This window comes from Bacillus sp. 007/AIA-02/001, from assembly GCF_004634455.1.
In the GTDB taxonomy this organism is placed as follows: domain Bacteria; phylum Bacillota; class Bacilli; order Bacillales; family Bacillaceae_G; genus Bacillus_A; species Bacillus_A cereus.
Genome location: NZ_SEIY01000004.1, coordinates 57,672 through 288,357, shown reverse-complemented (window position 1 = coordinate 288,357; position 230,686 = coordinate 57,672). Strand labels below are relative to the sequence as shown.

Sequence of the window (230,686 nt, the reverse complement as noted above, 5' to 3'; positions counted from 1 at the left end):
GAAGCTGAACCGATGATCATCGGGCGTAATTTTCATGTGAAGGTAAACGCGAATATCGGAAACTCAGCTGTATCTTCTTCGATTGCAGAAGAAGTAGAGAAGATGACATGGGCAACGCGCTGGGGTGCGGATACGATTATGGATTTATCTACAGGTAAAAATATTCATACGACGCGTGAGTGGATTATTCGTAACGCGCCTGTACCAGTTGGAACTGTACCGATCTATCAAGCGCTGGAAAAAGTAAACGGAATTGCAGAAGATTTAACGTGGGAAGTATATCGTGATACGTTAATTGAGCAGGCGGAGCAAGGCGTTGATTACTTTACGATTCACGCTGGTGTATTGCTTCGTTATATTCCAATCACGGCAAAGCGTACGACAGGTATCGTTTCGCGCGGTGGTTCGATTATGGCGCAGTGGTGTTTATTCCATCATAAAGAAAACTTCCTATATACTCACTTTGAAGAGATTTGTGAAATTATGAAGCAGTACGATGTTTCGTTCTCTCTTGGAGATGGATTACGTCCAGGGTCTATTGCAGATGCAAATGACGAAGCACAGTTTTCTGAGCTTGAAACACTTGGTGAATTAACAAAAATTGCTTGGAAACATGATGTGCAAGTTATGATTGAAGGACCTGGACACGTACCGATGCACTTAATTAAAGAGAATATGGAGAAAGAGCTTGATATTTGTCAGGGCGCGCCGTTTTACACACTTGGGCCACTAACGACAGATATTGCACCAGGTTATGACCATATTACATCTGCAATTGGAGCTGCGATGATTGGCTGGTTTGGAACAGCGATGCTTTGTTATGTAACGCCGAAAGAACATTTAGGTTTGCCAAACAAAGATGATGTACGCACGGGTGTTATTACGTACAAAATTGCAGCGCATGCGGCTGATCTTGCGAAAGGACATAAAACGGCTCATCAGCGTGATGATGCACTTTCAAAAGCACGCTTCGAATTCCGTTGGCGCGATCAATTTAATTTATCTTTAGATCCTGAACGTGCGATGGAATATCATGATGAAACGTTGCCTGCAGAAGGGGCAAAGACAGCTCACTTCTGTTCAATGTGTGGACCGAAGTTTTGTAGTATGAGAATTTCACATGATATTCGTGAATATGCAAAAGAAAATGATTTAGAAACGACAGAAGCAATTGAAAAAGGAATGAAAGAGAAAGCAGAAGAATTTAAAGAAGCTGGTAGTCATTTATATCAATAACATGTTACACCTCTTTACTTGATTGATCACACTGTAGTACCTAACTTTATTATAGAAGAAGCCCCATTTGCTAAGACGGTAGCAAATGGGGCTTCTGTTGTTTATAAGGCGAAGAAGAGATGTACCCAGTAGAATAAGAGGAATAGTGTGACGACTGTTGTGAGCGGGATAACGATAAGGGATACACTTAAATAGTCTTTCCATTTTACTTTAATTTTGTTTTGTTTCAGAATATACATCCAAATGAGTGAAGCTAGCGTACCAATTGGTAGTAATAGTGAACCGATGTCACTACCAATGATGTTTGCAAGATAGATAGTTTTTAATGTGACTGGATCTAGTCCCATTTCTGTTAATGTGATTGTACCAATCATAAGGGCAGGATGGTTATTGAAGACGTTAGAGAGGATGGATACAAGTCCGCCCATTGCAAAGCTAGCATAGAGTAGATGCTGATTCACAACTGGCTCGAGCCATTGTACAAGTGCAGCTGTTAATCCTGCGTTGTGTAGTCCGTAAATAATGACGTACATAGAGAAGGCGAAAATTAAAATGTGCCACGGTGTCTTTTTCAAAATGTCGACAGGATTTGTTCGTAAGTAGTACCATCTCCAAATGAGCAGAACGAGTGAACCAAGTACCGCAACGATTTCAATTGGGATGGATAAGAAGGATGCAACGAATAGAAGACAGCGCATAAGGAAGACGAAACCTAATACTTTTAACATGAATCTTGTCCGTTTTTGTTTCGTATCAACAGAATTATTTCCTTTTAATGGATGGAAGTTTTTCGTGAAGAAAATTTCTTCAATATCATATGAAGAAACAGGTAATTTTTTCGGAAGTTTTTTCTTCAAAACTGTATACATGAGCCATGACATAAATAATAAGCCTAATGTTGCAGGTACAAACATCATAGCAGTATGCATATAAAGAGTCATATGGACGATGTTTAATGCAATTAAATTTACGATATTACTTACACCAATTGGTGCACTAGATGCCGTAGCGATTAAAGCACCACTTAATAAATAAGGAATTTGTTGATGTGGTTTTAATTGAAGGTTTTTTAGAAGAAGAATTAAAATGGGAGTTGTAATTAAAATACTACCGTCGTTATTAAATAAAAGAGTCATAAGAAAACATAATAATTGAATATACCAGTATAGACGGCGTCCAGAACCTTTCGCTAGATTTGCCAGTTTCGCTGCGGACCAATGGAAGAAGCCGAAGCTTTCTAATATAACTGCCATAACAATAGTTGCTAATATTGTTATGGAAGCACCGCCAATTTTACTTATAATATCCATGATGTCTGGTTTTGATACAAGTCCAGTAATTATGATGATACCAGCTCCGATTGCTGCTGGCCATGCCTCATTTAAGCCGCGAGGTCGCCAAAAGATAACGATCATCGTTAAGAAAAATACAATAATAGTAATCCATATTTCAATGCTCATATTTTGCCTACCTTTCTATTTTCCCTTGAACAGATGTAGCTTGTCTCAAGTTTATATTGGTAGTATATTCAGCAAAAAATAAGAAGAACTAGACGTATAACGAGATGAACCGAATATGTGTTTTTCATGCTAAAGGACAAGTGTCACGAATAGTGAAATAACTATTATGAGAGGAGTCTATAAATTATTGGGCAGTAAGATAGTAAATGAAATTTATATGGGCGATTATTGAGATATATTGGCGCAAGTTAAAATATATCAGCGATTATTGAGATATATCGGCGCAAGTTAAAATATATCAGCGATTATTGAAATATATCGGCGCAACTCAAAATATATCAGCGATTTTTAAAATATATCGACTTATCGACAAAACACGACAAAAGGAGTCTATCCCAAAATGCCTTTTGGAACAGACTCCAATGCTATATTATTTTTCCTTCAAAAAAGTACGATCCTTCAAGAATAAGTTCCAGAAGAAAATAAATCCTGGTAATAAAATTGCAATCCCAATTGCGTATAGAATGAGCAGTGCATAGAACGTTTCTTTCGTTGTAAAGCTTGTAAATACAGTTACGTCAGGATAAATAATATACGGTAAATGCGCGACCCCGTAAGCATAGCTTGCAAATGCATATTGAGCGACGACAGCTAAAACGGCAATGCGAGGGTATCCTAGTGTATTGTACTTTTTGTTTGTCCACCAAAGGGACGAGTATCCGATAACGAATAAAACAATAGAAACTGTAAACCACGGGAATTGCTTTATTAATCCTTGCATAACCCAATGTGTTTCTGGATCCATTACAACGAGGGCAATAATTGCCGTAACGAGCGTTGCAGGACCAAGGATGATAGCATTTCTTCTATAAATTCTATACGTATCTTCTGAACTTTGTTCTCTCGAAAAATCAGCAAGAAAGAGAGAGGAGAGAAATAGTTCAGAAGTTAGTCCGAAGAGCATATAACAGTAGATAACTGGGCTAGAAAGAAGTTTTCCATATAGGAGTACTTCCTTTCCTTCAGACATTGTAATATAGGCTCCCTCTGTAACGGGTAAAACGGTAATTAATAGTGCTGGAATTAATAGACCAGTAATACCTGAAATAACCCGAAGAAGGTATTGGTATTTTGGCAAGGAGTAAGCAAATACCATAAATGTACTACGTACTGCAATGAGCACTAAAATTAACATAACTGGTACGAACATTACTGTCGCAAGAGTAAAGGCCGCTTTCGGAAAGAAGCCGAGAAATGCGACAACGACGAAAACGAGAAACGTATTTGTTACTTCCCAAGTTGGTGATAAGTACCGATTCGCAAGTTTAGCAGCGAGCGTCGGATGTTTTGCGTATACCATGCCCCAAAAACCAGCGCCAAAATCAATGGACCCTAGTATACTGTATACGAAAATAAGGGCCCATAAGATGATGATTGCAATACTTTCCTCATACATGAGAATCGCCTCCTTGGTGTTGTAAATCATTCTTTAATGGATGTCTTCTAAAGAATGTCCGTAGAACAATGACTGTTAAAATAGCGAGTCCAATATACAAAATGATGAACAAAACAAATAAAGGACCGACGAAATCAGCGCGTGTAGATGCATCGACGGTACGTTGCATACCATAAATTGTCCATGGTTGACGACCGCTACAACTGAAAATCCATCCGAATTCAATACCGAGCATCATAATTGGTCCGCATGCGGCAGCCCCCCAAAGTAGCCACTTCGGTAGTTCTGTTCCCTTTTTTCGGTACACGAAATACCAATATAAGAGTGCAATTGTTGCAACAGCAAAGGTAAACGCAGCAGTTCCTACCATTAAGTTGAATAGTGTATGTGTATAAAATGGTGGCCATGTTTCTTGTGGGAATTCGTTTAGTCCTTTTACGACAGTGCTAGGGTCTAGTCCCACTAATAAGCTAAGCATGTTTGGAATTTCAAGTGCATAGTTTAGTTCAAGTGTATTAGGATCCACAACTCCGCCAATGGATAGCGGTGCGTGTGATGTCGTTTCAAATAAAGCTTCAGCAGATGCAAGTTTTTCAGGTGAGTGTTTATGTAAGGCAATCGCTGATTCATGTCCTGAAAGCCACATCGTAGCGCCTGTAATAAATGTAACGACAAGCCCTAATAGCAGCCCTTTTTTATGATAAGCAATTTCACGTGTACTTAAATTTTTCTTCAATAATTTAAATCCAGCAATAGAAGCAATGACAGCCGCACCGGTTGCATAAGCCGTAATAACGACATGAAATGCACTTGTGCCAAAACTTGGATTAAAGAAAGCTTTCCACGGATCAACGTTAAAAACAGATCCATCTGGATTCATTGAAAAGCCTGCTGGTGTATTCATCCATGTATTTGCTGATGTAATAAGCACGGCGGATGCCGTGGCACCAAGCATGACGAAAAATAGCGAGATTAATCTCATAAATGGAGGAAGTTTATCAGCTGCATATACGTAAATCGACATGAATAAAGCCTCCAAAAAGAAGGCGAAAATCTCAATTTGGAAGGGAACAGAAATAACTTGCCCAACAATTTTGGCGAAACCAGGCCAAAGAAGTGAGATTTGCACACCAACAATTGTTCCAGTTGGAATTGCTACACCGAGAAGAATAGCAAACGCCTTTGTCCATCTTTTCGCCATAATGGCATAGTCGGAGTCTTTCTTCCAGTGATAGAGTATTTCGCTTATAAAAATCATCAATGAAAGTCCGACGCCAAGTGTTGCAAAAATAATGTGGAATGCTAATGAAGAACCAAAAAATGCTCTTGCTAATGTTACCGTATCCATATGTAAACTCCTCTTCTTTTTGCCATTATTTTCTGATTGAATTGGAAGATTTATTCAAAAAAACTACCAAAAATATATATGTATTTAAAAAGTGAATATGATAATATAATGTTGTAATATTTTGAATAGAAAGAAATAAATAGTTTCTCATGTTTTGTTTGTTTTTTTTACAGGAATCTTTTATAATCTTTTATGCGAACATAAGTTCTATTTTTAGAAAAGAAGAAGTTTATGTGAAATGGAGAGGGTGTTTTATGTATCCTGAAGTCATTAAAAAGATGGCATTTTCAAAAGAGCATAGAGATTTATTATTGAAGCTATATAATAAAGAGATTACACGTCGTGAATATGATCGGCTTGTACAATCGCTATATAAACCTTCTAAAGAGGTTTACGAGGGATAGAAATGGGGGAGACAATCTAGTGGATTGTCTTTTTTAAATTTATGTATGTTCTGATAAAATTAAGGTTAGCCTTACTAGGGAGGTGAAAAGATTGCGGAAACGTTTATATATAGGGATTGGAGTTATCTTCTTAATCGCTTTAGGTGGAATTGTATTTTGGTCAGCTTTACAAGGAAACCGTACAGAAAATTTTATTTTAAGACATATGGTGAATGACAATGGAACTCTTGCCACGTATCGTTTAGTAGATACTAAGGCAGGTACGGGTGAAGCCAAGGGACGTGAAGCTTTATCAGAATCAGCGGGATTATGGTTACAATATACACTTGATAAAGATGATCAGGCGTTATTTGATGAGCAAGTAAAGGTTATTCAAGATAATTTCGTATATAAGAATCATATCGTTTTATGGAAACTCTCTGAAAAGGGAGAGAGGCAGTCAGCTACAAATGCACTTATAGATGATCTTCGTATTATAGAACAATTATATCGTGCTTATGAAATGTATAAGGAAGAGCGTTATAAAAACCTTGCCGATCAATTAAGTGATGCTGTACTTCGTTATAATAAAAAAGATAATTATTATGTTGATTATTATGATGCAGATGCAGGGAAACAAAATAATTTTGTAACAACATCATACATAAATCCACGTGCATTCTCCTATATGAAGAAGTACGACAAAGTTTCTGCTCAGCAATATCAGGAAGTCGTTCAATTTTTAGCGGACTATCCAAGGCATGGCTGGGCATTCCCGAAAGAGTATAAAGAAGATGGTACATTTACGTACGATAAAGAAGTGAATCTTATTGACCAATCATACGTTGCATATCATCGAAGTTTAGGTGGTCTTTCATCAACTGCTTATTTGGAATTTATAAAGAAGAAATTCCAGGAGGATGGAAAGCTATACGGTCGTTACAATTTAGAAACGGGAAAACAAACTGTGAATTATGAATCGCCAGCCGCATACGGATTAACGATTTTGTACGTACTACAAACAGGTGATAAAAAGTTTGCGAAAGAATTGTATGATCATATGGCCACATTCCGAAATGATAACGTATTTAGTAGATATTATGGTGGATATGTAACAGGTGAAAATAATAATACGCATATTTTTGATAATGTACTACCACTTTTAGCTGAAATGGAATTAAAAAAGAGTGAACAATAAAAGTTGCCACCATATGAGGGTGGCAACTTTTATTTGTTGATATAATTTTACGTCCTAATGTTGGAGAAGTAATCAATCACGAATTCACGGAATTGCTGAGCTGTTTTTGATAAGTAGCGTTTTTTTGACCAACTTAATCCGATGGTTCGCTGACAATTGGGTTCAATAATACGCAACTTGCTTGATGCTAAAGTAGAGTTTTTTAATAAAGTTAAACTTGGAACAAAAGCGATGCCGAGACCTTGCTTAATGAGGTCGCTAATCACGGTCGGTTCATCTACTTCAAAAGCAATATGCGGAGTGAAACCAGCTTCTTTGCAAAATTCATCCGTTAAGTGTCGAAATCCATAGCCAGTGTTCATACTAATAAACGGTTCGTTTTTTACTTCATGCAGGTGGATATTTTTTCGGCCTGATAAACGATGGCCTGAAGGGACGACTAAGAAAATTTCTTCTGTAATAAGTGGTTCCCAAACAATCTCCTCACCTTCAATTGGCACAGAGGAGATACAAAAGTCAATTTCTATATTATCTAGTTGTCGTTTCATAGAAGGAGTGGATGCAAGAAATTGTTGGAATCGAACGTTAGGATGTTCTAGTAAAAAAGAGCCAAGTAGTTCTGGTAATATTCTTGGAATAGAAACGGCCAGTGTAATAGAGCTTTGTTGTAATTCGGCTAAATCTTTAATTTCTCGTTGCCCTTCACTTAATTCATGAAAAATACGTTCTACTCGTTTTAAAAATACTTTTCCGAAAGAATTTAAAGTAATCTGTCGGCCTTGGCGATCAAATAAAGGGACTCCTAAATCCTTTTCGAGTCTAGCAATTGTTTTGCTGAGTGAAGGTTGCGCGATATGCAATTCTTCAGCTGCCTTTGTCATGTGTTCTAGTCGTGCAACTGTCTGAAAGTATTTTAACTGGAGCAGTTCCATTTCGAGTCTCCTTTCTATAGACCAAAAGGAATGAATTAATAATTAAAGATGTATTATACAGTATGTAAAGTGACGTGTATAGTAAATCTGTTAAACCATTCGAAGGGTGTTAAATTAGAAGAGGAGTATGTTTCATGAAGGGAATTAAACTTATATTTAAAGATTGGAAAGCGATGTGGCACCATAAACATGGACGTATCGCTTTAATTTTTTTATTAATCGTTCCGTTAATTTATTCAGGATTCTTTTTAGCTGGATATTGGGATCCGTACGGAAAATTAGATAAATTACCTGTTGCGGTTGTGAATTTAGATAAGGGTGCTGCGATGGATGAAAAAACAATTCATGCAGGAGACGATTTTGTTAAAAATTTAAAAGAGAATAAGGAATTGGCTTTTCATTTCGTATCAGAAAAAAGTGCGGATGAAGGGTTAAAAGAAGATAAATATTATATGGTTGTTACGATTCCGGAAGATTTCTCTAAAAAGGTAAGTACACTTATGGATGAGAAACCAGAGCCAGCAAAGTTGCAGTACAAAGTAAATCCAGGTAAAAACTTTGTAGCGGCTCAAATTGGAACGACAGCTGTTGAAAATATGAAAACAAAAATCTCAAACAGTATTACGAAATCATATACAGAAGGTGTTTTTTCAAAGTTTCAAGATTTGGCACAAGGGTTGAGTGATGCAAGTAATGGTGCTGAGAAGTTACATGAAGGAACGACCGATGCAAAAAATGGAGCGAATCAGCTTGCGAATGGTATTGATCGTTTAAGTGACGGGACATCGAAATTGAAAGAAGGAAGTGACAAGCTTGCGTCTAGCCAATCTGCCTTAACGGGGGGAGCAAATGAGCTGAGTCAAGGAGCGACATCACTTCATAGTGGTATGGAGTTATTAGCACAAGGTGAAAAAACGTTACAATCAGGAGTTAGTGAATTAAGTGCTGGTACAAATGAATGGGTGAGCGGAAGTGAGAAGCTTGCTGAAGGGCAAGTAAAAGCGGATGGGGCGGCTAATAGTGTGAAACAACAATTAGAAGAGTACGTGAAAAATCATCCAGAAGTGCAGCAAGATCCCGCTTTTCAAAAAATTGTTGCTACGTCTAATGGACTAGCTAAAGCAACAAGTACTTTAAATAATAGCCAACAACAATTGACACAAGGTGCGAAGAAGCTAACTGATGGTCAACATAAGATTGAAGAAGGCATGAATACATTCGGATTTAAGTTAAATGAAGCTACTGCTGGAACGAAAAAGATAGCAGATGGTGCATCGAATTTGGCTGATGGATTTATGAAGTGGGGAAATGGATTTACATCCCTGCAAGAAGGTGTAAATCAGCTTGCGAGTGGTGGAACGGAACTGAATAACGGTGCTAGTAAATTAACAAATGGACTTGTTAAACTTGATGATGGTGCGAAAGAACTTTCTACGAAATTAGGAGAGGGCGCAGAGAAGATAGCGGATGTTCGTAATGATGATGCACGCAATACGATGTTCTCAGAGCCAGTTCAGTTAGTGAAGTCAACAGTTTCTGACGTTCCTAACTACGGTTCAGGCATTGCACCATATTTCTTATCACTTGCATTTTATGTTGGCGGAATTATGGCATCGAATATTTTACCTCTTGGCCGCAGACAAAACATGAAGGTAAGCGGAACGGTACATTTTATTAATAAACTAGGATTGGTATATTTAATTGGACTTATTCAAGCTCTACTCGTAGATGTAGTTGTGCTAGGTGTTATGAAATTAGAAGTCGCAAGTGTGCCACTCTTTGTTTTATCAAGTATTGTTATTTCCTTTACGTTTATGACATTTATTCTTATGCTAGTAACAGTATTTGGTCTTGTTGGAAAGTTCTTAGCGGTAACGCTTCTTGTCCTGCAATTAGCGACGAGCGGAGGTACTTTCCCAGGAGAATTAAACATAGCTGTTCTTAGCAAAATTGGACAGTTTCTCCCAATGTCTCATTCTCTTAGAGGATTACAAGATGTTATTTCTTTAGGAGATTGGTCGCAATTACAAATGCAAATTTTAATATTGTTATGTTATCTCGTTGTTGCCGGTGGAATTGCTTGGGTCACGAGCCATATACAGCATAGAGAAACGAATGCAGAACAAGTTTCTTAAAATGAAATAAGCTATCCGATTTTTTCGGATAGCTTATTTTTTATTTGCGTTCCATTACTGCAAAGTAATTATTTTCATTATCAGCAAAGTTGAATGCTCTACCAGTAGGTAAATCTACAACCTGTCCAACTGTGACATTTTTCTCAGAAAGATCTTTATATAGACGGTCTAAGTCATTTGAGAAGAACATAAGTGAAGGCGTATTTAGGTTTAGTTCAGGTTGCATCTTCGCGATTAACGCTTTATCGTGAAGGACGATGCTTGTTCCTGCTTCTTTCGCCGGTGCAATTTCAATCCAGCGGAATCCGTTTCCGTTATTTTCTTCCGCAATGATTTGGAACCCTACTTTTTCTGTCCAAAATTGTACTGTTTCGTCTTGGTTATTTACATATAGCATAATTTGTCCAACTTGATTAATCATAGGTGTCTCTCGCTTTCTTTTTATATGCGTATTATTATATCAAATATATGGCTTGAATAGTTTTTTATGATTTTTTCGTAATACAACCTTCGTCCATTTCATCTTTGTTGTAGGAGAAGGCCCTGTAATCCAAGTATGAAATGGTATTGTGCTACAAATGACCATTGTTGAAATAGAGATAATGGCCGTTAACACAAATAGTAATAGGCTATATAATATAGTATTTTCTTGCAGTGTGAATAAGGAAAGAAGTTTTGTGCATAGTTGCAAGAAGAATAAATGAGCTAAATAAGCACCATACGTGTAATTACCAATGAAACGTAACGTTTTATATAAGAAACCACGACGCTGTACTATCATAATAGATAACACATACAGTATGATAATTTCGCATACGATATATAAAAACATAGATGGTTTTAAATAGGTAGAAACAGTTAAATGAATAGAGTTTGCTCCGTAAAAACTAAACAACTCATAATTGATGAATAAAAATAAGATGAAAAATAATATTGTTATAAGCGGGATATGTTTCATGACGAATAGACGCCAAGTTTTTAGTGCTACAGCGGCAATGCCGCCCATAACGAAATAGAATGAGTAGAATAGAAATGATCGATCTGTATAATGTAAAATTGTTGAACTTGTTAATTTTTCTCCATTAAAAATATAGTGAGAAGAGAACCACATTAATAGAAAATATAGGCAAGCGAAAAAGGTCATATATTTATATATGTCTTTTTTATTTTCTGTTCGTTTTTGAAACCAATAAAAAAGTGTGCATAGTAAAGGGAACAATAAGTGAATTTGGAACATCATAATAACGTACCAAAGATGGGGAGCGGCTGTTCCGAGTAATAAACTTTTTATTCCACTTTGTAACGTAATAAGATCATTTGTTGTTAATAAGTAAAGAATAGACCAAAAGAAATAAGGAATGAGTAAGTGTATCGCTTTTTCGGAAATATATTCTTTATATACTAATTGCTTTGTATAGTGACGAATTAAGTGAAATCCAACGATAAATATGAATGCTGGTGCTGAGAATTTTGCAAGATTAAATAGCATGCCCATAATGAGGGATTGCTCAAGTAAGACATTTCCTTGATTCATTGTATATAATAAAGAACTTTGCAAAACGACAGCGAGAAATGCAATGCTTTGCAAAACTTTAAATTCTGGTGCGCTTTGAGTCATTAGATCCATCTCCTTTTCCATACATGATTATAGTACGGAGAATGGATAAGAGGTGTGGAATATTTGTGAAGGTTTTAACAAATTTGTGGCGGAATGGATTAACAACAAAGAAAGAGGATGCTCAAAACGAGCATCCTCTTTCTATTTATTAAGCAAATTTGTTTTTAATCCAGTTCTTACCTTCTACAAGGCGAGCTGTCATTACGGCACAAGCGTTATCTGCTGTTACGTTTAACATCGTTGCAGGAGGATCAATGATTGTACTGATTGCTGCGATAATTGGCAATGCTTCTGGCGGGAAGCCATATAAAGAAACGATTAACATTTCACCAATCATACCGCCGCCTGGAATAGCGCCCATTACTGTCCCTACTAATAGAGAAACAACAAGTGCGATTGCTAATGTTTTCGGTCCTTCGAATTCCATGTTGAAAATACCGAATAAGAAAGCAATTTTTAATACGCCGCCTAAAACAGAGCCATCTTTATGAAGAGTAGAACCAAGAAGGACAACTGTTTCACGAACGTCTGAAGAAATACCCATTTTCTTTGTTGCTTCTAAGTTTGCTGGAATACTTGCGGCACTACTACAAGTTGCAAGTGATGTAACTGTAGGAGAGACCATGTTCTTCCAAAATACTTGTACACCTTGTTTGCGACCTGCAAGGTATGCATAGAATGTGAAGAATACAAAGAAATAAATGAGAGAAGCAGGATAGTATACCATTGCTGCTCGGAAGTAAGTTCCAAGAAGTTGTGGTCCGAATTCGCCAACTAATGCTGCGAAGTAAGCAGCAAGTCCGATTGGAGCGTAGTACATAATGAAAGATACAACCTTCATTGAAATCTCTGCACCAGCTTGTAGGAATGTAGCAAATGGCTTTCCTTTTTCGCCAACTGCTGAAGTTGCAATCCCCATTAAGATAGAGAAGAAAATAAGAGCTAACATATTTTCACGAGATAGTAACTTCGAGAAGTCAGATACTGTTAAAATACCGACGATTTGATCTGCAACACTAACAGCTTTGCCGGCTTTGTCAGGTTGTGTTAGTTCTAGTACAACACCTTGTGCTGGCGGGAATACTTTCACGACAATAATCATAAAAATAGCAGCTAAAATACTTGTAAATAAGAAAGTCCCAGCCATACTAGACATAATTTTACCGAAACGTTTTAATCCATCCATATTAGCAATAGACGATGCGATGCTAAAGAACACTAGAGGTACAACAATCGTAAACATTAAGTTTAAGAAAATGTCACCAAGCGGCTTTAAAGCAACTGCATCGGCACCCATGAAATAACCAATGAAACCACCAATTAGGATAGAAGATAATAAAATAAGTGGAAAGCGATATGCCTTCATAAATATATCCTCCTATCAATTAAAAAAATCATACTGAATCATTATAGCGAGTTAGGGGCCCCTTTACTAGGAGAATACGGATAAATGGAATAGCGTGAAAATCAAGAAATTTTTGTTTTTAAGCTCGGCATACAGCAGGAAATCTAGACATATATATTTGTAACCTAGTGGTGGCAAGGAGTGCACCATAACTTAGGTAGAGAAAAAGGGGGAGGGAAGCGGGATGAATATTTTACTTTGCTGTGCAGCGGGAATGTCTTCCAGTTTGATTGTTACAAAGATGGAGAAAGCAGCAGAGGCAAGAGGGATAGAAGTAACAATCTGGGCAGTATCAGGTTCTGAAGTGAATAGTCATATTGATAAAGCTGATGTCCTTTTACTTGGACCGCAAGTACGTTATTTATTACCGAAAATGAAAGAACTATGTAAGGATAAAGGGATACCTGTTGATGTCATTCAATCTGTTCATTACGGACTTTGTAATGGAGAAGCTATCTTGCAAGCAGCTTTGTTAATGAAACCATGAGGAGAGTGGGATAGATGATACGGTTTTTAGAGAAGTATGTGATGCCGGTAGCAGGGAAGGTTGCAGAGCAGAGGCATTTACAAGCAATTCGAGATGGAATTATTTTAACGATGCCTTTCTTAATTATTGGATCGTTTTTCCTCATTATTAGTGCACTGCCGATACCGGGATATAACGATTTTATGGCAGGTTTGTTTGGGGAGAATTGGCAGCGAGCTTTAGGGTATCCAGTTAGTGCAACTTTTAATATAATGGCTTTAATAGCTGTTTTTGGAATCGCTTACAGACTTGGAGAGTATTATAAAGTAGATGCTTTAGCATCCGGGGCATTGTCGCTTGTGACGTTTTTACTTGCGACTCCATTTCAAGTTGCATATATTATACCAAGTACAAAAGAAAGTGTACTTGTAGAAGGCGCTATCCCAGCTGCATTAATGGGAAGCCAAGGGTTATTTGTAGCAATGATTATTGCACTTATATCTACTGAACTTTATCGGTTTATTGTACAAAAAAAGATAATTATAAAGATGCCAGAGACAGTTCCACCAGCTGTCACGCGTTCATTTGCAGCACTTGTTCCAGGATTTATTGTTGTCACAGTTATTTGGATTTTGCGCTTAATTATAGAAAATACTTCTTTTGGCAGTATCCATAATATTGTAGGACAAATTTTACAGGAACCGCTTAGTGTACTTGGTGCTAGTCTTTGGGGCGCAATCATAGCAGTTATTCTCGTTCATGTTCTTTGGTCTTGTGGAATTCATGGTGCTACTATTGTTGGTGGTGTAATGAGCCCCGTTTGGTTGTCGTTAATGGATCAAAACCGAGTTGCTTTTCAAGCTGGGCAAGATGTACCAAATACGATTACGGCACAGTTTTTTGATTTATGGATTTATATGGGCGGTTCTGGTGCAACGCTTGCTCTAGTTGTCGGAATGTTACTATTTGCACGAAGTCAACAATTAAAAAGTTTAGGGAGATTGTCAATTGCACCTGGTATATTTAATATTAATGAGATGGTAACTTTTGGTATGCCGATTGTGATGAACCCACTTTTACTAATTCCATTTATATTAGTTCCAGTCGTCCTAACGATTGTTTCTTACTTTGCAATGGAATGGGGATGGGTCGCACGTCCGAGTGGGGCCGCTGTACCTTGGACGACACCTATTCTTTTTAGTGGATATTTAGGATCGGGCGGGAAAATTTCAGGTGTTATTTTGCAACTTGTTAACTTTGCGCTAGCATTCTTCATTTATTTACCGTTCTTAAAAATATGGGATAAACAAAAACTGGCAGAAGAAAAGGGGGAGTAAAGAACTAAAATGGATACGATAGAGACGAAAGCTTTTCATTTAATCTTGCATGGGGGAAACGCGAGAAGTTGTTCAATGGAAGCAATTGATTGTGCGAAGCGTGGGGAGTTTACAGAGGCTGAAGCTAAATTACAAGAAGCACTAGATGAATTAAAAGAGGCGCACCGTGTACAAACGGAGCTTATCCAGAAAGAAGCTGGTGGTGAAAAGACCGAAGTTACTCTTTTAATGGTACACGCGCAAGACCATTTAATGAATGCAATTACGGTGAAAGAATTAGCGAGTGAGTTTGTAGAGTTATATAGGAAGATGTCGGTGGATGAATGAACCTTGCTTATGCAAGGTTTTTTTATTTCACTAAATAGTGGGTTAAAATAATGAATTATTTTTCATTGAAAAAGTTTTTTTAGTGTTTTTTCATATTAAACACAACTAGACGACTAAACACTAATCTATTTTTATACAGTTATGTGTTAAAAGCGTGTTGTTTTATAACACACTGTGTGTTTTTTGGACGACACACTAATTGAAAGCGTTAACACACAAAGAAAATGCTCGAAAAAGCACTGATTTTAGTGGTTTTAAAAAGTTGGCACGCTAATTGCATTAATAAATAGCGTAAAGAAAAATAAATAAACATAAATTTTTTATACTACACAAGGGGGATTTTCAAATGAATATTTTATTATGTTGTTCAGCAGGGATGTCTACAAGTTTACTAGTTACAAAAATGGAAGCGGCTGCAAAAGCTCGCGGTCTAGAAGGAAAGATTTGGGCTGTATCTGGGGATGCAGTAAAAAACAATATCGACCAAGCAGATGTGTTATTACTAGGACCACAGGTTCGTTACATGCTCTCTTCAATGAAAACGCTTGCTGACGAGAAAAATGTTGGAATCGACGTTATCAATCCAATGCACTACGGCATGATGAATGGAGAAGCAGTTTTAGATCACGCATTAACACTTAAAAAATAATTAGGGGGGAAGCGAAATGCAAAAGTTTATTGCATTTATGGAGAAATATATTGTTCCTGTCGCTGGTAAAATCGGATCGCAACGTCACTTAGCTGCGATCCGTGACGGATTTATTGCAGTTATGCCACTTATTTTAGTTGGTGCACTGGCATCACTAATTAATGGTTTTCCATCTGAAGTTTTCCAAGATTTCATGAAAGGTTTGTTTGGTGAAACGTGGAAACAAGTCGGCGGCGGAATGTGGACTGGTTCTTTCGCGATTCTAGCACTAATCATAGCATTTACAACAAGTTATAACTTAGCAAAATCTTACGGCGTTGATGGTTTGTCAGCAGGTATTATTTCATTTGGTGCGTTAATTATTCTTACACCAACAACACCGAAAGAAGGCGGATTGAACTTAGCTTGGACAGGTGCACAAGGGTTATTCGTAGCAATTATTGTGGCACTCCTTGTTACTGAAGTATTCCGTTTCTTTGTACAAAGAAACATTACTTTTAAAATGCCTGATGGAGTACCACCAGCAGTTTTAAGATCTTTCGCAGCTATAGTTCCAGCATTTGTTATCTTAACAGTAGTTGCAGGTATTCAATTAGCAGTGAAATTATCTGGTACAAGTGTTCATGAATTTATTTTTAATACGATTCAATCACCACTGCAAAGTTTAGCAGGGACATTACCAAGTGCAATTATCATTGTAATCCTTGTTCATCTTCTTTGGTTCTTCGGTTTACATGGGCCAAATATCGTTGGTGGTATTATTGAGCCATTATACTTACCGGCATTAGAGAAAAATATGAATTTATTTAAAGGTGGTACATCTGCATTTGATGTTCCAAATATTATTACAAAACCATTCTTTGATACTTTCGTATACCTTGGTGGTTCTGGTGCGACATTAGCATTCTTAGTAGTGGTATTACTCGTAGCAAAAAGTGCACAATTACGTGGTGTATCTCGCTTATCAATTGGACCTGGTGCATTTAACATTAACGAACCAGTAATATTTGGTACACCAATTATTTTAAATCCAATTTTATTCTTACCTTTTATCCTAACACCAATTGTATTAGTAATTACTTCTTATACAGCTATATCTATGGGGTGGGTACCAAAAACAGTTGTGATGATTCCATGGGCAACACCACCAATTATTAGTGGTTATCTTGTAACAGGTGGACATATTTCTGGTGCAATTCTACAGTTATTCAACTTTGTAATTGCAATGGTAATTTATTATCCATTCGTTGTGTTATGTGACCGTTCAGTTGTTCGTACTGAAAAAGCAGCAGCACAAGGAAATAATAACTCTGTACCTATGTAACATAGTAATTGTTCTCACAGATAACACTATCTGTGAGAACAATCACCTTTATATCATGTTCAAAAAGATGAAATCCATCTACAAGAACACCAAACTATCATTCATAAAATAATAATGTAATAGAAATGTTCAAACTGAAGGGGTATGTAAATCGGTTGAACCATAATAGAGAGGGCGGTAATTATGATGACTACAGCAGAACAAATTCCATTCCAATTGATTTTAAATAGTGGTAACGCACGAAGCTTTGCGATGGAGGCACTTCAATTTGCCAAACAGGGGAAAATGGTAGAAGCAGATGAAGCGATGGTAAAGGCAAAAGAAGCGATTAATGAAGCGCATCATTTCCAAACAGAGCTCATACAATCAGAAGCAAGAGGAGAAAAAACAGAGGTTAGTGTTCTTTTAATTCACGCACAAGATCATTTAATGAATGCGATTACAGTGAAAGAATTAGCAGCAGAGTTTATCGATCTTTATAAAAAGCTTGAAGCGAAAGGGGAATAAAGCATGACTGGAATTAAAATTGCTACAATCGGCGGTGGATCTAGTTATACACCAGAGTTAATTGAAGGATTTATTAAGCGTTATGATGAGCTTCCTGTTCGTGAAATTTGGTTAGTAGATATTGAGGCAGGAAAAGAAAAGTTAGAAATCGTTGGTAACTTAGCAAAACGTATGGTGAAAAAATCAGGTTTACCAATCGAGGTACATTTAACACTTGATCGCCGTGAGGCATTAAAAGATGCTGACTTCGTAACAACACAACTTCGCGTTGGTTTATTAGAAGCACGTGCAAAAGATGAAGCAATCCCGTTAAAATATGATGTAATCGGTCAGGAAACAAATGGTCCTGGTGGTCTATTCAAAGCGTTGAGAACGATTCCTGTTATTTTAGATATTTGTAAAGATATGGAGGAGCTCTGTCCGAATGCATGGTTAATTAACTTTGCAAATCCAGCTGGTATGGTAACAGAGGCTGTCCTTCGTTATACAAATATTCAAAGAGTAGTTGGTCTATGTAACGTTCCAATCGGAATCCGCATGGGTCTTGCAAGATTACTTGAAGTAGATGCAAGTCGTGTCCACGTTGATTTCGCAGGTTTAAATCATATGGTATACGGACTAGATGTATACTTAGATGGCGTAAGTGTAATGGATCGTGTGTTAGAGCTTGTGACAGATCCAGAAAAGCAAATTACGATGGAAAATATCGCAGCGCTTAACTGGGAACCAGACTTTATTCGCGGCCTTCGTGCAATTCCATGTCCATACCATCGTTACTACTACAAAACACGTGAAATGTTAGAAGAAGAGAAAGAGGCTTCTGTTGAAAAAGGTACACGTGCAGAAGTAGTAAAACAATTAGAAAATGATTTATTTGAGTTATATAAAGACCCGAACTTAGATATTAAACCACCACAATTAGAAAAACGTGGCGGAGCTTATTATAGTGATGCAGCATGTAGCTTAATTACGTCTATTTACAATAATAAAGGTGATATCCAGCCTGTTAATACACGAAACAACGGAACAATTGCAAGCTTACCACATGATTCAGCTGTTGAAGTGAACTGTATTATTACGAAAGAAGGCCCAAAACCAATTGCAGTTGGAGATCTTCCAGTACCAGTTCGCGGTTTAGTACAACAAATTAAATCATTCGAGCGCACAACAATTGAAGCTGCTGTTACAGGGGATTATCATAAGGCGCTGCTTGCTATGACAATCAATCCACTTGTACCATCAGATAAAGTTGCAAAACAAATTTTAGATGAAATGTTGGAAGCACATAAAGAGTATCTTCCACAGTTCTTTAAAAAGGTAGAGAAGTAAAAGCGGCGCTATTTAGCCCGCTTTTTTTATTCTATTAGGAGGTATTATGATGATTAAGTTAATTGTAAATGCAGATGATTTCGGTCTTACAGAAGGTACAAATTACGGCATTATTGATGGGCATATAAATGGACTTGTAAATTCAACGACGATGATGATGAATATGCCAGGAACAGAGCATGCGGTACGCTTAGCGAAAGAGTATAACCTACTCGGAGTAGGCGTACATCTCGTATTAACAGCAGGGGAACCACTTCTTGGAAACGTACCATCACTTGTAGGTAGCGACGGATTGTTTCATAAACAAAGTGTTGTAAGGGAAGGGAATATAAATCCAGAAGAAGTTGAGAGAGAGTGGACTGCTCAAATTGAGAAATTCCTATCTTACGGATTAACACCAACTCATTTAGATAGTCATCATCATGTACACGGATTACCGATCTTACACGATGTTCTTGAGAGATTAGCAGCTAAATATAATGTTCCAATTCGTCGTTGTGGGGAAGATAGAGCGGTGCATCCATTTTCTGATGTATTTTACAGTGACTTTTATGCGGATGGTGTGACGGAAGATTACTTTGTGAAGTTAAAAGAAAAAGTACAAGGTGAACAAACGGTAGAAATTATGGTTCATCCAGCTTATATTGATCCAGAGCTTGTGAAGCGTTCTTCTTACGTAATGGATCGTGTGAAGGAATTGCGTATTTTAACAGAGAGTGAGTTGCCTGAAGGGATAGAACTTGTGAAGTTTTAATAGAAAAACGACGGCTACATCATGCCGTCGTTTTTTATTTACAAAATGGATAGAATATATCCGCCAAAAGCTCCAAGTATAACGATAACCCAAGGCGGTGCTTTCCAAAAAGCTAGTAAGCAAAAAAGAAGCGAAGCGAAAACGAAATCTGAAGCATTTATAATTGTACTCGTCCAAATGGGATCGTAAAAAGCGGCAATTAAAATACCAACAACTGCGGCGTTAACACCAAGTAGTGCGCCTTGTATGAATGATATTTTTCTCACATTGTTCCAAAATGGTAAAACACCAATAACGAGTAAGAAAGCAGGGAGGAAAATCGCAATTGTTGCGATTATTGCCCCAAGCGTCCCGTTTAACACTGCTCCTATATAAGAGGCGAATGTAAATAGTGGTCCTGGTACTGCTTGTGTTAATCCGTATCCAGCTAGGAACTGTTCTTTCGTCATCATTCCGTTTTGTACGAACTCACCTTCAAGAAGGGGCAGCACGACGTGTCCTCCTCCAAATACAAGTGCGCCAGAGCGATAGAAACTGTCAAATAAAGCGATGTAATAAGAGAACGGTCTTAATATTGGTAGCAGTAGTAATAGTCCAAAGAATAAGACGAGGCAAGAAACTGCTATCTTTTTTGAAATAGGTACTCTTATATTTTGAGATTGGCTAATTGGTTGGTTGCGATATAAAAACCAACCGATAAAGCCACATATTATAATAAGGATGACTTGTGTCCAACTACTTGGCCATAATAAGGCGATTGCGGCAGTTACAATCGCAATCGTTGCACGATTTCGATCTGGAGTTAACTTTCGCGCCATTCCCCATATGGCATGAGCGACAATAGCGACTGCTACAAGTTTTAGTCCATGAATCCAGCCAGCACTTCCAAGATCGAACTGATTAAGGAATGAGGCGAAGAAAACCAAAACAAGCACAGACGGTAAAGTGAATCCAATCCATGAAATAATAGCTCCTAATAGACCGCCCCGTAATAATCCAACCCCCATACCGACTTGACTGCTGGCAGGACCGGGAAGGAATTGACATAGTGCTACTAAATCTCCATAGCTTCGTTCATCCATCCATTTTCTTTTTTGCACGTATTCTTGGTGGAAATAGCCGAGATGAGCGACAGGACCGCCGAATGAAGTAAGTCCTAATTTAAATGAGACGAGAAAAATCTCTAATAATGTATGAAAAGTGTATTTGTTAGTTTTCAATGGAACCTCCTATAATGTTTTTCTATGTGCATTATACAAGAGACTTTCAATCTACAGGAACAATCACAATGTAAAGATTTTGTGAATCTTTTCTTTGTAATTAAAATTGAAAAAGTCATAAATGATTATGTTTAAACCATAAAGTAGTAGAAGTAGTGCTGGGAAATTTATATAAGGAGAATGCCTTATGACAACACATTTCTTTGCCAGGTTAACAGGTAAGAGGGAAGTGCCTCCTGTAAATACAGAAGCTTTTGGGGTAGCAGAGTTTATTTTTAGTGATGATTTAACGAAATTGCATTACAGAGTAATACTAAAAAATATAGAAAAGGTTACATCGTGTCAAATTCATTTAGGGAAGTCTACTCAAATTGGTCCTGTTGTTTTATATTTGTATGGTCCACTGGAGCAAGGGATTAGCTTGAACGAGGGAAGTATTACTGGTGTAGTGAATGTAGAGGATTTTGAGGGACCTTTACAAGGGAAATCATTCGTACATTTACTTCAAGAAATTATTCAAGCAAATGTATATGTTAATGTCCATACGAAATCACAAAAAAGAGGAGAAATAAGAGGGCGAGTTAGAAAAGTAAAGAAATAGAGGCAAAGGCTGTCCATATGTTGGAACAGCCTTTTCTCATTATATAAGGTGCTAGTTTTAGCAATTATTGTCGGTAAATCGATATATTTTGAAAATCGCTGATATAATCTGAGTTGCGCCGATATATTTCAATAATCGCTGATATAACTCACGTTACGGTCGATATTTTTAAAAACGGCCTCGATTAATTTTTCACAGGCTGATTTTTAATAAAGAAGTCCATAACATAAAATACTTCGTCATCAGGTATTTGTATTTCAAATGTATTTTCAATTGGTTGCAACGCTTTTTTTACTTTCATATACATCCAGTACTCATCTTGTCTTCTTTTCTCTTTATCAGGGTGAGGAAGAAGGCTTTCTCCTTTTTGAAGACGGTCAACCATACAGCTCATATGCAGAATAACACCCATTAAGCTATCAGGAGTTAGCTGTAAGGAAATTAATTCCTGAATTGTATTTAATGCGTAACGAATTGTTTTGATAAGTAATGCTCCATCGTTACGCTGCATTTGTTGTTCAAGAATATCCGCCATTTTTGCATATGTTTCTTCATACGTAATTAATTCTTGAATTGGCTGAATCGCTGTGTAGTTTACGATGTCTTGGAAATGATATGTTAAGCATGGTACTTGCACATCGAAATTCGTGACGATACAAATGATGTTACGCTCTTTTTTTATGTTCTCAATCATTTTCGTTAAATCTTTTTCATGGACGATACTAATCGGAATAATTTCAATTAAGTCTTTATCAAATCGTAAATAGTTCTCTAACATTTTTTGAATAGCTAAAGCACTTCCTTCACCAGTTAAGCAAGCTGTTAAAATAACAGATTTCATTGGAGAGAGAGGTTTTTTCTTTTCTTCTTGTACGTTTAAGTAAAATGGTGTTAAATTTTTTACTGTTTCATACAGCGCATCTAATGAATAACCGAGCTGAGCTTTTCGAGCTGCTTCTAGTGCGTGTGGTGTGCTCGTCATCGAGAGAACACGTACAGGGATTTTGAACTCCGTTTCTAATATGTCACCGATATAAGCAAGTGACCCCATATCGACAAGTAAGAGAAGCCCATTTACATTTTGTAGTGTTTTCATATACACTTTCACACGTTCCAAGAAATCTTTCGGTGATTCGTGTAACGGCATATCAATACCGGTTACTTCCTCAATGCCGAGAAGTTCGTTTGCGACGTTTGCCATTTCAGTTGCGATGCCATTACCGTGTGCTAATATTAATACTTTTACTTCTGTTTGTGAGGCAGGAATTGGATCAACAACGAAGAACATTGTTAAAAAGCCAGCTTCATCAATAGGCATTGTTATTTGTAATTCTTCCTCCAGTAGTTGAATGCATTGCATAGCTACGGAAAAAGCTTCTTTATATTTCGTACGAATTTGATTTAATTGTGGGTGATGTATTTGTTTTCCGCTTTGTAAACGTTGTAGAGTTGTCTGTACATGTAAACTTAAAGCGAGAAATACTTTTTCATCAAATGTCTTAGATAAATGCTTTTCAGCAAGTTCCGCTATTTTTTCACATACGGAAACGATATTACGATCCACAATTTTAAAAACATTTTCATGGCTTGTTTTTTTTGATATTTGGTTAAAATATTGTACGAAAAAGCTTTGAACATCATTTTCTATTAGTAATTCTAATTCTTCCTCTTCAATACCACGTGCTTGAAGTTCTTCGTATTTATAATCAATATAATCGTAAATAGAAGAGCGTTTTTCATCTTCTGTTTTATGATTACTCCAACCTTCCTCACCTGTAAATACAAATGTTTCATTTGGTATTTGGTATAAGTGACGGCTCTTCCTTTCAATGAACAATCCTTCTTTCATATACCAAGGTAAATCTGTACTTGAAACATAGACAGAATCACGTTTCTTTGTGACCAAATCAGAATAGGCTTTCGCACAGGCAATTTGAACATCTGTTTTTAATTGACCAATGTTATTGGGACAATTGTAAAAGACGAAAGCACGCATTGCATTTGGGCTAACGTGAATGTCTTTTCGCAGACGAATTGCTTCATTTGTGAAAAATAGCTGTAGTAAAGCAAAGCGCTCTTTATGTGTACGCTCACGAAGTGGTGGCAGCGTAACAGTCATTGGTATACGTCTTGTAAATGTTTTTAATAAAAATGAATTTGGTTCTTCTGTTGTTGCAGTAATGATTAATACTTGTGCTTTACGTTCGTTCTCTGTTTCTCCAAGGCGGCGGTATACTCCGCGGTCAATAAAGGTGAAAAGCATTTCTTGTCCCTCTGGAGGCAGGCGATGTACTTCATCTAAGAAAAGAATTCCTTCATGTGCTTTTTCAATTAACCCTTTTTGATCACTTGCTCCTGTATAAGCTCCTTTTTTAATCCCAAATAATTGCCCGAGTAGTAACTGTGGATTATTTGCATAATCAGCACAGTTAAATACGATAAATGGTGCATCTTTTGGAAGCTGTTCAACTTCAATTGCATATTCGTGCATTAAAGAAGCAAACATAGACTTTCCGACCCCTGTTTCTCCCAGTAGTAAAGTATGCATACCGTTTGGAGGATAGAGAATAGAAGCTTTCGCTTTTTCAATTGCAATTTTAAGGCTCGTATTTTCAATTGCAAATGTATCTAATGAAGTTATGTCTTTTGAATGCGTTTCCAACGAAGTGTTCGTTTCTATGTAAAAACGAACAGGTCGCGTATTTGTTTTTAATAAACGTTTATCTTTTACAAGTTTGTTTAAATCGCTACTTACATTGGCGCGATCTAGTTGCAGAAATGTAGCGAGTTCTGATGCGGTTACACCTTCTGTATAATTGCCTTTTTGTATTGCGTTAAAAATGAGATCTATTCGTTTCATTTCTATTCACCTCGAAACTTCATCACTATTTAAAATTTTACACAAAAATGGGAAGGGTGGGAAGAGAAAAATAAAACAGCTTTAGCACATAGGCACTAAAGCTGTTACAATCTTGTGTCTTTCCAAAAATTCACCTTGAGATGAGAAGAAGGATTATAGGGAAGAAGTTTGTATCCTTGTGACTGTAAATAATCAATTACTTTTGGCAGTATTTGTACGGTTACACTCGAATCATGCATTAAAATGACTTCGACTTGTTCATCACTTTGGTTACGTACTCTTTCGAGTATGGCAGAAGGATTGTCATAGCTTTTCCAGTCGTATGTATCGATCGTCCAATCCCACATTTTATACTGGGCCGATACAAGTGCGTCACGGTAATTCTTTTTTAAGTAAGGCATACTACCATATGGAACGCGAACGAGATGTGTATTTAATTTCGTAACTTGCTGGACAATGCTTTGTGTTTGCTCCATTTCTGCAATTAAAGTGGAAGGGTCACCAGTGTAAAGGCGTTTTACATCATGTGACATGCTGTGGAGCCCGATATAATGTCCTTCTTTAATTAATCGTTGCATCGTTTTTGTGTAATGTGGCACTTTTCCGCCAATAACAAAGAAAGTTGCTTTTCCGTTCTTTTCTTTTAAGATGTTTAAAATTTGTGTAGTATATTTGTTTGGCCCGTCATCAAATGTTAAGTACGCAATTTTTTGTGTAGGAGAAGTTGTTTCAGTATTTGGATGATATTCAGCAGGAATAACAGTTGTTGCTTCAGTATTAGATGATACGTACATAGTAATCGTTAAAAATAAAATAATACATTGAAATACTCGCTTGATCATAACATTCACCCTCAGTTTGACAATCAAGATGTAAAAAAGAAAACTTGATACTTTTCTTATTATGTATATCTTTCTCCAATAGAGGAACTCTCAAACAATCTATATTTTGGAAATATAAAATGAGAATAAAAAATAGCATCCTCTTATAAGAAAGAGGATGCTATTTGAATATTTCATAATTGAAAAGGCTATACTACAATTAGTCTTCGCGTTTTTTCACTTTTTTATAAAAGGAAATGATTGGTTTGTAGCGTTCATGTACAAGCCCGATTATTTCAGCGATGATTTCTGTGAAGAAAATCAAAGCGAAAAGAAGAATAATGGATAACCATAACGTTGCACTAGTGAAAATAATGGCATTTACACTAAAGAAAATACCGAATGCGTATATAATTAGTACCGTTTTGCGATGAGAGAATCCCATTGCAAGTAAGCGGTGATGTAAATGCGATTTATCTGGTGCTGAAATAGGTTTTTTATTTACGATACGACGGATGATTGCAAATATCGTATCAAATATAGGTACACCTAAAATGATAATTGGAACGATAAAACTGAATAACGTTACACTTTTGTATAATCCAAGTAACGATATAACAGAAATACAGTATCCTAAAAATAGTGCTCCTGTATCTCCCATGAAAATTTTTGCTGGATGGAAGTTGTAGAATAAAAATCCAATTGTACTTGCTAATATAATTAATGCAAGTGGCAAGATAATAGCTGTTCCAGTACCCCATGGGCTAGTGAAGGCCATATATGCTAGCGTTGCAAGTACGATAGATGAAATCCCAGCAGATAATCCATCTAAGCCGTCAATTAAGTTGATTGCATTCGTAATACCTACAAGCCAAAATACTGTAATTGGATAAGCAAGCCATCCAAGTTCAGTATCCCCAAGGAATGGGATATATAATACTTGCACTAATAATCCACTTTTTACAATCATAATGGCAACTAACAGTTGTCCACCGAATTTTACTCTCGCAGATAACTCGTACATATCATCTAAAATTCCGATGATTACAATGATAATCGCACCTAGCGTTATCGATAACATTCTTTGTTCATATAAGCCGCCGACAACAAATCCTACAGCTACACCAATAAATATTGCCAACCCGCCAAGACGTGGCATAATCTTTTGGTGCACTTTACGTGCGTTTGGCTTATCTGTCGCTCCTATTTTAAAAGCTAATTTAATAACTAAAGGAGTAACGACGAGTACAGTGATGAAAGATGCCAAAATGGCATAAATCACTTGTGAGTCCATTAATACCCCACCCTTTATAGTCTAACGTAATTTTTTTTTGAAAATATATTTATCTGAAAATTATGATGTTTATTTACAGGCTCATAACATATGGTATCACAAAAAGATTAGAATTCAATCTTTTTTTCTTTTTACGGTTAATGGAAGCGGATAGAATATATGACAATTGTATATAGAATGTTGAATCATATAAGAAGGTTAATCGTACTGGGCTTTGGAATGTAACATTTCCTCTTTTTCTTCAATAGTGAATACTTTTATTTCAGTATTATAAGTGTTGCACGTAGAAATGAGTAAGTTTCGTGTTAAAATGTGGGAATTTATCACGCGTGACCTGGCAGCCTGATTCTCACTGATTAAGTTTTACTTTATAGTGCATTTAATTTTACAAAAACTTTAAAAAAAGTAAGGGAAGTAATTCATATAATGAAGAAGGAAAAGGGTTTTCTCATTTTTAATATGAGAGGGGGAAGCGCAGGGAGAGTTCTATATTTCATATCTTTTCTATTGTAAATTCCTGTGCGAAAAGGAAATGAAAATTACGATAGTAGGTACTGGATATGTTGGATTGATTACAGGAGTAGGATTGGCAAAATTAGGGCATTCAGTTACATGTTTTGATATAGATGATGAAAAAATTGAACGGATAAAACAAGGGGATTTACCTATTTATGAGGCCAGATTACATGAATTAATAAATTATGCATATGAGAATAATGCTTTAACTTTTACATCAAATAAAGAAGAGGCATTTGATGATGTAGAGTTTATATTTATTGCAGTTGGAACACCACCGTTATTAGATGGGACGGCAGATTTAACGTATATTCAGAGTGCTTGTGACGATATTGGATTATATGCGACGAACGATATTATTGTTGTTACGAAAAGTACAGTTCCAGTAGGCACAAATGATGTAATGAAGGGATGGATTGAGGAGAAGTTAAAAGGGAGGCATACAGTACATATCGTATCGAATCCAGAGTTTTTGCGTGAGGGTTCAGGTATTTATGATTTCTTTCATGGAGATCGTATTGTAATTGGAGCGGATAGTAAGGAAGTAGCAAGAAGAGTAGAGAGTTTGTATAGTCAATTATGCTTAGAAACGTATGTTACAGATATTAAAAGTGCGGAGATGATTAAATACGCGTCGAACGCCTTTTTAGCTACAAAGATTAGTTTCATTAATGAAATTTCAAATATATGTGAGAAGGTAGGCGCGAATGTATTGGATGTTGCCAAAGGGATGGGAATGGATAAGAGAATCGGTGCATCTTTTTTAAATGCGGGCATTGGCTACGGAGGGTCGTGTTTTCCGAAAGATACGAAAGCACTGGTACAAATTGCGGGAAATGTTGCTCATGATTTTCGTTTGTTAAAAGCAGTTATTGAAGTAAATAATAAGCAACAGCTGCTATTGATTGAAAAAGCGAAAAAAGTTATGAACATGAATAAAAAGCGGATTGCAGTTCTTGGCGCATCCTTTAAACCGAATACGGATGATATTAGAGAGGCATCATCTCTTATTATAATAGAAGCATTAATTAATATAGGTGCAGATATTGTTCTTTATGACCCAAAAGCAATTCAATATGTAAAGAATATATTTGGAGATGCTATACAATATAGTAGATGTATAGATGAATCGATTAGAGATGCGAGTGCGGTTTTTATCGTAACAGAATGGGGAGATATTCAAACTTATCCGTTAGAAAAGTACGTACAACTTATGAGGGAGCCTATTTTATTTGATGGGAGAAATTGTTATACTGATGAAGATGTTAAGAAACAAAAGATAGATTATTACTCGGTGGGAAGAAAAAGTATTTGTAATAGAAAAGTTTCTGTTATGCGTTAAAAAGGGATGTACTCATGCATATTTTTATATGTCATAATAGAAGCTGTAATTAGTGAAAGAAAAGAGGCAATCACATGACTGAACGTTTAAAAGTAATGACAATTTTCGGGACACGTCCAGAAGCAATTAAAATGGCACCTCTTGTATTAGAGTTGCAAAAACACCCAGAAAAAATTGAATCGATTGTGACTGTAACAGCACAACATCGCCAAATGTTAGATCAAGTATTAAGTATCTTTGGAATTACGCCAGATTTCGATTTAAATATTATGAAAGACCGCCAAACTTTAATTGATGTTACAACGCGTGGTTTAGAAGGTTTGGATAAAGTAATGAAAGAAGCGAAGCCGGATATTGTACTTGTACATGGTGATACAACAACAACATTTATTGCAAGTTTAGCTGCTTTTTATAATCAAATTCCAGTAGGTCATGTTGAGGCGGGCCTTCGTACGTGGGATAAGTATTCTCCATACCCAGAAGAGATGAATCGTCAATTAACAGGTGTAATGGCGGATCTTCATTTCTCACCGACAGCAAAATCAGCAACGAACTTACAGAAGGAAAATAAAGATGAGTCACGTATTTTCATCACAGGAAATACAGCGATTGACGCGCTACAAACGACTGTAAAAGAAACATATAGTCATCCTGTACTAGAGAAACTTGGAAATGATCGTCTTGTACTTATGACAGCTCACCGCCGTGAAAACTTAGGTGAACCGATGCGTAATATGTTCCGTGCAATTAAGCGTCTTGTTGACAAACATGAAGATGTACAAGTTGTGTACCCTGTTCATATGAACCCTGTTGTTCGTGAAATAGCAAATGAAATTTTAGGTGAACATAACCGTATTCATTTAATTGAGCCGCTAGATGTAATTGATTTCCACAATGTTGCAGCTCGTTCATACTTAATGTTAACGGATTCTGGTGGTGTACAAGAAGAAGCTCCATCACTTGGTGTACCAGTTCTTGTTCTTCGTGATACAACAGAGCGCCCTGAAGGTATTGAAGCAGGTACGCTGAAATTAGCAGGAACAGACGAAGAGACAATCTTTGGTCTTGCTGATGAGCTGTTATCAGATAAAGAAGCTCATGATAAGATGGCGAAAGCATCTAACCCTTACGGTGATGGTCGTGCATCAGAGCGTATTGTAGAAGCAATTTTACAGCACTTTAATAAGTAAATAAAAAAGGCCCAATCGCATAGATTGGGCCTTTTTGTTACGGCTGATTGCGCATAATCCACTCTGCATGAGCATTTGTAGAAGGTGGCGGATCAGTTGGTGTTTTATTTTGGTTTGTTGCTTTTTTTGTTTGTTCGTTAGAATTAGAATTTGAATCAGGACTTGAGTTGTTTTTTGTAGTGGGTTTTTTTGCTTTTTCTCCTAATTCTTTTTCAATTTCGTTACGCACCGTTTCTACACTGATTGGATCTGGAAGGAAGTAATAAATACCGCCTATCTTTTTGTCTTCGCCTTCAAGCTTTAACGTTTGCATTGTAGAAGGATCAAATCCAGAAAGTTTATTGTAAAGAGCAAGTCCGTCTGAAATAGGAATGTCGGTTTTTATATATTTTCCAACGACAGCTGTTAAATCTTTAATTTTAAATACAGTAGAGGTGGAGTTTAGCTTTTGGGCAACAGCGGCCAGTAATTGTCTTTGTCTAGCAGCTCGACCATAATCGCCATTTGGATCTTGCTTTCGCATACGGACATAAGCAAGTGCTTCTTCACCGTTTAAGTTTTGCTGTCCTTGCTTAAACTGAATTTTTTTGTAGTAATCCACGTCAGAGCGCTCCCAGAAATCGAAGGGTACGTCAACGGTAACACCGCCAACAGCATCAACGATACCTTTAAAGCCTTGGAAATCAATTTTAATATAATGGTCTACAGGAACTTTTAGAAAACCTTCTACAGTTTTGATTGCCATTTCCTCTCCACCGTAAGCATGGGCGGCATTAATTTTGTCTTCTTTTCCCTTTCCGACAATCGGAACGCGGCTATCACGAGGAATGCTCATAAGCGAAATCTTTTTAGTTTTCGGATTGACTGTTGCAAACATTAATGAGTCTGTACGACCATTTTGACCATCTGTCGCATAATCTTCTATACCCATAATGAGAATTGTAAAAGGTTCCTTTGTAATTTCTACATCTTCGTTTCTTAAATCCGATTTTTCACGAGTAAAACCACTATACATCCCCATAAGAGAAGAGTAAGAATTTAACACATAAACTCCTATGCTGCCAAATAAAAATGCGAAAATAAGGAAGAAGAAAAGTTTCCTTCTTCGCTTCTTTTTTATTCTGCTATTTTGGAGATGATAATAACGTTCTTCCATATATAATCTCCTTAGTTCGTTAGTTCATTTGTAGGGAAGTAATTCACTACATTAATCTTTGAAGGTGATAAATGGGTTATTCTTAGATAACATCTTGTTCTAAGTACAACATATCTCCTTCTGTAATTGTACATTTCCCGTTTGTTAATTCAATCATCCAATCTGTAAATGCTTGTTTGCCGTCTTCTTCTACATACGTATCAAATGTGACATTTTCTAGATAATGAATATCTTTAATGACATATTTTGAATTGCGTAATTCATTTTCCACTTTGCCAAGTAATGTGTAATCAATCTCGGTTTGCATCACACGCATTAGTTTTCGCTGAACAACACCGACATGATTAATGCCTTCGCTTGTACACTTTCCATATGCACGAATTAATCCACCTGCGCCAAGTTTAATGCCACCAAAATAGCGTGTTACGACGACGACGGTATCTTTTAGTCCGCGTTTTTTTAGTACCTCTAACATTGGTACGCCAGCTGTACCGCTAGGCTCACCGTCATCATTTGCCTTTTGAATATGATCTTGTTCGCCAATTAAATAAGCGGAACAATTATGTGTTGCATTCCAATGTTGTTTTTTTATTTTTTGTATAAATTCTTGAGCCTCTTCCTCAGTTGTTGCTCGGCTAATATAACAAATAAATCTTGATTTTTGAATGACGATTTCGTGTTCGCCGTAGTCTTTGATTGTAAAATATTGTAATAGCACTTGTGTACGCCCCTATCTATCAAAATGACTAGTACTTTCCATTTTAAAAGCGAGCCTTTTTATATTCAAACATTTTTTCTAAATATGCTGAAGTTTTTGGTGAGTATTTAATCTTTTTGTTGTAATTTGTCGAGATGGTAGGTATAATTTCAACCGGCATTTTCATGTATGGATGCACCATTTGTAGTTTTCGTGTAAAATTAGGAAATAAAACTTTTTATAAGGCAGGTACGAAAATGAAAATAGCTATTGTTACTGATAGTACGGCATATATACCGAAGCAAATTCGTGATGAACTCAATATATATATGATTCCATTAAACGTTGTGTTTGGAACAGAATCTTATCAAGAAGAAGCTGAAATTTCAGCAGATGATTTTTATGTGAAAGTACGTGAACAAGAGGAACTTCCAAAAACTTCTCAACCAGCAATCGGAAAGTTTGTTGAGCTATATGAAGAACTAGCTAAAGATTATGATGCAGTTATTAGTATTCACCTATCAAGTGGAATTAGTGGTACATATCAAACATCAACAACAGCTGGACAGATGGTAGAAGGTATTGATGTATACACGTATGACTCTGAAATTAGTTGTGAAGTACAAGGATTTTATGTGCGTGAAGGTGCAAAGTTAGCAAGTGAAGGAAAGAACCCAAAAGAAATTATCGCTCGTTTTGATGAAATGAAGAAAACGATGGACGCCTATTTTGTAGTTGATGATTTACATCATTTACAACGTGGTGGTCGATTAAATAGCGCGCAAGCTTTCATCGGCAGTCTGTTACAAGTGAAGCCAGTTTTATATTTTAGAGATAAAATCATTATTCCGTTTGAAAAGATTCGTACACGTAAAAAAGCATTAAAACGTATCATTGAAATTTTTGATGAGCAAGCAAGTAAAGGTGTACCTATGGAAGCAGTTATCATTCATGCGCAACGTGAAGAGGAAGCGCATGAATGGAAGAAAGAATTAGAAGCAAAATATCCTCACGTCACAATTCGTACAGGTTATTTTGGAGCTGTAATTGGTACGCACTTAGGTGAAGGTGCATTAGGTCTTGGATGGTATACGAAGTAATAAAGATATAAAAAGCTCTCTTTTTAAGAGGGTTTTTTTACGGGTATGTTACGTTTAGTTGACAAGTTAATATTTGGAAATGGTAAAATGTACGTAAAATAAAATAATGAGGAAAGTTTTATAACTTACTTTTTACAAGAAACTATATTATAATGGAAGAGAGGTGAAACATATGGAGCATAATTCTTGTTTATGTCCAAAGTTTGAGTCAGCTTTTACTCTGCTTAGTAAGAAGTGGACTGGCTTAATTATTAAATCTTTGCTTGAAGAGTCGAAACGTTTTAGAGAAATCGCAGATATTATCCCAAATATGAGCGATCGTATGTTGTCAGAGCGTTTGAAGGAATTGGAAAGCGAGGGCATTGTAGTTCGTAATGTCTATCCAGAAGTACCAGTTCGAATCGAGTATGGCTTAACTGACAAGGGAAAAGCGTTAGAAAGTGTTATGGATGAGGTCCAAAATTGGGCTGAGAAATGGATGAAGTAGCATTTCATCTGTATTCGTATATTTAATAAAACGTAAGGAATTCCTTACGTTTTTTCTTTGTTTATAGAAGTGAGAAAAGTATATAAATTTCTACACATACATACAAAAATATACGCATTTTGCGCTAGAGCTACATATAATATTACATTTGTTTTACAAAAACGTAACATTAGCAAAAAAAATCCCGAATTATGGTATAAATTTTATAGGTTATATACGGAAAAAGAAAAAAGAAAGCGGTGTAAAAAATAAAATGAAAAAGCTAAAAATGGCATCTTGTGCATTAGTTGCAGGATTAATGTTTTCTGGGCTAACACCAAATGTATTTGCAGAAGATAAAATTTCTGACGTGAAATCACAAATTAACACACAAAATGACACTTTACATAAACAACAACAAGAACGTGATGAATTACAAAAGCAAATGAATGACTTAAACAAAACAATTCAAGGTTTAGATAAATCTGTTCAAGAGAATGCTGCAAAGCTTGATGAAACAATGAAAAAAGTTGCTGATACTGAGCAATTAATTGAAAAGAAAAATAAAGATATTGCAGAATTACAAACAAAGATTGCAAAACGTGAAGAGCTATTAAGAAAGCGTTTAGTTGCACTTCAAGAACAACCAAATACGAACGTTGTAACAGAAGTTCTTGTAAACTCTAAAAACGTTGCAGATTTAGTTGATCGTTTAACTTCTGTTTCTAAAATTCTTGAGTCTGATGAAGATATCATGAAAACACAACAAGAAGATCAAGCTAGTGTGAAAAAAGATGTTGCAACGGTAAAAGAGAAACAAAAAGAATTAAAAGAAGCACAAGCTCAAATTGAAACTGCTAAGAAAGAACTTGACGCTGAAAAAGAGAAAAAAGCAACAGCGGTAAACGATTTAAGCGGTAAAATGGATACAGTTGTAACTTCAATGACAAGTACGGAAGGTCAATTGAAAGAGCTTGAGAAACAAGCGTTACAATTACAACGCATTGCAGAAGAAGAAGCACAAGCAAAAGCTGCACAAGAAGCTGCTGCTCAAAAACAAGCAGAGCAAGCTGCTAAAGCTGCGCAAGCTCAACCAGCACAAGCACCTGCAGAGCAAGCTGCACCAGCAAACAATGGTGGACAAGCTCAAAAAGAAGAACCTAAAAAAGAGGAACCAAAAAAAGAAGAGCCTAAGAAAGAAGCACCTAAACAAGAAGAGAAAAAGCCAGCTCCAACACCAGATTCAAATCCGACTCCGGGCGTAATTGGTAAGGCAAAGCAATACTTAGGTATGCCATATGTTTGGGGAAGTGCATCTCCATCAAACGGTGGTTTTGATTGTAGTGGATTCATTTCTTACATCTTTGGTGTAGGTCGTCAAGACGTTAATGGTTACTGGAATTCTGTTTCAAAAGTAAGTAGCCCACAACCAGGAGATTTAGTATTCTTCCAAGGTACTTATAAAGCAGGTCCATCTCACATCGGTATTTACGTTGGTAATGGCCAAATGATTCATGCTAGTGATAAAGGAATTGCGTACGGTGATATTAACAGTTCGTATAACCAAAAACATTTCTTAGGATACGGTCGATTCTAGGATTTATAAAAGAATAAAAAACGTGTATAAAGTCGATAGCTTACTATTTTATAAGTAGGTTATCGGCTTTTTTGAGTTTTTACGAGATGATGAGAAAGGTTTATAGTAGTGCTGGAGGTGATTGTTGATGCTAGCGGGGAAACAGTTGCTATTAGAAGAACTTTCTTCAGATTTACAGAGGGAATTAAACGATTTGAAAAAGAGGGGAGAGATCGTATGTGTACAAGGTGTAAAAAAGAAGAATTCTAAATATATGTGCCAACGCTGCGGAAATGTAGATCGGCGGCTATTTGCGTCGTTTTTATGTAAAAGGTGCAGTAAAGTGTGCGCATATTGCCGGAAGTGTATAACGATGGGGAGGGTAAGTGAATGTGCTGTACTTGTTCGCGGGATTGCTGAAAGAAAGAGAGAAAAGAATTTAAACTTGTTACAGTGGAACGGTACGTTGTCTACTGGCCAGAATTTGGCGGCGCAAGGAGTTATAGAGGCTATTAGGCAAAAAGAATCATTTTTTATTTGGGCTGTATGCGGGGCTGGGAAAACAGAGATGTTGTTTTACGGAATTAACGAAGCACTTCAAAAAGGAGAAAGAGTTTGTATCGCAACGCCGAGAACGGATGTTGTTCTGGAATTAGCACCGAGATTGCAAGAAGTATTTCCATATATAAAGGTAGCGGCTTTATATGGAGAGAGTGTGGATAAAGAAAAAGATGCAGTACTAGTCGTTGCGACTACGCATCAATTATTACGTTATTATAGGGCGTTTCATGTCATGGTTGTAGATGAGATAGATGCGTTTCCATATTGTGCAGATCAAATGTTACAGTACGCGGTAAAACAAGCGATGAAAGAAAAAGCGGCGCGTATTTATTTAACTGCGACTCCAGATGAAACGTGGAAGCGAAAACTTAAACAAGGTAAACAAAAAGGTGTTATTGTTTCTGGACGATATCATCGTCATCCTTTGCCAGTTCCTTTATTTTGTTGGTGCGGGAATTGGAAAAAAAACCTCATTCATAAAAGAATTCCTCGAGTTTTACTACAGTGGTTACAAACATACTTAAATAAAAAATTCCCTATTTTTTTATTCGTCCCCCATGTGCGATATATAGAAGAAATAAGCTTGTTGTTAAAACCATTAAACAATCGAATTGAAGGTGTACATGCAGAAGATCCAGGGAGAAAAGAAAAAGTAGCGGCTTTCAGAAAGGGAGAAATCCCATTATTAGTTACAACGACAATTTTAGAGCGAGGCGTAACGGTGAAAAATTTGCAAGTTGCAGTTTTAGGGGCGGAAGAAGAAATATTTTCAGAAAGTGCGCTCGTACAAATTGCGGGCCGAGCAGGGCGGAGCTTTGAAGCACCGTATGGAGAGGTCATTTATTTTCACTATGGCAAGACAGAGGCGATGGTGCGCGCGAAAAAACATATTCAAGGTATGAATAAAAATGCGAAAGAACAAGGATTGATCGATTAATGCATTGTTTACTTTGTGATGAGTGTTTTGTAGAAAAGATTAGTTGGTACACTTTTTTTGTAAAGTGTCATAGAAAATATATATGTGATAGATGTGAGCAGAAACTTTCCTATATTATAGGAGAAATTTGCATGGAATGCGGGCGACCTTTAGAATTTGTTCCTGCCTCATTTCAAGAAGACGGTATTTGTATAGATTGTATAAGGTGGACGAAAGAGGAGAAGTATCGTTCTTTTAAAAACCGTTCGTTATATATGTATGATGATGAGATGAAAGAAATAGTAGCACAGTTTAAGTTTCGGGGGGATGCGGAGTTAGTGCACATTTTTTATCGTCCTTTTCGAAGTTTATTTCAAAAGTATTTTGCCAATGTTTCAACCGTTATCGCTGTTCCGCTTAGTAAGGAAAGGGAAATTGAACGTGGTTTTAATCAAGCTGAGTTATTAGCAACTTGTTTGCCTGTCAAAATTTCTTATCCATCATTAAGAAGAAGGGAAACAGAAAAGCAAAGTAAGAAGACACGTAAAGAAAGGGTGTCAGGAAGCAATCCTTTTTATTTTCAGGGAGAAGAGATGTTTTCTGAGCAACATATTTTACTCGTTGATGACGTGTATACGACAGGGATTACAGTTAGGCAAATCGGAAGTTTGTTATATGAAAGAGGGGCAAGAGAAGTATCTAGTTTGACACTTTGTAGAAGTTAATATGGCAGTGTCGAAAGGGATAATAAAAAGGCGATAAGTCTTCTTTGACTTCATATGTTGTCATTCGTTATAGTCAAAATATGGGGCGAATGCCCTGATTTTTAGAGTGAAGGGAATGGAATGAACATGCAAGGAAGAGTGAAATGGTTCAATGCAGAAAAGGGATTTGGGTTTATTGAGCGTGAAGATGGTGACGATGTATTTGTCCATTTTTCTGCTATTCAACAAGATGGATATAAGTCATTAGAAGAAGGGCAACAAGTAGAGTTTGACATTGTAGATGGAGCACGTGGACCACAAGCAGCTAATGTTGTGAAACTGTAGGGTATATTGTTTTTGGAAGAGAAAGCTGCGTTTGTGGCAACGTTATATATATGTAGTAGAACCTCTTGTTTTTCGCAAGGGGTTTTTGTTATAGGGTAAGTTGTCAAAAAGTTGTTTCTTTTCTGTAACGAATTGTCCACAGAAACATTCGTTATTCACGATGTTAATAGGATAAAATAAAGATAGAAACGATGCATCTTTTCATTTCAACAAAAAACGATAAAAAAATTGCAATTCCACTAATTTTTTTAAAAAAGTTAGAAGGAGTTTTTAAGCCAATGTCGAAATTATAATACATAGGCTTGAAAGGAGGAATTCATCTATGAAATTCAACATTCGTGGTGAAAATATTGAAGTAACTCCAGCATTAAAGGAATATGTAGAGAAAAAACTAAGTAAGTTAGAGCGTTATTTTGATACATTCCCAGAGATTAAAGTTAATTTAAAAGTATACTCTGACAAGCAACGTGTCGAGGTAACAATACCATTTACTGATTTATTACTTCGTGCAGAAGAAACTAATAGCGATATGTACGCTGCTATCGATTTAGTAGTTGATAAAATTGAGCGACAAATTCGTAAACATAAAACAAAAGTAAATCGTAAGTTACGTGAGAAAGGTTCTATGAAAACGAACTTTATCCTTCCAGAAGCAGTAGCTGTTTTGGATGAGGTAGAAGAAGATGAATTAGAACTTGTACGTACAAAACGATTCGATTTAAAACCGATGGACGTTGAAGAGGCAATCCTACAAATGGATATGCTAGGACATAATTTCTTCGTCTTCACAAATGCTGATACAAACGAAACTAATGTTGTATATGGCCGTAAAGATGGGAAATACGGTTTAATCGAAACTAAATAATAATTCGAAAGCGCAGCCGAAATGGCTGCGCTTTTTTTGTATTTTTCGCAGCAAGGTTAAAAAAGTTTTATAAGTAGCCGATTTCATTAAGAAGTGATTTTTAGGCGGTATTTCCTCAAAACAGCAGGAGAAAATTCGAAACTTAGAGAGGTGAGTTACTCTTTATTATTTGGAACAGGCATAGGAATGTAGCTACCTTTACAAGTAATTCTTTGCTAGGGATATAGTATTGTTTTTAAAAATTTAACGAAATGTTCGCAAGTGTAAAAGTAATATTAAATATTCTGAAATCCATTGAAGGTGTGTTGAGGTGTTGTTACCATAATATTGTATTATATTGATTTTGTTCCTTCAGTCGAAAAATACAATCAATATAATGCTACAAATTATCGGAGGTGCTTTTAGTGGGCATTAAGAAAAAAAGTCGTTTTATGTTTGGATCTGTTTTATCGTTAGGTATTTTAGCTAGTACTTTCGCTTTAACCGAACCGGCTAAGGCTAGTACAAGGGATGACCATGTGAATTTTACCTTTAGACTTTGGAGTCCATATGATTATACTAATGCACGTCCTAAAGAGACGCCTACCTCTATGTATATGCGTGTGAAGAGCAGTGAGAAGGGCGGAGGTTCTTTCAATGTTTGGACAGAAGCAGATAAAAATAAAAATGCAGAAGATAGAAAATGGGTAAATGTTTCAGGTAAGCATGAAGGAACAGTGATACCAGGTAGAACATATCTTTTTCAAAATTATGCATATGAAAACCATGGGAAAAATGTGCCTGTGAGATTTGGTGGTTATTCTAGAGAAAATAATGCTTATCCTACTGCTTGGAGTCCTGATAGTGTAAGACCTAGTGGACCTTACATTGAATATTGATTTAGAAATTATAAATTGAAATTATTTATTTTATAGTGCTAGAAAAAGTGGTATAGTTTCAAATCCGGATTATACGACTTTTCCTGCTATTTCATTTTTAAAATAGGAGGAGCTGTAATGAGGTTTATTTCAAAATATATTTTAGTTTGTTTTTTTATATTGAGTATTAGTTTCTTAGTTTCTTGTCAAAAGAAAGTAGATGAACCTATTGTACATATTGAAGATACTTTAACGGAAAAAGATAATTTGAAAAGTATTGAATTAAAAGGGATTAACAAAAATACTATTTTTGAACAAGTGTTTTTGGAAAGTGAAAATGGTGATGATTTCTTTCAAGGACAAATAGAAAAAAATGATAGTTTAATAGAGGATAAGCTTTCAAATAAAAAATTGAAATTAGGAGTTATACCAGAAAATTATTATGTTTTTTTGACGGGTGTTACGAATAAGAAAAAACCAACGTATCTCTTGGGACGGATTGAACAAACTGATGGAGAAGTAATTCAGTGGAAACAAGAAGTTAAGAGTGTAAAAAGAAAAGGCGCAAATGATGTTTATCAGTATGAAGTTGAGTTTCCTAAATTTGAAGGAGAGAGAGCAAATGTTTCTTTTCGTTACATTTGGTTAAATAAAGAAAAGAAATGTTATGGTGTTGCGGATCAATTGTTCATATTAAAAAAGATTTAAATTTAATGGTTTATGGAGGAGCTATAGATGAGTTACTTTTTAGGAAGGATTTTAAAAGGTAGGATGTTTTGGTTGTCTTTATTTATTATGTTAGTAATTGTTATTGCTCAATATATTGCTATGTTTGTGACAACTAAAGGATTTAACGATGCTGGGATTATAAAGGTATCCCCATATTTATCTAATATTTTATATTTTAATAGATTATCGTTTTATAGTGAGTTTTATTTACTTATATTTCCTATGCTTTCCGCAATGGCTGTAGCAGGGATTTATAGAATTGATAAAAATTATGGATTTATTTATCCTGTTATTTCTAAGATGGGAACATGTTATTATTTTAAGCTGCTTTATTTTATTAATTTTATTGTATCTTTTTTTATTATAAGTGTCCCTTTACTATTTAATTTTTATTTATATGTGATGACTTATCCAACAGTTGCTCCGCATCCAATATTAAATTATATGGCTTCTACTGTTTCGCCAACAGCTCAATTTCATATAGTTTATTATAAGTACCCTACTTTATATTTTCTAATGTATCTATTTTTAAATGGTTTATACGGTGCGGTTTTTTCGAGTTTAGCTTTATCAGTTTCGTTTTTTATAAAACGAGTTTATTTTATTTATTTAGTTCCATTTATTTTACATATTTTTTGGCTTGGTATTGGAAAAGGGATTCTCAATCCTAAAGATTATTTAATTAAAGATTTTGGCTTTTTTGAATTACAAATTTTTCTTAGTGTACTGTTATGTATTTGCTTTTGTTCTGTAGTTCTTTATTTACGGGGGAGTAGGAAGCATGTTCTTTTATAATGTTATGAAAGAAACTATAAGGATGAAATATGTTTGGTTAAGTATTCTTTTTGTACTTAATGTTAGTATCATTGGTTGCTTGTTCAATTATTTTGAACCCGGAATTGTAAAAGAGAAAATGAACGAATTGGAAGCTTTGTATAAGGTTATGTCGTTGTATAATTTGTCCACTATATTTATTCCTTTAACAATTGTTTTTTCTGTATATTCTATGTCGAACTTTTTTAGTATTTATGTTGTTTACAGAGTGAATAATGCATTGAAATTAGTTTCTATATATTATTTAAAATTATTCGTTTTTGTTTACTTTTTTGCTGGGAGTATGATTTTACAGTTGTTTTTGATGTCAACTATGATGGCTGTAACTAGTGTTGATGTAAATTATCCATTATTATTTTGCATTCAATTATTTGCGAGTGTTTTTATATGTATGATAAGTGCTTTATTGCAATTATTTTTACCTAGTTTACTTGTAATAATATGTATGATTACTGCTGTTTTATTAGATAGATTTATATTACATGGATTTTTATTTACAAATGCTTTTTATATAAATGTCTTTGAAGATGCTACTGGTTTATTTATACGCTTATTTGGCTGTTTTTTTATCTTTTTTATAAGTGTATGGATTTTATCTAAAAAAAGTTATATTTCTATGAATGATGAGACAGAGGTGGTCTAGTTTACATTATGATCTTATATTATTTGTTAAAAAGAGATTTATATGTAAGGTTTCGAGATTCCATCAAGATAATGGTTTTTTTATTCTTAATTTACGCTATTATTGCAATTGCCTTTTTATACAATCAGCCTCTTAGTAATGGTAAAGAATCTGTATTAGTAGATGTTACCTTTTATCGATTTTTTCATGGAGTAGATTTTGTGGATTTATCTTATTTTTATAAGGAGGGGCGATTTTCTATCCCTTTTTATTGGATATTCTTTCAAATCACTCCTTTGTTGCTTGTAGGGAATTTTGCTTTTTCAGATATTCAACAGAATGGTGTTTATTTATTTCCTCGTGTTAAGAAGAAGCATTTTCTGTGGTTAACGAAAATATTATCTTTGTTTTTTTATATAATTATTATTTGGATTGGTATGTATTTTATTTGGTTTAGCGCTTACTATTTGCTTTCTTTAGGCGAGTATAATTTTTTAAATTTATATAGTCAATTTCCTTATAAGATATTAGGTACTATGCTAATTCAAATAATTATAAGCTTTTTATTAGCTTTGATTTTTGAGTTTTTAACTTTTTATATACCGATAACTATTGTTTTTGTACTAATGTTGTTGTACCTATTTTTGTCTATTTTCTTTCATAGTATTTATTTTTTAGGCTCTTTTGTTATGCCAAATCGTTGGTATTTTGTTGATCACAGTTCAATTCAATTGACTTTAGGTAATAATCAATCTATTCAATATAATGATTTACTTTTAATAGGAGTAGTAATTGTTGTTGTAATGATTTTATTAGGTAGTTTTTGTTTTAAAAAACTAGATGTGATAGGTGAATAATTTATGGACAATTATATTAAATGTGAATGTATGACGAAAAGATTAAAAGGAAATATTGTGTTAGATAATATTAGTTTGTCAGTAAAAAAAGGCGAATTTTTAGTTTTGAAGGGGCATAATGGCTCTGGTAAAACGATGATTTTACGCGCTATATCAGGGTTAATGCGCTTGAATTCTGGAGTTGTTTATATAGATAATGAAATAATTGGAAAACAAAAGCAATTTCCTGATTCTATGGGAATATTGATTGAATATCCAAGTTTTATTCCAGGGTATACTGGTTTTCAGAATTTGAAATTTTTATCATCGATTAACAATAAAATCTCCGATGAGGAGATTTATAATATTATTCAAAGGGTTGGACTTGATAAAACAGATAAGAGAAAGTATAAAAGATACTCTTTAGGTATGAAACAACGTTTAGGGATAGCGCAAGCTTTAATGGAACAACCAAAATTACTGTTATTAGACGAGCCAACTAATGCTTTAGATAGTGATGGGATAAAAGGTGTTTTAGATATTTTGAAAGTAGAAAAAGCCAAGGGAACGACTATTGTTGTAGCCAGTCATGATGTGCATGTTCTAGATAATGAAATGGTAGATCGTATTGTACATGTTAATAATGGAAAGTTGGTAGATTAAGAGTGACGAGAAAACATATCTTAATAAGTATTGGATTGTGTCTGTTGCTATGTATATTTGCTAGTTTATTAAGATTTAAAACATTAAATCTTAATAATGAATCTTATAAAGTGGTAAAAGATGAGTTTTTATCTAATAGAACTTTTGAAGATGGGCAAGGAGTTACGTTTCATGCACTCAATCCTCTTGATCCTACAAAAGTTTATGATCCCTATGAAGACCGTGAAGTAGTGACGTATGTTTTACCTTTAGATATTACAAATACAACAAATCGAGATATTAACTTGCTTAGTAATAAGTCTATTTCCGATACAATGTTTTATTCTAAAATAGGTGAGTTTTATAATTTAATCCCTTATTCAATGGAATTACCTAAAAAATATCAGTTTGATCCTGTAATACCTGCTGGTAAAACAGTACGAGGGTATATAGGGGCAAATTATTTTATAGGAGATGACCCTTATAAAAATTATAAAAACTTTTCAAATGAATCAACTAAAGTGAAATTCATTTCTTGTATAAAGGATAAGAAAGGGAAATATCATGAATTAGAAATACCGATAAATTAATAAAATTTATGATTGATACAGCTATATTTTAATGGTGTTTGTAGATCTTGCAACATAACAATATCTTTTAAAGTCGGAGTTTTTTTGTAGGTGTAAGTATCTATGGATGCTGCACCTGCAAAGTTTCCGGCTTTTTGTAATTGTCGATTTAGATTTTATTAAGGAATTTCTGGTAGTCATATTCTTTAAAAGGAAACTTGAAAGAATATGACTTAGATTTAATACGAAATTTGTAACGTGAAATTGAAATAGCGAGACAGAGAAAAGGAACGTAACAAATGAAATAAAAACTTTTTTTGAATATAAGGCCCGACATCTTGCCGATTGTTGTCATAGTTATAAGACAAGTGTTACAATTATCATTAGGTATATACATTTTAGTTTTTTTAATTAGGAGAAAAATTGGCATAACATACATTTGATTTTTATAACGACTGATTGTAATAGAGAAAAAGAAAAACAATCGGAAGTTTTATTTTAATAAAAAGAGGAGCGTATTTCCTATGATCGGTATTTTAAAAAAGGTGTTTGATGTAAATCAACGCCAAATTAAACGTATGCAAAAGACAGTTGAGCAAATTGATGCATTAGAGTCATCTATTAAGCCACTAACTGATGAACAATTAAAAGGAAAGACGCTTGAATTTAAAGAACGTCTAACAAAAGGTGAAACAGTAGATGATCTACTACCTGAAGCTTTCGCGGTTGTTCGCGAAGCGGCAACTCGTGTTCTTGGAATGCGTCCATATGGCGTACAGTTAATGGGTGGTATTGCCTTACATGAAGGGAATATTTCTGAGATGAAAACGGGTGAAGGTAAAACGTTAACATCTACATTACCTGTATATTTAAATGCTTTAACAGGAAAAGGTGTTCATGTTGTTACAGTCAATGAATATTTAGCACAACGTGATGCGAGCGAAATGGGACAACTTCATGAGTTCCTTGGCTTAACGGTAGGAATTAACTTAAATAGTATGTCACGCGAAGAGAAACAAGAGGCTTATGCTGCTGATATTACGTATAGCACAAATAATGAGCTTGGATTCGATTACTTACGTGATAACATGGTTTTATATAAAGAGCAGTGCGTTCAACGTCCACTTCACTTTGCTATTATCGATGAAGTCGATTCTATTTTAGTCGATGAAGCACGTACGCCGCTTATTATTTCAGGACAAGCTCAAAAATCAACAGAGCTATACATGTTTGCAAATGCATTTGTTCGTACGTTAGAAAATGAAAAAGATTATTCATTTGATGTGAAAACGAAAAATGTAATGCTAACAGAAGATGGTATTACGAAAGCGGAGAAAGCTTTCCATATTGAAAACTTATTCGATTTAAAACATGTAGCACTTCTTCACCATATTAATCAGGGACTTCGTGCACACGTTGTTATGCACCGTGATACAGATTATGTTGTACAAGAAGGCGAAATCGTAATTGTAGACCAATTCACTGGTCGTCTTATGAAAGGTCGTCGTTATAGCGAAGGATTACACCAAGCGATTGAAGCAAAAGAAGGTGTAGAAATTCAAAATGAAAGCATGACGCTTGCAACAATTACATTCCAGAACTACTTCCGTATGTATGAAAAATTATCTGGTATGACTGGTACAGCGAAAACAGAGGAAGAGGAATTCCGTAACATTTACAATATGAACGTTATTGTAATTCCGACAAACAAACCGATTATTCGTGATGATCGTGCCGATTTAATCTTTAAATCAATGGAAGGTAAGTTCAATGCTGTTGTTGAGGATATTGTAAATCGTCATAAACAAGGGCAACCTGTTCTTGTAGGTACAGTTGCAATTGAAACTTCAGAGCTTATTTCAAAAATGTTAACGCGTAAAGGTGTACGTCATAACATCTTAAATGCGAAAAACCATGCTCGTGAAGCAGATATCATTGCAGAGGCTGGTATGAAAGGTGCTGTAACAATCGCGACGAACATGGCAGGTCGTGGTACAGATATTAAGCTTGGGGACGATGTGAAAAACGTTGGTTTAGCAGTTATCGGTACAGAGCGTCACGAAAGTCGTCGTATTGATAATCAGTTACGTGGTCGTGCTGGTCGTCAAGGGGACCCTGGTGTTACGCAGTTCTACTTATCGATGGAAGATGAATTAATGCGCCGATTTGGTTCAGATAATATGAAAGCAATGATGGACCGCCTTGGTATGGATGATTCTCAGCCGATTGAAAGTAAAATGGTTTCTCGTGCGGTAGAATCTGCACAAAAACGTGTTGAAGGAAATAACTATGATGCACGTAAGCAGTTACTGCAATATGATGATGTACTTCGTCAACAACGTGAAGTTATTTACAAACAGCGTCAAGAGGTAATGGAGTCTGACAACTTACGCGGCATTATTGAAGGTATGATGAAATCTACAGTAGAACGTGCTGTTGCCCTTCATACGCAAGAGGAAATTGAAGAAGATTGGAACATTAAAGGTCTTGTTGACTACTTAAATACAAACCTTCTTCAAGACGGAGATGTAAAAGAAGAAGAATTACGTCGCCTTGCTCCTGAGGAAATGAGCGAACCGATTATCGCGAAATTAATAGAGCGATACAATGAAAAAGAAAAGCTTATGCCAGAAGAGCAAATGCGTGAGTTTGAGAAGGTTGTTGTATTCCGCGTTGTAGATACGAAATGGACAGAGCATATTGATGCAATGGATCACCTTCGTGAAGGTATTCATTTACGTGCTTACGGTCAAATCGATCCACTTCGTGAGTACCAAATGGAAGGGTTCGCGATGTTCGAGTCAATGGTTGCTTCTATTGAAGAGGAAATTTCTCGTTACATTATGAAAGCTGAAATTGAACAAAACTTAGAACGTCAAGAAGTTGTTCAAGGTGAAGCTGTTCATCCTTCTAGCGATGGCGAAGAAGCAAAGAAAAAGCCAGTTGTAAAAGGTGACCAAGTGGGCCGCAACGATTTATGTAAATGTGGTAGCGGTAAAAAATATAAAAACTGCTGTGGTATCGTTCAGTAATATAGGACGGTAGCTTTGGCTGTTTTGCAAACTTTTATATCAAAAATGTATAATTAAGAAGGATTAAACTCTCTCCGTAATAAGTGGAGAGAGTTTCCCTTGTTTTCATACGAAAGTAACAGCAATTACATAGAGGTGAAGGAAATGGAATTAGTAGAAATTAGACAGGAATTAGAGAAAATGGCTAAGCGATTAGCGGCTTTTAGGGGGTCTCTTTGACCTCCCTACTAAGGAGAAACAAATTGCAGAATTAGAAGAAAAAATGATGGGCGCAGGATTTTGGGATGACCAACAAGGCGCACAAGCTGTAATTAATGAAGCGAATGCGTTAAAAGATATGGTTGGAAAGTTCCGTCAGTTAGATGAGACGTTTGAAAATTTAGAAATCACGCATGAGCTTTTAAAAGAAGAGTATGATGAAGATTTACATGAGGAATTAGAATCAGAAGTAAAAGGCTTAATTCAAGAAATGAATGAGTATGAGCTTCAGTTACTATTAAGTGATCCTTATGATAAAAATAATGCGATTTTAGAATTACATCCAGGTGCAGGTGGAACTGAGTCACAAGACTGGGGTTCTATGTTATTACGTATGTACACACGCTGGGCTGAAAAACGCGGATTCAAAGTAGAAACGGTTGATTATTTACCAGGTGATGAAGCTGGTATTAAGAGTGTAACTTTATTAATTAAAGGTCATAACGCTTACGGTTACTTAAAAGCAGAGAAAGGTGTACATCGTCTTGTACGTATTTCACCATTCGATTCTTCAGGGCGCCGTCATACATCGTTCGTATCTTGTGAAGTTGTACCAGAGTTCAATGATGAAGTTGAAATCGAAGTACGTACAGAAGACTTAAAAATTGATACGTACCGAGCAAGTGGAGCTGGTGGGCAGCACGTAAATACGACAGATTCAGCAGTTCGTATTACACATACACCGACAAATACGGTTGTAACATGTCAGTCGGAGCGTTCTCAAATTAAAAACCGTGAGCATGCGATGAAAATGTTAAAAGCGAAATTATATCAAAAGAAACTAGAAGAGCAACAAGCAGAATTAGATGAAATTCGCGGAGAGCAAAAAGAAATCGGATGGGGTAGCCAAATCCGTTCTTACGTATTCCACCCGTATTCTCTTGTAAAAGACCATCGTACAAATACGGAGGTTGGTAACGTACAAGCTGTTATGGATGGAGAGATTGATCCATTTATTGATGCTTACTTACGTTCTCGTATCTAATAAGCGAAAAAAAGCCAACGAAATTGTTGGCGCATGCTGAGGACAATAGAGGATATAAAGAATTTGATTCTATTTTTATAGATGAAGTAAAGAGGAAGAGAAGTTGGAAACGACAACTTCTCTTTTTGATGGGATTATATGTAGATTACAATGCTGTATATTGTTTTGTAAAAAGTAGAGAATAGTAAAATAGAGCGGTAATAGGGTAAAGATTTATATAGAACTTTTCTAATTTTCCTTTTAAAAAGGATACTTTATAGAAGTTTTTTAAGTTGTTCACAGAATTGAAACAACTTATGAAAGCTTTATTTTATCAAGGTTCTCACTGTATTTTAGAGGAATATGAAATACACCTTAGTTTTTCTATATAAAGATAATGCTTATAATGAAAATGAGTGTGTTAGGAATAAAAAGAATATCAACAATGGGGAGCGATAGAAGTGAAAAAGAAATTGTTGGCTATTGCGCTAGGGACATCGGTTGTTTTTGCTTTAGGAGCATGCGGAAATAAAGAAGAGAGTAAGTCTTCGAAACAGTCTGCAAGCACAGACAGCGCAGAACAAATTTTCCAAAGAAGTTGTGCGGGATGTCACGCAACAGATTTATCAGGGGCAACTGGACCTGATTTAAGAAAAGTAGGCGGTAAGTACGACGCTGCAGATATCGAAGAGATTATTAAAAAAGGCCGTGGTTCAATGTCACCAGGACTTATTCAAGGTGAAGAGGCGAAAAAAGTATCTGAATGGTTAGCTGAACATAAATAAAAAGGTGAAATGGGCGAGTTGATAATATAGTCAGCTCGTTTTCCTTTTTTCTGGTATGTAACATAACTGTAACAAAAATGTATCCAAATTGGAAACCGTTTGATGTTACAATGGGGTTTGTAGAATTTTGCTGAAATATATTACATAGAGTGGTATTGCTTATGAGAAAGCATAAGTAAACTACCTTCAACAAGGATGACTAAATGAAAATGAAGGATGTCTTTTATTTTCAGATGTACAGAAAAGTATTTCGAAAAAAATCATTAAGTATTGGGTGATAAATAATGATAAAAATGACGAATGTTTATAAGGAGTACCCGAATGGTATGAAAGCCATTGCTGGTCTTACAGTTAACATTAAACAAGGTGAATTCGTATACGTAGTTGGACCGAGTGGAGCCGGGAAATCTACATTTATTAAAATGATGTATCGTGAAGAGAAACCATCTACAGGATCTATTAATGTAAATGGACTTACTATCGAAACATTGGCAGAAAGAGACGTTCCGTATTTTCGTCGTCAATTAGGCGTAATTTTCCAAGATTTTAAATTGCTACCTAAATTAACGGTATATGAGAATGTTTCGTTTGCTTTAGAAGTAATTGAAGAAGAACCGGATGCAATTCGTGAGCGTGTAACAGAAGTGCTAGGTCTTGTAGGCCTTGAAGATCGTGCAGACGCACTTCCAAGTGAGCTTTCAGGTGGGGAGCAACAACGTGTGGCTATTGCAAGAGCAATTGTAAATAGACCAAAGGTTGTAATTGCCGATGAGCCAACAGGTAACTTAGATATTGAAACAGCTCTTGATATTATGAATATTTTTACTCGCATTAATGAGCGCGGCACAACAATCGTTATGGCGACGCATAATGCAGATATCGTAAATACAATCCGTCATCGTGTAATCGCGATTGAAGGCGGAAAAATTGTTCGAGATGAGATTGAGGGAGGATACGGATATGAAGGCTAAGACCCTTAGTCGACATTTGCGAGAAGGTGTAAAGAATCTATCACGTAACGGATGGATGACATTTGCTTCTGTTAGTGCAGTAACAGTTACATTATTACTTGTAGGTGTCTTTTTAACAGCGATTATGAATATGAACCATTTTGCGACGAAAGTAGAGCAAGATGTAGAGATTCGTGTACACATTGATCCAGCTGCAAAAGAAGCGGATCAAAAGAAATTAGAAGAAGATATGAGTAAGATTGCAAAAGTAGATTCTATTAAATATTCTTCTAAAGAAGAAGAGTTAAAACGTTTAATTAAAAGCTTAGGTGATAGTGGAAAAACGTTTGAGTTATTTGAACAAGATAACCCACTTAAAAACGTATTCGTTGTAAAAGCAAAAGAACCAACCGATACAGCGACAATCGCGAAGAAGGTTGAAAAAATGCAGTTTGTTAGTAATGTTCAGTACGGAAAAGGACAAGTTGAACGATTATTTGATACTGTAAAAACTGGTCGTAACATTGGGATTGCGTTAATTGCTGGTCTTTTATTCACAGCGATGTTCTTAATCTCTAATACAATTAAAATTACAATTTATGCTCGTAGTACAGAAATTGAAATTATGAAACTTGTTGGTGCAACAAACTGGTTTATTCGTTGGCCATTCTTGCTAGAGGGATTATTCTTAGGAGTATTAGGATCAATTATTCCAATTGGCCTAATTCTAATTACGTATAATTCGTTGCAAGGTGTGTTTAATGAAAAACTTGGCGGAACAATTTTCGAGCTTCTACCATACAGTCCGTTCGTATTCCAATTAGCTGGTTTACTAGTGTTAATCGGTGCTTTAATCGGTATGTGGGGAAGTGTAATGTCAATTCGTCGCTTCTTAAAAGTATAAAAAGTTGCAAACATAATTCGTACAAGCTTATCATATAGTAGAAATAGGTAAAGGCATCACACACTGTGTGATGCCTTTTGCTACACCACCTGTGTGTTTTGGAAAGGGGAATTCCGCATTGAAACGTAGAGTTGCAATTATTGGAATGGTTGTTGCATTTTTAATTGGTGCTGGCGGAATGTTTGCAGGCATGTCTGTATTTGGGGTTAACCCATCAGAAGTAACGCAAACAATTTCGAGTGGGAATGCTAGCACTGCGCAAGGGAATTTGGCAAAAATTAATGAGGCGTATGCACTAATTGATTCACGTTATGTGGAAGACGTGAAAGATGAAAAGTTAGTTGAAGGTGCAATACAAGGTATGTTGTCTACGCTGAAGGACCCTTATTCCACGTATATGGATAAAGAAACAGCCAAACAGTTTAGTGAATCGCTTGATCCCGAATTAGAGGGGATTGGGGCTGAGGTGAACAAGACGGACGGTAAGCTTATTATCGTATCGCCAATTAAAGGTTCACCAGCAGAAAAGATAGGAATTAAACCGAATGACCAAATTTTATCTGTAGATGGAAACAGTGTGAAAGACTTATCACGTGAAGAAGCAGTATTAAAAATTCGTGGTAAAAAGGGAACGACTGTCGCAATTGAAATTAAACGTGCGGGAGTAACTGATCCGATCGTATTTAAAATTAAGCGTGAAAAGATTCCAATCTTTACAGTATTTAGTTCTGTGAAGCAAGAGAGTGGAAAAGATATCGGTTATATGCAAATCACTTCTTTTGCTGAAAATACAGCGAAAGAATTTAAGGATCAGTTAAAAGAGTTAGAGAAGAAAAATATAAAAGGCTTAGTTATTGACGTACGTGGTAATCCTGGTGGCTATTTAAATAGTGTAGAAGATATACTAGGGGAAATTATGACGAATAAAAAGCCGATGCTACAAGTAGAGCAGCGAAATGGTGAGAAGAAGAAATTCTCTACGGAACTGAAAGAGAGAAAACCATATCCAATTTCAGTATTAATTGATAATGGAAGTGCTTCTGCTTCAGAGATTTTAGCGGGTGCGCTAAAAGAAGGAGAAGGATACGATTTAATTGGTGAAAAGACATTTGGTAAAGGTACTGTCCAGCAAGCTGTTCCATTTAAAGACGGCAGCAACATTAAATTAACGATGTTTAAATGGTTAACACCGGATGGGAACTGGATTCATAAAAAAGGAATCGCGCCAACAGTAGAAGTGAAGCAACCAAATTATTATCATGCGACACCAATTCAAATTGAAAAAACACTTTCATACAATTCAAATGATGTACAAGTAAAACATGCTCAAGAAATGCTTAAGAGCTTAGGGTATGTACCAGGTCGTGAAGATGGATACTTTAGTAAAGAGACAGAATCGGCTCTGAAAGCATTCCAAAATGCAAATGAGATGGAAGCGACAGGACAGCTTGATAAAAAGACAGCTGAAGCGATTCAAACTAAAATTATCGAAAAAATTCGTTCTGGAGAAAATGATCTACAATTACAGTCAGCATTAAAATTAATGGCAAAATAAGAAGAAATACAGGCAGTTTGCTGCCTGTATTTTTTTGTGTTAAACAAACGTTTGTTTAGTTATGATAATATAAAAAGAAAGAATGATATAAATGGTGGTGAATGAGTTCATGGAGGCGTGGATTTTTGAAATAATGCGGGCAGTTGGACGTTTTTTCTTACACCCTGCTGTCTATATATTTGTAATAAGTAGTATCTTCGTTGGATACTTACGTATGTTAAGAGAACGAAAAGATTTTTCTTTTAAAGTTTATGATATTTGGTTTGAACTGCGAACCTCTCTATTTGCAGGGATTGGATACGGATTAGTAGTATCTATTGTTATGATTGGGCTTGGACTTGTTGTTTCTAAAGCAAGCTTATGGGCCATTTTAATTTGGACGTTACTATTTGGATTAACGGCTATGTATCGATATTTATCGGCAGCTTATACATTTAGCATTGCGATTGTATGTGTTCTATTATCTTCTAAGCTACCAGTTTCCTTTTTACAGCTTCGAGAAGGTGAAGAGAGTACCATTGTATCCCTTGTTATTTTACTAGGCGTTATGCTTATTGTAGAAGGCTTATTGATTTCTAAAAACGCAGTAGGATATTCGACGCCGAGGATTAGGAAGGGGAAGCGTGGATTAAAGATTGGTTTACACGAATCAAAGCGTTTATGGATCGTTCCTATTTTTATTCTTGTACCGGGTGATGCGGTAACTCAGTTTATTTCATGGTGGCCTGTCGTTTCAATAGGGTCAAATACATATTCTCTATTCCTCGTTCCATTTTTAATTGGATTTATGAGAAAGATTAAAAGTTATGAGCCGACGGAAGCTTTATTATTTACAGGAAGACGTGTTTATGGATTAGCAGGACTTGTGCTCGTTTTAGGAATCGCAAGTTATTGGTGGCACGTACTTGCAATTATCGCGATGGGAGTCGCAATGCTTGGGCGTTTCACAATCTCGATGCAAGAGAAAATTGCCGATGAAACAAGACCAGCATATTTTGCTGCACGCAATGATGGGCTCGTTGTACTAGATACAATTCCAAATACAATTGGAGCAGAGCTAAAGTTACTGCCTGGAGAAATTATTACGAAAGTAAATGGAGTTATTCCAAAAAGCGCTGAGGAATTTTATGATGCGCTTCAAACGAAGACGACCGGAGCATTTTGTAAATTAGAAGTATTAGATACAAATGGTGAGCTTCGTCTTGCACAAACTGCATTATATGCTGGTGGGCATCACGAATTAGGTATTGTATTCGTTGAGCAGGAGCACGAGTGGGATTCGGAAGCGATGTAATAGGAGGAAAGGTATCACCTTGTGGTGGTACCTTTTTTGTTTTTGGGGGAGGGGGGAGTAGTTAGTAAATGAAATTTATATCGGCGATTATCCGAATATATCAGCGCAACTTGAAATATATCGGCGATTTTGCAAATATATCAGCGCAACTCGAAATATATCGGCGATTATTCGAATATATCGACTTTCCAGCAAAAAACGACAACTATTGCAAAGCTTATTTTCAGTTTCATAGACGGATAACTTGAATAATTATTTGATAATGGTTATCATTTAGGGAGTCTTTTTAATTTTGGAAAATGGAGGTAAGATATGCTGCGTAAATTTTTCTCGTACTATAAACCGTATAAAGGTTTATTTATACTCGACTTTTCTTGTGCGGTTGTCGCAGGATTATTAGAACTCGGCTTCCCGCTTATCGTAAATCAATTTATTGATAAGTTATTGCCAGGGCAAAACTGGACGCTTATTTTATGGGCTTGTTTCGGTTTACTCGCAGTTTATATGTTAAATGCAGGCTTACAATATGTCGTTACATATTGGGGACATATGCTTGGTGTTAACATTGAAACAGATATGAGGCAGAAATTATTTGATCATATTCAAAAGCTATCATTCAGATTTTTTGATAATAATAAAACTGGTCATTTAATTTCACGCCTTACAAACGATTTAATGGAAATTGGGGAAATTGCTCACCATGGACCAGAAGATCTATTTATCGCCGTAATGACTTTAGTTGGGGCATTCTCATTTATGATGATGATCAACTGGAAGTTAGCGTTATTAACGTTCTTCGTCATTCCATTCCTATTATGGTTAGCACTTTACTTTAATAAAAAAATGACAGGTACATTTAGACGTTTATTCTCAGACGTTGCTGATTTTAATGCATGCATTGAGAACAATGTTGGGGGAATTCGTGTTGTACAAGCATTCGGAAATGAAAAGTTTGAGAAAGAGCAATTTGCTGTCAACAACGCTCGTTTCCGTACAACGAAATTAATGGCGTATAAAATTATGGCGTTAAATTCATCGATTAGTTATATGCTCATGCGGCTCGTAACGCTCTTCGTCTTAATATGCGGTACATGGTTTGTTCTGCAAGGAGAATTAACGTACGGTGGATTTATCGGATTCGTTCTATTAACGAATATTTTCTTCCGCCCAATTGAAAAAATTAACGCGGTAATCGAAAGCTATCCGAAGGGAATCGCCGGTTTTAAAAGATATGTAGAGCTTCTTGAAACAGAGCCTGACATTGTAGACTCTAAAGATGCAATGGAAGTTAAACATGTACATGGTGATATTCAATATAACAACATTACGTTCGGATATGAAAATAAAGAACCAATTTTAAATGACATTAGTTTGAAAATACATGCAGGTGAAACGGTTGCGTTCGTTGGACCATCAGGAGCTGGGAAAACGACGTTATGTAGCCTATTACCACGTTTTTATGAGCAATCATCTGGATCAATTCAAATTGATGGGATTGATACGAAAGATATGACATTATCTTCACTTCGTAAGCAAATTGGAATTGTGCAGCAAGACGTGTTCTTATTTTCAGGAACAATTCGTGAAAATATCGCTTACGGAAATTTAAAGGCATCAGAGCCTGAAATTTGGCAGGCAGTAAAATGTGCGCAGTTAGAAGATTTAATTTACTCACAGCCGGGAGGTTTAGATACTGTTATCGGTGAGCGCGGCGTGAAACTTTCAGGTGGACAAAAGCAGCGTCTAGCTATTGCTCGTATGTTCTTGAAAAACCCGCCAATTTTAATATTGGATGAAGCAACTTCTGCACTAGATACAGAGACAGAACTTGCGATTCAAAAATCGCTTGCTGAATTAGCTGTCGGTCGCACAACGCTAGTTATCGCTCACAGACTTGCAACGATTAAAAATGCAGATCGCATCGTCGTTGTAAATAAAGATGGCATTGCAGAACAAGGTTCACATAATGAATTAATTGAGCAAGGCGGAGGATACAGTAGGTTATACGAAGCTCAGTTTAGTTCGTAAATATAATTTGTACAGAATTAGTGCACCATAAGTAGGTAAAAATCTCATATGGGAGGCTATAAAGTATGATTGTAACAACAACGTCTACAATTCAAGGAAAAGAAATTATTGAGTATATCGATATCGTCAATGGAGAAGCGATTATGGGTGCGAATATCGTTCGTGACCTTTTCGCTTCTGTTCGTGACGTTGTCGGTGGTCGTGCTGGCGCTTATGAAAGTAAATTAAAAGAAGCACGCGACATCGCAATGGAAGAGATGAAAACTTTCGCAAGACAAAAAAATGCAAATGCAATTGTTGGTATCGACGTGGATTACGAAGTAGTTCGCGAAGGTATGTTAATGGTTGCGGTGAGCGGGACTGCTGTCCGCATATAAAGTAAAAAGCCGTGCTGATGCACGGCTTTTTACTTTGTATGTCGAAGTTTCAATATTTCTTGGGAAATGTGGAAGGCCCCGTCGATATATAGGGAAGACATTAGAGCGCTTCTTTACATTTTTGAATTTGAGTTAATAATTTTGCGTATTCTTGTTCGAGAGATGTGATGTCATCGTGATGATTTGGAATGGAAATCCGGCCGATGTCTTCTGTTAATTTTGTTTGTAATCGTAACAATTCTTGCTCAGTAACGTTTACAGAAGCTCCGGTGGTTCTTTTTGTGTATTGCTCGTAATTACCGTGGAAGATTCTTGGTTCACTCTCATCTACTTGTAGAATATGGTCTGCAACAGAGCGAATAAAGGCACGGTCATGGCTAATGAAAAGTATTGTGCCAGGATATTCTTGTAACATGGTTTCTAATTCTTCTTGCGTTGCTAAGTCTAAATAGTTTGTCGGTTCATCTAGCAGAAGCATATTATAGTTTCCTAAAAATACTTTTGCGAGTGCAACCTTCATTCGTTCACCCCCGCTTAGAACGTGCACAGGTTTATGAACATCCTCACGGCGGAATAGAAGTCGTGCAAGTATTGTGCGAACGAATGCTTCTGTATAGTTTGTTTCTTCTAGAACATTTTCTAAAATGGTTTTATCTGTTTTTAAAATAGATAATGTTTGTTCGAAGTATCCAATTTTACAACTTTTCGATAGCTGCATGCCACGCTCGTTTGTGAGAAGCATGTTGAACAAAGTGGTTTTGCCGCTTCCATTTGCCCCTAAAACGGCAAGCTTTGCACCAGGGGCAATAGTTCCATTCATATTTTTAAATAGTGTGCGGTCGCCTATTTTCTTTGTTGCTTTATTGAATTGTACTGCCACCTTACTATGAATGGGAGTATGGTATTGCACGTCAAATTGAGCTTGAGAAAGATCCTTTGGCTTTTCCTTCTTTTCTAGTTTTTCGAGACGTGTCTCTAATGCCTTCGCTGCTTTGCTAACCTGTTCTTGGCCATGAGCCCCACTTAACCTATAAAGTCTAGATTCAGATGAACTGAACCGCGTTGGGATTTTTGTCATGTTAGAAGCACGTTGCTTTCTTTGTAGAATGGACTGTTCTAAACGATTTTTTTCTTGTACATATTGCTCATATTCTGCTTGTTTTTGTATTCGTTCACGTTCTTTTTGTTTTCGATAGTTTGAATAATTCCCTTTGTACTCTTGAATAGTACCGTCTTCAATTTCAATAATTTTGGTACATATATTATCTAGAAATTCACGATCATGCGATATTAAAACAAGTGCTCCTTTATAAGATGAAAGTGCCTTTTCTAATTGCTCTGTACCGACCATATCTAAGTGGCTTGTTGGTTCATCAGCGAATAAAATGCCTGCATTTTGTTCGAGAGCATGGGCGATCTTTAGCCGCATTCGTTCACCGCCGCTCATTGCGTCGGTAACGTTTGAAATACTCCATTTTCCTTTTGCAAGAGAAGAAGCAGTTTCCGGTAGTTCTTTGCTAAGCTGAGGAATGATGCTGATAGAACTATGATGAGTTACTATGCCTCTGTCAGCTTCTATTTCTTTACTTAATATTTGTAATAACGTAGATTTACCAGCTCCGTTGACTCCGACAATTCCTATGCGATCCTGTGCTTGAATTTCCAGTGATGGTAATGTAAATAGTGTGCGATCACCAAAGCTCTTTTCAATATTACTTGCGAATAAAATAGTCATAAAAAAACCTCCCTAGTTTCACTAGAGAGGATAAACGTCGCCCTTGTATGTAAAAAATCGTACATAAATAAACGATTTTTTACATGATCGTTTCGAAAGAAAGTATCGACAAATGGACAGACTAATCCCCTGCTAGTTTTCATCATTTTTGTTCACTATTTGTGATGGATGAAATAAATAAGAGAATTAGAACTTCATTGGTCAAAGTACCTTCCTTTCATAATATTACTTTTATTGTATGCGCATACAAAAGGGTTTGTCAAACTTATTTCTGTTCGCTATTTTTGAATGTATCATTATACAATTGTGCTTTTGCCAGCGCCTCAGCATCGTTTTTAATTTCATCCAGTCCATTCGCATTCCCAATAACATAACCTTCAAATGAAGAGCCAACAAAATCAAAGATATATTGGAATTGAGTAATAAGCGGTAATGCTTTTACCTTTGGGTTGTCCCCGCCAACGATGACAACATACATTTTTTTGCCTTTCATTTTTTCTTTGAAATGAAGGGATGTATCGCGCAAGCTTTGTGACCAGCGATCAACAAAATTTTTCATATGTCCACTCATTCCGTACCAATATAATGGTGTAGCAAAGATAATCGTGTCGTGTTCTAGCATGCGTTTCGTTAACTGCTCATAGTCATCATTTACGGATTGGAATCCTTCTGCATCATGACGTTGGTCTGTAATAGGATAGACGGTATGATCACGCAAATAAATTTGTTCTGTTTCAATGTCCTCTATCATCATATGTGTTAAAGCTTCTGTATTTCCGTTTTGTCTTGAACTGCCATGTATAACAAACATGTAATCATCCCTTTTCTTTTGCATGTTTTAGGAGTGAAACGTGTTTTTGCAAATTCGTTTGGATGTTGGAAAGCAATGAGATTTGCTTTGTTACTTCATTGAGTTTATCTTCGTAAAGCGTAAGGATACTGCTGCACGGATTGTCGTACAGGTGCGGTTCAATTTCAAGGCAGCGCAGCATCCTTGCCGTCTCTTCTAAATTTAAGCCAATTTGTAAGTACATTTGAATAAGCTCCACTTTTTCGATGGCACTTTCATCAAAATCACGGTAACCATTTGCGAGGCGTTTCGAAGGGAGTAACCCCTTTTCTTCATAATGTCTTAGAGATCTTTCGCTAATGCCAGTTTCTTTTGATAACTCTCCAATTCGCAATGTGTTTCACTCCTTTTACATGTATTGTAAACCTTCACACTAATGTGAAGGTCAATGCTGTTTTTTCGCAAAGGAATCTACATGATTTAAAAACACTTGAATAGCTTTAGACGGAATAAAATATTTGCCGCGCACGATGGAGAATGGACGGATGAGTTGTTCATTTGGAACTTCGACGTGGAATAGTTCTTTTGCTAGTAGCTCTTTCCGTACAGTCCAATCAGAAAGGATAGCGATGCCAAGCCCGGCACTAACAGCTTCCTTTACGCTTTGGATACTACTGAATGTAAAGAATCGTTTCATTTTTAAATGGTGTTGATGAATAAAGCGGTCACTATAAGCGCGTGTACCAGAACCACTTTCTCTTAATACCCATACTTGATCTTGGAGTGTACTTTCATTTATTTCATTTGTGCGGAGTAATGGATGATTTGGCGGGACGACGAGCTTCATTTCATCTTGCATAAATGTTTCAACATCTACGTCGGCGTATACGACTTGTCCTTCCACTAGGCCGATATCAATTTGATTAGAGCGAAGGCTTTGCAAAACGTCTTCTGTATTTGAGATGAAAGTATGAACTTCGACGTGTGGATTTTCATTCGCATAGTTAGCCAGTATTTTTGGAAGTAAGTATTCGCCAATTGTAAAACTAGCACCAATGCGCAGTGTTCCTGTTACAACGTTATGTAGTTCATTAATTTCTTGTTTAGCATCTTCGTAAAGAGAGAGCATTTGCTTTGCATGTATATATAATATGTTTCCAGCTTCAGTAACTTGGACGTGCTTCGGGGAGCGTTGAATAAGTGTAGTGCCAAATTCGTTTTCTAAGTTGCGTATATGCATACTTACTCCAGGCTGTGAAAGGTTTAATAATTCTGCTGCACGGGAGAAGTGTTTCTGTTCAACGACAGTAACAAAAATTTTTAAAATGTCTACGTTCATATAATGGGCTCCTTTCTTTTTCTATTATCTTATCATAAGTATTTCTAATGATAGAGATTTGGTATTGGTATTAAACTTATTATAGAAACTCTCTTATAATGTAAGTAGAAAGAACATGCATGTTCCAATACGATTATTGGAGTGGTTCAAAATGGAACAAACACTTGTTATACAAAAGAAGAAGCGTTTTGGATTTTCGCAAGGAATTGGGATTACATTATTAATCGCAATTGCCGCGAAATATTTAGCAGAGCTTCCATTTTTAAATATTATGGGACAATTAGTAATTGCTATTCTAATTGGGATGGTTTGGCGTGCGGCAATTGGAGTCCCTCAAGATGCGATTGCAGGGACGAACTTTGCGAGTAAGAAGTTGCTGCGCTTTGGAATCATCTTACTTGGAATGCGATTAAATCTTGTTGATATTGCGAAGGCAGGGCCGAAAGTATTGGTCATCGCAGCGGTTGTTATTACATTTACGATTTTCGTTGTATATGGACTAACGAAAGTATTTAAGGTAGAAAAGAAACTTGGGATTTTAACAGCATGTGGTACAGCAATTTGCGGGGCGGCAGCGGTCGTGGCAATTGCGCCGCAAGTGAAAGCAAAAGATGATGAAACGGCAGTTGGGGCTGCAATTATTGCTATTTTAGGTACGATATTTACGCTTATTTATACGTTATTATATCCAGTGCTTGGCCTATCTCCATATGGTTACGGTGTATTCTCAGGGGCCACGCTGCATGAAATTGCTCATGTTATCGCAGCCGCGGCGCCAGGAGGAAGTACGGCTATAGACATCGCAGTTATCGTGAAGCTAACGCGCGTTGCAATGCTCGTACCAGTAGCAATTTTAATTGGATTATGGTTTGGAAAGAGTGAAGGAAGCAAGGAAAAAAGATCGTGGCGCGACCTTCCAATTCCATGGTTCATTTTCGGATTTTTAGCGATGAGTGCCGTGCATTCGCTCGGGATTATTCCAGAAGTTGTTGCGGGATACATTGTTGTCATTGCTTATATGCTAATCGCAATGGCGATGGCAGGACTTGGTTTAAATGTAGAGTTTAAAACGTTCCGTAAGTTAGGAAGCAAAGCGTTCGTGGCGGGGCTGATTGGCTCGGTTTGCTTATCGGTTCTTGGATACGTTCTTGTATATGCGCTAGGATTTATGTAGTAGAGGAGAAAGCTGTTCCCGAAGGTATTTGGGGACAGCTTTTTCTTATGATTATAGTAGCGCTACGGATGTCGATATATTTGAAAAATCGCCGATATAAATGGAGTTGCGCTGATATATTTGGGAAATCGCCGATATAATTTAAGTTGCGCTGATATAAATTGAATTACTCTTGTACTTTATTAGAGTAGGTGTTCAGTGAAACGTTTTTCTAAAATTTGTAAAGATATCTTTACTTATAACTGGAAAATATTTATAATTTAAGTAAAGATATCTTTACTTTTGAAGGTGGAGCCTATGGGTGTGAAAAATAAAATAAAAGAGTTAAGAAAGCAAAATCATATAACGCAAGTTGAAATGGCAAAGGCGATGCAAGTGACGCGGCAGACGATAGTGGCGATTGAAAACCATCATTACAATCCGAGTCTAGAGTTATCTTTAAAAATCGCCAAGTATTTTGGAGTGAAGGTGGAGGAAATCTTTACGCTGGAGTAAGGGGAGAGAAAATGAACGATAAGTTTGAGAGATTTCAATTAGAGTAAACGTTTAAATATATAAGGATTGGTTTTGATTTATTAATTAGTATCGCATCAACGAGCGTGTTAGCAACAAGGAATAATAGATAGAAAAAGGGGAACTGGGATGGGATTACCGGTGTTATGTGTCGCTACAGCTATATTTTCGCTTCTTTGGGGAATGCAAAACTTTTCTCGTAATCCAGTGCCGAGCATTTGTATTATGATTGGTACTGTAGGTTTATCGTATTATTTATTATTATTAGCCCATTATCATAAAACGGCAACGAGTGTTGTTGTTGGAGCACTTATTTTATTTTGTGGGCGCGCCATACAAAAGGGGTTATTTCCATAAAAGCTGTTTATACACTTTGTATAAACAGCTTTTTGTATTTTTTTTACAAAACGCTTGAAAGTTACGTAACGTCATCTTTTATAATGAGAGGGAAGAGGTGATGGTAGTGATTTCAATACAAGAATTGACGAAAGAAACAGGGGTTACAGTACGTACACTACGTTATTATGATCAAATAGATTTATTAAAGCCGAGCGGAAAAACAGAGGGTGGACATCGGTTATATAGTGAAAATGACGTTATTCGTTTGCAACAAATTTTATTTTTGAAAGAAATGGGATTTTCATTAAAAGAAGCTGCGAATATGTTAGTAAAAGGTGAGCTGGATTTAAAAAATTCGCTTGAAAAACAACTTCGGTTTGTACAGGAAGAACAAAAGAAATTTAATCGAATGGAGCGTGTTTTACAAGCAGTTGTTTATTCGGTAGATGTAGAGGGAGAACTTGATTGGAAAGTTATGTTTGAACTTATTCAGCTTTCAAAACAGTCTCCTCGTATACGTGAAATATTTCAAAATGAAGTATTTTCAAAGGAAGAACAAAAATTGCTTCAGAATTTGCCAAATATGAGTGAGGAAGATCCGAATGTTTTAGAATGGGTAGATTTATTAAAGCAATTACGTACTTTTATGAAAGACGGTAAAGAAGTCGCAAGTGATGAAGTACAAGAGGCAACGAAGAAATTAATGCAGAAATGTTTAGAAATGGCTAATGGTGACGAAGCGTTTTTAGATAAGTTATGGGAAGTTAGAAAATCGAAGGAAGATTCACAGAAAATGAGCATGTATCCAATTGAAGAAGAACTTTTAGCATATATGGATGAGGCTTTTCGTATTTATGATGAAAGGGAGAAGGATAAATGAGTATACTCGCAGAATATCGTTGGTATTTTTTAATTGGGGCAGAAATTGTATTTTGGTTATCAGCTATCGGTTTCTTTTTACTTCGCTACGGATTCCGTTTGAAAAGAGCGAGTTTTATTATGGGGATTGTACTCCTCGTAAATGAAGTATTTATTTTAACTTTAGGGGTAGTGGACTATTATCAAACAGGAAAGTTCTCTAACTTTCAGATTATTACTGTAATCATTTTATTATATGCAGTTTTCTACGGGAAAAAGGATTTAAAGAAGCTTGATATATTTGTACAAAAATCAGTTGCGAAATGGCGTAATGAACCGGCGCCTATTATTGAAGAACAGGTAGAATTAACAGGTATGGCCTATGCAAAGCAGGAAATAAAAAATTGGGTATTACATCTTGTTTTATTCGTTGGTGTGCACATATTCTTTTTCTTCGCGTATGGATTTATTCCATTTGAACAATGGGGTAATTGGTTAGAATCGGGAATCGTTTTAAATAAAGCTGCAAGTCGCGTGAGTCAAGTGTGGGCGATTATATTTTTAGTTGATACAGCGATTTCATTTTCATATGTGATTTTTCCGAAGAAGGAGAAAGGAAAAGAATAGCTACTTTCATAATTGAAAGTAGCTTTTCTGGTATACAAATAATTTTTATAGGAGAGGATGACAATAGGAAAAAGAACCAGTTTTATAAGTCTATTTCTCTTTAGTTTAGTAGCATGTTCACCATCTAGCACTACAATTGATAAGAAGAATGATGTCATTGTAAAGGGAGCAGGAATTCTCAATCTAGATAAATTTGAAAAGTTCGTTTTGAATGTCGAGCAAAGGGAAGTTGATAAAATAAGAATTGTACAGTATACCCTTGAAGGGGACCCGATTTTTCAAACGTTAGAGTATAGTGGGAACGATATATTTTATGTGTCAGATAATAGAAAAGACAAATTTGCTGGGAAGGATAAAGGGTTACATAAAGATAGTTGTAAAGGTATTGTTAAAGAGCAGCGCGAATCAGAAAGTACTTATCGGTTAATAGATTGTATGAATGAAGCTGGGCGCAATGGATATGACTTAGTATATGTACCTAAAAAATAGAATTAGTAGAGGAAGGAAGTATTTACTCCTTCCTTTTTCTATGTGTATATTGTCGAAAACTTTACCGAATATCTGTTCGTTTTTTTAGGTTTTTTATAGGTATTCGTGGTAAAATAATAATACAGATTTTTATGAGGAGGTCGGATTTTCTTGGAACGTCAATTTGAAATTGTCTCAGCGTATTCCCCGCAAGGTGATCAGCCGGTAGCTATAGAGAAGCTTGTAGAGGGAATTAATAGTGGAAAGAAAAAGCAAGTGTTGCTTGGAGCGACAGGAACGGGTAAGACATTTACGATTTCAAATGTCATTAAAGAAGTGCAAAAGCCAACACTTGTTATGGCTCATAATAAAACGTTAGCAGGGCAGTTGTATAGTGAGTTGAAAGACTTTTTCCCGAATAATGCAGTTGAATATTTTGTTAGTTACTACGATTATTATCAGCCAGAAGCGTATGTGCCGCAAACAGATACGTTTATTGAAAAAGATGCGCAGATTAATGATGAAATTGATAAATTGCGTCACTCGGCAACGTCTGCATTATTTGAACGGGACGATGTAATTATCGTTGCGAGTGTTTCGTGTATATATGGCTTAGGTTCTCCAGAAGAATACCGCGAGCTAGTTGTTTCGCTTCGAGTTGGTATGGAAAAAGACCGCAATCAATTGCTTCGTGAACTTGTTGATGTACAGTATGGACGTAATGATATTGATTTCAAGCGTGGTACATTCCGTGTACGCGGAGATGTAGTTGAAATCTTCCCGGCATCACTTGATGAGCATTGTATTCGAATTGAATTTTTCGGTGATGAAATCGATCGTATTCGTGAAGTAAATGCGTTAACAGGTGAAGTATTAGCAGAACGTGATCATGTAGCAATCTTCCCAGCATCTCACTTCGTTACACGTGAAGAGAAAATGAAGGTCGCTATTGAAAATATCGAAAAAGAATTAGAAGAGCGTTTAAAGGAGTTAAATGATAACGGTAAGTTGTTAGAAGCGCAGCGTATAGAGCAACGTACACGTTATGATTTAGAAATGATGCGCGAGATGGGCTTTTGTTCAGGTATTGAAAACTACTCCCGTCATTTAACACTTCGTCCAGCGGGGGCAACGCCGTATACGTTATTAGACTATTTCCCGAAAGATTTCTTAATCGTTATGGATGAGTCGCACGTATCAGTACCGCAAGTAAGAGCGATGTATAACGGTGACCAAGCACGTAAACAAGTGCTTGTGGATCATGGATTCCGTCTGCCATCGGCTTTAGATAATAGGCCGCTTACGTTTGATGAGTTTGAAGAGAAAACGAATCAAGTTATTTATGTTTCGGCAACGCCAGGACCGTACGAGTTAGAGCAGTCACCAGAAGTAATAGAACAAATTATTCGTCCAACAGGACTTTTAGATCCGCCAATTGATATACGACCAATTGAAGGGCAAATTGACGATTTATTAGGAGAGATTCAAGATCGCATTGCAAAAAATGAACGTGTATTAATTACGACTTTAACGAAGAAAATGTCAGAGGATTTAACGGATTACTTAAAAGATGTAGGAATTAAAGTTAACTATCTTCACTCTGAAATTAAAACGTTAGAACGTATTGAAATTATCCGTGATCTTCGCCTCGGTAAATTTGATGTACTTGTCGGCATTAACTTATTGCGAGAAGGATTAGATATTCCGGAAGTATCACTTGTCGCTATTTTAGATGCTGATAAGGAAGGATTTTTGCGTTCAGAACGTTCATTAATTCAAACAATTGGTCGTGCCGCGCGTAATGAAAACGGCCGCGTTATTATGTATGCAGATCGTATAACGAAATCTATGGGGATTGCGATTGAAGAAACGAAGCGTCGTCGTAGTATACAAGAAGCTTACAATGAAGAGCATGGTATTACACCGAAAACGATTCAAAAAGGCGTTCGTGATGTTATCCGTGCAACGACAGCTGCTGAAGAGACAGAAACATACGAAGCAACTCCTTCTAAGAAAATGACGAAAAAAGAGCGCGAAAAGACAATTGCGAAGATGGAAGCAGAGATGAAAGAAGCAGCAAAAGCGTTAGACTTCGAGCGTGCAGCTGAACTAAGAGATTTACTATTAGAATTAAAAGCGGAAGGGTGAAAAAAGTGAGTAAGAGCAAGGATTTTATCGTTGTAAAAGGTGCTAGAGCACATAACTTAAAAAATATTGATGTAACCATTCCGAGAAATCAGCTTGTCGTTGTAACGGGATTGTCTGGTTCGGGGAAATCATCATTAGCATTTGATACGATTTATGCAGAAGGGCAGCGCAGATACGTAGAATCATTATCTGCGTATGCGCGCCAGTTTTTAGGACAAATGGATAAGCCGGATGTGGACACGATTGAAGGATTGTCACCAGCGATTTCAATCGATCAAAAAACGACGAGTCGTAATCCACGTTCAACTGTCGGAACGGTAACGGAGATTTATGATTATTTACGTTTATTATTTGCGCGAATTGGTACGCCAATTTGTCCAAATCATGGGATTGAAATTACATCACAAACAGTAGAGCAGATGGTAGACCGTGTTCTTGAATATCCTGAACGTACGAAATTACAAGTGTTAGCTCCTATCGTGTCTGGGCGTAAAGGTGCACATGTGAAAGTACTTGAAGATATTAAGAAGGAAGGATATGTTCGTGTACGTGTTGATGGTGAAATGCTTGATGTATCTGAGGATATTACGTTAGATAAAAATAAGAAGCATTCCATTGAAGTTGTAATTGACCGTATTGTTGTAAAAGAAGGAATCGCAAGCCGTCTTGCTGATTCACTTGAAAGTGCATTAAAGCTTGGCGGAGGCCGAGTGTTAATTGATGTAATGGGAGAAGAGGAACTTCTATTTAGTGAACATCATGCTTGTCCGCATTGTGGTTTTTCAATCGGAGAATTAGAGCCGCGTATGTTCTCATTCAACAGTCCGTTCGGAGCATGTCCTTCTTGTGATGGACTTGGTTCAAAGCTAGAGGTAGATTTAGAGCTTGTTATCCCGAACTGGGATTTATCATTAAATGAACATGCAATTGCACCTTGGGAACCGACAAGTTCACAATATTACCCGCAACTTTTACAATCTGTATGTAATCACTACGGCGTTGATATGGATGTGCCTGTGAAAAATATACCGAAAGATTTATTTGATAAAGTGTTGTACGGAAGCGGGGAAGAGAAGGTTTATTTCCGCTATGTAAATGAATTTGGTCAAGTAAAGGAAAATGAGATTTTATTTGAAGGTGTTATTCCAAACATTGAACGTCGTTATCGTGAAACGAGCTCCGATTACATTCGTGAGCAAATGGAAAAGTATATGGCAGAACAAGCTTGTCCGAAGTGTAAAGGTGGACGCTTAAAGCCTGAGAGTTTAGCTGTTTTCGTTGGCGGAAAAACGATTGCTGACGTAACGAAGTATTCAGTTCAAGAAGTACAAGAATTCTTCTCGAATGTAGAGCTAACGGAGAAGCAACAAAAAATAGCTCATTTAATTTTAAGAGAAATTCAGGAGCGCGTTGGGTTCTTAGTGAACGTTGGTTTAGATTATTTAACGTTAAGTCGTGCCGCAGGAACTTTATCAGGTGGTGAGGCGCAGCGTATTCGTTTAGCGACGCAAATTGGTTCTCGTCTAACTGGCGTACTTTATATTCTTGATGAACCTTCAATTGGTTTACACCAGCGTGATAACGATCGTCTTATTCGTACATTGCAAGAAATGCGCGATTTAGGTAATACGTTAATTGTTGTTGAACATGATGAAGATACGATGATGGCTGCTGACTATTTACTTGATATAGGGCCTGGTGCAGGTATTCACGGTGGACAGGTCGTTTCAGCAGGGACGCCGGCTGAAGTGATGCAAGATGATAATTCATTAACAGGGAAGTATTTAAGCGGTAAAGAGTTTATTCCAGTTCCACTTGAAAGACGTAAAGGTGATGGACGTAAAGTAGAGATTGTCGGCGCAAAAGAGAATAACTTAAAGAATGCGAAAATGTCATTCCCACTCGGTACGTTTGTAGCGGTAACAGGGGTATCTGGTTCTGGTAAAAGTACGATGATTAATGAAGTACTATATAAATCGCTAGCTCAAAAGTTATATAAAGCGAAAGCGAAGCCAGGTACTCATAAAGAGATTAAAGGTCTTGAACATTTAGATAAGGTAATTGATATTGATCAATCACCAATCGGTCGTACACCACGTTCTAATCCAGCGACGTATACAGGTGTATTCGATGATATTCGTGATGTGTTTGCACAAACGAATGAAGCGAAAGTGCGCGGATATCAAAAAGGACGTTTCAGCTTTAATGTAAAAGGTGGACGTTGTGAAGCGTGCCGTGGTGATGGAATTATTAAAATCGAAATGCACTTCTTACCAGACGTATACGTTCCGTGTGAAGTTTGTCATGGTAAACGTTACAACCGTGAAACGTTAGAAGTGAAATATAAAGATAAGAATATTTCTGAAGTGTTAGGGATGACAATTGAAGATGGAGTAGAGTTCTTTGCTAATATCCCAAAAATTAAGCGTAAACTTCAAACGCTTGTAGACGTTGGGCTTGGTTATATGAAATTAGGTCAACCAGCAACAACATTATCTGGTGGGGAAGCACAGCGTGTGAAATTAGCTTCTGAATTACACCGTCGCTCTACAGGACGTACGTTATACATTTTAGATGAACCAACGACTGGTTTGCATGCGCATGATATTGCACGTCTTCTAGAAGTGTTGCAACGTCTTGTTGAGAGCGGTGAGACGGTACTTGTAATTGAACATAATTTAGATGTGATAAAAACAGCTGATTATATAGTTGACCTTGGACCAGAGGGTGGAGATAAAGGTGGACAAATCGTTGCTTCCGGAACGCCAGAGCAAGTAGTGAAAGAAGAGCGCTCGTACACAGGTAAATATTTAAAAGAGATTTTAAATCGTGATAAAGCAAGAATGAAAGAGAAAATAAAAGAAGTAGAATTATCGCAATAAGTTTATTGATGAAAACCGGGTGGAAATGACGCTCGGTTTTTATTGTATAGGGGGAGAAGATGAAGTTTTTAGAGGTGTTAAGGAAGAAAAATATGAAAGTAAGAGAGTTTCAAAGTTGGGGTGTATATTTTCGAAAGCGCTGGGAGGATCACTTTGCAAATCATTTAAGTGATGAAGAAAAAGAAGACATTTTTCTTTATGGAGATAAGTATGAATGTGGGTATCTTTGGCACATATTTAGTTATGAGAAAAAGAAGTGTTTAGAGGGTAAAGAAGCAAAGAACGCGTTTCATAATGAAGTGAAAAAGGATTGCTACATTTTCTACCAACACTGTGATGAGGTACTGTTAATAAAGGATGCGAGTTTGTTACATATGGATGATATATTGTGTGAGAGGGACGATATGTATAAGGGTGATATCTATATTGTAGATAAGGAGTTCACTTGGACTTTTGTAAAAACTCATGAACATAGATGGTGCGGCCCTTATTTTACTAAGAAATGTTAGTAGGTATACAAGCATGAAAGATAGAATAAGTTGATATAAGTGTTCGTATCATACTTGCGTTTATTATCTATTAGCGTATGATGAAATATATATGTTTAAAAGGATGTGTGACGAAATGAGATGGATTGTATCACTTCTTGTAAATAGCGTTGTGTTAATCGCTGTATCGGGACTTTTAAAAGGGATTGCACCAGATGCATTTTACGTAGCAAATATACAAACTGCAATTATTGCGAGTATTATATTGGCGGTTTTAAATGTGTTCGTAAAGCCGTTTTTAATTTTAATTACGCTACCAATTACTGTTGTAACTTTCGGCTTCTTCTTAATTGTTATTAATGCGATTACGTTAAAAATAGCAGATTCATTATTAGGAGATGCTTTTAATATATCAGGATTTGGTGTAGCGATTGTTGCGGCAATTTGTATTTCAATTTTTAATATGATAATTGAAAAGGCAATTGTTGAGCCTCTATATGAAAAAAAGAGAAAGTGACAAAAAGAAAAACATTTCATTATTCGTATGAAATGTTTTTTTCTATTTATTAGAAACCGTATTTCTTGTTTTCAGAAAAAAATGGTACAATATCCGATAGAATGGAATTTTACATCAAACGAGACTGAACCCGCAGCGGAGTGGAGGTTTATACATATGCCGAAAGTAAGGACAAAAGATTTAATTGAACAATTTCAATTGGAGTTAATCAGTGGTGAAGAAGGTATTCATCGTCCAATTGATACAAGTGATTTATCACGACCTGGAATTGAAATGGCAGGATTTTTTACATACTATCCAGCAGATCGTGTGCAGCTTCTTGGTAAAACGGAGCTTACTTTCTTTGACACGTTAACGTCAGAGCAAAAACAAGAGAGAATGAAAGCGCTTTGTACTGAGGAGACGCCATGTATTATTGTAACTCGTAATCAAGATGTACCAGATGAGTTATTACAAGCATCACGTGAATCAGGTATGCCTTTATTACGTTCTTCTCAAACGACAACGAGATTATCAAGTCGTTTAACAAACTATTTAGAAGGTAAGTTAGCACCAACAACAGCTGTTCATGGTGTGTTAGTAGATATTTACGGCGTTGGTGTTTTAATTACAGGTCAAAGTGGTGTTGGTAAAAGTGAGACAGCTCTTGAGCTTGTAAAGCGTGGTCACCGTCTTGTTGCGGATGATAGTGTAGAAATTCGTCAAGAAGATGAAGATATGTTAGTCGGAAGTTCACCAGATTTAATCGAGCATTTATTAGAAATTCGTGGTCTAGGTATTATTAACGTTATGACGTTATTCGGTGCAGGGGCAGTACGAAATTATAAGCGTATTACACTTGTTATTAATCTTGAAATTTGGGATCAAAAGAAAAATTACGATCGCTTAGGTCTTGATGAAGAGAAGATGAAAATTATTGATACAGAGCTTACGAAGATTACACTTCCAGTTCGTCCTGGTCGAAACTTGGCTGTTATTATTGAAGTAGCAGCGATGAACTTCCGTTTAAAACGTATGGGAGTCAATGCAGCACAGCAGTTCTCTGAACGATTAATGAGTGCAATTGAGTTAGGAAATCAGGAGTAAACTTTGGAGAGGGAGGTCATATACATATGCTGTTAGCTTCTGTACCACAGCTTGACCGTGTAGCTATCCAACTTGGGCCGTTTCCTGTGTATTGGTACGGGATTATTATCGGTACAGGTGTGCTATTAGGTCTTTGGCTGGCAACTCGCGAGGGAGAAAGGCTAGGTATTCCAAAAGATACATTTGTTGACCTTGTATTAATTGCAGTACCGATCGCTATTCTTTTTGCGAGAATGTACTATGTTATTTTTGAATGGGAATATTACGCACAAAATCCGAGTCAAATTATTAATATTCGTCAAGGCGGTTTGGCGATTCATGGTGGTTTAATCGGAGCTGTTATTACCGGAATTCTTTTTGCGAAGCGACGCGGGGTTTCCTTCTGGAAGTTGGCTGATATTGCTGCACCAAGTATTTTACTAGGACAAGCAATTGGCCGATGGGGAAACTTTATGAACCAAGAGGCGCATGGTGATGAAGTAACGAGACAGTTTTTAGAAGGTCTTCATTTACCGGATTTCATTATTAATCAAATGTATATTGAGGGTGTGTACTATCATCCGACGTTTTTATATGAATCATTATGGAATTTTGCAGGCGTAATTTTACTACTTGCATTAAGAAAAGTGAATTTACGTCGCGGGGAGTTATTCTTCACATATTTAATTTGGTATTCAGTAGGACGCTTCTTCGTAGAAGGCTTACGTACAGATAGTTTAATGCTAGGACCACTTCGTATTGCACAAGTAATGTCAATTGGACTTGTTGTTATTTCTATTATTTTCATTATTGTGAGACGAAAAATGGGGCAAGCTGATAAAAGATATTTAGAAAATTAGAGACAAGTAGCATCTTATTATAAGATGCTGCTTCTTTCATATTCAGGAAGGCGAAAGGACTAAGGCGATGAGAATAAATACCGTGTTATTTGATTTAGATGGAACTTTAATTAATACAAATGAACTTATTATTTCTTCGTTTTTACATACTTTAAATACATATTATCCAAATCAATATAAGCGTGAAGATGTGTTGCCATTTATCGGTCCATCTTTGCATGATACTTTCAGCAAGATTGATGAAAGTAAGGTTGAAGAGATGATTACTAGCTATCGGAAATTTAACCATGATCATCATGATGAATTAGTAGAAGAATATGAAACTGTATATGAAACAGTTCGAGAGTTGAAGAAGCAAGGTTATAAAGTTGGTATTGTTACAACGAAAGCGAGACAAACCGTTGAGATGGGATTACAGTTGTCAAAGCTTGATGAATTTTTTGATGTTGTCGTGACAATTGATGATGTAGAGCATGTGAAACCACATCCGGAGCCACTTCAAAAAGCGCTTGAATTATTAGATGCAAAACCAGAAGAGGCATTGATGGTTGGGGATAATCATCATGATATTGTCGGTGGTCAAAATGCGGGGACGAAAACAGCTGCGGTTTCATGGACGTTGAAAGGTAGAGCGTATTTAGAGGCTTACAAGCCGGACTTTATGCTAGATAAAATGAGTGATTTGCTACCGATTTTGTCTAACATGAACCGTTCATAAAGGTCCAAGTAAGTTAGTAGAGGAGCGAGCTAAGTGCGACGGACAACGCGCTATCCTGTTTCAGGAGAAAATTCGTTATGGAATGTGTATAAAACAGTGTCTTTTTGGAAGGTAATGAAAAACTTTATTATTATCCAAATTGCGCGTTACACGCCATTTTTATCCGTAAAAAATTGGTTGTACCGCACTTTTTTACGGATGAAAGTAGGAAAGAAAACATCATTTGCGCTTATGGTAATGCCGGATATTATGTTCCCAGAAAAGATAACTGTGGGAGAGAATTCGATTATTGGCTATAACACAACGCTTTTAGCACATGAATATTTAATTCGTGAATATCGACTTGGCGAAATCGTCATTGGAAATGAAGTAATGATTGGAGCGAATGTAACAATATTACCAGGTGTGAACATTGGAGACGGTGCGACTGTCTCAGCTGGCACACTTGTTCATAGAGATGTACCGAGCGGTGCTTTCGTAGGTGGAAATCCAATGCGTATTATTTATACGAAAGAGCAAATGACCGCAAGAGAAGGTTCATGGTGAAAATGTAACATTTCTCCTCTTTTTTTATGAATAAAAAGGAAATAATTGAGTATAATATACTGTTTTGTTTTTTACGGAATCGTTTATACTTATAGATAGAAGAATGTGTGAACGAAGAAAACAAAAAACTGGAGGATATATGGGGAAAAATCAAAGGATATATAAGGAGAACGGACAAGTTATCTCTTTTAATCAATTAGCGGACTTCTTTTATAAAAAAGGGATGAGAGCTTACAAAGGACAAAAATTGCAAGATGCAATTAAATATTTTCGAAGAGCGGCACAAAGTGAGAAGGAGCCGTTTATTTTATGTCAATTAGCATCAGTATTATCTGAGGCTGGTGAATATCAAGAATCGAATCAAATCTTCTTAAAGTTAGTTAGATCTAATCCAGAACTTGAACAGTGCTATTATTTTATTGCAAATAATTATGCATATATGGGGTTATTTCAACAGGCGAAGAAATATGCAGATCGTTATTTAGAAGTTGCAAAAGAGAAGGAATTCGTAGAAGATACATTAGAACTTCTTGAGATTATGGAAGAAGAAGCAATGGGTGCGGAAGAGATTGAAGATGAAGATGATTTAATTGTTATGCAGGAAGAAGCGAATCGCTATATTCGTAATGGACAATTGGAAGAAGCAATTGCTACATTAGAAATTGTTACGAAAGATTATCCGGAATTTTGGTCAGGTCATAATAATTTAGCCATTGCACATTTTCAATCTGGTAATGTAGACAAAGCACTGAAGTTAACAGAAATGATTTTAGAGAAAAACCCTGGTAATATACATGCGCTTTGTAATACGCTTATTTTTCTATATTCAATTGGAGAGCATAAACAAGTAGAGGCATTAGCGGGACAGCTAGTTTCGGTATATCCGATTTCATTTGAACATCGTTTGAAACTGGGAACTACACTCGCAACAATTGGTTATTTCGAGCATGCATATAAGTGGTTCAAACTATTAAAGCGTCAAGGATATGAGGGAGACGTTAGTTTTTATTATTGGTTTGCATATTCTGCGTATATGGTGAAAGACCAGCAACTAGCTGAAAAAATGTGGCAATATGTCGTGGAATTACATCCTGATAAAAAGGGAAAAGAACCGTGGAATGCGCTGAATTTAGCAGATGAAGGGCAAAATGTGTTATTTGAAGAATTACGAAAATCATTTCAGCAAAGTGCGACGCTAGAAGAACAAATGCTAGCTTTATATTTAATGAATGAATTGTCAACGCCGGAGAAGGTTGGATTCTTCTTTGATATAACGCAAGCGAAGAACGGTGTTCCCATCGTATCGCAACTTGCAAAGTACTTCTTTTTACTTAATAGTCATAAGAGTATTCCAGCTGATTTACAGCAATTTGAGCAGTGCGCGAGAATTGCGGATGCATTATACAATTATACGAAAAAAGATGATGAATTAATTGAAGAGTGTTTACACTTTTGGTTTTGTACGTTCATACGTTTATATACATCTGGAGACATATTTACAAATGTGTACGGCTGGTCAGCTGCGATTGAATACATTGTACGCGGCGAACAAGGAAATAAAATGACACAGTCGGAGCTTGGAGATGTATATAATGTATCTGTAGCGACTGTCCGAAAGTATGTGCAAGCTGTTAAGCGTACGCACACATAAGATAAGCAAATCATTGGGAAAAAAATGATGCTAACAGTATAATGAGGGTAACTTAATTGTGTAGGAATGGATAGGAGTGAATAGTGTGTCAGAAGAAAAAATTTATGATGTCGTTATTATTGGTGCAGGACCAGCTGGTATGACAGCTGCAGTATATACATCTCGTGCAAATTTAAGCACATTAATGCTTGAGCGTGGTATTCCAGGTGGCCAAATGGCAAACACGGAAGATGTAGAAAACTACCCAGGTTATGAGTCTATTTTAGGACCAGATTTATCAAATAAAATGTTTGAGCATGCGAAGAAATTTGGTGCTGAATATGCATACGGTGATGTGAAAGAAGTCATCGATGGTAAAGAATACAAAACAATTATTGCTGGTAAAAAAGAATATAAAGCACGTGCAATTATCGTTGCAAGCGGTGCAGAGTATAAAAAAATTGGTGTACCGGGTGAAACAGAACTTGGCGGCCGCGGTGTATCATATTGTGCAGTATGTGACGGAGCATTCTTTAAAGGAAAAGAGCTTATCGTAATTGGTGGCGGAGATTCTGCTGTTGAAGAGGGTGTGTTCTTAACACGCTTCGCATCAAAAGTAACGATCGTTCACCGTCGTGACACGCTTCGTGCACAGAAAATTTTACAAGACCGTGCTTTCCAAAACGAAAAAGTAGATTTCATTTGGAATCACACTATAAAAGAAATCAACGAAGCAAGTGGTAAAGTAGGAAGTGTAACACTTGTGGACGTAAATAGTGGAGAAGAGAAAGAAGTCAAAACTGACGGCGTATTCGTATACATCGGTATGTTACCTTTATCAAAACCATTTGTTGAACTAGGTATTACAAATGAAAATGGTTACCTTGAAACGAACGAGCGTATGGAAACGAAAATCCCTGGTATTTTCGCAGCTGGTGATGTTCGTGAAAAAATGCTTCGTCAAATTGTAACTGCAACAGGTGACGGTAGTATTGCAGCGCAAAGTGCACAACATTACGTAGAAGAATTATTAGAGGAATTAAAAACTGTATCAGAAAAATAAGGGATAATATACCTTTTGAGAAGAAAGCTACCGACAGGAGCTTTCTTCTTTTTTTGTGTGAAAATGTCAAAGTTTTGTCAAAAAATATAAGGATTATAAGCTTTCTTATTGATATACTGGACTTTACGGAAAAAATCACTATAAGAAATGAGGAATTTATTCAGTATGGAATGGCGTAATATATATCGTGGATTTTGTATGGGCGTTAGTGATTTAATTCCTGGTGTGAGCGGCGGTACAATCGCTGTTGTGTTAGGGATTTATGAACAATTGCTTGCGGCAATTAGTGGATTCTTTAGTCGTGAATGGAAAAAACATTTAGGATTTTTAATTCCCCTTGCAGCTGGTGTGGCAGCGGCATTTTTAACGTTAAGTCACGTTATTAAATATTTACTTGCAAATCATTATGAACCGACTCAATTTTTCTTCCTCGGTTTAATTATTAGTATATTACCGATGTTAATGAGGGAAGCTGATGCAAAGTCGTCGTTTAACGGTAAGCACATCGTTTTATTAATAGTTGCAGCAATTCTTGTTGCGATTACAGCTTTCTTTAAACCAGATAAGGCAGCAGATCCAATTACGACTTTAACAATTTTAAATGCAATTGGTTTATTTTTCGCAGGATGGATGGCTAGTATGGCAATGCTGCTTCCTGGGATTAGTGGATCGTTTATTTTATTAATTATTGGTGTGTATCCAACAGCAATTAACGCTTTAACTACACTTAACTTACCTTTAATCGTGGTTATCGGTGCTGGTGTTATGGTTGGATTTGTTGTAAGTAGTAAAGGCATTAGTTTTTTATTAGAACGTTATAAAAGTATGACATTTGCGGCAATTATTGGACTTGTAATCGGTTCGATTGTAATTGTATTCCCTGGGATTCCGACTGGTGGATTTTCAATTATAAGTTCAATCATTACCTTTATTTTAGGATTTGCGATTGTTACTTATTTCGGTAAGAAATAAGTACTTTAATCCCCTTGGCGATAAAAAGCGTTAAGGGGATTTTTCATGCTATTCATTAAAAGTCTAAGCATTTACATTGCTTGTTATAGAAAGCTTTTTTAAAATTGCTGAGTAGCATATGCTTAGCGAAAGAGGACTGGCTCCTTCGTTGTAGCAAACTGTTTTTGATAGTATAATGAAAGAAGTATGCAGTGAGGAATTTTACTGCAAGTAGCTGAGGTGAAGAAACATGCAAAGAGTGACAAACTGTGTGTTAATTAGAGATAATGAAGTACTCTTACTCCAAAAACCTCGCCGGAATTGGTGGGTTGCACCAGGCGGGAAAATGGAGCGTGGTGAGACTGTAAGAGATTCCGTTGTTCGCGAATATCGCGAAGAAACAGGTATTTATTTGAAAAACCCAGCGTTAAAGGGGGTCTTCACCTTTGTCATCCAAGAAGGTGATAAAGTTGTTTCTGAATGGATGATGTTCTCCTTTTTAGCGACAGATTTTGCAGGAGAAAACAAACTAGAGAGCGAAGAAGGCATCATTGGTTGGCATACATTTGATAAAATTGATGATTTAGCAATGGCGCCAGGAGATTATCACATTATTGATTATTTAATTAAAGGAAATGGCATAATCTACGGTACATTTGTATATACCCCAGATTTTGAGTTGCTTTCATATCGATTAGATCCGAGTTAAACCGTCAAGGAGAGGATACGATGACAGAGAATAATGATATAAAAATGGTAATTATTACAGGGATGTCTGGAGCTGGAAAAACAGTAGCTTTACAAAGTTTTGAAGATTTAGGATATTTTTGTGTAGATAATTTACCACCGATGTTATTGCCAAAGTTTATTGAGCTTATGGCGGATTCAAAAGGGAAAATGAATAAAGTGGCACTTGGTATTGATTTACGTGGCCGCGAGTTTTTCGAACATTTATGGGGAGCACTTGATGATTTATCAGAACGTACATGGATTATTCCTCATATTTTATTTTTAGATGCGAAAGATAGTACGCTTGTAACTCGTTATAAAGAAACGAGACGTTCGCATCCACTTGCACCAACTGGTTTGCCGTTAAAGGGAATCGAAGCAGAGCGCAATTTATTAACAGATATGAAAGCACGAGCGAATATTGTGCTTGATACATCGGATTTAAAACCGAAAGAATTACGTGAAAAAATTGTTCACTTGTTCTCAACAGAAACTGAGCAAGCATTTCGTGTAAATGTTATGTCATTTGGATTTAAGTACGGTATTCCAATTGATGCAGATTTAGTATTTGATGTTCGTTTTTTACCAAATCCATATTACATTCCACACATGAAGCCATTAACAGGACTAGATGAAGAAGTTTCTTCGTATGTACTGAAATTTAATGAGACACATAAGTTTTTAGAGAAGTTGACGGATCTGATTACTTTCATGCTGCCTCATTATAAAAGAGAAGGCAAAAGTCAACTTGTAATTGCAATTGGATGTACAGGTGGACAGCATCGTTCTGTTACGCTTACAGAATACCTTGGGAAACATTTGAAACCAGAGTATAGTGTTCATGTATCTCATCGTGATGTGGAGAAGAGAAAGGGCCATTAAGGGATGAAAAAAGAGAGAAAACCTAAAATTGTCATCATGGGAGGCGGAACTGGACTCTCAGTTTTATTAAGAGGATTAAAGCAATATCCTGTTGATATTACAGCAGTTGTTACAATCGCTGATGATGGTGGCAGTTCGGGTCGATTACGTGATGAGCTAGAAATTCCACCTCCAGGTGACATCCGTAACGTACTTGTTGCGTTATCGGATGTAGAGCCACTGGTGGAAGCTTTATTTCAGCACCGTTTCACAACAGGAGACGGACTGAAAGGTCATGCGTTAGGAAATCTATTATTGGCAGGTATGACCTCGATTACAGGAGACTTTTTCCATGCAATTACAGAAACAAGTAAAGTATTAAATGTCAGAGGACGTGTATTACCAGCAGCGAATCAAAGTGCGGTACTTCATGCGGAACTTGAAGATGGGGAAATTGTAACAGGTGAATCAAAGATTCCTTATTACGGAAAGAAGATTAATCGTGTCTTTTTAACTCCAGAAGATGTAGAGCCATTGCATGAAACGTTGGCTGAGATTAAACGAGCTGATTTACTTGTTTTCGGTCCTGGCAGTTTGTATACGAGTATATTGCCCAATTTAGTTGTTAACAAAATTGGAGACGCTGTTCTTGCTGCAAAGGCGAAGAAGGTATATGTATGTAACGTTATGACACAAGCGGGTGAAACGATGGGATATACTGCTTTTGATCATGTGCAGGCGTTACACGATCATTTAGGGCAACCATTTATCAATACTGCAATTGTAAATAACCGTGAGATTCCTTGTGAATTACGTAAGTTATATGATGAAGAAATGTCTACACCAGTTGTAGTGGATGAAGAACGTTTTGTTGAAAATAATATTGATGTTATTCAAGAGGGATTAGCGAAGTATGATGATCATGTTGTAAGGCATGATACGTTAAAGTTAGCTTCCATTTTATATTCATTGTTATAAATATGCGTTGCCTCGTTTGAGGTAGCGCTCCTCATTCATATAGGACAAGAATTTTGTTCCATAATAATCGTATAAGGAGGTGTTGACTGTGTCATTTGCATCAGAAACAAAGAAAGAGTTGACGAATCTTGAGATGAAGGAATGCTGTGAGAAAGCAGAATTATCAGCGTTACTTCGAATGAACGGGTCGCTTTCTTTTTCAAACCGTCGTCTATCTATCGATATTCAAACGGAAAATGCGGCAATTGCAAGAAGGATTTATACGCTTTTGAAAAAAGGATATGACGTGACGGTAGAATTGCTTGTTCGTAAAAAAATGCGCTTGAAGAAAAATAATGTATATATTGTGCGGCTTGTTGAGAAGTCTCGTGAAATATTAGCTGATCTTCATATCGTTCGAGATGACTTTTCATTTATTCGAAATATATCACAAGAATTGATTGAGAAGAAGTGTTGTAAACGATCGTACTTACGCGGCGCATTTTTAGCAGGTGGTTCAGTAAATAACCCAGAAACATCATCTTATCATTTAGAGATCTTTTCGTTATATAAGGAACATAATGATGCTATATGTGAACTGATGAACGGATTTGATTTAAATAGTAAGACGTTGGAAAGAAGAAAAGGGTACATTACGTATTTGAAAGAAGCAGAAAAAATTACAGAGTTTTTAAATATTATAGGTGCTCATAATGCACTTTTAAGATTTGAAGATATTCGAATCGTACGTGATATGCGTAATTCTGTAAATCGTTTAGTGAACTGCGAAACAGCTAATTTAAATAAAACAATTGGTGCAGCACTAAGGCAGATTGAAAATATTCGTTACATTGATGAGACAGTTGGTCTTGATATATTGCCGGATAAACTACAAGAGATTGCACAATTACGAAGAGATTATCAAGATGTAACATTGAAAGAGTTAGGTGAGATGGTATCCGGGGGGAAGATTAGTAAGTCGGGTATTAATCATCGTTTGCGTAAAATCGATGAAATTGCAGAGAAATTACGCGCGGGGGAAACGGTAGCAAAAAAATAAGAGGTTAAAGGGGAAATGGAGCTGTGGTTCAAAAACGAGTTCAGGTTTCATTAAAAAACGGTTTACAAGCACGTCCGGCTGCGTTGTTTGTACAAGAGGCAAATCGCTTTCATGCAGATATCTTCATCGAGAAAGATGGAAAGACAGTAAATGCAAAGAGCATAATGGGGATTATGAGCTTAGCAATTGGAACTGGAAGCATGATAACAATTACAACAGAAGGTTCAGATGCAGAAGAGGCTTTAGAAGCATTAGCTGCATATGTACAATAAAAAGCTATCGCGTATATGCGATAGCTTTTTTGTTGTCTGTGCGAATTAGCGAGGAGGGGTATTTAAGGGGTACGTGCTTGTCGAGAATTGTCGGTAAGTCGATAAGTTATGTCGAAACGTCGATATATTAAAATAATCGCCGATATAATCGGAGTTGCGGTCGATATATTTGAAAAATCGCTGATATATTTAGAGAGATACTGGATGGGGTATGTGAGCGGGGAACAATATATAAAAGAAGCGCCCAATTATAGGGCGCTTCCACTTTTAGTTGTATCCAGCTCCAGCGACCTGTGATTCTAAACGAGCCGCTTTCGCTTTTAAGTATTAACGATTTGTAAAGATCTTATCGATTAAACCGTATTCTAAAGCTTTTTCTGCTGTCATGAAGTTGTCGCGGTCTGTGTCGCGTTGTAGTACTTCAAGTGGTTGACCAGTGCGGTCAGCAAGAATTTGGTTTAGTTTTTCACGTAAGAATAGGATACGTTTTGCAGCGATTTCGATTTCAGTTGCTTGACCTTGTGCTCCTCCAAGTGGTTGGTGAATCATTACTTCACTGTTTGGAAGTGCATAACGTTTTCCTTTTTCACCTGCTGCAAGTAAGAATGCACCCATAGATGCTGCCATACCGATACAGATTGTTGATACTTGTGGTTTAATAAACTGCATTGTATCATAGATTGCCATACCTGCTGTGATAGAACCACCAGGGCTGTTGATGTAGATGTGAATATCTTTTTCTGGATCTTGAGATTCCAAGAATAAAAGCTGGGAAACGATTGAGTTAGCTACGTTGTCATCAATTGCACTACCAAGCATAATGATGCGGTCTTTTAATAGTCGAGAGTAAATATCGTAAGCGCGTTCTCCACGATTTGTTTGTTCAATTACTGTAGGAATTAAATTCATCTGTTATTTCCTCCTTATAAAGCTTTCTTAGTCTTATAATACAATTATGGTCAATAAAGGTCAAACGAAACCACTTTAAATCAAAAAAATATGTAGTTGTACCATGAAATATTCGCTATGTTTTCGAAATTCCCTGCTTATGTATCTTCAACATCATAACCGAATTACATAAATTTAAACGTTATGAAAACTGGAGAAAAAAGAAAAGAACGCCTTTTAACTGAAGCGTTCTTTCGATAATTAGTCTTTTAAAAGATAGGTTACTTTATTTAAAATCTTTTCGATTTGTTTCGCGTTTTTACTATACATTTCGCTTGCTGATTTCGACTTTGTTTCTAGGGAAAATAGTTCAAGATCAGCATGACATTTTTTTAAAGATGCTAATAATAAAGGTTTATTTTGAGGAGAAGGCATTTGGAGTTTGTCATTGTAAATGTCGATAGTAAGTTGTCCGTATGAATCCACTTGACCGAGGAAGACATTTTCAATAACAACACCGAGTTTTTCTAATTCTGAATGTAGCCAAGCGCGGTTATGTCCGCTTGCTGAAAGAGGTTCATCTAGTACATTTCCATCCATAATAACAGTTTGTGGTTCTTTCTCGTTTGGTACTTTTAAACCGATATCTTTTGCTGTAAGTGGCTGGGAATCTTTCTTTAATAATACATTTAATTCTCCGCTCGGTTCTAAGACAGCAAATTCGACTTCAGCTACGCTGAACGCACTTTTTCCACGGAGAAGTTCCAGTAATTCGTCACTCGTATATTTTTCTTTCTTTAAGTTATCTTCGAGTATCTTTCCGTCTTTTATTAATACGGTAGATTTCCCTTCAAAGAAGTCCCGAGCTGTTTTGTTCTTTAAAGAGAGGATTCCTGTTAAAAAAGGTACCACAGCGAAAATGAGTATCGCAAAGACGCCGTGAAAAAATTTTGAATCGAGCCCGGTAGATACTTGGGCAGCGATGTCACCAATCGTCATTCCGGCTATGTATTCAAAAAAGGAAAGCTGAGAGATTTGTCTTTTCCCTAACCATTTCGTAATAGCGAATAAAATAATTAATATGAATACAGAGCGAAGAATGACAAGTGTCCATTCCGGCAGGTGAGACATAGTCGTTTCCTCCAGTCTACTTAAAACCCTTTATATTGAGGTTCTTCACGTTCTAATAATGAAATTCTATCCTTTAAATCAGCGATGACGCTGTCCATTTCTAACATACATTCATGAAATACGCGTTTTGATTCTTCGTCTTGTGAATTTAATGAAAGGGAGCTTAAACTTGCTTGAGCGCCCCTTACACTAGCAAGGCAAGTTTTTACGCTAGCGATAACAGTCATATAAACACCTCTTATCCTTTCGGTTTGAATAACAATGCTCCAATGAAGCCGAAAATAATAGCCGCTGATACACCGGCGCTCGTTACTTTAAACATGCCGGTAATAACGCCAACGATGCCATGTTTTGCAGCTTCTTCCATTGCGCCATGAACGAGGGCATTACCAAAGCTTGTAATAGGTACAGTTGCCCCGGCTCCAGCGAAATCAATTAATGGCTCATACAAATTAAATCCATCTAATATAGCTCCAGCAACAACGAGTGTTGCCATTGTATGAGCAGGTGTTAGTTTGCCGACATCAAACATAAGTTGGCCGATTACACATATGAGTCCGCCAATGACGAAAGCCCAGAAAAAAATCATTGCGTTGCACCTCCAAATTCAATCGAAACGGCGTGAGCGATACACGGAATCGTTTCTTCTTGTTGGAATGTAAGTGGAGATAGTAAAGCGCCTGTCGCAACGACAAGTATTTTTTTGAACTCTCCTCTTTTCATTCGGTTTAATAAATGACCGTACACGACTGTTGCAGAACATCCAGGTCCGCTAGCACCAGCTATGACAGGTTGTCCTTCTCTATAAATGATAATTCCGCAATCTTGAAATTGTTCGCTCGTTACTTTCGTTCCGTGTTTATGTAGTAAGTCATAAGCAATTTCGCGTCCTACATGTCCGAGATCGCCTGTTACGATTAAATCGTAGTAAGAGGCATCAATTTGACGTTCACGTAAATGGGCTTCAATTGTATCAACTGCAGCTGGAGCCATTGCGCCTCCCATATTAAACGGATCCGTTAATCCCATATCAACCACTCGGCCGATTGTTGCAGAGGTTACTCTTGGACCGTGTCCAGTATCGCTTAAAATAGCGGCTCCTGCTCCGGTTACTGTCCACTGTGCAGTAGGCGGCTTTTGTCCACCGTATTCGGTAGGGTAGCGGAATTGTTTTTCTACAGCTGTATTATGGCTTGAAGCTCCAGTTAATAAATATTTTGCACCTTTTGCATTTACGATACTTGCCCCAAGTGCTAAACCTTCCATAGAAGTAGAGCAAGCCCCGAATAATCCGAGATAAGGAGTCCCAAGTGTGCGGCAAGCAAAGCTTGTTGGAGTAATTTGATTAATTAAATCTCCTGCGAGTACGAATTGAATATCATCTTTACGAAGCTCTGCTTTTTCAGTAGCGCGACTACAAGCTTCTTCGAATAAAATCTTATGTGCTTTTTCATAGGAATCTTGTCCGAGCCATAAATCTTCATGAAGGATATCGAAGTCTTCTGGGATGTTCCCCTTTGCTTCAAATGGTCCACCGACAACCCCTGTTGAAATAATGACTGGTTTGTTTTCAAATACCCACGTTCGGTGTCCTTGTAACATTTATAGCCCTCCCCATTGAACGAGAATAGTTTTAATAAGTGCGATGACGAAAGCGGAAAATACACCAAATAAAATAACAGAACCAGCTAGTTTAAACATATTACCGCCGACACCAAGTACAAAACCTTCCGTTCGGTGTTCAATACACGCGGAGATAACAGAGTTACCAAATCCAGTGACAGGTACAGCTGTTCCAGCGCCTGCAAACTGACCGAGACGATCGTATACACCGAATCCGGTTAGCAACATTGAGATAAAAATGAGAGTTGCGACTGTTGGATTTCCTGCTGAACGTTCGGTAAAATCGAAATACGTAATATAAAAAGTTGATATCAGTTGCCCGATTAGGCAGATAAAACCACCAACGAAAAAGGCCTTTAAACAATTTTTTAGAACAGGGCGTTTCGGTTCGCGTTCTTGCTCAAATTTTTTGTATTCCTGTTGTACAGGGGTTAAGTTTTTATCCTTACTTGACATTGCAATCCTTCCTTTTCTATTCGAAAGCGTTAAGTGTTAGATTCCATTTCTGATCCGATTAGCTTTAACTGTTTTTTGATCTCATCTTTAGATACTTCTTTTTTCTTAATTTTGTTTGCAAGCTTTTCGAGTAACATAAAGATTTTTTTATCTGTACTAACACGAACATCGAAAGTAGGATATTCATCACTTAGTTGCTTTTGAAGTTTCTTGCGCAAAGGTTTTAATCCAAACCTTTCATGATGCTCAGGTATAACCGCTATGTAGAGATCTAAATTTGAATTCACTGCTGCGCTTTTTATAATTTCATCCATAGCAAGGGCCTTTTTCTTAGCTCCTTGCGATATAGATTGATTAAAGGATTCTGTACTCATCTTTGTTAATTTTGGACCCTTTTCTTTTTCTGTTCGTTTTGTTTCTTCTTTCTTTACCTTTTTATCTAATGGGCTATGATCACAACCGGTAAAAGAACTAAATAGAAGTATAAATAACGCGGTTATAAGTCCAATCTTTCGCATAATCATCATTCCATTTCTATTGCAATATGTAATGTGATAGAAAAAGGATGACTGCATATCATCCTTTTTCTATTTCACAGCAAATCTGATTCGTTATTGCTGTGAGTATTGTGGTTCTTCTTGTTGGACTTCTTCAACGCGTGGGTTTAAAGAATCGATAATCGTTTGTGTTTGCTGCGCAGCTGTTTGGAAAAGTTGCTTAGCTTGTTGGTTATCCGTATCAAGAGCGAATCCCTCTAAGCTAGCTTGTGCACTTTTTAATCCAGAAACAGTTTGCTTTAATTTTGTAATTACAGTCATTGAATGAAGCCCCCTTTGGAATATCAATTCATAGGTTATAATTTGTGAGTTGGGGTGAATTTATGATTGGAAAATTTAGGGGTGGAATGGATTTTATATGCTTTTAGCTAAGATGCATAAGGTATTACGGGGATATTTTTATTGATTTAGATGGATTTTATTGCTATTATTATGAGAAGAAAATGAAGTGTTTTCTATAATCATGCGCCCATAGCTCAGTCGGATAGAGCGGTGGTTTCCGGTACCACGTCTGCCGGGGGTTCGAATCCCTCTGGGCGCGTCAAAAAGTCCTAACTTACGTTTTGTAGGTTAGGACTTTTTTTATTTACCTCTTGTTATATCTAGTAATAAGATTTACTATTAGTACTTGATAATAATTTTTAATTTTATTATTTTCTTTCAATATTATTCAAATTTCGGTTGTAAGTTGTAAATCTCATTAATACATATAAATTAATAATATTTTGGAATGGGTGTCTGCGTGAGGATTCTCCTTTTACCAAACTTATTGTACAATAGAAACAAGGGGGAGATTAGTTTGAAGGCAAGTCTTTTACAAGAACAAAGCTTACGTTTGGCAATGACACAAGAGTTAAGGCAAGCGATTACAATGCTCCAGTATAATGTACAAGAATTATCGGAGTTTTTGTATGAGCAATCGTTAGAGAATCCCCTTATTGAGTTAGGTGGTTTTGAGAGGGAGAAGAAAAAGAGCTCTAACAACAGTAAAAGTACCAGCAAACAAGTCGAGAATCAGATGGAGATCTACAGTGTGGATTCTACAACGATTCAGCAACATTTATTAAATCAAATACAGTATTATAAAATAGATGAAGAAGAGCGAAAAGTAGCTTCTTTCATTATTATGAACATGGATGGAAATGGATATTTACAAGAAACGAATGAAGAGTTAGCAGAGCTCCTTTCTGCACATATTCATGTAGTCGACCGTTCTGTAGAGCTTGTCCAATCACTGGAGCCAGCAGGGGTAGGGGCGCGTAATATTCAGGAATGTTTAACCTTACAATTGAAGCGCTTACAAAGACGTAATGGATTAGCAGAAGAGGTTGTAGAAGATCATTTCGCTTATTTTGTGAAGAAAGATTGGCGAAAGCTCGTTCAAGTGTTGAAGTGTAGTAATGAGGAATTGCAGATTGCGGTAAATTGTATAACGTCATTACAACCAAAACCAGGTCTTGCGTTTTCTTCAGATAAACCACTTTACATTGTACCTGATATGGCGGTGAAAAAAGATGGCGATCGCCTCGTTTTACAAATGAATGAGAGAAATATGCCGAGAATTGAAATTCATTCTGAATATAGTGCGCTTCTTAATAATAGTGAAAGTGAAGTAGCATCTTACGTATCAGAAAAGTATCAGCATGTGCAGTGGATTATGCGCAGTTTGAAGCAGAGAAAACAGACATTGCTGCAAGTAATGACTATTATTATGGAAAAACAACGTGATTTCTTCTGGAAAGGTCCAGAGTATTTAAGACCTCTCGCTTTAAAAGAGGTAGCGGAAGAGTTAAGTGTGCATGAATCGACAATTAGTCGTGCGACGCGAAATAAATATGTGCAAACACCACACGGTTTATTTGAGATGAAATCGTTCTTTAGCAATGCCGTTTCGACGACTGAAGATGAAGCAGTTTCTACAAAACGTGTAAAACAATTTATTCAAACGCTAATTGGGGCAGAGGATAAGAAAAAGCCACTTTCAGATCAAAAGATTTCAAAATTATTAGAAGAAGAGCATGAAATTGTTATTTCTCGAAGAACAGTGGCGAAGTATAGAGAACAAATGCATATCCCAGCTTCGTCATTACGAAAAACGATCGGATAGGTGAAGAAGATGAAAGTTGTACTGTATACTAAAAAAGATTGTGGCCTTTGCGTGAAGGCAAAACAAGTTTTACAGGAAGTACAATGTGAATATTCTTTTCAAATCGAGGAAATAGATATATATGAAGATAATGACCTTTTAGAAAAATATCACTTAATGATTCCGGTTGTAGAAATGGACGGAAAACAAGTAGAATATGGTAACATTCACAAAGGTGTCATAATAAACTATATAAAGAATGCAGTTAAGAGTTGAATAAGTTTCTATCTCCTGTTACAATAATACACGTAGCAGGGATTATTTTTTTAACCTATGTGGGACACAAAATGTCACTACGGGACGCAAAGTGACCACGAGGGAAAATGAACCGATGTAGTGAGGAGAAAAGATATGCGCTCATGGATTCAGAACACAAAAAAATTATTACCTGATCTGCTACCTGTTATGCAAACGAGAATGCAAATTCTTCAATACATTAGGCTCATGCAGCCGATTGGAAGAAGAAACTTATCAGCAAGTCTCGGTATGACAGAACGAGTATTGCGAAGTGAAGTTCAAGTTTTGAAAGAACAAAACTTAGTTCACGTCGCTTCTTCTGGAATGACTTTGACAGAAGAAGGAACAGCTTTAGTTCTTGCTTTGGAAGACTTTATGAAAGAAATTTCCGGGTTAAAGGTTTTAGAAAAGCAACTTAAGGAAACATTAGACTTGGATGAAGTTTTCGTTGTCCCTGGTGATAGTGATGAATCACCTTGGGTCAAACTGGAGATGGGCCGTGCTTGTGTGACTTGTATAAAAGACCGTCTGACAGCGAATAATATCGTTGCTGTGGCTGGAGGAACTACGCTAGCTGCTGCTGCGGACATGATGCAACTTGATTGCAAAGATTTACATATGCTGTTTGTCCCAGCACGTGGTGGAATTGGAGAAGGTGTTGAATTAGAAGCCAATACCATTTGTGCCAAGATGGCGCAAAATACGATGAGTAATTATCGCTTATTGTATGTTCCAGACCATGTTAGTAGCGAAGCATATGCGTCTATTGTGACAGAGCCTTCCGTGAAAGAAGTTCTTGAGTTGATTCGATCTTCCAATATCGTCATTCATGGAATAGGTGATGCGTTAACAATGGCACGTCGCAGAAGTACTTCAGAAGCAGATTGGTTAAAGATTCAGGCAAGCGAAGCAGTTGGCGAAGCTTTCGGTTACTACTTTAATGAAGAAGGAAATGTTGTTCATAAAGTAAGAACAGTTGGTATGCAACTAGAGGACTTACAAAATGTATCTCATGTTGTTGCAGTCGCTGGAGGTTCTTCAAAGGCAAAAGCAATACAGGCTGTAATTAAACAAGGGCACACTTCAATTCTAATTACAGATGAAGGTGCAGCAAAACAGTTAACAAAGGGTTTTACCCTTTAATATAATCCCCCAAGGAGGAAATTCAAATGACTAAAATTGGTATTAATGGATTTGGACGTATCGGACGTAACGTATTCCGCGCAGCTCTTAACAACTCTGAGGTAGAAGTAGTAGCAATCAACGACTTAACAGATGCTAAAACATTAGCTCACCTTTTAAAATATGACACAGTTCACGGAACTTTAAATGCAGAAGTATCTGCTAACGAAAACAGCATCGTTGTTAACGGTAAAGAAATTAAAGTTATCGCTGAGCGTGACCCAGCTCAATTACCATGGAGCGACTACGGAGTAGAAGTAGTAGTAGAATCTACTGGCCGTTTCACTAAAAAATCAGATGCTGAGAAACACTTAGGTGGATCAGTTAAGAAAGTTATCATCTCAGCTCCAGCTTCTGACGAAGATATCACTGTAGTTATGGGTGTTAACCACGAACAATACGATGCAGCTAACCACAACGTAGTATCTAACGCTTCTTGTACTACAAACTGTCTAGCTCCATTCGCTAAAGTATTAAACGAAAAATTCGGCGTAAAACGCGGAATGATGACAACAATTCACTCTTACACTAACGACCAACAAATCTTAGACTTACCACACAAAGATTTACGTCGTGCTCGTGCAGCAGCTGAAAACATGATCCCAACATCTACTGGTGCAGCTAAAGCTGTAGCATTAGTATTACCAGAACTTAAAGGTAAATTAAACGGTGGCGCTGTACGTGTTCCAACTGCTAACGTTTCTCTAGTTGACTTAGTTGTTGAACTTGACAAAGAAGTAACAGTTGAAGAAGTAAATGCAGCATTCAAAGCAGCAGCTGAAGGCGAATTAAAAGGTATCCTTGGATACAGCGAAGAGCCATTAGTATCTATCGACTATAACGGATGTACAGCTTCTTCTACAATCGATGCATTATCTACAATGGTAATGGAAGGTAACATGGTTAAAGTACTTTCTTGGTACGATAACGAAACTGGTTACTCTAACCGCGTAGTAGACCTAGCAGCTTACATGACTTCAAAAGGTCTTTAATTCTTAATTATATAAGTTATCAATGACAAAACGAGGGAGAGGGTTTGTTCCCTCTCTCTCTTCTTTCGTTTTAAAAGCAAATGTGTTAAGCTTTTGAGTGGGTTTTGTCAATCCTAACTAGTAGTCGGAGGGAAATCCAATGAACAAAAAATCAATTCGTGACGTAGATTTAAAAGGTAAGCGTGTATTTTGCCGCGTTGATTTCAACGTACCTATGAAAGAAGGCAAAATTACAGATGAAACTCGTATCCGTGCAGCTCTTCCTACAATTCAATATTTAGTAGAGCAAGGTGCGAAAGTTATTTTAGCAAGTCACTTAGGCCGTCCAAAAGGTCAAGTAGTAGAAGAAATGCGTTTAACTCCAGTAGCAGCACGTTTAGGCGAGCTTCTTGGTAAAGACGTTAAAAAAGCGGACGAAGCATTCGGACCAGTTGCACAAGAAATGGTTGCAGCAATGAACGAAGGCGACGTATTAGTTCTTGAAAACGTACGTTTCTATGCGGGCGAAGAAAAGAACGATGCAGAACTTGCGAAAGAATTTGCAGCACTTGCTGACATCTTCGTAAACGATGCATTCGGTGCAGCTCACCGTGCTCACGCTTCTACAGCAGGTATCGCAGACTACCTACCAGCAGTATCTGGTCTATTAATGGAAAAAGAGTTAGATGTACTTGGTAAAGCACTTTCTAACCCAGAACGTCCATTTACAGCTATCATCGGTGGTGCGAAAGTAAAAGATAAAATCGGTGTAATTCGTCATCTATTAGACAAAGTAGATAACTTAATCATCGGTGGTGGACTTGCTTACACATTCGTTAAAGCTTTAGGTCATGAAATTGGTCTATCTCTATGTGAAGACGACAAGATCGAACTAGCTAAAGAATTTATGCAACTTGCAAAAGAAAAAGGCGTAAACTTCTACATGCCAGTTGATGTTGTAATCACTGAGGAATTCTCTGAAACTGCAACAACTAAAATCGTTGGTATCGACTCTATCCCTTCTAACTGGGAAGGCGTGGACATCGGTCCTAAAACACGTGAAATTTATGCAGATGTAATTAAAAATTCTAAGCTTGTTGTATGGAATGGACCAATGGGTGTATTCGAAATGACTCCATTCGCAGAAGGTACAAAAGCAGTAGGACAAGCATTAGCAGATGCAGAAGATACATACTCTGTTATCGGCGGTGGTGACTCTGCAGCAGCTGTTGAAAAATTCGGTATGGCTGATAAAATGAGCCACATTTCTACTGGCGGCGGTGCGTCATTAGAATTCATGGAAGGTAAAGAGCTTCCAGGTGTAGTTTGTCTTAACGACAAATAAGTAGCAGCCAAAGAAAAAGGACGGTGCAAAGCATGCGTAAACCAATTATCGCAGGTAACTGGAAAATGAATAAAACTCTATCTGAAGCAGTTAGCTTCGTAGAGGAAGTTAAAGGTCAAATCCCAGCAGCTTCAGCTGTTGATGCAGTAGTTTGCTCTCCAGCTCTATTCTTAGAGCGCCTTGTAGCAGCAACTGAAGGAACTGACTTACAAGTAGGTGCACAAAACATGCACTTCGAAAAAAATGGTGCATTCACTGGCGAAATTAGCCCAGTAGCACTTAGCGACTTAAAAGTTGGCTATGTAGTACTTGGCCACTCTGAGCGTCGTGAAATGTTTGCTGAAACAGATGAGTCAGTAAACAAAAAGACTATCGCAGCATTTGAACATGGTTTAACACCAATCGTATGTTGTGGTGAGACTTTAGAAGAGCGCGAAAGCGGAAAAACATTTGATCTAGTAGCAGGTCAAGTGACAAAAGCACTTGCAGGTTTAACAGAAGAGCAAGTTAAAGCAACTGTTATCGCTTATGAGCCAATCTGGGCTATCGGTACAGGTAAATCTTCTTCTTCTGCAGATGCAAACGAAGTATGTGCGCACATCCGTAAAGTTGTTGCAGAAGCTGTTTCTCCAGAAGCTGCAGAAGCTGTTCGTATCCAATACGGCGGTAGCGTAAAACCAGAAAACATTAAAGAGTATATGGCACAATCTGACATCGACGGCGCTTTAGTTGGCGGTGCTAGCTTAGAGCCTGCTTCGTTCTTAGGTCTTCTGGGGGCGGTAAAATGAGAAAGCCAACAGCTTTAATCATTCTTGACGGTTTCGGACTTCGTGAAGAAACTTACGGGAATGCTGTAGCACAAGCTAAGAAACCTAATTTTGATGGTTACTGGAACAAATTCCCTCACACAACGCTTACAGCTTGTGGTGAGGCGGTAGGTCTTCCAGAAGGTCAAATGGGTAACTCTGAGGTTGGTCACTTAAATATCGGTGCTGGCCGCGTAGTATATCAAAGCTTAACACGCGTTAACGTTGCAATTCGTGAAGGTGAGTTCGATAAGAACGAAACTTTCCAAAATGCAATTAAAAGTGTAAAAGAAAAAGGTACTGCACTTCATTTATTCGGTTTACTTTCTGACGGTGGTGTGCACAGTCACATGAACCATATGTTTGCTCTTCTTCGCCTAGCAGCAAAAGAAGGCGTGGAGAAAGTTTATATCCATGCATTCTTAGACGGCCGCGATGTTGGACCACAAACAGCAAAAGGTTATATCGATGCAACGAATGAAGTAATTAAAGAAACAGGAGTAGGACAATTCGCGACTATCTCTGGTCGTTATTACTCTATGGACCGTGACAAGCGTTGGGATCGCGTAGAAAAATGTTACAGTGCTATGGTGAATGGTGAAGGCCCTACTTATAAATCAGCAGAAGAGTGTGTAGAAGACTCTTATGCGAACGGTATCTATGATGAATTCGTATTGCCGTCTGTAATTGTTAACGAAGATAACACGCCAGTTGCAACAATCAATGATGATGATGCAGTTATCTTCTATAACTTCCGTCCAGACCGTGCAATTCAAATTGCTCGTGTATTTACAAACGAAGACTTCCGTGAGTTCGATCGTGGTGAAAAAGTACCTCACATTCCAGAATTCGTATGTATGACACACTTCAGTGAAACTGTAGATGGTTACGTGGCATTCAAGCCAATGAACCTTGATAACACTTTAGGTGAAGTTGTTGCGCAAGCGGGATTAAAGCAACTTCGCATCGCGGAAACTGAAAAGTATCCGCACGTTACATTCTTCTTTAGCGGTGGTCGTGAGGCTGAATTCCCAGGAGAAGAGCGTATCTTAATTAACTCACCGAAGGTTGCAACGTATGACTTGAAACCTGAAATGAGCATTTACGAAGTAACGGACGCTTTAGTAAATGAAATCGAAAATGATAAACATGATGTTATCATTCTTAACTTTGCGAACTGTGATATGGTTGGCCATTCTGGGATGATGGAACCAACAATTAAAGCAGTAGAAGCAACTGACGAATGTTTAGGAAAAGTTGTAGAAGCGATTCTTGCAAAAGATGGTGTAGCACTTATTACTGCTGACCATGGTAATGCTGATCAGGAGTTAACTGCTGATGGTGGTCCTATGACAGCTCATACAACTAACCCGGTTCCTTTCATCGTTACAAAAAATGATGTAGAGCTTCGTGAAGGTGGTATTTTAGGAGATATCGCTCCAACAATGCTTACACTTTTAAATGTGGAACAACCGAAAGAAATGACAGGTAAAACAATTATTAAATAATTTGCTTATATAAAAAGGAGAGAATTTATTATGCCAACAATTATTGATGTTTATGCTCGCGAAGTCCTTGACTCTCGTGGTAACCCAACTGTAGAAGTAGAAGTTTATACAGAAAGCGGCGCTTTCGGACGCGCTATCGTACCAAGTGGTGCATCTACTGGTGAACACGAAGCAGTAGAATTACGTGACGGTGACAAATCGCGTTACCTTGGTAAAGGTGTTATTAACGCAGTAAACAACGTTAACGAAATTATCGCTCCAGAAATCGAAGGTTTCGATGTAACTGACCAAGCTGGTATCGACCGTGCTATGATCGAATTAGATGGCACTCCAAACAAAGGTAAACTAGGCGCTAACGCTATCCTTGGTGTATCTATGGCAGTAGCTCACGCAGCAGCTGACTTCGTAGGTCTTCCATTATACCGTTACCTTGGTGGATTCAATGCAAAACAATTACCAACTCCAATGATGAACATCATCAACGGTGGTTCTCACGCTGATAACAACGTTGACTTCCAAGAGTTCATGATCTTACCAGTTGGTGCTCCAACATTCAAAGAATCAATCCGTATGGGTGCTGAAGTATTCCATGCACTTAAAGCTGTATTACATGACAAAGGTCTTAACACTGCAGTAGGTGACGAAGGTGGATTCGCTCCAAACCTTGGTTCTAACCGTGAAGCTTTAGAAGTAATCATCGAAGCTATCGAAAAAGCTGGTTACAAAGCTGGCGAGAACGTATTCTTAGGAATGGACGTTGCTTCTTCTGAGTTCTACAACAAAGAAACTGGTAAATATGACCTTGCAGGCGAAGGCCGTACTGGCTTAACTTCTGCAGAAATGGTTGATTTCTATGAAGAGCTTTGCAAAGACTTCCCAATCATCTCTATCGAAGATGGTTTAGACGAAAACGACTGGGATGGTCACAAATTATTAACTGAGCGTATCGGTGATAAAGTACAATTAGTTGGTGACGATTTATTCGTAACTAACACTCAAAAACTTGCTGAAGGTATCGAAAAAGGTATCTCTAACTCAATCTTAATTAAAGTTAACCAAATCGGTACTTTAACTGAGACTTTCGAAGCTATCGAAATGGCTAAACGTGCTGGTTACACAGCAGTTGTATCTCACCGTTCTGGTGAAACTGAAGATGCTACAATCGCTGACATCGCAGTTGCAACTAACGCTGGCCAAATCAAAACTGGTTCTATGAGCCGTACTGACCGTATTGCTAAGTACAACCAATTATTACGCATCGAAGACGAACTAGGCGAAATCGCTGTTTACGATGGTATCAAATCTTTCTATAACATCAAACGATAATTGTAGAAAATAAACGACAGACCGTGAGAAATCACGGTCTGTTTTTTTATGCTAAAATTGTTCACCCGTCATAAGTGACATGAAATGTTTGAAGAAGCGGTTATAGTCAAAATCAATTGCGATTTGATGAACCGGCCAATCAATAAATGGCTTCTGGTTCACTAAAGAGCGAAATTCCCCTATGCTTGCTCCTTGTGCAGAGGATTCTGTCATGACAACAATAGGTGATTTATGATACGTGAACATAGAGTTATCAAATAAAGCGAGTATTGGCATTGTGTCATGGAAAGGGCTGCCTTTTAAATGTGGTAGGGCGTCTTTATAATATCCGTAGTAATAATGATCGAATAAAGGTTTGAGAAGTGGGGCTTTTCCTTTTGCTTCAATATACTCTGCCATTTCTGGTGTAATGACGGAATATTGGGTAACGTTTAATGGGTATATGTACATGTTAGCTGTAGATTGAAGGACTATATTAGCAGCAGTAGGATCGCCATAAAAGTTTGCTTCGGAAATAGGGGTAACATTACCAGGATGTAAAAAGGCACCGCCCATTACGTAGTAAGATTTAACTTGCTTCATTAACTGTTTACATACGATGAATAAAATTGCTAGGGAGGTAAGTCTTCCTAAACTTACAATGATTAATTCATCTTTATACTGTTCAATAAGAGGAATGACTTCAAAAAAATTCTCCATTTCTCCGTTAGTCACATTCACCTTTGGAATAATTGGACCGAGCCCCTGTTTCCCATGTACATCCGTAAAAAACGCAGGTGGGGCACCTGTAAGGGGACGTTCTGAACCACCGAATATCTTGATATTTCTATTCTTTGTTTCGTTATTAAAAAAATGAGCATTTTCTACGGCCATTTTTTTTGGAACATTGCCGTAATCAGCAACGATACCGACGATTTCTATTTCATCGATAAAGAATGCTAAGAGGAGAGCCATCGTATCATCAATCCCAGGATCACAAAAAATGAGAACTTTTTTGGGCATATGTTCACCACCTATCTTGTTTATCCGGTACAAATCCGCTTGGTGAGGGATAATAATTAATGGGGATGAGGAAAACCTCAATGATTAAAGTTTCACTTTATATATATGTAAGTTTAAGGATAAAAAGATTATTTTATTGAAATAATAGTCTTTTAAATTCAGAAAATAAAAACTTTTTATATTAGGTCAAGGTTTTTGACGTAATTTCCGTTTGAAAATGCAGTCATATCAAGGTTGTAAGCGTATAACATAGGCTGTTTTTGCTGTCAAGTTGATAAATTGCAGCTTTTTACAATTTATACTATGATAAAGATATTAACAGAAGATCGTATAAACATGAGGGATGATGAACATGAAATTTACAAAGATTCTTGTCCAAATTGCTGCTCTTTACGTGTTTTATATGGTTGGAACTTGGGTGCAAGAAATGTTAAATATTCCGATTCCAGGAAGTTTGATTGGAATGTTCCTCTTACTTGTTTTACTTAGCCTAAAAGTTCTTCCAGTGAAATGGTTCGATTTAGGAGCAGAAACACTCGTTGCTATTATGCCGTTTTTATTAATTCCGCCAACGCTTGGCCTAATGAATTACGGTGCTTTTTTTATGAGTAAAGGAATTTCTCTTTTCATTACAGTTGTAGCGAGTACATTTTTAATTATTATTGTCGCAGGACATACAGGACAATATCTTGCGAATAGGAAGGAAAGAGAGTCGCGATGAGCCAAATATTAATCGGAGTCGGTTGGGTTCTTTTTACGGTGCTATTATATCAATTATCTAAAAAAATCTATAAATTATTTCCAACACCATTCACCATTCCAATGCTTGTAGCAACTGGATTAATGGCTTTCCTATTTATCGTGCTTGATATACCATATCAACATTATATGGAAAGTGGTGGTGGCTGGATTGCAAAGCTACTTGGACCCGGTGTTGTAGCATTTGCAATTCCTCTTTATAAACAACGTCATGTTCTGCAAAAATATGTTGTACCGATTGCTGGCGGGGTATTAGTAGGTACAACAGTTGCAATCGCTAGTGATTTTGCGATTGCTTCACTTATGGGAACGGATAAAAGCTTAATCTTATCGTCATTACCAAAATCGGTGACAATGCCAGTTGCGATGAGTGTTTCAGAGCAAGTCGGTGGTGTACCTTCCTTAACAGCAGCTTTCGTTGTTATCGCAGGTATTACTGGAACGATTACAGGACCCCTTTTATTAAAATGGAGCCGTGTTACAAACTCAGTTGGTAAAGGTATCGGATTTGGATGTGCTTCTCATATTATGGGCGTGATGAGAGCGATGAAAAATAACGAACATGAAGGTGTTATTGGATCGGTAACAATGACATTAACAGCAATTTTGACATGTTTACTTGGACCGTTATTTGCGATGATGTTTATGTAATAGAAGAAAAGCGAGAGCGCCTCTATAGCTCTCGCTTTTCTATAGAATTTATGCTACAGTTACAATAACTGAATCTTTGTAGGAGGTACGCCAAGTGCATACGTTATTATCAGTTTTACTTATTATTGTATCGATTTTAATGATTGTTATGGTACTTATGCAATCTAGTAATAGCTCAGGCCTTTCAGGTGCAATTTCAGGCGGTGCGGAGCAATTATTTGGTAAGCAAAAGGCACGTGGAATTGAAGCGGTATTAAACCGTATTACAATTGTTTTAGCTGTATTGTTCTTTGTATTAACAATTGGTGTTACGTACTTCAATTTATAAAATTGAAAGAAGAAGCGTTAGTGAATGGTACTAATGGTTCTTCTTTTTTTGTTTTGCTATTTGAAAGATGTTTCTAATTAGATTATAGAAATACAAATATGGTACACTAGATATAGAAAGAATACGACTAGATTACAGAAGAGAAAGAGGAGAAATACATGATGAAATTAGCATCTCCGAAACCATTTACATTTGAGGGTGGAGACCGCGCTGTTTTATTACTACATGGATTCACAGGGAACTCAGCTGATGTACGTATGTTAGGGCGTTTCTTAGAAAAGAAGGGCTATACTTGTCATGCACCAATTTATAAAGGGCACGGTGTACCACCAGAAGAGCTTGTTCATACAGGGCCTACAGATTGGTGGCAAGATGTAACGGAGGCATATCAGCTTTTAAAAGATAAAGGTTTTGAGAAAATTGCTGTTGTTGGATTGTCACTTGGCGGCGTATTTTCTTTAAAATTAGGTTATACAGTACCGGTTTTAGGTGTAGTACCAATGTGTGCACCGATGTATATTAAGAGCGAAGAAACGATGTACCAAGGTATATTGGCATATGCCCGCGAATATAAAAAACGTGAGCAAAAATCACCAGAACAAATTGAACAAGAAATGTTGGAATTCCAAAAGACACCGATGAATACATTAAAAGCATTACAACAATTAATTGCTGACGTACGTAACAATGTGGATATGATTTATGCACCAACATTTGTTGTACAAGCACGTCATGACGAAATGATTAATACAGATAGTGCTAACATTATTTATAACGGTGTAGAATCTACGTTAAAAGACATTAAATGGTATGAAGACTCTACGCATGTCATTACACTTGATAAACAACGTGACGAGCTACATGAGGATGTATATAACTTCTTGGAGCAACTAGATTGGTAAGATCTAGTTGCCTCTTTTTTTCATAAGGAATTTTTTGTGAAAACTGTAAAAATCATAAGGGGAGTATTGAAGTTTCACTTTATACATCCCCTATCTTTCGGATACACTAAATAATATAAGGTTTTAAAGGAGGTATTTTTGCTTGGAAGAAATCATACAAGAACATATTGATAAGTTGTTATTATTTATGAGAGAAGAAGCGTATAAACCGCTAACGATACAAGAGTTAGAAGAGGCATTTGGGATTGAAGGTTCTGAGGGCTTTAAAGATTTCGTAAAGGCACTTGTAACGATGGAAGAAAAGGGACTTGTTATTCGTACTCGTAGCAACCGTTACGGTCTTCCTGAAAAGATGAATTTAGTAAGAGGTAAGTTAATTGGACATGCACGTGGTTTTGCATTCGTTGTACCAGACGAGAAGAAAACGGGAGACGATGATCTTTTCATCCCGCCTACAGAATTAAACGGTGCACTTCATGGTGATACAGTATTAGCACGTCTTAGTTCTCAATCGAGTGGCTCGCGTCAAGAAGGTTCAATTGTACGCATTTTAGAGCGTGGAACGAAAGAACTAGTTGGTACATATACAGAATCGAAAAACTTTGGATTCGTTATACCTGACAATAAGCGCTGGACGAGTGACATTTTCGTATTGAAAAGTGCATCTATGGGCGCTGTAGAAGGTCATAAAGTAGTTGTGAAAATCACGAGCTATCCAGAGAATCGTTTAAGTGCAGAAGGTGAAGTTATTCAAATTCTAGGTCATAAAAATGATCCAGGAGTAGATATTTTATCTGTCATTCATAAACATCATTTACCTTTAGCATTCCCTGAGGAAGTGATGGAGCATGCAAACAGTGTACCAGAAACGATTTCAGAAGAAGATTTAAAAGATCGCCGCGACCTGCGTGATCAAATGATCGTAACGATTGATGGTGCGGATGCGAAAGACTTAGATGATGCTGTTACAGTAACGAAGCTTGAAAATGGTAACTACAAGCTAGGCGTTCACATTGCGGATGTAAGTCATTACGTTCAAGAAGGCTCTCCAATTGATGTTGAAGCAGCGGAAAGAGCGACAAGTGTGTATCTTGTTGACCGTGTAATCCCGATGATTCCGCATCGTCTATCTAACGGTATTTGCTCATTAAATCCGAAAGTAGACCGTCTGACATTATCTTGTGAAATGGAAATCAACAACTTAGGTGATGTTGTTAAACACGAGATTTTCCAAAGTGTGATTAAAACGACAGAGCGTATGACGTATGCTGACGTAAGAAGCATTTTAGAAGATGAGGACGAAGAGTTAATTAAGCGTTATGAGCCGCTCGTACCGATGTTTAAAGAGATGGGTCAATTGGCACAAATTTTACGTGAAAAACGTATGCGCCGTGGTGCAATTGACTTTGACTTTAAAGAAGCGAAAGTATTAGTAGATGAAGAAGGAAAACCGACAGACGTTGTCATGCGCGATCGTTCTGTTTCAGAGAAGTTAATTGAAGAATTTATGCTTGTTGCGAATGAAACAGTAGCAGAGCACTTCCACTGGATGAACGTACCGTTTATGTACCGTGTCCATGAAGATCCGAAAGAAGATAAGCTTGAGCGTTTCTTCGAGTTTGTAACGAACTTCGGATATGCGGTAAAAGGACGTGCGAATGAAGTGCACCCTCGTGCGCTGCAACAAATTCTTGAAATGGTTCAAGGACAGCCAGAAGAAGTAGTTATTTCAACAGTTATGCTTCGTTCTATGAAGCAAGCTCGTTACGATGCGGATAGTTTAGGACATTTCGGTTTATCAACTGAGTTCTACACACATTTCACATCACCAATTCGTCGTTACCCAGATACAATCGTTCATAGATTAATTCGTGAATACATTATTAATGGTAAAGTCGACAACGAAACGCAAGCAAAATGGCGTGAAAAATTACCTGAGATTGCAGAGCACTCTTCTAATATGGAACGCCGTGCTGTTGAAGCAGAGCGTGAAACAGATGAGATGAAAAAAGCAGAGTATATGGTTGATAAGATCGGTGAAGAGTATGACGGTATGATTAGTTCTGTAACAAACTTCGGTTTATTCGTAGAGCTTCCAAATACAATTGAAGGTCTTGTACACGTTAGCTACTTAACGGATGATTACTACCGTTATGACGAGCAACATTTCGCTATGATCGGAGAACGTACAGGAAACGTATTCCGCATCGGTGATGAAATTACAATTCGCGTTATTAACGTAAACAAAGACGAGCGTGCAATCGACTTTGAAATCGTTGGCATGAAAGGCACACCTCGCCGTAAGTTCAAAGATCGTCCAGTCGTTATCGAACAGCCAAGAACAGGCAGAAAGAAACGCGGTGGACGTAGCGAGCGCAGTAATGAGCGCGGCGGTGAACGTGGCACAGGTAGAAAATTTGACCGTGGTGGCAAAGGAAAAGGAAGAGGATCCGCATCTGCATCCGCTTCTGCTAGCCAGCCAGGAAAAAAAGATGGTAACGGTAAGAAGAAAAAAGCATTCTTCGAAAACGTACCAGGATTCAAGAAGAAAAAGAAAAAGCGTAAGTAAGAAAAGAGTGGCTTCGCTTTGATGAAAAGCGGGGCCGTTTTCTTTTTTCTTCGTGGCTTGAGAGCGAGCCACTTTCGCTTTTAATGGAATCCAGCTACAGTGGCTAGAATGTTCGGCGGCTTCGCTTCTTCCCCAGAGGCAAAGAGCGCCTCAAGGTCAGAAGCTCCATCCACCTCACATTCTGAGCGAGCCACTTTCGCTTTTAATGGAATCCAGCTACAGTGGCTAGAATGTTCGGCGGCTTCACTTCTTCCCGAGAGGCAAAGAGCGCCTCAAGGTCAGAAGCTCCATCCACCTCACATTCTGAGCGAGCCACTTTCGCTTTTAATGGAATCCAGCTACAGTGGCTAGAATCTGTTGGCCATTTCACTCCCTCGGCCGAAGCAAAAAGCGCTTCTCTGTCGGGAGTTCCAATGTCCAAAGATTCTGAGTGAGCCACTTTCGCTTTTTATTAACATTTGTTACAATAGTAAAAATAGAGGAGGGACGTTATATGCCAAAGGGTACAGGTAAGGTTATTGCACAGAATAAAAAAGCATTTCATGATTATTTCATCGAAGAAACATACGAAGCAGGGCTTGTCCTTCAAGGAACGGAAATTAAGTCGATTCGCGCTGGACGCGTAAACTTGAAAGATGCGTTTGCACGTGTACATAATGGTGAAGTATGGGTTCATAATATGCACATTAATACATACGAACAAGGGAATCGTTTCAACCATGATCCACTTCGTACGAGAAAATTACTTCTGCATAAAAAAGAAATTGATAAACTAGCGGGCGCTGCGAAAGAAACAGGTTACGCATTAGTTCCACTTAGAATTTATTTGAAAAATGGATTTGCAAAGATGGCACTTGGTTTAGCAAAAGGTAAGAAACAATACGATAAGCGTCACGATTTAAAAGAGAAAGAAGCTAAACGTGAAATTGCACGCGCGTTCCGTGATCGCCAAAAGATGTAATACAGATATTTACATTTGTAAAACGGCGCGCGTATGTTATAATAACTTATGTAAGGTTGTTGCACATTGAAAAACAGCTCTTAGTAGCTATCACGATATTTTCTTCGTATGCTCCATTTTTATCATGGGGACGTTACGGATTCGACAGGGATAGTTCGAGCTTAGGTTGCGAGTCGAGGGGATCGGCCTCGTTAAAACGTCAAAGCCTATAATTGGCAAACAAAACAATCTTTCTTTAGCTGCTTAATTGCACTAAAGGTTCCTCCCTCCATCGTCCATGTGGTAGGGTAAGGGACTCAAACTAAGTGGACTACGCCGGAGTTCGCCGTCTGAGGACAAAGGAAGAGAACAACCAGACTAGCAACTTGGAAGCCTGTCGATAGGCCGAAGAGTTCGCGAAATGCTAATATATCGACTACACTCGTAGAAGCTTAAGTGCCGATATTTTTGGACGTGGGTTCGACTCCCACCGTCTCCACCAATACATATTTGGTGGTTTTTTATTTTGTATAATATGAACCATAACTTTGCCAGGTTGGCGAGGTTATGGTTCTTTTTGTTTCTGGAAAAGTTATAGTTCTAAAAATAGAATGTATCTAATTCTTTGGTTCTTTCAATTACATCCTCAATGTATCTTGTGTGTTATCCCTTAATGATCACAATTTTATCCCGTCAAAGCCCGATTGGTGAGGACTGATAATTAGTGGGGATGAACATCTCTGTTTGATTAATTAATACTTCATTTTATTTGAATCTCCATATGTTTTGTGTTTTTATCCATACCTATTGTAAGATTATATAGAGTTCTCCTAATAAACTGTTTTAATGGATTATTTAGGGGTTTTAAATTTATAAATCTTAAATTATTTTTTCGGGATAATTTTTTTATCTAAATAATTTATATTGAAGTAGAGGTGAACCATCGGTGAAGCAGGTGTTGGTGATTAAAAATGAACGGTCTTCAGCAAAGAAAATCGTAAGCGGTTTAACGCAAGAGGGCCATTTCATTTTAAAACTTCACAATGAAAACCAAGGTTTAAATATAGCATATGAGCAAGATTGGGATATTATCATATTGGATTGGGATTCATTAAGTATATCGGGACCAGAAATTTGTAGACAAATACGACTTGTTAAAACGACACCAATCATTATTGTGACCAACAATATTTCTAGCGAGGATTGCATAGCAGGGTTACAAGCAGGAGCAGATGATTATATTAGAAAACCATTTGTGAAGGAAGAATTAGTAGCGAGAGTTCAAGCTATTTTAAGAAGAAGTGACTATAACCAGCAAAATGAGACAAACTTTTTTCAGTTTAAAGATCTCTTTGTTGATGCATCTAGCAATATTGTGAAAAAAGGTGGCAAAAATCTCTCGCTTACGAAGCGCGAGTACGATTTACTTGTATTTTTAATTAAGAATAAAAATACGATATTAAGCCGTGAAATGCTTTTGAATCAAGTTTGGGGATATGACGTAGTAGTAAATCCGAATGTAGTAGACTTATATATTGGGTATGTAAGAAAAAAGCTAAAGTGCGAGAAGAAAGATAGATATATTCAAACGATACATGGCAGAGGCTATTCAATGGTTGAATGATAAAAATAAGATAATAAAGTAGTTTCTGTGAAATATTAGCTATTACTGCGCGTATTTTGTAAGGGAAGGTCTCTGTCCCGTATTTGTTGAGAAAGTATTTAATGAAGGTTAATCAACAGTCCTGACCGCACATATTACTTTTTATGCTTGATTTTATGAATTCATACGATTCACAAGATTTTCACAGAATTAATGACTATACTAATTAACAGGATGTTCAAATGAAAATGATTATCAATAGCGATTCAATTGAATAAAAGTTATCTTCTAATTCAATCTATGGATGTCATCATTTTCGAAATAAATCACACTATAAGGAGTATACATATGAAAAAATCTATGCTTTTAAAATTAGTGAGTATTCTAGCAATTTTTACTTTAATGTTAGTGGCTTGCTCAGATTCAAGTAAAGAAACTTCGAAGGCTAATAATAAAGATAATGGTAGTGATAAGCCAAAAACGGTTGAAATCACTGATGCTCATGGAACTGTTAAAGTACCTGTAAACCCAAAGAATGTAGTTGCTTTGGATAACAGAACTTTTGAAACTTTATCTGATTGGGGAATTAAATTAGCGGCTGCTCCAAAGGATATCATGCCTGCTGATTCAGCATATAAAAAGGATGAAAAAGTTCAAAATATTGGGAATCACCGTGAACCAAATCTAGAAATTATTGCAGCGGCAAACCCTGATCTTGTAATCGTTGGTCAAAGATTTGCTGATCATTATGAAGAAATCAAAAAATTAGTGCCAAATGCAGCTGTTATTGATCTTAATTTTGATGTTTCTGAGAAGGCTACTAAGCCTGGAGAAAACTTAGTAAAAGGACTTAAAGATTCTACAACTACTTTAGGTAAAATCTTTGCTAAAGATAAAGAAGCTAAACAATTAGTAGCTGATTTCGATAAATCTATTGAAAAGGCAAAATCTGCTTATAACGGAAAAGATAAAGTTATGAGTGTTATCGTTACTGGTGGAAATATTGGCTTTGCTGCGCCGCACTCTGGTCGCGTTTGGGGACCTATGTATGAAATTTTCGGTTGGACTCCAGCATTAGAAGTTTCGAATTCTACTGCAGGTCATAAAGGTGATGATGTTTCTGTTGAAGCTATCGCACAAACAAATCCTGATTGGCTTTTCGTATTAGATCGTGATGCTGCAACATCTGATGCAGCTAAGTCAACACCTGCTAAGGATGTTATTTCTAAATCACCAGCTCTTCAAAACACAACTGCTGTTTCTAAACAACAAGTTGTTTATGCACCAGAAGATACTTACACAAATGAATCAATTCAAACTTATATAGAGTTATTTGGAAATCTTGCAAAAACTTTAGCTAAGTAGTGTAAAGGGGTACGAAACAGTGTCAAAAAATATGATTTCTAGGGTTGAGAATATTTCTCAACCCCAGTTTTATAATCACAATAAAATATGGACAAAACCTTTTATAATAGCGGTTATAGTTGTTATAATTTTAGGGATTATATCACTGTTTACTGGAGTTTATGATATACGTGGACAAGAGGACGGAATGGAGATGTTTTTCATCACTCGTGTTCCGAGAACAGTTGCATTAATGCTTACTGGAGCTGCAATGGCGATGGCAGGACTCGTAATGCAATTAATTACACAGAATCGTTTTGTTGAACCTACTACAACGGGGACGATTGAATGGTCAGGCTTAGGCCTGCTTTTTGTGTATTTATTATTTCCTGCCCCGACTTTAGTTCAAAGAATGACTGGTGCAATCATTTTTTCTTTTATAGGAACTATGATTTTCTTTCTATTTTTAAGAAGGGTTAAGCTTCGTTCGTCTTTAATTGTTCCGATTATCGGATTGATGCTTGGAGCAGTAATTTCTGCAGTGTCTACTTTTTTAGGACTCCTTTTTCAAAAGACGCAAAGTATTGAAACTTGGTTTGTAGGTTCATTTGCTAACATTCAGGTGGGAAGATATGAATATTTATGGCTGATTGTTATCATTACTTTTCTTATTTTTATGTATGCTAATAGATTGACTTTAGCTGGACTAGGAGAAGATGTCGCAACAAGTCTTGGAGTTAATTACAATAGAATTGTTCTTTTTGGGACTGCTCTTATCTCTGTTGCAGTTGGAATTGTTGCAGCTGTTATTGGACACTTACCTTTCTTAGGATTAATTGTGCCAAATATCGTTTCAATGTTTAGAGGTGATGATCTTAGGAGTAATTTACCTTGGGTTTGTGTGATCGGAATGGGATCAATAACTGCCTGTGACATCATTTCTCGAACAATTATACAGCCTTTTGAATTACCTGTTTCTTTAATACTTGCAACAGTGGGAGCAGTCGTGTTTATTACTATTTTATTGAGACAAAGAAAACCAAGGAGGCTACGATGATCACATTAGAATATAGAAAAAAAGAAAATGTCGAAATCGATTCTAGCCTTCATAATGAAAGTAGATCAGCTAGCGCTTTTCGGTCTAAGAAGGAAGCAAGACGTTATTGGATTTTACTCATAACATTGATTGCTTTAGGTCTTCTTTCTTCATATGGACTTTTAGTTTATAACAATCCAGTTCCGATAGATTCACCTTCTTTTATCCCAGTCGTTAAGAGAAGGATAGTAGCTATTGTTGCAATGATTATTGCTGCGGTTTGCCATAGCTTGTCGACAGTTGCTTTCCAATCTATTACGAATAATAAAATTATTACTCCTTCACTTTTAGGTTTCGAATCACTTTATTCAGCAATTCAAACGAGTACAGTATTCTTCTTTGGTGCTAGTGCGTTAATAAATTTTAATGGAATTGGATCATTTTTATTCCAAGTTGTTGTTATGGTCTTCATGAGTTTGATACTTTATGGATGGTTACTTTCCGGTAAATACGGGAATTTACAACTTATGCTTTTAGTTGGAATTATTATTGGTACCGGGCTAAATTCTGTGTCAACTTTCATGAGAAAACTACTTGCGCCTTCAGAATTTGATATTTTACAAGCAAGATTATTTGGTTCTGTTAATCATGCAGATCCTGCATATTTTCCTATTGTAATTCCGATGATCATAATTGTAGCAGTATTAATTTTTGCTCATTCTAAGAATTTGAATGTTTTGTCACTAGGAAAGGATGTTGCTACTTCTTTTGGAGTTAAATATCAACCTAGTGTAATTTATACGCTTGTATTAGTTGCTATTCTGATGTCCATTTCAACCGCTCTAATTGGGCCACTTACTTTCTACGGCTTTTTAGTAGCAACTTTGAGTTATCAGGCAGCGGCAACTTATGATCATAGATATATTTTTCCGATGGCTTTTGCTATAGGATTTTTAATAATGACGAGCGCATACTTTTTAATGTATCATGTATTCCATGCTCAAGGTGTAGTTTCAGTTATTATTGAATTATTTGGTGGAATTATATTCTTAACTATAGTTTTAAGGAAGAGGGCTTTATGATAAAAATTGATAATGTTAAAAAGTTCTATACTGATAAGGTAAAAATAGGACCTTTGGATATTGAAATACCAAAAGCAGGCTTTACTTCTTTAATTGGACCAAATGGCGCTGGAAAGTCCACGACACTTTTGATGATTGGCAGACTTTTAGATATGGATGAAGGCCAAATTCAGGTAGCAAATATGGATGTTTCTGAATCCAAATCAAAAGACTTAGCAAAAGTTTTGACTATATTGCGACAAGAAAATCATTTTGTAACTAGGCTTACAGTTAGACAATTAGTTGGATTTGGGCGCTTTCCTTATTCAAAGGGAAGATTGACTAAAGAAGATGAGGTTATCATTTCTAAATATATCGATTTCTTAGATTTAACTAGTTTAGAGAATAGATATTTAGATGAGCTTTCTGGTGGTCAAAGACAAAGGGCATATGTAGCGATGGTATTGTGCCAAGAGACGGAATATGTACTTTTGGACGAACCTTTAAACAACCTTGATGTTGCTCGTTCTGTTCAAATGATGGAGCATTTAAGACGTGCAGCTAATGAATTTGGAAGAACAATTTTGACTGTCATGCATGACATAAATTTTGCAGCTAAATACTCGGATAAAATTTGTGCTATGAAAGATGGACAAATTGCTGCTTTTGGAACAGTAGAAGAGGTTATGGACTCAACACTTTTGACAGATATTTTTGAAACAAAAATAGAAATTATTAATGGTCCTTATGGGCCAATCGCAGTTTATTAGTTATAAAATGTCTTGCGTAGATTATGCAAGCTACTCTAGTTGAAGTTGCTGTCTATATTTTATAGGCAGCAGCTTTTTTTATGTGATTACTCATAAAATGCAAAAGAATGCTTCACCTTTTCAAGTATGTACCAAACGAAAAAATATCTCTGTATAATTTTTCAAAAGAATTCAGCTTGTTTTTTGTATATGTAATATTGCATATCAGAGTGTATTGATAAAAGTGTAAGGGGTCACTATAATGAGGGCATAAAGATAAATCACATTTTCGTAGCAATAAAAAGGAGGAAATAATATGGAAATCGCAATGGCAGTTTTAAAATTTGTAGGTGGCGTAATCCCGTTAATTCAAGAACTTTTAAAAGCATTTATGTAAGTTTATCAGTTAGCTATCATTTATCAATCATTATCATATTTTACTAAAAAAAGAACGGGGTGATTTTTCTGAATATTAAGAAAAACACTAAAAGAAGAAAGTTCCTTACATGTTTATTAGTTAGTTTATGCACTATTAATTATTCATCTATTTCCTTCGCAGAAACACAAGCAAGTAATGTAACTGATGTAACCAAAAATGCTAGTGGCATTAATACTGGTATAGCAAATCTTAAATATAATAATCAAGAGGTTTTAGCTGTAAATGGTGATAAAGTAGAAAGTTTTGTTCCGAAAGAAAGTATCAATTCAAATGGTAAATTTGTAGTAGTGGAACGCGAGAAAAAATCACTTACAACGTCACCAGTCGATATTTCAATTATTGATTCTGTAGTGAATCGCACGTATCCAGGAGCTGTACAACTTGCAAATAAAGCTTTTGCAGACAATCAACCAAGTTTATTAGTGGCTAAGAGAAAGCCTTTGAATATTAGTATAGACTTACCGGGCATGAGAAAAGAAAATACAATCACTGTCCAAAATCCGACATATGGTAATGTAGCTGGAGCAGTAGACGATTTAGTATCTACTTGGAATGAAAAGTATTCTACAACACATACGTTACCTGCAAGAATGCAGTATACGGAATCTATGGTTTATAGTAAATCACAAATAGCAAGTGCTCTTAATGTTAACGCTAAATATCTTGATAACAGTCTAAACATTGATTTTAATGCGGTTGCAAACGGAGAGAAAAAAGTGATGGTTGCCGCATATAAGCAAATATTTTATACAGTAAGTGCTGAACTACCTAACAATCCATCCGACCTTTTTGATAATAGTGTTACTTTTGATGAGTTAACTCGAAAAGGCGTAAGTAATTCGGCTCCACCTGTTATGGTTTCAAATGTAGCTTATGGTAGAACGATTTATGTAAAATTAGAAACAACATCTAAGAGCAAAGATGTACAAGCTGCTTTTAAAGCCTTACTTAAGGATAACAGCGTTGAAACAAGTGGACAGTATAAAGATATTTTTGAAGAAAGTACCTTTACTGCTGTAGTATTAGGCGGAGATGCGAAAGAGCATAACAAGGTTGTTACTAAAGATTTCAATGAAATCCGAAATATCATTAAAGATAATGCTGAATTAAGTCTTAAAAATCCAGCATACCCAATTTCATATACAAGTACTTTCTTAAAAGATAATGCAACTGCTGCTGTTCATAACAATACAGATTATATTGAGACGACAACTACAGAATATTCAAGTGCTAAAATGACACTTGATCATTACGGTGCTTACGTTGCTCAATTTGATGTATCTTGGGATGAATTCACATTTGACCAAAAGGGTAACGAAGTATTAACACATAAAACATGGGATGGTAGCGGAAAAGACAAAACGGCTCATTACTCTACAGTTATCCCACTCCCACCAAATTCAAAAAATATAAAAATTGTAGCAAGAGAATGTACAGGTCTTGCATGGGAATGGTGGAGAACAATTATTAATGAACAAAATGTTCCATTAACAAATGAAATAAAAGTTTCAATTGGAGGAACAACATTATACCCAACAGCTAGTATTAGTCATTAAGTATAAAAAAGCGCCCTATAAGTAGGGCGCTTTTTACTCTTTCCAAAATTGTTCTAATAGAATGACAAGTATGGTACCCACAAGTAAGCCATTACTTAAAAAATATTGTAAGGAAGAGGTAATACCGCTAAATGCACTTTCTGGAAGAAACATTATTCCTAAACTGATTAGTAATGAAATTCCTAATATAGTTAATCGGCGTTGATTTACTTCTTCGCGTAAAATGGATTGAAATGAAATTCCTATTACTTGGACAAGTGTTGCTAAAAGTGCAGCATTAGCAATAGGTCCTGGTAGCAAGGATATAAAGTTTACAATTGAGGGAATAAAAGAAATTCCTGCTAATATAAGACTTGCTATAAGGAACGACTTTACTTTTCTTTGTCCTGTTAGTTGGATAAATCCTGCTGATGCAGGTAATGGTACAATTCCAATTGTAGAGAACAACGACGAGATAATATGTGATATACCTCCGACCCATACACCACGGTTCAGTGTTTGCCTTTCATTTTCTTTAGATAATGGGGCTACTTGTTTTACAGCCGAAATAGCAGCGATTGTATTTGCAACTAAAAGAAATGTAAATAAAGTTGCAGTTAGAGTCATTCCAATATCGAATCTAGGTGTGCCCCAAGCAAATATTTCTGGTAACTTAACTAGCGTTGTGTGCGAAGGCATATGAGATGATTTTCCTAATACTGCATATAAAAGCCAACCGCATGAAATTCCAAGTAATACAGCGTAACTTTTCATCCACCCTTTCCCTTTAATTGATAAGAAAGTAATAAGGGCAAAAATAAAGAGAGCAATAGTAGCTGTTGTATAGTCAGGATGAGTTGCAGATCCTTGTAATCCCATCATTCCTTTTAGTAACACACCACTAAGCTGAAGTGCTAAGATTAAAAGAAAAGTTCCTGTAACTAAAGGGGTAAATAAACGTAAGATTCGATGAACAAGCCCTGTTATACCAAGAATGAAGAGTAATATGCCTGAAATAATTAATCCACCTTCTAAAAGTTGCAACACGTCTTTTGCACTTTGTCCCTGATGCATAGCGACTTGCCCCAATATGACAAATATACTTACCCATGAACCGGCTGGCCCATCCGCAATGGGATAGCGATGCCCAAACCATGATTGTATAAATGAACTTACTCCTACAACTAAAAAAGTTCGCTGCATTAATGTTGAGACATCTTCTATTGGTAAATGAAATATACCACCAATAATTATAGGTAATGCAATTGCATTTGCTAATAGAAACACAAACCATTGTAGAATATTAAAGCTCGTATCAAAGTATTTTTTATTCATATTATTCTCCTTTGCCGAAAAAAGAATTTCATAGTAAAAATCCATCCTTTCTACACAGTTAGATTAAAAAGGATGGATTTTGTAAGTCTATAAAATTAATTTAATTATATAGATAGATTTTAAATTAATTACCATGCACGGAATGGTAAGAATTTACCGTTAAGTGTAATCACGATACGAGGATCGCCACCTTTTGGATCTTCTTGTGTATCTACACCCAAGTTGAAGTTAATTGCACTCATTACACCTTCGCCAGCTTTTTCTAAGATTAATTCTCTAATAGTTGGTGCATATTGTAACATCATTTCATATAAACGATATGCAATCGGGTCCGTAGGAGGCATCTCCATTATTTGGCCACGAAGTGGAACTACTGTTAATGCTTGAACTACTTCTTCATCTAATTCTAATAGTTTACCGATTTTTTCTGCTTCTGGACGTGTCATTGTAGCTTGTCCTAATAATGCTGTTACAACCCAAGTCTCAGAGTTTTCACTTACTTTTGCAATTTCTTCCCAAGTTAACCCTTTTTTAATTTTTGCCGCTAGAATTTTTTGCGTAGCTTCTTGTCTATTCATATCTAATACTTGTTTTTTCATATCTCATAACTTCCTTTCATATACGTGATAATTATTATTTTGTTTCACTATTTAACGCTTTATAGCCATCAACCACTACATCTAATTTACCTGTGTGAGGGTCAATAACTAAACCATGTACAGGAACATCTTTTGGGATAAGTGGATGATTTCTTACTAAATCAACATTAGCTTGCGTTGAGTCGCAAACATCATCAAATCCGAATAACCATTTTTCAAGATCAATACCAGCATATTCAATCGCTGATAAAATTTCTGGTGAAACTACTCCGCGATCTAATATTTTTTGAAGTGTTCCTTTTGGATTCGTTTGGCTCGCGCCACATCTATGGTGTCCAATAAGGAAAATCTCATCTGCATTTAAATCGTATACTGACGCTACAACACCTTGCATAACACTATCAAAAGCAGAAGCAATTTTACCACCTGCATTTCTGATAACTTTTGCATCACCATCGTGTATATCTAAAGCTTTTGGAAGTAGCTCAATTAAACGAGCATCCATGCAAGAAACAACAACCATACGTTTTTTAGGCATCTTTGTCGCTTCACGATGAGCGTATTCCTTATTTTCTACAAAGTGTTCATTGAACGCTAGAATTTCTTGTAATAACATATTTGTAACCTCCTTTAAATCTAGATGTATTTTTTTGTTGTGTCCTCTGTGTTATAAGTAAATATAGCTGATAAATAATGTGATGTAAGAGGATAAACTAAGTATAGTGAATTGTATCGATAAGCAGAATAAGTTGGCGAAATACTTTCGGGCTTTCTACTTTCACGGTGAAAGGATTGGTTTATATCATTGATCAAACAGATTTTGAGATACTGAAATTATTAGGAGAAAACTCAAGAATACAATGGAAAGAACTTGGCCAAAAAATACATATGACGGGGCAAGCTGTGGGAAATCGAATTCGAAGATTAGAGGATCTAGGGATTATTGAACAGTATACAATTGCAATAAACCGAATTAAATTAGGGCAAGTAGTGACTGCATTTGTTACTTTGTTCGTAACAACAGCCAATCACCAAGAGTTTATGAATTTCTTTCAAGGAGAAGAAGGGGTTTCTGAAGTACACCGTATAAGTGGTGAGGGGTGTTATTTATTAAAAACACATTTTGCTTCCAATGAAGACTTAGATAACTTTCTAGGACGACTATTAAAATACGGGAATTATCGTGTTAACTTATCAATAGGAAAGTTGAAATAAGGTTTCTTTTCCTTGGAGGGGATGATAATATCAGTTGTTAAACTTTATTTGTATAGATGGAATGAAGTCTTTTAATTTTTATCTTAAATAGTCAGAGCCTTACTACAATTTATGTGTAGTAAGGCTTTTTAAAGTTTTCATATTCAACAATCAAGCTGAAGTGTTGAGGGTGGATATGAGATGATTTTTTAAAGAGAATCAAACGTTTTTAAAAGCTAAATTGTGGTTTCATATCACCTTTATAAGGTTCATGTTCAACGAATATAGTTATATCGTTACCAGCTTGGTCTTTACCAGTTCTTTTATACGTAAATTTATTTTTATTTAGTTCAGTAAGTTCAAGAGCAGCACCGTATTTGTTATTTCCAATTGAAACATGGGCTCTTATTTTATTTTCGTGTACAACATCGAAGTAGCCATAATCACCGCGGCTTTGACCTGTTTCGCTATTGAAGAACTCATATTTATTAGATTTGTCATCAAATTTTGCTAGACTTATAAAATTCGAATTAAACTGTGTTACATCGTTACCAGTTTCGTCTAATACCTTTGTTCCGTGCCAAAGGGTACCGCCTAAAATTTTATCTCCATCAACGTTTTTAACAATATCTCCTGTAGTCGTGTTCAGCTGCTTGTCCGGATCAGTGAAAGAAAGTTCTTTTTCTTTATATGGAACATGTTCAACGAAAACTTCTACATCTTTACCGTTAGCGTCTTTCCCTATTCGTTTATAAGTAAATACATTTTTATTTAGTTTTGTCATGTCAACGACAGCTTGATACTTCATTGATTCTGAAATTAATATTCTCTTTTTCCCATCATTTGTGATAAAGAAAGTTCCTTTATCGCCACGACTTGCACCTGTTTTAGCATCAAAAAATTCATATCTGCCGGACTTCGCATCATATTTTGCAAGACCAATGAAGTTTGCATTCTCTTTTGTTAAGTCATTCTTATCTTTGTCATACACTCGTGTACCTTGCCAATTTGTCTTGCTAAGAATATTAGCCATTTTTTGCCCTTTAGTTAATTTATTTTCCTTGTTTGTTTCTTTAGCAACTTGTTCTTGCTTTTGTTTCCCATGATTTTCTTCAGCTTTAGTACCAGCACACCCTGTTAATGCTAATGTGAATCCGAGCAGTACGGATGATAGTGCTTTTGTTTTTTTGTTCATGTTTTATCGTCTCCTTATTTTATGATTTCAAGTAGTACGGTTAGCGATTATAGTAGCAGTGCGTCATATATAAACTTAATTGCTACGTTTCTTATGTTAATCCCCGACTATAAACTGCCTCTAAATAAAACATTAAAAAAAGATAAACTAATTCCTAAATTTTTTTCATACTTATAAAAAGGTTTTTTACATGGGGTGAATGTGAATTTCTTATTTTGAAACTGGCGTAATCACATTGGGGTATACACATTATGCTTACATTGCGATTTTAGATGTGATGTTATACTGTGTATAAGATTTTATGTGTGTATGTTGTGTCGGTTTTTGTCGATAAGTCGATATATTTCGAAAATCGCCGATATATTTGGAGTTGCGCTGATATATTTGAAAAATCGCTGATATATTTTGGAGGGGGATAAAAATGATTGTGAAAGAGCGGAAAATGCCCGTATATTTGCTGCAATTAGAAGCTTTACTTAGAAGATTGCCTGCTCATCATCCAAAAAGGAATGTGGTGGTTGAAAGTCTAGCGAAATTTATGGCCGGCTATAAAGGAGAGCAGGCGATTGAGTATCCACTTAGTTTTTTACCCGAAACAGAATACAGTATTTTACATGATATTAGGTTATTTGATCAAAAACATTATTTCCAAATTGATACCCTCATAGTTTCATCTTATTTTCTTCTTTTTCTTGAAATAAAAAATATTATTGGTACATTAATTTTTGATACAAAGTTCAATCAACTTATTCGAATAGTAGATGGTAATACGGAAGAAGGATTCCCAGATCCGCTTTTACAACTGAAACGGCAAGAGATGCAACTGAGAAAATGGCTGAATCTACATGATTTACATAATATTCCGATTGAATCCCTCGTTGTAATTAGTTCCCCTCGTACAATTATTAAAACTTCAGATGAAATACTGTCTAGTAAAATTATCCACAGTGCAAATTTACCTAATAGAATAAAACAGATTAAAAATCAATATAAAGAAAAAGTGATTGATAATATAAATGGACTTATAGGCCAGATTATGAATGAGCACATTCCGCAACGTCAAAATGTTCTTGCGCAATATAAAATTAAAAAAGAGGAATTGCTAAAGGGTGTACAGTGTGAGGAATGTTTTACAATGGCAATGTTAAAAGAAAGACAGGGATGGCGTTGTTCAAATTGCAATAGTATGTCTAAACATGCTCATTTACGTGCTGTACAAGATTACACACTTCTGTTTAGTGTGATAACTACTAATAGCGAATTGAGGGAATTTCTTAATATGGAATCTAGTTCTGCGGTTAAAAGACTCCTCCAAACAATGAACATCACCTTCACTGGCAATAACAAAGGACGAATATATGATTTAACTTCTTTCCAATCGTAATTTTGCTATAATAAATAAGTACTTATACGAAGGGGAGTCTAAAGAGAGTATGAAGTCATTTAATATCGATCATGTTATAGCTAGTGTTTTGCAATGGATATTAAATATAGCCTTAATTATATTATCCATTGTGTTATCAATTTTCTTAGTGAATGAGACAATTACGTTCGTGCAGTATATTTTTTCGGCAAAAGAGTATACGTCTTATAAATTGGTTGAAAGTATCATCGTCTATTTCTTATACTTCGAGTTCATTGCATTAATTATTAAGTATTTTAAATCGAACTATCATTTCCCGTTACGCTATTTTATTTATATCGGAATTACGGCCTTAATTCGATTAATTATTGTGTCTCATGAGGAACCGATGGAGACGTTATTATACGCAGGAGCAATTCTTGTTTTAGTTATTGCTTTATACATATCAAATATGAGAGATTTGAGAAAAGAGTAGTAGTGCAGACATAAGTCAGCACTACTTTTTTACATCTTGACCTTCAAGTTGCTTGAAAGTTTACAATGAAATTAGGGCGTTTGAAATCGAAAAAAATTGAGAAATTAAGTGAAGAGGTTTCTTTTACTTGGAGGTTATAGGAATGAATCAGGAATTGAAGTTACGTCCATTAGAACGAGAAGATTTAAAGTTTGTACACGAACTGAATAATAATGCGCATATTATGTCGTATTGGTTTGAAGAGCCGTATGAGGCATTTGTGGAGCTGCAAGACTTATATGATAAACATATACATGATCAAAGCGAACGCCGATTTATCGTTGAGAAAGACAATGAAATGGTTGGATTAGTTGAGTTAGTAGAAATCGATTATATTCACCGTAGAACAGAATTCCAAATTATTATTGATCCGAATTATCAAGGATATGGTTATGCAGTGGATGCGACGCGTTTAGCAATGGATTACGCTTTTTCCGTACTAAATATGCATAAGATTTATTTAGTTGTGGATAAGGAAAATGAAAAGGCAGTACATGTTTATAAAAAAGTTGGGTTTATGGTAGAAGGTGAGCTTATCGATGAGTTTTTCGTTGATGGTAACTATCATAATGCAATAAGAATGTGTATGTTTCAGAAGCAATATTTTGAAAACAAGTAGTTGAAAGATTCGGAAGTAATGTTGACGCTTCGTAAAACCGTATGCTAAAATCCTTTTTAAGTATTAAGGAAGGTGCATAATATGCTTTATATAAAATTTGTAAAACTCATTAGAAAACTTTGCTCCGCACAAATGTATACGGTGAAGCGTTGTACGGAGCTTAATCAAGGGGCATAAATCCCCTATATTCATCGGCTGAATAACTTTTCTAAAAAAGTATAGTTTATCTATGCTTATTTCGTTATGGTTTTTCAGCTGGTGTATAAAATAGATTAAGGGGCCATAGACAATGCTTTGTCTATGGCCCTTTGTGTATATTATTCCGATGAGTCTTTACTATAAATTGGAGTAGTATAGGAAAAACCACGAAGCAGAGGGCTAGTGTCGAATGACGCTATCTCTCTGCTTTTTTTAATTTCAGGAAAAGAGGAATAAAAATGAGTTTACTTAAAGTGGAAAGTTTATCACATAGTTTTATAGATAAAGTATTATACGAAAATGCTTCTTTTGATTTGCATAAAGGGGAGCATATGGGAATTGTTGGACAGAATGGTGCAGGAAAAAGCACATTAATGAAAATATTGGTGGGGGAAATTATTCCTGATAAGGGAGACATAAAGTGGCAACCTAATATTCAAATTGGACATCTTGATCAATACGCAGAAATTGATGAGGGTTATACCATTTCACAATATTTAAAGAGAGCCTTTTATGATTTGTATGAAATGGAAAAGAGAATGAACAAGTTATATGAAGAAAGTGCGATGACTGGAGATGAAAATCAACTATTGAAAGCGGCAGAAATTCAAGGACTGCTCGAGGCTCGTGATTTTTATTCAGTAGATAGTATTACGAATAAGGTGGCAGCCGGTTTAGGTATTGATGTGATTGGGATGAATCGTGTGATTGGTGAATTAAGCGGAGGGCAGCGTGCAAAGGTAATTTTAGCGAAGCTCTTATTAGAAGAGCCTAATATTTTATTGCTAGATGAACCGACGAATTTTCTCGATAAGGAGCATGTGGAGTGGCTTGCTAATTATTTAATGAATTTTGAAGGAGCGTTTATTGTCGTATCACATGATTTTGATTTTCTGGAAAAGGTAACTTCTTGCATATGTGATGTAGAGTTCGGAACAGTTAAGAAGTATTACGGCAAATACTCAGATTTTGTAAGACAAAAGGAGCATTTGCGAAAAGATTATATTCGCCAATATTATGCACAGCAAAAGAAAATTGAAAAAACGGAAGAGTATATTCGTAGAAATATTGCTGGGGTGAATTCAAAAATAGCGCAAGGTCGTAGAAAACAATTACAGCGTATGGAAAGAATTGCGCCACCAAGTTTTACTCATAAACCGTCTATTCATTTTCAGGAACTTCCCATTTCAGTTCAGACAGTTCTTGAAGTAAATAATCTTGAAGTTGGTTACGACTTCGCTCTCTTACCAAAGTTGAATTTTTCAGTAATGGGTGGGCAAAAACTTGTCATTACAGGTTTCAATGGAGTAGGGAAATCTACTTTATTAAAAACAATCGTTGGAAATATTGCTAGTATTTCTGGAGAGTTTCACTTTTCAGAGCAAATAAAGATTGGATATTATGAGCAAGATTTAAATTGGAGCAATGATTCTTTAACGCCGCTTCAAATTATTTCAGAACAGTTTCCTAAACTGAATATGAAGGAAATACGCCATCATTTAGCTGCGTGTGGAGTGAAGGATACGCACGTTTCGCAAGAAATTCGTACGTTAAGTGGTGGTGAACAATCGAAGGTGAAACTGTGTGGATTATTACTATCACCTTGTAACTTCTTAATTTTAGATGAGCCGACAAATCATTTGGATGCAGAAGCGAAGGAAGCTTTGCAAAAGGCGTTAATTAAGTTTAAGGGCAGCATTATACTCGTATCTCACGAAGCAAGTTTTTATCTTGATTGGGCAGATAGCATCTTTCATATAGAGACGGGATTAGTTAAGGGGGTGTGAAACATATGAGTGAAAACAATTGGAAAACGAAAATTATATTATTTTTGACCGCTCAAACTATTTCGTTGTTCGGTTCCTCTCTCGTGCAATACGCGATTATATGGTATATCACCCTTACAACATCATCAGGAGTGATGTTGACTATTTCAACTGTTTGCGGTTTTCTACCACAAATTGCGATATCTTTGTTTGCAGGTGTTTGGATTGATCGTTATGACCGTAAAAAGATGATTATGTTATCGGATGGAATTATAGCGATTGCGACGTTAGTCTTAGCAATTTTATTTTTAACAGGATATAAAAGTATTTGGTTACTTTTTATTGTGTTACTCATTCGTTCAGCTGGAACAGGAGTACAAACGCCAGCTGTGAATGCATTAATTCCGCAAATCGTTCCGAAAGAGTATCTTATGAAAGTAAATGGAATAAATAGCAGTATTACATCTTTAATTATGTTTCTTTCTCCAGCAGCAAGTGCTGCGATTCTTTCTATTGCCAGCATTGAAACAATATTTTTTATTGATGTTATTACAGCTATGATTGGAATTAGTATTATGTTTGTCATTCATGTGGAAGGACATGTGAATGTAGAAAGTAAGCAAAAATCTAATCTACAAGGAATTAAAGAAGGGTTCACTTATTTAAAAGAAAATGTATTTATTAAAAGGCTAATCGTTTTATTGATTATCGTCATGATTTTAATAAGTCCAGCTGCTTTTTTAACACCTTTAATGGTAACTCGTTCTTTCGGGGCCGAAATGTGGAGACTTACTGCTAGTGAGATGACCTTTAGTGCGGGTGCGGCAGCTGGTGGCGTATTGATTGCAGCGTGGGGTGGTTTTCGTAATCGTATGCATACAACAGCGCTAGCTTGTGCATTATATGGACTGCTTATGATTGGACTCGGAATAGCACCGATATTTATTATGTATTTAGTCTTTAATTTTTTAATTGGTATAACAATGCCGTGCTTCAATACACCAGTTACTGTGTTATTGCAGGAGAAAGTAGAACCATCAATGCACGGACGGATGTTTAGCCTTGTACAAATTGCGAATTCATGCGCGCTTCCTTTAGGAATGATAATATTTGGTCCGTTGTCGGATATGTTTAGTGTAGAGATTTTGTTAATTTATGCTGGGATATTCGTGCTATTTTGCGCAATGTATATTGTATTAAGCAAGAGGTTTGAAGTGTAAATATTTATAATTTAGAAGGTTTGCGAAGTGATTTAAGATGCTTTGCAAACCTTTTTGTTGTTTGTTTATTCAATAATTATTTATTGTTTAACAATAAATAATTATTGACTGTTAATTCTTTTTTAGATAATATGATGGTAAGAATCTAAGGGGAATTACATAAGTAGAGGAGAATGTGAAATGAAAAATAAATACGTAGTAGCTATTTCTTTCATGATTTTAGCGATTATTTCTTTAACGATACATGCTTCAAACAGTAAAGTAGGAGCGGATGGATTTCTTGAAGAACCTTTCTTTTTCCTAGTACCGATAAGTTATATATTGTTCCTTAGTGGTATTGGTGTATTGCTATTTGGATTTATTACTTCAAAGCTGAAAAAGGGCAATAGATAGGGACAAAACACTCACTATGAAATAGAAACATACCATATGGAAGAAAAAGAATAAGTGAGATGAATCATGATGAATCATTATTTTTATAATGGTAGACAAGTAGGAGCTGCTATTACGCTGGCTGGGGCACAAGGGACAATTCATGCTGTGAATCAAGCTATTCAAATGCAGCAACAAGCATATTTTGCACAAATGATGCAAAGTCAATATATGCCGTATTCACAACTTCCGATGCAAATTATACATTACGATGTACATCCAGCTGGTTTATTTTCCATTCCATATGGCGGGACATATTTCTTATGAAAAAAAGCGACTCAATAGAGTCGCTTTTTTATATTCCGCCTAACTTCATTCCAAGGAAGGCAAAGGCGATACCAATTATGTAAGTAGCACTTAAATATAAAAGGAAGATGTATAGTTTTTTACGAGTGAGAAGCTGAACAGATTCTAATTTAAACGTAGAAAATGTAGTGAATGCGCCCATAAATCCAGTACCTAATAATAGTTGCCAGCCTGTAGTGACTCCGTTGCCAATTATATACCCAAGTAAAAATGCCCCTGTTATATTAATAAGGAATGTAGCAATTGGAAATTGTGTTTTATTTCTTTTCTTAAACCAATTGCTAATTGCAAATCGTGTAATCGCACCGAAAAATCCTCCTGTTGCGACTAATAAAGCTTCTATCATGAGTAATCACCTTCTGTAAGAGATTTCTTAATTAAGAAATCTCCAAGTGTATAGCCAAGGCCAGACATAATGAGGCCACCAAGTATGCTGCATGATACATATAAGAAGGCTATGCTCCACTCAGAATGATTGATCAATTGCACAGTTTCTACACTAAATGTTGAAAAAGTCGTAAAGGAACCGATGAATCCAGTTCCGATGCCTGTGATAACCTCTGAAGGTAAGATGTTTAGCCGAGCGATATAAGTAGTTAGCCACGCTAAGAAAAAGCAACCGATTAAGTTAATGAGTAATGTTGCCAATGGAAATGAATGATGCCAAAATGTGTTGATATTAAGACCTAAATAATAACGAGAAAGAGCTCCTAATATACCAGCAATGCCAACGATAATATAAATCAATTTTCTCACCTCTTTAAATAGCTTGCTCAAAAAAATAGACTCCTACCAGTATCCATACTGGTAGGAGTCATTAGCTAAGCAGCGTTTATGGCGAACTCCATCGCCTATGATTATTACATATAGTGTACTAAATATACCGTTTAATTTCCAGTGAGGAGGAGGGTGTAACTTTTCTTTTTTTGATGTCTGAAGGCTTTTTAAGTAATTAAAATGGGATCGATTACTTATCAACTAAATATAGTGATATACGGTTTTAATTATGATAAAATGTTTCTTAAGTGTGTCGTTTTGTTTTATTTGACTGAAAATAAAGAAAAATAAATTTGCGTGAAAAGGAGTCATTTATTTGAAGAAATTTTTAAAAATCGTATTTACATGTGTTTTAGTAGTAGCGGGCATTGTAGGAGGATTTCTAGCTTATATAACACTTACTAAAGAACAGCCTGCTGATGTTATAAGCTTGAAGGAAGAGAATAATAAGGAGCGCGTATTAGCGACTGGAAATGAGTTTAAAGTTACAACATTTAATATTGGATATGCTGGGTTAGATAAGGATCAAGATTTCTTTATGGATGGTGGAAAGGGATCTGGTTCAAGTAGTAAAGAGCAAACGGAAACTAATTTAAAGAATATGCTTTCGTTTTTACAAAATGAGAATAGTGATTTTGCACTATTACAAGAAGTTGATATAAAGTCACTTCGTTCATTTGATGTAAATGAACATGAATTTTTGAAAAAAGGATTACCTGATTATGTTTCGTCATTTGGCAAGAACTACGATACGAAATGGGTTCCAGTGCCAATAACAAATCCAATGGGATATGCGGAGGCTGGATTAAGTACGTTTTCTAAATACACTGTTCAAGAAGCGAAGAGGTTCCAGCTGCCTGGAATGGAGCCTTGGCCAAAGCGTTTGTTTGATTTAGATCGAGCAATTGTGGAATATAAAATTCCTGTTAATAATGGAAAACATGTTAGACTCGTAAATTTACATTTGTCTGCTTATGATGAAGGCGGGAAAATTAGAAAACAGCAAGTAGAGTATTTAAAAGAATATATGAACAAGCATTATGAAAATGGTGATTACGTAATAATGGGTGGAGATTGGAATCAATTGGTTTCGAACGCTCAATTAAGTGATCCGAAGTTCGTGAAAGAGCGTCCTGAGTGGTTAGTAGAGTTACCGAAGGACTTTACAGACGGTGGCTTTAAATGGGCTGTAGATCCGTCTGTTATGACTGTAAGAGATGATGTAAAGAAATATGTAGAAGGTGAAAATTTCGTCACTATTATTGATGGCTTTATCGTTTCACCGAATGTAGAGATTGTAAATGTACAAGGGAAAGATTTAAAGTTTGAAAATAGCGATCATAACCCAGTAAGTGCGGTATTTAAACTGAAGTAATTGATATGTATAAGTAGAAGGTGGGGCTTCATATGGAGTGGTTAAAGAGGACTTGTTTTTCTAACCTTGAGAAAGAATCACAGAAAAATCATTTATTACTGTTTATAACGATTTGTAGTTTCTTCCTTGGGGTAATCGCAATTGGGTATTATGGATATATTTTTACAGAGAGAGCCATAGCATTTTGGATTTGTGGTATTTCTGTCGTTGCATTTGGAACGCTTTTTACTTTTATAAAAAGTATGGAATCAGCGTATAAATATATCATGACATTTATGTTGCTTACAATGTCTTACATTATGGTACAAGCTTTTAATGAAAGCCCGGCTGTATTTCAAATGGTCTATTTTACATTAGCTGTTTCACTTATTTATTTAAGCGAGCGCCTCATTTTAATTATTGGCGGGGTAGCTGTTGTGATCACATTTATCCTTTGTAGCTATTGGCCGGAGCAATTTTTTGCTTATACAGCCTCATCTGAAGCTGCTAATTTCGCAAGTTTGTTAGCGATTGTAACAATCGCTATGTGGGGCGTCACGAAAATCGGTTCTAATCTGCTCCTTCGTTTAAGTGATGAGAAGCAAGAAGTAATGAGAAAAGCTCAGGAGTTAGAAGAGACGCAAAGACTTATTGAAGAAACAGTTGTGAAACTAGATAGTAATTTCAATCATTTAAGACAAAATATGAACACGTCGATGGAATCGATGAGTGAAATTAATTTTGCCTTTGAAGAGGTGGCAGTTGGTACGCAATCACAATCAGAGATGATGTATCGTTCGGTAGAAGTATTGAATGATATGGAGGGAAATATTGAGCAAATCATCTCTCAAGTAAGAACTGCATCGGCTCATGTGGATGAAAGCTTAGAAATTTCAAAAGGTAGTGTACATACTCTAAGAAATTTTGAAACTAACATGAGAAGTTTAAATGATGTTGTTTCACAGTCTGGAATTATATTTAGAGATTTAATGATGCAATCGAAACAAATTAATGAAATTGTAGATGTAATAACGAATATTTCAAGTCAGACGAGTTTGCTAGCTTTAAATGCAAATATTGAAGCTGCGAGGGCAGGCGAGCATGGAAAAGGTTTTGCTATTGTAGCGAGTGAAGTGTTAAAGCTTGCTGAAGAATCAAATCGTTCTGCGGGAAGAATTCAAGGGATTTTGAAGGAGTTTAGTAATCAAGCAAGTAAGGTAGAAGTGCAAGTAGAGAAGTCAGAAAGAGTACAAGAAGAATGTAACGAGATGTTAGCAAGGGTTTTAACAAATGTAACTGATTTAGGGAAGTTTATTGATGCGATTAATGAAGTAATGCGAGAGGTTGTTGTTCAACAAGAAAGTTTCCAAGTTAAAACGACGAATATCGTAAAGGATGTTACGCATGCTTCTAACGTAATTCAGCAAACTTCTACAGCTACAGAAGAAGTGCTAGCGAGTGTGGAAGAAGAAAAACATCGAAATGATACGTCAGTGAAGACGTTACAAACTGTTAGCGAGCAAGTGAAGTTGTTAGAAGATATTTTAGAAAAGTAATATTGCTTGGAAAGAGCACGAATGATGTGCTCTTTTTTCATTGAAACGAATACTTGATAGGAATTTAATTGCTTTTCTGCGCGTTTTCTGCCAAGCTTAAGGAGATAAAGTGAGACTAGTACATACTTATTATTAGTCCTCACCAATCAAGCTATCCGCAAATAGCGGAATAAAATACTTCAAAGAAAGAATTATATAGGTGACGCATATGATCGAAGTTAAGACTTCTGAACTTAGTGATGGAGAATTTAATAGAGGTGTATTTGCAACTCGTGATATTAAAAAGGGTGAGTTGATACACGCAGCACCAGTTATCTCTTATCCGAATGAACAGCATGAACATATTGAGAAAACGTTACTTGCTGATTACGCATTTGAGTATGGAATCAATCATACGGCAATCCTTTTAGGATATGGTATGTTATTTAATCATTCATATACACCGAATGCAACGTATGACATCGTTTTTGAGAATCATACATTTAACTTCTATGCTTATAAAGATATAAAAGCAGGAGAAGAAATTTTAATCAATTATAATGGTGAAGTTGATAACGATGAGCTGTTATGGTTTGATAAAGAAAAAGAAGAGAACGAAAAGTAATATAAAGAGTATAGAAAGAGCACATTCTGTGGGATGTGCTCTTTTTTATTGATGTAAATAAAGTAAAAAGTACAAAAAAATACCACTTTCTTTTTGTGTGGTATAGTAAGATACTGAGGGATAGTGTTTTGAAAAAGTCATATATTTTACAAATTGTTGTCTTTCTGATGACATGTCAAGTTTAGTAGTCCATTTGGGTTGCTTTATTATGCAATATATATTTTAATATGAGTGGCACCTCTTATAAATTAAGAGGTTTATAGGTGTCTCGAATTGATTTTGGGTACACTGTATCCACCACTTTAGGTTCTTTCATGTACGTGGGGATATTATGGGCCCGTATAACGGGATAAAATGAATATAGAAATAGAGGAATCGTAAAATGAATATGCAAGAGGTTTATAAATATTTAAGTACGGTATTGCCTGAAGGACATGTTAAACAAGATGAAATGTTAAAGAATCATACGCATATTAAAGTTGGCGGAAAAGCAGATGTTTTTGTTGCGCCTACAAATTATGATGAAATTCAAGAAGTTATTAAATATGCGAACGAATATAATATTCCAGTTACGTTTTTAGGAAATGGATCGAATGTCATTATTAAAGATGGTGGAATTCGCGGGATTACAGTAAGTTTAATTCATATTACAGGTGTTACTGTAACAGGAACGACGATTGTAGCACAGTGTGGTGCAGCAATTATTGACGTATCACGTATTGCCTTAGACCATAACTTAACGGGTCTTGAGTTTGCTTGTGGTATTCCAGGTTCAGTTGGCGGAGCATTATATATGAATGCTGGTGCATACGGCGGTGAAATTTCGTTTGTATTAACAGAAGCTGTCGTAATGACAGGTGATGGAGAGCTACGTACTTTGACGAAAGAAGCATTTGAATTTGGATATCGTAAGAGTGTATTTGCGAACAACCATTACATTATTCTTGAAGCGAGATTTGAACTTGAAGAAGGTGTACATGAAGAAATTAAAGCCAAAATGGATGATTTAACGTTTAAACGTGAGTCAAAACAGCCTCTAGAATATCCTTCATGTGGTAGCGTATTTAAGCGCCCACCAAATAACTTTGCTGGTAAGTTAATTCAAGACTCAGGACTACAAGGTAAGCGAATTGGTGGAGTAGAAGTTTCTTTAAAACACGCTGGATTTATGGTGAATGTTGATAACGGAACAGCACAAGATTACATCGATTTAATTCACTTCGTACAAAAGACAGTTGAAGAGAAATTTGGCGTGAAGTTGGAGCGAGAAGTAAGGATTATTGGAGAAGATAAAGAATAACGAAATACGTATGAAGATATGAATTATTTTAAAATAACATTTGGGTATTGTTGACAATTTGTTTTCAATTCAATATAATGGCTAATAATTTAACAAATAACATACGTTGAAAGAGCCCAGTAGCAGTTTGTCACTGTTAACGAGAGAGCTAGGGGTTGCTGGAACCTAGCACAAACAAACTTGCGAATTACACTCTGGAGTATCTTAGGTAATGCTAAGCGGACTAGCAATCGATATTATTGCTAAGAGTGGTATGAGTAGCTATGCTATTTATGCAAACTGGGTGGTAACACGGTGAATAATCGTCCCTATGTCTATCGTAGACATAGGGGCTTTTTTGTTTTTAAAAAATAAAGGGGATGACAAAAGATGAATATTATTGATGAATTAGAATGGCGCGGCGCCGTTAATCAGCAGACTGACGAAGAAGGCTTACGTAAGCTAGTAGAAGAGAAAAAGATTTCACTATACTGCGGAGTTGATCCAACTGGTGATAGTATGCATATCGGACATTTGATTCCGTTTATGATGATGAAGAGATTCCAATTAGCTGGCCATCATCCTGTTATTTTAATTGGCGGGGCAACAGGAACAATTGGTGATCCGAGTGGACGACAATCAGAGCGTCAACTTCAAACGTTAGAAGTGGTTCAGCATAATGTAGATGCGTTAACAGCACAAATGAAAAAGCTATTTGATTTTGGTGGAAATAGCGAAGTGAAGATGGTAAATAACTATGATTGGACACATAAAATAAATATTATTGAGTTTTTACGTGATTACGGGAAAAACTTTAGCATCAATAGCATGTTAGCGAAGGATATTGTAGCAAGCCGTTTAGATACAGGTATTTCTTTCACAGAATTCACGTACCAAATTTTGCAAGCGATGGACTTCCATCATTTATACACGAAAGAGGATGTTCAACTTCAAATTGGTGGCAGTGACCAATGGGGAAATATTACGAGTGGTTTAGATTTAATTCGTAAGTTAGAAGGTCATGAGGCGAAAGTATTCGGATTAACGATTCCGTTATTATTAAAATCGGACGGTACGAAGTTTGGTAAATCAGCGGGTGGTGCGGTTTGGCTTGATCCTGAAAAAACGACACCGTTTGAATTTTACCAGTTCTGGGTAAATACAGATGACCGTGACGTAATTAAATACTTGAAATACTTTACGTTCTTAACGAAAGAGCGTATTGATGAATTAGCAACGAAGGTAGAAGCGGAACCTCATAAACGTGAAGCGCAAAAAGTGTTAGCGGAAGAAATGACGAAATTTGTTCATGGAGAAGAGGCGTTCCTGCAAGCTGAGAAAATTACAGCAGCGTTATTTAGCGGAGATATTAAATCGTTAACAGCTGATGAAATTGAACAAGGCTTTAAAGAAATGCCAACATTCCAGTCTTCAAAAGAGACGAAAAACATCGTAGAGTGGCTAGTCGATTTAGGGATTGAACCATCTAGACGACAAGCACGCGAGGACATTAATAATGGTGCGATTTCTATGAATGGTGAGAAAGTAACAGATGTGGGTACAGATGTTACTGTAGAAAATTCATTTGATGGAAGATTTATTATTATTCGTAAAGGGAAGAAGAACTACAGTCTTGTGAAATTAGGATAATAAGTAAGGCTGGAAAATATATCGGCGATTTTTCGAATATATCGACCGTAACTCGAATTATATCGACGATTTTCGAAATATATCAGCGCAAATCCGAATATATCAGCGATTTTCCCAATATATCGATTTACCGACAAAAAGCGACAATAAGAGCTGTTCGAACGGGACAGCTTTTATTGTAAAAAGTCAGTATATTTAGATAAATTTAAAGGGTATATAATTTTTTTGACGAATAAATAAGTTAGAGAAAATTACGGATAAAAAATAGCCCGAACCATGCAGGGCATGATTCGGGCTTATATTCAGATTAGTAAGCTAAGCTGAATAGACCTTTAATGTGTGATAAGTAACGAACGTTACTTGCTTCTTTCATTAATGATGCTGGTAAGCCTTTAAGTGGAGTATTGCTTGCTCCAATTGTAGCAACCGCATCTTTACGTCCTAGACTAGCAAGTGTTCCAGAGTTTACAGGTGCGAACTCTTCTAATGCTTTGCCTTCTAGTGCTGCGTATAAGTTGTATCCAATTAACTCACCCATTTGCCAAGCGATTTGTGCAGTTGGTGGGTATGGACGTCCGTCTGGAGCGAAGACAACAGCGCTGTCTCCAGCAACGAATACGTCTTTGTGAGAAGTAGATTGTAGGTATGCATCAACTGTTGCACGTCCACGGTTAACTTCAAGACCTGATTCACCGATTAATGGGTTACCTTGTACGCCGCCTGTCCAAACGAATGTGTTAGCAACAAGTTTTTGACCGTCTTTTAAGTCGATTTCATTGCCAGCAACGTTTGTTACAGGAAGACCAGTTAAGAATGTAACACCGCGTGCTTCTAGGCTAGTAGTTGCACGTTCGATTAAGTGGTCTGGTAATACTGGAAGGATTTTTGGACCTGCTTCAACAAGAAGAAGTTTCACTTCTTTTGGATTTACGCCGTGGCTTTTTGCAAGTTTAGGCATAATGTCAGCAAGCTCACCAACTAGCTCAACGCCAGTTAATCCGCCACCACCGATTACGATTGTAGCATCAGCTTCGTTTTTCGTTTTCGCGTATTCACGAATACGGTCTTCAACGTGTTTGTAGATTTTGTTTGCATCAGCAGCAGATTTTAATACCATGCTGTTTTCTTCTAGTCCTGGAATACCGAAGTAAGCAGTTTTACTTCCTAAAGCAACTACAAGTGCATCGTAAGATAAAGTAGTGCCACCAGCTAGTTTGATTTCTTTGCTATCAACTGAGAATGACTCAACTGTTGCGATTTTAAGATCGATGTCTTTCCCTTTGAAAAGCTTTGTAAGTGGCATTGCAACTGCTTGCTCAGACACGTTACCAGCTGCAAGGCGGTGTAGTTCAGTGATGATTTGGTGTGTTGGGTATTGGTTAATCACTGTAACTTGTGCTTCTGATTTGCTGTAATATTTACGTACGTTTAAAGCGGCAAGAAGACCGCCATAACCAGCGCCTAAGATGACAATTTGTTTTGACATAGTATGATATCCCCCGTCTTTACTAATTGTTGTTATAAGTTAAATTATTTATTGTTACGTTCTGCACTAATTTGAAGATATGCGTTCACAAAGCGGAACATTTTTTGTGCTTGTGGATCTTTTAGTAATTTTAACAGGCCGAATAGGCCGATAACTTCGTTGCTTTCTTCAGCACGATCTTTCGCTTCGATTGCAGTTGCAGCCATGCTTTTCACTGTATCTTTTACAGGTTCTACAAGCTCTGTAATTGCACCAACAGTGTCGCTTTTTAATACTTCATCAGTAGCAACAGTTTGAGCGAAGTCATAAGACTTAGTTAAAATGTTAACAAGCTCAGTTAATTTTGGAAGCTGTTCTACTAGTGTTGTTAATGATTCTTGTACCTCAGGTTTTAACAACTGATCAAGTACATCAAGTTGTCCTTGGCTAGCAGAAATTTGTACAGTTTCTTGTTCTGGCTTTGTTTGAGTCATAGTTTCTGGCATCTCCAATTCTCCTTTACGATAGCAATACTCTTATTTTTTATAAGTAAGATAGTAAACGTTTACGAAACTTTATACAAAGTTTCACAAAACACAATAAAATGCCTTTAAATTTATGACAGCAAGTAAGCTGCAAACATAAATCTAAAACCATAACGTCTTACTTATTATTTATGAACTGTCCGATACATGGCTTGTCCGCATAATGGAAAAGCTCCGTTACCGGAAAGTGTATATAATATATATCCTATATTATATACTATATACACCTATGTTAACATAAAAATGATTCCTAATTATTTGATATTGAGTGTATAACGTAGTGCTGACAAGGTATGAAAGCGTATAAAATATTTTGTTCCAGTTAGAAATGTATATACATATAAAGAAAAAAAGGAAAAAATGAACAAATTCATGTTCGTTTTTTCCTTTTTCCTATTATTCACCTTCTACAATTAGCATCGATGTGTTACCGCTTTTTTCAAGATGGCATTCGCCCCAAGTACAAAGAGAATCAAGAATGGACTCTAAAGACCAACCGTATTCTGTAAGTGAATATTCTACTTTTGGTGGTACTTGATTGTATACCTTTCTTTGAATAACCCCATCGTCTTCTAATTCACGTAATTGCTGAGTTAACATTTTTTGTGTAATCCCAGGCATTAAACGTTTTAGTTCACTCGTTCTTTTTGTGCCTTTCGTTAGATGACAAAGGATAACAACCTTCCATTTTCCACCGATAACCTCTAAAGTCGCTTCAACGGGAATATTGTATTTCTTCATATAAAAATCTCCTTTGATGAATGTAGATTTAAGTTCTCCAACAAAAGAAGCTAAATAATTAAATGTTACTAAAAAGTGCCTATAGCACTTTAAAGTACGTACTTTTTATCATGTTGAATATGTTCCATAATAGCATACGTAAGAGGGAAATGAGTAGTACGGTACTAAAAAGTGCCTATGTTACTTTTAGGTACCTATCGTACTTTTAAGTGCGTTCTTCAAAAAAAGAGTAAAGCCATTCATAATAGCGTATATCAACAGTAAAGTTATTTTTGTAGAAGATAAAAAGGCCTTTTTATCATACTATTATGATTGGATTTCTCGCATTAAGGAGGAGTTCAATTGAATTCATATACAGTATCTTCTTCGGTTATGCAGACGAATCGGAGAAGTATGTTTGCTTTATTAGCACTAGCAATTAGTGCGTTTGGAATTGGTACAACTGAATTTATTAGTGTCGGCTTATTACCATCTATCTCAGAGGATTTACATGTTTCTGTTACAACAGCGGGGTTAACTGTTTCTTTATATGCATTAGGAGTAGCGTTTGGTGCTCCAGTATTAACGTCATTAACAGCTAGTATGTCGCGAAAGACGTTATTAATGTGGATTATGATTATTTTCATTATTGGTAATGGAATTGCGGCGGTAGCAACAAGTTTTACTGTGTTACTTATTGCGAGGGTTGTATCTGCATTTGCGCATGGTGTTTTTATGTCAATTGGATCTACAATTGCGGCTGCGCTTGTACCTGAGAATAAACGTGCAAGTGCAATAGCATTTATGTTTACTGGTTTAACTGTTGCGACTATTACAGGTGTACCAATTGGAACATTTATCGGTCAACAATTTGGCTGGAGGGCCTCGTTTATTGTTATTGTGGCCATTGGAATCGTTGCTTTAATCGCCAATAGTATGCTAATTCCTTCTAATTTAAAAAAAGGTACGTCTGTATCATTTCGCGATCAATTTAAGCTGATTACGAATGGAAGACTGTTACTTTTATTTATTATTACTGCATTAGGATACGGGGGAACGTTCGTAACATTTACGTATTTATCTCCGTTATTACAAGAAGTAACAGGATTTAAAGCAAGTACCGTTACAATTATTTTGTTAGTATACGGAATTGCAATTGCGATTGGGAATATGGTCGGGGGAAAATTATCAAATCATAATCCGATTCGAGCGTTATTTTACATGTTCTTTATTCAAGCGATTGTATTATTTGTTTTAACATTTACAGCGCCATTTAAAGTCGCTGGATTCATCACAATTATTTTCATGGGACTATTCGCATTTATGAATGTTCCAGGGCTACAAGTGTATGTTGTTATATTAGCTGAGAGGTTTGTACCTAGCGCTGTTGATGTAGCATCGGCGATTAACATTGCAGCATTTAACGCAGGAATTGCTCTTGGTGCTTACTTGGGCGGTATTGTAACGAACTCGTTAGGATTAATTCATACGGCTTGGGTAGGTGGAATTATGGTAGTAGGTGCTGTTGTTTTAACTGCGTGGAGTATGACATTAGAAAAAAGAGATCAAGTAAAATAAAAGGAGAGAAAATAAAATGAAAAACTTACAAAGTAAAACAGTATTAAATAATGGTGTAGAAATGCCTTGGTTCGGTTTAGGTGTATTTAAAGTAGAGGATGGACCAGAACTTGTAGAAGCAGTGAAATCGGCGATTAAAGCAGGATACCGCAGCATTGATACAGCTGCAATTTACGGAAATGAAAAAGCTGTAGGTGAAGGAATTCGCGCGGGTATAAAAGAAGCAGGCATTTCTCGTGAAGATTTATTCATTACTTCAAAAGTGTGGAATTCGGATCAAGGATATGAAACGACACTTGCTGCATATGAAGAAAGCTTAAAAAAATTAGAGCTGGATTATTTAGATTTATACCTTGTTCATTGGCCTGTAGAAGGGAAATATAAAGATACGTGGAGAGCGTTAGAAACACTTTATAAAGAAAAACGCGTACGTGCAATTGGGGTAAGTAATTTCCAAATTCATCACTTACAAGATGTAATGAAAGATGCAGAAATTAAACCAATGATTAACCAAGTAGAATACCACCCTCGTTTAACACAAAAAGAATTACAAGCTTTCTGTAAAGAACAAGGTATTCAAATGGAAGCATGGTCACCACTTATGCAAGGTCAATTATTAGATAATGAAACATTACAAGAAATTGCTGAGAAACACGGTAAAACAACAGCGCAAGTTATTTTACGTTGGGATCTTCAAAATGGAGTAATCACTATTCCAAAATCAACGAAAGAACACCGCATTATTGCAAATGCCGATATATTTAATTTCGAATTAACGAAAGAAGATATGGAAAAAATCGATGCGTTAAATCAAAATCACCGCGTTGGTCCGGATCCTGATAACTTCGATTTCTAAGATTAAAGTAAGAAAGAAGAGTGCGTAAAAGCACTCTTTTTTTGTGCATAAAAATAGTTTCTAAATAAATACTACTTAGTATTAAGTTTGTGATAAGGGGCTGTAAACATGAATATAAAGCAATCGTTCAAGATTTTAGCTATGTTTTTAAGTGTTTTATTTGTGTTATTCCCGCTTCAAAAAGCATTTGCAGAAGTTATGGACCATACAAAGTATGAAATGAATTGGAGTTATAGTAAGTCAAAGAAGAAACCAATTCGAACAGAGCTTATTAAAACGGCAGATGGCAAAATTGCTTTTTGCTTAAATGTAGATTTGAAATCTCCAAGCGGTCAAGATTTACCGGAAATGGGGAAAGTGGATATTAACGTATACCGTGTACTATTGAATGGATATCCACAAAAGAGTCCACAAGAATTAGGTGTTTCTGATTGGAGAGAAGCACATTACGCAACGCAGCTTGCAGTGTGGAATGCGTTAAAACAAATCGATATTAATGATTTAGATTTCCGCAATAAAAATGTAGAGAAAGTAACGAAAGACATCGTTGCAAAAGCAAGCGCTAGTGAAGAGTTACAAGAAATTACGATGAGTGTAACTCCTACAGAAGAACAAGAAGCAGTATTAAAAAATGATTTCTTTGAAACAGGTTTATATACAGTAGAAACAAATGCAAAAAGCGGAACGTATAAAGTGCAAGCAACAGGTGCACCAGCGGGCGTGAAATTTGCAAATGAAAAAGGCGAAACAAAAACAGAATTTAATGTAGGAGAAAAGTTCCGCATTTTAATTCCGAAACAAACACCAGCTGGTGGATTTAGCTTTAAAGTATCAGGAAATTTAACGAAATTACAAGGGATTGCGCATAAAGGTACATCGACTATTCAAAATGCAGTAGTATTACTTGAGCGTAGTGAAGAAAAAACAAGTCCAGAGTTAGCGGTAAGTTGGAAAAAGGCTGAGGCTCCAAATAAACCAAATAAGCCATATACTCCAAATGAACCGCATAAACCGAATCAAAAGAGATAATGAAAAAGCATTGGCGTATGCCAATGCTTTTTCATATGAATTCTTTAAAGGTATATCAAGATAATAATTAATCGAGTTAAACACTATTTTAACGTTTTAAAAAGTATTTAAAAATAATAAAATGTGACAAAATCTAAACGTTACAATAAATAGATTTTATTCACGAAATTGTAACATTATTCTAATTAGAGAGGCTATCAAACAAAGTGTAAAGCGTGTAAAATTCATTTGGAAAAACTACCTATAGATGGTCATATATGAAGAAAATGTAAGTTTTTATTGTTATTTTTATTTTTAGATGTATAGATGACAATACTGAAAAATATCTTTTACTATTCTCTTTTTTATGTAGCAAGAGAACTCATCACAAATAGAGAGAAGTGAGGAGGGCATATTACATATAAATTTTACAATGTAAGAAAGCGAATGCATGGAGAGAAATGCGGTAGTAATAGATACAGGTGCGCGAGGTGTTAGTCCATTCATTAAATTTTTTTATAGAAATAATAGGATTACTTATTAGATGAATATATAGGGTAGTTTATCTAAATAAAGGAACAGGGGACACAGATTATGTCGAAGAAAAAGACGAGTAGGGTATTAGTAGCTGGAATATGTATATCTACATTATTATCGCCAGTAGCTTTCGAAGCATCGAAAGGATATGCAGCACCTTTGGAAGAAAATAAAGGTGGGAAATTAGAAGAGGTAAAAGAGAATAATTTTGAGCAGAGAGTATTTCAGTTGCCGGGGAAAGGTAGCGTAGAAGAAGAAAATAATCGTTTAAGAGTTACTTGGAAACTTTCCGCTAATGAACCGACTGGAATTTATGCAGAGCCAAATGAAGAGATTACAATTGACATAAAAGGAACGCAGTCTATCCAAGCTTTTATTGGAACGAGATCTTATGATGAAAAGGACCCAGAGGAGTTTGATTTAAAACCAGGGAAAAATGTTATTTCATCTTCAAGAGGCGGTATTTTATATTTTTATAATATGAATAACGAAGGAGAAGTAACAGCTTCCGTTACAAATGGTGGTAGTCACTTTCCTTTATTTATTTTAGGTAAGCATACAAAAAAAGATTGGGATGAAATGTTAAAAAAATATAAGGATCCTTATGCAGTTGAATTAAAAGGTGAGAGAAGCTTAATTACTACTACTTACGATTCTGTGCAGAAATATATGAAGAATACGGATCCAACAGATTTAATGAAATTGCATGATAAGATTATCCGTTTAGAAAACGCGGTGGCAGGGTTATCTGAGGACAGTGTTGGGTTTGCAAAATCTCCAACTCATTATGTTCAGTTTGTTGAAAAACGGAAGCCTGCTAAAGGGGACTTTATGTTTGCAAAACATTATCATACAGGATATATTCCAACTGCAATGAATAGAGTTTTAGATATAGAGGTACTTGAGAAGGATGGATGGGGACCGTGGCATGAAGTTGGTCATTTACATCAGCAAGAACCGTGGAAGTGGTCTAAAGTAAGGGAAGTAACAGTAAATATTTACTCATTAGCTGTTCAAAAGGCGTTAGGGAATCAATTAGAAATGGATGAGCACTATAAAAACTCATTTGAGTATTTAGAGAAGCCTAAAGCAGAAAGATTCATTGATGACATTAATCCTCTTACAATGTTTTGGCAATTAAATGTAGTGTATGGAGAACATTTTTATCCTAGGTTACATCAAGCTTATCGTTTGTTACCTCAGAGTGAAATGCCTCATTCTGATGAAGAGAAAAAGCAGCTATTTATTTATATGACATCGCAAGTGGCAGGGCAAAATTTAATTCCTTTCTTTGAGGAATGGGGATTAACATCAAATGATGATATTAGAGAGAAAATAGAAAAATCAAAGTTACCTAAATTAGAAAAGGAAATCTGGAAAGCTACAGATAGTAATGATATTCGTGAGAAGCAAGTTGAACCGTATAAGGTTCCATATGGTGAACCTGCTAATGAAGTACAAAATCTTTTAGTTGGTACAGATTCTGACGAGAATGAGGCAAGTAAACTTGTTCGAAATTTAGGTGAGAATGTAAAAGTAACAGGAAAGATTGTATGGCCTAAACTAGAGAATGGTAAACAGGAAGTGTTAGTAGAAATTGGGGATGAGAAAGGAAATAAAAATTCAATTCCTGTCCAAGTTAACGGATTTTATGATGACAGTATAGTTTTTCAAGGACTTTCAGATGATGTAATGTCGACAGTGACACTTCACCACAATAAGAAGAAATTAAATGTAAACTTTACTAATAATGAAATACATTACCGTTTTGAAAAAGAAGAATATATGGGCTTAACGCTATATGATCGAAATGGGATTGAAAAGAAACGTGTATCTGCAGAAGGACAAGAAACGGGAAAAAGATTTGCGATGGAACTAAATGAATTGGATTTTGAATATGGTGATGTAGTAAAAGTATTCCATGCAGAACCGGATCGTCTGAAGTGGTACCAAAATAATACACTTGTAGATCAAGGGAAGGCTAAAAATAAAAAAGAGAAATTATTCCAAATCACTGAGCAAGGGTTCGAATTAAAAGATAGTTTACAAGAAGTGACGGCGAAACCGCAAAAAGTAGTAGTCGGAATGGATGTAGACAAACTAGATCCGAAAGAATTTGTACAAGTAAAAGATGGAGAAGTGGTTGGTTTTGCAGAAAAACCAAATACATCAAAAATCGGAGAACAAAAAGTAAAAGTAGAAACGAAAGATCGATTTGGAAATAAGAAAGTGACAGAAGTTCCTCTAATAGTAACATATGGAGATAGCCTACTTGTATATGGGCTAAGCTATAGAGATGGTGACTTAAAATCAATTGTAACTTTGCATCATGATACGAAAAAACTGAGTGCGACAGATACAAAGAACCTAATTCATGATTACTTTAAAGATGAAAAGTATTTTGAATTTACATTGTACGATAAAGAAGGAAGAGTGAAGAAAAATATAGCAGTAAAAGGTTTAGAGAATACGCAAGAATTTGCTAAGGAAGTAAATGGAATTGCATTTGAGTATGGAGATGTAGTGAAAGTATATCATGCGGAATCTTCTCGTTTACATTGGTATCAAAAAGATGTATATGTGGGCGAAGGAAAAAGTAAAGAGATAAAGGAATTAGTCTTCAAAATAACTGAAAATGGATTTGAAAGATTAGACGGTGAGCAAACAGTAAAAGCAAATCCGCAGCAAGTAGTAATCGGAACAAATAGCGAAACGCTAGACGCGAAGAACTTTGTTGAAGTACAGGGTGGAGAAGTAGTAGGTTTTGTAGGGGAAATAGATACGACAAAAATTGGTCAGCAAAAAGTGAAAGTAGAAACGAAAGATCGATTTGGAAATAAGAAAGTGACGGAAGTTCCTGTAGAAGTGACATATGGGGATAGTCTAGTCTATCAAGGTGTGTCCGATGTTACACGTTCAATTATTACGTTAAACCACGCTGAAAAGAAATTACATGCAACATTTACAAATGATGAGATTCATTATCGCTTTGTAAATGAACAGTATATAGGCCTTACGATTTATGATCAAAATGGAACTGAGAAAAAGCATGTAACCGCAGAAGGACAAGAAACTTCGCAGAATTTTGCAGAACAAGTAAATGGTATGGCGTTCGAGTATGGTGACGTATGGAAAGTGTATCATGCCGAGTCAGATCGTTTAAGTTGGTATAAAAAGAGTGAGTTAGTTGGAAAAGGAGATAAGAAAAAGTTTAAAGAAATTTCCTTTAAGGTTACTCCAAATGGTTTAGAACAAGTGTAATAATAGAAAAAGCTCGTAAAACATTATGTTTTACGAGCTTTTTCTATTATTCAGCTTCAGAAACTACTGTGAAGCGTTCGTTTACATGTTTTGGGTTTTCAATCTCATCAAGTGCTGCAACTGCGAAGTCTTCGTAACTTACGTAGCTATCACCTTTTGAGTTAACAAGAAGATTGTCTTTGCCAGCTTTGTAAGAACCAGTGCGTTTTCCTAATGCGAATAGTGCAGAAGGGCTGATGAATGTCCAAGTGATATCATTTGTTTGTTGTAAAATTTCTAAGTTTTTACCTTGGTTTTGAGCTGTTGCAAGATATTCTTTCGGGAAACCTGGTGTCTCAAATACACGTGTTGTTTTCTCTTCGTCTACAAATAAGCTTCCAGCGCCTCCAACTACAAGTAATTTTGTATTTGGTGCGCCTTTCATAGCTTCAATAAGTACGTTTCCTGCATCTACGTGAAGGTGTTCTTCGCCTGCTGGAGCACCGAATGCATTTACAACTACGTCAAATGCCTGCAGGTCGTTAGATGTAAGAGAGAATACATCTTTCTCTAAAACTTTTACGTTTTCTTCTGTAATTTTTGCAGCGTTTCTTACGATTGCAGTTACTTCATGTCCGCGATCCAATGCTTCTTTTAAAATACGACTTCCTGCTTTACCAGTTGCTCCGATAATTCCGATTTTCATAATAAATCCCTCCAAAGTGTTTTGTTAAAGTGTATATCTGAAAGTAAATGAATTTGTTGTAATTAGGTTTGTTACAACCTGTTGTAATCATTATAGTTACAGGTTGGTATTTTTGTCAATAGGGTTGTTTGTGAATTTATTTTTTGTTTTAGTATGCACAGTTAGAGGGAGGGTAGTCAGTCATAAAGATATTGTTACTGTGAACCTGGCTAATATTTGGAAATTGCAAATTGTCGAAAAATGTTGATTTTTGAATGTTTTTTAAATATAATTCGTTTTATGGAGAAAAGGAGGGGTTAATTGTATGAATATTTTAGAGCAATTTATTTCATCAACAAATACAATTCTTTGGTCATATATTCTTATTGCAATGTTAATTGGTTTAGGGCTTTATTTTTCTATTAAATTGAAATTCGTACAAATTACTCATTTAGGGGAAATGGTTCGTTTAATGAGTGATGGACTAACTGGAAAGACACGTAAAAAGGGCAGCGTATCATCGTTCCAAGCATTTTGTATGAGTTCTGCAGCTCGTATTGGTATCGGGAACTTAGCTGGTGTAGCGTTAGCTATTTCTATGGGAGGACCTGGAGCTGTATTTTGGATGTGGGTTATTGCGATTATCGGGGCTTCTTCAAGTTTCGTAGAAAGTACGCTTGCACAAATTTATAAAATAAAAGATGGCAGTGGCTTCCGTGGTGGTCCTGCTTATTATATGGAAAAAGGTTTAAATAAACGTTGGATGGGGATTTGGTTCTCTATTCTGATTACAATTAGTTACGGTTTAATTTTCAACTCAGTACAAGCAAACACAGTTACATTAGCGTTTAAAAATGCATTTGGTATTGAGCGTTACGTTGTTGGGATTGTATTAGCAGTATTAGTTGCGGTTATTATTTTTGGTGGTGTAAAAAGTATTGCACGTATGTCGGAAATGATTGTTCCGCCAATGGCAATTCTTTATATTGCGGTAGCGATTTTCGTTGTTATTAAAAACTTCTATTTACTACCAGATGTGTTTACAGAAATCTTTAAAGGTGCATTTGGTTTAGATTCAGCTGTAGGCGGTGGTATCGGTGCTGCGATGAAATATGGTATTCAGCGCGGATTATTTGCGAACGAAGCAGGTATGGGTAGTGCGCCGAACGCGGCAGCAACAGCTGATGTAACGCATCCAGCCAAACAAGGTTTTATTCAAACAATCGGGGTTTTAGTAGATACATTCTTAGTATGTACATCAACAGCATTTATCGTACTATGTTCTGGTGCATATAAAGCAACGAATTTAGAAGGTATTGAACTAACACAAAATGCATTAAGTTCACAAATTGGCCCGTGGGCGAGCAGTTTCTTAGCGATTATTATTTTCTTATTCGCTTTCAGTTCACTTCTAGGAAACTACTACTATGGTGAAACAAATATTGAATTTATTAAGCAAAGTAAAACGTGGTTAACAATTTACCGTGTTGCGGTAGTTGGAATGGTATTATTCGGTTCTGTTGCGACGCTTCAAGTTGTATGGAATATGGCAGACTTATTTATGGGTCTAATGGTAATAACGAACTTAATTGCGATTACACTTCTTGGCCGATTTGCGTACGCGGCATTAACAGACTATGTAAGGCAAAAGAAACAAGGGAAAGATCCAGTCTTCAGTGCAGATTCTATTCCTGGTTTAACGAATACAGAGTGCTGGGATAAGCCAGTGGTAACAGATAAAGAAAAAGCAGTGTAATTGAAAAGGCGAGCATCGAGGTAAATTTGATGCTCGCCTTTTTTGTTGTAGTAAATGATGAAAAGGGTGAGGGGTAATTATTAATATAACTTTTTTGTTTGTTCCTCTCGTTATTTGTGGGGAACGTACTGTTTTAAAAGTATGGCTGGTCGAAGAGGATAAGAGATTGAGTATTGGATAAATGCATGTAATAGCTATATTTTTATGAAAAAAACACGTATGTTAAGATAGTTAACGTATTCATGTCATAAAACCTAACATAAAGTTCTTGATTACTAAAAGTTTTTAGAATATAATTTTCTTATTGTTAGGAAGAGGGGGCAATGCAAATATGGATTTTTTAGCTAGGGTAATTGGGGATGTAAATAATATCCTTTGGTCATATGTCATTATTGCGATGTTAATTGGGTTAGGGCTCTATTTTTCATTTCGTGTGAAATTTGTCCAAGTTCGTTACTTCGGTGAAATGATTCGATTACTTGGGGATGGAGCAAGCTCGAAAACGAGGAAAGCACAAAAAGAGAAGAGCGGCGTATCATCATTCCAAGCATTTTGTATGAGTACAGCTTCTCGTGTAGGTACTGGTAACTTAGCTGGTGTAGCTATCGCAATTTCAGCGGGTGGTCCAGGAGCAGTATTTTGGATGTGGTTAATCGCGGTAATTGGGGGTGCTTCTGCATTTGTAGAGAGCACATTAGCGCAAATTTATAAAGTGAAAGATGGGAATGCATTCCGTGGGGGCCCAGCGTATTATATGGAAAAGGGTTTAAATAAACGCTGGTTAGGTGTTGTGTTCTCTGTTCTAATAACAGTAAGTTTCGGATTGATTTTTAATGCTGTACAGTCTAATACTGTAGCGGCAGCTTTTGATGGGGCATTCAAAACAGATAGTAGATTAGTAGGTCTTGTTATGGCTGGTTTACTTGCCGTTATCATTTTCGGCGGAGTAAAACGAATTGCTCGCGCGGTTGAAATGATTGTTCCAGTAATGGCAATTATTTATGTAGCAGTGGCATTATTCGTTGTTGTAACAAACATTACGGCAATTCCGTATGTATTTAAAGAGATTTTCTTACATGCTTTCGGAATTAAAGAAGTAGTAGGTGGAGGATTAGGAGCCGCGATTTTACTAGGGGTAAAACGCGGATTATTCTCAAATGAAGCAGGTATGGGGAGTGCGCCGAACGCAGCAGCGACTGCGAACGTAACGCACCCAGTTAAACAAGGTTTCATTCAAACTTTAGGGGTATTTACAGATACATTATTAATTTGTAGTTGTACAGCATTTATTATTCTTTTATCAGATGTGCATAATGCAGCTGATTTAAATGGAATTCAATTAACGCAGCAGGCGTTAAGTCAACATATCGGTCCATGGGCTTCTATATTTGTAGCAGTTGCAATCTTCTTGTTTGCATTTAGTTCATTAGTAGGTAACTACTACTATGGTGAAACAAATATTGAATTCTTAAATGGAAGTAAAGTGCTATTAACAGCGTACCGCATTGCTGTACTTGGTATGGTTATGTTAGGATCTGTAGCGACAATTCAAATCGTTTGGGATGTAGCAGATTTATTCATGGGTATTATGGCTGTTATTAACTTAGTGGCGATTGTATTCCTCTCTAAGTATGCTTTTGCGGCATTATCAGATTACGTAAAGCAAAAGAAACAAGGGAAAGATCCGGTATTCTATGCGGATTCTATTCCAGGTTTGAAAAATACAGAGTGCTGGGATAAGTCAGCAGTAGCTGATAAAGACAAAGCAGTATAATGAGGTGAGCATCAAGTGAAACTTGATGCTCATTTTTTGTTTTATCCAGTTGTTTATAGATGGTAAAAGACGAACATTTATGAGCATTTCATAATTAAATGTAATTTTTTAAAGAAAAGTGCGGATATGAGTTGTGATTTATGTTAGAATGGAAAATGCCTTTGAAACAAGAGTTTTTATGACATTTCCTATCCAATCGAAGGTTACGGAGGAGAAATGGAAAGTTCGGATTATTTCTTGTTTTGAATGGTCAGACGTTCAACGTTAATGAAGAGTTAAATGGAGGATTTTATTAATGAAGTTTGTTATGTTCCTTGTAGGATTACTCGTTGTATTTGTACTCGGTTTTCTTATAAGTGCCGATCGAAAGAAGATTAAGTATAAACCAATCGCAATTATGCTTATTATTCAGCTAGCATTATCTTATTTCTTATTAAATACGCAAGTTGGTTATATTTTAGTAAAAGGAATTTCAGATGGATTTGGCGCACTTCTTGGATATGCGGAAGCTGGAATCGTTTTCGTATTTGGTGGTCTTGTTAATAAAGGAGAGGTTTCATTCTTCTTAACAGCGCTATTACCAATCGTATTCTTTGCGGTTTTAATCGGAATTCTGCAACACTTTAAAATTTTACCGATATTTATTCGTGCTATTGGTACGTTGTTAAGTAAAGTAAATGGTCTAGGAAAACTAGAATCATATAATGCAGTAGCAGCTGCCATTGTTGGACAAGCAGAAGTATTTATTACAGTAAAAGATCAATTAAGTAAAATCCCAAAACATCGTTTATATACATTATGTGCATCTTCTATGTCGACAGTGTCGATGTCAATCGTTGGTTCTTATATGAAAATGATCGAACCGAAATATGTAGTAACAGCACTTGTATTAAATTTATTTAGTGGTTTCATTATCATTCATATTATTAACCCGTACGATATTACAGAAGAAGAAGATACACTGAAATTAGAAAATAAGAAAAAACAATCATTCTTTGAAATGCTAAGCGAGTACATTATGCTTGGTTTCACGATTGCGATTACAGTAGCGGCTATGTTACTTGGTTTCGTAGCATTAATTACAGCAATTAATAGCTTGTTTGATTCAATGTTCGGTATTACATTCCAAGCTATTTTAGGATATATTTTCTCACCATTAGCATTCGTAATGGGTATCCCGCAAGCTGAGATGGTAACAGCGGGACAAATTATGGCAACAAAATTAGTATCAAACGAGTTTGTTGCGATGCTTGATCTTGGAAAAGTAGCTGGTGATTTATCGGCTCGTACAGTTGGTATCCTTTCTGTATTCCTTGTATCATTTGCGAACTTCTCATCTATCGGAATTATCGCAGGTGCAACGAAAGGTATCGATGAAAATCAATCAAATGTTGTATCATCATTTGGTCTACGCCTTGTGTACGGTGCGACATTAGTAAGTATTCTATCAGCGATTATCGTTGGTGTTATGTTATAAAAAAAGATGGTCCTAGCTCATAGCTAGGGCTATTTTTATGGTAAATTTGCATGAAAAAACCAATTAATTAGGAATATATTAACATATAAAAATCTTTTAAAATTTATATTGCATTTCGTCTAGATAACGCTTACAATTTGATTTGTAGGTGGTATCAATTTCAGACTTTCAATTATGGTAGGAGAGAAGAAGCTACCTTTTATAAATTGCAATTTATGTAAACGCTTACTGATTTTAGATGACAGTTGAATAGTTTTAGGGGTTTTAAATTTTTTAACAACAATGGTCAGACGTCATTCGTTATACGTTATACGACCAATAACTCGTGGGAGAAGTGGAGGATTCACATATGAAGTTCGTAATGTTTCTAGTCGGTTTACTTGTAGTGTTTGTACTAGGTTTCCTTATCAGTTCAGATCGTAAGAAAATTAAATATAAACCAATTGCACTTATGCTTGTCATTCAATTGGTACTTGCGTATTTCTTACTAAATACAAAGGTCGGATTCGTATTAGTAAAAGGGATTGCAGATGGATTTGGCGCCATTTTAAAATTTGCGGAAGCTGGGGTTAATTTCGTATTTGGTGGTCTAGCAAACGATGGACAAGCACCATTCTTCTTAACAGTATTATTACCGATTATTTTCTTAGCAGTATTAATCGGGATTCTGCAACATATTAAAGTTTTACCGATTATCATTCGTGCAGTCGGTTTCCTATTAAGTAAAGTTAACGGTTTAGGAAAACTAGAATCATATAATGCGGTAGCAGCTGCAATCGTTGGTCAAGGGGAAGTATTCATTACAGTAAAAGATCAACTAAGCAAATTACCGAAAAATCGCTTATACACACTTTGTGCATCTTCAATGTCTACAGTATCGATGTCAATCGTCGGTTCTTATATGAAAATGATTGATCCAAAATATGTAGTAACAGCACTTGTATTAAACTTATTCAGTGGATTCATTATCGTTCATATCATTAATCCATATGAAGTAAAAGAAGAAGACGATATTTTAGAATTACAAGAAGACAAGAAACAAACATTCTTTGAAATGTTAGGCGAATATATTATGCTTGGTTTCTCTATCGCTGTAACAGTAGCGGCGATGTTAATCGGTTTCGTAGCATTAATTACAGCAATTAACGGTGTATTCGATTCAATTTTCGGAATCACATTCCAAAGCATTTTAGGATATATCTTCTCACCATTAGCATTCGTAATGGGTATTCCAACATCAGAGATGCTACAAGCAGGACAAATTATGGCAACAAAATTAGTAACGAACGAATTCGTTGCAATGCTTGACCTTGGTAAAGTAGCTGGTGATTTATCAGCTCGTACAGTAGGTATTTTATCTATCTTCCTTGTATCATTTGCGAACTTCTCATCTATCGGAATTATCGCAGGTGCAACGAAGAGTATCGATGGCAAACAAGCAAACGTTGTATCATCATTCGGTTTAAAACTTGTATACGGTGCAACATTAGTAAGTATATTATCAGCGATTATCGTTGGGGTTATGCTTTAATAAATTAAGAAAAGCAATGAGCGTAGGCTCATTGCTTTTTTTGTTTAACTTGCTTTATCCAAGTCTCTTTTAAAACGTGGTTTCTCTAAATAAGTTCCCAGTCTCCACACATATTCCACTGGCCCCATTCGGTATTTCTGGAGCCAATAGGTGCTAACGAATAATTGAATCGTATAAATTCCGATGGTTAAAAGAATACCGAAGAAATAGCCGATTTTCCCGTATAAGCCAAATCCATATGCGTAAAAAATGGTTGTTGCGATAATAGATTGAGCTAAGTAATTACTAACGGACATTTTCCCCATGTTCGCCATGTATGTTAGTAGACGGGTTGCTTTTTTGTAATGGAATAATAAAATGATTGTGCTTCCGTAAAAGAAGGTCATAGTTACTGGTGTAAGGCCATCTTGTAACATAATTAAAAGCGGGTGCTTTACGAACATAGCTAAGATTTTAATTGTAAAAGAGAAGAGACCGGTGGCAAACCATATTTTTTTGACAGCAGGTATATGTTTACTGACCTCAAATAGCCAGCCTTTTTTCCCTACATACATTCCGAGTAGGAACAGTGGAGACATAAAAATTATTGCGAAAACTGATATGAAAAATAATCCGAATGCACCGTCAATTCCCATGTAATCAAAAGGATTTTCAGTCAATCTAAAGTTGACGTGATCCATATAGCTTCCAGTTTGATGGACTTTATGTTCTTTTTCAGTATAAGGTGCAAAATCATTTATATTTGTAGATGGATCAGTTTGATAAGACATAAGTGTAATAAGTGCGAGTAGAATAATCGCCCAAATGAGCAAAGTTTTCGGTTTTCGATTGATGAACATCATTAAGAAAATCCCGATTATTCCGTATGCAAATAAAATATCGCCCTCCCAAACAAAAGTGCCGTGAATGTAGCCTAGTAGTAAAAGAATGATAATACGTCTTATGTATGTGGGGAAGAATTTTTTTCCTTTTGCGATAATACTTTTTTGTAACAAAATAATGCTAAGCCCAAATAGAAAAGAAAATAGGGATATAAAGTTATGTGTACCGAAGAATTGAATAAACCAATTAGCGCCTTTATCAAGATCGCCGAATAGATAAGTTGGTTTTTCACTGGTGAAGAACCCGAATTGAATTAATGTCATATTGACTAGTAAAATGCCAAACAAAGCGAAACCACGAATTGCATCAACAGCTTCTACACGTTGATTCATTTTTCCTCTCCTCGTATATTCGTTTTTATATTGAAAATAATACCATTTTAGAGCTGGCACTATGTCAAATATGAGGAAATTTAAGGTGATTTTAAGATAGAGAGCAAACAAAAAAATCACCTTAATTCATGTATTAAGGTGATTGAAATATTATTCAGCTGGAGGCGTAAATGTACGTTTCTCTAATTCAGCATCTAGCATAAACAGTGCGTTTGAATCGCTTGTAATACGTTTTAATTTTTGAATGATGCTATCAAATGAAGCTTCTTCTTCAACTTGTTCGTCAACGAACCATTTTAAGAATGTAATTGTTGCATGTTCACGCTCGTCCCAAGCGATATCAGATAAGTTGTAAATACGTTTCGTTACTTCACGCTCGTGCTCAAGTGCGACTTCAAAAGCGTTTAATACAGATTCGTATTCGTTATTCGGATTATCAAATCCAGTAATAATAGCGCGCTCTCCGCGGTCATTAATATAGTTGTAAAGCTTCATTGCGTGGAAACGTTCTTCTTCAGCTTGTACAAGGAAAAAGTTAGCGAATCCATCATAGCTCTCAGCTGTACAGTAAGCAGCCATTGCCATATAAGCATGGGCAGAGTAAAATTCAAAGTTCATTTGTTCATTTAATGCGTCGTGCAATTTTTTTGATAACATAAAATCCCCCTTAGTATTGTGACAAGAATATTATACCATAATTGATAATATTCTCATTTAGATGCTTCGAACCTTTTCGAAAGCTTTGTGACGTGTGCGTCCATAATATCTTGTAAGTCTAAATCATATTTTTGCGAAAGAATAATAAGGTTAGATAGTACATCGCCAAGTTCTTCTTTTAGTTCTTGTTTTAGCTCTTCTTCTGTTTTCGCATCTTCATCAGGGCGATCGCGCCCGATTTCAATAGCACGAACGACTCGTGAAACTTCCCCAACTTCCTCGGTTAAGAAATTTAAGCGAATAAAGGCATTATACTGTGACCAGCTTCGTTTTTCGTAAAATTCCTCAACCCATCTTTGAAATGCAACGATATCCATTTCTTCCTCATCTCCTCAATATGTTGTACAATGTTCATTGTATCATAACAATATATAGTTTCGGGGTGTAGGAATGAGAAAGATTTGTGTGTTTGCAGGTTCTAATTTAGGGGAGAGACCAGAATTCAAAGAGCAGGCAATTCAGTTAGGTAAAATGTTTGTTGAGAACGACTATGAGCTCGTATACGGTGGTTCATGTGTCGGATTAATGGGAGAAGTAGCAAACGAAGTTCTTCGTTTAGGTGGACGTGTAACAGGTGTTATGCCGCGCGGTCTATTCCGAGGAGAAATTGTGCATACAGGATTAACAGAATTAATTGAAGTAGAGACGATGCACGAACGTAAAGCGAAAATGGCAGAGCTTGCAGATGCTTTTATTGCGCTTCCAGGTGGATACGGAACGTTTGAAGAACTATTTGAAGTTGTATGTTGGTCACAAATTGGTATACATAATAAGCCGGTTGGTTTATTAAACATAAAAGGTTTTTACGGACCAATTTTGCAAATGGTTGAACGTGCAGCAGAAGAAGGATTTATGAATCCATCAAATAAAGAATTGATCGTTTCAGCAGAGACAGCAGATAAACTAATTCATGCAATCCAAAATTATGAGCGTCCTGTTTTGGGAACGAAGTGGAAGCAACTATCATAGCAAATACGGAAACACATGTCGTTTTAATTTAAGATGGCATGTGTTTTTAATTTGGTTAAATATGTTAATTTTTAGGTGTAATGTTTTTGGAAAAGGAGAAAGAGATGGAGGAGTTTGTGTATTTAACACCGGTTTTTAAAAGTATTTTAGCAGCATCTATTCTTGTTATGCTAATTGTTTTGAGACAGAAGAAAGAGTTGATTAATGAATTTTCGCTTTGGTTTATCTCGGTATTGTGTATCGGTGTTTCCGCGATAACGTTGTTTATGTCTGGGTTTATCGTTGATGAGTATAATCTAGGTGGAGATCCACAATCGTTTTGTATGTTTATTGCGATTGGTTGTATTAGTGGTCTGAATTTCATTATTTATTACAGAAGGCAATAAAAAGAGGCATTCCGTATTACTTTGGAATGCCTTTATTATTTTGATTGCTTTGTTTTTTATACAGGTACCAGCCACCCCAGCCGCCACCAATTGCTACGACAACGAGGAAAGCATAGTCCTTAACCTCGACACGTATATTGAAAATATTAGCTATAAGTAAGAGAATCCCAACTGTTATTAACGCAAAAAATGCTCTAATTAAGTAGTCTTTCAACTGAACCACTCCCGTCATTTAAGTAGTAAATGATGAATTTGGAAAAGCTAAAGGGTGTTTCCTATATTTTAACATAGATGAGATTGTAATATATTGATAAAAGTAGGGGAGAGGTGTTTGTTAATATTGTCGTGATTTGTCGATAAGTCGATATAATTGAAAAATCGCTGATATATTGGAGGGAATCGCCGATATAATTGGAAAATCGCTGATATGTTGGGGGGAATCGCCGATATATTGGAAAAATCGCTGATATAAATTTCATGTACCAGCATGCGCGATCAATCTATAGAAAAAAGCGACTCTGAACGAGCCGCTTCCGCTTTAAAGTAATATCTAGCTCCGGTAGCTAGAATGTTCGGTGGCTTCGCTTTTTCCTGCGAGGCAAAGAGCGCCTCTACGTCGAAAGCTCCATCCCCCTCACATTCTGAGCAAGCTACCTCCGCTTTTAGGTGATATCCAGCTCCAGCGGCTAGAATCTCCGGTCATTTCACTCTCTCGCTCGAAGCAAAAAGCGCTTCAAGGTCGAGAGCTCCAATGCCCTGCGATTCTGAGCAAGCCGCTTCCGCTTTTAATTATTATTGATTCAAGAACGCACGTAGCATCCAAGCGTGTTTTTCTAGTTCTGTGTAGATGCCTAGTAGTAGGTCAGATGTCATTTCATCGTCAGAGTCTTGAGCGATTTCCATGCCTTTTTTCAGTTCGACTAGCATCATTTCGTAGTCTTTCATGATTGCTTCGACCATCCCTTCTGCAGTTTCTCCGTATGCTGCTTCTTGAATAGAAGATAGTTCTAAGTATTCTTTCATTGTTGCTACTGGTTTGCCGCCAATTGCTAAAATACGTTCTGCAATTTCATCGATGTGAGTAGCTGATTCTGTGTAAAGTTCTTCGAATTTCTCGTGTAATGTGAAGAATTGAGGTCCTTTTACGTACCAATGGAAGTTGTGAAGTTTTGTGAATAAAACGCTCCAGTCTGCTACTTGTTTGTTTAATACTTCGATTACTTGTTTGTTCATTATGATCAATCTCCTTTTGAGTTGTTATGTGATATCAATTACTAATTTGTAATAATTATAATCTAGTAATCTCTATAAATCAACCCTTTTGCTGGAATTAATTTGAACAAATTATGAACTGTTGTAAATAAAAGGCCCTATTACGGTGAAGTAATAGGGCCTTTGTTTGAGATATGGCTCTTGTTCTAAACGAGCCGCTTGTGCTTTTAATGATATCCAGCTCCGGTGACTAGACCAGTCGGTCATTTCGCGCCTTCCTGTGAGGCAAAGAACGCCTCTTCGTCAGGAGCTCCAATGCCCTCCTGTTCTGAGCAAGTCACCTCCGCTTTAAAGTAATATCCAGCTCCAGCGGCTAGAATCTCCGGTCATTTCGCTCTCTCGCTCGAAGCAAAAAGCGCTTCAAGGTCGAGAGCTTGAAGTGTCCTGCGATTCTGAACGAGCCGCTTCCGCCTTTATTTGTTAAACAGCCTTTTGTTTTTCTTCTACATCTTGCCCATCCCAGCACTCTGTATTCTTTAAGCCAGGGATAGAGTTTGCAACGAAGACAGGATCTTTTCCTTGTTTCTTTTGCTTCAAATAGTCTACTAATGCAGCGTAAGCAAATTTGCTAAGGAATGAGATGGCAATTAAGTTTGTGAATACCATTAGTCCCATGAATAAATCAGCTAAACTCCAAACTGTTTTAAGAGCAGCGATTGATCCGAAGAATACCATTCCGACAACTGCAACACGATAAATCATTAACCATGTTTTACTTTCTTTAATGAATGCGATATTTGTTTCACCATAATAGTAGTTTCCTAGAAGTGAACTGAAAGCGAATAGGAAAATAATAATCGCTAAGAAAGTGCTTGCCCACGGTCCAATTTGTGAACTTAATGCGTTTTGTGTTAATTCGATACCTTCTAAATTTGATCCTTTGTAAAGTCCAGAACATAATACGATAAATGCTGTTGATGTACATACTAAGAATGTATCTACGAAAACGCCTAACGCTTGAACAAGCCCTTGTTTTACAGGGTGAGATACATCAGATGTTGCGGCTGCATTAGGAGAACTACCCATTCCCGCTTCTGTAGCGAATAAACCGCGCTGAATTCCGAACTTGATTGCTGCTCCAATACCACCAGCGATGGCTTGGTCTAAACCGAATGCACCGTTAAAGATTTCCATGAAAATGCTTGGTAACATACTGAAGTTGTTAATAACGACAAAAATAGCCACGCCGATATAAACGATTGCCATTGGCGGAACAATCATTTCTGTAATACGTGAAATGCTCTTAATGCCACCAAAAATAATAACTGCAACTAATAAGGCTAATAGAGCTCCTACGATTGTTCGCTCTAGTCCAAAAGCATTTTCAAACGCTATTGTTACTGTATTTGCTTGCACTGAATTGAAAATTAATCCATACGCAACTGTAATAAGAAGTGAAAACCAGACGCCCATCCAGCGTTTGTTTAACCCTTTTTCCATGTAATATGCTGGTCCACCACGGAACCTACTTCCATCTTTTACTTTATAAATTTGCGCAAGTGTACATTCTACAAAACTAGTAGCTGCTCCGATAATTGCGATAAACCACATCCAAAATATTGCGCCAGGTCCACCCATTGAAATTGCTAATGCTACACCAGCTAAGTTTCCAATACCGATACGTGCGGCTGCACTTAAGCAAAATGCTTGGAATGGTGAGATGCTATCTTTCTTTTTTTCTTTTCGATTAAACCCTTTACTAATTAAGCTGACCATCTCACTGAAATGAGTAATTTGGACAAATTTTAATTTAAAAGAGAAGTAAAGACCGAAGCCGATTAGCATTGCAATAAGAATATATGACCATAAAATATTATTCGTTACCTCAAGGAATCTGCTAAAGATATCAACCATATAATACACTTCCTTTTTTTCGTAATAAGAAAATTATATGCAAAAAATATACGAGAATCAATTTTTCTAAAAAATTATGTTACTTAAAACATTTTTGTGTTATGATTATGTTACATCGTAATATTTTTAGAATTATTTACATTTTAAAAAACTAAATTTAAAGCGAGAAAGTGGGGATAATTTGAAAGAAGATTCTTTATGGAAAGTAAGCCTTGAGAGTTTGAAAATGAGAAGTAATATATTTTTTATCATTACATCTTTAAGTATCTTTTTAGGGTCCACTTATTATTACAATAAAAGATTTCCAAATCACAAATATCCTGAGTGGTTAGAATTTCTAAAGTTGATTGGATGAATAAAAGACAGAAAAACAGAAAATTAAAATAAACAAGTTATGGAGGAGCTAAAAATGAATATTAGAGAAAGTGAACTTCCGGGTATTGGTTATAAGTTTCAAATCGTTACGAAAGGTAATGAAAAGATGGTAATTGTCATTCATGATGATGGTCGTAGAGAAATGTATCATTTTGATTCAGACCATGAAGAAAGCATCTCAAGTATTTCACTACGTGACTCAGAGGCAAGACAAATCGCTGCAATATTAGGTGGAATGGTATATAAGCCTAGGGCGTTAGAAAATGTTGAGATGGTTTTTGAAGGTTTAGCGATTGAGTGGTTCAAAGTGGAGAATACAGCTCCAGCAATCGGAAAAACAATTGGCGATCTTGAAATAAGAAAAACATATAGCGTAACAATAATCGCGGTTATGAAGAAGAACATGAAGAAGCTATTTAATCCAGGACCAGAAACAGTAATTGAAGAAGGAGATATGCTTGTAGTTTCAGGTGAGAGAGAAGAAATTAAAAAAATCATTAATGAATTACTTTCAAATAGGGGGGACTGATTAGATGGATACGTTAATTTTTGAAGTTGGTACAGCTTTAGTTTTAGTGGCAATTGCAGCAGTAATTGCTGGGAAATTTAAATTCTCAGTAATTCCTTTTCTAATCGTTCTTGGAATGTTAGTAGGACCGCATGCACCGACAATAGGTGTTATCGATCTCAAATTTATTGAAAGTGCAAGTGTAATTTCCTTCCTTGGACGAATTGGGGTTCTATTCCTTCTATTCTATCTAGGATTAGAATTTTCAATGAAAAAACTAATTAAATCTGGACGCTCTATTGCGATTGGCGGAACGATTTATATTTTAATTAACTTTTCACTTGGTTTGTTATACGGATTTATAATGGGATTCCCATTACTAGAAATCTTAATTATTGCGGGTATTATTACGATTTCTTCTAGCGCTATCGTTGCTAAAGTGTTAGTGGACTTAAGAAGAACTGGTAATAATGAAACCGAATTAATTTTAGGAATTATTATGTTTGAAGATATATTCCTTGCTGTATATTTATCAGTTGTTTCTGGTTTAGTACTTGGAGATCACGCTTCCTTCTTAGGTGCCCTTACTTCAATTGGAATTGCTTTAGGATATATGCTTCTATTCTTTATAGTAGCTAGAAAGGCTACGCCGTTATTAAATAAATTGCTCAATATTAGCTCAGATGAAATCTTTATTATTGTAGTATTTGCTTCGTTATTCTTCATTGCTGGTTTTTCAGAAACAATTCACGTTGCAGAAGCAATTGGAGCACTTCTTCTAGGATTAGTTTTCTCTGAGACAGAGCATAGTGACCGAATTGAACATCTTGTTGTTCCATTTAGAGACTTTTTCGGAGCTATTTTCTTCTTCAGCTTCGGGTTAAGTATTGATCCGTTCTCATTAGGCGGAGCGATATGGTTAACGTTAGGTGCTGTCCTTCTTACGATAATCGGTAACTTTGTAGCAGGAATGATTGCAGGAAGACAAGCTGGATTATCTCATAAAGCATCAACAAATATCGGATTAACAATCGTTTCAAGAGGAGAGTTCTCCATCATTATGGCTAATATCGGTATCGCCGGTGGTTTAATGTCAGTACTGAAACCATTCTCAGCACTATACGTGCTTATACTATCCATTTTAGGCCCACTTCTGACAAAAGAGTCGAAGAATGTATATAAATTCTTAAATAAAATCTTTAAGTGGGATACGAAGACTAACTAAATTAAAAAAATAAAAGTACAAGATATTTCCTGCTTGTACTTTTATTTTGGTGATGAAAACAGTAAAGAGAGGTACATGATGTTAGGAGAGTTGATTCATTCGGTTTTAGTTTTTTTAGAAGGACTTGGTTATTGGGGAATTATGCTTGGATTAATGCTAGAGGTTATTCCAAGTGAAATCGTATTGTCTTATGCAGGCTATTTAGTATCAACAGGAAGCATTACATTTTGGGGCGCTGTCGCGTTCGGTACAATTGGTGGTGTAATTGCACAACTATTCATTTATTGGATTGGTCGATATGGAGGAAGACCTGTTCTTGAGCGATATGGAAAATATATTTTAATTCAGAAGAAACATATTGATTATGCTGAAGATTGGTTTAATCGTTATGGAACTGGCGTTATCTTTACCGCACGTTTTATTCCGGTTGTGCGTCATGCTATTTCGATACCAGCGGGTATTGCGAAAATGTCACATGCTAAGTTTATTACGCTAACTACATTAGCTGTTATTCCGTGGTCAATTGTGTTTGTATATTTAGGTTTTAAATTAGGAACAGAGTGGGAAAGTATTAATAAAGTTGCGGGGCCATATGTGAAATACTTTGCACTTGCTGCTATTGTTTGTGCAATTGGTTATTTTGTATTAAAAAAAATGATGAAAAAAAAGTGATTACAGAAAAGGAATCTATGTCGACGTAGATTCCTTTTTTATTGGCATTTTTTCAAGGATGAAAGAATACGTTTAATATTTACCATATTGTGGCATACATATAGAAAAAGGGTGCTTGGAAAGGGGAATAAAGAGAAATGGAACTCCAGTTTCAAAATGTATATCAACAGGTAGAGAATTGGTATGTGTTGGATTCGGAGCTTCCTTGGGATGTCAAAAAGTTGAGAGAGGATTTGTTTTCTCTTATTGAAGTATGTAAAACGCCCGTTATTTTTTGTGATACGTGTGATGCAAATGATGTGCTTCTATCATTAGGGGAAGAGGAAGAAGAGTTCCTATTCCCAGTAGGTGGTTTTTATCATAAAGAAAAGCAATTAATTTTCGTTTGTATGTGGGAAGAGTATGAGCAAGTTCTCAAAACGCTACTGCATGAATTTCGCCATGCGATGCAACATAAGAGAGATATATTGTATGTGGGAAGTGAACGGTACGAAGAGCGGTGGATTGAAAAAGATGCGAGGAAGTTCGCGGAGAGGAAATTGGATGAATATAAGAGTAGAAAGTTAATGTAAAGCATAGTGGAGAAATAGCCCTGTGCTTTCTTTGTGCTTATTAAAAGTAAGTATTTGACTTTTATTAAGTTTAGCTCTAAACTAATGATATGAAACGAGCGAGGTGATGAAATGAAAACAGAAGATAGACTAGGGCTACTATTATGGTTTCGTTTGTCACGCTTTTATAATAAGAGTATTCGTGAGACGAATCAGCATTTGAAAAGATGGAATGTATCTGCCGCCCAGTTTGATGTGTTAGCTCAAGTTGGAGGACATGATCGTTTAACGCAGCAAGAACTTGGAAATAAGCTATTTGTTACGAAAGGAAATGTAACGCAGCTTTTAAATAAAATGGAGCAGCTTGAGTGGATTTTGCGTGAACAAGAGGGTACTACGAAATATATTTCTTTAACAGAAAAGGGAAGAGCTTTATATGAAGAAATCGTCCCACCTCAAGAAACGTTCCAAGCAGAGAAGTTTCATAATTTAAACATAGAGGAACAAAAGCAATTATTAACACTACTAAAAAAGTTACAATAAGAAAAAAATTTAAAATAAATCTCGAATTCGAGATAGTATGAGGTGAAGGATATGTTTAGAAAAGTTGATCATAAAAATATGGGCAGAGCAAATCATGGTTGGTTAAATACACATTTTCATTTTTCTTTTGCCAATTACTATAATCCAAATAACATGAACTTCGGAGCGTTACGTGTTATTAATGATGATCTAGTAGCGGCGCAAACTGGTTTTGATATGCATCCACATCGTGATATGGAGATTATTTCTTACGTTGTAGATGGTGCTTTAACACATGAAGACAGCATGGGAAATCGCGGAACGATTGAGCGTGGACATGTTCAATATATGAGTGCTGGCACGGGTGTATTTCATAGCGAGCATAATTTAGGCGATGAAACGCTGCGTTTATTACAAATTTGGATTTTACCAGACCGTGCGGATCATAAACCAAACTATGGTGAGTTTAAATTTGATTGGAGCAAGCGCGAAAATGAATGGTTCCATATGGTATCTTCAGTAGAAGGAAATGCACCAATTCAAATTCACCAAGATGCGAATTTATACTCCTTATCATTAGAGGCTGGAAAAGAAATTCATTTTCCAGTGAAAGAAGGCCGTCAATTGTACCTTGTACAAATTGAAGGAAGCAGTGTAATAAATGGTGAAACGTTTGTTATGCGTGATGCAGCAGAAGCGGTAGAAGAAGATATTCATATTGAAGCAAAAGAGCAATCTCATTATTTAGCAATTGAATTGAAAAAACAATAAAAGGTTTATAGAAAAGAGGACATCCGATAGATGTCCTCTTTTTTTGATTGGAATTGTCTGAAAAATGTTTCTCAAATTTTGGGTAGAGGTATTGGCTGGGAAAATAAGAATTGTATAAAAGTGTCAAAAATCTTTATGGGAATGGGGAATGTTATAGTGAAAAAGCAAGTCATTTCATCAGCATTAGCGTTAACTGTTATCGCCGGGGGATTTGGAGCGTTTGGGGCAACGACAACGAAAGCGGAAGAACAAAAAATTCAATATCATCAAGAATTTAAAACACCTGCATACATAGGTGAAGAATGGAAAGCACCGGAAGGACTAGATAAAAAAGAGACAGTCTTTCAATACTTAGAGAGTAAGAAAGATATGTTTAAATTAGCAGGAAATATTGAAAAGCATTTTAATATCGTTGGGGAAGAAAAAGACGCTGAATCTGATACGACACATGTGAAGCTAGTTGAGAAACATAATAACATTCCTGTGTACGGTTCTGATCAAACTGTTACACTTGATAAAGAGAATAATGTAAAAGCATTCTTCGGACAAGTTATTCCGAATTTAGATGATAAAAATATTCCTGCAGCTGCAAGCATTACTGCGGAACAAGCAGAAACAATTGCAAAGGCAGATATTGAGAAAGAAATTGGTAAAGTAAAGAGTTATGATGGTGTGAAAAAAGATTTATTTGTATATGAAAAGGACGGTAATTACTACCTTGCATACTTAGTTAAGGCATCGATTTCAAAACCAGCTCCAGGGTATTGGCATTATTTTGTTGATGCAACGAATGGAAATGTTATTGAGAAATATAACGCTGTAGATAACATTACTGGATTTGGTTACGGAGTATTAGGTGCTAGACAATCATTTGAAATTGCTCAAGATACGAAAACAGGACAATTCAACTTGTTTGATGGTAAACGAGGACAAGGTGTTCATACATTTGATGCAGAAAATATGGACGAGAACTGGTTTAATTTATTCTCACAATGGCTTGGATATACAGGAGAAGAAGTTGAAAGTAAATCTAAGTTCTTCGAAGATAAAGCTGCAGTTGATGCGCATGTAAATGCAGGGAAAGTATATGATTACTACAAAAAGACATTTAATCGTAACTCTTTCGATGATAAAGGTGCGAAGCTTATTTCAACTGTTCACGTAGGTACAGCTTGGAATAACGCAGCTTGGAATGGTGTGCAAATGATGTATGGTGATGGAGATGGAAAAACTTTCATTCCATTATCTGCTGGACTTGATGTTATCGGTCACGAATTAACGCATGCTGTAACTGAACATACAGCAAACCTTGTTTACAAAAATGAGTCAGGGGCGTTAAATGAATCGTTATCTGATATTATGGGTGTTATGGTTGAGAAGAAGAGCTGGGATTTAGGTGCTGACATTTATACACCTGATAAACCTGGTGATGCGCTTCGTTCACTAAAAGATCCAGCATCTATTCCAAACCCATTAAAACCAAGTGAAGGTTACCCAGATCACTATAGTAAACGTTATACTGGAACAGCTGATAATGGCGGCGTTCATATTAACAGTAGTATTAATAATAAAGCTGCTTATTTAGTTTCTGAAGGCGGAGATCATTACGGCGTGAAAGTAACTGGAGTGGGCCGTGAAGCGACAGAAAAAATTTACTACCGTGCGCTTACGAAATATTTAACTGCAAACTCTGACTTCAAAATGATGCGCCAAGCGGCACTTCAGTCAGCTGAAGATTTATACGGTAAAAACTCTAAAGCTGTACAAGCTGTAACGAAAGCTTATGATGCAGTAGGTGTAAAATAATAAGAGAAAAGACCTGACATCCTAGTCAGGTCTTTTCTTTATCCCGCTATCCCCAAATGATGAAATTTCCACTTTATTTAGTCGCGAATACCTAATGCGATTTTCGCCATACGTGACATACGTTCTTTCGACCACGGTGGATTCCAAACGACATTTACTTCTATTTCATTAACTTCAGGTACGTTTGTTGATAATACTTTTTTAACGTCTGATACGATTTGCCCAGCCATTGGACAACCGATAGAAGTCATAGTCATCGTAATGACAGCATTATTATTTTCATCTGCTGTAACATCATAAACTAATCCAAGATTAACGATATCAACACCTAGTTCAGGGTCAATAACAGCTTCTAAATTGGCAAGTAATTTATTTTCAAATGATTCTTGTGACATAAGCAGCCCCTCCTACACTTTAATGATATCGATTCTCATTATAACGGAAATGAGCATAATGTGCAGGAAATGAGCTCAAAAAAATATCCCTCTTCGCAAGAGGGATATTTTTTGAACATCTATTCTGTTTTAAAATGAGATACGAGCTGATCTAACTCTTCAACTGTTTGTTTCATTTTTCTAGCAGTTACTGTCATTTCATTCATAACGATAACTTTCTGTTCAGCAGATTGTGCCGTTGCGGCAGTTTCGCTGGATACTTCAGTAGAGATAGAAGCGATGTTATTAAGTGAAGCATTCATTTCTTCAGCACTTGCAGCCATTTCTTCAGCAGTTGCTGATATATCTTGCATTTGAGTAGATACTTTATTTACTTGTTCCACAATTGTTGTGAAAGAAGTACCAGCTTCACGAATAACATTGATACCTTCAAATGCTTCAGAACGGCCTTGAGACATCATAGAGCTAGCAGTTTCTGTATCATTTTGAATTTGATGTAGTAATTGATTAATGTCTGTTGCAGCTGTTTTAGATTGTTCAGCAAGTTTTCGAACTTCGTCAGCTACGACAGCAAATCCTTTTCCTTGCTCGCCAGCACGAGCAGCCTCAATAGAAGCATTTAAAGCAAGTAAGTTTGTTTGCTCAGCAATATTAGAAATAGATTGTACAGCAGTATCAATATATTTCGTATGAGTGATTAGACGTTCAACCACTTCTGACGTAGCATTTACAGCTTCGTGTATTGTTGTCATTTGTGAAACAGATTTTTGGATAACGGTACTTCCATCGCTAGCATGTTCAGATGTGGCAACAGCAAGTTCCGCTACAGATGAAGCAGATTCAGCAATACGCTGAACACTTACTGCCATATCGTCCATTGCAGTTGAACTTTCTTCCATACTAGAAGTTTGTGATTGAATACTTGCATTTAAGTTGGACATCGAGCTTTGGACTCTTAATGTCGCCTCACGTGATGTATTCGTTTTTTCTAGCATATTTTCAGAAGCGGTTTGTACTTCCACTGATGTTTTTTGAACGCGATTAATGATATATTGTAGGTTTTCTAACATTTTATTAAATGATGTTGCGATAGCACCGATTTCATCGTTGCTATTTACTTGTAGACGTGCCGTTAAGTCACCTTCTTGAGAGGCTAATTCTTTTAGTTTTGTATCAATTTGTTGAATTGGTTTCACAAGTTTACCAGAGAACCACCATGCAAGAATAATTGCAACGACAATACAAATAACAAGTGATAGAAAGACTGCATATTCAATTCCTAGTGAAGATTGATCAATTTGTTCAATAGATTGTTCACGTAATTTAGCTTGTTCATTACTGTAATTTGTGAAGTCACCAATTACTTTATAGACCGTTCCGTTTTCTGAAGAAGCTACTTGTAAAGCTTCTTCCCATTTTTGTTCTTTTGCAAGAGTGAATACTTTTTCTTCAACGAACTTTCTCCAAGTAGACCCTAATTCCATTGTACTTTTTACGGACGAAGGAAGATTTGGATTAGAAAGAAGTTTATCTTTTGAATCCTCAAGACGTTTACTCATCTCATTAAACTTGTCTAATTCGACTTGATCATGTTGTAGTAAATAACCTCTTAAAGCAGATAGCTGTACTTGATAAGCGTCTCCACGCTCTTTCAATTCTGTTGCCAGTGGAGAAATTTCTTTTTGTAATGTTTCAGCTTTACGAGATTGGTCAATAGCAAAAAATAAAATAAAAGCTAAGGCGATGCCAAATAAAGCGCAAATCGTTCCCATCATGAACATAAGTTTTTTTCTGATACTTACAAAATTCATATAATTAAAAGCCTCCTTTGTGAAATCTTAGTATTAGAATTAATAAATGTAAAAAATTGAAAGAAAGCTTTACTCCAGTTGGAATAAAGCTTTCTTATTTCCTTTAGGAATTATAGCAGACGGAATGAGAGATAGAAAGAGATATTTTAAATTGAAAAAAGAGAGACTGTAAAATTTTCTTTCCTATACCTTTGGGCTTGTGTCATTACAAGCGAAAGGTTCACTTTAAGCGTTTGTTTTGAAATGAGAGACGAGAACTTCAAGTTCTTGTACGATTGTTTTCATTTCAGATGATTTGTTAGCCACGATACTCATTTTGTTTACTTGATCACCAGCTGAATGTGCTGTTTGTAATGTTTCTGCAGCAACTTCATTTGAAATAGAGGCGATATTATTTAAAGCTGCGTTCATTTCTTCAGAGCTTGCAGCCATCTCTTCAGCAGTTGCAGACATTTCTTGCATTTGCGTAGAGACTTTGTTAATGTGGTTAACAATTTCTGAGAATGAAGATCCGGCAGTACGAATAACAGTAATTCCTTCAGAAGCTTCTGCTTGACCTTGTGTCATCATGTCATTTGCTATTTTAGTATCGGCTTGAATTTGATGCAGTAAATGGTTAATGTCAGTTGCGGCTAGTTGAGATTGTTCAGCAAGTTTTCGAACTTCATCAGCAACAACAGCGAATCCTTTTCCATGTTCACCAGCACGAGCTGCTTCAATAGAAGCATTTAAAGCGAGTAAATTTGTTTGCTCGGCGATATTCGAAATAGATTGAAGTGCAGTATCGATATGATTTGTATGTGTAATGAGTCGCTCAACTACTTGTGATGTAGCGTTAACAGCTTCGTTAATTGTGTGCATTTGTGTAATAGATTTCTCAATGACTTTATTCCCATCATCTGCTTTTTCTGAAGTTGTGACAGCTAAACTAGTAACAGAAGAGGCGGACTCAGCGATACGCTGAACACTTGTTGCCATGTCATCCATTGCAGTTGAACTTTCTTCAATGCTAGAAACTTGTGAACGAATATTGTGTTCAAGAGCATTCATAGTTTCTTGGGTCCTTGCGGTATTTTCCATAGAAGCAGTCGTTTCGATAAATACATTTTCGGAAGCTTCTTTTACACTTGTTGATGTTTGTTGAACTTGTTTTATTATATGCTGTAAGTTAGTGAGCATTTGATTAAAGGAATTTGCAATGTCACCTATTTCATCTTTACTTGTTACGTGTAATCTAGCCGTTAAATCTCCATCTTGAGAAGCTAATTCTTTTAACTTCTCATCAATTTGTCGAATTGGTTTAACGAGTTTACCAGAGAACCACCATGCTAATAAAATAGACGTTAATGTACATGTAATGAGTGAGAAGAAAATAATATATTGAATAAGTGATGAAGAAGACTCGACGTCAGCAATTAATGCGTCACGTTTCTCATTCTCTTCATTTGTATATTTATTAAAACGACCTAAAAGATCATTTACATAATCTGTTTGTGCTAAAGCAATTTTGGATGCTTCGTCCCATTTTCCTTCACGAGCAAGAGGTAGTACCTCATTATCTATGACGCTACGCCATTTTCCCCCCATTAAAATAGCTTCTTTCATTCCTTCTGGGAGCTTCTTGTCACTTGTTACTTTCTCTCTAGTATCAGCTAATTTTTTCCCTTCTCGGTTGAACTTATCTAATCCTTTTTGATCATGTGATAGTAAATATTCTTGTAAACCAGCAACTTGTGCTTGGAACCAATCGCCACGTTCTTTTAAAATCGTCGCTCTTTTTGATACATCATTTTTTAACGTTTCGATTTCACTTGCTTGATTCATGGCGAATGAAAGAATAACAATAAGAGCAATGCTAAATAAAGAAGAAATGCTTAAGAGTGTGAACAGTAGTTTTTTTCGAATACTAACATATTTCATCGTTACCCCTACCCTCGTTTAAACTGTTTATTATGATTTATAGATATTTAAAACGAAATTAATAAAAACATTATTATGAAGTTATTAATCTGTTCAATGAAAATTATAGCAGATAATGGAAGGAGTCAGATTGATATTAGAAAAAGTTCTTAAAATGTATACATTTGCATATCATAAAATTCATAAATAAATATTAGAAATGCTATTGAAATTTGAAATGACATCATGTATACTTCTAATTAGTTGATAACGATTATCAGTATCAACTAAAACATTACTCTTCGTTATGTTGGTCATACCCCTTTTTGACGACGTAAGTCAGAGACGAAATGTTGAAATATCTTGTGTCCTATTCTACAGAATTATGGTAATCTCCAACCTCAACTTATATGCGTGAGCATGCAAAAAGGATCCTATCCGTGAAGGGATCCTTTTTTGCATGCTGTCGCAATTATTGTATATAGACCAGGGATACGTTCTTCGATTCTTTCCGGTGCAGTAGAAGGGAAGAGCCATCTTTGATGAGGTCCGTGTTCTTCAACTAGTTTTTCAATTTTAAAATGTTCTTCCGCGAGTGTTGTAATGATTTCTCCTAACGTCCAGCGACGGATGGCTGTTTTAGGTAGCGATTCTTTCTGTGCTTCTGTAAGAAGGATGCTATAAGCAACATCATCTTCAATTAATTCTTCATCGAAATAATTTCCACTTGCTCGAAATGATGGATGGTCTACTCCTAATAGCTTTGTGTATATTGGATGGTAATCGCGAAGGATAAGTATTCCACCGGGCTTTAGTAGTTGAGAGATTGTTGTGAAAAGTGGTTTTAAATCTAGAAAGTAATGAAGTACACCAAGTTCCAGTAATACGATATCAAATGATTTGGAGAGATTTACATCTAGTACATCAGAAACGATGTAATGAATAGAGACGCCTGCGGCTTCCGCAAGTTCATTTGCATATTTTGCATTACTTGCTGAAATATCAACAACTGTTACGTCAGAGCCTAAAAGGGCGAGTGCGACAGCTTTATTTCCTTTTGGGGATTTTATGTAAGGTAAATAATGTGCTACTTCGCGCGTGGGATCTTTCATGATTTTTTTCGCATAATCAGCTGGTGCCCCGTGGCGATTCGTCCAAGCTTCATAAGCAGCTGCATTCCAGCTTTTTTCATTTATAGTGCTTAGTTGTTTTTGGTTCAATGTTATCACTCCTTTTGTGAACGTATAGTTATTCGGCAGGGGGATGGGATTTCCTTTTCTTTCTGGATAAAAGTTTGATTTTTCTGTGATTAAGTCGTACAATACTTGTTATACGTAAAAGCGTTGAAAAGGAAAAGTAGGATGAACACATTCTTTCCAGAGAGCTTCGGTAGCTGAGAAGAAGCAAGAATATTCATTTGAACAATGGCCTTTGAGCTTCGTCCTGAACTTATCAAATGATAATAGTAGGCGGCGACGAGAGTTGGTACTCGTTATCAAAACCACAGTATAAGAGCATATTGCTCCGTACTTGTTAAGGCTAATTATGTGAGTAATTAGCGAAATAAGGTGGTACCGCGACTGTTTATACAGCCCTGCCCTTATCTTTTTTAAGATAAGGGCGGGGCTTTTTATATTTAAAAGGAGGAATGTAAGATGAGTATTTTTATTGGAGGCGCTTGGCCGTATGCAAATGGTTCGTTACACCTTGGCCATATTGCGAGTTTGTTACCTGGAGATATTTTAGCGCGTTATTACAGGGCAAAAGGTGAGAATGTGCTGTATGTTTCAGGGAGTGATTGTAATGGAACACCGATTGCAATTAGAGCAAAACAAGAAGGTGTGACAGCGAAAGAAATTGCTGATAAGTATCATGAAGAGTTCCAGCGATGTTTTCGTAGCCTTGGTTTTACTTATGATTGTTATACACGTACAGATAGTGAGCACCATCATGAAACGGTTCAAAATGTTTTTTTACGTTTATTAGAAGAAGGACATATTTATAAAAAAACAGTGGAACAAGCGTATTGTGAAACGTGTACACAGTTTTTACCGGATCGTTATGTAGAAGGAATATGTCCACATTGCCATGAAGCAGCAAGAGGAGATCAATGCGATGCTTGTTCTGCTATTTTAGATCCTCTCGATTTGTTAGAAAAGAAATGTAAGTTATGTGGTAGTACGCCATCTGTAGAGGAAACAGAGCATTTCTATTTTGCATTGCATACATTTCAGCAGCAAATTAAAAGAGCTGTAGAAATTGCCAAACAAACAGGGACATGGCGCGACAATGCGATTCAACTAACAGAGAGATATGTAAAGGAAGGATTACTAGATAGGGCCGTATCACGTGATTTACCAATTGGGGTACCAATTCCAGTAGAAGGGTATGAAGATAAGAAAATTTACGTATGGATTGAAGCAGTGACAGGCTATTATTCAGCGAGTAAACATTGGGCTGAAGAAACAGGGAAAGATGATCAAGAGTTTTGGGATAGCGAAGCGAAAACATATTATGTGCACGGAAAGGATAATATTCCGTTTCATTCCGTCATTTGGCCAGCGGTATTACTTGGAATAGGGGAGGAAGCAATCCCGCGTCATATCGTTTCGAATGAATATTTAACAGTTGAAAAAAGAAAATTATCTACAAGTAAAAACTGGGCAGTATGGGTGCCTGACATATTAGAACGCTATGATCCAGATTCTATTCGTTACTTTTTAACCGTCAACGCACCAGAAAATCGCGATACTGATTTTTCATGGCGGGAATTTATTTACAGTCATAATAGTGAATTATTAGGTGCATACGGGAACTTTGTGAACCGGACATTAAAGTTTATCGAAAAATATTATGGTGGTATCGTGCCGAAGGGAAGTATTGAGGTAGAGCTCAAAGATAAAGTAGAAGGATTATATAAGCGTGTAGGAGAGGCGATTGAGCAAACTAAATTTAAGGTGGCGCTAGAAACAATATTTGATACAGTACGTTTTGCAAATAAATATTTTGATGAAAAGCAGCCTTGGAAACAAAGAGAAGATGATCCAGTTTCATGTGAAGAAACGATTTATAACTGTGTGTATCTTATCGCTAATTTTGCCCATCTCCTTGAACCATTTTTACCATTTTCAAGTGAAAGAGTTCGAAACACATTGTCGATTGTGAACCGAAATTGGGAACCGCAAAATACGTTGCCAAGTAGAATTGATAGCGTGCAGCCATTATTTGAGCGAATCGATGTAAAACAAATTGAGCATGAGATAGAGAAGCTGTATGGAGCGGTAAAATGAGATAGAGAAAAAGACCTTTCAAGTAAATGAAAGGTCTTTTGTTATGCAGTATGATTCTCTTTCTTATCTTTCAAAAAGAAAAGTACAGCAAGGATTACAAGAATAATAGCTGCAATATCATACGTTATTTTAAATGTAGTATTAAAGTTTAAGTACTCTACGAAAGGAGTTTTCACTGCTCCTGCATATATACAAACGGGAACGAGAAGTAAATCGTAAAATTTCTTTTCTTTCATATATCTTATTAGGAAGAAGATACACATAATAGCAAAAAATACGATGCTTAAAATAGTCATTTATACCTCCAGATAAATTTACTTATTTTAATTGCAGTTATATCTTTTATATAAATTCTGTATTTTTTCAAGCGCTGTGCACGCGATTGTGTTTCCTTTCTTTCCTAGCCGTAAGCAGCTGAGGAGTGAAGATCCCAACCAATATAAAAATAATTCCAATCCACTGCATGAACGTTACGACTTCATGTACAAGTGTAATAGAAGCAATAATAGCAGTTGGTAATTCAGCTGCACCTAATATCGTACTAAGCCCTGTTCCAACCTTTGGTACACCGATTGAAAAACAAATGACAGGTACGACAACACCGAACAAGCCGAGGAAGAAAGCATATTTCCATAGGCCAGCTTGCAAAGCACCGTCTGTTAAAAAGGTTGGCGGAAAGAATAGGCATACGATAAGAGTAGCACTTGTTGTCATAAGAAAGCTTTTCGTATAAGGCGGAACATCCGTAGCGACGCGCCCGCTTGCAAAAACATAGAATGAAAAAGAGACCGCAGCTAATAGCCCAAAGATAATCCCTTTCGTAGAAAAACTTTGTCCGAGGCCTTCAAATACACCACCTGCAAACAATGTACCAGCAAATAAAATAAGGATAGATATGATCTTATCGCGGCTTGGAAATGTTCGATTTGCAATGGCTTCGATAATGACACCAATCCAAGTGAACTGAAAGAGTAGGACGACAGCGATAGATGCGGGTAGTTCTTCTACAGAAATAGCATAAAAAATCCCAGTCATACTCATTGTTGTTCCGACGGTTAGTAATGAAAAAAATTGTTTTTTTGTTACTTTATGATGTGAAAAGAAAAGAACGAGTAGAAATAGTCCAATCCATCCGAAGACATATTGTCCCCCTAGGAGTTGATGTGCTGAAAATCCATTTATGAATCCGAGTTTGAAAATAGTTGAAAGTATGCCGTAGCTGCAAGCACCGAATAAAACGAGCAATGAATATTTAAACTTTTCCATAAAAAATCCTCCTTTTAAGTAATAAAAAACGCCCGCTATCCAAATAAGGATAACGGGCGAACGAAACAGAGTAAGACACTCTACAAAATTCCGCCACTCACACATGAAGTATGAGTTTGGGGTATGTAATTATAGTGAATGTTACATTGCTTTTGGGAATACAATGGAGCATTTTACACCTTGAGCTGTGTTTTGTATCCCGTAAGGAAACTGATGTTTATCTAATATTTGTTTCACGATATATAATCCAAGACCACTACCTTGTACTAACCCGTGTTTATCAGGATTTGCGCGATAGAAAGGCTCAAATAAATGAGCAAGTTTATCTTCATCAATTTGTGAACCTGTATTTAATACTTCTAATGCGTAACCATTTGGTTTTTCATAAAGCTTTATATATACGTGCTGATGGTCAATTGTATAATGAATTGCATTTGAAATAATGTTAAAAATAGCAGTTTGAATAAATTTAGGATCAGCTAAAATTTGTACGTCGTGTTTAATATTAGATTGTACATTTAATTGTTTTACAGATACAAAGTAATCTACTTTCTTCATAACATCCTCAATAATATTAGATAAAGAAATGACTTCTAAATTCGGTTTAAATTGAGGGTTTTGTATTTTGGATAATTCCGACATTTTTTCCGTTAATATGTTAATGTCTTGCATCATCTCGTAGGAACGTTTCAAATACTTATCTCTATCTTTATAAGCTCCAATTCCGTGAATCATGCCATCTAGTTGTCCCATGACGGCTGCGATTGGTGTTTTTAATTCATGGGACACCATAGACATAAATTCTTTACGAGATTGTTCTAATTGTTGTTCCTTCTTGAGCTCGTTTCTTAAATCTTGATTGCTTGCATGTAAATTCTTCACAATATTTGGTACTTGTGAAGCAGCTACTTGCAAATTAAAATCTGTTTGATCTGCATTTTTGTTAAGTAGCTTTTTATCGGAGAAATCAAGATTCATAATATCTTTTAAAGCATCACTCATATATTGAAAAGGTTTGGCAATTAGTTTTGTATAAATTAATGATCCGAGTAGTGATAATGCAAGCATTGTCGCGCCAATATGTGGAGCTAATTGCTGCAACGCATCTGCTAACTTTGGATTATCATTTGTATCATTTGTTTTACTTGCTGCATTTTGTGTATGTAAGGCATCATTATTAGCGGCTTTCTTTTCTGCTTCTGTAGGCGGATTAGAAGTGCTATTTTTCCCCGAAAGATTTTGTGTATGTTCTTTTGCCTTTGCAGTTTGGCTAGGCTGCAAAAGGTGATTGATAGCTGTAGAAAGAGATTTATAATCTATAATAGAAGATTGGAAATTAGAAATACTCCCCTTTGACACAGCTTTATTTTGCTTCGTTTTACTTCCGTCGTTTTGCTTATCTGAATCGGCCTGTTCTGTAGTCGGCGTTCCATTTTCTTTCGCAAAACGTTCTTTATCGTAGTTTGAAGCTAGAAAGTAAATAATTTGATAAAGACAAAGTGATAAAAGAATACAAAATAATAAGGTTTTGATGAAAATATTTTTGGTGATGTTGTCTTTGCTACGATTCGATTTTGTAGCCAATGCCTTTCACCGTTTTAATATAAGGAATTCCTAATTTTTTTCTTAAGTTTTTAATATGTGTATCTATAACTCTTACATCACCATAATGTTCATAGCCCCATACCTTATTCAACAAATCACTTCTTGATAATACTTTTCCTCGATTTTGCAGTAAAGTATAAATAATTTCAAATTCTTTTGTTGTCAATTCAATTTGATTACCATGAACATAAGCTGCATATGCTGTAGAGTTTAACATCAATTCATGGAATTGTAGTATAGTTGCAGCTTCTGCTTCCTTCGTTGCTGCCCTTCTTAATACAGCCTCTACACGCTTAATAAATACAGTGTAATGGAACGGTTTCGTAATATAGTCATCAATACCTAACTCAAATCCTTTAATTTCACTTTCTTCATTATGTAAGCCTGTTAACATAATGATTGGTACATCAGATTGTCCTCGCATAATTTTACAAATACTATAGCCATCTATATCTGGTAACATTACATCGAGGAGGACAAGATCGTATGAATTTTTTTGGAAAAGAAGAATACCTTCTGTTCCGGCACCAACTACATCAACGGTAAAGTTTTGTGCCATTAGAAATTCACGAATCAGTTCTTGTATATCTGGGTTGTCTTCAATCACCAGTATATGCGTCATAGTAACACCTCCTAAATAACGCTTTTTACTGCAATATTCGAATTCATCATTTTTCGAGTGACTCAGATTGTTTATACATATAATAAGCCCCCGCTATAAAATAATCATGAAGGTAGCAAGGGGAATAGTTTAGTGTTACTGAATAATTCAGAATTACAGTAGTTCTATTATAGTATGTATTATAAAATTTATAAAATATTATAACTGTATAATTTTAATATCTACGTTTATCAATGTTTAGATATTAGCTAATCAAATCTATTCCTATTATATATGTAAATACAGTTGTTTTGCTACTGTAAATGAATAAATAAAATAAGCCAAGACATAAAATTCTTGGCTACACATAAATCTTGTTTTTAGGCTATTTTACAGTGACAGTAGCTTGCTGCTGAACGCGCTCAAATAACCAGTGTATATCATTGTTATACATACGAATACAACCAAGTGTGGTCCATTTGCCGATTGCTTGATTATTGTTAGTTCCGTGAATCGCATAAGTTGTTCCGTAAGTTCCTGCCATATTTAATCCGAGCCAACGGTCACCAAGTGGATTACGTGGATCGCCGCCTTTAATTTTTCCTGTATAATAAGGGCGGTTTTTAATTTTATTTACGATTTGAAAAGTGCCTTTAGGTGTAGGTGTTGCAGCTTTTCCAGTAGCGACAGTAAAACTTTTTATAAATTTTCCATCCTGATAATAATCCATTTTATTTAACTGAGTGTCTACGATTAATTGATCTTTCGTTGTAGCTGCCTCTGCACTAGCGAATGGAAGAGTTAAAAATCCTAATGATAATAGTGCGCTTAATAATAATTTTTTCATTGTTATTCTCCTTTTACTATCGTAATAGTCTTACATACAATGAAGTTGTAATCCTCGTAATGCTTTATTTACATTTTCATCTAATGTTTCAAAGAATGTAGTGATTTTGCTGTTGTGTTTGTTGTTATCAATAAGTAATCTTTCATTTAATAAAAGCTCACCACGTAGTCCAAAACTTTGAACTTGAATATTTAGCTCATCTTCATTTTCAGAAATGATTGGTAAGAAATAGTGAAAAGCTTTTGTTGGAATGATGTAGCTTTTGCCAATCATGCTTTCTTGATTTGAATTAATCCATTTTTTCGTGACAATTTTAATATTCTTTTTTGAAACGATAAAAGATAGTGTTGTAGATTTTGTTAAACTTACGTCAAATTCACTTGTTTCACATATTTGTAAATTAAAAACGGTTTCATTTTGATGAGATTCAACATTTGTATTAATAAAATCGTGCATTTTATATGCTTCCATTTCGTATTCACCCTTTTTTCAATTTCGAAAAACGACTTATATTTATTCAAATTAATGCTTAGTCATATATTGGTTAAATTTTTCAACAAATTCCGATATAATCTTACAATACGTATATGAAGCTAATATGAAGTTAGCATGAGTTTGTGATGGTTTTTTATTGAGAACAAAATAAGAGAGCTTTTTTAGTGCTAAAAAATGGATAAAATCTGCATGTTATTAATGCGTCTTTTCGCTATTTCGACTTGGAAAATAATTTTTACTATTTAATAAAGAACGAAAATCATTAGTGTGACCCTTACAAAAATGTAATAAAAATGTAAGCTATTGTGATAGTTATTTCGACAATTTTTTTATACAATAATAGTAAGAAGTTGTACGTGATTGAAAGGAGAGATGACATGGAATGGATTCATGAATTATTTCAGCAATACGGGTATTATGTTGTACTTGTCGGCTTGCTGTTAGAATATATTGCACTTCCGTTTCCGGGAGAGCCAACATTAGCATATGCGGGATTTTTAGCACATAAGGGTGATTTAAGTTTACCGATTTTAATTATTCTATCCTTTATTGGGACAAGTGTAGGAATGACGATTCAATACTTTTTAGGAAATAAATTAGGTATGCCTTTCATTCAAAAGTATGGGAAATACGTATTTTTAACACAAAGAAAAATTGACTTAACGAGAATGTGGTTTGATAAGTATGGGTACTTCCTAATTTTTATTGGTTTCTTTATTCCTGGTGTACGTCATTTCACAGGATACTTTGCAGGAATTATTAATTTACCATTCCGTCGTTTTGCCATTACAATTTATTCAGGCGCTCTATTTTGGGTATCATTCTTCTTAATCGGTGGTTACTGGTTAGGTGGAAACTTACATGATATCTTTGGAGTGCTAGAAGGTCATATCGGTAAAATTATTTTTGGAGTTATTGTGATTGTAGCGGTTACGTTAGGTATTCGTTTCCGTAAGCAGTTAAAACGAGTATTACTACAAAACGCAAGTTAATATGAAATCCATTCTATGTCAGAATTTAGGAAGGCAGTGCAAAAGCACTGCCTTTTTTATTTTATTTTTAAGACTATGTTTAATGCACATTTTACATTCTTTATAGGAATTTGATACAGGATAAGAAATAAGTATTTTGTCAATTATTATAGTCGTAATGACAATTATAATTGACAAATATAAGGATATTATTTACAATTTTAATTAAATAAATGAAAAAGAGGGAAGACATGAAGCTTCAAAATCGAGTGAGGGAATTGCGAGCAAAGCATCGTTTATCACAAGGGGATTTAGGGAAAGCGATTGGATCATCACGGCAAACGATTAGTTTAATTGAGCGTGGGGATTATGCACCATCTATCGTATTGTCGTTAAAAATCGCACAAATTTTCAATGTACCGGTGGAGGAAATATTTACGTTAGTAGAGGGGGAAGAGGACGATGAAGAGTAAGCGAAAAAAACAATTTGATTCTGTGGGGAAAATAGCATTAAGTATGATAGGAGGATTTTTAACGTCTTATATAGCTTTAAATTTACTCTCGGATGAACCGAGAAAATTATCATCCAATACATTTATAGGTATATGTACTATTTTTGGAATTTTAATGATGTACTATACTTGGAAGAATACACGTATGTTAGCAGAGGCACGCGATGAAGAAGAGAGCGTACAAGGCAGAAAATTAGGCATTATAAGTATATATTTACGTGTAGGTGATATAGTTACGCAGGCATGGTTTGTATATGCAGTTATTACATGTAGACGTGCACTGTTGCAGGATACAAATGTTTCATTTGCGGTGTGGAATTTAGTAGCTTCTATTGCTTGTTTAACTACAGTAGTAATTATCGGACTTATAACAAAAAATCGTTATAATAAGCTATATCCTGAACAAGGTGTAACGTATATGGAATCTATGAAAATGTGGACGAAAAACGCAGATGAAGGATTAAAGCACATTGTGCATGAGGCTGGATATAAAGCATATGAATTTACGAATACAATATTGGCATATGTATGGTGGGCTGCCGTTATATATACAGCTGCTAGTAATATCGATTTTGTATTAATTGGCTTAATCTCATTTATTTGGATATTGCATCTTGGGAAGTTCATGTACGAAATGCAAAGGAAAATGATTTATTAAGGGGAGAAAAAGGTGGATATTTTAAGAAGGCCAGCTGGCTCAATGACAGTGGCGTTAATTCTGTCCATTTTATACGGAGTAATCCGAACTGGGAAATTAGAAGTAATTTTGAACCTATGGGCAATAGTTGGAATTTCATTATTAGTGTTAGCCATTCATGAGCTAGGACATGTAGTATTTGGTGTAATAGGTGGTTTAACATTTAAATTTATGACAGTAGGACCCATTACTATTCAAAAAGAAAAGGGAAAATTACGCATTCGAGCAAATAAATTATGGGCTTACTTTGGAGGCGTTGCAACACTAGTACCACCTTCTATAGAGACACCGAATCTTTCGAAAAAATGGGCGTGGCTCACTTTAGGTGGACCAATTACGAGTTTACTGTTTGGTATTACTTCCGGTTACATATACATGGTGAGTTATTATCAATATCTTTTATATTTTTCCTTTTTCCATTTTGCAATCTTTGCGGTTACAATTGTGCCGATAAAAGGAACGCTTATGAGTGATGGGATGCAATTTCTTATTTTAATTAAAGATGATGAAAGAGCTAGAAATCATTTATATGAGATTCAAATATCGAGTGAGTTATTTAGTTATAAAAGACCGAAAGATTGGGATGAAAGATTAGTAGAATTGAGTGAGGAGAAAATAAAAGAGAATAAAGGGATAAGAGAGATAATGAGTAGACTTATGCTTGTCTTTTTTGCTCGTGCAGATCAAGAGGGAATGGAAAGAGCGATACCGTATATAGAAAGAATTGTTCAACTACCTGTAACGAAAGAAAATAAGTTTTTCGTTAGTAGTTTTCATAGTTGGTATCTTTTATATAAAGCCCTTTATCAGATGGATAGTCTTTCTTTGCAAGAAGCAAAGGAACATGCAAAGGCTATTACAAAAATGGACTTAAACGGATATTATCGTACACAAGGAATTATCAAATATCTAGAGAATGATCTAGAAGCTTCCCATACTTATATGAAGAAAGCTGATAAAGAATTAAAGAGCGCCGAGAAGAGTGAGATGGGATATTTACAATTAGAAAGAGAATGGTTTGAGCAGTTGAAGGTGAGGGTATCTTACGATGGGTGAGGTATCCTCTTTTTTCTATGTCATCTTATGCCGTTCCATAAATAGCCCGGGGCGAGTAAAATGAGATAAGAAGAGCAAAGCTTGGAGGAAGTAAATATGGAAATTTTATCAATTATTTTGATAGTCTTGCTCATTTATGTTGTTTTTAAAGTGGCATATGTAGCATTAAAGATACTCGCGATCCTATTAATTATCTTTTTAATCGTAGAGTTCGGCAGTAAGTTGCTTGGGGGATAGGGTATATTGTGCGTTTCGAGTGTCGAAGGTTGTCGTTAAATCGATATCTTGTGTTGAACCGTTGATATAATGAAAAAATCGTTGATATAAGTGGAGAAATGATCGATATATTTGAAAAATCGTTGATATATTTTAGTGAATACGAAGTGGGGTATGTGGAAAAGAAGTTGCCGTTGGGTAGCTTCTTTTTATTGTAGTGGCAGGGTATAGAGCATAAATAGGTTGCCGAAAATTGCCGGTAAGTCGATATCCTGTGTCGAACGGTCGATATAATGAAAAAATCGCTGATATAAGTGGAGAAATCGCCGATATATATGGAGAATCGCTGATATAATCCGGTTGGTACTGGATGGGGTATGTGAGAAAGAAGTTGCCGTGAGGGCAACTTCTTTTTATCGTGATGCGGGGTATGCAAACCAACATAAAAAAGCTGGAAGAGTATCTTCCAGCTTAAGAGTTACTTTCAATTTGACGACCGCTATCTTCTTCAGTGTCTTGTAATAGGTTGAATACGTCTGCTAGGCAGAATGCAATGAACCAAGTCCATAGACCGTGGAAGAAAGCTGAGCTTAATTGAAGTGGTAATGTATAGTTTGTCATTGAGTAGGAAATACATCCACCAACGATTCCGATCATTGTTAATAACATTGTTTTTTGAGCATTTTCTTCTGGATTTAAGAGGAAGTAAATGTATCCGCCTAAAATTGAAGCGCTTACAAGCGTTTCGATTCCATTAAAGATGATATTCTCTCCAAGCTGAGTGTTTGTCCAGAAGCAGATTGTTCCGCCGATAATAGCAAACAGGACAGCTATTGTATATCGTATATATTGATTCATATGTTCATCTCCCTATGTAATAAGATGATTTGGAAGTCAAAAAGGTAGGTATAGTATATTGAAGTGAGTTTTAATTGTACGTATCTTTTTATAAAAAGATCATTGAAGAGTAACTAAGATGATCGGTTGTTTAAACCGTTACGTGTATGGTGTCTGAAATATACCCGACTGCTCGTTTCTTTTTGCTTGTAAAATAAGAGAAACTTCCAAGTCTATATACTCTTTTTTTTGTGAGTCTGCTTTCATTATAACACATTTAGGGACATAATAATAGAATTATCTGATTTTGTAATAAGTGTAAAAAATAAAAAGCGTAAGGAAATACCATTAACGGTGCAGTTTAGTGGAAGAAGGATTTTAATTTATTATGATGAAATATGTAATCAAGGTGAAATCTAAGAATGAGGCCTAAATACTATAAAAAATGTTTTATAGCATGAATGTAAGGGAGGAGAGCTAACTTGGAGTTCACAACAGAAAGATTAATAATTAGACCTTTTAAGAGTACTGATTTACAGGATGTATTTGCTATTTATAATAGTGATGATACATGTAAGTTCCTATTACATAATAAGTGGGCTCATGAAGACATGCAGAAAAGATTTAATAAGAAGCTAGCAAATAATGTACTTACTAAAGAAACAATATTAAGTTTGGCAGTTATATACAAAACTAAAGTAGTTGGTGATTTATCCGTATGGTACACAAATATGAAAGACACTGTTGAGATTGGTTATAGTTTTGCAAAGGAAGTAGCTGGGAGAGGTTTGGCAACAGAAGCAGTAAGTAGTTTGGTATTGAAATTATTTAATGAATGTAATGTACATCGTATACAGGCTAATCTTGATGCACGTAATACAGCTTCACAAAAATTGTGTGAACGAATAGGCATGAGAAAGGAAGCCCATTTCATACAAGATTTTTGGAATAAAGAGGAATGGACAGATAGTATTGTATATGGAATGCTATCCTCCGATTTGTAGTAATAAACTTAGTGATTTTATTATGCTAAAAGGTACGTTAGTTGAATAACAAAGGGCATAACATATTATATATGACTAATATGTTATGCCCTTTAATTTATTAACCTGTTTTATATGCGTTTGAAACGGCCGACAATTTCAACTGTTTCAGTAATGTTCATAAATGCTTTGTTATCCACTTGACGGATAATACGTTTCATTTCGCCTAACTCATAGCGAGTCACGACAGTGTAAATCATTTTTTTCTTATGGTTTGTATAGCCGCCGACAGCGTCTACCATTGTCACCCCGCGTATGCCGTGATGTAGTAGTGCGCTTTTTATTTCCTCGCCTTTTTCTGTAATAGTCATTATCGTTAATTTAATATGTTTCGTATGCACAGCGTCGATAACTTTGCTGACTACAAATCGACTAATTAACGTATAAAGTGTAATATCCCATCCGAAAATAAAACCTGCTGCTACAAGTAAGATTAAGTTGAATACAAATATGATTGCTCCAATTGAAACATCTCGATATTTCGCTACAATCAATCCGACAACATCAAAACCACCTGTTGAAGAAGCAAATCGGAATATAATTCCTGAAGCTGCTCCGCAGATAACACCACCGAATACAGAAGAAAGTAAAATATCGTCTGAAACTTGGTGTACCGGGATAATGTTCATCGCTAACGATGATACAGCTACAAAGTACGCTGTTAAAAAGGTTGTCTTCTTTCCTAAGTAAAAGTGACTTAAAATAAGAAGAGGAATGTTTAGTAAAAAGATAAGTGCACCGATATTGTAGTGCATTAAATAACCGATAATCATCCCTACACCAGCGAATCCACCGCTAATCATATTATGCGGGATAAAAAACATATTCATAGAAATTGCATACAAAATAGAAGCTATAAAAATAACAACCAACTGTATCATAAATTCTAAGTGAAATGTTTTAGCTGCTGGGAAGGATAAAAAGGCGGTGTCGGGAACGTAATCGGCGTCTCCTAGTTGACCCATAGTATGTTTCATCTCCATATTCATTTTTGATTACAAGAAGAGAATAAAGGTTTTTTCAAAAACTGGCAATAGTTTTATTATAATGCAAAAATTTTATAAATTTCTAATAAATCAAGCCTATTCATTGATGTGTGTGAATATGCTAAAGAAAGCGAATACAACGTTTCTTAATTATTGTTTTCTTGAGAAAATATGCAAAATACTTTTTTTGAAAATAAAAGGAAATAGAGAATATTTGCCCGATGTGCTAAAATGACCTTATTAAGGATGTGAAGCGATGGAATTTTTATTGCAGGATGCAATTCTATATATATCGTTTGTAACGACAGCACTTTGTTTATTAGAAGTTTTCTTCCTTGCTAATGTTTCTCGCTTTGTGCGTCAACAAGCATCAAGCGGTAGACAAAGAGCTTTTGCGTTAGTTGATACATGTGAAGATAGTGCGGGAAATGTACCGCTATTTTCAATTTTTTATAAATATGGAATGATTCGTTCCGTACGCAGACAAGAATCAAGTGAAGAGAATGATGAGGTTGGTCCGTATACACCAATGTTTCGCTAAATAATTACGAAACATTGGAGGAATGAACATGTTAAAATCATACCGAGCTGCGCTCATTAGTTTATCAGTAGTACTTGTTTTTGTTTTATCCGGCTGCAGTAATGCAGGCACAATTGATTCACATAGTACGGGAATATGGAACCATTATTTCGTATATCCAATCTCGTATATGATTCAATTTGTTGCTCATCATATACCGGGAGCTAGCTTCGGGGTTGCTATCATTATTATGACGCTCGTTATTCGTTCAGCCATGATTCCATTAGCTGTTTCGCAATATCGCAGCCAAGCGAAAATGAAGAAAATGCAACCTGAATTGCAGAAGCTAAAGAAAAAATACGGTGATGTAAGCAAAGACCTTGAAAAACAAAAGCAGTATCAAAAAGAAATGTCAGAACTAATGAAATCAGGCGGTTGGAATCCACTTGCTGGTTGCTGGCCAATTTTTATACAAATGCCGATTTTCTCTGCTTTGTATTATGCGATTAGCAGAACGGAAGAGATTCGCACATCTTCGTTTTTATGGGTGAACCTAGGACATGCAGATCCATATCATATATTACCGATTATTGCAGCGTTAACGACATTTATTCAGATGAAAGTTTTCCAATCGAATATTACACCTGGAGAACAAGTACAGATGCTAAAGATGCAGCAAATTATGATGCCAGCAATGATTCTATTTATGGGGTTTGCGGCGCCATCAGGACTTGTGTTGTACTGGATAACAGGTAACTTATTTACAATGACACAAACAATTGTATTAAGAAAAATAATGGAACGTGAAGAGTTACAATTACAAAAAGCATAGAGAAACACCGCTCATTACGAGCGGTGTTTTTTATTTGAATCGTTAAGGAAATTTTAAGAAACCAATATTACTATTGGCGTTGTATACGAAAGTGTACATGCTTTAGAAATATGAAGGAGGAAATTTCCTATGAAGAAGAAAACAGTTGGTTATTTAGCGATTGCAGGTGCTTTATCATTCGGAATCATTGGAGGAGTCGGTGTTCCGGCATTCGCGGCAACAAATACTCCAACAGCTGAGCAAGCGACAAAAACAGTGAAAAAAGATTTAGATGCCGCTACAAAACAAAAAGTAAAAACGATTATGGACGATACAAAGAAACAGTTACAGGAGCTAGGTGTAAAGCTTCCAGAAAAAGAAAAACGTAAAGAAATGTTTGCGGGATTAGATGAACAAACAAAAGAAAAAGCGAAATCCATTTTAGAGCAAGAAAAGTCTGGAAAATTAACACGAGAACAAGCAAAAGAGGAATTAACAAAGTTAGGCGTAAAAATGCCGGAGAAAGGTAAGCGTGGAGACATGTTTGCTAACTTAGATGAACCGGCGAAAGAGAAAGCGAAGTCGATTTTAGAGCAAAAGAAATCTGGAAAATTAACGCATGAGCAAGCAAAAGAGGAATTAACAAAGCTAGGCGTGAAAATGCCGGAGAAAGGTAAACATGGAGACATGTTTGCTAACTTAGATGAACAGGCAAAAGAAAAAGCAAAGTCAATTTTAGAGCAAAAGAAATCTGGAAAATTAACGCATGAGCAAGCAAAAGAAGAATTAACAAAATTAGGTGTGAAACTTCCAGAGAAAGAGAAGCATGAAGACATCTTTGCAGGATTAGATGAAGCAACAAAAACAAAAGCAAAAGCGATTTTAGACAATGAAAAGAAACAATTAGAGGAATTAAATGTGGATCTTCCGCATCACAAGTTTTTTATGAAAAAAGAAGATAAATAATTGATTTATGTATCTTTCGTGGGGCAACCGGAAGGCACGTGCGAGGACCGATTTCTACTTATAGAAATCGGTCTCTTTTAATGATTCAATAAAATTCTTTTCATAGTTAGTATGTATCCGAAGACGCAGTAGAAGATTGCAAAACCGATAAACACTTCCGTATATTGATATTTACCCAATACGTAGAAGGAAACAGCTGGTATAATAGCTACCGCTAAAATGCTATAACCAGGATACTTGTGCCGATGCATGATAGCGAATAGAACAGAGAGAAACGTAGCAATGATACAAAAAACAGCAATCATTATTGGTGCACCTCCTATATAAATTATACCATTTTTAGGGAATTAGAGAAATATTACAGCTTCTGTTATAATATAAGAAGATAAATATTTCCTATGTTATATAAAAAATATATTGATTTTTTCTAACAATTCAATATAATGAACAATAACTACAAAATTCGACATCAAGAAGTGATGATGAGGACACGATCAATTTTTTACGATTTCCAGAGAGGGAAGCCTTTGGCTGTGAGCTTCCTAATACGGAAAAATAGATTACCACCTCTGAACTGCAGCAGTGAACGAGCATCTAGTAATTGCTTGCCGGCAAAAACCGTTATTTAGACTTGAGAAATTGGTGAAGTGTATTACTTTACGAATTGAAACAAGGGTGGAACCACGAATACAACACTCGTCCCTTTTTTAGGGAGGAGTGTTTTTTTATTTCATTTTTGCATCACACTAGGATTGGAAGGAGGATACGCAGCATGCATCATGATGAGAAGAACAAAATTGGTTTAACAGTAGCACTTTCTATCGTAGTAGGAACGATTATTGGATCTGGTGTGTTTATGAAACCAGGGAGCGTATTAGATTACTCGGGGAGTTCTAATATGGCCATTCTTGCTTGGGTAATTGGTGGTCTGTTGACGCTAGCAAGTGGTTTAACAGTAGCTGAAATTGGAGCGCAAATCCCGAAAAATGGTGGGTTGTATACGTATTTAGAGGAGATTTACGGAAGTTTTTGGGGATATTTATCAGGTTGGATGCAAACAATTGTTTATGGACCTGCTATTATCGGAACATTAGGTTTATACTTTAGTTCTTTAATGATTAATTTTTTCTATTTAGATAAAGTGTGGAATTTACCAATCGCAATTGGAACGGTTGTGTTCCTTGGCGTTGTAAATAGCATGGGAACAAAATACGGAGGTATCGTTCAAACAATCACGACAATTGGGAAGATGATTCCGATTGTGTTAATTGTTGTGCTAGGTTTCTGGAAAGGGAATAGCGATATTTTTAACGTAGTTGTGCCGATATCGGAAAATCAAAGTATCGGTATGGCAATTTTAGCAACGTTATTTGCTTATGACGGCTGGATTTTACTTGCTTCGATTGGTGGAGAAATGAAGAATCCAACAAAGTTATTACCGAAAGCAATGACAGTAGGGATTTTAATCGTAACGGCTGCTTACGTATTAATTAACTTGGCATTATTAAATGTATTACCAGCAGCGAAAATTGTAGACCTTGGAGAAAATGCAACAGCGACAGCTGCAGGCATGTTACTTGGAGAATATGGCGGAAAAATTATTAGTATCGGTATTATCGTTTCTATTTTCGGCTGTTTAAATGGAAAGATTTTAACATTCCCACGTATTCCAATGTCTATGGCGGAACGTGGACAACTTCCATTTTCTAAGTTTATTGCAAAGGAAAGTCCAAGATTTAAAACACCAGCAAATGCGATTACTGTTGAAATCATTTTAGGGATTATTTTAATGATTATTAGTGATCCGAATAAGCTATCTGAGATTTCCGTATTCATTATTTATATTTTCTACGTAATGACGTTTATTGGTGTCTTTATTTTAAGAAAACGTAATAAGAATAAAGAGCGTGCATATAGTGTACCGTTATTTCCAATCGTACCAATCGTAGCGATTTTAGGTTCGTTCTTTGTAATCGGTAGTGCGATTATTAACGATCCAGTAAGTTGTTTCTTATCGATTGGAATTGTATTTACGGGACTTCCGGTGTATTGGTATTTAAATAAGAAGAAAGAAACAGAATGATGAAAAGGTAGGCGTATTATACGCCTACCTTTTTTACTGTAAAAAAATTGTACTTGCGTCCATTTTCTATTTTGGTTACTATAGTCGTAGTAACCAAAATAGAAAGCGTGGGGAAAGACTTGAATTTTCGTGTTTATATTTTAGCTATCGCGGCTTTTGTAGTCGGAACGGTTGAGCTAATTATAGGAGGAACGCTCGATTTAGTTGCCAATGATTTAGGAGTATCTATTAGCGCAGCTGGTCAGCTTATAACAATATTTTCGGTAGTATTTGCTTTGTCAGGTCCAGTTTTATTAGGTTTGACAGGGAAGTTTGAAAGAAAAACATTGTATGTTGGAGCATTATCAATTTTCTTAATCGGAAATATTATTTCGGCATTTAGTGTGAATTACGGAATGCTGATGTTCTCAAGGGTTATTTGTGCGGCGAGTGGTTCATTAATTATTGCACTATCGGTAACACTTGCTTCTAGTGTAGTAGAACCGCATTTTCGTGCGCGTGCAATTGGAATCATTTTTATGGGAATTAGTGGATCACTTGTACTTGGAGTACCGCTTGGTCTTGTACTCGGAAATGCATACGGATGGCGTGCACCATTTGTATTAATTTCGGTATTAACAGTTATGGCAATTGCTTGTATTTCATTATTCTTAACGAAAGTACCACCGACATCGGTATTATCAATAAAAGAACAACTTGCTACTTTAAAAGATAAAAAAATTGTAAGTGCACAGTTAACATCATTTTTGTTTTTAACAGGGCATTTAACATTGTATGCATATTTAACACCGTTTTTAAAAGATGTCATGCATGTTGAAGCAAACTGGATTAGTGTGTTTTACTTTATTTTCGGAATCGCAGCAGTAATTGGTGGCGGCTTTGGTGGCTGGCTTGCTGATAAATGGGGATCGAAGAAAAGTATTATTTCCATCATTATCGTATTTGCGTGTGCAATCTTCATACTGCCATTAATGACATTCTCATTCCCGCTCTTCATCATTATGATGGGACTTTGGAGTATGCTGAGCTGGGCGATTTCACCAGCGCAACAAAACTATTTAATTGAAATTGCACCAGAATCAGCTGGTATTCAGCAAAGTTTAAATAACTCTGCCCTTCATTTAGGAATTGCACTTGGTTCAACAGTAGGCGGAGTTGTTATCGAAAAATCATCTGTTATATATAATGCTTGGGTAGGCGGTGGCTTTATTATATTAGCACTGCTTTGCGCGATTTTCTCGATTACGAGAGGACGCTCTACTCAGTTCGTGAAAGAAGAATCTATCGTTTGATAGGTTCTTTTTTTATTTGTAAAAAATTGCAGGTTTTAGTAGAAAGATGGAGAATTTGTATGTAGCGAGGTGATGTATATGTATACGAATTTTTCAATTATTGGTCTTCTAATTTCAATGCTCCCTTTGTTTCTTATTATTCTTGCACTTAGATGGGTTCGTTTCATCTATAAAAATTCAGAGAAACAGGTAGAGCAAAATGAGAAAATCATTGAGCTGTTGATGGAGATAAAGGAACAAAACGAAAAGGAGTCTAAGTGAAAAACTAGACTCCTTTTTATTATTTAATTAGTATCTTAATTTCATCAACAAACTCTTAATTTCCTCATCTTCCATAAAGAGGTCATGGTGCTTCTGGGTGATCTTTGCAAGTGCAACGTCGTGATAGAAAAATTCTGTAAAGAACTTCACGAAAGGTTGTGACATTGTTTTCATCGCTTGCCATGACTCTTGTTCTACGCCAGCAAATAAAATTTCACGATCGTCAACGATGAGTAGCAAGTAGCGCTCTAATGCATTAGGTTCTTCAGCTGGGATTAGAAAATGCATGTTTTCTAAGTCTGTCTCTACTTCTCCAACAATAAGGGATTCAATTTGAACACCTTGTTTTGCTTTTTGTTCTAGTAAAGGAAGATATTCTAAAAGAGTATCATTCCAAGCTGAAATGCGGATTGATTCTTTTGCACTTTCAATGAGTTCTTTACTTTGAACTCGAATAGAAGATTGCATTTTTAAGCTCCACACACGGTCATCTGTAAATGATTTTTTTGATATATTTGTTTCCAGTTCTTTAATATTTGATTGGAATTCTGTCGTTAATTTTTCAATTGCTAGCTTTAGTGGTAATGCTGTATACAATTTTTTCTTTTCTGAAACAGAATCCATTACCATTCCTTTATCGATTAGGCGTGCTAGCACTTCATATATTTTTGCTTTTGGAACACCTGAATGCTTCACAATTGTTGTAGCATCTAATGGTTCATTGCTTGATACGACAACTTCATAAGCTTGGCTTTCATATTGTGAGAAACCGAATTTTTGTAACATAGTTCCCTCCGAACGAATGAGATTATATTTTAAGGATAATGAACTATTTGTTTTTGCACAAGTGGTAGTCCGTTTTCTAATTGTATTAAGGTGAGAATTAATTTCAATTTTTTAATTTTATCTATTATACTTAATATAATGATTAATAAGATTTTAATTTAATGCGAAGGGGATGCTTTGGGGAAGATGTTAAGAAGTTTACGTTTAAAAATTGCGGTAGTGTTTTCAGTTCTTATTTCTATGATGTTCGTAATATTGGGTACAGCTGTGTATCAATTACAGAAAGAAAAGGAAGTGCGTTCCTTAGACGAGTATTCTCAAAATGCGATGGATCTTGTAACAGAGCAACTTACGACATTTGTTCAAAGAACGGATGAAGATATGGGGTATTACGCGAACAGTGAGATGATTCGTAATATACTTCAAGGTGGGGTTACTCCAGAAGAGGAAGCGTTTTTAACGAAAGAGTTTGCGGAGTATAAAAAGAATCATCCTGGTATTTTAGATTTATATATTGGTACGAAAGATAAAAAAACATTAAGTGCCAATCTTGCTGAAGGTGGGCAAGTGCCAGAAGGATACGATCCAACGACAAGACCATGGTATAAAGATTCAGAGGCTGATGTAAAAAAGGTCCATTGGGGACAACCTTCTTATGAAATTGCAACAGGAAAGTTAAGTGTAGGTGTTTCTAAAGCAATTACAGCTCAAGATGGATCTATATTAGGCGTTGTTGCGATGGATGTATCGCTTGGGACGATTCAGAAGTTGCTTCACAATATTCAATACAATAATGACGGAGAAATGTTTATTATAAATGATAAAAATATGGCTCTTGTTTATCCAGAAAAGATAGGAAAAGATGTTTCTAAAGAGCCACTTATAAAGAGCTTAAATAAAGAGGTAACAAAATATGCGGTCACTACAATAAAAGGTGAAGATGTAGTTGTTTACAGTCAATCATTTGATACGATGAAATGGACGATAGGAATCTTTTATCCGAAAGAAACGATCGATGGGCTATTAAATAGTACGAGAAATACAGTTATTATAATGGCATGTATTAGTTTATTAGTTGGAATCGTAGCTTCCTACTTGTTCTCAAGAAGATTAGCAAGACCACTTCAACTATTAAAGAATCACGTGCAAAAAGTAGCAGAAGGCGATTTAACGCTGCGAATGAAAGTGACAAGTAAAGATGAAGTTGGAGAGTTGACTAAGCACTTTAATGATATGGTTGAACAAATGAATGAAATGGTAAGTAAAATTAAAAACAGCGTATCAACGGTGCAACAATCAACGAATAGTTTACATTACTTAACGAATGAAACAGTAGCGGCTAGTAGAGAAGTTTCAGGAGCAATGGATGATGTGAGTGGAGGAGCCTCTACTCTTGCGAATAGTGTGGATGAAGTTTCAGCTCAGCTCGAGAATATGGCGGAGTCAGTGGAACAAATGAATAGCTCCGTCGGTGAAATAAAAGGAGTGGCTGGCAAAGCGGAAGAGGCATCTAAGCAAGGATTAAATACAATGAGGAATTTAATCCGTACGAGGGGACAATCATCTTCGATTGTTGTTCATACAGAAGAAGCATCGGATAAGTTAGAACAAAGAGTTGGATCGATTCAAAATGTTGTTGAGCTTATAAAAGGCATTTCGGACCAAACAAATTTACTTGCTTTAAATGCATCGATTGAAGCTGCCCGTGCAGGTGAGCAAGGTAAGGGATTTGCGGTTGTTGCTGAAGAGGTTCGGAAATTAGCGGAACAATCAAAAGAGGCAACCGGAGAAATCACAACGATGATTGGTGATGTACAATTAGAAGTAAAAAGGGTTGTAGAAGTTGTAAGTAAATTGAAAGACATTGCAGATGTACAAAATAAAGTGACGACAGAGGCGGAAATGGAGTTCCGCACAATTATGTCAGTTGTAAATACGATTAGTACTTCAGTTGAAAAAATTGTAGAAGAGGTACATAACATAGGTTACGAGCAAGGGGAAATTACAGCGGTAATGCATACAATTGCTGGTACGAGTCAAGAAAGTGCAGCTGTTTCTGAAGAGGTACATGCTGCAACGGAATCACAGGTGAATCATTTAGAAAAGGTAGCTCACACGATGGAAAGTTTGACAGAACATATGAGAGATTTAGAAAGATTAGTCGAGCAGTTTAAAGTGGAAGAGTAACATATTAGTAAAATGATGAGGATTTCGGTAAAATAGACAATGGATATATAAGAAACGATTATAGGAGGAAGACTACTATGGCAATTGTTGATGTATCGATTATTCCAGTAGGAACAGGTAATCCAAGTGTTAGTGAATATGTAGCAGAAGTACAAAAGGTGCTAGAGAAAAATGCGGATCGCGTGAAGTATCAATTAACACCGATGAATACAATTATTGAAGGAGATCTTCCTGTCATTCTAGAAGTAATTCAACAAATGCATGAAGTTCCATATACGAAAGGTGCGCAGCGCGTTGCAACAACAATTCGTATTGATGATCGTCGTGATAAAGTAAGCACAATGGAGAAAAAATTAAACTCTGTTCGATCAAAATTATAAAGAAAAGCAGCGATTTTCGCTGCTTTTTTCATATAGGAGGTAAATAAGATGAGTGAAAAGTTTAACGAACAATTTGACGGGTTGTTAGAGAAATACACGGAACTGTTACTTGGAGAGAGCAATGAAGAGAGAAAAGAACAGGTACAGAAGTGGGCACTGTATTCTTACATAGCGAAGACGATGCCAGCTTTAGTGAAGCATTGGAATGAGACGTATCCCGATGCGAAAGAAGAGATGGTGCAGTTAATTACGGATATTAAAAGGCTGAATGAAGAGAAGCGAAATGAGCAATAAAAAAACTTGAGGGAAATATAATCGTAAGTTTTCTGTATTAATATCCTTATATAATTTACATGGAATATTAAGGGTTTTATAGGCATGTCGAATATTTTCGACATGCCTATTTTATGCCTATTAAACTCCATTTTTCTAAATGTCGAAAAATATTTCAGGTATATTTATAAGCAGAAATATAGGTTTTTAAATGTTTTTATAGTATTTTATAAATTATCTAAATAATTATTTGTATCCAATAATTTTAAACAATGATATAATTTTGAAGAGGGGTAAAAAACAGATAAATCACAGTCATAGGGGTGAATTACATGGAACAATTAATGCGAAATTCGTTTCTTTTCTTGTCAAAAAATAAAGCGCTAACAAAACTGGCTAAAAAGTACGGTTTACGCTTTGGTGCAGGTCGCTTTGTCGCAGGGGAGACAATTGAATTAGCGACAGCAGCTATTAAACAATTGAACAAGCAAGGACTTTGTGTAACAATCGATTATTTAGGGGAATTCGTTGATAATGAAGCGGAAGCAAATGAAATGGCTAACCAATCGATTGAAGCAATCCGTGCAATTGGAAGAGAAGGTCTTGATTCGCAGCTTTCTTTAAAGATGACTTCTATGGGATTAGATATCTCTGATGAAATCGTAATGAACAATATGCGCCGTATTTTAGAAGCGGCGAAAGAAAATGGTGTGTTCGTTACCATTGATATGGAAGACTATACACGCTGTGGTAAAACAATTGATATCTTTAAACAATTAAAATCTGAATACGATAATATTGGTACTGTTATTCAAGCTTACCTATATCGTACAGAAAAAGATATTGAAGATTTAAATGCTTATAATCCTAATTTACGTCTTGTAAAAGGTGCTTATAAAGAACCTGAAGAAGTGGCATTCCCAGACAAGAAAGATGTAGATGACAATTATAAAAAAATTATTAAAATGCACTTATTAAATGGAAATTATACTGCAATTGCTTCACATGACGAAGCGATTATTGAATATACAAAAAAACTTGCTGAAGAACACAACATTCCAAGGGATCAATTTGAATTCCAAATGTTATATGGTATTCGTAATGAGCGTCAACTTGAGCTAGTAAAAGAAGGCTACAAAATGCGTGTTTACGTACCTTATGGAAACGACTGGTATGGATATTTCATGCGTCGTCTAGCAGAGCGTCCAGCAAACGTTGCGTTCGTATTAAAAGGTATGGTTAAAAAATAACCAAGGAGAAAATACTCCTTGGTTATTTTAATTGCTGAAATGCATAATGTGCCATTTTCTTCGTATCAGGATACAGTTGCTTGCGGGTAGAAGATAATACAACATTAATGACACGTTTACCGTCTTTTTCATCCACTGTTACGACTGTATATTTGCCAAGTGCTGATAGACCGCTTTTACTTCCAATCGCATATGGATCGTCATATAGTTCTTCTCGTCCGTAGTTTGCGATGTTTGGAGAGCGTTCTGAAGTATGTAGAGTTGTACGCGTTGAATTCATATATTCTAAAACAACTGGATACTTTAATGCTTCTTTCGTAATAATAGCAATGTCATATGGCGATACTTTATTTCCAAGTGCATCAGCACCACTTGCGTTCTTGAAAGTCGCATGCTTTGTACCAAGTTCCTTCGCTCTAGCATTCATCATTTTCACAAATTCATTTTTTGATCCTGCGATATGTTCTGCAATTGATTCAGCTATTGGATCTGCACTAATGATAAGCATAAGTTTTAATGCCTCATCACGCTTTAATTTTTCTCCAGCACGAAGTTTAATTTTCTTGCTTTGACTTTCTGTTTTAATTGCGTTTTCTGTAACTGTAATTTCTTCATCTTCTTTTACATTCTCTAGTAAAAGAAGGGTTGTCATCATTTTGGCTATACTAGCCGGATAAGAGCGTTCGTCTTCACGTTTCCCATACAAAATTTCACCTGTGTCTGCATCGATTGTAACTCCGTATTGCCCAGTAATATTAGGTTGATCAGCTCTTACAGATTGTTGCCTTTGTGCATAAGAGAAGAAAATCATCCCTGTAAATAGTGTAGCAATCATTACAATCATAACTATTGTTCGTTTCATTATAATTCCCTCATTTGTTACAAATAAATTGGGCAGAAAAAGCAGCCATTAATCATTATGCCACGTTCTCTGCCCAAAAATATAGCGTTATTTTTCGCCCATATTATGCTTTTTATATTGTTGGTTATTACCTTGACGTCCTTTTTCCACGCCGTGGTTATGCGGACCTGCATTTCCAGTTACACTAGCTGCACTAATTCCAGCCTTTGAAGGGTTCTTCTTAAGTTTTGCCATATATATTCCTCCAGTTTCGTCAGATTATAAAAAGGGAAAGTGTATTTTAGTGAAGAAAATACATATATAGCATGGCCAAATGAAAGAAAAATATTTATTTCAGAAAATTTTATCAATAAATATATTGCGAAAATTTAAACAGTATCATATATTTATTAGTAGAGGCTCACTCATTGATTGCGACTTATGTCGAAAAATTGAATGAGCATTCATTCAAGAATAGGGGGAGAATTGGATGTTCCAAATTAAAAAGGCTGCTGTTCTAGGTTCAGGCGTAATGGGTTCGGGAATTGCGGCACACTTAGCTAATATTGGTATTCCGACATTATTGCTTGATATTGTACCACCTGCGCTTACGAAAGAAGAAGAAGCGAAGGGACTTACATTAGAACATAAAAGTGTGAGAAATCGTTTTAGTAATACGGCTGTGCAAAAACTATTAAAGCAAAAACCAGCTCCTCTGACAGTGAAAGGAAATCTAGCACTGATTGAAGCAGGTAACTTAGAAGATGATCTTGAGCGTCTAGCTGATGTAGATTGGATTATTGAAGTAGTAGTTGAAAACTTAGATATTAAAAAGAAATTATTTGAAAAAGTAGACGCTGTTCGTAAACCGGGCTCAATTGTAAGCTCGAATACGTCAGGCATTTCAGTTGAAAAAATGGCAGAAGGTCGTTCAGACGACTTCCAGAAACACTTCTTAGGCACACACTTTTTTAACCCACCACGATATTTAAAACTTCTAGAGGTAATACCGACGAAAGAAACAGATCCACAAGTATTAAGCTTCATGAAACTATTTGGCGAAGACGTTCTTGGAAAAGGCGTTGTTATCGCAAAAGATACACCAAACTTTATTGGAAACCGCATCGGTACGTATGGTTTACTTGTTACTCTTCAAGAGATGGTAAAACGCGGCTATAGCATTGGGGAAGTTGATTCTGTAACAGGCCCACTTATTGGTCGTCCGAAGAGCGCAACGTTCCGCACATTAGATGTTGTCGGTTTAGATACATTCGTACACGTTGCAAATAACGTATATGAAAATGTGCAAGAAGAAGAGCGTGATGTATTTAAAGTACCAGCCTTCATGCATGACATGCTTGAGAAAAAATGGCTTGGAAGCAAAACAGGTCAAGGCTTCTTCTTAAAACAAGGAAAAGAAATTTTAGAACTAAATCCTGAAACGATGGAATATGAAGCGCGTAAAAAATTAAAAGCTGCATCCGTAGAGTTAAGTAAACAAGAAAAAGGATTAGCGAATAAATTGAAAGCGCTTGTATACGCAAAAGACCGCGCAGGAGAGTTATTATGGAACATCATTACACCAACTCTTTTATACTCTGCAAAACTGCATAAAGAAATTGCTGACGATATCGTTGCAATTGACCAAGCGATGAAGTGGGGCTTCGGCTGGGAGCAAGGACCGTTTGAAGTTTGGGATGCAATCGGCGTTGAAAAATCTGTTCAAAAGATGGAAGAAAACGGCGTAGTCGTTCCTACTTGGGTGAAAGAAATGTTAGAGAAAGGTTTCACTACTTTCTATAAACATGATAACGGCGATAGCTACTATTACGATAATGGCGAATATAAGCTAATCGAACGTAATAAAAAAGCAATTTCTCTTAAGCAATTAAAAGCGAAAAATGGTGTATTAAAGAAAAATAGCGGAGCGAGCTTAATTGATTTAGGCGACGGCATCCTTTGCTTAGAGTTCCATTCGAAGAGTAATGCAATCGGTATGGATATTACGCAAATGATTAACTACGCTGTTGATGAAGTAGAAAAGAATTATAAAGGTCTTGTTATCGGTAACCAATCGAAGAACTTCTGCGTTGGTGCGAACCTAGCAATGATCTTAATGGAAGCACAAGACGACAACTACTTTGAAATTGAGTGGGTTGTGAAAAACTTCCAAGATGCAATGACGAAAATTAAGTACTCTTCTAAGCCAGTTGTAGCAGCACCATACGGTATGACGCTTGGCGGAGGTACAGAAGTTTGCTTACCAGCAGCGAGCATTCAAGCTTCTAGTGAAACGTATATGGGCTTAGTAGAAGTTGGTGTTGGCTTAATCCCTGGCGGAGGCGGTAATAAAGAGCTATACATTAAACACTTAAACAAAATGGCAAACGGTGTAGAGTTTGATCTGCAAAAAGTTGCAAATAAAGTGTTCGAAACAGTCGCAATGGCGAAAGTTTCAACTTCAGGACAAGAAGCAGTTTCTCATAACTTCTTAGGTGATAAAGATGGTATTAGTGTGAATGGTGATCACTTACTATACGATGCGAAACAGAAAGCACTTGCTTTATATGAAGCTGGTTATAAAGCGCCGATCCGTAAAAAGATACCAGTTGTTGGGGAAACAGGATATGCAACTCTTGCACTTGGTGCGGAAGCAATGCATTTATCTGGTTACATTTCAGAGTACGATCTTCACATTGCTAAGAAACTTGCATATGTCATTGCGGGCGGAAAAGTGCCGTACGGAACAGAGGTTGATGAGCAATATTTATTAGATGTAGAACGTGAAGCATTTATTAGCTTAGTAAGTGAGATGAAATCACAAGCAAGAATGCAGCACATGCTTGTAAAAGGAAAGCCATTACGTAACTAATAACGAGGGGAGATATCGTTCATGAGAGAAGCTGTCATTGTTGCGGGAGCAAGAACACCAATTGGAAAAGCAAAGAGGGGTTCATTAAAAACAGTTCGTCCTGACGATCTAGGGGCGTTAGTAGTAAAGGAAACGTTAAAGCGTGCGAATTATGAAGGACCAATCGATGATTTAATTTTCGGTTGTGCGATGCCAGAAGCAGAGCAAGGTTTAAATATGGCTCGTAATATCGGCGGATTAGCAGGACTTTCTTACGATGTTCCAGCTATTACGATTAACCGTTACTGTTCTTCAGGTTTACAAAGTATCGCTTACGGAGCTGAGCGTATTATGCTTGGTCACTCTGAAGCTGTATTATCAGGCGGAGCAGAATCAATGAGTTTAGTTCCAATGATGGGACACGTTGTTCGTCCGAATAGTCGCCTTGTAGAAGCGGCTCCAGAATATTATATGGGTATGGGACATACAGCAGAGCAAGTTGCTGTGAAATATGGAATTTCTCGTGAAGAGCAAGATGCATTTGCAGTAAGAAGTCATCAACGTGCTGCGAAAGCATTAGCTGCAGGAAACTTTGCTGATGAAACAGTACCTGTAGATGTGACGTTACGCTCGGTTGGATCAAACAATAAACTTCAAGAAGAAACAATCACTTTCGCACAAGACGAAGGTGTAAGAGCAGAGACGACACTAGACATTTTAGGAAAATTACGTCCAGCATTTAACGTTCGCGGTTCTGTAACAGCTGGTAACTCTTCACAAATGAGTGATGGTGCAGCATCTGTATTATTAATGGATCGCGAAAAAGCAGTGAGCGATGGCATGAAGCCACTTGCGAAATTCCGTTCATTTGCAGTAGCTGGCGTACCACCAGAAGTAATGGGAATCGGCCCAATCGCTGCAATTCCAAAAGCGTTAAAACTAGCTGGCTTAGAGTTATCTGATATTGGCTTATTCGAACTAAATGAAGCATTTGCTTCTCAATCGATCCAAGTTATTCGTGAACTTGGTTTAGATGAAGAAAAAGTAAACGTAAACGGTGGTGCAATCGCACTTGGACATCCACTTGGCTGTACAGGAGCAAAACTAACACTATCTCTTATTCACGAAATGAAACGTCGCAACGAACAATTCGGTATCGTAACAATGTGTATCGGCGGCGGAATGGGAGCAGCGGGAGTATTTGAATTACTTTAAAAAGTGCAGGTGGCTCGTTTAGAACAGGAGGGCGTTGGAAGCCCTGACGAAGAGGCGCTTTTTGCCTCAAAGGAAGGGGTGAAACGACCGACTGTTTTAGCCACCGAACATTCTAGCCGCTGGAACTGGATTATAAAAAAAATGGAAGCAACAAAGGTTTATAAAAAAAGGGAGAGCTAGCTTCTTTCAAAAAGAGAGAAGCGGCTCATGAAAATATGAAGGAGGAAATTTTCATGGAAAAAACAGTAGGAAATGCGGTTAAAGGCGGTAGCTTTTTAGTAGATGAGATTACGATTGATCAAGTGTTTACGCCAGAAGATTTTTCATCTGAGCATAAAATGATTGCTAAAACGACAGAGGACTTTATCGTAAATGAAGTTCTTCCAGAGCTTGAATATTTAGAGCAACATGAGTTTGATCGCTCAGTTCGTCTTTTAAAAGAAGCTGGAGAACTTGGTTTATTAGGCGCTGACGTACCAGAAGAGTACGGCGGAATTGGTCTTGATAAAGTAAGCTCAGCGTTAATCGCAGAGAAGTTCTCTCGCGCTGGTGGCTTTGCAATTACTCACGGTGCTCACGTAGGTATCGGCTCTTTACCAATCGTATTATTCGGTAACGAAGAGCAAAAGAAAAAATATTTACCATTGCTTGCAACTGGTGAAAAATTAGCTGCATACGCATTAACAGAGCCAGGTTCAGGATCTGATGCATTAGGCGCAAAAACAACTGCACGTTTAAATGCAGAAGGTACACATTATGTATTAAACGGTGAAAAACAATGGATTACAAACTCTGCATTCGCTGACGTATTCGTTGTATATGCAAAAATTGATGGCGAGCACTTCTCAGCATTTATCGTAGAGAAAGACTACGCTGGCGTATCTACAAGCCCAGAAGAAAAGAAAATGGGTATTAAATGTTCTTCAACTCGTACGTTAATTTTAGAAGATGCGTTAGTACCGAAAGAAAACTTACTTGGCGAAATCGGTAAAGGTCATATTATCGCATTCAACATTTTAAATATCGGTCGTTATAAATTAGGTGTTGGTACAGTTGGATCTGCGAAACGTGCAGTAGAAATTTCAGCACAATATGCAAACCAACGTCAACAGTTCAAACAACCAATCGCTCGCTTCCCATTAATTCAAGAGAAACTTGCGAATATGGCAGCAAAAACATATGCAGCTGAAAGCTCTGTATATCGTACAGTAGGTTTATTCGAAAGCCGCATGAGCACATTATCTGAAGAAGAAGTAAAAGACGGTAAAGCAGTAGCAGCTTCTATCGCTGAATATGCAATCGAGTGCTCTTTAAACAAAGTATTCGGTTCTGAAGTATTAGACTATACAGTAGATGAAGGTGTTCAAATTCACGGTGGTTATGGATTTATGGCAGAGTACGAGATTGAAAGAATGTACCGCGATTCTCGTATTAACCGTATTTTCGAAGGAACGAACGAAATTAACCGCCTAATCGTACCAGGTACGTTCTTACGTAAAGCGATGAAAGGTGAATTACCACTTCTTCAAAAAGCACAAAAATTACAAGAAGAGTTAATGATGATGATGCCAGAAGAAGTAGGCGATGAGCCATTAGCACTTCAAAAGTATTTAGTAACTAATGCGAAGAAAATCGGCTTAATGGTAGCTGGATTAGCGGCTCAAAAATATGGTAAAGCATTAGATAAAGAGCAAGAAATTCTTGTAAATATCGCTGACATCGTAAGCAATCTATACGCAATGGAATCAGCTGTTCTTCGTACAGAAAAAGCGATCAAAACAACTGGTCTTGAAAAGAATAAACAAAAAGTGTTATACACTGAAGTATTCTGCCAAGAAGCATTTAACGAAATCGAAGCAGATGCGAAAGAAACACTTATCGCAGTTGAAAACGGCGACATGCTGCGCATGATGTTATCATCATTACGTAAATTAACTCGCCACACACCACTTAACGTAATTCCGAAGAAACGTGAAATCGCTGCGAAAATTTTAGAAGATGAGCGTTACACAGTTTAATATCTTTAAAGAACAGTAGTCGTTTATACGGCTACTGTTCTTTTTTTTTGAAAAAAAGAAATTTTTTAGTGACACAAAACTAATGCCATTAGTATAATAAAACTAATGGCATTAGTTTTCGTGAAAAGGGAGATGGGACTATGAGGATGATACATGAAAAAACGTTATATCAATTGTCATTTTTGCCAAGAGCGTTTCCTGTAAATTGTTACTTTGTAGAGGAAGAAGATGGTTTAACTTTAATTGATGCGGCTTTGCCATATAGCGCAAAAGGCATTTTACAGGCGGCTGAGAAAATAGGAAAACCAATTACTAAAATTGTATTAACACATGCGCATGATGATCACATCGGTGCATTAGATGCATTAAAGGAAGTACTTCCTCATGTTCCAGTCTATATTTCTAAGCGGGACGCAAAGCTGTTAGAAGGAGATACGACGTTACAAAAGGATGAACCGAATATACCGATAAAAGGCGGTGTACCTAAAAAAGTAAAAACGGTACCTGATGTTTTATTAGAAGATGGCGACCGAGTTGGATCGCTTCTTGCAATTATGACACCGGGACATACACCAGGATCCATGTCGTTTCTTGATTTACGGAATAAAGCTCTTATTGTTGGGGATGCATTCCAAACAAGAGGAGGTATGGCTGTTTCGGGACAAATGAAATTTTGGTTTCCGTTTCCTGCGATGGCAACGTGGAGCAAAGAAATATCATTACAAAGTGCAGAGAAGTTAAGCGAATATGAGCCTTCCTTACTTGCGGCAGGGCATGGGGAAATGATAAAGAATCCAGGGACTGTCATAGAGCTTGCTATTAAGGAAGCGAAACGGAATATAGAAAGTAAGAAAGAGGGTTAATTTATGTCACCGAGAATCGGACTTACATTACAGAAAATTGTAGAAACAGCTGCAGAAATTGCAGATACAAATGGAATACAAGAAGTAACGTTAGCTTCATTAGCGCAAAGGTTAGGGATACGTTCGCCCTCACTATATAATCATGTAAAAGGGTTACAAGATGTACGGAAAAATCTTGGTATTTACGGAATAAAACAGCTGCATAACAAACTGGAAGAAGCGGCCGAGGATAAACGTATGGATGAAGCAATTCATGCATTAGGAGAAGCGTATGTAGCATTTGTCCGAAAACATCCTGGACTATATGAAGCAACTTTTTTACGAGATGAAGAAGTAAGAAAAGCAGGTGACGGAATTGTAAAGCTTTGTCTTCAAGTATTACAACAGTATGGCTTAGAAGGAGAGAATGCACTTCATGCGACACGCGGATTCAGAAGTATTTGTCATGGATTTGCTTCGATTGAACAGCAAGGCGGATTTGGTTTGCCGTTAGATCTAGATATAAGTTTACATGTATTATTGGAAACGTTTATTAAAGGGTTACGTGAATAAGAAGCAAGGTAAACAAAAACCTTAGAAGTGATTCTAAGGTTTTTTAGTGCATATGATTCGAAAAGAATGGTAGGCTTTTTCTTATGAAATGATATTATTTTGCAGGTTTGAAAAATGTATATATCGCTAAGAAAAAGCAAACGAAACTGAATACGATGGGGTCTTGATAGGGACTAGGCTCAGAGCCCTTCTGGATTTCTGTAAGGAAGTCATGTGTTTTCATGTTCATTGCTCCTTTAACTAATAAGTTTTATATGATGCGAGGGTTATGGTGGATAGGAAGTGTTTTTTGAAATTTCATATAATAATTATTGCATAGCAATCCTATTCCTAAAACTATAAAATATAAAGTTTTCATAATATGTAAAATTGCATATTATTCTTTTTGTAAATTTTGTTATATTATCCCTATATTCGAATTCAAGGATTTTAATAAGGTAAATGAGAATAACTGGAGGGATACTGTGAGTAAAACAGTGTTAGAAGCGTATAGTGTGGAAAGAAAAATCGAGAATATAACATATAAAAATCTATTTGTAATGATAGCAATGATTATAGGGATTTCACTCCTAGGAGGATTATTTCTTGGTTTAGCCTTTGAGATTTATGGAGAAGAAGCATTAAGTACTAAATTAGAAGGATATTATTTACTCTTATTCGATGCAATTGTTGTTGCTATCGTTTTATTAGCCTATAAACCGGTTTTTCATTTTATTAAATCTATTTGGGATGTATCCGTTTTGAAGAGTGGAAAGACATATTTATATCTATTAATTGGTTTTATTATCATTGCAGTATCACAATATTTAATGTTACATGTGTTTAGTTTTGAAAGTGCAGCGGAACAAAAGGAACAATTAGGGAGTTTAAGGCTTCAAAATAGCATACAAAGTATTATATATGTGTTAAGTGTTGCTATCATTACACCGATTAAAGAAGAAATTCTATTTCGAGGTATTTTATATCGATTTTTAGAAAAGAGATATAATTTTTTAGTTAGTATCATTATTTCTTCCTTCATTTTTGGAATTCTTCATGGAGGTCTTCTAATTACAGCAACGATTATGGGAACGGTATTTGCAATGTTATACAAAAAGACGCAATCGATTATACCTAGTATTATTTTACACATTGTATGGAACTTACTTGTGAGTATAAGTATGATTGTATCTCTATAAAAATAAATACATAACGAGTATAAAAGATGAATGGCTTAGCTATTCATCTTTTATTTTGTATGCACGTGAAAAAGTTAATTCATGTATACAATCAAAAAATAGCTAAATACTAACAGTGAACGAATAAAGAAAGGTAGGAGTATTCCATGCAAAATTTAACAGAGCTTGAAGTAGAAAACTTACGTCATTTAATTGGTGGACACGCAACAATTATTAACAAGTTGGAGCAGTATGCAGAAACGTGTACAGATCCACAATTGAAACAAATGTTACAAAAGGATGCGCAAGATGCACGAAATACGAAACAGCAATTAATGACTTTCCTAGGATAGGAGGAAGCGGAACATGAATGAAAAAGATATGGTAAATGATTATTTAGCAGGATTAAATGCAAGTTTAACAAGCTATGCAAATTATATTGCTCAGTCTGATAATGAGCAGTTACATCAAACGTTAATTCAAATTCGTAATCAAGATGAGATGCGCCAACGTAATATGTATGAGTACGCAAAGCAAAAAAGTTATTACAAACCGGCAGCACCTGCCAATCCGATGATTGTGCAGCAATTGAAAAGTCAGTTAAGTGCAGAATAATAGGATGAAAAAACGAGCGAAAATGGATTCGCTCGTTTTCTTTTTGTATATGTCAATAAATACATAATAAATATTTTTCCAGCTGTAACAAATATGACGAAAATGGAATATAACAATTCACAAAAAGGACAAACACTTTGCTCAATATTTCACAAAGTATCCATGGTTTCTATCGTGAGAACCTTTATAATTAGGAGTGTAAAGAGCAAAAGAAATAGATTATATGATTAATTAGGAGAGATTGCTATGAAAAGACATACAAGAAAAATTGCAATTATCGGTACTGGATTAGTTGGATCAAGTTGTGCGTATTCTATTGTGAATCAAGGTATTTGCGAAGAGCTATTATTAATTGATATAAATCATGAACGTGCAGTTGGGGAAGCGATGGATTTATCACATTGCATTAACTTTACAAATACAAGAACAAAAGTATATGCAGGAAGCTATGAAGACTGCAAAGATATGGACATTGTTATTATTACAGCAGGGCCAGCACCAAAACCTGGACAAAGTCGCTTAGATACTTTAGGAGCGAGTGCGAAGATTATGGAAAGTGTTGTTGGCGGCGTAATGGAAAGTGGATTTGATGGTATTTTCTTACTTGCATCGAACCCAGTTGATATTATTACATATGAAGTGTGGAAATTATCTGGATTACCTAGAAATCGCGTAATCGGTACAGGTACATCATTAGATTCTTCTCGCTTAAGAACAATTTTATCTGAAATGTTACATGTAGACCCTCGTAGTATTCATGGGTATTCATTAGGAGAACATGGTGATTCTCAAATGGTTGCTTGGTCTCACGTAACTGTTGGTGGAAAGCCAATTCTGCAAATTTTAGAAGAACAAAAAGAACGATTTGGTAAAATAGATTTAGATGAAATTGTTGAGAAGACTGCAAAAGCTGGTTGGGAAATTTATAAACGTAAAGGAACTACTTATTACGGAATTGGAAATTCTCTAGCATATATTGCGAGTTCAATCTTTAATGATGATCACCGTGTCATTGCTGTATCAGCCATTTTAGATGGTGAGTACGGTGAATATGATATTTGTACAGGAGTACCAGCTATTATTACTAGAGATGGTATAAGAGAAGTTGTAGAACTCAATTTAACAGAGGATGAAGAATCTCGATTCGCAAAATCAAACGATATTTTACGTGATTATATGAAAACAATTGGTTACTAACTTATAGAAGAAGGTGAAACAAATGAAGGAATATATAATGTCTCGTGTATTTAAAGCATCTGCTGGAATCGCACAAGGTATTTTCGTATCCCTCGGAATTGGTTTACTGATCGAAAATATAGGAAGAATTGTTGATATACCATTACTTATTACAATCGGAGTTGTTGCAAAATCACTAATGGCACCGGCAATTGGTGCCGGAATTGCTTTTATGCTCGGTGCAAACGGTCTTGTAATCTTCTCGGCGATGGTAGCCGGAGCAATTGGTGCCGGATCCATTTCAATTACTGAAGCCGGTCTAATTATTAAAACAGGTGAGCCAATCGGTGCATTATTAACAGCAACTTTAGCTGTATATATTGGTAAACGTTTAAGCGGAAAAACTGCGTTAGATATGATGCTCGTTCCATTTGCAGCAATATTAGGTTCTGGTTTAGTTGGTATTTGGTTATCTCATAATATTACTCCTGTTTTAAATGCAGTTGGAGCGTTTATTAAAGATAGCTCAGCTGGTAGTCCGTTTATTGCTTCTATCGTCATTGCAGTAGTTTGGGGGCTATTACTTATCTCTCCAGCTTCATCAGCTGCGTTAGCAATTGCACTTAGCTTAGACGGTGTTGCAGGTGGTGCTGCTCTTGCCGGATGCGTCGCTCAGTTTATCGGATTCTCTGTCATCTCAGCGAAAGAAAATAATTTAGGTGGCATATTAGCTCAAGCACTTTGTACTCCGAAAGTACAGTTACCAAATATCACTAAAAATCCAATGATTCTCGTCCCAACTGTCGTTGCCAGTGCTATAGTCGGTCCAGTATCCGCATTAATTTTCCAACTGGAAGCAGGAAAGGAAATTGCAGGTCTTGGATTAAGTTCTCTTATCGCACCAATTAATTTAATTTCCAGCCAAGGATGGGAAGTTCTCCCGGCGATGGTAATTACTTATATCGTCATTCCAGTAGCTGTTTCTTATATACTTTACATTGCTCTTAAAAAAGCAGGTCGTATTCACTCTGGTGATATGACTGTACCGCAATCTTAAGTTGAAAATCTCCTTAATAATATATAAAAGCAGACTGAGAAGCCACAGTCTGCTTTTTTGTCATGCTACATTCTATGATTTTGTTTTACTGGAACTCTTATTGGTTCTTTGGCCAATAAGAGCTGAACGCCGAAGTAAAGTATACTTGCAAGCGTCATTCCAGAAATGGCATCTACAAAGGCATGCTGCTTCGTAAATAGCGTTGATAAAATAATAAGTGTACCGAAGAAAGTAAGGATGTAATATTCAAAAGCATGCTGTTCTCTACGCTTAAAGGCAGCTAACATAATTACAAATGTAGTAAGAACGTGAATGCTAGGGAAACAGTTTACTGGCTGGTCGATACTATAAATATAGCGAACTAGTTCAGAAAATACATCTGTTCCAACGACAGTCGGACGCGGTACAGTTGTTTGCCAAAAATAATAAATAGAAAAACAAGCAAGCTTTCCAAAAATAACACTACTTAAAGTGACATAATATTGCTTTCGGTCAGCAAAGCAGTAATAAATAAGTGCGCCGTATAAGTATGGAAACCAAAGTAAATAAGGAATAATAAATGCTTTTACAAATGGAATCCAATCATCTACTACAGTTGTAACGTCTACTGCGTGAACAGTCGATTTATTTAATACGTCGTAAAGGGGACTTACGAGCACGAGTAGAAGTATATAACTTAACGGAAGAAAAGATGAAAGTTTAAATTTCTTCATGTTGATCTCCTATGTTTAGTAATGTAAGTAAATTCAATTGATTATAATATAGAAACGTGAATTGGGCTATCGATTTTACTTACATTTTCTTGAATTAACCTTACGTTTTTGTCACTTGACTAAAAAGAAGGAGAGGGTGCTAAATGAAGCGTTTATCGTATTTCTTATTTTTTATATTGATATGCCTAGTAGGTGCTGGGTGTGCAAAGGATAAAGAAGGAGAGAAATTAGAATATAACGGAAGAGCACTCGTAATTGGAGTTGTTGGAGAAAAGCCGAAAGATACGTTTAGGAATGTAAAGTTTGAAGAAATGAAGTTAGAGGAACTAGAAAAGAAATCTAAGGAAGTGGATGGTTTTCTAATAATGAAAGATCACTTTCAAGAAGCCTCAACAGAGCAGTATAAAAATGTATTTTCATCGCTAAAGAAACCAGTGTTTTTTATCGGTTTACAAGATAAATCATATTCAATTTTTATTACAAAAGGAATAGAGTATAACAGTGCACGAAAAGATGTAAATGCTATGTATACGCAAGGCTTTGCAAATATCGGAAGTGGTGAAGGGCAACAATGGGCAATTGGTTTATCTAATGGTGGAAATACAGAAGAAAGTATTCATAATATGTATATCGTCGTATTTCAAACCATCGCAGATTATTTGAATAGATGATGAGGGAGCCTGTAAACGAGGCTTCTTATTTTTTTAATCAAACGTTTGTTTAAGCTGTATGTTCGGTAGGAAGAAACTGATGTAACTCAATGGTTAACAAAGAGAAATGGAGAATTAATCAAACGTTTGTTTAAGCTGTATGTTCGGTAGGAAGAAACTCCTGTAGTTCAAAGGTTAAGAAAGAAAAATGGAGAATTAATCAAACGCTTGTTTAAGATATATGTTTGGTGCAGAATCTAAAAAATTTATATATTTATTTTTTTCTTAACAAATGGCGGAAAAATAAGAAAAATTCGCAGGATTATTAAAAATTATCACGAAATAAGTAAAAGTTTAGCGAATAATGGTTTGAAATAATAAAACGTTTTCTATATGATAAAGGTAAAGGTTAGTAAAAAAGTAGGTGAATTTATGACAGTAACATTTTATTCATATCCAAAGTGTGGCACATGTCAAAAGGCAAAGAAATGGTTTGAGGCAAACGATGTAGCATATGAGATGATTCATATTGTTGAAAATCCACCATCAAAAGAAGATTTACGTAATTTACATGAAAAAAGTGAATTACCATTAAAAAAATTCTTTAATACAAGTGGAATGCGTTACCGTGAACTTGGTCTAAAAGATAAGTTGAAAGATGCAAGCGAAGACGAAATGTATGAGCTTTTAGCATCTGATGGCATGTTGATTAAACGTCCAATTGTAACAGATGGAACGAATGTAACACTTGGTTTTAACGAAGAGCAGTTTGAAAGTGTGTGGAAAAAGTACCAATAAGGTATTTTTACATAATTAATACATTCACTGGAGGTACAGTCATGAGCATTCCAAATAATTTACGTTACTCTGAAGAACACGAATGGGTAAAAACTGAAGGTAATGAAGTTGTTATCGGTATCACTCACTTTGCACAAGGTGAGCTAGGCGATATCGTATTCGTTGAACTTCCTGAAGTAGGTGCAACAATCGAAGCTGACGAGCCATTCGGAAGCGTAGAATCTGTTAAAACAGTTTCTGAGTTATACGCACCTGTAAGCGGTAAAGTTGTAGCAGTAAACGAAGAATTAAGTGACCAACCAGAACTTGTTAACGAATCTCCATACGAGGGTGCATGGATGGTTAAAGTTGAACTTTCTGATGCAAGCCAAGTTGAGAAGTTATTAACTGCAGAAAAATATGCAGAAATGACAAACCAAGACTAATTATAGTCGACTAAAGGACAGCCTTTGTGCTGTCCTTTTTTATTTTGTGTGAAATAATGAAATTCAAGTTATATGTAAATAAATAAGCTATTATGAGAAAAGCTGTTTTGTGGTAAGGTTTCATAAGTCTTCACAATCTAAACGAGCCGCTTGCGCTTTTCATTGTCCAGCTCTAGCGGCTAGATTGTTCGGTGGCTTCGCTTCTTCCTGCAAGGCCAAAAGCGCCTTTACGTCAGAAGCTCCATCCCCCTCACAATCTGAAAGAGCCGCTTGCGCTTTTCATTGTCCAGCTCCACCTCCTAGCCCTTCATGTCTAAGAACCTTCCGTACGAGAAGACAAAAAGCGTCTTCTGTACGAAAGAACCTTAGCCAACAGGGCTAAACAGTCGGTTCCGCTTTTCGTTGTCTAGCTCCAGCGGCTAGAACAGTCGGTCATTTCACTCCTGAACTTGAGGCAAAAGGCGCCTCTAGTTCAGGAGTTCCAATGCCCTCCTGTTCTAAACGAGCCGCTTCCGCTTTTCTTTTGCAAAAATAAACAGGAAACAACATGAAAATAACGAATATACTATATACTAAGTTCAAGGTTATATAGTATATGGTGATCGGGTGATGACATATGATTTATGTAGAAAAAGTCATTATTGTAGAAGGTACATCAGATAGAAGAAAGATTGAATCTATTATTCGTGAACCGGTGGAAATTGTTTGTACAAATGGTACAATTGGTTTGTCGAAAATGGATGAGCTCGTTGATCAGTTTTTTGATAAGGAAGTGTATGTGCTAGTGGATGCTGATGATGCTGGAGAAAAGTTAAGGAAACAATTTCGAAAAGAATTTCCGCAAGCCGAGCATATCTATATTGATCGCTCGTACCGAGAAGTGGCAACTGCGCCATCTACACACTTAGCAAATGTATTATGGGGAGCCGACATTGACGTTTATACAGAATATTTACGGTAAGGAATGATAGAAGTGATTGATTGGACAGGAGCCGAAGCTACAGCCCTAATAGAGAACGAAGAAAAAACAGTATTATATGTATATACTCCAATGTGTGGAACATGCCAATTAGCAAAAAAGATGTTAACAGTCGTTGAGATGACAATTGAAGGCCTCAAAATTGGGATGTTAGATTTAAATTATGCTCCGTATTTAGCGAAAGAGTATGGGATTGAAAGTGTACCTTGTTTACTTGTTTTTGAAAATGGGACACTGATGAAGAAGATATACGCATTTCATTCGGTTGAATATTTATATACGGAATTAAAGTAGGCGGCAAAATTTTTGCCGCCTCGACATATTTCTTGGGAAATATGTCGAGATGCAGGGTGGATACAGTATTTGTCGAGCGAAAATAACAGGATTGCTCTTTAGTGAGAGGGAATGGTATGTAATAGAAAGTGATATGAAGGATGTGATTTAGGGTGAGATTATATTCTTTGCTTCAATCATTTGTAAATTACGCTAATGGTCAATATCATTTAGAACCGCTTTTAAGACAAGAAGAAAAAACTGTTAATTTTCGCTTTGGAGATGAAAGTTGTTCGTTACAAATTTCAAGAGATTATATAGAGCTGGTACATGAGGAAAGAGGAACGGAACAAATCATTTGCTTAGATGAAAAGGATATAGAACAATTGGTGAATGGAAATGTACGATTGCAAATGTTAATGAACGATGGACGTGTACAATATTCAGGAACGTACCGAACGATGTTATTAGTGGAATCGATGTTTCATATATGTAAACCGATGTCAGTAGGTGCTTAAAATTCTGAAGTTTCATTTTTTGCGAAAATTTCTGTTGACATGGTGAGTGTATATTGATACAATTCAAGTCATAAAATATAGACAATTTCATAAATTTCAAATCAGACGAAAATTGAATCTGATTTCTCTTATCAAGAGAGGTGGAGGGACTGTGCCCTGTGAAGCCCGGCAACCGTCAACTTATGTTGAAATGGTGCCAATTCCTGCAAAGCGAATGCTTTGAGAGATGAGAGAGAGGGATAATGTTGTTATATACGCATATAAACCTTTCTGCTTCTCTAAAGCAGAAAGGTTTTTTTATTGTTTGAATGTGGAGGACATTCAAATAATAAAAGTAATGATAACAGTGGACTACACGCATTAAAAATAAAAAATTGCGGAGTCGATCCAAACAAAAAAGGGGTGAACATCATGATTCTATTAGAGAACGTAAAGAAAATATATAAGGCGAAAAGCGGTGATGTCACTGCTGTAGATAACGCCAATTTAAAAATAGAAAAAGGCGAAATATTTGGTGTTATTGGATATAGCGGCGCTGGAAAAAGTTCGTTAATCAGATTGTTTAATCAGTTAGAGAAACCGACTTCTGGCCAAATTACAATTGCGAATCGTGTTATATCAGCAATTACAGGAAGTGAACTTCGTAAGGCAAGACAAGAAATCGGAATGATTTTTCAACACTTCAACTTACTTTGGTCACGAACTGTACGTGAAAATATTGAGTTTCCACTTGAAATTGCAGGTGTTGATAAAGCGAAGAGAAGAAAACGTGTTGATGAATTAATTCATCTTGTTGGATTAGAAGGAAGAGGAGACGCGTACCCATCTCAGCTGAGTGGAGGACAAAAGCAACGCGTCGGGATTGCAAGAGCATTAGCTAACAATCCACAAGTGCTTTTATGTGATGAAGCAACGTCAGCTCTTGATCCGGAAACGACAGATCAAATTTTAGATTTACTATTAGACATTAATAAGCGTCTTGGTTTAACAATTGTACTCATTACACATGAAATGCACGTGATTCGAAAGATTTGTAACCGAGTGGCGGTAATGGAGAGAGGAAAGATTGTAGAAACGGGTCCAGTACTTGATGTATTCCGTAATCCGAAGCAAGATATTACGAAACGATTTGTACAGCAGTTAACAGATTCTGAAGATACAAATGAAACAATTGAAAGTTTAATTGAAAAATATCCAGATGGAAAAGTAATTCGTTTGCAGTTTATCGGTGAGGCTGTAGAAAGACCAGTGCTTCAACGATTAATGCAACGCAGTGATATAGAAGTTAGCATTTTGCAAGGAAATATTGCACAAACGAATAACGGTTCTTACGGTAGTTTAGTTGTTCATTTAAATGGTGAGGAAACAGCGATCCAGCAAGCAATAGAAGGAATTCATCAAGATCAAGTAGAGCTGGAGGTGATTGCACATGGATAAGTTACTCGCAAATGTTGATTGGAATCAAATGTTAGAAGCAACTGGTGAAACGTTATATATGACGGCAATCGCAGCTCTTGCGACATTTGTTTTAGGACTAATTTTAGGATTGTTACTCTTCATGACAGCAAAAGATAATTTATGGGAAAACAAATCAATTAATACGGTGATTGGAGCATTCGTAAATATATTCCGCTCTATACCGTTCATCATTTTAATTATTTTATTAATCCCATTTACAAAGATTCTTCTTGGAACAATTCTTGGAGCAAGTGCAGCTCTGCCGGCTTTAATTATTGGAGCCGCACCATTCTACGCGAGAATGGTTGAAATTGCACTTCGTGAAATTGATAAAGGTGTAATTGAAGCTTCAAAAGCAATGGGAGCAAAAACAAGCACAATTATTTTGAAAGTGTTAATTCCAGAATCATTACCAGCATTAGTATCTGGTATTACGGTTACGACAATTGCTTTAGTAGGCTATACAGCAATGGCGGGAGTTGTTGGTGCTGGTGGCCTTGGAACACTTGCTTACTTAGAAGGATTCCAGAGAGGGAATAACGATGTAACAATCGTTGCGACGATTTGTGTATTACTAGTTGTATTTTTAATCCAGTGGATTGGTGATAGTTTAACGACTCGAATAGATAAACGATAATAAAAACGGGAGGATATTTTAAATGAAAAAATTATTACTTACGGCACTTATTTCAACTTCAATTTTTGGGTTAGCTGCTTGTGGCGGGAAAGATAAAGATGAAAAGAAACTTGTTGTTGGTGCTTCTAACGTACCGCATGCTGAAATTTTAGAAAAAGCAAAACCGTTACTTGAGAAAAAAGGAATTGAATTAGAAGTGAAAAAATTCCAAGATTACGTGTTGCCAAATAAATCGTTAGCGGATAAGGAATTAGATGCAAACTATTTCCAGCACATTCCGTATTTAGAAAAAGAAATTAAAGATAAAAAATATGATTTTGAAATAGCAGGGAAAATTCATATTGAACCAATTGGTGTATATTCTCAAAAATATAAGAGTTTAAAAGAACTTCCAGACGGGGCGACAATTATTATGAGTAATTCCGTTACTGACCATGGACGTGGTTTAGCAATTTTACAAAAAGAAGGCATTTTAAAAATTAAAGACGGAGTAGATCCAGTTAGTGCAACTCCAAAAGATATTGCAGATAATCCGAAACACTTAAAATTCAAAACGGATATTGAGCCTGGTTTGTTGCCACAAGTGTATAACAATAAAGAAGGCGACGCTGTTTTAATTAACTCGAACTATGCAATTGATGCGAAATTAAACCCAGAAAAAGATGCAATTGCAATTGAAGGCGATGATTCTCCATACGCAAACGTACTAGTGGTTCGTAAAGGTGATAAAGATAAAAAAGCGATTAAAGAGCTTGTAGAAGTATTACATTCTAAAGAAATTGAAGACTTTATTACTAAAGAATATAAAGGTGCAGTTGTTCCTGTAAAAGAATAATTGCTGAAAAAGGGCTGGTGTATGCCGGTCCTTTTTTACTACATAACTATAGGGAGAAGGGGACGTCATATGAAAAAGATTCTATTGTCAGTTGTTACAGCATTATCTGTATTTACATTAGCTGCTTGCGGAGGGAAGGAAGAGAATAAGCTTGTTGTGGGAGCTTCTAACGTGCCGCACGCTGTTATTTTAGAAAAGGCACAGCCGATATTAGAGAAAAAAGGCATTAAGTTAGAGATTAAAAAGTTTCAGGATTATGTACTGCCAAATAAAGCGTTAGCGGATAAAGAAATTGATGCGAACTACTTCCAGCATATTCCGTATTTAGATAAAGAAATTCAAGAAAAGGGATATAAAATTGTAAACGCAGGAAAAATCCATTTAGAGCCGATGGGTATTTATTCTAAGAAGTATAAAAGCTTAAAAGACTTACCAGATGGCGGGACAGTGATTATGAGTAATAACGTAGCGGAGCGTGGCCGTATGCTAGCACTGTTACAAAAAGGCGGCGTTATTAAATTAAAAGACGGAGTAGATGTTGTTAAGGCAACAGTAAAAGATGTAGTCGAAAATCCGAAAAACTTAAAGTTTAAAACAGATGTAGAGCCTGGATTGTCACCAAAGCTGTATGAAAATAATGAAGGTGATGCTTTATTTATTAATTCAAACTATGCAATTGATGCAAAATTAAATCCAACAAAGGATGCAATTGCGATTGAAGGAGCAGACTCTCCGTATGCAAACATCATTGCAGTTCGTAAAGGTGATGAGAAGAAAAAAGAAATTAAAGAGCTAGTAGAAGTGCTACATTCAAAAGAAATTCAAGATTTTATTAATAAAGAATATAAAGGTGCTGTACTTCCGGTAAGTGAATAAATATAAGGAAAGGGCTGGAAAATTACCAGTCCTTTTTTCTTTATATAAATAAGAAGAAAGGTGTATCATAGAAAGATGTGAAGGAAATACTTATATACATTTGTGAAAAAACGGTTACTTTTTTTCGTCGTTTGCGATATCATTTTATTTGATATAAAATTAGAATGAGAATAAAATGAGAATATGAACGTTTTAGGAATTTTTAAAATGTATATATAGGATTAATGGAGGTATTGAGATGGCTGGTTCTACATTAACGGTTAAAGACTTACACGTATCAATTGATGGCAAAGAAATTTTAAAGGGTGTAAACCTTGAAGTAAAAGGTGGAGAAATCCACGCAATTATGGGACCTAACGGAACAGGTAAATCAACTTTATCTTCTGCAATTATGGGTCACCCAAAGTATGAAGTAACAGAAGGTAGCATCATCATCGACGGTGAAGATGTATTAGAAATGGAAGTAGACGAGCGCGCACAAGCAGGTCTATTCCTAGCAATGCAATATCCAAGTGAAATTAGCGGAGTAACAAACGCTGACTTCTTACGTTCTGCAATTAACGCACGTCGTGAAGAAGGCGATGAAATTTCTCTTATGAAATTTATCCGTACATTAGATAAAAACATGGAATTCCTAGAAATGGATCCAGAAATGGCACAACGTTACTTAAACGAAGGTTTCTCTGGTGGAGAGAAAAAACGTAATGAAATCCTTCAATTAATGATGATTGAGCCAAAAATCGCAATCTTAGATGAAATCGACTCAGGTCTTGATATCGATGCATTAAAAGTTGTATCTAAAGGTATTAACGAAATGCGCGGCGAAGAGTTCGGTTGCCTAATGATTACGCATTACCAACGTTTATTAAACTACATCACTCCAGACTTCGTTCACGTTATGATGAACGGTCGTATCGTTAAATCTGGTGGCCCTGAGCTTGCACAACGTCTAGAAGCTGAAGGTTACGACTGGATTAAAAAAGAATTAGGTATTGAAGACGAAACAACAGAGCAAGAAGCGTAAGAGAGGAGCATAAACATGACAATCGGTACATTACCTTTCGATCAAGAAACAATCCGTCAACGCGCAAGCGAAGTAAACGAAGCTGCTTGGTTGACTGAGTTCCGCTTACAAGCTCTTGCACAAGCAACTGAACTTCCAATGCCAACGCCTGATAAAACGAAAATTGACAAATGGGACTTTATCGGAAAAGGCGACGCTGCTAAGCAAGAGCCTGTAAGTTCTTTAACTGAACTTCCAGAAGCAGTGAAAAACTTAATCGATGAAAATAACAGCGTATTAGTACAACGCACTGGTACAACTGCATTCGTTTCTTTAGCAGACGAAGCAAAAGAAAAAGGTGTTATTTTTACAGACATCGTAACAGCAGCAACTGAGCATGCTGAACTAGTACAAAAGTACTTAATGAAAGACGGCGTGAAAGTAGACGAGCATCGTCTAACTGCACTTCATGCTGCATTAATCAACGGTGGTGCATTCGTATATGTTCCGAAAAACGTTGTTCTTGAAACTCCACTTCAAGCTGTATTCTTAGTAGACGGCGAAGAAGCTAACGTATATAACCACGTACTATTCGTAGCTGATGCGAACAGTACTGCAACTTATGTAGAAAACTATGTTGCAAATGAAAATGCTAAAGGTATTGCAAATATCGTAGCAGAAGTAATCGTGGAACAAGGCGCACAAGTGAAATTCGGTGCGGTTGATCTATTAGCAAAAGACGTAACAACTTACGTTAACCGCCGCGGCGTTGTAGGACGCGACGGCCGTATTGATTGGGCTCTAGGCCTTATGAATGACGGAAACACAATTTCAGAGAACGTTACGAACTTAATGGGCGACGGTTCATATGCTGATACGAAAACAGTAACAATTGGCCGTGGTAACCAAACACAAAACTTTACAACTAAAGTTGTTCACTTCGGTAAACATTCTGAAGGTTGGATTTTAAAACACGGTGTACAAAAAGATAGTGCAACATCTATCTTTAACGGAATTGGTAAGATTGAACACGGTGCATCTAAATCAAATGCACAACAATCTTCTCGCGTTCTTATGTTAGATGAAAAAGCTCGCGGTGATGCAAACCCAATTCTTTTAATCGACGAAGATGATGTAATGGCAGGTCACGCAGCTTCAGTAGGTCGCGTAGATCCAGTCCAACTATACTACTTGATGAGCCGTGGTATTCCAAAACGCGAAGCAGAACGTTTAGTCATCCATGGATTCTTAGCACCTGTAGTTAATGAGCTTCCAATTGAAGGAGTAAAGGCACAGCTTGTTGAGGTAATTGAAAGGAAAGTTCGCTAATGAATATTCATGAAATACGCAAACAGTTTCCAATTCTTGATCAAAAAGTGAACGGCAAACAACTTGTTTATTTCGATAGTGCAGCAACTTCTCAAAAACCAATTCAAGTCATTGAAACGTTAGAACGTTACTATAAAGAATATAATTCTAACGTGCATCGCGGTGTTCATACGCTCGGTACGAAAGCTACCGACGCGTATGAAGGTGCACGTGAGAAAGTTCGCAAGTTTATCAATGCGAAATCAATGGAAGAGATTATTTTCACGCGCGGAACGACAACTGCATTAAATACAGTAGCGGCTAGCTATGGTCTTGAAAATGTAAAAGAGGGCGATGAAATCGTTATTTCTTACATGGAGCACCATAGTAATATCATTCCGTGGCAACAAGTTGCGAAGAAAACTGGTGCAACTTTAAAATATCTTCCGCTTCAACCAGATGGGACAATTTCAATAGAAGATGCTCGTCAAACAATTACACCGAATACAAAAATCGTTTCTATCATGTATGTTTCTAACGTACTTGGAACGATTAACCCTGTAAAAGAAATCGGAGCAATTGCACACGAAAATGGCGCAATTATGGTCGTTGACGGTGCACAAAGTACACCTCACATGAAAGTAGATGTACAAGATTTAAACTGTGATTTCTACGCATTATCTGCTCATAAGATGTGTGGCCCTACAGGTATCGGCGTATTATATGGTAAAAAAGAATTGCTAAACAATATGGAGCCAATTGAATTTGGTGGTGAAATGATTGATTTCGTAGATTTACAAGAATCTACTTGGAAAGAGCTTCCGTGGAAGTTTGAAGCAGGTACACCGATTATCGGTAATGCAATCGGACTTGGTGCGGCAATTGATTTCCTAGAAGAAATCGGTCTTGATAATATTGAAAAGCATGAGCATGAATTAGCGCAATACGCTTTAGAAAGACTATCAGAAGTAGATGGCGTTACAATTTATGGTCCAAAGCATCGCGCTGGTCTTGTTACATTTAATATTGAAGACGTACATCCTCACGATGTAGCGACTGTATTAGATGTAGAAGGCATTGCAGTTCGCGCAGGACATCACTGTGCACAACCGCTTATGAAGTGGCTAAAAGCTTCTTCAACAGCACGTGCGAGCTTCTATTTATATAATACAAAAGAAGAAATTGATACATTTGTTGACTCGCTAATCAAGACAAAGGAGTATTTCACAAATGTCATTTAATAATTTAGATACGTTATATCGTCAAGTTATTATGGATCATTATAAAAATCCTCGTAACCATGGCGTATTAGAAGATAGTGTTACCGTTAACTTGAACAATCCAACTTGCGGCGATCGTATTCAACTTACGATGAAAGTAGAAGAAGGTATTGTGCAAGAGGCGAAGTTTGAAGGCGAAGGATGTTCAATCTCAATGTCTTCAGCTTCAATGATGACACAAGCAGTAAAAGGTAAGAAAATTGAAGAAGCACTTCAGCTTTCGAAAATTTTCTCTGACATGATGCTAGGAAAAGAGTACGATGACAGCATCGATTTAGGAGATATTGAAGCATTACAAGGCGTATGCAAGTTCCCTGCACGTATTAAATGTGCAACATTAGCGTGGAAAGCGTTAGAAAAGGGCTTAAACGAAGATAAGTAATGTTAAAGGTTCCTAAAAACGAGGTTATCTAAGGAGGGACACACCAACATGGCGAAGCAACTGCCAGATATCGGCGATTATAAATATGGTTTCAAAGACAAAGACGTTTCGATTTTCCGTGCTGGACGCGGTTTAACAAAAGAAATCGTTGAAGAAATTTCACGTATGAAAGAAGAACCACAGTGGATGTTAGACTTCCGTTTAAAATCACTGGATAAGTTCTACGAAATGCCAATGCCACAATGGGGCGGCGACTTAAACGACTTAGATTTCGATGAAATTACGTACTACGTAAAACCATCTGAGAAATCTGAGAAGTCTTGGGATGAAGTACCTGATGAAATTAAAGCAACATTTGATAAATTAGGTATTCCAGAAGCTGAGCAAAAATATTTAGCTGGTGTATCTGCACAGTACGAATCTGAAGTTGTATACCACAACATGAAAGAAGACCTAGAAGCTCTAGGAATCGTCTTCAAAGATACAGATAGCGCATTAAAAGAGAACGAAGATATTTTCCGTGAACATTTCGGAAAAGTAATCCCACCAACAGACAACAAATTCTCTGCATTAAACTCTGCAGTTTGGTCTGGTGGATCATTCATCTACGTTCCAAAAGGTGTTAAAGTTGATACACCACTTCAAGCGTATTTCCGTATTAACTCTGAAAATATGGGACAATTCGAACGTACGCTTATCATCGTAGACGAAGGCGCACACGTACACTACGTAGAAGGTTGTACAGCACCTGTTTACACTACTAACTCACTTCACAGTGCGGTAGTAGAAATCATCATTAAAAAAGATGCTTATTGCCGTTATACAACAATCCAAAACTGGGCGAACAACGTATACAACCTAGTTACAAAACGTGCGGTTTGTGAAGAAAACGCAACGATGGAATGGATTGACGGTAACATCGGATCTAAATTAACGATGAAATACCCAGCAGTTATCTTAAAAGGCGAAGGCGCTCGTGGTTTAACATTATCTATCGCGATTGCTGGTAAAGGCCAACACCAAGATGCTGGTGCGAAAATGATTCACTTAGCACCAAACACGTCTTCAACAATCGTTTCTAAATCGATTGCGAAGCATGGTGGTAAAGTAACTTACCGTGGTATCGTACACTTCGGACCAAAAGCGAAAAACTCTCGCTCTAACATCGAGTGTGACACGTTAATCATGGATAACCAATCTACATCTGATACAATTCCTTACAACGAAATCAAAAACGATTACGTTTCACTTGAGCACGAAGCGAAAGTATCTAAAGTATCAGAAGAACAATTATTCTACCTAATGAGCCGTGGTATTTCTGAGCAAGAAGCTACAGAAATGATCGTAATGGGCTTCATTGAACCATTCACTCGCGAACTTCCAATGGAATACGCAGTTGAAATGAACCGCCTAATCAAGTTTGAGATGGAAGGTTCTATTGGTTAAATAGAAATGCGGAGCCGACTGTTCAGACCCGTTGGCTAAGGTTCTTTCGCACAGAAGATGCTTTTTATCTTCTCGTGCGGAAGGTTCTTAGACATGAAGGTCTAGGAGGCGAAGCTGGACAATATATGTATGAAGAAAGCGTCCTGCTGTGCAGGGCGCTTTTTTGTTTTGCGGATTTGTCTTGGCTTGGGAGAGGATACCCAGGTAGGTTTCCAGCTAAATATATCAGCGGTTTTTCAAATATATCGACCATAACTCGGAATATATCAGCGATTATTTCAATATATCGACGATTCGACAAAGGATATCGACTTATCAACAAATTACGACATAGCAAGAGGAACGAATACCCCGCACTATTCAAACAGGAAAGGAGCATTTATACATAAAGAGGGCGACTGGAAGTAATTTAGATTAAAATACTGACAAATGCAGCAAAGAACTTATGGGAAAATCCCCACGGCTAACTTTCTGACAAATCCCCGCTCTACCAACTAATCCCCACACTGGCAAAAATAAAGTTTCTCATATAAAAAGGACAATCTTTTGCTTTTTCTCACAATGCGAGTACAATGTAAAATAGCAAGAAAAGACGAAAAGTATTTACAGGATTATTGTGTGCGCATAGCGTAAATGGCAGTAAGGAACTGAGAGGAGGTTTTTTCTCTGAATACAAATAAAGAAACAATCATCCACCTTTATCATACAAACGATATACATAGTCATTTTGAAAATTGGCCGCAAATTTCTCGGTTTGTTCTAGGGGAGAAAAAGCGAAGACAGGAAGCGGGAGAGACTGTTTTGACGGTTGATATCGGCGATCATGTGGATCGTTTTCATAGTATTTCGGAAGCGACGAATGGACTTGGGAATACGAAGCTTTTGAATGAGGCGTTATATGATTATGTAACGATCGGAAATAATGAAGGAATTACGTTAGCGAAGGAGCATTTGAATCGGCTCTATGATGATGCTGGATTTGAAATACTTGTCGCAAATTTATTTGAAAAAGAAGGGGTACGTCCGTCATGGGCAAGGCCTTATAAATTGCATACAACGACGGATGGGATTACCATTGCTTTTATCGGATTAACGGTAGCTTATCCAGAGTTTTATCAGATGCTCGATTGGCATATTGAAGATCCCATTATTCATTTAGAGTCTATTTTAGAAGAAGTGAAAGATGAGGCTCATATTACGGTTGTCCTTTCTCACCTTGGAAAAAGTATGGATGAGTATATGGCAGAGCATTATGATATAGATGTTATTTTAGGAGCACATACGCATCATTTATTTGAGCGTGGTATTCTACTGAATAATACTTTACTTTGTTGTTGTGAAAAGTGGGGGCGTTACGTTGGTCACGTACAGCTTACTGTGGATATAGAGATGAAGAAATTGCTGAAAAAAGACGGTAGGGCGATTAAGACGGAACGGTTAGGTGCTTATAGCGAGCCGTTATCCACAATTGAAATACTGCAGGAAGAAAGTGAGCATATAATGGCAGAGTCTGTCGTTCATTTAAAAGAGTCATTACCGGTTGATTGGTTTCATGAGACGCCGTTTTCTCACATGTTAGCAAGTGCGCTGAAAACATGGTGCAATGCAGAGATTGGCATGGTGAACGCTGGTGTACTTCTTGAAGGGTTAGAAGAGGGTGTTGTAACGCGCGGAGATATTCACAGAATTTGTCCACATCCAATTAATCCGTGTGCTTTGAAAGTTCCAGGAAAGATATTAAGAGAAGTTATTTTGAAAGCACGTAAGCCGAATATGGAGAATCTTGAGGTGAAAGGATTCGGATTTCGGGGAAAAGTGATGGGGAAAATGATTTACGCTGGTGTAGAAGTCATTCCAGATACGATTCCCGGGAATAAAATTTTACTCGAAGATGTATTAATTAACGGGGAATCGCTGGAATTAGATCGTATATATACAGTAGGAACGATTGATATGTTTACATTTGGCTACTTATACCCAGAGCTATCCACACTTTCTGACAAACAATATTATATGCCAGAACTACTTAGAGATGTGTTAACAGATATGTTAATAACTTATACATCTTCCGTTAAACTATAGGCTAGTTAACTTGTAACACTCATTTTTCTCTTGTCATACAGATAAGAAAGAGAGGAGTGTGAACTATGGTTAATGTGGAGCCAATTATAATTGATAATTATACGTTTATTGCAGTTAGCGTGAAACTTCCAAAGACGAATTTGCTAGCTGTAATGAGCGATAAAGGATATATTATGTGTGGTGCATTAGATGTAGGTCTTTTAAATGAGAAGTTAGGTGATCGAGGAATTATTGCTGGCCGTGCGGTTGGTGTAAGAACGATTGAACAACTTCTTGAAGCGCCACTAGAATCGGTAACGATTGGAGCTGAAGCATTAGGCATTCCAGCAGGTACGATTGGAAAAGAAGCATTATTAAAAATGAGATAAGCATATATCGTCCCTCCTTCTTGCATAGAAATGATATAAGAAGGAGGTTTTTTTATGAGTATATTTCGCTCGAAAAACTCGCGGTTTCGAAGGGGACCTATTGCCTTTCGGTATATACTGCTTATGTCGTTTATTCTTTTTGTTATATTACTTACGCAAGGGTTGTGGATTGTGAATAATAATATTCAGCCGACCTTAATTAAATATGGGGAAGTAGAGACACATAAAATGGCGACGGCAATTATGACGAAGGCAGTAAAGGATCGAATTAATGAAGGATTCGATGTAGATTCATTAATGAAAGTACAGAATGATAAAAACGGAAAAGTATCCACAATTAATTTAAATACAAAGCAAGTAAATGAAATCGTAACATCAACGACCACGTACATAGAAAAATATTTACAGCAAGTAGAACAAGGGAAGTTGAAGGAGCTAGGTATTGCTGAAAAAAACGGCGCGACTATGGCAGTTCCTTTTGGGCGTGTAACTGATAATGCACTTCTTGGTAATATAGGACCAGATATTCCGATTCATTTCACGCCAGTTGGACATGTGAATACAGATATTAAACAAAAAATTGAGCCGCATGGGATTAATACTACAGCGATTCAAATTGTTATGGAAATGGAAGTAACATTGCAAGTGATTATTCCATTTCATACGAAAGAGATAAAGGTGAAACAAAATGTTCCGATTGCGACGCGTATCGTTCAAGGGGAAGTGCCTACGTATTATGGAAGCGGAAGTGTTGCTGTACCTGATAAAAAGAGAACAGATAGTTAGTTGCATATAAAGTGAAACCCGGCTCAGTCAGGCTTTTACTGGATAAAAAATAACCGTAGCAATGCAGCTACGGTTATCGTTTTGTATTTGCTCGTTCTTTGCGCTCCCAAAGGCTTAAATGCATGTATGGATCGAAAGCCCATTCTGTATAGCCATTGTCTTTATACATGCCAAAATGTAAGTGGGGCGGAAATTTTCCGGCTGTGCCAGGAGGTCCATAACCAGTGCTACCAACAAATCCGATTACTTTCCCTGGCTCAACAATTTGTCCAAGCTGTATTTCTTTTGAAAACCCGCCTAAATGAGCGTAATAATGGTAATTGTTATGAAGGTCGCGAATACCAATGCGCCATCCACCAAGGCGGTTCCAACCTTTCGTTTCAATAATGCCATAGCAAGTCGATCTTACTGGCACGCCATATCCGGCAAAAATATCGGTTCCTTCATGAATCCTTCTGCCGCCAAAACTTCTTCCAGCGCCGAAAGTACTACGGTAGCTATGGTCACTACGGATCGGAAGAGGAAAAGCATTTCCTTCTAAATTAATACGTCCATAATGTTTATAAATTTGGGCGTATTCGCTAATTAAATCAACTGTTTTGGCACGTCTATAATATTCCCAGAGCATAATTTTAATACGGTCTTCTGATGTTCCTTGTTTCCTTAAAATAGTCGCTGCGGTATGCAGAAGATCACGGTCGCTATTTGCATTTGCAAATCCATCTTTGTCACCATCTAAACCTATTCCGCCAAATAGAGAAATTGTATGGGGAAGAGTATCGTTACTATTAATAGGTCCAGCCCATATTTCTGGTTTGAAATAAAGGGAAATGATGGCATCTGGTTTTTTCGGAATATCTTTTCTTACGCTCCGTATATTTCTTTCATATTGATCCATTGCAGCTAAGTAATACCATGGAATGCCTGAAGACTGCTCGGTTTCTTTATATAGTACCATGCGCTTTTCGTATATGCTTTGCTGATTATCTTCACCGTAAGCGATGTTTTGGTGGAGAAGAAAACAAATAGAAAGCAAAAGAGAAATTTTTCGAAGCATGAAATAGACTCCTTTCACAACATCACTCTTTTTAGTGTGGGATATACGGAGTATTTCATTATAGGGAACGATTGGAAAAAATCTTAGAATCTTCATTTGAGCAAATCGCTTTCATACGTTAGAATAGATATGTTACATTGAAAGAAGCGAACACGGTAAACTATTTCATATTGTGCGGAGTTGATAACCATGACAAAACAAACAGAATATAAGCGCAAGCCCGAATGGTTGAAAATTAAGTTAAACACGAATGAAAACTATACAGGCTTAAAGAAAATGATGCGTTCTAAAAATCTTCATACCGTTTGTGAGGAAGCAAAATGTCCGAATATTCATGAATGCTGGGCTGTAAGAAAAACAGCAACATTTATGATTTTAGGTGCGGTTTGTACACGTGCTTGTCGTTTTTGTGCGGTTAAAACAGGCTTACCAACTGAGCTTGATTTACAAGAACCAGAACGCGTGGCAGATTCAGTAGTACAAATGGGCTTAAAGCACGTTGTTATAACAGCGGTTGCACGTGATGATTTAAAAGACGGGGGAGCAGCTGTTTTTGCTGAAACAGTACGCGCTGTACGTCGTAAAAATCCATTTACGTCAATCGAAGTATTACCATCTGATATGGGTGGAGTAGAAGAAAACTTAAAAATGTTAATGGATGCAAAACCAGATATTTTAAACCATAACATTGAAACAGTACGTCGATTATCTGACCGAGTTCGCGCTAGAGCAAAATATGAACGTTCATTAGAGTTTTTACGTCGAGCGAAAGAAATGCAGCCTGATATTCCAACTAAATCGAGCATTATGGTGGGCTTAGGTGAAACGAGAGAAGATTTAATTGAAGCAATGGATGACTTACGTGCAAACAATGTGGATATTTTAACTCTTGGGCAATACCTACAACCATCTAAGAAGCACTTACCAGTTCTTAAATATTACCCACCAGCAGAATTTGCAGAGCTTAAAGAAATTGCACTTAGCAAAGGATTTAGCCACTGTGAAGCTGGCCCACTTGTGCGTTCTTCTTACCATGCGGACGAGCAAGTACGTTCTGCAAAAGAAAAAACAGCAGAAGCTAAATAATGAAAAAAGAGAGCTAACGATTAGCTCTCTTTTTGTTTATACTCTAAAACGGTATTTGGACATGTTAATAAAATCTTTTTTAATTCTTCTGTGGATAATTCAATTGTAAATTCAGGTACACCAGGTGTAATTAAAATTTTATCGTACGTATAAATAGCGTTATCCACAATAATTGTTACATCGTGTGAATATCCGAAAGGAGCCACACATCCCGGCGTACAACCAGTTTTGTCTCGCAGTTCATCAGGAGAACAGAGAGATAAGCGTTCTCCTGTTAGTTCTTTCATCTCTCCCCGGTTGAGCCTTGTGCCCTCTAACGTAAAAAATACGTAATAATCTCCAGACTTTGATTTTAAAAATAAGCTTTTACTTGGAGTGCCTTGTAAGCCGAGTCTCTCACGTACAATCCGATCTGTCTCATAATCGAGTACTGGTTCGTGTTCAAATTTTTCATAAGAAACATTTGTTTTATGTAGTAGAGCAAGTACATCTTCGTACATATGGAGTGATACCCCTTTCTATTATTAGTACAGTTTCTTCTCGTGGCGTCAACTGAATGTTTTGGAAAGGGATATTACTTAGACGATGCTTCCCATAAGCGTTTTATGATACATTGTTCGTCGATTGTAATTTCGTAAATATCAGGATTCGTTAAAGTTCTCCATTCATTAAAGCCAATCGTATGATTAAAATGCTTTAAAATGAGCGTAAGTAAATTGCCATGTGTAACAAGTAGTGTTGTTGTATGGTTTAATTGTAAAACGTCTTGAATAAGCGATATGGCACGGTCTGTTGCTTGTTTTGTTGACTCTCCGCCTGAAAAGGCAATATCTATATTTGTAAAAGTAGATTCTAGTTTTTGCATCCAATCATCCATTGGAACGTTGCTCAATATGCGTTCAGTTAATCGTTCATCTTCTTGGATAGATAAGTTAGCTTGGAGCGCATAGGGCCGAATGGAATCGATAGCTCGGACAAATGGGCTTGAAATAATATGATCGATTTGTAGATGATTTTCTAAGAGAAATGTAGCAAGGGTATTTGCTTGGTCTTTTCCATCGGTCGTTAATTCAGCATCACGTTTTTGCCCAGTTGCTGAACAATGTCGTATTACAATAATTTTCTTCATAATTCATCCCCATCTTTCAAGTTGACGCTATATACTTCGACAAATGTGGAAATAATTCCTTTTTCTTGGAAAACGGCATATGGATTTAAATATGTGGAAAAGTAATGTGGATAATGAACATTTGAGGTGCAATCATGAATAAAATGATATGTATTGTAGTTAGTCTTTGTTTTTTTTATACACTTGTCCACAACTTATGCAGAGTCGAATCAAAAAGTAAATTATCCAAGCAATCGAAATAAGTCATTTGTGAGTGAGGATATTTTTTATAAACAGTTAGATAAGAAAATTTATAAAGAATACAATAATGCAGCATATAGTGTTCGAAAAAAAATCTTATTTAAAGAAGTGCCCGATGAAGAATTTTCTTTCCTACAAAAAACAGCCGTGGGTTGTCGGAGTAGTGTGATGCTTCAAGATTTTTTTGTTCATCCTGATCGCCAAGTTTATTTTTTTGCTTCCTTTTCTCAAAATGAAGTAGAAGAGTTTCATAAATATATCGTTATAGATGCAGAAACAAAGAGGCAGCTGCAAGAAGGAAAAAGCTATCATCATTGCGACAATCCATAAAAAATAAACCACCAATCGGTGGTTTGTTTTTTACTCCGGTACACTCATTAATTTCGCTTTCATTTTGCGAATAAGAACGACAGCGCCAATTGTACAAAGAAGTGTAATTCCTTCTGCAACGAAGATATTGATTGTTTTTGTTTGGTAAAGTGCCGCGAAAAAGTCTACAAATGCGTGGAATAGTATAGCGTATACTAGGAAGATATATTTCTTCTGTTTTACTGCGTATAAAACAAGCATTGTAAAGGCAATTTGAAGCACGAGTGCCATAATTCTTTCTAAGCTACCAAGGAAGTATAAGTAGGCAGGTTGCTGAATTAACATGTCCTGTAAAATGCTCAGCTCGGGTTTTTGTTCAATCAGTCGAGCGAAGCTACCATCGTTAATAGAATTAGCAAAGATTAATGCTTGTAATGCAGAAAAACCGCCAATTAAAATAGATTCAATTCCGCCGTGACCAATTCCATAAGCGAAGCCATCTTTATATTCTAGATATTTTTTTAGTAAGAAGAAGAAGGCAACGAAGCGTCCTAATTCTTCAAAAATACCAGCAGTCAATCCGCCATAAATTGCGAAGACAAACGGATTTTCTAAAAATGGAGCGATTGTTGGATTACCGCGCATAAATAGGTGGAATGGTGTTTCAAGAATTTGGGTAAATCCGATAAAGATAAGAACACCAATGCCGACTACTTTCCAATTCATATTATATTTTTTACGGAAATAAACGAGTACAATAATTGGGACCAGAATCGAGACAATGAGTTGAAAGATGATGCTGGCAATTACAGTATTTGAAACCATACTTTCACCGCTTTCTAATATATGTACATAACTATTATGCATCAAATATAGGAGAGATGAAACTTTTTAAGATAAAATGAATTTACTTATTGACTCTAACGTTGCGTCATACTTTATCGTATGTACTAAGGGGGAGATACAAATGACAATGAGAGTAAAAGAAGTAGCTGATTTAGTTGGAATTAGTGTGCGCACACTGCATCATTACGATGAAATTGGGTTGTTAACCCCAGACGACACGACAGAGTCTGGATATCGTCTGTATTCCAATGAAAATTTAGAGACATTGCAGCAAATTTTGTTTTTTAAAGAGCTTGGCTTCCCTTTGAAAAAAATTAAAGAGATTATCATGAGTCCATCATTTGATCGCGAAGAGGCACTAGAGCTTCATAAGAAAATGCTTCTTGAAAAGCGTGCTAGATTAGATAAGGTGATTGCGACGATTGATAAAACAATTCAGCATACAAAAGGAGAGATTGAAATGACGAATAAAGAGAAATTTGAAGGATTCGATTTCAGCCATAACCCATATGAAGAAGAAGCACGGGAAAAATGGGGAGACGCAGCTGTAGATAAAGCGAACGAATATGCAAAAGGTATGTCAAAAGAGAACCAAGAGGAGTTTAATGCTATTTATAGAAATTTAGCAGCGCTTAGACACGGAGCACCAGATTCTAAAGAGGCACAAGAAGCAATTGGGGTGTGGTACGATTACTTGCAAAACTTCGGTGAATATTCATTAGATGCTTTTAAAGGACTTGGTCAAATGTACGTCGCTGATGAGCGCTTTACGAAAAATATCGATAAGTTTGGTGAAGGGTTAGCGCAGTTTATGTGTGATGCGATGGAGGTTTATGCGGATCGTAATAAAAAATAAAAAGTAAAACAGGTGGAGATTTTCTCCACCTGTTTTACTTTTTAATCATATCATTCAAAGTCTGATCTCCCGTATTGTTCAAATGAGGATTTTTACTCATTTCACGTTTTAGCATATCGAGGCTTTGCGTATATTCTGTATCATTTAATGCGCCAGATTGAAGACCTTGAATTTGGGAAATCAACTTTTGGTCTGTTGATACATATCCTTTATAATAGCGAGGGACGATGGACAAAGCAGCTCTATATACTTGATCCGCTACGAGTTTTGGATCCGTTGTGTTTGCACGGTATACAACAAATACTTCATCATCGGTAACGAGCGTAGCAGCGTTTGTAACGTCAGGAAGTTTGACTGTCATGCTTGTAATCATTTCAGCGACTTTCTCACGGTTAATGGCCCCTACTTGTTTGTTAGACACTTCATGCTTTTGTTTAGATGAATAACCGACTCTCGTTAATCGTGTATTTGTATTTTCCGTATGATACATGTCGTTTTTGTTGGAAACAAGAACACGGCTTCCTTCTTCACGTTCCATTTCGGCTTTATTCGTTGATTGGCAGCCTGCAAATAAGGAAAGAGTGAGGAGAGAGAGTATAATTTGTTTTTTCACGATGTATCACCTCCTTCTCCATAGCATGCACTAATTTTCAATTTTTTGTATTTGAAATTGTTGGTTGTTATGCTTTGTGATACGATAAAAAGAAGAATGCTTAGAGAGGAAGTTAATGATGGAGCAAAAGCAAGAGATTCATGCTACGGTGAGCATTAATAATGTGCAGTACGAAGTAATTAAAAACTTTCGTGACGGTTTTAGTGAAGAAGCATTTAAAGAGCGCTATGCAGAAATTTTAAATAAATATGATTATATCGTTGGAGACTGGGGATATGAGCAACTTAGACTGCGCGGATTCTTTGATGATAGTAACCAGCGTGCGACATATGATACGAAAATTAGTACGTTAACGGAGTATTTATACGAGTACTGTAACTTCGGTTGCGCACATTTTGTATTACGAAAAGTGAAGAAATAAAAAAATCCTCTTACGATTGTAAGAGGATTTTTTGCATTATAAACAAATCGAGATATAATCTCCTTCAGATAGTATTGTATTTGGCTTCATTTGTTGTCCATTCAATTGAATATCCCCATTTTTAATTTTATCCACAATGCGTGTACGGCTCCAGTCGGAAATATATGTGGATAAGGCTTTATCGATGCGGTGGGAACCGAAAACGATGTCTAATACGATCGTGATTTTAGCTATGCCGTTTTCTTTATGTTGCATAATGGAAATAGTAGTAGTTGTTTCGGCTTGATCTTGCTGCGTCATATCGACTGTTTCAACGTGATCAGTAAATGATTTATAAATACGCAGTTTTTGATTCCACGTATGATCTTTCGGACATTTATAAATGGCAAAGCGGTATATGTTTTTTCCGTTGGCGTTATGCCTACGAATATTTGTGTCGGTAAATAGGGTAGTGCGTCTGCAATTTTTACAATACTTTTCGATTGTGTTTTGTTCATTTTCATATAAACTCCAAGAAAGTTGTACTTTCTGCATTTTCCTTCACCTCTTATAGTAGTGGCAAAGGAACGTAATACAGCTATTTGGATGTCTTGTAGTATGAAGACATGAGAAAAAGACAAAAATAAAAGGAGGTTCCCTTAGGAACCTCCGTAAACATCATACTACAGATGCGTTACGTTCCTTTGTAATGGGAATGGGCAGACTACTCCCTTGAAAAAGCGTGGTGCTTTTTTGAGAGTAATGCTATCCAATTGCTGGTCCATTACAAAGTAAATGTTGGCATACGTAGATAACGTCCTTTCTACCCAAATAGATTTATTCTTAATCATAACATATTAGTTTGAAAATTAAAAATACTTATAATGAAAAAACACCAGCTAAAACAGCTGGTGCCTAAGATAAATTATATAAGTTCAAATAAAAATGAGCGTAATTCTTCTGCAATTTCTTCAGTCATAGAAAATGCGTGCTCTAAGTAGCCTGGTTCGTTTAAATCGTCAGCACCGATGATTGCAAATTTATTGCGTTGCATATCAAGGACAATTGTTTTACCGTAATGACGATCGGAGTATAATAGCGCTAAATCGTGACGCTCATTTTCTCCCATAAAGCTAACGAAACGAGTTTTTGTAGCGACAGTATCGTCGTACAGAAAGAAACGTTCTTCCATACACATGGCTCCTTTATTAAATATCTAAGTTTAAGTGTGGTTTATGATCTAAATGGTGATGCGTTTTAATGAATCGTACTGTTCTTGTTTTGTAACGCATTACGATAGAGTATGTTTCAGCTAAATCTCCACCAAGGAATTTAACACCGTCTAATAATTCACCAGCAGATACACCAGTTGCTGAGAAGATTGCATCATCCCCAGATACTAAGTCATCTAACATAAGAAGTTGACGAGGATCTTCTAATCCCATTTCACGACAACGAGCTTCTTCTTCTTCGTTCATTGGAACTAAACGAGCTTGCATTTCACCTTCAAGGCATTTTAATGCTGCTGCAGAAATAACACCTTCTGGAGCTCCGCCAATACCTACGAATAAGTCGATACCCGTTCCAGGTAGTGCTGTTGCGATTGACGCACCAACATCACCGTCACCAAATAATTTTACGCGTGCACCTTTTGCACGAACACGGTCAATAATATCTTGATGACGTTCACGTTCTTGAACGATAACTGTTAGATCGCGAATCTTTTTATTGTTAGCTTCTGCTACAATTTCAATTGTTTTTTCAATTGGATCATCTAAGCTAATTTTACCAGCTGCTTTTGGACCAACCGCGATTTTTTCCATGTACATATCAGGAGCATGAAGAAGGTTCCCTTTGTCTGCGATTGCAATAACTGCCATTGCATTTGCAAGACCTTTTGCAACGATGTTTGTACCTTCTAATGGATCAACGGCGATGTCTACTTCTGGACCGTTACCTGTTCCTAGTTCTTCACCAATATACAACATCGGTGCTTCATCAAGTTCTCCTTCACCAATTACAACTGTACCTGCCATGTTTACTGAATCGAACATATCACGCATTGCTGTAGTTGCTGCATCATCTGCTTCATTTTTCTTTCCGCGGCCCATCCACTGTGCGGATGCTAAGGCTGCTGCTTCTGTTACACGGACAATTTCTAGTGCGAGTTCACGTTCCAAGATTCCATTCCTCCAATTTCAAAAATCATACAAATATAACTATAACAAATAACGGAGAAAAGGTGAATTCGAAAAATTGTCGATTTTTTCAGAAGAAAGCGTTACAATTAAAATGTAAATGCTTTAATTTCCAGGTAGGTGACATTCATGTATTTTGTAGACAGAAAGAAAATAGAACAAATGCTAGTATGTTTAGAACGAGCAACAAGTACATTTCAAGAGAAAAAGATATATGAAACCGAGTTTGAATTTTACGCATTAGAGCGCATAGCCCATCTTATTATTGATTGTGTATTAGATGCCGGGAATGCGATGATTGATGGATTTATTATGCGCGATCCAGGAAGCTATGAAGATATTATTGATATTTTAATGGACGAGCGAGTGATAAGTGAAGAAGATGGACAAGGGATGAAAGAAATTATCCTTCTTCGAAAAATGCTTACGCAAGACTATATTCAAATGAATCATGATGAATTATATAAGACGATTCAAAAACATATTGCAGTGGTAGAGAAATACCCAGCAAATATTCGCAGTTATTTAGAAAAGGAATTAGGACCTGTATCTGCATTTGTACCAGAATAATTATGCTTATAAGATCCCCAGAGAATGCCTTTTGGGGATCTTATATTGTATGTGAGAAAGAAAAGGGAGAAGGGTGAAGTATGGGGGAAGCACGTACGACGAAAGACGAAATTGTACAATTGTTGAAAGTAAAGGGAGAGCACACGGTAGCTGAACTAGCTGACGTTTTAGAGATTACAGAAATGGCGATCCGAAGACATTTAAGTAATCTTGAGAAAGACGGACTCATTTATTCTAAGATGGTAAGGCAACATGTCGGAAGACCAACTTATTTGTATGGATTAAGTGAAAAGGGAGAAGATACATTCCCGAAAGAGTATAAGCAATTTGCGATTGATATGCTAGAAGATTTAGCTCGAATGGGTGATGAAAAAATACTTCGTTACGTTTTAAAGGAGAGAACGAAGCGAATGGAAGAACAGTTACAAAAGAGAGTGAGTAATCAAAAGAATTTAGCATATAAAGTGCAAGAGATAGCAGCTATGCAAGAGAAAAACGGTTATATGGTTCAAATAAAGAGAGATGGAGAGAATTCTTTCGTAATTGAAAAACAAAACTGTCCGTTAAAGGAAATTGCAGAGAGATTCCCGCAAGTATGTGAAGATGAAAAAGAGATGTATAAGCGTTTATTTGCAGGAGCAGATGTAAAGGCGTTAGCAAATATGTGTGAGGGCGATTGTAGTTGTTCTTACCAAGTAAAAGAGAAAAAATGAACGTTATGGGGCGCTTTTAGGTAAAGCGTTTTTTTCTTTGGAAAAAGCGGGTAATATAAGAGTGGTATGATAAGGTGAGAACGTTAGCATAGAAGGAGAGACATAATCGATGTATAAAGGTTACTTAATTGACTTAGACGGTACGATGTATCGCGGAGAAGAACAAATTGAAGAGGCAAGCGACTTCGTAAAAGCATTAGGAGAGCGCGGCATTCCTTATTTATTCGTTACGAATAACTCAACGCGTAAACCAGAACAAGTGGCAGAAAAACTTGTTCGTTTCGATATTCCAGCGAAAGCAGAGCAAGTATTCACAACGAGTATGGCGACTGCGAACTTCATTTATGAACGTAAACAAGACGCAACTGTATATATGATTGGTGAAGAAGGCTTACACGATGCACTTGTGGAAAAAGGATTTGAACTTGTGGATGAAAATCCTGATTTCGTTGTTGTTGGTTTAGATCGTGACATCACATATGAAAAGTTAGCAAAAGCGTGTCTTGCTGTGCGTAATGGCGCGACGTTTATTTCTACAAATGGGGATATTGCCATCCCAACTGAGCGAGGATTATTACCAGGTAATGGTTCATTAACATCAGTTGTAGCAGTATCAACAGGTGTGGATCCAATCTTTATCGGAAAACCAGAATCAATCATTATGGAACAAGCTTTAAAAGTACTTGGCATAGAAAAAAATGAAGCATTAATGGTTGGGGATAACTACGATACAGACATTTTAGCAGGAATAAATGCTGGCATGCATACCCTTCTTGTCCGCACTGGAGTCACAACTGTGGAGAAGTTAACAGAATACGAAGTACAACCAACGCAAGTTGTGCATAACTTGACGGAGTGGATTGAGAAGATGTAATGAAGAAAGCTGTTCCAAACTTTGGAACAGCTTTTTTTCTAATATTTGCGGGCAGCCCGATTGGTGTAGGCTAACATTCAGTTGTGACTAGTGTCGATTTTTGTCGGTAAGTCGATATATTTGAAAAATCGCCGATATATTTAGAAAATCGCTGATATAATTTTATTAAAAAGCACGATTCACAACGTCTTTAACCTCTTCAAGATATTGTTTACGCACACTGTCATCCACAGAAGGAACACTTGTATAGAATGTATGCTCAATTGTTTCAATGCCTGTAAATTCAAAAATACCAACATCCGCTGTTTTCTTCATTGCATCAAACATGCCGCCTGCTGTGTATGCCTCTTTCGTATTACCCATTGTAGATAATAACAATCCTTTTTTACCGCTTAATAACTTTTCAATACCGTTTTCACCGTAAGCATAAGCAAATCCATGGCTAAACACACGGTCAACGTATCCTTTTAAAATAGCAGGAAGTCCCGCCCACCAAACTGGATAAATAAATGTAATGCTGTCAGCCCAAGAGATATGCTCTTGTTCTTCTTTAATATCTTCTGGTGTATTTCCTTTAGAAAATGAGATGAAATCGGAAGCGCCTAATACTGGATTAAAGTTTAATTCGTATAGATCGCGAACGCGTACTTCGTGACCTTTTCCTTCTAATTCACTTTTTACCGTTTCTAAAATCGCATGGTTGAAGCTTTCTGTATTCGGGTGTGCATAAACGATTACATGTTTCATTTTTCTTCCTCCTATTTGTGGATATGTGAATAGTTATTTGTATATCTGTAACTATTATGGTTACTACCTTTATAGAAGTCAAGTAATACATATGTATGTATAAAAAGACGCCCGAAAATCGCCTTTTTATACCCCGCTCATACAAAGTACAAAAAAGACAAATAAAATAATGACAATACCAATGCCGAAGTTAAATACGAGAGTACTATCCATATATGTAGCCTCCTTGTTTGAAAGTAAAAAGCACTCTAGTTAAGAGTGCTTTTTTATTTTGAATCTACTTTATAACTTTTAGAAAGTGATTCATGCGTGTAATGATTTACATTATTTTATGTATTTATACTTTGAAATGAGTAAGTCCTTGTTGGATATAGAAAAAAAGACACTCGTGGAGTGTCTTTTAAGATGACAAAATGTGCCAATTGCTTGAGGTTGATAAGACGCTAATTTCCGTGTTAACGCCTTTTCTTTAATCAAGAAGTGTAGCAACAGCGATTCAAATAGATTGTACCATTTGTTTAATTGTGGTGCGTATGCAATTGTGCATATTATGATCATGAGGTAGGTAATGAACTGTGAATAATTTGAAGTGATTTATTTACGATTTCTTCTGCGGCATATATGCCGATTGCGTCTGTTTTTAAAATATGAGGTTGTAAGTTATCATGCATTGCCCCTAACTCACCATGAAGTGGTGCAAAGGCATGGTTCGCCTTTTCAAGCATGCATAAATCAAGTAAAGAATCCCCAGCTGTAATAATCGTATCTATTTGCAAAATTTCTTTTATATATTGCACGGCGTCCCATTTGTTAATTGGTTTTGGTACAAAGTATAGCTTTCTACCTTGAAGTGAATGATTCCAGCCTTGTTTGTCTAACCAGGAAGTGAAGGATGATAATTCATCATAAGGAATGTTCTCCCGTTTAATAATGCAATAATGGAATAGATCATCAGCTGTTTTTTGTGATATAACCCAATCTTTATGAGCTATTTGTCCAAATTCCTTTAGTATGTCGTTTCCCTCTATACATTCAAACGATAGTCTTTCTTTTACTATCCTGTTCCAAGTACCATCTTGTTTACCGTTATGAAGGATATTACCGCCGTTACTTGTAATGGCGTATTCGGGAATGATTTCGTCTTGGAATAAAGAAATACGCTGAAACTGCTCAATAGTTCTTGTTGTAACTGGGATGAAATGTGAGTGCAGTTGCAATTTTTTTAGTAGTGAAATGGTTTTATGTGATATGAAAGAAATTTCTTTCCCATCTAAAGTTTCAATGAGTTGAATTGATTCATCTTCTATAGGGGCACGAAACGATTTCCGGGAATAAATAAGCGTCTGATCAAGATCACTGGCGAAAATCATATCGTTTCCCTCTTAAGAGGCTTAATGAGCCCGCAACATGAATAAGCCATATTCTCATAGATTTCAATAGGGACATTCTTTTCTTTAGCAAGAAGTAAAATATGCTTTAAATCGGGATTGTTTTGCTTACGTATTAAAATTTTCCACGGTATTCTCCGGAGTAATACGCGAGTTGTTTCACCGACTCCTGGTTTAATTAAGTTAATATCGTCAATTTCAAAGTGATTTTGGATAGACTGTATATCTTTTAATCCTTGCCAAGAGGGATCAGTGTAAGTTGAAGTAATATAACGTAATTGATTATCTATATGAGAATGAACAGAAGGGAATAAATCTGTTACCTCATCAATGAATAAATTTGATAAGTCTTCTTGTTCTAGCTCTTTATAATATTTAACACCATGAAAATCATTTGGACCGATATAGGTGTCATTTAGTACAGTGCGGCTAATGAGTCCAGAGACTGTTGCATTTAAGCAAGCGCTAGGAATAAGAAAATCTTCACGTGTACCGTAAATTGAAGTACAGTAACCGGGATCAGCAAGCACAGCCATACAATGAGAAATGTGTGTATTATTTCGTTCGTTAAATGTGTGTACTGCATATTCTAATTCTTTTTTTATTGCACCTTTTCCAGTCCACCCATCAATGAATTGAATTGTTTCTTTAGGGTGATGTTCCAAAATATAATGGAGTGCATTTTCATCAATACCGCGTCCGCGAACAATAGAAATACAATAGTGAGGTACATCAAGGTTGTATTGATAGCGTATGTAGCGTTTGATAAGAATGCCAATAGGTGTACCAGCACGAGCTAATGAAACGAGGACAAGGTTAGTTCCTTTAGTTTGTATAATCTGTTCGGCGACAACTCCAACAGCGATGGCTAGTTTGTGTTTGTATTGTTGCAGGGAAGAAAAGAATAAATCCATATACGCTTTAGAGGGTTTATATTCCATTGGTAACATTTCGGAATAATGTGTGCCAGCTTGAATTGCTTGTTCTCTAGTTTCCGTGGAACTTTCTTTCATTAAATCACTAATATCTTTTAATAGAAAAATAGCATCATTTGGATTGTAACTACTAATATGAGAATTTACTTTTACCATAATTATCAACCTTCCTTTTCTATGCTATTTGAAAATGAGACGATATGAATAAAAGGAATAACTGTTTGTAACTGCTGTAGAAGAGGAGATAGGGCTTCTTCCCCTAAATCACGCTCAATGAAAACAAATACTTCATCGTAATCATGAGGTGAAATATTATAAAAGTAATTTGTTATAGTAGGATCTTCAGGACTTGGATATGAGAAATGATTATGAATGGCGTAGTTCACATCATTTGAAACAGGATGGATAGGGCTTCTTGTTGTAGATTGATATAAAATATTTTCACCCATTTCAGCAGCAATTTTCATTGGGATATACATAAATTCACCCGTTCCGAGACAGAGTGTTCGTTTTCCAATTCTTTCTCTTTTTAAAGTTTTTCCTGCTTCTTGGGCGAAAGAATGAATGTGCTTTTGTTCATATGCTGAAATGCCAAATCGCCCAGTATATTTTATATAATTTGATGTATAGGGTGATTTTAGGCAGGTAAGGGTATGTTTTTTGAAATCAGGTTTTGTTTCTTCAATTTGAATCTCTTTTTTTGCAATATTTAATGGTTGGCCAGTTGTATGAATACTGCCTTCTAATAAAGAAATAACATGAACCTTAATTTGAAGTTCTTCTTCTAATTGTTTAAATTGTTTTCTATTAGTATGAGAACGCCAGTCTAACAAAGAAGCAATTATATATTCTTCTCGTGGGAATTTATTTTGAATAGATCTAATAATATTTAATGCTGTTTTTCCTGTTGTCATCTCATCATCTACGAGAACAATTGGATTGTTGTTTTGAAAAAAGCTTTCATCTACATAACACCGGTGCGATGTTGCATGAGAATGTTCTTCCTCAAATGTAATGACAGATTCTAGGTGGGGTATCGATTCCCTAGTTGTATGTACATACTTTGCATTTTGAAAGCATTGAAACATAGAATGACCAAGTGATGTCGCTGTTTCAGCGAATCCGATGAACAAAACTTCTTCTTGCAGAGGATATTGATAACGAAATACTTCCTCTGGGATTTCATCAATTTCTAATGAAATGAGATTTAAAATTTCTTTTTGAAATGGATGAGAAAT

Annotated in this window: 233 protein-coding genes, 1 tRNA gene, 1 other RNA gene, 2 pseudogenes, 2 riboswitches and 3 other annotated features (2 of these 242 only partly in view); of the genes and pseudogenes, 164 read left to right on the top strand and 73 right to left on the bottom strand. The window is 36.3% G+C overall.

What is annotated here, in order from left to right; translation table 11 throughout:
- Nucleotides 1-1,236: the 3' portion of a phosphomethylpyrimidine synthase ThiC gene (thiC, locus tag ES895_RS13120; protein ID WP_000814479.1), read on the top strand. 525 nt of this gene lie to the left of the window's left edge; 1,236 of the gene's 1,761 nt are visible here — the last part of the coding sequence; its start codon lies off the left edge, out of view; it ends in the stop codon at nucleotides 1,234-1,236.
- A 101-nt stretch (nucleotides 1,237-1,337) separates the two neighbouring features.
- Here thiC and ES895_RS13115 read toward each other — a convergent pair whose 3' ends face one another.
- The 3 genes from ES895_RS13115 to cydA all read right to left on the bottom strand — a co-directional run bounded on the left by ES895_RS13115 (nucleotide 1,338) and on the right by cydA (nucleotide 5,500).
- Nucleotides 1,338-2,696, bottom strand: a complete 1,359-nt coding sequence (locus ES895_RS13115; RefSeq protein ID WP_000021120.1) for an arsenic transporter — start codon at nucleotides 2,694-2,696, stop codon at nucleotides 1,338-1,340.
- Nucleotides 2,697-3,126: 430 nt separating this feature from the next.
- Entirely contained in the window at nucleotides 3,127-4,152 is a 1,026-nt protein-coding gene (locus ES895_RS13110; RefSeq protein ID WP_000272788.1) for a cytochrome d ubiquinol oxidase subunit II, read from the bottom strand.
- Nucleotides 4,145-5,500, bottom strand: coding sequence for a cytochrome ubiquinol oxidase subunit I (gene cydA / locus ES895_RS13105; RefSeq protein ID WP_000381987.1), 1,356 nt, complete (start codon nucleotides 5,498-5,500; stop codon nucleotides 4,145-4,147). The genes ES895_RS13110 and cydA overlap by 8 nt, the downstream gene beginning before the upstream one ends.
- Nucleotides 5,501-5,754: 254 nt before the next feature.
- On the opposite strand from cydA, the gene ES895_RS29285 reads away from it, so the two are divergent.
- Nucleotides 5,755-5,904 (top strand): hypothetical protein, encoded by a 150-nt coding sequence (locus tag ES895_RS29285; protein WP_000283181.1) that lies wholly within the window; start codon nucleotides 5,755-5,757, stop codon nucleotides 5,902-5,904.
- A 91-nt stretch (nucleotides 5,905-5,995) separates the two neighbouring features.
- On the top strand, nucleotides 5,996-7,081 hold the full coding sequence (locus tag ES895_RS13100) for a hypothetical protein (protein ID WP_048568618.1): 1,086 nt from the start codon (nucleotides 5,996-5,998) through the stop codon (nucleotides 7,079-7,081).
- A 47-nt stretch (nucleotides 7,082-7,128) separates the two neighbouring features.
- Here the strand turns inward: ES895_RS13100 and ES895_RS13095 are convergent, their stop codons facing one another.
- Nucleotides 7,129-8,013, bottom strand: coding sequence for a LysR family transcriptional regulator (locus ES895_RS13095; RefSeq protein WP_000421940.1), 885 nt, complete (start codon nucleotides 8,011-8,013; stop codon nucleotides 7,129-7,131).
- 134 nt (nucleotides 8,014-8,147) lie between these two features.
- Between ES895_RS13095 and ES895_RS13090 the strand changes: the two genes are divergently transcribed.
- Nucleotides 8,148-10,148: a YhgE/Pip domain-containing protein gene (locus ES895_RS13090; protein WP_097855833.1), complete on the top strand. Its 2,001-nt coding sequence runs from the start codon at nucleotides 8,148-8,150 to the stop codon at nucleotides 10,146-10,148.
- 40 nt (nucleotides 10,149-10,188) lie between these two features.
- Here ES895_RS13090 and ES895_RS13085 read toward each other — a convergent pair whose 3' ends face one another.
- The 3 genes from ES895_RS13085 to ES895_RS13075 all read right to left on the bottom strand — a co-directional run bounded on the left by ES895_RS13085 (nucleotide 10,189) and on the right by ES895_RS13075 (nucleotide 13,132).
- On the bottom strand, nucleotides 10,189-10,569 hold the full coding sequence (locus ES895_RS13085) for a VOC family protein (protein ID WP_000610162.1): 381 nt from the start codon (nucleotides 10,567-10,569) through the stop codon (nucleotides 10,189-10,191).
- A 39-nt stretch (nucleotides 10,570-10,608) separates the two neighbouring features.
- Nucleotides 10,609-11,766, bottom strand: a complete 1,158-nt coding sequence (locus tag ES895_RS13080; RefSeq protein ID WP_000194318.1) for an acyltransferase — start codon at nucleotides 11,764-11,766, stop codon at nucleotides 10,609-10,611.
- A gap of 148 nt (nucleotides 11,767-11,914) precedes the next feature.
- Nucleotides 11,915-13,132 carry a dicarboxylate/amino acid:cation symporter gene (locus ES895_RS13075; RefSeq protein WP_000649376.1) on the bottom strand — a complete coding sequence of 406 codons (1,218 nt, stop codon included), beginning with the start codon at nucleotides 13,130-13,132 and terminating at the stop codon, nucleotides 11,915-11,917.
- Between the two features lie 223 nt (nucleotides 13,133-13,355).
- On the opposite strand from ES895_RS13075, the gene ES895_RS13070 reads away from it, so the two are divergent.
- The 8 genes from ES895_RS13070 to chbG all read left to right on the top strand — a co-directional run bounded on the left by ES895_RS13070 (nucleotide 13,356) and on the right by chbG (nucleotide 19,864).
- Complete coding sequence (locus ES895_RS13070; protein ID WP_001023554.1) at nucleotides 13,356-13,658, top strand: PTS sugar transporter subunit IIB; 303 nt, start codon at nucleotides 13,356-13,358, stop codon at nucleotides 13,656-13,658.
- Nucleotides 13,659-13,672: 14 nt separating this feature from the next.
- Nucleotides 13,673-14,974 carry a PTS cellobiose transporter subunit IIC gene (gene celB / locus ES895_RS13065; protein ID WP_000617782.1) on the top strand — a complete coding sequence of 434 codons (1,302 nt, stop codon included), beginning with the start codon at nucleotides 13,673-13,675 and terminating at the stop codon, nucleotides 14,972-14,974.
- Nucleotides 14,975-14,983: 9 nt separating this feature from the next.
- Entirely contained in the window at nucleotides 14,984-15,301 is a 318-nt protein-coding gene (locus tag ES895_RS13060) for a PTS sugar transporter subunit IIA (RefSeq protein ID WP_000379632.1), read from the top strand.
- A 346-nt stretch (nucleotides 15,302-15,647) separates the two neighbouring features.
- Nucleotides 15,648-15,950, top strand: a complete 303-nt coding sequence (locus tag ES895_RS13055; protein WP_001023563.1) for a PTS sugar transporter subunit IIB — start codon at nucleotides 15,648-15,650, stop codon at nucleotides 15,948-15,950.
- A gap of 16 nt (nucleotides 15,951-15,966) precedes the next feature.
- Entirely contained in the window at nucleotides 15,967-17,274 is a 1,308-nt protein-coding gene (gene celB, locus ES895_RS13050; protein WP_001168836.1) for a PTS cellobiose transporter subunit IIC, read from the top strand.
- Between the two features lie 183 nt (nucleotides 17,275-17,457).
- Complete coding sequence (locus ES895_RS13045) at nucleotides 17,458-17,781, top strand: PTS lactose/cellobiose transporter subunit IIA (protein ID WP_000989059.1); 324 nt, start codon at nucleotides 17,458-17,460, stop codon at nucleotides 17,779-17,781.
- Nucleotides 17,782-17,784: 3 nt separating this feature from the next.
- Entirely contained in the window at nucleotides 17,785-19,110 is a 1,326-nt protein-coding gene (celF, locus tag ES895_RS13040) for a 6-phospho-beta-glucosidase (protein WP_000145762.1), read from the top strand.
- A 49-nt stretch (nucleotides 19,111-19,159) separates the two neighbouring features.
- Nucleotides 19,160-19,864 (top strand): chitin disaccharide deacetylase, encoded by a 705-nt coding sequence (gene chbG / locus ES895_RS13035; protein WP_000593491.1) that lies wholly within the window; start codon nucleotides 19,160-19,162, stop codon nucleotides 19,862-19,864.
- A 38-nt stretch (nucleotides 19,865-19,902) separates the two neighbouring features.
- Here chbG and ES895_RS13030 read toward each other — a convergent pair whose 3' ends face one another.
- Nucleotides 19,903-21,084, bottom strand: coding sequence for a chromate transporter (locus ES895_RS13030; protein WP_000856219.1), 1,182 nt, complete (start codon nucleotides 21,082-21,084; stop codon nucleotides 19,903-19,905).
- Nucleotides 21,085-21,271: 187 nt separating this feature from the next.
- On the opposite strand from ES895_RS13030, the gene exsM reads away from it, so the two are divergent.
- Nucleotides 21,272-21,685 carry an exosporium regulatory protein ExsM gene (exsM, locus tag ES895_RS13025; protein ID WP_000207046.1) on the top strand — a complete coding sequence of 138 codons (414 nt, stop codon included), beginning with the start codon at nucleotides 21,272-21,274 and terminating at the stop codon, nucleotides 21,683-21,685.
- 184 nt (nucleotides 21,686-21,869) lie between these two features.
- Here the strand turns inward: exsM and ES895_RS13020 are convergent, their stop codons facing one another.
- From ES895_RS13020 to ES895_RS13010, 3 genes are all read right to left on the bottom strand, one after another.
- Nucleotides 21,870-24,545: a sigma-54-dependent transcriptional regulator gene (locus ES895_RS13020; protein ID WP_000820967.1), complete on the bottom strand. Its 2,676-nt coding sequence runs from the start codon at nucleotides 24,543-24,545 to the stop codon at nucleotides 21,870-21,872.
- 104 nt (nucleotides 24,546-24,649) lie between these two features.
- Nucleotides 24,650-25,387 carry a polysaccharide deacetylase family protein gene (locus ES895_RS13015; protein ID WP_000597152.1) on the bottom strand — a complete coding sequence of 246 codons (738 nt, stop codon included), beginning with the start codon at nucleotides 25,385-25,387 and terminating at the stop codon, nucleotides 24,650-24,652.
- Between the two features lie 199 nt (nucleotides 25,388-25,586).
- On the bottom strand, nucleotides 25,587-26,660 hold the full coding sequence (locus ES895_RS13010; protein WP_000378319.1) for a glycosyltransferase family 4 protein: 1,074 nt from the start codon (nucleotides 26,658-26,660) through the stop codon (nucleotides 25,587-25,589).
- Between the two features lie 532 nt (nucleotides 26,661-27,192).
- Here ES895_RS13010 and ES895_RS13005 point away from each other — a divergent pair.
- Nucleotides 27,193-28,518: a UDP-glucose dehydrogenase family protein gene (locus ES895_RS13005; protein WP_135238394.1), complete on the top strand. Its 1,326-nt coding sequence runs from the start codon at nucleotides 27,193-27,195 to the stop codon at nucleotides 28,516-28,518.
- A 74-nt stretch (nucleotides 28,519-28,592) separates the two neighbouring features.
- A complete protein-coding gene (wecB, locus tag ES895_RS13000; protein ID WP_000140145.1) occupies nucleotides 28,593-29,708 on the top strand; it encodes a non-hydrolyzing UDP-N-acetylglucosamine 2-epimerase in 1,116 nt (371 codons plus the stop codon).
- A 37-nt stretch (nucleotides 29,709-29,745) separates the two neighbouring features.
- On the opposite strand, the gene ES895_RS12995 is transcribed toward wecB, so the two are convergent.
- Both ES895_RS12995 and ES895_RS12990 read right to left on the bottom strand, forming a co-directional pair.
- Nucleotides 29,746-30,864, bottom strand: a complete 1,119-nt coding sequence (locus tag ES895_RS12995) for an LCP family protein (RefSeq protein ID WP_000392785.1) — start codon at nucleotides 30,862-30,864, stop codon at nucleotides 29,746-29,748.
- 82 nt (nucleotides 30,865-30,946) lie between these two features.
- On the bottom strand, nucleotides 30,947-31,582 hold the full coding sequence (locus ES895_RS12990) for a YigZ family protein (RefSeq protein ID WP_000926666.1): 636 nt from the start codon (nucleotides 31,580-31,582) through the stop codon (nucleotides 30,947-30,949).
- 236 nt (nucleotides 31,583-31,818) lie between these two features.
- Here ES895_RS12990 and ES895_RS12985 point away from each other — a divergent pair, with 236 nt between their 5' ends.
- From ES895_RS12985 to ES895_RS12920, 14 genes are all read left to right on the top strand, one after another.
- Nucleotides 31,819-32,661, top strand: a complete 843-nt coding sequence (locus tag ES895_RS12985) for a DegV family protein (protein WP_002103834.1) — start codon at nucleotides 31,819-31,821, stop codon at nucleotides 32,659-32,661.
- A gap of 172 nt (nucleotides 32,662-32,833) precedes the next feature.
- Nucleotides 32,834-33,148, top strand: coding sequence for a winged helix-turn-helix transcriptional regulator (locus ES895_RS12980; protein ID WP_000400857.1), 315 nt, complete (start codon nucleotides 32,834-32,836; stop codon nucleotides 33,146-33,148).
- Nucleotides 33,149-33,296: 148 nt separating this feature from the next.
- Complete coding sequence (locus ES895_RS12975; RefSeq protein WP_044584985.1) at nucleotides 33,297-34,724, top strand: C40 family peptidase; 1,428 nt, start codon at nucleotides 33,297-33,299, stop codon at nucleotides 34,722-34,724.
- A 127-nt stretch (nucleotides 34,725-34,851) separates the two neighbouring features.
- Nucleotides 34,852-36,201, top strand: a complete 1,350-nt coding sequence (comFA, locus tag ES895_RS12970) for an ATP-dependent helicase ComFA (RefSeq protein WP_135238393.1) — start codon at nucleotides 34,852-34,854, stop codon at nucleotides 36,199-36,201.
- Nucleotides 36,201-36,905, top strand: a complete 705-nt coding sequence (locus ES895_RS12965; RefSeq protein ID WP_033668092.1) for a ComF family protein — start codon at nucleotides 36,201-36,203, stop codon at nucleotides 36,903-36,905. The genes comFA and ES895_RS12965 overlap by 1 nt, the downstream gene beginning before the upstream one ends.
- Before the next feature lie 126 nt (nucleotides 36,906-37,031).
- A complete protein-coding gene (gene cspC, locus ES895_RS12960) occupies nucleotides 37,032-37,229 on the top strand; it encodes a cold shock protein CspC (protein ID WP_001990088.1) in 198 nt (65 codons plus the stop codon).
- A 322-nt stretch (nucleotides 37,230-37,551) separates the two neighbouring features.
- Nucleotides 37,552-38,094 (top strand): ribosome hibernation-promoting factor, HPF/YfiA family, encoded by a 543-nt coding sequence (gene hpf, locus ES895_RS12955; protein WP_000671186.1) that lies wholly within the window; start codon nucleotides 37,552-37,554, stop codon nucleotides 38,092-38,094.
- Between the two features lie 404 nt (nucleotides 38,095-38,498).
- Nucleotides 38,499-38,972, top strand: coding sequence for a hypothetical protein (locus ES895_RS12950; RefSeq protein ID WP_000511548.1), 474 nt, complete (start codon nucleotides 38,499-38,501; stop codon nucleotides 38,970-38,972).
- A gap of 117 nt (nucleotides 38,973-39,089) precedes the next feature.
- Entirely contained in the window at nucleotides 39,090-39,659 is a 570-nt protein-coding gene (locus ES895_RS12945) for a hypothetical protein (RefSeq protein ID WP_001211057.1), read from the top strand.
- Between the two features lie 27 nt (nucleotides 39,660-39,686).
- Nucleotides 39,687-40,475, top strand: coding sequence for a hypothetical protein (locus tag ES895_RS12940; RefSeq protein WP_135238392.1), 789 nt, complete (start codon nucleotides 39,687-39,689; stop codon nucleotides 40,473-40,475).
- Nucleotides 40,462-41,157: a hypothetical protein gene (locus ES895_RS12935; RefSeq protein ID WP_000466510.1), complete on the top strand. Its 696-nt coding sequence runs from the start codon at nucleotides 40,462-40,464 to the stop codon at nucleotides 41,155-41,157. The genes ES895_RS12940 and ES895_RS12935 overlap by 14 nt, the downstream gene beginning before the upstream one ends.
- A 71-nt stretch (nucleotides 41,158-41,228) precedes the next feature.
- The gene (locus ES895_RS12930) at nucleotides 41,229-41,993 is read left to right on the top strand and encodes a hypothetical protein (protein ID WP_033667451.1); all 765 of its coding nucleotides are present in this window, start codon (nucleotides 41,229-41,231) and stop codon (nucleotides 41,991-41,993) included.
- A 3-nt stretch (nucleotides 41,994-41,996) separates the two neighbouring features.
- Nucleotides 41,997-42,635 carry an ATP-binding cassette domain-containing protein gene (locus ES895_RS12925; protein ID WP_098202799.1) on the top strand — a complete coding sequence of 213 codons (639 nt, stop codon included), beginning with the start codon at nucleotides 41,997-41,999 and terminating at the stop codon, nucleotides 42,633-42,635.
- Nucleotides 42,636-42,676: 41 nt separating this feature from the next.
- Nucleotides 42,677-43,204, top strand: coding sequence for a hypothetical protein (locus ES895_RS12920; protein WP_135238403.1), 528 nt, complete (start codon nucleotides 42,677-42,679; stop codon nucleotides 43,202-43,204).
- On the opposite strand, the pseudogene ES895_RS30215 reads toward ES895_RS12920, so the two are convergent.
- A pseudogene (locus ES895_RS30215) lies at nucleotides 43,201-43,350 on the bottom strand (tyrosine-type recombinase/integrase); the annotation flags it as partial. The gene ES895_RS12920 and the pseudogene ES895_RS30215 sit on opposite strands and share 4 nt — an antisense overlap.
- Before the next feature lie 357 nt (nucleotides 43,351-43,707).
- Here ES895_RS30215 and secA point away from each other — a divergent pair.
- From secA to ES895_RS12870, 9 genes are all read left to right on the top strand, one after another.
- A complete protein-coding gene (gene secA / locus ES895_RS12915; protein ID WP_000579388.1) occupies nucleotides 43,708-46,215 on the top strand; it encodes a preprotein translocase subunit SecA in 2,508 nt (835 codons plus the stop codon).
- 144 nt (nucleotides 46,216-46,359) lie between these two features.
- Nucleotides 46,360-47,458 (top strand): peptide chain release factor 2 gene (prfB, locus tag ES895_RS12910; protein ID WP_096001716.1). Its coding sequence is split into 2 segments (ribosomal slippage): nucleotides 46,360-46,431 and nucleotides 46,433-47,458, totalling 1,098 coding nucleotides; the frame shifts between segments, so codons are not numbered across the junction.
- A 440-nt stretch (nucleotides 47,459-47,898) separates the two neighbouring features.
- A complete protein-coding gene (gene cccB, locus ES895_RS12905) occupies nucleotides 47,899-48,222 on the top strand; it encodes a cytochrome c551 (protein WP_135238391.1) in 324 nt (107 codons plus the stop codon).
- A gap of 284 nt (nucleotides 48,223-48,506) precedes the next feature.
- Nucleotides 48,507-49,193 (top strand): cell division ATP-binding protein FtsE, encoded by a 687-nt coding sequence (gene ftsE, locus ES895_RS12895; RefSeq protein WP_000594321.1) that lies wholly within the window; start codon nucleotides 48,507-48,509, stop codon nucleotides 49,191-49,193.
- Entirely contained in the window at nucleotides 49,183-50,076 is an 894-nt protein-coding gene (ftsX, locus tag ES895_RS12890) for a permease-like cell division protein FtsX (protein ID WP_000645027.1), read from the top strand. Before ftsE ends, ftsX begins: the two co-directional genes overlap by 11 nt.
- Nucleotides 50,077-50,194: 118 nt before the next feature.
- Nucleotides 50,195-51,631 (top strand): S41 family peptidase, encoded by a 1,437-nt coding sequence (locus ES895_RS12885; RefSeq protein WP_000830313.1) that lies wholly within the window; start codon nucleotides 50,195-50,197, stop codon nucleotides 51,629-51,631.
- A gap of 109 nt (nucleotides 51,632-51,740) precedes the next feature.
- Nucleotides 51,741-52,925: a PDZ domain-containing protein gene (locus tag ES895_RS12880; protein WP_135238389.1), complete on the top strand. Its 1,185-nt coding sequence runs from the start codon at nucleotides 51,741-51,743 to the stop codon at nucleotides 52,923-52,925.
- 312 nt (nucleotides 52,926-53,237) lie between these two features.
- Nucleotides 53,238-54,953 carry an ABC transporter ATP-binding protein gene (locus ES895_RS12875; protein ID WP_135238388.1) on the top strand — a complete coding sequence of 572 codons (1,716 nt, stop codon included), beginning with the start codon at nucleotides 53,238-53,240 and terminating at the stop codon, nucleotides 54,951-54,953.
- A 65-nt stretch (nucleotides 54,954-55,018) separates the two neighbouring features.
- Nucleotides 55,019-55,330 carry a heavy metal-binding domain-containing protein gene (locus ES895_RS12870; protein WP_000637523.1) on the top strand — a complete coding sequence of 104 codons (312 nt, stop codon included), beginning with the start codon at nucleotides 55,019-55,021 and terminating at the stop codon, nucleotides 55,328-55,330.
- Between the two features lie 100 nt (nucleotides 55,331-55,430).
- On the opposite strand, the gene abc-f is transcribed toward ES895_RS12870, so the two are convergent.
- The 4 genes from abc-f to ES895_RS12850 all read right to left on the bottom strand — a co-directional run bounded on the left by abc-f (nucleotide 55,431) and on the right by ES895_RS12850 (nucleotide 59,194).
- Nucleotides 55,431-57,065, bottom strand: coding sequence for a ribosomal protection-like ABC-F family protein (gene abc-f, locus ES895_RS12865; RefSeq protein ID WP_135238387.1), 1,635 nt, complete (start codon nucleotides 57,063-57,065; stop codon nucleotides 55,431-55,433).
- A gap of 265 nt (nucleotides 57,066-57,330) precedes the next feature.
- Nucleotides 57,331-57,876: a flavodoxin family protein gene (locus tag ES895_RS12860; protein WP_135238386.1), complete on the bottom strand. Its 546-nt coding sequence runs from the start codon at nucleotides 57,874-57,876 to the stop codon at nucleotides 57,331-57,333.
- Between the two features lie 4 nt (nucleotides 57,877-57,880).
- Nucleotides 57,881-58,249 carry a MerR family transcriptional regulator gene (locus ES895_RS12855; RefSeq protein WP_001219181.1) on the bottom strand — a complete coding sequence of 123 codons (369 nt, stop codon included), beginning with the start codon at nucleotides 58,247-58,249 and terminating at the stop codon, nucleotides 57,881-57,883.
- 51 nt (nucleotides 58,250-58,300) lie between these two features.
- On the bottom strand, nucleotides 58,301-59,194 hold the full coding sequence (locus ES895_RS12850) for a LysR family transcriptional regulator (RefSeq protein ID WP_001099986.1): 894 nt from the start codon (nucleotides 59,192-59,194) through the stop codon (nucleotides 58,301-58,303).
- Between the two features lie 151 nt (nucleotides 59,195-59,345).
- On the opposite strand from ES895_RS12850, the gene ES895_RS12845 reads away from it, so the two are divergent.
- The 22 genes from ES895_RS12845 to ES895_RS12740 all read left to right on the top strand — a co-directional run bounded on the left by ES895_RS12845 (nucleotide 59,346) and on the right by ES895_RS12740 (nucleotide 79,920).
- A complete protein-coding gene (locus ES895_RS12845) occupies nucleotides 59,346-60,368 on the top strand; it encodes a YeiH family protein (RefSeq protein WP_000438437.1) in 1,023 nt (340 codons plus the stop codon).
- Nucleotides 60,369-60,665: 297 nt separating this feature from the next.
- On the top strand, nucleotides 60,666-60,863 hold the full coding sequence (locus ES895_RS12840; RefSeq protein ID WP_000538364.1) for a helix-turn-helix transcriptional regulator: 198 nt from the start codon (nucleotides 60,666-60,668) through the stop codon (nucleotides 60,861-60,863).
- Nucleotides 60,864-61,010: 147 nt separating this feature from the next.
- On the top strand, nucleotides 61,011-61,238 hold the full coding sequence (locus tag ES895_RS12835) for a hypothetical protein (RefSeq protein WP_000524139.1): 228 nt from the start codon (nucleotides 61,011-61,013) through the stop codon (nucleotides 61,236-61,238).
- A 100-nt stretch (nucleotides 61,239-61,338) separates the two neighbouring features.
- Entirely contained in the window at nucleotides 61,339-62,100 is a 762-nt protein-coding gene (locus tag ES895_RS12830) for a MerR family transcriptional regulator (RefSeq protein WP_000260337.1), read from the top strand.
- A complete protein-coding gene (locus ES895_RS12825; RefSeq protein ID WP_000025224.1) occupies nucleotides 62,097-62,705 on the top strand; it encodes a hypothetical protein in 609 nt (202 codons plus the stop codon). Before ES895_RS12830 ends, ES895_RS12825 begins: the two co-directional genes overlap by 4 nt.
- A 57-nt stretch (nucleotides 62,706-62,762) precedes the next feature.
- Nucleotides 62,763-63,194, top strand: coding sequence for a DUF4362 domain-containing protein (locus ES895_RS12820; protein ID WP_000152001.1), 432 nt, complete (start codon nucleotides 62,763-62,765; stop codon nucleotides 63,192-63,194).
- A gap of 150 nt (nucleotides 63,195-63,344) precedes the next feature.
- The gene (gene uvrB, locus ES895_RS12815) at nucleotides 63,345-65,321 is read left to right on the top strand and encodes an excinuclease ABC subunit B (RefSeq protein ID WP_000441060.1); all 1,977 of its coding nucleotides are present in this window, start codon (nucleotides 63,345-63,347) and stop codon (nucleotides 65,319-65,321) included.
- A 5-nt stretch (nucleotides 65,322-65,326) separates the two neighbouring features.
- On the top strand, nucleotides 65,327-68,203 hold the full coding sequence (uvrA, locus tag ES895_RS12810; RefSeq protein WP_135238385.1) for an excinuclease ABC subunit UvrA: 2,877 nt from the start codon (nucleotides 65,327-65,329) through the stop codon (nucleotides 68,201-68,203).
- Nucleotides 68,204-68,262: 59 nt separating this feature from the next.
- Nucleotides 68,263-68,712: a DUF4275 family protein gene (locus ES895_RS12805; protein WP_135238384.1), complete on the top strand. Its 450-nt coding sequence runs from the start codon at nucleotides 68,263-68,265 to the stop codon at nucleotides 68,710-68,712.
- Between the two features lie 115 nt (nucleotides 68,713-68,827).
- Entirely contained in the window at nucleotides 68,828-69,208 is a 381-nt protein-coding gene (locus ES895_RS12800; protein WP_001267308.1) for a phage holin family protein, read from the top strand.
- A 156-nt stretch (nucleotides 69,209-69,364) separates the two neighbouring features.
- Entirely contained in the window at nucleotides 69,365-70,294 is a 930-nt protein-coding gene (gene hprK, locus ES895_RS12795; protein ID WP_001127250.1) for an HPr(Ser) kinase/phosphatase, read from the top strand.
- Between the two features lie 26 nt (nucleotides 70,295-70,320).
- Nucleotides 70,321-71,133 (top strand): prolipoprotein diacylglyceryl transferase, encoded by an 813-nt coding sequence (gene lgt, locus ES895_RS12790; protein ID WP_000922848.1) that lies wholly within the window; start codon nucleotides 70,321-70,323, stop codon nucleotides 71,131-71,133.
- Between the two features lie 67 nt (nucleotides 71,134-71,200).
- A complete protein-coding gene (gene ppaX, locus ES895_RS12785) occupies nucleotides 71,201-71,851 on the top strand; it encodes a pyrophosphatase PpaX (protein ID WP_002097946.1) in 651 nt (216 codons plus the stop codon).
- Nucleotides 71,852-71,884: 33 nt separating this feature from the next.
- Entirely contained in the window at nucleotides 71,885-72,397 is a 513-nt protein-coding gene (locus tag ES895_RS12780) for an acyltransferase (RefSeq protein ID WP_001255073.1), read from the top strand.
- A 139-nt stretch (nucleotides 72,398-72,536) separates the two neighbouring features.
- Nucleotides 72,537-74,048, top strand: coding sequence for a tetratricopeptide repeat protein (locus ES895_RS12775; RefSeq protein WP_000517720.1), 1,512 nt, complete (start codon nucleotides 72,537-72,539; stop codon nucleotides 74,046-74,048).
- Nucleotides 74,049-74,133: 85 nt separating this feature from the next.
- Complete coding sequence (gene trxB / locus ES895_RS12770) at nucleotides 74,134-75,090, top strand: thioredoxin-disulfide reductase (RefSeq protein ID WP_001288078.1); 957 nt, start codon at nucleotides 74,134-74,136, stop codon at nucleotides 75,088-75,090.
- A 165-nt stretch (nucleotides 75,091-75,255) separates the two neighbouring features.
- Complete coding sequence (locus ES895_RS12765; RefSeq protein ID WP_135238383.1) at nucleotides 75,256-76,062, top strand: DUF368 domain-containing protein; 807 nt, start codon at nucleotides 75,256-75,258, stop codon at nucleotides 76,060-76,062.
- Between the two features lie 229 nt (nucleotides 76,063-76,291).
- On the top strand, nucleotides 76,292-76,750 hold the full coding sequence (locus ES895_RS12760; RefSeq protein ID WP_001190080.1) for an NUDIX hydrolase: 459 nt from the start codon (nucleotides 76,292-76,294) through the stop codon (nucleotides 76,748-76,750).
- Nucleotides 76,751-76,770: 20 nt separating this feature from the next.
- Nucleotides 76,771-77,652 (top strand): RNase adapter RapZ, encoded by an 882-nt coding sequence (gene rapZ / locus ES895_RS12755; protein WP_000138459.1) that lies wholly within the window; start codon nucleotides 76,771-76,773, stop codon nucleotides 77,650-77,652.
- 3 nt (nucleotides 77,653-77,655) lie between these two features.
- Nucleotides 77,656-78,609, top strand: a complete 954-nt coding sequence (locus ES895_RS12750) for a gluconeogenesis factor YvcK family protein (RefSeq protein WP_000712186.1) — start codon at nucleotides 77,656-77,658, stop codon at nucleotides 78,607-78,609.
- A gap of 88 nt (nucleotides 78,610-78,697) precedes the next feature.
- On the top strand, nucleotides 78,698-79,648 hold the full coding sequence (gene whiA, locus ES895_RS12745) for a DNA-binding protein WhiA (protein WP_000006560.1): 951 nt from the start codon (nucleotides 78,698-78,700) through the stop codon (nucleotides 79,646-79,648).
- Between the two features lie 23 nt (nucleotides 79,649-79,671).
- Nucleotides 79,672-79,920 carry an HPr family phosphocarrier protein gene (locus ES895_RS12740; RefSeq protein WP_000250307.1) on the top strand — a complete coding sequence of 83 codons (249 nt, stop codon included), beginning with the start codon at nucleotides 79,672-79,674 and terminating at the stop codon, nucleotides 79,918-79,920.
- A 327-nt stretch (nucleotides 79,921-80,247) separates the two neighbouring features.
- Here the strand turns inward: ES895_RS12740 and clpP are convergent, their stop codons facing one another.
- The 8 genes from clpP to ES895_RS12700 form a co-directional block, all read right to left on the bottom strand.
- Nucleotides 80,248-80,829 carry an ATP-dependent Clp endopeptidase proteolytic subunit ClpP gene (clpP, locus tag ES895_RS12735; protein WP_001049162.1) on the bottom strand — a complete coding sequence of 194 codons (582 nt, stop codon included), beginning with the start codon at nucleotides 80,827-80,829 and terminating at the stop codon, nucleotides 80,248-80,250.
- Nucleotides 80,830-81,069: 240 nt separating this feature from the next.
- Complete coding sequence (locus ES895_RS12730) at nucleotides 81,070-81,939, bottom strand: DUF421 domain-containing protein (protein WP_000018924.1); 870 nt, start codon at nucleotides 81,937-81,939, stop codon at nucleotides 81,070-81,072.
- Nucleotides 81,940-81,959: 20 nt separating this feature from the next.
- A complete protein-coding gene (locus tag ES895_RS12725; RefSeq protein ID WP_098295701.1) occupies nucleotides 81,960-82,166 on the bottom strand; it encodes a DUF1657 domain-containing protein in 207 nt (68 codons plus the stop codon).
- Between the two features lie 11 nt (nucleotides 82,167-82,177).
- Nucleotides 82,178-82,528 carry a stage V sporulation protein AE gene (gene spoVAE, locus ES895_RS12720; RefSeq protein ID WP_000575919.1) on the bottom strand — a complete coding sequence of 117 codons (351 nt, stop codon included), beginning with the start codon at nucleotides 82,526-82,528 and terminating at the stop codon, nucleotides 82,178-82,180.
- Nucleotides 82,525-83,541 carry a stage V sporulation protein AD gene (gene spoVAD / locus ES895_RS12715; protein ID WP_000938972.1) on the bottom strand — a complete coding sequence of 339 codons (1,017 nt, stop codon included), beginning with the start codon at nucleotides 83,539-83,541 and terminating at the stop codon, nucleotides 82,525-82,527. Before spoVAD ends, spoVAE begins: the two co-directional genes overlap by 4 nt.
- Nucleotides 83,542-84,018: a stage V sporulation protein AC gene (gene spoVAC, locus ES895_RS12710; protein WP_000095408.1), complete on the bottom strand. Its 477-nt coding sequence runs from the start codon at nucleotides 84,016-84,018 to the stop codon at nucleotides 83,542-83,544.
- 29 nt (nucleotides 84,019-84,047) lie between these two features.
- The gene (locus ES895_RS12705) at nucleotides 84,048-84,536 is read right to left on the bottom strand and encodes a YhcN/YlaJ family sporulation lipoprotein (protein WP_001226064.1); all 489 of its coding nucleotides are present in this window, start codon (nucleotides 84,534-84,536) and stop codon (nucleotides 84,048-84,050) included.
- Between the two features lie 93 nt (nucleotides 84,537-84,629).
- Complete coding sequence (locus tag ES895_RS12700) at nucleotides 84,630-84,836, bottom strand: DUF1657 domain-containing protein (protein WP_000216166.1); 207 nt, start codon at nucleotides 84,834-84,836, stop codon at nucleotides 84,630-84,632.
- Nucleotides 84,837-85,040: 204 nt separating this feature from the next.
- On the opposite strand from ES895_RS12700, the gene ES895_RS12695 reads away from it, so the two are divergent.
- From ES895_RS12695 to eno, 9 genes are all read left to right on the top strand, one after another.
- A tRNA-Arg gene (locus ES895_RS12695) sits at nucleotides 85,041-85,116 on the top strand.
- Nucleotides 85,117-85,374: 258 nt separating this feature from the next.
- Nucleotides 85,375-86,682: an RNA polymerase factor sigma-54 gene (rpoN, locus tag ES895_RS12690; RefSeq protein WP_000647952.1), complete on the top strand. Its 1,308-nt coding sequence runs from the start codon at nucleotides 85,375-85,377 to the stop codon at nucleotides 86,680-86,682.
- 9 nt (nucleotides 86,683-86,691) lie between these two features.
- On the top strand, nucleotides 86,692-86,937 hold the full coding sequence (locus tag ES895_RS12685; protein ID WP_000869730.1) for a glutaredoxin family protein: 246 nt from the start codon (nucleotides 86,692-86,694) through the stop codon (nucleotides 86,935-86,937).
- Nucleotides 86,938-87,072: 135 nt separating this feature from the next.
- A complete protein-coding gene (gene cggR / locus ES895_RS12680) occupies nucleotides 87,073-88,101 on the top strand; it encodes a gapA transcriptional regulator CggR (protein WP_001258185.1) in 1,029 nt (342 codons plus the stop codon).
- 26 nt (nucleotides 88,102-88,127) lie between these two features.
- Entirely contained in the window at nucleotides 88,128-89,132 is a 1,005-nt protein-coding gene (gene gap / locus ES895_RS12675) for a type I glyceraldehyde-3-phosphate dehydrogenase (protein WP_000161236.1), read from the top strand.
- 139 nt (nucleotides 89,133-89,271) lie between these two features.
- Complete coding sequence (locus tag ES895_RS12670) at nucleotides 89,272-90,456, top strand: phosphoglycerate kinase (RefSeq protein ID WP_001036350.1); 1,185 nt, start codon at nucleotides 89,272-89,274, stop codon at nucleotides 90,454-90,456.
- Between the two features lie 32 nt (nucleotides 90,457-90,488).
- Nucleotides 90,489-91,244, top strand: coding sequence for a triose-phosphate isomerase (gene tpiA, locus ES895_RS12665; protein ID WP_001231038.1), 756 nt, complete (start codon nucleotides 90,489-90,491; stop codon nucleotides 91,242-91,244).
- Nucleotides 91,241-92,770 (top strand): 2,3-bisphosphoglycerate-independent phosphoglycerate mutase, encoded by a 1,530-nt coding sequence (gene gpmI / locus ES895_RS12660; protein ID WP_001231158.1) that lies wholly within the window; start codon nucleotides 91,241-91,243, stop codon nucleotides 92,768-92,770. The genes tpiA and gpmI overlap by 4 nt, the downstream gene beginning before the upstream one ends.
- A 30-nt stretch (nucleotides 92,771-92,800) precedes the next feature.
- Nucleotides 92,801-94,096: a phosphopyruvate hydratase gene (gene eno, locus ES895_RS12655; RefSeq protein ID WP_001142111.1), complete on the top strand. Its 1,296-nt coding sequence runs from the start codon at nucleotides 92,801-92,803 to the stop codon at nucleotides 94,094-94,096.
- A gap of 51 nt (nucleotides 94,097-94,147) precedes the next feature.
- Here eno and ES895_RS12650 read toward each other — a convergent pair whose 3' ends face one another.
- Nucleotides 94,148-95,098 (bottom strand): nucleoside hydrolase, encoded by a 951-nt coding sequence (locus ES895_RS12650; RefSeq protein ID WP_001125053.1) that lies wholly within the window; start codon nucleotides 95,096-95,098, stop codon nucleotides 94,148-94,150.
- Between the two features lie 352 nt (nucleotides 95,099-95,450).
- On the opposite strand from ES895_RS12650, the gene ES895_RS12645 reads away from it, so the two are divergent.
- The 5 genes from ES895_RS12645 (at nucleotide 95,451) to rnr (ending at nucleotide 100,307) form a co-directional block, all read left to right on the top strand.
- Nucleotides 95,451-95,819 carry a CidA/LrgA family holin-like protein gene (locus tag ES895_RS12645; RefSeq protein ID WP_000673222.1) on the top strand — a complete coding sequence of 123 codons (369 nt, stop codon included), beginning with the start codon at nucleotides 95,451-95,453 and terminating at the stop codon, nucleotides 95,817-95,819.
- The gene (locus ES895_RS12640) at nucleotides 95,816-96,508 is read left to right on the top strand and encodes an LrgB family protein (RefSeq protein ID WP_000078309.1); all 693 of its coding nucleotides are present in this window, start codon (nucleotides 95,816-95,818) and stop codon (nucleotides 96,506-96,508) included. The genes ES895_RS12645 and ES895_RS12640 overlap by 4 nt, the downstream gene beginning before the upstream one ends.
- A gap of 94 nt (nucleotides 96,509-96,602) precedes the next feature.
- Entirely contained in the window at nucleotides 96,603-96,836 is a 234-nt protein-coding gene (gene secG, locus ES895_RS12635) for a preprotein translocase subunit SecG (RefSeq protein ID WP_000557264.1), read from the top strand.
- Nucleotides 96,837-96,997: 161 nt separating this feature from the next.
- The gene (gene estA, locus ES895_RS12630; protein WP_000761986.1) at nucleotides 96,998-97,738 is read left to right on the top strand and encodes a carboxylesterase; all 741 of its coding nucleotides are present in this window, start codon (nucleotides 96,998-97,000) and stop codon (nucleotides 97,736-97,738) included.
- A gap of 142 nt (nucleotides 97,739-97,880) precedes the next feature.
- On the top strand, nucleotides 97,881-100,307 hold the full coding sequence (rnr, locus tag ES895_RS12625; protein WP_048534581.1) for a ribonuclease R: 2,427 nt from the start codon (nucleotides 97,881-97,883) through the stop codon (nucleotides 100,305-100,307).
- A gap of 202 nt (nucleotides 100,308-100,509) precedes the next feature.
- On the opposite strand, the gene ES895_RS12615 is transcribed toward rnr, so the two are convergent.
- The gene (locus tag ES895_RS12615) at nucleotides 100,510-100,677 is read right to left on the bottom strand and encodes a hypothetical protein (RefSeq protein WP_162279587.1); all 168 of its coding nucleotides are present in this window, start codon (nucleotides 100,675-100,677) and stop codon (nucleotides 100,510-100,512) included.
- Between the two features lie 123 nt (nucleotides 100,678-100,800).
- On the opposite strand from ES895_RS12615, the gene smpB reads away from it, so the two are divergent.
- From smpB to alo, 8 genes are all read left to right on the top strand, one after another.
- Nucleotides 100,801-101,268: an SsrA-binding protein gene (gene smpB / locus ES895_RS12610; protein WP_001123919.1), complete on the top strand. Its 468-nt coding sequence runs from the start codon at nucleotides 100,801-100,803 to the stop codon at nucleotides 101,266-101,268.
- Between the two features lie 126 nt (nucleotides 101,269-101,394).
- Nucleotides 101,395-101,749, top strand: a transfer-messenger RNA (tmRNA) gene (gene ssrA, locus ES895_RS12605).
- A gap of 444 nt (nucleotides 101,750-102,193) precedes the next feature.
- A complete protein-coding gene (locus ES895_RS12600) occupies nucleotides 102,194-102,871 on the top strand; it encodes a response regulator transcription factor (protein ID WP_000815809.1) in 678 nt (225 codons plus the stop codon).
- Nucleotides 102,872-103,198: 327 nt separating this feature from the next.
- On the top strand, nucleotides 103,199-104,215 hold the full coding sequence (locus tag ES895_RS12595) for a siderophore ABC transporter substrate-binding protein (RefSeq protein ID WP_000749436.1): 1,017 nt from the start codon (nucleotides 103,199-103,201) through the stop codon (nucleotides 104,213-104,215).
- 19 nt (nucleotides 104,216-104,234) lie between these two features.
- Nucleotides 104,235-105,251 carry an ABC transporter permease gene (locus ES895_RS12590; RefSeq protein ID WP_000042063.1) on the top strand — a complete coding sequence of 339 codons (1,017 nt, stop codon included), beginning with the start codon at nucleotides 104,235-104,237 and terminating at the stop codon, nucleotides 105,249-105,251.
- On the top strand, nucleotides 105,248-106,312 hold the full coding sequence (locus ES895_RS12585; RefSeq protein ID WP_000631244.1) for an iron chelate uptake ABC transporter family permease subunit: 1,065 nt from the start codon (nucleotides 105,248-105,250) through the stop codon (nucleotides 106,310-106,312). The genes ES895_RS12590 and ES895_RS12585 overlap by 4 nt, the downstream gene beginning before the upstream one ends.
- Nucleotides 106,309-107,061 (top strand): iron ABC transporter ATP-binding protein, encoded by a 753-nt coding sequence (locus ES895_RS12580; protein WP_000590071.1) that lies wholly within the window; start codon nucleotides 106,309-106,311, stop codon nucleotides 107,059-107,061. Before ES895_RS12585 ends, ES895_RS12580 begins: the two co-directional genes overlap by 4 nt.
- 435 nt (nucleotides 107,062-107,496) lie before the next feature.
- Nucleotides 107,497-109,035: an anthrolysin O/cereolysin O family cholesterol-dependent cytolysin Alo gene (gene alo / locus ES895_RS12575; protein ID WP_000576744.1), complete on the top strand. Its 1,539-nt coding sequence runs from the start codon at nucleotides 107,497-107,499 to the stop codon at nucleotides 109,033-109,035.
- A gap of 33 nt (nucleotides 109,036-109,068) precedes the next feature.
- On the opposite strand, the gene ES895_RS12570 is transcribed toward alo, so the two are convergent.
- The 3 genes from ES895_RS12570 to ES895_RS12560 form a co-directional block, all read right to left on the bottom strand.
- A complete protein-coding gene (locus ES895_RS12570) occupies nucleotides 109,069-110,349 on the bottom strand; it encodes a purine/pyrimidine permease (RefSeq protein WP_135238381.1) in 1,281 nt (426 codons plus the stop codon).
- 128 nt (nucleotides 110,350-110,477) lie between these two features.
- A complete protein-coding gene (gene cynS / locus ES895_RS12565) occupies nucleotides 110,478-110,927 on the bottom strand; it encodes a cyanase (protein ID WP_025709810.1) in 450 nt (149 codons plus the stop codon).
- Nucleotides 110,928-110,982: 55 nt separating this feature from the next.
- A complete protein-coding gene (locus tag ES895_RS12560; RefSeq protein WP_025709811.1) occupies nucleotides 110,983-111,564 on the bottom strand; it encodes a beta-class carbonic anhydrase in 582 nt (193 codons plus the stop codon).
- Nucleotides 111,565-111,731: 167 nt separating this feature from the next.
- Between ES895_RS12560 and ES895_RS12555 the strand changes: the two genes are divergently transcribed.
- The gene (locus ES895_RS12555; protein WP_025709812.1) at nucleotides 111,732-112,163 is read left to right on the top strand and encodes an Lrp/AsnC family transcriptional regulator; all 432 of its coding nucleotides are present in this window, start codon (nucleotides 111,732-111,734) and stop codon (nucleotides 112,161-112,163) included.
- A 208-nt stretch (nucleotides 112,164-112,371) separates the two neighbouring features.
- Here ES895_RS12555 and ES895_RS12550 read toward each other — a convergent pair whose 3' ends face one another.
- On the bottom strand, nucleotides 112,372-113,337 hold the full coding sequence (locus ES895_RS12550) for a DUF4822 domain-containing protein (protein ID WP_135238380.1): 966 nt from the start codon (nucleotides 113,335-113,337) through the stop codon (nucleotides 112,372-112,374).
- 421 nt (nucleotides 113,338-113,758) lie between these two features.
- Here ES895_RS12550 and ES895_RS12545 point away from each other — a divergent pair, with 421 nt between their 5' ends.
- The 7 genes from ES895_RS12545 to ES895_RS12515 all read left to right on the top strand — a co-directional run bounded on the left by ES895_RS12545 (nucleotide 113,759) and on the right by ES895_RS12515 (nucleotide 119,716).
- Nucleotides 113,759-114,721, top strand: a complete 963-nt coding sequence (locus tag ES895_RS12545; RefSeq protein ID WP_089171964.1) for a nuclease-related domain-containing protein — start codon at nucleotides 113,759-113,761, stop codon at nucleotides 114,719-114,721.
- 49 nt (nucleotides 114,722-114,770) lie between these two features.
- Nucleotides 114,771-115,175, top strand: coding sequence for a phosphate-starvation-inducible protein PsiE (gene psiE / locus ES895_RS12540; protein WP_000834708.1), 405 nt, complete (start codon nucleotides 114,771-114,773; stop codon nucleotides 115,173-115,175).
- Nucleotides 115,176-115,317: 142 nt separating this feature from the next.
- A complete protein-coding gene (gene speG, locus ES895_RS12535; RefSeq protein WP_001071092.1) occupies nucleotides 115,318-115,833 on the top strand; it encodes a spermidine N1-acetyltransferase in 516 nt (171 codons plus the stop codon).
- A 437-nt stretch (nucleotides 115,834-116,270) separates the two neighbouring features.
- Nucleotides 116,271-117,818, top strand: a complete 1,548-nt coding sequence (locus ES895_RS12530; protein WP_000054865.1) for an ABC-F family ATP-binding cassette domain-containing protein — start codon at nucleotides 116,271-116,273, stop codon at nucleotides 117,816-117,818.
- A gap of 5 nt (nucleotides 117,819-117,823) precedes the next feature.
- On the top strand, nucleotides 117,824-119,017 hold the full coding sequence (locus tag ES895_RS12525; RefSeq protein WP_135238379.1) for an MFS transporter: 1,194 nt from the start codon (nucleotides 117,824-117,826) through the stop codon (nucleotides 119,015-119,017).
- Nucleotides 119,018-119,197: 180 nt separating this feature from the next.
- Complete coding sequence (locus ES895_RS12520; RefSeq protein WP_000792611.1) at nucleotides 119,198-119,410, top strand: DUF3955 domain-containing protein; 213 nt, start codon at nucleotides 119,198-119,200, stop codon at nucleotides 119,408-119,410.
- Nucleotides 119,411-119,476: 66 nt separating this feature from the next.
- Nucleotides 119,477-119,716 (top strand): DUF3947 family protein, encoded by a 240-nt coding sequence (locus tag ES895_RS12515; protein WP_000980955.1) that lies wholly within the window; start codon nucleotides 119,477-119,479, stop codon nucleotides 119,714-119,716.
- 28 nt (nucleotides 119,717-119,744) lie between these two features.
- Here ES895_RS12515 and crcB (ES895_RS12510) read toward each other — a convergent pair whose 3' ends face one another.
- A complete protein-coding gene (crcB, locus tag ES895_RS12510) occupies nucleotides 119,745-120,101 on the bottom strand; it encodes a fluoride efflux transporter CrcB (RefSeq protein ID WP_000568582.1) in 357 nt (118 codons plus the stop codon).
- Entirely contained in the window at nucleotides 120,098-120,502 is a 405-nt protein-coding gene (gene crcB / locus ES895_RS12505; protein ID WP_000639312.1) for a fluoride efflux transporter CrcB, read from the bottom strand. Before crcB (ES895_RS12505) ends, crcB (ES895_RS12510) begins: the two co-directional genes overlap by 4 nt.
- A 54-nt stretch (nucleotides 120,503-120,556) precedes the next feature.
- A riboswitch (Fluoride riboswitch) is annotated at nucleotides 120,557-120,616 on the bottom strand.
- Between the two features lie 232 nt (nucleotides 120,617-120,848).
- On the opposite strand from crcB (ES895_RS12505), the gene ES895_RS12500 reads away from it, so the two are divergent.
- From ES895_RS12500 to tyrS, 5 genes are all read left to right on the top strand, one after another.
- Nucleotides 120,849-121,907: an endonuclease/exonuclease/phosphatase family protein gene (locus tag ES895_RS12500; RefSeq protein WP_135238378.1), complete on the top strand. Its 1,059-nt coding sequence runs from the start codon at nucleotides 120,849-120,851 to the stop codon at nucleotides 121,905-121,907.
- A 32-nt stretch (nucleotides 121,908-121,939) separates the two neighbouring features.
- Nucleotides 121,940-123,442, top strand: a complete 1,503-nt coding sequence (locus ES895_RS12495; RefSeq protein ID WP_135238377.1) for a DUF4077 domain-containing protein — start codon at nucleotides 121,940-121,942, stop codon at nucleotides 123,440-123,442.
- Between the two features lie 208 nt (nucleotides 123,443-123,650).
- Nucleotides 123,651-124,046: an SET domain-containing protein gene (locus ES895_RS12490; RefSeq protein WP_000573649.1), complete on the top strand. Its 396-nt coding sequence runs from the start codon at nucleotides 123,651-123,653 to the stop codon at nucleotides 124,044-124,046.
- A 382-nt stretch (nucleotides 124,047-124,428) separates the two neighbouring features.
- Nucleotides 124,429-125,346 (top strand): UDP-N-acetylmuramate dehydrogenase, encoded by a 918-nt coding sequence (gene murB, locus ES895_RS12485; protein ID WP_001057102.1) that lies wholly within the window; start codon nucleotides 124,429-124,431, stop codon nucleotides 125,344-125,346.
- A 97-nt stretch (nucleotides 125,347-125,443) separates the two neighbouring features.
- Nucleotides 125,444-125,659: a binding site (T-box leader), on the top strand.
- A 56-nt stretch (nucleotides 125,660-125,715) separates the two neighbouring features.
- Nucleotides 125,716-126,975, top strand: coding sequence for a tyrosine--tRNA ligase (gene tyrS, locus ES895_RS12480; RefSeq protein WP_098286429.1), 1,260 nt, complete (start codon nucleotides 125,716-125,718; stop codon nucleotides 126,973-126,975).
- A 307-nt stretch (nucleotides 126,976-127,282) separates the two neighbouring features.
- Here tyrS and ES895_RS12475 read toward each other — a convergent pair whose 3' ends face one another.
- The 3 genes from ES895_RS12475 to ES895_RS12465 form a co-directional block, all read right to left on the bottom strand.
- Nucleotides 127,283-128,461: an NAD(P)/FAD-dependent oxidoreductase gene (locus ES895_RS12475; RefSeq protein ID WP_000043203.1), complete on the bottom strand. Its 1,179-nt coding sequence runs from the start codon at nucleotides 128,459-128,461 to the stop codon at nucleotides 127,283-127,285.
- Between the two features lie 44 nt (nucleotides 128,462-128,505).
- Entirely contained in the window at nucleotides 128,506-128,946 is a 441-nt protein-coding gene (locus ES895_RS12470) for a DUF1641 domain-containing protein (RefSeq protein WP_001115311.1), read from the bottom strand.
- Nucleotides 128,947-129,381: 435 nt separating this feature from the next.
- On the bottom strand, nucleotides 129,382-129,726 hold the full coding sequence (locus ES895_RS12465; RefSeq protein ID WP_000760475.1) for a winged helix-turn-helix transcriptional regulator: 345 nt from the start codon (nucleotides 129,724-129,726) through the stop codon (nucleotides 129,382-129,384).
- Between the two features lie 372 nt (nucleotides 129,727-130,098).
- Here ES895_RS12465 and ES895_RS12460 point away from each other — a divergent pair, with 372 nt between their 5' ends.
- The 4 genes from ES895_RS12460 (at nucleotide 130,099) to ES895_RS12445 (ending at nucleotide 136,945) form a co-directional block, all read left to right on the top strand.
- A complete protein-coding gene (locus ES895_RS12460) occupies nucleotides 130,099-131,283 on the top strand; it encodes an MFS transporter (RefSeq protein WP_167754514.1) in 1,185 nt (394 codons plus the stop codon).
- A gap of 16 nt (nucleotides 131,284-131,299) precedes the next feature.
- Entirely contained in the window at nucleotides 131,300-132,139 is an 840-nt protein-coding gene (locus ES895_RS12455; RefSeq protein ID WP_000793550.1) for an aldo/keto reductase, read from the top strand.
- A 108-nt stretch (nucleotides 132,140-132,247) separates the two neighbouring features.
- Nucleotides 132,248-133,168 carry a thioester domain-containing protein gene (locus ES895_RS12450; protein WP_001022515.1) on the top strand — a complete coding sequence of 307 codons (921 nt, stop codon included), beginning with the start codon at nucleotides 132,248-132,250 and terminating at the stop codon, nucleotides 133,166-133,168.
- A gap of 573 nt (nucleotides 133,169-133,741) precedes the next feature.
- Nucleotides 133,742-136,945 (top strand): putative mucin/carbohydrate-binding domain-containing protein, encoded by a 3,204-nt coding sequence (locus tag ES895_RS12445; protein ID WP_070757739.1) that lies wholly within the window; start codon nucleotides 133,742-133,744, stop codon nucleotides 136,943-136,945.
- A 46-nt stretch (nucleotides 136,946-136,991) separates the two neighbouring features.
- Here the strand turns inward: ES895_RS12445 and ES895_RS12440 are convergent, their stop codons facing one another.
- On the bottom strand, nucleotides 136,992-137,630 hold the full coding sequence (locus ES895_RS12440; protein WP_000689896.1) for an NAD(P)-dependent oxidoreductase: 639 nt from the start codon (nucleotides 137,628-137,630) through the stop codon (nucleotides 136,992-136,994).
- Nucleotides 137,631-137,934: 304 nt separating this feature from the next.
- Here ES895_RS12440 and ES895_RS12435 point away from each other — a divergent pair, with 304 nt between their 5' ends.
- The 4 genes from ES895_RS12435 (at nucleotide 137,935) to ES895_RS12420 (ending at nucleotide 144,147) form a co-directional block, all read left to right on the top strand.
- A complete protein-coding gene (locus ES895_RS12435) occupies nucleotides 137,935-139,365 on the top strand; it encodes an alanine/glycine:cation symporter family protein (RefSeq protein ID WP_001022923.1) in 1,431 nt (476 codons plus the stop codon).
- A gap of 331 nt (nucleotides 139,366-139,696) precedes the next feature.
- The gene (locus tag ES895_RS12430) at nucleotides 139,697-141,139 is read left to right on the top strand and encodes an alanine/glycine:cation symporter family protein (protein ID WP_000346414.1); all 1,443 of its coding nucleotides are present in this window, start codon (nucleotides 139,697-139,699) and stop codon (nucleotides 141,137-141,139) included.
- Nucleotides 141,140-141,434: 295 nt separating this feature from the next.
- A complete protein-coding gene (locus ES895_RS12425) occupies nucleotides 141,435-142,616 on the top strand; it encodes a NupC/NupG family nucleoside CNT transporter (RefSeq protein WP_000673839.1) in 1,182 nt (393 codons plus the stop codon).
- Between the two features lie 349 nt (nucleotides 142,617-142,965).
- Nucleotides 142,966-144,147, top strand: coding sequence for a NupC/NupG family nucleoside CNT transporter (locus ES895_RS12420; RefSeq protein ID WP_000673874.1), 1,182 nt, complete (start codon nucleotides 142,966-142,968; stop codon nucleotides 144,145-144,147).
- 44 nt (nucleotides 144,148-144,191) lie between these two features.
- Here ES895_RS12420 and ES895_RS12415 read toward each other — a convergent pair whose 3' ends face one another.
- From ES895_RS12415 to ES895_RS12405, 3 genes are all read right to left on the bottom strand, one after another.
- On the bottom strand, nucleotides 144,192-145,361 hold the full coding sequence (locus ES895_RS12415; protein ID WP_001076356.1) for a DUF418 domain-containing protein: 1,170 nt from the start codon (nucleotides 145,359-145,361) through the stop codon (nucleotides 144,192-144,194).
- Nucleotides 145,362-145,511: 150 nt separating this feature from the next.
- On the bottom strand, nucleotides 145,512-146,018 hold the full coding sequence (locus tag ES895_RS12410) for a ferritin (RefSeq protein WP_000949403.1): 507 nt from the start codon (nucleotides 146,016-146,018) through the stop codon (nucleotides 145,512-145,514).
- A gap of 53 nt (nucleotides 146,019-146,071) precedes the next feature.
- Nucleotides 146,072-146,395 carry a MazG nucleotide pyrophosphohydrolase domain-containing protein gene (locus ES895_RS12405; protein ID WP_000355746.1) on the bottom strand — a complete coding sequence of 108 codons (324 nt, stop codon included), beginning with the start codon at nucleotides 146,393-146,395 and terminating at the stop codon, nucleotides 146,072-146,074.
- 73 nt (nucleotides 146,396-146,468) lie between these two features.
- Between ES895_RS12405 and ES895_RS12400 the strand changes: the two genes are divergently transcribed.
- Together ES895_RS12400 and ES895_RS12395 are read left to right on the top strand one after the other, a co-directional pair.
- Nucleotides 146,469-147,047: an LOG family protein gene (locus ES895_RS12400; protein WP_001225751.1), complete on the top strand. Its 579-nt coding sequence runs from the start codon at nucleotides 146,469-146,471 to the stop codon at nucleotides 147,045-147,047.
- Between the two features lie 104 nt (nucleotides 147,048-147,151).
- Nucleotides 147,152-147,433, top strand: a complete 282-nt coding sequence (locus ES895_RS12395) for a hypothetical protein (RefSeq protein WP_098331097.1) — start codon at nucleotides 147,152-147,154, stop codon at nucleotides 147,431-147,433.
- Nucleotides 147,434-147,449: 16 nt separating this feature from the next.
- Here the strand turns inward: ES895_RS12395 and ES895_RS12390 are convergent, their stop codons facing one another.
- The 3 genes from ES895_RS12390 to ES895_RS12375 all read right to left on the bottom strand — a co-directional run bounded on the left by ES895_RS12390 (nucleotide 147,450) and on the right by ES895_RS12375 (nucleotide 150,559).
- Entirely contained in the window at nucleotides 147,450-147,647 is a 198-nt protein-coding gene (locus ES895_RS12390) for a hypothetical protein (protein ID WP_000656313.1), read from the bottom strand.
- Between the two features lie 578 nt (nucleotides 147,648-148,225).
- Nucleotides 148,226-148,666 carry a Dps family protein gene (locus ES895_RS12380; RefSeq protein WP_001041895.1) on the bottom strand — a complete coding sequence of 147 codons (441 nt, stop codon included), beginning with the start codon at nucleotides 148,664-148,666 and terminating at the stop codon, nucleotides 148,226-148,228.
- Between the two features lie 459 nt (nucleotides 148,667-149,125).
- Nucleotides 149,126-150,559: an alanine/glycine:cation symporter family protein gene (locus ES895_RS12375; RefSeq protein WP_000227591.1), complete on the bottom strand. Its 1,434-nt coding sequence runs from the start codon at nucleotides 150,557-150,559 to the stop codon at nucleotides 149,126-149,128.
- A 409-nt stretch (nucleotides 150,560-150,968) separates the two neighbouring features.
- Between ES895_RS12375 and ES895_RS12370 the strand changes: the two genes are divergently transcribed.
- The 7 genes from ES895_RS12370 (at nucleotide 150,969) to ES895_RS12340 (ending at nucleotide 156,989) form a co-directional block, all read left to right on the top strand.
- On the top strand, nucleotides 150,969-151,463 hold the full coding sequence (locus tag ES895_RS12370; protein WP_001026075.1) for a cation:proton antiporter regulatory subunit: 495 nt from the start codon (nucleotides 150,969-150,971) through the stop codon (nucleotides 151,461-151,463).
- A 4-nt stretch (nucleotides 151,464-151,467) separates the two neighbouring features.
- Complete coding sequence (locus ES895_RS12365) at nucleotides 151,468-152,667, top strand: cation:proton antiporter (RefSeq protein WP_000380223.1); 1,200 nt, start codon at nucleotides 151,468-151,470, stop codon at nucleotides 152,665-152,667.
- Nucleotides 152,668-152,745: 78 nt separating this feature from the next.
- Nucleotides 152,746-153,339 (top strand): undecaprenyl phosphate transporter UptA, encoded by a 594-nt coding sequence (gene uptA / locus ES895_RS12360; RefSeq protein WP_000900214.1) that lies wholly within the window; start codon nucleotides 152,746-152,748, stop codon nucleotides 153,337-153,339.
- Between the two features lie 137 nt (nucleotides 153,340-153,476).
- Nucleotides 153,477-153,911, top strand: coding sequence for a DUF3920 family protein (locus ES895_RS12355; protein WP_000422801.1), 435 nt, complete (start codon nucleotides 153,477-153,479; stop codon nucleotides 153,909-153,911).
- 111 nt (nucleotides 153,912-154,022) lie between these two features.
- Nucleotides 154,023-154,433 carry a MarR family winged helix-turn-helix transcriptional regulator gene (locus ES895_RS12350; protein ID WP_061139651.1) on the top strand — a complete coding sequence of 137 codons (411 nt, stop codon included), beginning with the start codon at nucleotides 154,023-154,025 and terminating at the stop codon, nucleotides 154,431-154,433.
- A 51-nt stretch (nucleotides 154,434-154,484) separates the two neighbouring features.
- Nucleotides 154,485-155,183, top strand: a complete 699-nt coding sequence (locus tag ES895_RS12345; RefSeq protein WP_065702881.1) for a pirin family protein — start codon at nucleotides 154,485-154,487, stop codon at nucleotides 155,181-155,183.
- Nucleotides 155,184-155,339: 156 nt separating this feature from the next.
- The gene (locus ES895_RS12340) at nucleotides 155,340-156,989 is read left to right on the top strand and encodes a M4 family metallopeptidase (protein ID WP_033685825.1); all 1,650 of its coding nucleotides are present in this window, start codon (nucleotides 155,340-155,342) and stop codon (nucleotides 156,987-156,989) included.
- Nucleotides 156,990-157,066: 77 nt separating this feature from the next.
- Here ES895_RS12340 and ES895_RS12335 read toward each other — a convergent pair whose 3' ends face one another.
- From ES895_RS12335 to ES895_RS12320, 4 genes are all read right to left on the bottom strand, one after another.
- Nucleotides 157,067-157,384, bottom strand: coding sequence for a metal-sulfur cluster assembly factor (locus ES895_RS12335; protein ID WP_135238376.1), 318 nt, complete (start codon nucleotides 157,382-157,384; stop codon nucleotides 157,067-157,069).
- 119 nt (nucleotides 157,385-157,503) lie between these two features.
- On the bottom strand, nucleotides 157,504-159,195 hold the full coding sequence (locus ES895_RS12330) for a methyl-accepting chemotaxis protein (protein ID WP_135238375.1): 1,692 nt from the start codon (nucleotides 159,193-159,195) through the stop codon (nucleotides 157,504-157,506).
- Between the two features lie 225 nt (nucleotides 159,196-159,420).
- On the bottom strand, nucleotides 159,421-161,115 hold the full coding sequence (locus ES895_RS12325) for a methyl-accepting chemotaxis protein (protein ID WP_000878440.1): 1,695 nt from the start codon (nucleotides 161,113-161,115) through the stop codon (nucleotides 159,421-159,423).
- Between the two features lie 413 nt (nucleotides 161,116-161,528).
- On the bottom strand, nucleotides 161,529-162,314 hold the full coding sequence (locus ES895_RS12320) for a class I SAM-dependent methyltransferase (protein WP_135238374.1): 786 nt from the start codon (nucleotides 162,312-162,314) through the stop codon (nucleotides 161,529-161,531).
- 114 nt (nucleotides 162,315-162,428) lie between these two features.
- Nucleotides 162,429-162,699 (top strand) — a binding site (T-box leader).
- Between the two features lie 50 nt (nucleotides 162,700-162,749).
- On the opposite strand from ES895_RS12320, the gene metG reads away from it, so the two are divergent.
- The gene (gene metG / locus ES895_RS12315) at nucleotides 162,750-164,384 is read left to right on the top strand and encodes a methionine--tRNA ligase (protein WP_000021560.1); all 1,635 of its coding nucleotides are present in this window, start codon (nucleotides 162,750-162,752) and stop codon (nucleotides 164,382-164,384) included.
- Between the two features lie 41 nt (nucleotides 164,385-164,425).
- On the opposite strand, the gene ES895_RS12310 is transcribed toward metG, so the two are convergent.
- The 6 genes from ES895_RS12310 to ES895_RS12285 form a co-directional block, all read right to left on the bottom strand.
- A complete protein-coding gene (locus ES895_RS12310; RefSeq protein WP_000154132.1) occupies nucleotides 164,426-164,680 on the bottom strand; it encodes a hypothetical protein in 255 nt (84 codons plus the stop codon).
- A gap of 67 nt (nucleotides 164,681-164,747) precedes the next feature.
- Nucleotides 164,748-165,650, bottom strand: a complete 903-nt coding sequence (locus ES895_RS12305) for an EamA family transporter (protein WP_048568696.1) — start codon at nucleotides 165,648-165,650, stop codon at nucleotides 164,748-164,750.
- 141 nt (nucleotides 165,651-165,791) lie between these two features.
- Nucleotides 165,792-167,234 (bottom strand): sensor histidine kinase, encoded by a 1,443-nt coding sequence (locus ES895_RS12300; RefSeq protein ID WP_000201959.1) that lies wholly within the window; start codon nucleotides 167,232-167,234, stop codon nucleotides 165,792-165,794.
- Complete coding sequence (locus tag ES895_RS12295) at nucleotides 167,212-167,877, bottom strand: response regulator transcription factor (RefSeq protein WP_000148833.1); 666 nt, start codon at nucleotides 167,875-167,877, stop codon at nucleotides 167,212-167,214. The genes ES895_RS12300 and ES895_RS12295 overlap by 23 nt, the downstream gene beginning before the upstream one ends.
- A gap of 364 nt (nucleotides 167,878-168,241) precedes the next feature.
- Entirely contained in the window at nucleotides 168,242-168,703 is a 462-nt protein-coding gene (locus ES895_RS12290; protein WP_000735058.1) for a L,D-transpeptidase, read from the bottom strand.
- A 30-nt stretch (nucleotides 168,704-168,733) separates the two neighbouring features.
- Complete coding sequence (locus tag ES895_RS12285) at nucleotides 168,734-169,174, bottom strand: DUF3978 family protein (protein WP_000388768.1); 441 nt, start codon at nucleotides 169,172-169,174, stop codon at nucleotides 168,734-168,736.
- Between the two features lie 401 nt (nucleotides 169,175-169,575).
- Here ES895_RS12285 and ES895_RS12280 point away from each other — a divergent pair, with 401 nt between their 5' ends.
- The 5 genes from ES895_RS12280 to ES895_RS12260 all read left to right on the top strand — a co-directional run bounded on the left by ES895_RS12280 (nucleotide 169,576) and on the right by ES895_RS12260 (nucleotide 172,671).
- Nucleotides 169,576-170,190 (top strand): DedA family protein, encoded by a 615-nt coding sequence (locus ES895_RS12280; RefSeq protein ID WP_000454754.1) that lies wholly within the window; start codon nucleotides 169,576-169,578, stop codon nucleotides 170,188-170,190.
- 230 nt (nucleotides 170,191-170,420) lie between these two features.
- A complete protein-coding gene (locus ES895_RS12275; RefSeq protein ID WP_000776168.1) occupies nucleotides 170,421-170,642 on the top strand; it encodes a helix-turn-helix transcriptional regulator in 222 nt (73 codons plus the stop codon).
- Nucleotides 170,632-171,339 (top strand): DUF3169 family protein, encoded by a 708-nt coding sequence (locus ES895_RS12270; protein WP_000837712.1) that lies wholly within the window; start codon nucleotides 170,632-170,634, stop codon nucleotides 171,337-171,339. The genes ES895_RS12275 and ES895_RS12270 overlap by 11 nt, the downstream gene beginning before the upstream one ends.
- Before the next feature lie 42 nt (nucleotides 171,340-171,381).
- On the top strand, nucleotides 171,382-172,434 hold the full coding sequence (locus ES895_RS12265) for a site-2 protease family protein (protein WP_114159723.1): 1,053 nt from the start codon (nucleotides 171,382-171,384) through the stop codon (nucleotides 172,432-172,434).
- Between the two features lie 96 nt (nucleotides 172,435-172,530).
- Complete coding sequence (locus ES895_RS12260) at nucleotides 172,531-172,671, top strand: DUF3985 family protein (protein WP_000404758.1); 141 nt, start codon at nucleotides 172,531-172,533, stop codon at nucleotides 172,669-172,671.
- A gap of 450 nt (nucleotides 172,672-173,121) precedes the next feature.
- Here the strand turns inward: ES895_RS12260 and ES895_RS12250 are convergent, their stop codons facing one another.
- Complete coding sequence (locus tag ES895_RS12250) at nucleotides 173,122-173,508, bottom strand: DUF3938 domain-containing protein (protein ID WP_097842294.1); 387 nt, start codon at nucleotides 173,506-173,508, stop codon at nucleotides 173,122-173,124.
- 461 nt (nucleotides 173,509-173,969) lie between these two features.
- On the opposite strand from ES895_RS12250, the gene ES895_RS12245 reads away from it, so the two are divergent.
- Nucleotides 173,970-174,491: a GNAT family N-acetyltransferase gene (locus ES895_RS12245; protein ID WP_135238373.1), complete on the top strand. Its 522-nt coding sequence runs from the start codon at nucleotides 173,970-173,972 to the stop codon at nucleotides 174,489-174,491.
- 110 nt (nucleotides 174,492-174,601) lie between these two features.
- On the opposite strand, the gene ES895_RS12240 is transcribed toward ES895_RS12245, so the two are convergent.
- Entirely contained in the window at nucleotides 174,602-175,495 is an 894-nt protein-coding gene (locus tag ES895_RS12240; RefSeq protein WP_000530044.1) for a YitT family protein, read from the bottom strand.
- A gap of 277 nt (nucleotides 175,496-175,772) precedes the next feature.
- Between ES895_RS12240 and ES895_RS12235 the strand changes: the two genes are divergently transcribed.
- The 3 genes from ES895_RS12235 to ES895_RS12225 all read left to right on the top strand — a co-directional run bounded on the left by ES895_RS12235 (nucleotide 175,773) and on the right by ES895_RS12225 (nucleotide 177,813).
- Nucleotides 175,773-176,057, top strand: coding sequence for a hypothetical protein (locus ES895_RS12235; RefSeq protein WP_000394930.1), 285 nt, complete (start codon nucleotides 175,773-175,775; stop codon nucleotides 176,055-176,057).
- Nucleotides 176,058-176,085: 28 nt separating this feature from the next.
- Nucleotides 176,086-176,868, top strand: coding sequence for a membrane protein insertase YidC (locus ES895_RS12230; protein WP_000920519.1), 783 nt, complete (start codon nucleotides 176,086-176,088; stop codon nucleotides 176,866-176,868).
- Nucleotides 176,869-176,997: 129 nt separating this feature from the next.
- Entirely contained in the window at nucleotides 176,998-177,813 is an 816-nt protein-coding gene (locus ES895_RS12225) for a hypothetical protein (RefSeq protein WP_135238372.1), read from the top strand.
- 77 nt (nucleotides 177,814-177,890) lie between these two features.
- Here the strand turns inward: ES895_RS12225 and ES895_RS12220 are convergent, their stop codons facing one another.
- The gene (locus ES895_RS12220) at nucleotides 177,891-178,118 is read right to left on the bottom strand and encodes a hypothetical protein (RefSeq protein ID WP_000562239.1); all 228 of its coding nucleotides are present in this window, start codon (nucleotides 178,116-178,118) and stop codon (nucleotides 177,891-177,893) included.
- Nucleotides 178,119-178,283: 165 nt separating this feature from the next.
- Nucleotides 178,284-178,520: a binding site (T-box leader), on the top strand.
- 65 nt (nucleotides 178,521-178,585) lie between these two features.
- Here ES895_RS12220 and ES895_RS12215 point away from each other — a divergent pair.
- The 3 genes from ES895_RS12215 (at nucleotide 178,586) to ES895_RS12205 (ending at nucleotide 181,449) form a co-directional block, all read left to right on the top strand.
- Nucleotides 178,586-179,896 (top strand): APC family permease, encoded by a 1,311-nt coding sequence (locus tag ES895_RS12215; protein ID WP_000546311.1) that lies wholly within the window; start codon nucleotides 178,586-178,588, stop codon nucleotides 179,894-179,896.
- A 107-nt stretch (nucleotides 179,897-180,003) separates the two neighbouring features.
- Complete coding sequence (locus ES895_RS12210; RefSeq protein ID WP_135238371.1) at nucleotides 180,004-181,188, top strand: MFS transporter; 1,185 nt, start codon at nucleotides 180,004-180,006, stop codon at nucleotides 181,186-181,188.
- A 78-nt stretch (nucleotides 181,189-181,266) separates the two neighbouring features.
- A complete protein-coding gene (locus ES895_RS12205; protein ID WP_000288473.1) occupies nucleotides 181,267-181,449 on the top strand; it encodes a hypothetical protein in 183 nt (60 codons plus the stop codon).
- A 27-nt stretch (nucleotides 181,450-181,476) separates the two neighbouring features.
- Here the strand turns inward: ES895_RS12205 and ES895_RS12200 are convergent, their stop codons facing one another.
- The gene (locus ES895_RS12200) at nucleotides 181,477-182,235 is read right to left on the bottom strand and encodes a TrmB family transcriptional regulator (protein WP_000939479.1); all 759 of its coding nucleotides are present in this window, start codon (nucleotides 182,233-182,235) and stop codon (nucleotides 181,477-181,479) included.
- Between the two features lie 186 nt (nucleotides 182,236-182,421).
- Between ES895_RS12200 and ES895_RS12195 the strand changes: the two genes are divergently transcribed.
- The 4 genes from ES895_RS12195 to ES895_RS12180 all read left to right on the top strand — a co-directional run bounded on the left by ES895_RS12195 (nucleotide 182,422) and on the right by ES895_RS12180 (nucleotide 186,325).
- Nucleotides 182,422-184,422: a methyl-accepting chemotaxis protein gene (locus ES895_RS12195; protein ID WP_000946351.1), complete on the top strand. Its 2,001-nt coding sequence runs from the start codon at nucleotides 182,422-182,424 to the stop codon at nucleotides 184,420-184,422.
- A 77-nt stretch (nucleotides 184,423-184,499) separates the two neighbouring features.
- Complete coding sequence (locus tag ES895_RS12190) at nucleotides 184,500-184,802, top strand: MTH1187 family thiamine-binding protein (RefSeq protein WP_001018860.1); 303 nt, start codon at nucleotides 184,500-184,502, stop codon at nucleotides 184,800-184,802.
- 48 nt (nucleotides 184,803-184,850) lie between these two features.
- A complete protein-coding gene (locus tag ES895_RS12185; RefSeq protein WP_001290594.1) occupies nucleotides 184,851-185,096 on the top strand; it encodes a YusU family protein in 246 nt (81 codons plus the stop codon).
- 311 nt (nucleotides 185,097-185,407) lie between these two features.
- Nucleotides 185,408-186,325: a proline dehydrogenase family protein gene (locus ES895_RS12180; protein ID WP_000436772.1), complete on the top strand. Its 918-nt coding sequence runs from the start codon at nucleotides 185,408-185,410 to the stop codon at nucleotides 186,323-186,325.
- A 22-nt stretch (nucleotides 186,326-186,347) separates the two neighbouring features.
- Here the strand turns inward: ES895_RS12180 and ES895_RS12175 are convergent, their stop codons facing one another.
- Nucleotides 186,348-187,187, bottom strand: a complete 840-nt coding sequence (locus tag ES895_RS12175) for a D-alanyl-D-alanine carboxypeptidase family protein (protein WP_000831483.1) — start codon at nucleotides 187,185-187,187, stop codon at nucleotides 186,348-186,350.
- Between the two features lie 87 nt (nucleotides 187,188-187,274).
- Nucleotides 187,275-187,421 carry a YuzL family protein gene (locus ES895_RS12170; RefSeq protein WP_001096344.1) on the bottom strand — a complete coding sequence of 49 codons (147 nt, stop codon included), beginning with the start codon at nucleotides 187,419-187,421 and terminating at the stop codon, nucleotides 187,275-187,277.
- Nucleotides 187,422-187,656: 235 nt separating this feature from the next.
- Between ES895_RS12170 and ES895_RS12165 the strand changes: the two genes are divergently transcribed.
- The 10 genes from ES895_RS12165 to ES895_RS12120 all read left to right on the top strand — a co-directional run bounded on the left by ES895_RS12165 (nucleotide 187,657) and on the right by ES895_RS12120 (nucleotide 198,670).
- Entirely contained in the window at nucleotides 187,657-190,038 is a 2,382-nt protein-coding gene (locus ES895_RS12165) for a 3-hydroxyacyl-CoA dehydrogenase/enoyl-CoA hydratase family protein (protein ID WP_000486378.1), read from the top strand.
- 21 nt (nucleotides 190,039-190,059) lie between these two features.
- Nucleotides 190,060-191,232 carry an acetyl-CoA C-acetyltransferase gene (locus ES895_RS12160; protein WP_001206324.1) on the top strand — a complete coding sequence of 391 codons (1,173 nt, stop codon included), beginning with the start codon at nucleotides 190,060-190,062 and terminating at the stop codon, nucleotides 191,230-191,232.
- Nucleotides 191,233-191,465: 233 nt separating this feature from the next.
- Nucleotides 191,466-193,250 carry an acyl-CoA dehydrogenase family protein gene (locus ES895_RS12155; protein ID WP_000416291.1) on the top strand — a complete coding sequence of 595 codons (1,785 nt, stop codon included), beginning with the start codon at nucleotides 191,466-191,468 and terminating at the stop codon, nucleotides 193,248-193,250.
- 140 nt (nucleotides 193,251-193,390) lie between these two features.
- Nucleotides 193,391-194,113, top strand: coding sequence for an MBL fold metallo-hydrolase (locus ES895_RS12150; RefSeq protein ID WP_001242323.1), 723 nt, complete (start codon nucleotides 193,391-193,393; stop codon nucleotides 194,111-194,113).
- A gap of 3 nt (nucleotides 194,114-194,116) precedes the next feature.
- Nucleotides 194,117-194,665 carry a TetR/AcrR family transcriptional regulator gene (locus ES895_RS12145; RefSeq protein WP_000074937.1) on the top strand — a complete coding sequence of 183 codons (549 nt, stop codon included), beginning with the start codon at nucleotides 194,117-194,119 and terminating at the stop codon, nucleotides 194,663-194,665.
- Between the two features lie 464 nt (nucleotides 194,666-195,129).
- Nucleotides 195,130-195,843 (top strand): CPBP family intramembrane glutamic endopeptidase, encoded by a 714-nt coding sequence (locus tag ES895_RS12140; RefSeq protein WP_061654811.1) that lies wholly within the window; start codon nucleotides 195,130-195,132, stop codon nucleotides 195,841-195,843.
- 146 nt (nucleotides 195,844-195,989) lie between these two features.
- On the top strand, nucleotides 195,990-196,175 hold the full coding sequence (locus ES895_RS12135) for a hypothetical protein (RefSeq protein WP_001180551.1): 186 nt from the start codon (nucleotides 195,990-195,992) through the stop codon (nucleotides 196,173-196,175).
- A 13-nt stretch (nucleotides 196,176-196,188) separates the two neighbouring features.
- Complete coding sequence (locus tag ES895_RS12130) at nucleotides 196,189-196,437, top strand: spore coat protein (RefSeq protein ID WP_001002987.1); 249 nt, start codon at nucleotides 196,189-196,191, stop codon at nucleotides 196,435-196,437.
- A 246-nt stretch (nucleotides 196,438-196,683) separates the two neighbouring features.
- Nucleotides 196,684-197,634: an L-lactate dehydrogenase gene (locus ES895_RS12125; protein WP_000820651.1), complete on the top strand. Its 951-nt coding sequence runs from the start codon at nucleotides 196,684-196,686 to the stop codon at nucleotides 197,632-197,634.
- Nucleotides 197,635-197,656: 22 nt separating this feature from the next.
- Nucleotides 197,657-198,670 carry a PTS sugar transporter subunit IIC gene (locus tag ES895_RS12120; protein ID WP_000666172.1) on the top strand — a complete coding sequence of 338 codons (1,014 nt, stop codon included), beginning with the start codon at nucleotides 197,657-197,659 and terminating at the stop codon, nucleotides 198,668-198,670.
- 65 nt (nucleotides 198,671-198,735) lie between these two features.
- Here ES895_RS12120 and ES895_RS12115 read toward each other — a convergent pair whose 3' ends face one another.
- Nucleotides 198,736-199,383 (bottom strand): phosphatase PAP2 family protein, encoded by a 648-nt coding sequence (locus ES895_RS12115; RefSeq protein ID WP_000713771.1) that lies wholly within the window; start codon nucleotides 199,381-199,383, stop codon nucleotides 198,736-198,738.
- A gap of 143 nt (nucleotides 199,384-199,526) precedes the next feature.
- On the opposite strand from ES895_RS12115, the gene ES895_RS12110 reads away from it, so the two are divergent.
- The 18 genes from ES895_RS12110 (at nucleotide 199,527) to yunB (ending at nucleotide 215,487) form a co-directional block, all read left to right on the top strand.
- Nucleotides 199,527-200,054: a hypothetical protein gene (locus ES895_RS12110; protein WP_000826877.1), complete on the top strand. Its 528-nt coding sequence runs from the start codon at nucleotides 199,527-199,529 to the stop codon at nucleotides 200,052-200,054.
- 411 nt (nucleotides 200,055-200,465) lie between these two features.
- A complete protein-coding gene (locus ES895_RS12105; protein ID WP_000218968.1) occupies nucleotides 200,466-200,831 on the top strand; it encodes an arsenate reductase family protein in 366 nt (121 codons plus the stop codon).
- A gap of 41 nt (nucleotides 200,832-200,872) precedes the next feature.
- Entirely contained in the window at nucleotides 200,873-201,256 is a 384-nt protein-coding gene (gene gcvH, locus ES895_RS12100) for a glycine cleavage system protein GcvH (protein WP_000026896.1), read from the top strand.
- Nucleotides 201,257-201,872: 616 nt separating this feature from the next.
- Complete coding sequence (locus ES895_RS12095) at nucleotides 201,873-202,217, top strand: toprim domain-containing protein (RefSeq protein ID WP_000640870.1); 345 nt, start codon at nucleotides 201,873-201,875, stop codon at nucleotides 202,215-202,217.
- 3 nt (nucleotides 202,218-202,220) lie between these two features.
- Nucleotides 202,221-202,529 (top strand): thioredoxin family protein, encoded by a 309-nt coding sequence (locus ES895_RS12090; protein WP_002062684.1) that lies wholly within the window; start codon nucleotides 202,221-202,223, stop codon nucleotides 202,527-202,529.
- A gap of 152 nt (nucleotides 202,530-202,681) precedes the next feature.
- Nucleotides 202,682-203,026 (top strand): hypothetical protein, encoded by a 345-nt coding sequence (locus tag ES895_RS12085; protein WP_001242139.1) that lies wholly within the window; start codon nucleotides 202,682-202,684, stop codon nucleotides 203,024-203,026.
- 125 nt (nucleotides 203,027-203,151) lie between these two features.
- Nucleotides 203,152-203,259: riboswitch (SAM riboswitch) on the top strand.
- Nucleotides 203,260-203,437: 178 nt separating this feature from the next.
- On the top strand, nucleotides 203,438-204,463 hold the full coding sequence (locus ES895_RS12080; RefSeq protein WP_000601780.1) for a methionine ABC transporter ATP-binding protein: 1,026 nt from the start codon (nucleotides 203,438-203,440) through the stop codon (nucleotides 204,461-204,463).
- The gene (locus ES895_RS12075; protein WP_000359401.1) at nucleotides 204,456-205,121 is read left to right on the top strand and encodes a methionine ABC transporter permease; all 666 of its coding nucleotides are present in this window, start codon (nucleotides 204,456-204,458) and stop codon (nucleotides 205,119-205,121) included. The genes ES895_RS12080 and ES895_RS12075 overlap by 8 nt, the downstream gene beginning before the upstream one ends.
- A gap of 22 nt (nucleotides 205,122-205,143) precedes the next feature.
- Entirely contained in the window at nucleotides 205,144-205,956 is an 813-nt protein-coding gene (gene metQ / locus ES895_RS12070; RefSeq protein ID WP_000735096.1) for a methionine ABC transporter substrate-binding lipoprotein MetQ, read from the top strand.
- A 69-nt stretch (nucleotides 205,957-206,025) separates the two neighbouring features.
- The gene (gene metQ, locus ES895_RS12065; protein WP_000722399.1) at nucleotides 206,026-206,832 is read left to right on the top strand and encodes a methionine ABC transporter substrate-binding lipoprotein MetQ; all 807 of its coding nucleotides are present in this window, start codon (nucleotides 206,026-206,028) and stop codon (nucleotides 206,830-206,832) included.
- A gap of 238 nt (nucleotides 206,833-207,070) precedes the next feature.
- The gene (gene sufC / locus ES895_RS12060; RefSeq protein ID WP_000929160.1) at nucleotides 207,071-207,856 is read left to right on the top strand and encodes a Fe-S cluster assembly ATPase SufC; all 786 of its coding nucleotides are present in this window, start codon (nucleotides 207,071-207,073) and stop codon (nucleotides 207,854-207,856) included.
- A 15-nt stretch (nucleotides 207,857-207,871) separates the two neighbouring features.
- Nucleotides 207,872-209,164, top strand: a complete 1,293-nt coding sequence (gene sufD, locus ES895_RS12055; protein WP_000152167.1) for a Fe-S cluster assembly protein SufD — start codon at nucleotides 207,872-207,874, stop codon at nucleotides 209,162-209,164.
- Nucleotides 209,164-210,384 (top strand): cysteine desulfurase SufS, encoded by a 1,221-nt coding sequence (sufS, locus tag ES895_RS12050; RefSeq protein ID WP_001020760.1) that lies wholly within the window; start codon nucleotides 209,164-209,166, stop codon nucleotides 210,382-210,384. Before sufD ends, sufS begins: the two co-directional genes overlap by 1 nt.
- Nucleotides 210,374-210,805, top strand: a complete 432-nt coding sequence (gene sufU, locus ES895_RS12045) for a Fe-S cluster assembly sulfur transfer protein SufU (RefSeq protein WP_000009523.1) — start codon at nucleotides 210,374-210,376, stop codon at nucleotides 210,803-210,805. The genes sufS and sufU overlap by 11 nt, the downstream gene beginning before the upstream one ends.
- Nucleotides 210,806-210,853: 48 nt before the next feature.
- Nucleotides 210,854-212,251 carry a Fe-S cluster assembly protein SufB gene (gene sufB / locus ES895_RS12040; protein ID WP_001118827.1) on the top strand — a complete coding sequence of 466 codons (1,398 nt, stop codon included), beginning with the start codon at nucleotides 210,854-210,856 and terminating at the stop codon, nucleotides 212,249-212,251.
- A gap of 666 nt (nucleotides 212,252-212,917) precedes the next feature.
- Nucleotides 212,918-214,333, top strand: a complete 1,416-nt coding sequence (locus ES895_RS12030; protein ID WP_153580208.1) for a bifunctional metallophosphatase/5'-nucleotidase — start codon at nucleotides 212,918-212,920, stop codon at nucleotides 214,331-214,333.
- Nucleotides 214,334-214,398: 65 nt separating this feature from the next.
- Entirely contained in the window at nucleotides 214,399-214,701 is a 303-nt protein-coding gene (locus ES895_RS12025) for a YunC family protein (protein ID WP_000248465.1), read from the top strand.
- 54 nt (nucleotides 214,702-214,755) lie between these two features.
- A complete protein-coding gene (gene yunB, locus ES895_RS12020; protein ID WP_098522059.1) occupies nucleotides 214,756-215,487 on the top strand; it encodes a sporulation protein YunB in 732 nt (243 codons plus the stop codon).
- Nucleotides 215,488-215,560: 73 nt separating this feature from the next.
- Here the strand turns inward: yunB and ES895_RS12015 are convergent, their stop codons facing one another.
- Nucleotides 215,561-216,544: a M23 family metallopeptidase gene (locus ES895_RS12015; protein WP_061654813.1), complete on the bottom strand. Its 984-nt coding sequence runs from the start codon at nucleotides 216,542-216,544 to the stop codon at nucleotides 215,561-215,563.
- A 189-nt stretch (nucleotides 216,545-216,733) separates the two neighbouring features.
- On the opposite strand from ES895_RS12015, the gene lipA reads away from it, so the two are divergent.
- Nucleotides 216,734-217,630, top strand: a complete 897-nt coding sequence (lipA, locus tag ES895_RS12010; RefSeq protein ID WP_000166372.1) for a lipoyl synthase — start codon at nucleotides 216,734-216,736, stop codon at nucleotides 217,628-217,630.
- A gap of 20 nt (nucleotides 217,631-217,650) precedes the next feature.
- Here lipA and ES895_RS12005 read toward each other — a convergent pair whose 3' ends face one another.
- The gene (locus ES895_RS12005) at nucleotides 217,651-218,130 is read right to left on the bottom strand and encodes a YbaK/EbsC family protein (protein WP_000272747.1); all 480 of its coding nucleotides are present in this window, start codon (nucleotides 218,128-218,130) and stop codon (nucleotides 217,651-217,653) included.
- Between the two features lie 74 nt (nucleotides 218,131-218,204).
- On the bottom strand, nucleotides 218,205-218,759 hold the full coding sequence (locus ES895_RS12000) for a histidine phosphatase family protein (RefSeq protein WP_000721050.1): 555 nt from the start codon (nucleotides 218,757-218,759) through the stop codon (nucleotides 218,205-218,207).
- A gap of 134 nt (nucleotides 218,760-218,893) precedes the next feature.
- Here ES895_RS12000 and ES895_RS30110 point away from each other — a divergent pair.
- Nucleotides 218,894-219,329: pseudogene (locus tag ES895_RS30110) on the top strand (hypothetical protein).
- A gap of 30 nt (nucleotides 219,330-219,359) precedes the next feature.
- On the opposite strand, the gene ES895_RS11990 reads toward ES895_RS30110, so the two are convergent.
- Nucleotides 219,360-220,175 (bottom strand): YhfC family intramembrane metalloprotease, encoded by an 816-nt coding sequence (locus ES895_RS11990; RefSeq protein ID WP_002101508.1) that lies wholly within the window; start codon nucleotides 220,173-220,175, stop codon nucleotides 219,360-219,362.
- A gap of 100 nt (nucleotides 220,176-220,275) precedes the next feature.
- Between ES895_RS11990 and ES895_RS11985 the strand changes: the two genes are divergently transcribed.
- Complete coding sequence (locus ES895_RS11985) at nucleotides 220,276-221,010, top strand: MerR family transcriptional regulator (protein WP_135238369.1); 735 nt, start codon at nucleotides 220,276-220,278, stop codon at nucleotides 221,008-221,010.
- A 34-nt stretch (nucleotides 221,011-221,044) separates the two neighbouring features.
- Here the strand turns inward: ES895_RS11985 and ES895_RS11980 are convergent, their stop codons facing one another.
- Nucleotides 221,045-221,623, bottom strand: a complete 579-nt coding sequence (locus ES895_RS11980) for a YhcN/YlaJ family sporulation lipoprotein (protein ID WP_000744039.1) — start codon at nucleotides 221,621-221,623, stop codon at nucleotides 221,045-221,047.
- Between the two features lie 118 nt (nucleotides 221,624-221,741).
- Here ES895_RS11980 and ES895_RS11975 point away from each other — a divergent pair, with 118 nt between their 5' ends.
- The gene (locus ES895_RS11975) at nucleotides 221,742-222,044 is read left to right on the top strand and encodes a YutD family protein (protein ID WP_000435943.1); all 303 of its coding nucleotides are present in this window, start codon (nucleotides 221,742-221,744) and stop codon (nucleotides 222,042-222,044) included.
- Nucleotides 222,045-222,080: 36 nt separating this feature from the next.
- Here the strand turns inward: ES895_RS11975 and ES895_RS11970 are convergent, their stop codons facing one another.
- The 3 genes from ES895_RS11970 to glpX form a co-directional block, all read right to left on the bottom strand.
- Complete coding sequence (locus tag ES895_RS11970) at nucleotides 222,081-222,578, bottom strand: hypothetical protein (protein WP_001174575.1); 498 nt, start codon at nucleotides 222,576-222,578, stop codon at nucleotides 222,081-222,083.
- A 370-nt stretch (nucleotides 222,579-222,948) separates the two neighbouring features.
- Entirely contained in the window at nucleotides 222,949-223,215 is a 267-nt protein-coding gene (locus tag ES895_RS11960; RefSeq protein WP_000392606.1) for a DUF3055 domain-containing protein, read from the bottom strand.
- Nucleotides 223,216-223,231: 16 nt separating this feature from the next.
- Nucleotides 223,232-224,203, bottom strand: a complete 972-nt coding sequence (glpX, locus tag ES895_RS11955) for a class II fructose-bisphosphatase (RefSeq protein WP_000439090.1) — start codon at nucleotides 224,201-224,203, stop codon at nucleotides 223,232-223,234.
- Between the two features lie 147 nt (nucleotides 224,204-224,350).
- On the opposite strand from glpX, the gene ES895_RS11950 reads away from it, so the two are divergent.
- From ES895_RS11950 to ES895_RS11940, 3 genes are all read left to right on the top strand, one after another.
- Nucleotides 224,351-224,791 carry a DUF86 domain-containing protein gene (locus tag ES895_RS11950; RefSeq protein ID WP_000273999.1) on the top strand — a complete coding sequence of 147 codons (441 nt, stop codon included), beginning with the start codon at nucleotides 224,351-224,353 and terminating at the stop codon, nucleotides 224,789-224,791.
- A gap of 80 nt (nucleotides 224,792-224,871) precedes the next feature.
- Nucleotides 224,872-225,504, top strand: a complete 633-nt coding sequence (locus tag ES895_RS11945) for a helix-turn-helix transcriptional regulator (RefSeq protein ID WP_135238368.1) — start codon at nucleotides 224,872-224,874, stop codon at nucleotides 225,502-225,504.
- A 109-nt stretch (nucleotides 225,505-225,613) separates the two neighbouring features.
- Nucleotides 225,614-226,378 carry a TIGR01457 family HAD-type hydrolase gene (locus tag ES895_RS11940; protein ID WP_135238367.1) on the top strand — a complete coding sequence of 255 codons (765 nt, stop codon included), beginning with the start codon at nucleotides 225,614-225,616 and terminating at the stop codon, nucleotides 226,376-226,378.
- A 165-nt stretch (nucleotides 226,379-226,543) separates the two neighbouring features.
- On the opposite strand, the gene ES895_RS11935 is transcribed toward ES895_RS11940, so the two are convergent.
- From ES895_RS11935 to ES895_RS11915, 4 genes are all read right to left on the bottom strand, one after another.
- Nucleotides 226,544-227,125, bottom strand: coding sequence for an NAD(P)H-dependent oxidoreductase (locus ES895_RS11935; RefSeq protein WP_000683436.1), 582 nt, complete (start codon nucleotides 227,123-227,125; stop codon nucleotides 226,544-226,546).
- Nucleotides 227,126-227,679: 554 nt separating this feature from the next.
- Nucleotides 227,680-228,495 carry an HAD family hydrolase gene (locus ES895_RS11925; protein WP_000575383.1) on the bottom strand — a complete coding sequence of 272 codons (816 nt, stop codon included), beginning with the start codon at nucleotides 228,493-228,495 and terminating at the stop codon, nucleotides 227,680-227,682.
- The gene (locus ES895_RS11920) at nucleotides 228,492-229,604 is read right to left on the bottom strand and encodes a cysteine protease StiP family protein (RefSeq protein ID WP_074618681.1); all 1,113 of its coding nucleotides are present in this window, start codon (nucleotides 229,602-229,604) and stop codon (nucleotides 228,492-228,494) included. The genes ES895_RS11925 and ES895_RS11920 overlap by 4 nt, the downstream gene beginning before the upstream one ends.
- Before the next feature lie 5 nt (nucleotides 229,605-229,609).
- Nucleotides 229,610-230,686: the 3' portion of a phosphoribosyltransferase family protein gene (locus tag ES895_RS11915; protein ID WP_118415290.1), read on the bottom strand. Its footprint extends 270 nt past the window's final position; the window shows 1,077 of its 1,347 coding nt (coding positions 271-1,347); the start codon falls outside the window, past its right edge — the gene reads right to left on this strand; it ends in the stop codon at nucleotides 229,610-229,612.

What these genes read in the sequence shown, in the direction of transcription:
- ES895_RS12015 (WP_061654813.1), bottom strand. Translation starts at nt 216,544, where the DNA reads ATGCTTCGAAAAATTTCTCTTTTGCTTTCTATTTGTTTTCTTCTCCAC.
- ftsX (WP_000645027.1), top strand. Translation starts at nt 49,183, where the DNA reads ATGAAGGCTAAGACCCTTAGTCGACATTTGCGAGAAGGTGTAAAGAAT.
- ES895_RS12490 (WP_000573649.1), top strand. Translation starts at nt 123,651, where the DNA reads ATGATCGAAGTTAAGACTTCTGAACTTAGTGATGGAGAATTTAATAGA.
- ES895_RS13090 (WP_097855833.1), top strand. Translation starts at nt 8,148, where the DNA reads ATGAAGGGAATTAAACTTATATTTAAAGATTGGAAAGCGATGTGGCAC.
- ES895_RS12325 (WP_000878440.1), bottom strand. Translation starts at nt 161,115, where the DNA reads ATGAAATATGTTAGTATTCGAAAAAAACTACTGTTCACACTCTTAAGC.
- ES895_RS12460 (WP_167754514.1), top strand. Translation starts at nt 130,099, where the DNA reads ATGCAGACGAATCGGAGAAGTATGTTTGCTTTATTAGCACTAGCAATT.
- cspC (WP_001990088.1), top strand. Translation starts at nt 37,032, where the DNA reads ATGCAAGGAAGAGTGAAATGGTTCAATGCAGAAAAGGGATTTGGGTTT.
- ES895_RS13080 (WP_000194318.1), bottom strand. Translation starts at nt 11,766, where the DNA reads ATGACTCAAAGCGCACCAGAATTTAAAGTTTTGCAAAGCATTGCATTT.
- ES895_RS12520 (WP_000792611.1), top strand. Translation starts at nt 119,198, where the DNA reads ATGAAAAATAAATACGTAGTAGCTATTTCTTTCATGATTTTAGCGATT.
- ES895_RS12420 (WP_000673874.1), top strand. Translation starts at nt 142,966, where the DNA reads ATGAAGTTCGTAATGTTTCTAGTCGGTTTACTTGTAGTGTTTGTACTA.
- spoVAE (WP_000575919.1), bottom strand. Translation starts at nt 82,528, where the DNA reads ATGATTTTTTTCTGGGCTTTCGTCATTGGCGGACTCATATGTGTAATC.
- ES895_RS11985 (WP_135238369.1), top strand. Translation starts at nt 220,276, where the DNA reads ATGACAATGAGAGTAAAAGAAGTAGCTGATTTAGTTGGAATTAGTGTG.
- ES895_RS12410 (WP_000949403.1), bottom strand. Translation starts at nt 146,018, where the DNA reads ATGTTATCAAAAAAATTGCACGACGCATTAAATGAACAAATGAACTTT.
- cynS (WP_025709810.1), bottom strand. Translation starts at nt 110,927, where the DNA reads ATGAATAGACAAGAAGCTACGCAAAAAATTCTAGCGGCAAAAATTAAA.
- ES895_RS12670 (WP_001036350.1), top strand. Translation starts at nt 89,272, where the DNA reads ATGAACAAAAAATCAATTCGTGACGTAGATTTAAAAGGTAAGCGTGTA.
- ES895_RS12335 (WP_135238376.1), bottom strand. Translation starts at nt 157,384, where the DNA reads ATGTCACAAGAATCATTTGAAAATAAATTACTTGCCAATTTAGAAGCT.
- ES895_RS12370 (WP_001026075.1), top strand. Translation starts at nt 150,969, where the DNA reads ATGAATATTAGAGAAAGTGAACTTCCGGGTATTGGTTATAAGTTTCAA.
- ES895_RS12145 (WP_000074937.1), top strand. Translation starts at nt 194,117, where the DNA reads ATGTCACCGAGAATCGGACTTACATTACAGAAAATTGTAGAAACAGCT.
- estA (WP_000761986.1), top strand. Translation starts at nt 96,998, where the DNA reads ATGAAATTAGCATCTCCGAAACCATTTACATTTGAGGGTGGAGACCGC.
- ES895_RS12415 (WP_001076356.1), bottom strand. Translation starts at nt 145,361, where the DNA reads ATGAATCAACGTGTAGAAGCTGTTGATGCAATTCGTGGTTTCGCTTTG.
- ES895_RS13115 (WP_000021120.1), bottom strand. Translation starts at nt 2,696, where the DNA reads ATGAGCATTGAAATATGGATTACTATTATTGTATTTTTCTTAACGATG.
- ES895_RS12930 (WP_033667451.1), top strand. Translation starts at nt 41,229, where the DNA reads ATGGTTTTTTTATTCTTAATTTACGCTATTATTGCAATTGCCTTTTTA.
- gpmI (WP_001231158.1), top strand. Translation starts at nt 91,241, where the DNA reads ATGAGAAAGCCAACAGCTTTAATCATTCTTGACGGTTTCGGACTTCGT.
- ES895_RS12350 (WP_061139651.1), top strand. Translation starts at nt 154,023, where the DNA reads ATGAAAACAGAAGATAGACTAGGGCTACTATTATGGTTTCGTTTGTCA.
- celB (WP_000617782.1), top strand. Translation starts at nt 13,673, where the DNA reads ATGATACGGTTTTTAGAGAAGTATGTGATGCCGGTAGCAGGGAAGGTT.
- ES895_RS12470 (WP_001115311.1), bottom strand. Translation starts at nt 128,946, where the DNA reads ATGCCAGAAACTATGACTCAAACAAAGCCAGAACAAGAAACTGTACAA.
- ES895_RS12430 (WP_000346414.1), top strand. Translation starts at nt 139,697, where the DNA reads ATGGATTTTTTAGCTAGGGTAATTGGGGATGTAAATAATATCCTTTGG.
- ES895_RS12230 (WP_000920519.1), top strand. Translation starts at nt 176,086, where the DNA reads ATGTTAAAATCATACCGAGCTGCGCTCATTAGTTTATCAGTAGTACTT.
- ES895_RS12130 (WP_001002987.1), top strand. Translation starts at nt 196,189, where the DNA reads ATGAATGAAAAAGATATGGTAAATGATTATTTAGCAGGATTAAATGCA.
- ES895_RS12250 (WP_097842294.1), bottom strand. Translation starts at nt 173,508, where the DNA reads ATGAATCAATATATACGATATACAATAGCTGTCCTGTTTGCTATTATC.
- murB (WP_001057102.1), top strand. Translation starts at nt 124,429, where the DNA reads ATGAATATGCAAGAGGTTTATAAATATTTAAGTACGGTATTGCCTGAA.
- ES895_RS12120 (WP_000666172.1), top strand. Translation starts at nt 197,657, where the DNA reads ATGAAGGAATATATAATGTCTCGTGTATTTAAAGCATCTGCTGGAATC.
- ES895_RS12215 (WP_000546311.1), top strand. Translation starts at nt 178,586, where the DNA reads ATGCATCATGATGAGAAGAACAAAATTGGTTTAACAGTAGCACTTTCT.
- ES895_RS12595 (WP_000749436.1), top strand. Translation starts at nt 103,199, where the DNA reads ATGAAAAAATCTATGCTTTTAAAATTAGTGAGTATTCTAGCAATTTTT.
- ES895_RS12685 (WP_000869730.1), top strand. Translation starts at nt 86,692, where the DNA reads ATGAAAGTTGTACTGTATACTAAAAAAGATTGTGGCCTTTGCGTGAAG.
- ES895_RS13045 (WP_000989059.1), top strand. Translation starts at nt 17,458, where the DNA reads ATGATGACTACAGCAGAACAAATTCCATTCCAATTGATTTTAAATAGT.
- ES895_RS12450 (WP_001022515.1), top strand. Translation starts at nt 132,248, where the DNA reads ATGAATATAAAGCAATCGTTCAAGATTTTAGCTATGTTTTTAAGTGTT.
- comFA (WP_135238393.1), top strand. Translation starts at nt 34,852, where the DNA reads ATGCTAGCGGGGAAACAGTTGCTATTAGAAGAACTTTCTTCAGATTTA.
- ES895_RS12465 (WP_000760475.1), bottom strand. Translation starts at nt 129,726, where the DNA reads ATGAAGAAATACAATATTCCCGTTGAAGCGACTTTAGAGGTTATCGGT.
- smpB (WP_001123919.1), top strand. Translation starts at nt 100,801, where the DNA reads ATGCCAAAGGGTACAGGTAAGGTTATTGCACAGAATAAAAAAGCATTT.
- ES895_RS13020 (WP_000820967.1), bottom strand. Translation starts at nt 24,545, where the DNA reads ATGAAACGAATAGATCTCATTTTTAACGCAATACAAAAAGGCAATTAT.
- metQ (WP_000722399.1), top strand. Translation starts at nt 206,026, where the DNA reads ATGAAAAAGATTCTATTGTCAGTTGTTACAGCATTATCTGTATTTACA.
- ES895_RS12840 (WP_000538364.1), top strand. Translation starts at nt 60,666, where the DNA reads ATGGGTGTGAAAAATAAAATAAAAGAGTTAAGAAAGCAAAATCATATA.
- ES895_RS11990 (WP_002101508.1), bottom strand. Translation starts at nt 220,175, where the DNA reads ATGCATAATAGTTATGTACATATATTAGAAAGCGGTGAAAGTATGGTT.
- ES895_RS12365 (WP_000380223.1), top strand. Translation starts at nt 151,468, where the DNA reads ATGGATACGTTAATTTTTGAAGTTGGTACAGCTTTAGTTTTAGTGGCA.
- metG (WP_000021560.1), top strand. Translation starts at nt 162,750, where the DNA reads ATGAGTATTTTTATTGGAGGCGCTTGGCCGTATGCAAATGGTTCGTTA.
- ES895_RS12570 (WP_135238381.1), bottom strand. Translation starts at nt 110,349, where the DNA reads ATGAATAAAAAATACTTTGATACGAGCTTTAATATTCTACAATGGTTT.
- ES895_RS12220 (WP_000562239.1), bottom strand. Translation starts at nt 178,118, where the DNA reads ATGATTGCTGTTTTTTGTATCATTGCTACGTTTCTCTCTGTTCTATTC.
- ES895_RS12025 (WP_000248465.1), top strand. Translation starts at nt 214,399, where the DNA reads ATGGTTAATGTGGAGCCAATTATAATTGATAATTATACGTTTATTGCA.
- tyrS (WP_098286429.1), top strand. Translation starts at nt 125,716, where the DNA reads ATGAATATTATTGATGAATTAGAATGGCGCGGCGCCGTTAATCAGCAG.
- ES895_RS12235 (WP_000394930.1), top strand. Translation starts at nt 175,773, where the DNA reads ATGGAATTTTTATTGCAGGATGCAATTCTATATATATCGTTTGTAACG.
- ES895_RS12860 (WP_135238386.1), bottom strand. Translation starts at nt 57,876, where the DNA reads ATGTTTGTTATACATGGCAGTTCAAGACAAAACGGAAATACAGAAGCT.
- chbG (WP_000593491.1), top strand. Translation starts at nt 19,160, where the DNA reads ATGATTAAGTTAATTGTAAATGCAGATGATTTCGGTCTTACAGAAGGT.
- ES895_RS11960 (WP_000392606.1), bottom strand. Translation starts at nt 223,215, where the DNA reads ATGGAAGAACGTTTCTTTCTGTACGACGATACTGTCGCTACAAAAACT.
- ES895_RS12115 (WP_000713771.1), bottom strand. Translation starts at nt 199,383, where the DNA reads ATGAAGAAATTTAAACTTTCATCTTTTCTTCCGTTAAGTTATATACTT.
- ES895_RS11950 (WP_000273999.1), top strand. Translation starts at nt 224,351, where the DNA reads ATGTATTTTGTAGACAGAAAGAAAATAGAACAAATGCTAGTATGTTTA.
- ES895_RS13005 (WP_135238394.1), top strand. Translation starts at nt 27,193, where the DNA reads ATGAAAATTACGATAGTAGGTACTGGATATGTTGGATTGATTACAGGA.
- spoVAC (WP_000095408.1), bottom strand. Translation starts at nt 84,018, where the DNA reads ATGTCAAGTAAGGATAAAAACTTAACCCCTGTACAACAGGAATACAAA.
- ES895_RS12820 (WP_000152001.1), top strand. Translation starts at nt 62,763, where the DNA reads ATGACAATAGGAAAAAGAACCAGTTTTATAAGTCTATTTCTCTTTAGT.
- ES895_RS12775 (WP_000517720.1), top strand. Translation starts at nt 72,537, where the DNA reads ATGGGGAAAAATCAAAGGATATATAAGGAGAACGGACAAGTTATCTCT.
- ES895_RS12830 (WP_000260337.1), top strand. Translation starts at nt 61,339, where the DNA reads ATGGTAGTGATTTCAATACAAGAATTGACGAAAGAAACAGGGGTTACA.
- sufB (WP_001118827.1), top strand. Translation starts at nt 210,854, where the DNA reads ATGGCGAAGCAACTGCCAGATATCGGCGATTATAAATATGGTTTCAAA.
- sufU (WP_000009523.1), top strand. Translation starts at nt 210,374, where the DNA reads ATGTCATTTAATAATTTAGATACGTTATATCGTCAAGTTATTATGGAT.
- ES895_RS11925 (WP_000575383.1), bottom strand. Translation starts at nt 228,495, where the DNA reads ATGATTTTCGCCAGTGATCTTGATCAGACGCTTATTTATTCCCGGAAA.
- sufC (WP_000929160.1), top strand. Translation starts at nt 207,071, where the DNA reads ATGGCTGGTTCTACATTAACGGTTAAAGACTTACACGTATCAATTGAT.
- ES895_RS12530 (WP_000054865.1), top strand. Translation starts at nt 116,271, where the DNA reads ATGAGTTTACTTAAAGTGGAAAGTTTATCACATAGTTTTATAGATAAA.
- ES895_RS12945 (WP_001211057.1), top strand. Translation starts at nt 39,090, where the DNA reads ATGAGGTTTATTTCAAAATATATTTTAGTTTGTTTTTTTATATTGAGT.
- ES895_RS12400 (WP_001225751.1), top strand. Translation starts at nt 146,469, where the DNA reads ATGAGAAAGATTTGTGTGTTTGCAGGTTCTAATTTAGGGGAGAGACCA.
- ES895_RS12135 (WP_001180551.1), top strand. Translation starts at nt 195,990, where the DNA reads ATGCAAAATTTAACAGAGCTTGAAGTAGAAAACTTACGTCATTTAATT.
- ES895_RS12750 (WP_000712186.1), top strand. Translation starts at nt 77,656, where the DNA reads ATGAAAAAAGAGAGAAAACCTAAAATTGTCATCATGGGAGGCGGAACT.
- psiE (WP_000834708.1), top strand. Translation starts at nt 114,771, where the DNA reads ATGAAGTCATTTAATATCGATCATGTTATAGCTAGTGTTTTGCAATGG.
- yunB (WP_098522059.1), top strand. Translation starts at nt 214,756, where the DNA reads ATGAGTATATTTCGCTCGAAAAACTCGCGGTTTCGAAGGGGACCTATT.
- ES895_RS12425 (WP_000673839.1), top strand. Translation starts at nt 141,435, where the DNA reads ATGAAGTTTGTTATGTTCCTTGTAGGATTACTCGTTGTATTTGTACTC.
- ES895_RS12850 (WP_001099986.1), bottom strand. Translation starts at nt 59,194, where the DNA reads ATGAACGTAGACATTTTAAAAATTTTTGTTACTGTCGTTGAACAGAAA.
- ES895_RS12435 (WP_001022923.1), top strand. Translation starts at nt 137,935, where the DNA reads ATGAATATTTTAGAGCAATTTATTTCATCAACAAATACAATTCTTTGG.
- ES895_RS11935 (WP_000683436.1), bottom strand. Translation starts at nt 227,125, where the DNA reads ATGAAACATGTAATCGTTTATGCACACCCGAATACAGAAAGCTTCAAC.
- ES895_RS12980 (WP_000400857.1), top strand. Translation starts at nt 32,834, where the DNA reads ATGGAGCATAATTCTTGTTTATGTCCAAAGTTTGAGTCAGCTTTTACT.
- hpf (WP_000671186.1), top strand. Translation starts at nt 37,552, where the DNA reads ATGAAATTCAACATTCGTGGTGAAAATATTGAAGTAACTCCAGCATTA.
- ES895_RS12195 (WP_000946351.1), top strand. Translation starts at nt 182,422, where the DNA reads ATGTTAAGAAGTTTACGTTTAAAAATTGCGGTAGTGTTTTCAGTTCTT.
- sufD (WP_000152167.1), top strand. Translation starts at nt 207,872, where the DNA reads ATGACAATCGGTACATTACCTTTCGATCAAGAAACAATCCGTCAACGC.
- ES895_RS12825 (WP_000025224.1), top strand. Translation starts at nt 62,097, where the DNA reads ATGAGTATACTCGCAGAATATCGTTGGTATTTTTTAATTGGGGCAGAA.
- ES895_RS12650 (WP_001125053.1), bottom strand. Translation starts at nt 95,098, where the DNA reads ATGCCCAAAAAAGTTCTCATTTTTTGTGATCCTGGGATTGATGATACG.
- ES895_RS12150 (WP_001242323.1), top strand. Translation starts at nt 193,391, where the DNA reads ATGAGGATGATACATGAAAAAACGTTATATCAATTGTCATTTTTGCCA.
- ES895_RS12880 (WP_135238389.1), top strand. Translation starts at nt 51,741, where the DNA reads ATGGAGGCGTGGATTTTTGAAATAATGCGGGCAGTTGGACGTTTTTTC.
- metQ (WP_000735096.1), top strand. Translation starts at nt 205,144, where the DNA reads ATGAAAAAATTATTACTTACGGCACTTATTTCAACTTCAATTTTTGGG.
- ES895_RS12355 (WP_000422801.1), top strand. Translation starts at nt 153,477, where the DNA reads ATGGAACTCCAGTTTCAAAATGTATATCAACAGGTAGAGAATTGGTAT.
- ES895_RS13010 (WP_000378319.1), bottom strand. Translation starts at nt 26,660, where the DNA reads ATGGACTCACAAGTGATTTATGCCATTTTGGCATCTTTCATCACTGTA.
- rapZ (WP_000138459.1), top strand. Translation starts at nt 76,771, where the DNA reads ATGACAGAGAATAATGATATAAAAATGGTAATTATTACAGGGATGTCT.
- ES895_RS12240 (WP_000530044.1), bottom strand. Translation starts at nt 175,495, where the DNA reads ATGGGTCAACTAGGAGACGCCGATTACGTTCCCGACACCGCCTTTTTA.
- ES895_RS13095 (WP_000421940.1), bottom strand. Translation starts at nt 8,013, where the DNA reads ATGGAACTGCTCCAGTTAAAATACTTTCAGACAGTTGCACGACTAGAA.
- ES895_RS12985 (WP_002103834.1), top strand. Translation starts at nt 31,819, where the DNA reads ATGAAAATAGCTATTGTTACTGATAGTACGGCATATATACCGAAGCAA.
- ES895_RS12585 (WP_000631244.1), top strand. Translation starts at nt 105,248, where the DNA reads ATGATCACATTAGAATATAGAAAAAAAGAAAATGTCGAAATCGATTCT.
- ES895_RS12765 (WP_135238383.1), top strand. Translation starts at nt 75,256, where the DNA reads ATGGAATGGCGTAATATATATCGTGGATTTTGTATGGGCGTTAGTGAT.
- ES895_RS11920 (WP_074618681.1), bottom strand. Translation starts at nt 229,604, where the DNA reads ATGGTAAAAGTAAATTCTCATATTAGTAGTTACAATCCAAATGATGCT.
- hprK (WP_001127250.1), top strand. Translation starts at nt 69,365, where the DNA reads ATGCCGAAAGTAAGGACAAAAGATTTAATTGAACAATTTCAATTGGAG.
- exsM (WP_000207046.1), top strand. Translation starts at nt 21,272, where the DNA reads ATGACAACACATTTCTTTGCCAGGTTAACAGGTAAGAGGGAAGTGCCT.
- ES895_RS12730 (WP_000018924.1), bottom strand. Translation starts at nt 81,939, where the DNA reads ATGTCTCACCTGCCGGAATGGACACTTGTCATTCTTCGCTCTGTATTC.
- ES895_RS12870 (WP_000637523.1), top strand. Translation starts at nt 55,019, where the DNA reads ATGATTGTAACAACAACGTCTACAATTCAAGGAAAAGAAATTATTGAG.
- ES895_RS12525 (WP_135238379.1), top strand. Translation starts at nt 117,824, where the DNA reads ATGAGTGAAAACAATTGGAAAACGAAAATTATATTATTTTTGACCGCT.
- lipA (WP_000166372.1), top strand. Translation starts at nt 216,734, where the DNA reads ATGACAAAACAAACAGAATATAAGCGCAAGCCCGAATGGTTGAAAATT.
- tpiA (WP_001231038.1), top strand. Translation starts at nt 90,489, where the DNA reads ATGCGTAAACCAATTATCGCAGGTAACTGGAAAATGAATAAAACTCTA.
- ES895_RS12330 (WP_135238375.1), bottom strand. Translation starts at nt 159,195, where the DNA reads ATGAATTTTGTAAGTATCAGAAAAAAACTTATGTTCATGATGGGAACG.
- ES895_RS12440 (WP_000689896.1), bottom strand. Translation starts at nt 137,630, where the DNA reads ATGAAAATCGGAATTATCGGAGCAACTGGTAAAGCAGGAAGTCGTATT.
- ppaX (WP_002097946.1), top strand. Translation starts at nt 71,201, where the DNA reads ATGAGAATAAATACCGTGTTATTTGATTTAGATGGAACTTTAATTAAT.
- ES895_RS12160 (WP_001206324.1), top strand. Translation starts at nt 190,060, where the DNA reads ATGAGAGAAGCTGTCATTGTTGCGGGAGCAAGAACACCAATTGGAAAA.
- celF (WP_000145762.1), top strand. Translation starts at nt 17,785, where the DNA reads ATGACTGGAATTAAAATTGCTACAATCGGCGGTGGATCTAGTTATACA.
- eno (WP_001142111.1), top strand. Translation starts at nt 92,801, where the DNA reads ATGCCAACAATTATTGATGTTTATGCTCGCGAAGTCCTTGACTCTCGT.
- ES895_RS12225 (WP_135238372.1), top strand. Translation starts at nt 176,998, where the DNA reads ATGAAGAAGAAAACAGTTGGTTATTTAGCGATTGCAGGTGCTTTATCA.
- ES895_RS12800 (WP_001267308.1), top strand. Translation starts at nt 68,828, where the DNA reads ATGAGATGGATTGTATCACTTCTTGTAAATAGCGTTGTGTTAATCGCT.
- gap (WP_000161236.1), top strand. Translation starts at nt 88,128, where the DNA reads ATGACTAAAATTGGTATTAATGGATTTGGACGTATCGGACGTAACGTA.
- ES895_RS12380 (WP_001041895.1), bottom strand. Translation starts at nt 148,666, where the DNA reads ATGAACAAACAAGTAATCGAAGTATTAAACAAACAAGTAGCAGACTGG.
- ES895_RS12155 (WP_000416291.1), top strand. Translation starts at nt 191,466, where the DNA reads ATGGAAAAAACAGTAGGAAATGCGGTTAAAGGCGGTAGCTTTTTAGTA.
- ES895_RS12200 (WP_000939479.1), bottom strand. Translation starts at nt 182,235, where the DNA reads ATGTTACAAAAATTCGGTTTCTCACAATATGAAAGCCAAGCTTATGAA.
- ES895_RS12275 (WP_000776168.1), top strand. Translation starts at nt 170,421, where the DNA reads ATGAAGCTTCAAAATCGAGTGAGGGAATTGCGAGCAAAGCATCGTTTA.
- ES895_RS12545 (WP_089171964.1), top strand. Translation starts at nt 113,759, where the DNA reads ATGATTGTGAAAGAGCGGAAAATGCCCGTATATTTGCTGCAATTAGAA.
- ES895_RS12090 (WP_002062684.1), top strand. Translation starts at nt 202,221, where the DNA reads ATGATAGAAGTGATTGATTGGACAGGAGCCGAAGCTACAGCCCTAATA.
- ES895_RS12260 (WP_000404758.1), top strand. Translation starts at nt 172,531, where the DNA reads ATGGAAATTTTATCAATTATTTTGATAGTCTTGCTCATTTATGTTGTT.
- ES895_RS12280 (WP_000454754.1), top strand. Translation starts at nt 169,576, where the DNA reads ATGGAATGGATTCATGAATTATTTCAGCAATACGGGTATTATGTTGTA.
- uptA (WP_000900214.1), top strand. Translation starts at nt 152,746, where the DNA reads ATGTTAGGAGAGTTGATTCATTCGGTTTTAGTTTTTTTAGAAGGACTT.
- ES895_RS12310 (WP_000154132.1), bottom strand. Translation starts at nt 164,680, where the DNA reads ATGACTATTTTAAGCATCGTATTTTTTGCTATTATGTGTATCTTCTTC.
- ES895_RS12290 (WP_000735058.1), bottom strand. Translation starts at nt 168,703, where the DNA reads ATGAAAAAATTATTATTAAGCGCACTATTATCATTAGGATTTTTAACT.
- lgt (WP_000922848.1), top strand. Translation starts at nt 70,321, where the DNA reads ATGCTGTTAGCTTCTGTACCACAGCTTGACCGTGTAGCTATCCAACTT.
- ES895_RS13055 (WP_001023563.1), top strand. Translation starts at nt 15,648, where the DNA reads ATGAATATTTTATTATGTTGTTCAGCAGGGATGTCTACAAGTTTACTA.
- ES895_RS12805 (WP_135238384.1), top strand. Translation starts at nt 68,263, where the DNA reads ATGAAGTTTTTAGAGGTGTTAAGGAAGAAAAATATGAAAGTAAGAGAG.
- sufS (WP_001020760.1), top strand. Translation starts at nt 209,164, where the DNA reads ATGAATATTCATGAAATACGCAAACAGTTTCCAATTCTTGATCAAAAA.
- ES895_RS12845 (WP_000438437.1), top strand. Translation starts at nt 59,346, where the DNA reads ATGGAACAAACACTTGTTATACAAAAGAAGAAGCGTTTTGGATTTTCG.
- ES895_RS12270 (WP_000837712.1), top strand. Translation starts at nt 170,632, where the DNA reads ATGAAGAGTAAGCGAAAAAAACAATTTGATTCTGTGGGGAAAATAGCA.
- ftsE (WP_000594321.1), top strand. Translation starts at nt 48,507, where the DNA reads ATGATAAAAATGACGAATGTTTATAAGGAGTACCCGAATGGTATGAAA.
- ES895_RS13085 (WP_000610162.1), bottom strand. Translation starts at nt 10,569, where the DNA reads ATGATTAATCAAGTTGGACAAATTATGCTATATGTAAATAACCAAGAC.
- wecB (WP_000140145.1), top strand. Translation starts at nt 28,593, where the DNA reads ATGACTGAACGTTTAAAAGTAATGACAATTTTCGGGACACGTCCAGAA.
- ES895_RS11975 (WP_000435943.1), top strand. Translation starts at nt 221,742, where the DNA reads ATGGAGCAAAAGCAAGAGATTCATGCTACGGTGAGCATTAATAATGTG.
- ES895_RS12580 (WP_000590071.1), top strand. Translation starts at nt 106,309, where the DNA reads ATGATAAAAATTGATAATGTTAAAAAGTTCTATACTGATAAGGTAAAA.
- ES895_RS12205 (WP_000288473.1), top strand. Translation starts at nt 181,267, where the DNA reads ATGTATACGAATTTTTCAATTATTGGTCTTCTAATTTCAATGCTCCCT.
- ES895_RS12105 (WP_000218968.1), top strand. Translation starts at nt 200,466, where the DNA reads ATGACAGTAACATTTTATTCATATCCAAAGTGTGGCACATGTCAAAAG.
- ES895_RS12265 (WP_114159723.1), top strand. Translation starts at nt 171,382, where the DNA reads ATGACAGTGGCGTTAATTCTGTCCATTTTATACGGAGTAATCCGAACT.
- ES895_RS12295 (WP_000148833.1), bottom strand. Translation starts at nt 167,877, where the DNA reads ATGACGCATATACTGGTGATTGAAGACAACCCAGATATACAAGAACTG.
- ES895_RS12405 (WP_000355746.1), bottom strand. Translation starts at nt 146,395, where the DNA reads ATGGATATCGTTGCATTTCAAAGATGGGTTGAGGAATTTTACGAAAAA.
- ES895_RS12965 (WP_033668092.1), top strand. Translation starts at nt 36,201, where the DNA reads ATGCATTGTTTACTTTGTGATGAGTGTTTTGTAGAAAAGATTAGTTGG.
- ES895_RS13075 (WP_000649376.1), bottom strand. Translation starts at nt 13,132, where the DNA reads ATGAAGGCATATCGCTTTCCACTTATTTTATTATCTTCTATCCTAATT.
- ES895_RS12125 (WP_000820651.1), top strand. Translation starts at nt 196,684, where the DNA reads ATGAAAAGACATACAAGAAAAATTGCAATTATCGGTACTGGATTAGTT.
- ES895_RS12475 (WP_000043203.1), bottom strand. Translation starts at nt 128,461, where the DNA reads ATGTCAAAACAAATTGTCATCTTAGGCGCTGGTTATGGCGGTCTTCTT.
- ES895_RS11945 (WP_135238368.1), top strand. Translation starts at nt 224,872, where the DNA reads ATGGGGGAAGCACGTACGACGAAAGACGAAATTGTACAATTGTTGAAA.
- ES895_RS12760 (WP_001190080.1), top strand. Translation starts at nt 76,292, where the DNA reads ATGCAAAGAGTGACAAACTGTGTGTTAATTAGAGATAATGAAGTACTC.
- ES895_RS11970 (WP_001174575.1), bottom strand. Translation starts at nt 222,578, where the DNA reads ATGCAGAAAGTACAACTTTCTTGGAGTTTATATGAAAATGAACAAAAC.
- ES895_RS12940 (WP_135238392.1), top strand. Translation starts at nt 39,687, where the DNA reads ATGAGTTACTTTTTAGGAAGGATTTTAAAAGGTAGGATGTTTTGGTTG.
- ES895_RS12835 (WP_000524139.1), top strand. Translation starts at nt 61,011, where the DNA reads ATGGGATTACCGGTGTTATGTGTCGCTACAGCTATATTTTCGCTTCTT.
- ES895_RS12875 (WP_135238388.1), top strand. Translation starts at nt 53,238, where the DNA reads ATGCTGCGTAAATTTTTCTCGTACTATAAACCGTATAAAGGTTTATTT.
- speG (WP_001071092.1), top strand. Translation starts at nt 115,318, where the DNA reads ATGAATCAGGAATTGAAGTTACGTCCATTAGAACGAGAAGATTTAAAG.
- ES895_RS12935 (WP_000466510.1), top strand. Translation starts at nt 40,462, where the DNA reads ATGTTCTTTTATAATGTTATGAAAGAAACTATAAGGATGAAATATGTT.
- gcvH (WP_000026896.1), top strand. Translation starts at nt 200,873, where the DNA reads ATGAGCATTCCAAATAATTTACGTTACTCTGAAGAACACGAATGGGTA.
- ES895_RS12455 (WP_000793550.1), top strand. Translation starts at nt 131,300, where the DNA reads ATGAAAAACTTACAAAGTAAAACAGTATTAAATAATGGTGTAGAAATG.
- ES895_RS13060 (WP_000379632.1), top strand. Translation starts at nt 14,984, where the DNA reads ATGGATACGATAGAGACGAAAGCTTTTCATTTAATCTTGCATGGGGGA.
- ES895_RS12075 (WP_000359401.1), top strand. Translation starts at nt 204,456, where the DNA reads ATGGATAAGTTACTCGCAAATGTTGATTGGAATCAAATGTTAGAAGCA.
- cggR (WP_001258185.1), top strand. Translation starts at nt 87,073, where the DNA reads ATGCGCTCATGGATTCAGAACACAAAAAAATTATTACCTGATCTGCTA.
- ES895_RS13015 (WP_000597152.1), bottom strand. Translation starts at nt 25,387, where the DNA reads ATGATCAAGCGAGTATTTCAATGTATTATTTTATTTTTAACGATTACT.
- ES895_RS12560 (WP_025709811.1), bottom strand. Translation starts at nt 111,564, where the DNA reads ATGTTATTACAAGAAATTCTAGCGTTCAATGAACACTTTGTAGAAAAT.
- ES895_RS12705 (WP_001226064.1), bottom strand. Translation starts at nt 84,536, where the DNA reads ATGCGAAAGATTGGACTTATAACCGCGTTATTTATACTTCTATTTAGT.
- clpP (WP_001049162.1), bottom strand. Translation starts at nt 80,829, where the DNA reads ATGAATTTAATTCCTACAGTAATTGAACAAACAAATCGTGGAGAACGC.
- ES895_RS12185 (WP_001290594.1), top strand. Translation starts at nt 184,851, where the DNA reads ATGAGTGAAAAGTTTAACGAACAATTTGACGGGTTGTTAGAGAAATAC.
- crcB (WP_000568582.1), bottom strand. Translation starts at nt 120,101, where the DNA reads ATGATAGAAGCTTTATTAGTCGCAACAGGAGGATTTTTCGGTGCGATT.
- ES895_RS12005 (WP_000272747.1), bottom strand. Translation starts at nt 218,130, where the DNA reads ATGTACGAAGATGTACTTGCTCTACTACATAAAACAAATGTTTCTTAT.
- ES895_RS12095 (WP_000640870.1), top strand. Translation starts at nt 201,873, where the DNA reads ATGATTTATGTAGAAAAAGTCATTATTGTAGAAGGTACATCAGATAGA.
- ES895_RS12925 (WP_098202799.1), top strand. Translation starts at nt 41,997, where the DNA reads ATGGACAATTATATTAAATGTGAATGTATGACGAAAAGATTAAAAGGA.
- ES895_RS12305 (WP_048568696.1), bottom strand. Translation starts at nt 165,650, where the DNA reads ATGGAAAAGTTTAAATATTCATTGCTCGTTTTATTCGGTGCTTGCAGC.
- ES895_RS12285 (WP_000388768.1), bottom strand. Translation starts at nt 169,174, where the DNA reads ATGGAAGCATATAAAATGCACGATTTTATTAATACAAATGTTGAATCT.
- ES895_RS12550 (WP_135238380.1), bottom strand. Translation starts at nt 113,337, where the DNA reads ATGAACAAAAAAACAAAAGCACTATCATCCGTACTGCTCGGATTCACA.
- ES895_RS12445 (WP_070757739.1), top strand. Translation starts at nt 133,742, where the DNA reads ATGTCGAAGAAAAAGACGAGTAGGGTATTAGTAGCTGGAATATGTATA.
- ES895_RS12080 (WP_000601780.1), top strand. Translation starts at nt 203,438, where the DNA reads ATGATTCTATTAGAGAACGTAAAGAAAATATATAAGGCGAAAAGCGGT.
- abc-f (WP_135238387.1), bottom strand. Translation starts at nt 57,065, where the DNA reads ATGACTATTTTATTCGCAAGTAATATTGAAAAGAGCTTTGGTGATCGC.
- spoVAD (WP_000938972.1), bottom strand. Translation starts at nt 83,541, where the DNA reads ATGTTACAAGGACACCGAACGTGGGTATTTGAAAACAAACCAGTCATT.
- ES895_RS11940 (WP_135238367.1), top strand. Translation starts at nt 225,614, where the DNA reads ATGTATAAAGGTTACTTAATTGACTTAGACGGTACGATGTATCGCGGA.
- ES895_RS12175 (WP_000831483.1), bottom strand. Translation starts at nt 187,187, where the DNA reads ATGAAACGAACAATAGTTATGATTGTAATGATTGCTACACTATTTACA.
- ES895_RS12700 (WP_000216166.1), bottom strand. Translation starts at nt 84,836, where the DNA reads ATGACTGTAATTACAAAATTAAAGCAAACTGTTTCTGGATTAAAAAGT.
- ES895_RS12640 (WP_000078309.1), top strand. Translation starts at nt 95,816, where the DNA reads ATGAGCCAAATATTAATCGGAGTCGGTTGGGTTCTTTTTACGGTGCTA.
- ES895_RS12395 (WP_098331097.1), top strand. Translation starts at nt 147,152, where the DNA reads ATGGAGGAGTTTGTGTATTTAACACCGGTTTTTAAAAGTATTTTAGCA.
- ES895_RS12725 (WP_098295701.1), bottom strand. Translation starts at nt 82,166, where the DNA reads ATGACTGTTATCGCTAGCGTAAAAACTTGCCTTGCTAGTGTAAGGGGC.
- ES895_RS13110 (WP_000272788.1), bottom strand. Translation starts at nt 4,152, where the DNA reads ATGTATGAGGAAAGTATTGCAATCATCATCTTATGGGCCCTTATTTTC.
- ES895_RS12165 (WP_000486378.1), top strand. Translation starts at nt 187,657, where the DNA reads ATGTTCCAAATTAAAAAGGCTGCTGTTCTAGGTTCAGGCGTAATGGGT.
- ES895_RS29285 (WP_000283181.1), top strand. Translation starts at nt 5,755, where the DNA reads ATGTATCCTGAAGTCATTAAAAAGATGGCATTTTCAAAAGAGCATAGA.
- ES895_RS12345 (WP_065702881.1), top strand. Translation starts at nt 154,485, where the DNA reads ATGTTTAGAAAAGTTGATCATAAAAATATGGGCAGAGCAAATCATGGT.
- ES895_RS12995 (WP_000392785.1), bottom strand. Translation starts at nt 30,864, where the DNA reads ATGGAAGAACGTTATTATCATCTCCAAAATAGCAGAATAAAAAAGAAG.
- ES895_RS12110 (WP_000826877.1), top strand. Translation starts at nt 199,527, where the DNA reads ATGAAGCGTTTATCGTATTTCTTATTTTTTATATTGATATGCCTAGTA.
- ES895_RS13070 (WP_001023554.1), top strand. Translation starts at nt 13,356, where the DNA reads ATGAATATTTTACTTTGCTGTGCAGCGGGAATGTCTTCCAGTTTGATT.
- ES895_RS12000 (WP_000721050.1), bottom strand. Translation starts at nt 218,759, where the DNA reads ATGAAGAAAATTATTGTAATACGACATTGTTCAGCAACTGGGCAAAAA.
- ES895_RS12170 (WP_001096344.1), bottom strand. Translation starts at nt 187,421, where the DNA reads ATGGCAAAACTTAAGAAGAACCCTTCAAAGGCTGGAATTAGTGCAGCT.
- celB (WP_001168836.1), top strand. Translation starts at nt 15,967, where the DNA reads ATGCAAAAGTTTATTGCATTTATGGAGAAATATATTGTTCCTGTCGCT.
- cydA (WP_000381987.1), bottom strand. Translation starts at nt 5,500, where the DNA reads ATGGATACGGTAACATTAGCAAGAGCATTTTTTGGTTCTTCATTAGCA.
- ES895_RS12180 (WP_000436772.1), top strand. Translation starts at nt 185,408, where the DNA reads ATGGAACAATTAATGCGAAATTCGTTTCTTTTCTTGTCAAAAAATAAA.
- ES895_RS12645 (WP_000673222.1), top strand. Translation starts at nt 95,451, where the DNA reads ATGAAATTTACAAAGATTCTTGTCCAAATTGCTGCTCTTTACGTGTTT.
- secA (WP_000579388.1), top strand. Translation starts at nt 43,708, where the DNA reads ATGATCGGTATTTTAAAAAAGGTGTTTGATGTAAATCAACGCCAAATT.
- ES895_RS12495 (WP_135238377.1), top strand. Translation starts at nt 121,940, where the DNA reads ATGGAGTGGTTAAAGAGGACTTGTTTTTCTAACCTTGAGAAAGAATCA.
- ES895_RS12375 (WP_000227591.1), bottom strand. Translation starts at nt 150,559, where the DNA reads ATGGTTGATATCTTTAGCAGATTCCTTGAGGTAACGAATAATATTTTA.
- ES895_RS12190 (WP_001018860.1), top strand. Translation starts at nt 184,500, where the DNA reads ATGGCAATTGTTGATGTATCGATTATTCCAGTAGGAACAGGTAATCCA.
- ES895_RS12515 (WP_000980955.1), top strand. Translation starts at nt 119,477, where the DNA reads ATGATGAATCATTATTTTTATAATGGTAGACAAGTAGGAGCTGCTATT.